A 222,037-nucleotide genomic window follows, 5' to 3' on the forward strand; every position below is an offset into this window, starting at 1 on the left:
TCCTTGATCGCCTGCAACAGAAGTTCCGGGATGCCACAAAGACCAAACCCGCCTGCCGCGATCGTCATTCCCTCGAATAGCAGCCCATCCAGCGCTTCGGCCGCCGAGCCATAGACCTTTTTCATGAATAGCTCCTCCTGCATTTCAGTTGCCACGGTATGGGGCGCTTCGGCCATCCATGTCAACGCAGTCACCGCTGCATCGCAGAGAATTAGGGGTTACTACGTATCGCAGCAGGACCGCAGCGGGGCAGAGCGGGCTATTCGCCCGCCGCTGTCTTTTTGGGCGCCGCTTTCTTGGCAGGGGCCTTTTTCGCCGCAGGTTTCTTGGCGGCGGTCTTTTTCGCGGCGGGTTTTTTCGCCGCCGTCTTGCGGCCCTTGGCCGCTTTACCGGCTTTCGCAGCAATCAATTCAACCGCCATATCCATGGTGACATCGGCGGGCTCGGTGCCCTTGGGCAGGGTCGCGTTGACCTTGTCCCACTTGATATAGGGGCCATAGCGCCCTTCCAACACATTGACCGGGCCGCCGCTGTCGGGATGCTCGCCAAGTTCGCGCAGCGCCTTGGCCGCCGTGCGCCCGCGCCCGCCCGGATTGGCCCGCTTGGCCGCCAAAAGCTCGACTGCGCGGTTCATGCCAACCTCGAACACATCCGCCGGATCCTTGAGGTTGGCATAGACCGGCTTTGCATCCTCGGGGCCCTTATGCATGATATAAGGACCGAAACGCCCGAAATTGGTGGTGATCATGCCGCCTTCGGGGTGTTCGCCCACTTCGCGTGGCAGGCTCAGAAGGGTGAGTGCCTTTTCAAGGTCCATGTCCTCGGCCTTCCAGCCCTTTGGCAGGCTGGCGCGGGGCGGCTTCTTGTTTTCCTCGGTGGCTTCGCCGCGCTGAACATAAGGGCCAAACCGACCCGAGCGCAGGCTGATCTCATCGCCGCCATCCTCGCCCAAGACCCGGTCACCGCCATCGGCACCGTCACCGCCAATCGGGCGGGTATAGCGGCACTCGGGGTAATTGCCGCAGCCGACAAAGCCGCCGGTCTTGGAGGTTTTCAAATGCAGCTGGCCGGTGCCGCACAGCGGGCATTGGCGCGGATCGCTGCCATCTTCGCGGGGCGGATAAAGCGTCGGCGCAAGGGCGTCATCCAGCACATCAAGCACCTCGGTGATCCGCAGATCCGAGGTCTCGGCAATCGCTACTGAAAAATCGCGCCAGAACCGGGAAAGAACCTCTTTGTAATCGGCCTGGCCTGCGCTGACCTCGTCAAGCTCTTCTTCGAGGTTGGCGGTGAATTCATAGCCGACATACTGGCGAAAGAAATTCAGCAGAAAGATCGTGACGATCCGGCCTTTATCCTCGGGGATCAGGCGGTTTTGTTCCTTGCGGACATATTCGCGATCCTGGATCGTGGTGATCACGCTGGCATAGGTCGAGGGGCGCCCGATGCCGAGCTCTTCCATCTTCTTGACCAGTGTCGCCTCGGTATAACGCGGCGGCGGCTGGGTGAAATGCTGAAGCGCAAGCACGGCCTCGTTGGCGGCCAGAACCGCCGCCGTGCTGCGCGCCATCGCGCCGCCCGCGCCCTCGACCACATCGTCATCCTGATCGCTGGCCTTGGCAAACTGATCGCGCAGCGAAGATTTGGCAAAGGCGGCTTTTTCACCTTCGGTGATCTGGGGCAGGCGGCGATCGTCATCGTCATCGCCCGACACATCATCGCGGCCCTCTTCATAGACCCGCAAAAAGCCGTCAAACATCATCACCTGACCGGTGGCGCGCAATTCGACCTGTTCGTCATCGCTGGCGATGTCGACCGTGGTGCGTTCAAGCCGCGCCGCCGCCATCTGACAGGCCAGCGTGCGCTTCCAGATCATGTCGTAAAGCTTGCGCTGATCGGCATCGGTGGTTTTGATCTTGCCGGCATCGCGGGTCATCTCGGTGGGGCGGATGCATTCATGCGCCTCTTGGGCGTTCTTGGCCTTGTTCTTGTACATCCGCGGGCTTTTGGGCAGGTAGTCCTCGCCGAACCGATCCTTGATCGCATCGCGCGCGGCCATCACCGCCTCGGGGGCCATGTCGATCCCGTCGGTCCGCATATATGTGATATAGCCCGCCTCATAAAGCCGCTGCGCCGCGTTCATACATTGCCGCGCACCCATGCCGAATTTGCGGCTGGCCTCTTGTTGCAGGGTCGATGTCATGAACGGCGCCGAAGGGTTGCGGGTGCCGGGCTTGGCCTCGACCGATTTCACGGTGAGGGCGCGCGACGTCACCGCCTGAACCGCAAGCTCGGCCTGGGTGGCATTGGCCAGATCGAACTTATCAAGCTTCTTGCCGGCAAGAACCGTCAGGCGCGCCTCGTATTCCTGGCCGCGCGGGGTGGTGAACAACGCCTTGAGCGACCAGTATTCGCGCGGATTAAACGCCTCGATTTCCATTTCGCGCTCGACAATGAGGCGCAGGCAGACCGATTGCACCCGGCCCGCCGATTTGGCGCCCGGCAATTTGCGCCAGAGCACCGGCGAGAGATTGAACCCCACCAGGTAATCCAGCGCGCGGCGCGCAAGATAGGCCTCGACCAGCGGCGCATCGACCTGCCGCGGGTTCTTCATGGCCTCGGTGACGGCGGTCTTGGTGATCGCGTTGAACACGACGCGGCTGACCGGCGTGTCCTTTTTTATCACCTTGCGCTTGCGCAGGGTGTCTTCCAGGTGCCAGCTGATCGCCTCGCCTTCGCGATCCGGGTCGGTCGCGAGGATCAGGGCGTTGTCGTCTTTCAGGGCGTCCGCGATGGCCTTGACGTGTTTGCGGCTGTCGGCGCCGATCTCCCATTTCATCTCAAAGCCGTTCTCGGTATCCACCGAGCCATCCTTTGGCGGCAGGTCGCGCACGTGGCCATAACTCGCCAGAACGGTGTATCCGGGGCCCAGATATTTGTTGATCGTCTTGGCCTTGGCGGGGGATTCGACAACGACAACGGGCATGGACACTCCTTTGCAACTCTGGACGAGGCTTATGGTGGCGGACCATGTGGGCTGGCAAGGGGAATTGTCAATGCGGCGTGTTTTTGGTGGTGCCTCGGCGCGCCCTAGCGCGCAAGCGACAGCAAGCCGCCCGGTTGACGGGTGATATGCCCGTCGAGCTCGAGGTCCAGAAGCACCGGCGCCACGGATCGGGCAGGGGCCGAGAGATCGCGAATGAGCTGATCCTCGGCAAGCGGCGAGGGGCCGAGACGGCGCAAAATCTGGTCATGCAGGGCGGCCGTTTCGCGAAGGGTTCGCTCTGGCGGCGCTTTTTGCGGCACCTCAAGCGGCAGGTCGGGCTGAACCGCTGCTGTCTCGACCTCGGGAAGGGCGTCGATGATATCAGCGGCATTGCGCACAAGATGGGCGCCGTCGCGGATCAGCATATTGCAGCCGCTGGCGCGCGCATCAATGGGGTGCCCCGGCACGGCCATCACCTCGCGCCCCTGATCAAGTGCATTGCGCGCCGTGATGAGCGAGCCGGATTTCGCGGCGGCCTCGACCACCACGACCGCCCGGGCCATTCCGCTTATAAGGCGGTTGCGGCTTGGGAAATGGCGTGCCTGCGGGATAAGGCCAATGGGTTGCTCCGAGACGCGCACGCCGGTTTCGGCGATCTGATGGGCAAGGCGGGTGTTTTCCGCCGGATAGATCACGTCAACCCCGCCAGCCATTACCGCGACAGTGCCGCCTTCAAGGCTTGCCAGATGCGCGGCGGTATCAACCCCGCGCGCAAGGCCAGATGTTATCACAAAGCCGCGCGCCGCGAGATCAGCCGCCAGCGATTTGGCCATCCGGGTGCCAAGCGACGAGGCATTGCGCGCGCCCACAAGCCCGATCATCGGGCGTTGCAGAATGCTGGTGTTGCCGATGCACCAAAGCAGCGGTGGAGCGTCGGATATCTGTTTGAGAAACGCGGGGTAATCCGCATCCATGCAGGAAATAAGCCGGGCTCTGGCGGCCTTGCCTGCCCGCAACTCGGCCTCGATCACGCCAAGCGGACAGATTTTATAATCCTCGACACCTGCATCGCGGGCAACGCCCGGCAGGGCCTCAAGTGCAGCGGCGGCGCTGCCATGTTCGCTCAAGAGGCGGTGAAAGGTCGCCGGACCAACCCGGCGAGAGCGCAAGAGGCGAAGCCACGACACCCGATCATCTTCCGTGGTGGGTGGGAGTGGGGGGTGAGTGGAAGGATGTGTTTCCTCGGACATCATGGCCTCGCCTTCTTGCTGTATTCAGTAGTAGGGCGCGGATGGTTAACGGGCAGTAAACCAAGGGCGGGAAATGAATACACCTTGCTGAAATTCACATAAGATATTGAAGTAAAACGATATAATAAATTCACGGAGAGCGATTTATGCAGTTTCTCGAGCCATCTCGCGCGTGGCATTACGCTGAAGGGGCCTGGAATGAGTATTTTCAGAAAGATGAAAAGGACTAGCGTGACGGGTTTTGCACCACGTCACGCTGCGTCTTTCGTCTCTTGCAATAAAGCATGCGCGACAGCGCATTCCGCCGGATCAGACCGGTTGGGCTCGCCTGCCGCTAGCTGGTGGCCGATCCGCCAACCGTCAAACCGCCGATCAAAACCGTCGGCTGGCCCACGCCGACCGGCACCCATTGGCCCTGTTTGCCGCAATTTCCCATGCCGGGATCAAGCGCCATGTCATTGCCAAGCGCGCGAATCTGGTTGAGGGCGGTCGCGCCGTCACCAATCAGGGTGGCGCCCTTGACCGGCGCGCCGATCTTGCCGTTTTTCACGCGGTAGGCCTCGGTGCAGCTAAAGACGAACTTGCCATTGGTGATGTCGACCTGCCCGCCGCCAAAGCCAACGGCATAGATGCCGTCCTTGAGCTCCGCCACAAGATCGCCGGGCTCGGCCTCGCCGCCAAGCATATAGGTGTTGGTCATCCGCGGCATCGGCGCATGGGCGTAGCTTTCGCGCCGCCCGTTCCCGGTGGGCGCAACCCCCATCAGGCGGGCGTTCTGGCGGTCATGCATGTAGCCGACCAAAATCCCGTCCTCGATCAGCACGTTCTTGCCCGACGGCGTGCCTTCATCGTCAAAGGTGATGCTGCCGCGCCGATCCGGGATTGTGCCATCATCCAGCACCGTCACGCCCGGCGCCGCAATCCGCTGGCCCATCAATCCGGCAAAGGCCGAGCTGCCCTTGCGGTTGAAATCGCCTTCAAGTCCATGGCCGATCGCCTCATGCAACAGAATTCCTGGCCAGCCGGGGCCAAGCACCACATCCATGACACCCGCAGGCGCAGGCTCTGCACGAAGATTTACAAGCGCGATGCGCAGTGCTTCGCGGGTTTTGGCCTGCCAGTCGGCGGGATCAAGCATGCCATCAAGCCCCACGCGTCCGCCGCCCCCCGCGCTGCCTTGTTCGCGTCGGCCCTGATCATCGACGATGATCGAGACGTTGACTCGCGTCATCGGGCGGGTATCGCTCACTTCGGTGCCATCCGGGCGCAGAATCGTGACCTCTTGCAGAGACGCGGCAATCGAGGCCGAGACCTGCACCACGCGGGCATCAAGGTCGCGGGCGAAGGCGTCAATCTCGCGCAGGGTCTCGAGCTTGACCGGAAAGCTGGCCCCGGCAATCGGGTCGGCATCCGTATAAAGGCGGCGGTTGGTGCGCGCAGGCGCATCGGCCAGGCTGCCGCCGCCTTCGCCAACAGCAAGGCGGGCGGTTTCAACGGCCCGCATCAGGGCGGCGTCGTTGACTTCGGAGGAATGCGCATAGCCCGTGACCTCGCCGCGCACAGCCCGCAGCCCGAAGCCTTCGGAGGCGTCATAAGAGGCCGTCTTGACACGCCCGTCGTCAAACAACAGCCCTTCGGAGCGGTGCCGTTCCAGAAAAAGCTCGCCATCATCGGCGCCTCTGGTGGCCTCTTGCAGGTGGCTCAGGGCCGTGTCGCGGTCAAGAAGGCTGTCAAATGGGCGAAAAGGGGTATCGGTCATGGCGGAATTTGTCCTATATAGCGGCGTTAAGGCGGGGACGATTAATTTGATCTAAATCAAAAAAGCGTCTGTTTGCCGCAATGGTCTTTCTTGTCGTCTGCAACATAATATGGTTTTAGACGGCACTGAGACAATGGGATTCCACCTTCGGGTGGATCGACCCGTATAAAGATATATGAACCGCTTCAACCGATCAGGGGTTAAAATGCGACTAACTTCAAGCCTTATGGCCGTTATGGCCGCCCTTTCCGCTCTTCCTGCCATGGCGCAGGACGGTCTTGAGATCGTCGGCAAGCCCGTAGATGGCGAGTTGGGATTCCAGCCCGCCGCGACCGAACTTGCCCGCGATTTGCAGTGGCTTGACGGGATGATCAACGTGATCATCATCGCCATCGTGCTTTTCGTGACCGTGCTTCTTGCCGTTGTGGCCGTGCGCTATAACCGCCGCGCAAATACAACCTCGGCGACATTCACGCACAATTCCCCGATCGAAATCGCCTGGACGATCATTCCGATTGTCATCCTGGTGTTCATCGGGGCGTTTTCGCTTCCCATTCTGTTCAAGCAACAGGAAATTCCCGATGGCGAAGTTCATATCAAGGTTACCGGCTATCAGTGGTACTGGGGCTATGAATATACCGACCATGATTTCGGCTTTGACAGCTACATGATCGGCGCACCGGCCACCGGTGGCGAAAACCGCATGAGCCCCGAGGTCGAGGCACAGCTTATTGAGGCCGGCTATAGCAAGGACGAATTCCTGCTGGCCACCGACACATCGGTCGTGGTTCCGGTCAACAAGGTTGTCGTGATGCAACTTACAGGCGCAGACGTGATCCACAGCTGGACCATCCCCGCCTTTGGCGTGAAACAGGATGCGGTTCCCGGCCGCCTGAGCCAGCTTTGGTTCAAGGCCGAGAAAGAGGGCGTCTATTTCGGCCAATGTTCAGAGCTTTGCGGTCAGTCGCATGCCTATATGCCGATCACCGTCAAGGTCGTGAGCGAGGCCGAATACGAGAAATGGCTTGAAGGCGCGATCGCAGAATATGCCGGTACGCCGCCCTCTGTTGCCGTGGCGATGGCCGACTAAGCTGACCCGGATGCGCGCAGCCTGTGCGCATCCACCCCAAAACGTGCCCCCGTAAGGACACCGGAGAGCGACATGAGCGACGCAAGTCTCAACAGCAGTACGACCGCCCCGATGGCGCAGCCCGGCGAGGCCGAGTTCGGCGATTTCTTCGCCCTGCTCAAGCCGCGGGTGATGACGCTTGTTGTTTTTACCGCGCTGGTCGGTCTGCTGGCGGCTCCGGTGGGCGTACACCCGATTGTCGGGCTGGCCGCGATCCTGTTCATTGCGGTTGGCGGCGGTGCGGCCGGTGCGCTTAACATGTGGTGGGAATCCGATATTGATTCGCTGATGAAGCGGACAAGCAAGCGCCCGATTCCCGCAGGAAAGGTCACCCGCGACGAGGCCTTTGCCTTTGGCGTGACCCTCGCGGTGATGTCGGTCGTGATGCTTTGGCTGGCCACCAATGCGGTGGCTGCGGGCCTTCTGGCATTCACGATCTTTTTCTACGTGGTGATCTACACCATCGGCCTCAAGCGCTGGACCCCGCAGAACATCGTCATTGGTGGCGCAGCAGGGGCCTTTCCTCCGATGATCGGCTGGGCGGCGGCGACCGGATCCATCAGTGTCGAATCGGTGCTGATGTTCGCCCTTATCTTCATGTGGACTCCGCCGCATTTCTGGGCGCTCGCGCTTTTCATGAAGGGCGATTATCACAAGGCCGGTGTTCCGATGCTGACCGTGACGCACGGCCGCAAGTCAACCCGCACGCATATCCTTGTTTATACCGTGCTGCTGGCTGTATTGGCGATTGGTGCTGCCTTTACCGGGATTGGCGGGCCGATTTATCTGGCGGTGGCTCTGGTGCTCAATGCCATGTTCCTGCGCGATGCCTATGCGATCTGGCGGCGCGACGAGGTCATGGCCGAGGCCGATGAATACCGGGTTGAGAAGAAAGCGTTCAAACTGTCACTTTACTATCTCTTTGCGCATTTCACCGCGATGCTGGCCGAGGCCGCATTGGCAGGCTTTGGGCTTGGAGGCTGGGTATGAGCTTTCGCGAGGAACATGAACTTCACAAGCGCCGCTTTGGCCGCAATCTTGGCCTTGGTCTTGTGTTGGCGATTTTCGTGGCACTGGTGTTTGGACTGACCATTGCAAAGGTGTCGAACAACGACTTCAAGGTTCCTGCTAAACAGGGGGCGACAAGCTGATGGCGATGGATCCGAAACTCAAAACCGTGACCCGGCTCGTGGGTGTTGTGGTGCTTATGGGTGGTCTGGCCTGGGCCTCGGTACCGTTTTACGACTGGTTCTGCCGGGTGACCGGCTTTGGCGGCACCACCGGCGTGGCCGCCGCCGCCAGCGATACCGTGCTGGAACAGACCATCAAGGTACGCTTTGACGGCAGCAAGGACCGCAACATGCCGTGGGAATTCAAACCCGTCGTGCATGAAATGGAATTGAAGATTGGCGAGACGGGCCTGGCCTTTTACGAGGCCTATAACCCGACCGACCGCGTTGTTGCAGGCTCTGCCAGCTATAACGTCACCCCCTACGAGGCGGGTGGATTTTTCACCAAGATCGACTGTTTCTGCTTCACCGAACAGGTGCTGCAACCCGGCGAGCGGGTGCAGATGCCGGTGACATTTTACGTCGACCCCGAAATCGTAACAGACAGGGACGCAAAATACGTGCATACGATCACCCTGTCCTATACGTTCTACGAAATTGACCTGCCCCAAGAGACCCAAGCGGCGCTTGAGCAGAGCAACAAAAACGATACAAAATTGAACTGAGCCTTCGACGAGGGAAAATACAAAGATGGCACACGAAAAAAATCACGATTATCACATTCTGCCCCCCTCACTCTGGCCGCTTCTCGGCTCTTTGGCGGGGTTCGTCATGCTGTTCGGCGCGGTCCTTTTCTTCCACGACCATGGTCCGTGGATGCTTTTGGCCGGGCTTGTGGGCGTGCTTTACGTCATGTTCGGCTGGTGGGCCGATGTGGTGAACGAAGGCGAAACCGGCGATCACACACCGGTCGTGCGGATCGGCCTGCGCTACGGCTTCATTATGTTCATCATGTCCGAAGTCATGTTCTTCGCCGCATGGTTCTGGAGCTTCTTCAAGCATGCCATGTACCCGATGGGCCCGCAAAGCCCGCTGGTTGATGGTGTCTGGCCGCCGGCTGGTATCGAGACTTTCGACCCCTGGCACCTGCCGCTGATCAACACGCTGATCCTGCTGTGCTCGGGCTGTGCCGCCACATGGGCGCACCACGCGCTTGTGCATGACAACAACCGCAAAGACATGAAGTGGGGGCTGATCCTTGCGATTGCCCTTGGCGCACTCTTCACGGTGTTTCAGGTTTATGAATATGGCCATGCGGCCTTTGGCTTCTCGGGCAATATCTATGGCGCCAACTTCTTCATGGCGACCGGCTTTCACGGCGCGCATGTGGTCATCGGCACGATCTTCCTGTTCGTCTGCCTGATCCGTCTTCAGCGCGGTCATTTCACCCCCGAACAGCATGTCGGCTTCGAGGCGGCTGCCTGGTACTGGCACTTTGTTGATGTGGTCTGGCTGTTCCTGTTTGCCGCGATCTATATCTGGGGCGGCTAAGCCAAACGGTCGGCGCGGAATGTGGTTGAACAATCCGCGCGGAACGGCAAGAACACCAAGGCGCGCACGAGGGTGCGCGCTTTTCCTTTGACGGAGGCCCGCGGTGCGCCGCTATATCATTCCTGTGATCTTTGGCCTGGCTGGCGCTGCGGTGCTTGTCGCCCTGGGCAGCTGGCAGCTTGACCGGCTGGCCTGGAAAGAGGCGATCCTTGCCGATATCCGCGCCCAGATTTCCGCCCCGCCTGCGACACTGCCCGACAGCCCAAGCATCGACGATCACCGCTATCTTCCGGTGCAGGTCAGCGGCACGGTCGGCGACACGGCCCTGCGCGTGCTTGTCAGCCAGAAACAGATCGGTGCCGGCTATCGGGTGATTTCGTCCTTTGATACCGGCGCGCGCCGTGTGCTTTTGGATCGCGGCTTTATCTCGGTGAATGATCCGCTCCCCGCACCGCCCGAGGGCGTGATTGAGGTCACGGGTAACCTGCATTGGCCTGACGAGCGGCTAAGCTCGACGCCCGAGAATGACGTGACGGGTAATATCTGGTTCGCGCGCGATCTTGTGCCGATGGCGGAGCTGCTCGGGACCGAGCCCTACTTGATCGTGGCCCGCAAGATGTCGGCGAACGAGCAGGGCGTGGCGCCGCTGCCGCTGGACATAAGCGGCATTCCGAACGATCACCTCAACTATGCAATTACGTGGTATTCGCTGGCCGTTATCTGGCTGATGATGACCGGGTTTTTCCTGTGGCGCATGCGACAGGCAGAGAAAGGCAAAACGACGTGAAATACATCTCGACACGGGGCAATGCGCCCACGCTCAGCTTTGAAGAGGCGATGTTGACCGGGCTCGCGCGCGATGGCGGTCTCTACCTGCCCGAATCGATCCCGCAGATGAGCATGGCCGATATCCGCGCGCTTGAGGGGCAAAGCTATGAAGAGGTCGCGTTTCGCGTGATGCGCCCGTTTCTGGGCGATGCTTTCACTGACGCCGAATTTCGCGGCATCATCTCGCGCGCCTATGCCGGGTTTGGCCACGCGGCGCGCGCGCCTCTGAAACAGCTTGATAGCGGGCATTTCCTGCTCGAACTGTTTCACGGCCCGACGCTCGCCTTCAAGGATTTCGCGATGCAGCTGATCGGCCAGCTGTTCGAATTTTCCCTGAAGCGGTCGGGCAATCGCGTGTGCATCGTCGGCGCGACCAGCGGCGATACCGGCTCTGCGGCGATCGAGGCGTTTCGTGGTCTTGATGCGGTGGACGTGTTCGTCCTTTACCCGCATGGCCGCGTCTCCGAGGTGCAGCGCCGCCAGATGACAACCCCGTCTGAGGGCAACGTGCATGCGCTCGCCATCGACGGGCATTTCGATGACGCGCAGGCGCGGGTCAAAGATATGTTCAACGATTTCGAGTTCCGCGATGCGGTCGGCCTTGCCGGCGTCAATAGCATCAACTGGGCGCGGGTTCTGGCGCAGGTGGTCTATTACTTTACCGCCGCCGTGTCGCTTGGCGCGCCGGATCGCAAGGTAAGCTTTACGGTGCCGACCGGCAATTTCGGCGATGTCTTCGCGGGCTTCATCGCGCGCCGCATGGGCCTGCCGATTGACCGGCTTGTGGTGGCGACCAACCAGAACGACATCCTGCATCGCTGCCTTTCGACCAGCGAATACAAACCCGACGGCGTGATTCCCTCGATCAGCCCGTCGATGGATATTCAGGTCAGCTCGAATTTCGAGCGCGCGCTTTATTACGCTTACGGCGAGGATGGCGGCGCAGTCGCCCAATTGATGGACGAGCTTAAGGCCGGCGGTTTTTCGGTCAGCCAGGGCGCCTTGCAGGCGCTGCGCGAGAGCTTTGAGTCCGGGCGCTGTGACGAGGATGAAACCCGCGCCACGATCTCGCGCACCTGGGCCGGAACCGGCGAATTGCTCTGCCCGCATTCCGCCGTCGGTGTGCATGTGGCCGAGACCATGCGCAAGACCGGCGTGCCGATGATCACGCTGGCCACCGCCCATCCGGCCAAATTTCCCGACGCCGTGCAAGAGGCCTCGGGCCAGCACGCGCCCCTGCCAGAGCGTATGGCCGACCTTTACGAACGTCCGGAGCGGCTTACGCGCGTCGGCAACGACCTGAGCGCCATCGAAACCCTTATCAAGGAACGGATCGCCCATTGAGTGTCCAGCTGACCACCCTTCCCAACGGATTTCGCATCGTCACCGAGCATATGCCGGGGCTGCAATCGGCGGCCATCGGTGTCTGGGTTCTGGCCGGGGCCCGCAATGAGCGGGCAGACCAGAACGGCATTGCCCATTTCCTTGAACACATGGCGTTCAAGGGCACCAAGCGGCGCAGCGCGCTTGAGATCGCCGAGGCGATCGAGGATGTAGGCGGCTATATCAACGCCTATACCAGCCGCGAAGTGACCGCCTATTACGTCCGCGTGCTGAAAGAGGACGTGCCTCTGGGGCTTGATGTGGTGGCCGATATCCTGCGCAATCCGGTGTTTGATACCCGCGAGATAGAGGTCGAGCGTGGCGTGATCCTTCAGGAAATCGGACAGGCCGCCGATACGCCCGACGACATCATCTTTGACTGGCTTCAGGAAGAGGCCTATCCCGATCATCCGCTTGGCCGCACCATTCTGGGCGCCGAAGAGCGCGTGCGCGGGTTTGCGCGCCCCGATCTTGAGGGCTTTGTCGATCAGTATTATCGTCCCGGACAGATGATCCTGTCGGCGGCGGGGGCGGTCGATCACGACGAACTTGTGCGCATGGCGAGCGATATGTTCGGTGACATGGTCCCGAGCTCTGTGATCGAGCCACCGCTTGCCAAGTTTCAGGGCGGCGAGGCGCGCCACGTCAAGGATCTGGAGCAGGCGCATTTCGCTCTGGCCTTTGAAAGCCCCAATTACGCCGATCCCGATATCTATACGACCCAGATTTACGCAAGCGCGCTTGGCGGCAGCATGTCCTCGCGCCTGTTTCAGGAAATCCGCGAAAAGCGCGGGCTGTGTTACACGATCTATGCTCAGGCCGGCGCCTATGCCGACACCGGGATGATGACGATCTATGCCGGCACCTCTGCCGATCAGCTTGGCGATCTGGCGGGCATCACGATTGACGAGATGAAGCGCGCCGCCGATGACATGAGCGCGCCCGAGGTTGAGCGTGCCCGCGCGCAGATGAAGGCGGGGCTGTTGATGGGGCTGGAAAGCCCGTCAAACCGCGCCGAACGTCTGGCGCGGATGCTTCAGATCTGGGGCCGGGTGCCGGAGCTTGACGAAGTGGTCGGGCGGATTGATGCGGTCACCTTAGATGATGTGCGCCGGATTGCCGAGGCCACGGTTGAACGCGCGCCCTCGGCGCTTGCGCTTTATGGCCCGGTGGAGAATGCGCCAACCCTTATCGGGCTGAATGAGAGGCGCGCCGCCTGATGCTGATGTTGCCACGCCGGAAGTTGCGGATCGAGACCGAGCGTCTGACCCTGCGCCAGCCGGTGATTGGCGATTTTCGCCACTGGAGCGGGCTGCGCGCCGAAAGCGCCGATTTCCTCACCCCGTGGGAGCCGCTCTGGGCCAGTGATCACCTTGCGCGCAAGGGATTTTCCAACCGGGTCTATTGGGCGCAACGCTCGATTTCCAACGGAAGCGCGATGCCGCTGTTTCTGATCCGGCGCGAGGATCAGGCACTTTTGGGGGCGATCACGCTTGATAATATCCGCCGCGGCCCGGCGCAGGCTGGCACGCTTGGCTATTGGATCGGGCAGGGCTTTTCGCGTCAGGGTTATATGCAAGAAGCGATCGCGGGCGTGGTGCATTACGCCTATGAGCGGCTCGACCTGAGCCGGATCGAGGCCGCCTGTCTGCCGGAGAACCACGCCTCGCGCGGGTTGCTGGAAAAATGCGGTTTCAAGTATGAAGGCGTCGCGCAAAGCTATCTTCAGATCAACGGCCGCTGGCGCACGCATGTGCTCTATGCGGCGTTGCGGGCGGATCGGCGCGGGCGCACCGATGTTGGCTAAGGCCTGAAACGTGCTATCCTTTACCAGATAAAGGAGGAATGCCGATGATCCGACTTGTCCTTTTTGTTCTGCTTCTGGCCAGTCATGCCAACGCGCAGGAGCGCCGCCCAAGCCATTGCATCGCCCTCGCGCAGGACGCGCCGGGAGTGAATTATATCCACAAGGCAGGGTTTCGTGATCCCTTGCCCGACCATACCGTGCGGCTGCGTTATATTGCACATGCCTCGTTTCTTATTCAGGCGGGCGATCTCGCGGCGGTGACGGATTTCACCGGCTTTATCGGCAATGTCGATTTCATCCCCGATGTGGTGACCATGAACCACGCCCATGAGACCCACTGGACGGCAAGCCCCGATCCGATCATTCCGCATGCCTTGCCGGGCTGGGGCCCTTATGGCGAGGGGATCGAGCATCATCTTGATCTTGGCGCCATGGTGGTGCGCAATGTCTCGACAGATATCCGGTCGTACACTGGCGGGGTCGAACCGAAGGGCAATTCGATCTTCGTCTTCGAGGCCGAGGGGCTTTGCATTGCCCATCTGGGGCATTTGCATCACGAGCCGACCGACGATCAATATGCCGCCCTTGGCCGCATGGACGTGGTGATGGCGCCGGTGGATGGCGGATTTACCATGGACCTTGAGAGCATGATGCGCGTGCTGCGCCGGGTGAAGGCCAGCGTTGTCATCCCGATGCACTGGTTCGGTGATGTCACCTTGGGGCGGTTTTTGGCCGGGATGGAGAATGATTTCGCGATCAGCATCCCCGGAACCAGCGAGATCGAGGTATCCCTGCGCAGCCTGCCCGAAAGGCCCACAATCGTGGTGTTGCGGCCCGCCTATCTGCGCGACGGGCCATAACCTTTGGCGACGAAGACTGTTGAGACAGGCCACCGGGAACAGGCCCATGGCTCGTGTCATCAGGTACCGGTTTCGCGGAGGTCCTTGAGCGGGATGTGACACCGAATGGCGTGGCCGCCCTCCGCCTCTTGCCATGGCGGGGTGTCGGTGTCGCAGACACTTCCGCATTTGACCGGGCAGCGGCGCTGAAACGGGCAGCCGCGCGCAGGTGGTGAGAGTTCCGTGGCGTCCTCGGTCAGCAAGTTCGGGGCGTGATCGGGATCGGGTTCAAGCACCGCATTGAGCAGCACCTTGGTATAGGGATGCGACGGCGCGGCGTAAACCGCCGCCGCCGGGCCGATCTCGCAGAGGCGCCCCTGATAGAGAACGGCCACGCGATCCGACAGGGCACGCACGACAGTCAGGTCATGGCTGACAAAGACAAACGTAGTCTGATGGCGCGCCTTGAGGTCATTGAGCAGCTCAAGCACCGCCGCCTGAACCGAGACATCAAGCGCCGAGGTGATTTCGTCGCAAAGCACGATTTCAGGGTTGGCGGCAAAGGCGCGGGCGATGGCCACGCGTTGTTTCTCGCCACCCGAGAGCTGTCCGGGGCGGCGATCAAGGTAATGCGCGCCAAGGCGCACGGTTCCGAGCAGATCGGTGGCGCGCGCGCGCAATTCGCTGCCCTTTAGGCCAAAGTAGAGGCGCAGCGGCTGGCCAAGGATATCGGCAACGGATTGGCGCGGGTTGAGGCTTTCGTCGGGGTTCTGAAACACCATCTGAATGCGGCGCAACTGATCCGGGCGGCGCTGTTCGACGCGCGGCGTGAGGGCGGTGCCGTCGCCAAGGGTGAGGGTGCCCTCGGCGGGGGGCAAGAGGCCTGCGATGGTCTTGAGGATGGTGGATTTGCCGCTGCCGGATTCTCCGACCAGGCCAAGCGTTTCACCCATGGTCAGGCGCAGGGTGATGTCATCGACCGTGGCCGGGGGGCGTGTGCGCGCAGGCAGGATGCGCGCCAGGGTGCCGGGGCGGTCATAGCGGATCGCCACCCCGTTGAGAGAGAGAGCAAGGGGGCTGTTTTCGGCGCAGCAGCTCAGCGGCGCACCGCTGCCGGTCATGTCGATCTCAGAGGTTTGCTCGGGGTAGAAACAGCGGGTCGCCTGCCCGGTAGCACTCGCCACCATCGGCGGGTGCAGGGTATGGCAATGATCCGTCGCAATCGCACAGCGCGGCGCAAAGGCACAGCCGGTCCTGTCAGCGCCGGGCGCGGGCGGGCGACCCTCCAGAGCGCGCGGCAGGGTGCGATCGCCAAGCCGCGGGATCGCGGCCAAAAGGCCGCGCGCATAGGGATGCGCCGGGGTTTTGAGCACCGCCCGCACCGGCCCCTCAAGCACGGTTTCACCGGCATAAAGCACCTGAACCCGATCACAGACCCGCGCGATGACGCCCAAATCGTGGCTCACGTAAACCATCGCCATATTGCGGGCGCGGGCCAATTCACGAAGTAAATCAAGGATATGCGCCTGTGTGGTGACATCAAGGCCGGTGGTGGGCTCGTCGAGCAACAAAGCGTCAGGCTCGCCCGCCAGGGCCATGGCGATGGCCACGCGTTGCTGTTGCCCGCCCGATAGCTCATGCGGATAGCGGCGCAGGATCGTTGCCGGATCAGGCAGGCGCACCTGGGTCAAAAGCTCGATGGCGCGGGCCGTATGTGAGCCTTCGGGCAGAGAGCAATGCAGGCGCAATGCCTCGTCAAGCTGGCGGCCGATGCGCATCGTCGGGGTCAGGGCCTGACCCGAATTTTGCGGGATCAGGCCAAGTTGCCCGCCGCGAATTTTGGCAAGCTGGGCGGGGCTGCGCGCGAACATGTCGGCGCCGCCATAGATGACCTCGCCCAAGATCTTTTGCAGGCCGTGTTTGAGGTATCCCATCGCCGCGAGCGCCAGCGTGCTTTTGCCCGATCCGCTTTCGCCGACAATGCCGATGCTTTCGCCCCGGCATACCTGAAGGTCGATGCCATGCAGCACCGGCAATAACGCGCCAGTGCGGCCGCGAAACCCGACGCTGAGGCCCCGGATATCAATCAGTGGCGGCTTGGCCATCCTAGACCACCGCCTTTCGACCCTGATCAAGCCCGAGGGTCTTGGCCAGGGCATCGGCACTTAGGTTGATCCCAATGATCAGCGAGGACAGGGCAATCATTGGCCCCAGAACACCCCATGGGGCCAGCGACATGTAAACCCGCGCATCCGAGACCATCAGCCCCCAATCGGCCATCGGCGGGGCCACACCAAAGCCAAGAAACGACAGCGCGGAAAAGCCAAGCAGCATCCACGACCAGCGCATCGCGCCCTCGACCAACAGGGTGTCGGTGACATTGGGCAAAATCTCGTGGCGTACGATGGAAAGCGGGCTATGGCCGCGCGCGCGCGCCGCCGAGATGAAATCGCGGGCAACCACCTCATGCGCGGCGGCGCGGGCGACGCGGATCACCGGAATGCCGAAAAAGAAGGCAAGCGTGGGGGTAAGCACCTCGTTGCCGCTGCCGAAAACGGTGATCAGCACCAGTAGCGGCAGGATGCCGGGCAGGGCCAGAAAGGCATCGACCAGACGCATCATCGCCTCATCGATCCAGCCGCCGCGCAGGCCAAGCAGAACCCCGAGCATGCCGCCCCAGAGCATGGCAATCGGCGTGGCGATGCCAGTGACGACAAGCGCCTCGCGCCCACCCAAAAGGACACGGGTAAAGACGTCGCGGCCAAGGTGATCGGTGCCCAAGAGATGCTCGGCGGTTGGGCCGCCAAGGATCACGGCAGAGTTCATTTCCTTGTAATCAAACGGCGCGATCCAGGGGCTAATGAGGGCCATCACCAGGTGCAGCGTCACCAGCGTAAGGCCAATCGCCCCCGAAGGCCGCGCCACCATATCGCGCAGCGTGTTAAGCGCGCGCGAGCGTCGGGGCGTGGTGGTGGCGGCGCTCATCCGCGCCTCATGTGGTGGCTGCGCAGGCGCGGGTTAAGGATAAGGCCGAGGATATCGGCGACAAGATTGACGCCGACATAGGTGGCCGCGACGATCATGGTGATCGCCTGCACCACCGGCAAATCACGATCCGAAATCGCATCAATCAACAGCCGCCCAAGCCCCGGATAGTTGAACACCACCTCAACCACCACCACGCCGCCCAAAAGCCAGGCCACGGTAAGGGCGATCACGTTGATCGCGGGCAAAAGCGCGTTGGGCAGGGCATGGCGGAAGACGATCTGCCAATAGGGCACGCCCTTGAGGGTGGCCATCTGGACGTAATCGCTGGCCATCACCTCGATCACTGAAGAGCGCACCATGCGCATGATATGGGCGATCATGATCATGGTCAGAACCACCGCCGCCAGTACGAATTCGGGGAAAAACTCCAAGGGCGGCGCGTCGGCGGGGGTTAGAACGATGGCCGGCACCCAGCCTAGCCAGATCGCGAAAATCAGGATCAGGATGGTCGCGGCGACAAATTCGGGGATGGTCATGGCAAAGATCGCGCCGGTGGAAAACAGGATATCCACCCAGGTGTCACGCCAGAGGCCGGCCATGGCGCCAAGGAAAATAGACAATGGAATTCCGACGCTTAGCGCGCCTGCGGCCAGCAACAACGAATTGCGCACGCGGTAACCGACGATCTCGCTGATGCGTTCCTGACCATTGGCCGAGACCCCGAAATCGCCCATTATCGCGCCGCCTGCCCAATCGACATAACGGGTCAGGGCGGGGGCATCCAGGCCCATATCGGCGCGGCATTTCGCAAGTGCCTCGCCATGGGCGTCGCGTTCCAGAACGGCGGTGCAGGCATCGCCGGGAAGGGCCTCGACCCCGAGAAAGATGATCACCGAGACAAGCCAGACCGTGATAAAGCCAAGCGCCAGACGGCGGAGAAGCAGTTGGATCATTTTGGCCGTGTCCGCCTTGCAAGGATCATGGTGTCCGACTCAGAGCCTAACGCATGTGCGCGCCCCGCGTCGAGAGGGGTTTGGCGCGCATGGCTCACACCTCCGCGAGACGGGCCTTGATTTGGTCGCGGAGGGTTGTGGCTTTGGTGTGATCGTAAGACATGTGCTCGGGGTCATAGACCGTCAGCGCGGCCTCGACATGCTCTAGCGCGGCACGCAGATGCGGAAGGGGATCGGCCGTGGCGTTACGATCGGCGCGGGCCAGCTCGCAGATCGTCAGATTTCCCTGTGTAATGGCCCAGTCTACCGGGTGATCTTGCCGGGTGCGCACGGTGAGGGCACCGCGACAGGCGGTCACGGCCTCGGCCAGCAGGTCTGTGCCCGCCGCGCCCTCGGTTCGGGCGGCTTGGTTTTGCAGGGCATTGCCGAGGTTGTTTTGGGTCGTCGCCCACCCGGTCAAGCATGATTGCAATGCCGTCGGTTGTGCGGGCGATGTCGAGCAGGGTTTCTTCGCTCAGTTGCGCGCGAAACGCCTTGTCGTCATAGCAAACGCGCATCAACGCGGTGAGGGCGCGGCGGATCAGGGTTTTGACCTCATCGGTGTCGCCATCAAACGGGATGGTGTTTTGAAGGAGGGTGACCAGAGCGGTGATCCGCTCTTGCGCCGTGTCTTTCTAATAGGCCGCAATCAGGCTCTGGGAATTGAGGCTCTGATGTTCCTGGCGGTCCTGCAACAGGGTTTCGACGCGGATGAGATTGACCCCGGCAAATTCCGGCGTATCGCGGAGCGCGGTGAGCGTTGCCTTGGCCGCCGCGTCCCAGGCGCATTTGGCGCAGGTTTTGCGAAGAGTGACGCCGATAGCGGCCAGCCCGGCCATGCCCGTGGCGGCAAGTGTGCCGCCCGACGGATCGCCCAGGGCGAAGGCCAATGCGCCGACACAGATGGTGCCGCTATGGGTGGCGATGTTTTCAAATGTACTTATACGCGCCACTTCCCCGGTCAACCCAGAGCAAGGTGGCCCAACCGGGGATTGAAAGCAAGCGGCTCGGGTGGGGGCGCGTGGGTTTCACCCACCCTACGCTTTACGCTGGATGCCGATTTTGTGGCCGATGCCGTCGGGGCGCGGCAGGGTGGCGTGGGTTTTGGCCATGGCGGCGACGCGGGTCACGATGTCGTCGGGCATGGGCGCGACGCGCGGGCCGGAGAGATCCACGTGCAGGGTCATGCCCTCGCCGGTGGCGGCAAGCCAGCCGTCCTGATGGTACAACTCCTGAAAGCTGTGAAAGCGCTTTTCGTCGTGACCAAGCAGGTGAAAGGTGCTGCGCACCCGGTCGCCAAGCTTGATCTCGCGCAGGTAGCGGATGTGGAATTCGGCTGAAAAGGTGCTGTGGCCGCGTGTCTTGACGTACTCCGGGCCGAAACCCATCTCGGCGAAGGCCTCGTCCGCGCAGCGGTCAAACAGCACGGTGTAATAGCCCATGTTCATGTGGCCGTTGAAATCGATCCAGCCCTCTTCGACGCTGTGAAAGGAGGACAGGAAGGGGGATGCATCGGACATGGGCGCGCTCTTTTCGTTTAAGATCGCGCCTTCTTTAAGGGATGGCGAGGGTGGTATGCAATGGTGTGCGGGTCTGTCAGCATGTTATCCCCAAGGACCGGCCAAGCCTTGTGTTTGCTCCCCTGCCATTTCGCGCAGGGCGCGGATGCGGTTGGCCGGATCGGGGTGGGTTGAAAACAGCCGGTCGCGGGCATGGGCATGCAGCGGGTTAATGATGAACATATGCGCCGTGGCGGGGTTGCGCTCGGCGCTGTCATTGTCGATCCGCGCGGCGAGCCCCGATATCCGTTCAAGCGCCGAGGCGAGCCAGAGCGGGTTGCCGCAAATCTCGGCGCCGATGCGGTCGGCCTCGTATTCGCGGCTGCGGCTGATGGCCATCTGTACAAGGCCAGCGGCCAGCGGGGCCAGCACCATCAGCGCCAGCGTGCCGATCAGGCCGAGCGAATTGTTGCGGTTGTTGCCGAAGAACATCGCGAAATTCGCCAGCATGGTAATCGCCCCGGCGAAGGTCGCGGTGATGGTCATGATGGTGGTGTCATGGTTGCGGATATGGGCCAGCTCATGCGCCATGACGGCGGCGATTTCGGCTTCGCTCAGCCGGGTCAAAAGGCCGGTGGTTGCGGCCACGGCGGCATTTTCCGGATTGCGCCCGGTGGCAAAGGCGTTGGGCTGAGCATTTTGCAGGATATAGACCTTTGGGCGCGGCATGCCCGCGCGATCGGCCATGTCATGCACCAGCCGTTCAAGCGCTTTGCCTTGTGGACCGCTTGCCGTGCGGGCGTCGTGCATCCGCAACACCGCGCGATCCGAATTCCACCAGGTGTAGGCGTTCATCGCGAGCGCAATGACAAGCGCGATCATTGCGCCGCCGGTGCCGCCCAACAGCGCGCCGATCCCAAGAAAAAGTGCGGTCATCGCCGCCATCAAGACGGCGGTACGCAGATATCCCATCATGATTTTACCCCCGGTTTTCCATGACCGCTATATGGGGGCTTTCAGCTGCGTGACAAGCGGGTAGGGTGGGGGCATGATCATCTCATCCGGGCGCGGTTTCATCTTTGTGCATATCCCCAAGACCGGTGGCACCTCTATGGCGCTGGCGCTTGAGGGGCGCGCGATGGCCGATGATATCCTGATTGGCGACACGCCCAAGGCGAAACGGCGCGCCGGGCGGTTAAAGGGGGCACAGGCGGCAGGGCGATTGTGGAAACACGCGACGCTGGCGGATATCGACGGGCTTGTGCCCCTATCCACGATCCGCGAGGCGTTTACCTTTACCCTCGTGCGCAACCCTTGGGATCGCATGGTCAGCTATTATCACTGGCTGCGCGGACAAACGTTTGACCATCCTGCGGTGCACCTTGCCCAGAGGGTTGATTTCAGCGGCTTTCTGAACGCAGCGCTGACGCAAAAGGCCTGGGTTGCCAGCCCGGCGCGGATCTATATGACCGCCTCGGATGGGGCGCAGTATTGCTCCCGCTATATCCGGCTTGAGCATCTTGACGAGGATGCCGCCCCGCTTTGGGCCCATCTTGGTTTCAGGCTTGATCTGCCGCGGGCCAACCGCTCGTCGCGCGAAATTGCCGATTACCGCAGCTATTACAGCGATTCTGACGCCGCCCTTTTGGCGCGACTCTCGGCCGAGGATATCGCCCGGTTCGGCTATGCCTTTTAGCACTTTTTCGTGAGATTGGCCGGGATTTGTTAACCAATCGTAAATGCGTCAGCATGCTGTCGCCTCAGAGGCAACGATGCCTTTTTTCTGCCTTTTTCCGGGCCAAATCGTGTCACGATAATGGAAATTTAGTAGTTTGAGGCAAAGATGGACCTGCCTGCTGCTATGGGCGCTGCTGATATTTATGTGGGACGGATGATGCTGGGTTGGATTGGCGCAAAAACCGGAAAACCGATTTGGGGGGAGGCGCCGAAGGGGACGGCGCAAGACCCTGACGGTGTGATGACCGGACTGGTGTCGGGCACACGTGTGGCCACGGCTACGGGCTGGCGCATGGTTGAGGCACTGACCGCCGGGGATCGCGTTCTGACCTTTGACAACGGGCTTCAGCCGCTGAGTGGTGTGACCCGTCAACCGCTCTGGACCGGAAGCTATGCCTGTCCGCAACAGTTCTGGCCGCTTGAACTTGCCTGTGGGGCGTTGGGCAACCGGGGTCCGCTGACAATCATGCCGCATCAGGCGGTCATGCTTGAGAGCGATATGGCCGAGACGATCTGGGGCGATCCCTTTGCCCTGCTGCCTGCGACGGCGCTGGATGGGGCTGATGGTGTGTCGCGCGTGCCGCCCGCCCCGGATGCCGAGGTGACGGTTCTGCATTTTGACGAGGAACAGGTGGTATTCGCCGAACATGGGCTGATGTTCCTCTGCCCGTCCTCGCGGGATTTGCTGGATTACGCCCTGGGGGATGATGAAGAGCCGCAGTATTCGGTGTTGCCGCTAAGCGAGGCGCGCCGTTTGACAATGGCGCTTGAAGCGGGGGCGGTTTTTACGCCCAGTGATACGTTGTTCGCCTCGGCCTGAGGCGCTGATTTTTCACGCCCGCCATTTACCACCTCTCAGGGTCAGCCTGCCGACAGCTTGTCGCGCTCTTGCGTCCGCGCCGCGCAGATGTTTGCTACATTTCTTTTTGATCAAATTGTATTTCAGCACTGGTCAATCGGCACGTCCCGTCACAATGTCAGCTTTATTGACCTGTCACGTCGGAGGGCCCCATGCCACGCAAACCCATTCGCATTGCCATCAACGGCTTTGGCCGGATTGGCCGTACTCTTTTGCGCATTCTCATGCGCGATGCGGCTGATTTCGAGCTTGTCCTGATCAATGAGATCGAGCCGCTGGCAACCTGCGCCTATCTGTTTCAATACGATAGCGTGTTTGGCCCCTGGCCGGGACAGGTGGGCACGGCGGAAAAGGCCCTGATCGTGGATGGCCGCAGCATCCCCTTTCACGGTGAATCCGATCTGCGCTCGCTTGATTTAACGGGGGTCGATCTTGTGCTGGAATGCACCGGAATGGGCGGCAAGCGCGCGATGGCCGAACGTGGCCTTGCCGCCGGGGCCGGTGCGGTTCTGGTCTCGGGGCCGTCGGCCGAGGCCGATATCACGCTGGTGATGGGCGCCAATGAGGAGGCGCTTGGGGATCACCGGATCATTTCCAACGCGTCGTGCACCACCAACGCGCTTGCGCCGCTGCTCAAGATTCTGGACCAGAGTTTTGGCGTGATCAGCGGCCAGATGACCACCGTGCATTGCTATACCGGAAGCCAGCCAACCGTGGACAAGCCGCGCGCCGCCCCCGAGCGAAGCCGTGCGGCCGCTCTCTCGATGGTGCCCACCACCACCAGCGCGCAGCATCAGACCGACCTTGTTCTGCCCGCGATGAAGGGCCGGATCGAGGCGCGCGCGATCCGCGTGCCAACCGCCAGCGTGTCCTGCATCGACCTGACCGTGCAAACCCGCGCCGAGGTGACAGAGATCATGGTAAACACCCGCCTGAAAGAGGTGGCCGAGGCGCATGGCTATCTTGGCTGGACCGAACAGCCGCTGGTGTCGTCCGACCTGCGGGGGCGCCCGGAATCGATTATCCTGAGCGGGCCGCAAACCTCGGTTTCGGTTGGCGGATTGCTTCGGGTGTTCGGCTGGTATGACAATGAATGGGGATTTTCGTGCCGGATGCTTGATATGGCCCGGCTGATCGGGCGGCGGGACTAGACCCGCCGCGCCCTCTTATCACTTGCGCAAGACCACCTTGCCAAAGCCCATACCGCGCAACTTGCTGACGCTCGCGTCAAGCTGTGCCTGGGTCTTGAACGGCCCGGCCAGCACAACGGTGAGGGCCTTGCCATCCCGGTTGAGAGTGCCGCGTCGCGCAGGAAGCCCGGCGCGCGCGATCTTTTGCGCAGCGGCCTTGCCTTGGGCGGCATCGGCGAAAATACCGGCCTGTGCATAGCGATGGCTTGCCGCATCGGCGCTTTTCTTGGGCACAGAGCGGCTCGAGACCGTGGCGCGCGGGGCCTGTGCCGCCACAGGTTTGACCCGCGCAATGCGGCGCACCGTGATCGGGTCGGGCACGACGCGGCCTTGGGTCGAGACGGTCACACCGGCGGCGCGCTGTTGTTCAAAGCTGGTATAGGGCGGCATGAGACCGGGGAAATTGTGGCTCACTTCATGGCCCGAGCGGCGATTGATCAGGCGGCGCGGCACGGTGTTGGTCCAAATGACCTCCATCTGGTCCATGCCTGCATAGGTCTGATGGGCGCGCTTGAGGTTCAGGCGATCATCCTCCCACACGGGTTTGTAACCCTCGGGAACATAGACACCCTCGACGCTGTTTTTCTGGCGCGCATAGATGCGGGCGGGGGCAACTCGGGCTGCGCGACCGGCATGGCCGGTGCTGCGCGCGGCGCTCTCGCGGGTCACGAGTCTGGGCTGGACGCCGGGCGTTTTCAGCCGATTGCCATAGGTCACATGCGGCGTTGCTTGCGGGCCGCAGCGTACCGGCGATCCCTTGTGCTGCACCATATAGGCCGCCGACAGGCTGCTCATCCCGGCACAGGCGGTGCGTGAGGGATCAGGCGGGGCGATGATCGTGCCGCGCTGCGTGGCTTTGGGCGCGGCGGCCTTGCGTACGGGTGTTGGGGATGCGGGGGCTTTACGCACAGGCGCCACGGCAACGGCCGGGGCGGTTTTGGCCGTGCGGCGCACTGTTTTAGGGGTCGCGGCGGCGGCACGTCCTACCTGTTTCGGCGGCGTGGCTTTCGCGGCGGGCGCGCTCACGGCGCGTGCCGGCTTGGCCGGGGCGGGGGCAATGGCCGCAACCTCTGCCGGTGCCGGTTTGGCGGCAGGAGCCGCCTTGGCAACGCTCGGCTGGAAGCCGCAGAGCGCCTTGCGGTCGCGGGTGATCCGCGGCACCCATGTCACATTTGCGCCAATGCCGGCACGAATGAAGACACAGCCGTTGCTATCCACATATTGCCGACCCTGATAAGAGCTGGCCGGGAATTCGGCGGGCGTTGGCGCGTCGCGCAGTGATTGCGCATTGCCTTGCACCGCCCCAAACAGGGCGGCGGCGATGGCGATAAAGGAAAGTCTCGACAGGTTCATTTTACCCTCGGATACAGTTGAGAGCAGATTGTCTTATTTTCGCCATGTAGTAAACAGTTTATAGCTTATCTTGTGCCGAACATCCGGTCGCCCGCATCCCCTAGTCCCGGAAGGATATACCCCTTTTCGTTCAGCCGCGTGTCGACAGAGGCGGTTACGATCGGCACATCGGGGTGTGCCTCTTTCATGCGGGCGACGCCTTCGGGGGCGGCAAGCAGGCACAGAAACCGGATATTGGTGGCGCCGGCATCCTTGAGCATCTGCACCGCCGCGGCAGAGGAATTGCCGGTGGCGAGCATCGGATCAACCACGATGACAAGGCGCTCTGACAGGTTTTCGGGCACTTTGAAGTAGTATTTGACGGGTTGAAGGGTCTTTTCATCACGGTAAAGCCCGACAAAGCCAACCCGCGCCGAGGGAATGAGTTCGAGCATGCCATCAAGCAACCCGTTGCCGGCCCGCAGGATCGAGATCAGCGCAAGCTTGCGCCCGGCAAGCACCGGGGCATCCATTTTCTCAAGCGGGGTCTCGATCTCTTTCGTGGTCATCGGAAGCTCGCGGGTGACCTCATAGGCCAAAAGCTGGCTGATCTCGCGCAAAAGCTGACGAAATACCGCCGTCGAGGTCTCCTTTTCCCGCATCAAAGAGAGCTTGTGTTGCACGAGGGGGTGATTAACGATGGTCAGATGCTGGGTCATGGGGGGTCCTTTGGGTCTGCGCAGCCATTGGGTTTGGTCTGTCATTCCAGAAATTGGCGCCAAGGGCAACGCCGGGTGAGCGCAGGTTTGAGTGTGGCGATGATCATTGCGCAGGACGCACTACACGTGCAAGCTGAGACTTGAAAAGTTGGCGCGGCATGATATGAGCGTGCCGGAAAGGTAGTTTAGTATTAAACTACTTGGTTTGAGGGGGGAGAATATCATGACTGACACCCAGAAGGATAACGCGCGTCAGGCAGCGCTGGATTACCACGAATTCCCCAAGCCCGGCAAGCTTGAGGTCCGCGCCACCAAGCCGATGGCTAACGGTCGCGATCTGGCAAGAGCGTATTCCCCCGGCGTCGCCGAGGCCTGTCTTGAGATCAAGGCCGACCCGGCGACCGCAAGCCGTTTTACCTCGCGCGGCAATCTTGTGGGCGTGGTCACCAATGGCACCGCCGTGCTTGGGCTTGGAAATATCGGCGCTCTGGCCTCAAAGCCGGTGATGGAAGGCAAGGCGGTCCTGTTCAAGAAGTTCGCCAATATCGACTGTTTCGATATCGAGCTGAACGAAAGCGACCCCGAAAAGCTTGCCGATATTGTCTGTGCGCTCGAACCGACCTTTGGCGCGATCAACCTTGAGGACATCAAGGCGCCCGATTGTTTTATCGTTGAACGAATTTGCCGCGAGCGGATGAATATTCCGGTGTTTCACGACGATCAGCACGGCACCGCCATCGTTGTCGGGGCCGCCGCGACCAACGCGCTTTTCGTGGCAAAGAAAAAATTTGGCGAGATCAAGGTTGTCTCAACCGGCGGCGGGGCGGCGGGCATTGCCTGTCTCAACATGCTTCTCAAGCTGGGGGTCAAGCGCGAAAACGTCTGGCTGTGCGACATTCACGGGCTGGTTTACGAGGGCCGCGAGGTCGAGATGAACCCCGAAAAGGCCGCCTTTGCCCAGAAAAGCGATCTGCGCACGCTGGACGAGGTGATTGACGGGGCGGATTTGTTCCTCGGGCTGTCGGGGCCCAATATCCTCAAGCCCGAGATGGTCAAGAAAATGTCGAGCCAACCGATTGTGTTCGCGCTGGCCAATCCCAACCCCGAGATCATGCCCGATCTTGCCCGCGAGGCGGTGCCAGATGCGATCATCGCGACCGGGCGCAGTGATTTTCCCAACCAGGTCAACAACGTGCTGTGTTTTCCGTTCATCTTTCGAGGCGCGCTTGATGCAGGCGCGACCGAGATCAACGACGCGATGCAGATCGCCTGTGTGCAGGGCATCGCCGATCTGGCCCGCGCCAGCACAAGCGCCGAGGCCGCTGCCGCCTACCAGGGCGAGCAGATGACCTTTGGCGCCGATTACCTTATCCCCAAGCCGTTTGACCCGCGTCTGTCGGGCATCGTGTCCTCTGCTGTGGCGCGCGCAGCGATGGAAAGCGGCGTTGCGACCAAGCCGATTGACGATCTCAAATCCTATAAGGAAAAGCTTGACGCGAGCGTGTTCAAATCCGCCTTGCTCATGCGTCCTGTGTTTGAGGCTGCGGCCACCGCATCGCGCAAGATCGTCTTTACCGAGGGCGAAGACGAGCGCGTCTTGCGGGCCGCACAGGCCATTCTGGAAGAGACCACCGAACACCCCATTTTGATTGGCCGCCCCTCGGTGATTGATCAGCGCTGCGAGCGTATGGGCCTTGATATCCGCCCCGGACGCGATTTTAACGTCGTCAATCCCGAGGACGATCCGCGCTATCGCGATTATTGGCTAAGCTATCACGAGATCATGAAGCGGCGTGGCGTCACCCCTGACCTTGCCAAGGCGATCATGCGCACCAATACTACGGCCATTGGCGCGGTGATGGTGCATCGCGGCGAGGCGGACAGCATGATTTGCGGCACCTTTGGTGAATACCACTGGCATCTGAATTACGTGACCCAGGTGCTTGGCAATGACGACTACACCCCACATGGCGCGCTTTCGATGATGATCCTTCAGGATGGGCCGCTGTTCATCGCGGACACCCATGTCAGGGTTTTTCCGACGCCGGAAAACCTTGCTGAGACCGCAATCGGGGCCGCGCGCCACGTGCGTCGGTTCGGGATCGAGCCGAAAATCGCCTTTTGTTCACAGTCGCAATTCGGCAATCAGGAAAGCGATTCCGGCAAGCGTCTGCGCGCCGCGCTCGAATTGCTGGACAGCGCACCGCGCGACTTTATCTACGAGGGCGAAATGAATGCCGATGCGGCCCTTGATGCGGATCTGCGCGAGCGGCTCTTGCCGGGCAACCGGATGCAGGGGGCGGCAAATGTGCTGATCTTCTCGAACTCGGATTCGGCCTCGGGCGTGCGCAACATTCTCAAGATGAAGGCCGGCGGGCTTGAGGTCGGGCCGATCCTGATGGGGATGGGCAATCGGGTGCATATCGTCAACCCGTCGATCACTGCGCGGGGTCTTTTGAACATGGCCGCCATCGCGGGCACGCCCGTCGCGCATTACGGATAGGGCGTGCTCGGGGCGCTGGAGTGTAAAAGCTGACGCGGCATTCTCAGAGGTGCCGCGTCTGCGTTACAGCCTCAAGTGCCGTCTTGCCGAGCCGCCATAACCCGCGCCGCCGCCGATAAACCACCGGCGCCATGCGGGATATCGAGTGCGGCAAACCCGGCCTCGATCACCCCAAGCGCGCCCATCACCATATGCGCATTCACATGCCCCATATGGCCGATGCGGAAAAACCCGTGCCATGCCGGATCATTCGGCTCTGCCATGCCAAGCCCGATCCCGAGGGTAAGCCCGGCCTCATGTTCGACCCATTTGCGCAAGGCCGAGCCATGCGGCGCGCCGATGCGCAAGGCGGTGACCGCGCGGCTCCGCAGGGCCGGGTCGGAGATATTAAGTTCAAGCGGGCCAGCCTCGCCCCAGACCTCGCAGGCGGCCCAGATCGCGCGGGCCAGTTGGTCATGGCGCGCCCAGATCGCCTCGATCCCTTCGGCCTTGATCATATCGAGAGAGGCGCGCAGACCGTAAAGATGATGGGTCGGGGCGGTGCCGCCGAAATACTGATAGAACATCTCGGGGTTGGCGCGCGCCGTCCAATCCCAATAGCGGGTCACATTGGGCATCGCCGCGCGCGCCGCCGCGGCCTTGTCGTTAAAGAAAACAAAGCCAAGCCCCGGCGGCACCATCAGCCCCTTTTGGCTTGCCGCGATCATCACATCGACGCCCCAATCGTCCATTTCAAAGCGGTCACAGGCCAGAGAGGCAATGCAATCGGCCATCAAAAGCGCCGGGTGCCCGGCAGCATCCATCGCGGCGCGAATGGCTGCCACATCGTTGAGAACCGAGGACGAGGTATCCACATGCGTGGTCAGAACCGCCTTGATCTTATGCCCGGTATCGGCGCGCAAGGCTGCCTCAAGCTGACCCGGATCAACCGGTGCGCGCTTGCCGAAATCAAGCATCTCAACCTCGATCCCCTGCCCATGTGCCACCTCGGCCCAGCCATGGCCAAACCGCCCGGTCGCCGGCACCAGAACCCGCTCGCCCGCCGCAACCGTGTTGGCAAGGGCGGCCTCCCATGCGCCGTGGCCATTGGCGATATAGATCGCCACATGGCCCTTGGTGCGCGCCACCGCCGCCAGATCGGGGATCAGGCCCGCCGTCATCTCGATCAACTCGCCCTCATAGATATTGGGCGCCGAGCGGTGCATCGCACGCAGCACCTCTTCGGGCATGACCGAGGGGCCGGGAATGGCAAGGTAGGGGCGGCCTTGGGACAGGCTCATGTCTGTGCTCTCCTGTGGTTGAAGCGCCGACATTACGCCGCTTTGGCGCGCCGTCAATCATTGATCCTCGGCTTGCCATGCAGCCTCCGCCCGCTTTACATGAGGGCAGCCGGGCCAAACCGGCCCTCACTCGGAGTGCCCTGCGCGCATGAGCCTTTTGAAACGGATTTCCAATTGGGAACGCGCGCTGCGGGCCTCTTATAATACCGACCTTTCGACGCCGGAAAACCGCCGTCGCGCCCACATCTATAACCTCTGGTTCGATCATGCGGTGCTGCGCAAGGTCTGGACCAATTGTTTTCAGGTCGCGCCGGGGGTGTACCGGTCGAACCAACCCACCCATGAGCGGTTTGAGCGGCTCAACGCAGAAGGCGTTCGCGCGATTTTAAACCTGCGTGGGGCAGGGCAGGGCGCGCACTATCTTGTGGAAGAGGAAAGCTGTCGCGCGCTTGGGCTGACCCTTGTCAATTGCGCGCTTCAGGCCCGCGACGCCGCCCCGCCCGAGAGTATCCTGGCGGTGATCCGCGCGTTTCGCGAGATCGAGAAACCCTTCGTGATGCATTGCAAATCCGGCGCTGACCGGGCCGGGTTTGCCGCGGCGATCTATCTTTTGGTGATCGAAGGGCGCCCCATGGCCGAGGCGCGCAAGATGCTGGGCGTGAAATACCTTCACTTCAAGTGGTCCCGCACCGGCATTCTTGACCATATCCTCGACCAATATGAGGGCCGCACTGCCCAAAGCCCGATTGGTTTTGAGGAGTGGATCGCCACAGAATACGATCACGAGGCGCTTCAGGCGGCCTATCACGCGCCCCATAAACCGCTATTTTGACGCCCGATAGCGCGCCGCAAGGCGGGCCGGGGCGGCACCCAGAAAATACCGCGCCAACAGGATCAGGTTGCGCCCGCCGCGCCGCAGCCAACCCTCGCGCCGATACTTGGCGGCACTTGTGCGCACCCTGAGCGGCAGTGGGGCAAGCCGCCCGCGCAGGGCCCGCGCCATCGCCACATCCTCCATCAGGGCGATATCGGGATAACCGCCAACCGCGTCATAAAGATCGCGCGGGATCAACAATCCCTGATCGCCGTAAGGCAGCCCAAACAGCCACGAGCGCAGATTGGCCCAGCCCGCCACGAAACGCGCCATGCCGCCACCTGCGTCAAACCCAAGCCGAAAATACCCCGCCCCGCCGCGTGCCACGTGATCGCTCACGGCCGCGGACCAGCCGACGGGCAAAACCGTGTCGGCATGCAGGAACAGGAGCCAGGCGCCGGATGCCACCTTGGCACCGCGCCGAAGCTGTCCGCCACGCGAAGGCGCGCCCTGCACGATCACGGCACCGGCCGCATCGGCAATCCGAAGCGTGCCGTCCCCCGACCCGCCGTCGCTTATGATCAACTCCCGGATCAGCCCTGCCTCAAGCCCTTCGATCAAGGCCCCAAGACAGGCCGGAAGGGCCGCATCTGCATTCAAGGTCGGGATCACCACTGATAAAGCTGCGCGCATGAATGCCCCCTGTTGTCTTTGCCTGACGGACCTATATTACACCCAGACCACCAGTGGGAGAGGGTAATGACGCGCACCATTCTGGAAATCACCGGCTCCGACGCGATGCATTTTCTGCAAGGCCTGATCAGCAATGATATCAACCGGCTGGATCAGGGGCTTGTCTATACCGCGATGCTGACACCGCAGGGCAAATACCTGGCGGATTTCTTTCTGATGGGCCGCGACGGGGCGATCTGGCTTGATGTCGACAGCAGCCTTGCCACGTTCCTGACGCAACGCCTCGGGATGTATAAACTGCGCTCGGATGTGAGCATCACCGAGACAGACCGCAAGGTCTGGCGAGGCACCGGCCCCGCCCCCGAGGGCGCCTTGAGCGACCCGCGCCACCCGGATCTGGGCTGGCGGCTTTACGGCGATGACGATGGCGATGACGGCAGCGATTTCGATGCGATCCGCGTGGCCCATTGCATCCCGGAAACCGGGATCGAGCTGACCCCCGACAGCTTTATCCTTGAGGCCGGCTTCGAGCGGCTGAACGGCGTTGATTTCCGCAAAGGCTGTTACGTTGGCCAAGAGGTCACGGCGCGGATGAAGCACAAGACAGAACTGCGCAAAGGCCTGAGCACGGTGGCGATTGCGGGCGCCGCCCCGGTCGGCACCCAGATCACCACGCCCGATGGCAAAGCGGCCGGCACGCTTTACACCCAATCGGGCGGTCGCGCGATTGCCTATCTGCGCTTTGATCGCTCCGTGCCCGGGATGACGGCAGACACGGCACGCATCGACCCGATGTGACCCGTAGGGTGGGTGAAACCCACGCTCCTTTGGGCTAGGTCCGGAACGAGCGTGGGTTTCACCCACCCTACATGAGCCCGTTACCCGCGCGCCCGAACGCAAAAAAGGCCCCACAGCGGGGGCCTTCTAATCTCTGCGCATTCCGTCGCGCGGTTAGGCGCGCTCTGCGTATTCCGTCGCGCGGTTACGCGCGCTCTGCGTATTCCATTGTCTCGGTGTTGACGATGATATCCTCATCGACACCCACGAAGGGCGGCACCATGACCTTGACGCCATTGTCCAGGATCGCGGGCTTGAAGCTGTTGGCGGCGGTCTGGCCTTTGACGACCGGCTCTGTCTCGACGATTTTACAGGTCACCTTTTGCGGCAATGACGCATGCAGGGCCTCGCTGTCGTGAAACTCGACCGTGATCGTCATGCCGTCCTGAAGGAACGGGCGGCGATCGCCAAGCAGGTCGGCCGGCAGCTCGATCTGCTCGTAGGTTTCGGTATCCATGAACACCAGCTTACCGTTTTCCTCATAAAGGAACTGCTGGTCCTTTTGTTCAAGGCGCACCCGCTCGACCTTGTCGGCGCTGCGAAAGCGTTCATTGAGCTTTGAGCCGTTGCGCAGGTTGCGCATCTCTACCTGGGCAAACGCGCCACCCTTGCCGGGTTTGACGTGGTCAACCTTGACCGCAGCCCACAGGCCGCCGTTATGCTCCAATACGTTACCGGGGCGGATTTCGTTTCCGTTGATCTTTGGCATTGCGTCCAAACCATGACAAAAGGTTGATAAGAAGTCTACCGCACCTATATCTGGCGTCATGATGGGTGGCAAGACAACGAGATATCGTTTTTGCGGAGGCGAGGTATGCGTAATTTGCATATAAGTTATGCATATACGCTCTATCCGAATCACTAAAACTCCGCCATAACGAGCGTCACGCCCAAAACACAAGAGCAATAAGAACAAGGACGAATGATGAAGGATTTCGTTGACGGCACAGCGTTCAAAAGCGAACAGGGCAATCGTGCGCGTAAACTTTTTGCGGCCGTTGTACTGGCCGCGCTGGATGATGCAATTTCCGACGACAAGAAATACGGCAACGGCCCCGAGCAGATCGCCCGCTGGGCGCGTTCGCGCGATGGCCGCGAAGTTCTGTCTTGCGCCGGTATCGACCCGAACGAACGTGTCGTGTCGGGCCTGATGGATTTTGTCGCCAAAGGTGTACGTACCTCGGTCGCGCTATCACGTGAAGAGAGCGAACGTCGCAATGCCGCGGCCCAGGCCGAAGCGGCCTGACCGCGTCAAACCTCGACTGGTTTTCAAAGGCCCTGCCATAACTGGCGGGGCTTTTGCTTGTCCGGGCCACGCCAGAAATCCACGGCACGCGCCCAATCATCGCTTTCACCGGGCGCGCCGTCTTTGTATCACTCCCGCAAGAGCAAGCGGGGAACACGGCCATGGCGCGCGCAATCATGATACAAGGGGCGGGCTCGAATGTGGGCAAGTCGATGCTGGTGGCGGGGCTGGCCCGCGCCTATCGGTTGCGCGGGCTGAACGTGGCCCCATTCAAGCCCCAGAACATGTCGAACAACGCCGCCGTGACCTGCGACGGCGGCGAAATCGGCCGCGCACAGGCGCTTCAGGCGCTTGCCGCCGGGCGCGCGCCCCATACCGACATGAATCCGGTGCTGCTCAAACCGGAATCAGAGATCGGCGCACAGGTCATCGTTCAGGGCAAACGCTTTGCCACGCTGCGCGCCCGCGATTATGCCAAGGCCAAGCCCCAGCTTCTGGCCCCGGCGCTGCAAAGTTTTCACCGCCTTTGCGCGGGGGCCGACCTTGTCCTGATCGAAGGGGCAGGGAGCCCGGCCGAGATCAATCTGCGCACAGGCGACATTGCCAACATGGGGTTCGCCGAGGCGGCCCGCGTTCCGGTGATCCTTGTCGGCGATATTGACCGTGGCGGTGTGATTGCCCAACTCGTCGGCACGCAGGCGGTCCTTCCGCCCGAGGACGCCGCGCATATAAAGGCCTTTGCGGTCAACAAGTTCCGCGGCGACGTCAGCCTGTTTGACGAGGGCGTGGCCGAGATCACCGCGCGCACCGGCTGGCCCTCGCTTGGGGTAATTCCGTGGTTTGATCAGGCCTGGCGCCTGCCGGCTGAGGATGTGATGGATATCGCCTCGACCAAGGGTGGCGCGTTCAAGGTGGTGGTGCCACGCCTTGGGCGGATTGCGAACTTCGATGACCTTGACCCGCTTTCAAGCGAACCGGGCCTGAGCGTCGAGATCATCCAGCCCGGTCAGCCCCTGCCCGGCGACGCCGATCTGGTGCTGATTCCCGGCAGCAAATCCACCATCGCCGATCTGGCGGATTTCCGGCGCAACGGCTGGGATATCGACCTTGCCGCCCATATCCGGCGCGGCGGGCATGTGTTGGGCATTTGCGGCGGATATCAGATGCTTGGCCAGCAAATCAACGATCCCGAGGGTATCGAGGGGCCCGCCTGTTCGGTGCCGGGCCTTGGCCATCTTGATGTGGTCACCACGATGCGCCCCGAAAAGCGTCTGGCGCTGAGCAGTGCCACCTATCTGGCGACCGGCGCCGATGTCGAGGGTTATGAAATCCACCTTGGCCACACCACGGGCCCCGATTGTGATCGCGCGTGGCTCGCGATAGGCGAGCGCCCTGATGGCGCGGCCTCGGAAGATGGTCGGGTGCGCGGCGCTTACCTGCATGGGCTGTTTGCCAGTGACGCGTTTCGCGCGGCCTTTCTTGGCGGTCTCGGGGCGTCGTCAGGCCTGAGCTATGGGCAAAATGTCGAAGAGACCCTCGATGCGCTTGCGGCACATCTCGAACGTCATATGGATCTGGATCTGTTGCTTTCGCTCAGCGCCGAACCGAGGGCCTAGTCCATGTCCTGACTGGCCAGGGCACGATGAATTTCTCGGCGGACAAGCTTGCGCACATTGCGGGTGATCCGCTCGCCAAGAGCGCCCTGCAATTCCTGGCGCACGATTTCTGACACCATGTCGCGCAACGCCTCTTCGTCGAGAACCGTATCATCAAGCGACAGGCCGTCATCATCGCCCCACTCTTCGACCGGCGGCACCGGCATCGCCTCTTGCGCCCAGCTCTGCGCATGGCGCGCCGAGGCCAGGTCATCGGCTTCGGCCCAATCCGGATCAATCGAGAGCTCTTCTTCTTCGGGTTCACTGGCCGTGTCCCGTGAATCTCTCCAAGAGAGAGATGTCACCCGGCTGCCGGCGTAATCGTCACTGGAGTCGCCATCCGGCTCCCATTGATCGTCACGGCTGGCGATAGCCGCCTCAAACTCGGCGGCCTGCGCTTCCAGATCGCTCGGCGCGGCATCGTGATCGCCGGGATTACTCTCGTTCGCTGTGCCGGTGTCAGGGTCAGCCCGATCATGATCAGCAGAAAGGGTTTCGCTGTCATCCTCTTGCATCGTCTCCTCGGCCACGGCCTCGGATGTGGTTTTGCTCGCCTCCAGCCAGATATCCCCCTCGGGCTCTGTGGCGGCGTGATGGGGCTCGGACGGCTCGTCGGCGTAGGCCTGTTGGTCGTTAGACTGTTCCTCTGGGGTCTCATCGTCCCTGGCTGACCAGTCTTGATCATCATTTTGCGGGCCGCCGTCGCCAGTGTCGGCCTCTGCACGCTCGACCGTGGCCGTGCCGACCTCAATCTGCGCCTCGGGATCGCGAGCCTCATCATGAGAATCAATCTGCCCCTCAGCAACCTCTTCCGGCTCTGACATGGTCTGATGCGGCGCGGCCTCTGGCGGCGCAATGCCTGATTGATCGGCGCTCTGGCCTTCGTCGACACGCAAGGATGGCGTTAAAACAAGCCTGTTTGCGGTCTCGTCCTTTGGCACATCCATAGGTTCAGCCAGTGCAAAACGGTCTTGCTTGCCATTGGACACAAGCCGCCGGATAGAGGACAGGACATCCTCGATTTCCACATTGCTCACGGGGTCGGACATTTATAAGTACCACTCTTGCCTGATCGCAGCTTACCCCTGAGGGTCTTTTCATACAACCGATTCACTCAATCGTTTAGGAAGAGTTTTAGTTTTTGCCAATCGCGCGCAGAACCCGGTCAAGCTTTTTGCCCTGCGGGCTCGTGTCGACGGGGGCTTTTTTGACCAGATCGTAATAGGCATTCGGGTCATAGGTCTGCACCCCGAGGTTCAGATCCTTCGCCGTCAATTCCCCGATGGAGGACAACACCGAATAGGCCGCAATGACCACATCGGCATTGGCCGAAATCAGGTTGGCCTTGGCGTCAAGCAGATCCTGTTCCGCGTCCAGCACATCCAGCGTCGTGCGCGCGCCAAGCTTGGCCTCTTCGCGCACCCCGTCAAAGGCGACCGTGGCGGCGCGCACCTCTTCGCGGCTGGCCGCACGGCTTGCGCGGGCGGCGCGCAGATTGGCATAGGCATTGCCCACATCCTGCGTCACCTGAAGGCCCGCAAGATGCAGCGCGCCACGTTGCGCATCGCGCTGTGCCATCGCCTGACGTCTGGCAGAGCTAAGCCGGCCGCCCTGATAGATCGGGCCGTTCAATTCGACACCTACACTTCCGGTTCGCGAAAAGTCAGAGCCTTCCAGATCTTCAGCGACGCCCAATCGCCCTGTCAGGTTCAGCTCCGGTTTCATCGCCACCGCTGCCACTTTGATGTTAAGCTCTGCTGCTGACACATCATGCTGGGCCTTCAGCAGATCGGGGTGACGACGCATCGCCACGGATTTCGCCGCCTGAACATTGTCCGAAAGGTTCGGCATCTCCGTCGGTGTCTTAAGCGAACCGGGGCTGCGCCCGATGGCAGAGCGGAATTCTTCGACCGCGCGGGCAAAATCGCCCTGCGCCCCGGCAAGCCCGCTTTGGGCATTGGCCACGGCGGCCTCGGCCTGGGCAACATCGGTGCGGGTCACTTCGCCGACCTCGAACCGATCCTGAGCCGCACGCAACTCCTGGCGCAAAAGCCGCAGGTTGTTCTCGCGCAGCGCCACGAATTCGCTGTTGCGGATCACGTTCATATAGGCGTTCACGCCAGTCAGCAGGACGAGTTGCTCAATGCTGATCAGGGTCTGGCGGGTCGCCAGAACCGTTTCCTTGGTGGATTCGATGATCAGATTGCTACGCCCGAAATCATAGAGCAAAAGGCTTGCCGTGACGCCGAGGTTCGCGCTCGTGGTGCCGGTGTTGCGGCTCAGCCCGATGTTACGGGTGCGGCCAAAGTCGCGGGTGATATCCGTGGTCCAGTCGATGATCGGGCGCAGGCCCGCAACCGCCTGAGCCACGTCTTCATCCGCCGCACGCAACAGCGCGCGGTTCTGATCAAGCAGGCCGCTGTTGAGATAGGCGCTTTTGAGGGCATCGGCGAGCGTTTCTGCCCGCGCAGCAAGCGGCGCCGACAAAAGCACCGCAAGCCCGAGAGCGGCCCCAAAGGATGTGAATGGCGTTTTCAGTTTCAACTTCCGCTCCTTAGAATGCCGGTCGGCATGGGGCCGACCAGAGGCCAACCGCGGCCCGCGCTACAGCGTAAAGGCCGCGTGGCGTTCAAATCCGGGCATGACCGGCGCCCCGGCATTAAAGGCAAAGCGCCAGTTGATCTTACCGTCGATCTTGTAGCCGATCCGCACCACACCAAGCGCGCCCTCCATAAAGAGACAAGCAATCCGCCCGCCTTCTTTCAACTGATCGGTCAGGGCCTCGGGCAGATGCTCTACCGCGCCCTGAATCGTGATTACATCATAGGGGCCGTGGTCAGACGCGCCCTGAGGCAGGGGACCTTCGTGCATGATCACGTTATCGGCGCCATTATCGGCCAGGATGCGCTGCGCTTCCTGGACCATGTCGGCATCATCCTCGACCGCGACAACTGCCTCGGCCATGCGTGCCATGATCGCCGAGGAATAGCCAAGACCGGGGCCGATATCGAGCACCAGGTCATCGCCCTCAATCTCAAGGGCGTCGAGCATTTTGGCCAATGTGCGCGGCTCAAGCATCACGCGCCCGCCGCCCAGATCGACATTCTCGCCCATATAGGCGGCTTCGCGCAGAGACCGCGGCACAAAGGCCTCGCGCGGCACGGCAAGCATGGCATCTATGATCGGAAACTTGGTCACATCCGAGGGGCGAACCTGCGTGTCCACCATCATCGTGCGCCGGGCGGCATAATCTGTCATGGGATAAACTCTCGGCTTCGGAATATTATGATTGGGTTTTGGCACAGAACCCGCGCGGCGGCAACGCCTAGCGGTGGCGAAAACCTCTCATTGCCCACTTGCACAGGTCCGGGCGATCAGATAATCGACACCAATCACAGTCGGCGGCGAGTTGGCGGAGTGGTTACGCAGCGGATTGCAAATCCGTGTACACCGGTTCGATTCCGGTACTCGCCTCCAATAAAATCAATGACTTGCGTCATCCTAATTCTCCTTCACTGCCATTTTTGAAACAACTGTTGAAACTTTCACGTTTCGCTCTTGCTTCGTTCCATTTGCTTTCTCGCCTCTTGAGCGCGCTTCGCGAGCTCCCTTTGCCGGATCGGCCCGCCGTATTTTTTCAGCATCTCAACGCCTGAGTGCCCGGTGACTGCCTTGACCATCTCGTCATCACATCCAGCCAGATAAAGCTCGATCGTCGCGTTTTTCCTGAGCCCGTGCGTTTTGTAGTAGCTCGCCTTCTCGTGCTTCATCTTCTTTTTGATGGCACGCATTTCCTCGGCAACGATACGGTAGCTCACAGACCGACCCTTCGCGTCGGTCACAACAGTGCCGTCTGTTCGCGCGATGCCTTCGAGATGGGTTTTCAGGCGGTCGGTGAGCGGGATCCACAGCGGCTTGTCGGTTTTGCCCTGCGTAAAATCGAAACCTTCATCGGAAAAGTGCTCCCACTTCATCTTCACGACATCGCCAATGCGTTGGCCTGTACCAACGCAAAGCTCGTAAACCAGCCGCGCCCGCTTTGAAGCCAGCGCTTCGAACTCGGCGCGAACATCGTCTGGCCATGGGCGTCGCATTTGGCCTGTTAGCTCTTATCGCGAGCAACAGCACTGACAAAGCAGCTCGGGGCTAACTTAGATCTTTGTGAGAGGCCCGCTTTTTCTGCGCCTGAATCGCTCTAAATTTCTGACGTACCTTCTTGGTGTAGTGCAGAACCATCGCCGGGCTTTGCCCGTTCACCGAGGCGACCAGATCATCACCGCAGCCCGCCTCTACGAGTTCGCAGGCTGCATTGTAGCGCCAGCTATGGATATCGTAGTCCAGAGCGCCAATGCGCTCCCTGACGCTCCTTACAGCCGCTGAGGCCCCGCGATATGACCAACGATTAGTTACCCGCTCATTGGTCAGGATAAAGACCGAGTGCCGACTGGCGGCGTCCAGCGCCGCTTGCAGCTCGGGTATGTTCAGCAATCAGAAACACGGCGTAGAGGGTCCGAACTTGGCACTCGAAAACTAACTTGCCTCGTCATACTGCGTCACAAGGGCGTAGGACCTCCAAAGACCGCTGCGGCTCCAGCCCACGACAACTTACGCTGCAGCGTAATTTTTCCAAATTTGCGCTTCAGCGTAAATTTCATACAGATTTGTTGTTTTGTCCTCAAGGTCGATCGACAAGTGGCGAGGCTCAAATCTAGCGAAGTCGCTTGGCAAACCAACTGGCACGCACTGTCGATGCCTTCGTGCTCAACGCATCTAAACCGAGTCGCCAGCTACCCCAGTTCAGCTCGCGCCAGATCCGCTTCCTCGTGCTCGAAGGCTGTCGTCATCTCCTTGATCTCCCTCTCCGGAGCCCCCAAGCCACGCGCAACATCACGCCAAGAACTGGTCGCCTCAGCCACCTCTACAATGATGCGATCTGCCTCGCCGCGTTCGAGTAGATAGGATTCATTTTGTGCCCGGTGCAGGGCGATACTGGCATCCGGGTTGTTGTCATCAACGTAGCTCTTGAGCACACGCGGTTGGTTCGGCACAGGGTTGATGTCGTAGGCCGGTGAGAGGTGCCAGCCGCCACGCCCACGCAGAAATCCGTGATTGCGCATGTGGTCATCGAGGTTCGTCACGAGAATGGAAAAGGCGACCCGCCGGTAGAGCTCCTCTCGGTCTTGGTCGGGCGTCACGCTTTCTGAGGTGATTATATCGGCCAGGTCCAAATAGCTGTAGCTTTCGCCATCTTTGCCGCCCAGCATCGCCATGGCTGAGATGAACGGGATCCTGCCGTCATCGTTCCGGTCAAACCGATGGGACAAGAAAACCGGCTTGTCGCCGGCCATCTCAAGCGTGTGATCCGAAACCATAATTCCTGCGCGCCTTGCCAACTCCAATGCAATGGCTTCCCAGCGTTCCACGCAATAGGTGTCCGTCTCTTTCGGAAACTTGGCAACAGAAAGACGACCGTGTTGGTCGAGGATGCTGGCCTTTGGCCGAGCACCGCCCAGGGAGCTTCCCGGTGCAAACAGCATTTGAAGATCCTCAGCAGACTCTTCCCCGCGAAGGACGCGTTGCGAGGCATTCAGCAAATCCCCGAGGCTCACGAGCGCAGGCACCCCTATGCCCTCGCGCGCTTGGAACTCACCATCAACCTTAAAGCGCAGCGCACCCAAACGGGTCTCGTCATTCACGCCAAGCAGGTAGTCGGTTTCTTGCAGCACTCTCGGACGTCGCCCCTCGGCCTCTGCCATGCGCCCCTCAAAGCGCCGCATGACCGTTCTGCCCCAGGTATCAGGGGCAGAATCCCCAAGCGGTGCAAGCATGTCCTGCCCTGCCTCAGGCACGAATTGCCCTTTGACGAGAGGCATGTCCGGCGAAAGCCCGAAGGCGTTTTCGTCGCCAAGCCAGTTGTCATGATAGGTAAAGGACACCCGCTCTCGGCCGCGCCCCGCTGTGCGGTGGAGCATGCCGACCTGTTTCAGCCCTTTCCAGTCGATCCAGACCTCAACCATTTTTCAGTCTCGCACGCTGCGGGAGGTCATCCAGGGCCATCTGCTCGCCAACCGGGTCATCGATATCCCCCCAACCTTTCAAAAGGCCGAGCGCCTGCAGTACTGCCACGTAAGTGCCGATCTTGACTGCGGGGTTCCCGCTTTCGATCTTCGCGATGGTCTGCCGCGTTGTGCCAGCGCGCTGCGCAACAATCTCAGCGGTCAATTTGCGGCGCAGTCGCGCAACACGAATGTTTTCCCCAAGTGTCACGAGCTCCATGCGCGCCGCCCTGGGCATTTTGATCGGAACAGCCATAATGATATCTCCAAGCGACACTAAGCCTCCATATGTTACGCTGAGAAAACATTAATGTCAATTTTCACCGCTTAGCACGACGACCCAACGCCCCCGCCCACGTCACACCTTATGTTATCTCAGAGAAACATTGAGTGCATTAAGGTTACCATTACGAAACACTGCCCAGTCACTCCACTGCACCTGCAGGCTCACTTCACCACACTCACACAACGCTTCTGTTCGCGCGGAACGACCGCGGTGCCTGCCTTCGAAAGTCATGCCTGCAGCCCCGCAGCTCGCACCTGCTCGGGCGTCACCAGCTTTGACGCAATCAAATCCTCGATCTGGCGGTTCGTGATGTGGCGGCACAGCGGATGGCGCTCGTGGATCTCCTCCGCAACGATCCGGTAGCTCACTGGTCGACCCTTGGCGTCGGTCACAACAGTGCCGTCCGTTCGTGCGAGCCCGTCGAGATGGGCTTTCAAGCGGTCGGTGAGCGGGATCCACAACGGCTTGTCGGTTTTTCCCTGCGTGAAATCGAAACCTTCATCGGAAAAGTGCTCCCACTTCATCTTCACGACATCGCCAATGCGTTGGCCTGTACCAATGGCGTTCAAACTCATGATGTCAGCCCAGACCAAGTGGCGCAAACTGGACGGGGCCAACCGCATGCCCGAGATAATCGATGGGATTGCATTCAAAGACGGAATCAAGCAACTTCAAAACGCCGCCTGATCACGCCGTCACCAACTTTCGGGCATAGCTCATCCGCAGTTCGCGGCAGAGCCTTCGCTTCGAAAGCACATGGTGCGCCGAAAGTACTTTCAGAAGGCTGAAAAATGGTTGGGCCTCAATGTTGATCCGACCACCATGCAGGTGCGCTTCGGCGCATATGTTCGAGCGAAGCATGTATTCAACCATGAACTTGAAGCATTGATGGCTTCAGCACCGCCTATGGTCAAAACCAGTGATGTTTTGCGGGGGGCTGCGCGACGAAAAGCCGGGAGGAACGAGAAGTGTCCTTGCGGAAGCGGTAAGAAATTTAAGCATTGCTGCGGAAAGAGTTGGCGCGTTTACGGCGCTGTATAACCGCACACCAAATACAACTGTTGCGATACGGCACCACTCTTCCTGTTGGTACAGATGTTGGTTCGCGCTGCTTGAAGGGCAAAAACGCGATAAAGAACAGAGCGTTAGTGGAAGTGAGTGGCAGCCCGTAGGGGAATCGAACCCCTCTTTCCAGGTTGAAAACCTGGCGTCCTAACCGATAGACGAACGGGCCAGCGTTGGCGTGTCGCGGTACTAGGCAAAACCGGCGCGCTGCGCAAGGGGGATTTTGTAAAAACTTCACTTGGGTCGAAGAAAAATATTGTGGCCTGGGATACCGGGCAGGCGCGCGCGGTGTTCAGGGCGCAAGCGCGGCGGGCGCGGCGTCCTCCAGGCGTAATTGCACCGACTGGCGGCCGTTCCAGGTGTTGATCTCAAGGCGTCCGGCAAGATGGAAGCGCGCGCCGCCATGGGCCATAAGGGCGGGGCCCAGAGGGCCGTCAAAGGCGCCAAAGGCAATGGCATCAAGGCTGGCCCCGAGGCCATCGCCGAAGCGCAGTTTCAGGTGGCTGTCGCCGACCTGTTTGGCAAAGCTGATCTGACAGTCGGGAAAGACATAGCGTGGCCCCGGAGCGCCGGCACCGAAGGGGCCGGCCGCTTCGATTTGCGAGATCAGATCAATCGTCGCGGCGCCGGGCATAAGCACCCCGTCAAGCCTTAGGTCAGCGGGCCCATAGGTGCCCGCCCCCTGCTTGGCAAGCAACTCCGAGAGGCGCGCCATCGCCGGTTCAAGCTTGTCGCGCGCCACGCTCAGGCCGGCGGCCATCTTGTGGCCTCCGCCCTTGATCAGCAGCCCCTCGGCGGCGAGCCGCTGAATGGCGGCGCCAAGATCAATGCCCGCGACCGAACGCCCCGAGCCTTTGCCCTCGTCCCCGTCCAGCCCGATCACGATGGCGGGGCGGTTGGCGGCCTCTTTCAGGCGGCTCGCGACGATGCCAACCACGCCGGGGTGCCAGCCTTCGCCGGCGGCCCAGACAAGAGGCGCGTCAAAGCCGCGGGTTTCGGCCTGTTCCATGGCAGCGGCGCGGACCTCTGATTCGACGGCGCGGCGTTCCGTGTTGAGCTGATCAAGGCGCTCGGCCATGGCGCGGGCCTCGGCCGGGTTGTCACAGGCCAAAAGCCGCGCGCCAAGATCGGCGCGCCCGATCCGCCCGCCTGCATTCACCCTTGGCCCAAGCAGAAACCCAAGGTGATAGGCGTTTGGCGTGGCATCCATCCGCGCCACATCGGCCAGGGCCACAAGGCCGACACGTTCGCGCCGCGCCATGATCCGAAGACCCTGCCGCACAAAGGCGCGGTTGACGCCGATCAGCGGAGCCACATCGGCGACCGTGGCGAGGGCCACCAGATCGAGAAAGCCCATTAGGTCCGGCCCGCTCTGCCCTGCTTCGCGCAATTGACGCCCGGCCTCGACCAGCATCAAGAAGACCACGCCAGCGGCACAAAGATGCGCCAGATCGCCGGTTTCATCCTGCCGGTTCGGGTTCACCACCGCCAAGGCCTCTGGCAGGGTTTCACCGCCAAGATGGTGGTCAAGAATCACCACATCGGCGCCTTTCGCGGCGGCTACGGGGGCATGGCTGAGGGTGCCACAATCAACGCAGATGATCAGGTCGTGCGCGGTGGCCAGATCGGCCATTGCGGGCTCGTTTGGCCCATAGCCTTCGTCGATGCGATCCGGGATATAGAGGGTCGGGGTCGGCTGCTCCATCTGGCGCAGCCAGTCGATGATCAGCGCGGCGGAGGTGCCGCCATCGACATCGTAATCCGCAAACACCGCAATTTTCTGACGCTTTTGCACGGCCAGAAGGAACCGCTCTGCCGCCGTTTGCATATCGCGCAGGCTGCGTGGGTCGGGCAACAGATCCCGCAGCGCAGGCGCCAGATAGGCCTCGGCCTCGTCGGAGGCCACTCCAAGCCGCGCCAGCGTCTGACAGAGTGGCCGGGGCAGGGCGGTCTCCTGTGCCATCGCTTCGGCCTGCCGGTCACGCTCGATGCCGGGGCCGCACCACTGCCGCCCTGTGATCGAGGTTTCAACGCCAAGAAAACCGGTCATATCACCTGCGCCTGTTTCTTCTTGCCGGAAATATCCCGGGGGAGTCGCCCAAGGGGCGACGGGGGCAGCGCCCCCGCTATGGGCCTGCGATCAAGCAAGCGGGCTGCGATAGTTCATCCGGCGCAGCGATCCGGTACGCGAGCGCATAAGCACGGTTTCGGTTTCCACATAGCCGGGGCGACGCTTGACTCCTGCGGTGATCGACCCGTCGGTCACGCCGGTTGCGGCAAATATCACGTCACTGGTCACCATCTCGTCACGCGCATAGATGCGGTCGAAATCGGTGATACCGGCTTTGGTGGCGCGGGCCTTTTCGTCGCTGTTGCGGAACACGAGGCGGCCCCACATCTGGCCGCCCATGCACTTGAGGGCACTGGCCGCGAGCACGCCTTCGGGGGCACCACCGGTGCCCATGTACATGTCGATGCCGGTGCGCTCGGCCTCGGCGCAATGGATCACGCCGGCCACGTCCCCGTCCGGGATAAGGAATACCGCCGCTCCGGTTTCGCGCAGTTCGGTGATCATCTCCTGATGGCGGGGGCGTTCCAGCACGCAAACGGTGATCTCGCAGGGTCGGCACTTGCGCGCCTTGGCAAGGGCCTCGACCCGCTCGCGGGGGGACATCGCAAGCGACACCACGTCGGCGGGATAGCCCGGCCCGATCGCCAGCTTTTCCATATAGGTGTCAGGCGCGTGCAACAGGGTGCCGCGCGGGGCCATGGCAATCACGGTCAGCGCGTTCGGCATCGCCTTGGCGGTCAGGGTGGTGCCCTCAAGCGGGTCAAGCGCGATATCCACGCCGGGGCCCTCGCCTGTGCCAACCTCTTCGCCGATATAAAGCATCGGGGCCTCGTCACGCTCGCCCTCGCCAATCACCACCACGCCTTTGATGGCCAGCATGTTAAGCTGCTCGCGCATGGCGTTGACGGCGGCCTGATCGGCGGCCTTTTCGTCGCCGCGCCCGATCAGATCGGCACAGGCCAGAGCGGCCGCCTCGGACACGCGGGCAAGGCCAAGAGACAACATCCGGTCATTGAAAGCAGTTTCAGAGGTCATAATAAGCTGGTCCTTGTAAAGCGAGGGTCCAAAAGGTTTAGCGTCCGGCCCCGCGCCGGGCAAGGGCGGGGCCGGGGTGGCGGTTACACGGTTTCGATACGCAGAGCGACCGGCTCGGTTTTCAGAACATCAAGCTTTTTGATGCCGGACAGCGCGGTGTCAAGCGCGCTGCGGGTGGTCTTATGCGTCACGATAAGCACCGGCGCGGTGGTCTCATTGTGGCGGTGCTGGCGCATCCGGTCGATAGAAATTCCGGCCTCACCCAAAATCGTGGCGACCTTGGCCAATGCGCCAGGCTTGTCGTCAAGGACCATGCGCAGATAATAGGCCGCCGGTGTCGCGGTACTGGCGGGAGTGGATTTTTCAAGTCCAGCGGCGGGCTGACCAAAGGTGGGAATGCGAAACCCGCGCGCGATATCCATCACATCGCCCATCACGGCACTTGCGGTGGGGCCCATGCCTGCGCCGGGGCCGCGCAGCACGATCTGTTCGACATTATCCCCCTCGAGCACCACCATGTTGGTGCCGCCTTCAAGCTGGCCAAGCGGGCTCTGGGCGGGGACAAGGCAGGGCGACATGCGCTGTTCAAGACCACGACCGGTCATCTGGGCAACCCCAAGAAGCTTGATGCGATAGCCCATATCGGCGGCGTGGCGGATATCCTCGATGGTGACCTTTTCGATGCCCTCAAGGGCCACGGAGTCAAAATCGACCTGCACCCCAAAGGCAATCGCCGAAAGCAGCGAGAGCTTGTGGCCGGCATCAATCCCGCCCACGTCAAGGGTCGGGTCGGCCTCGAGATAGCCAAGCTTGTCGGCCTCTTCAAACACCGTCTGATAGGGTAGGCCCGTCGAGAGCATGCGCGTCAGGATATAGTTGCAGGTGCCGTTCATGACCCCCATCACACGGGTGATGTCATTGCCCGCAAGGCCTTCGGTCAGGGCCTTGATCACCGGAATGCCGCCCGCGACAGCGGCCTCGAAGCGGATCACGCGCCCGGCCTCTTCGGCGGCAAGCGCAAGCGCCTGACCGTGGTGCGCGAGCATCGCCTTGTTGGCGGTGACCACGTCTTTGCCTGATGCAATCGCGGCCTCGGTCGCCGCCTTGGCGGGGCCGTCGCTTCCGCCCATCAGCTCGACAAAGACGTCGACATCATCGCGTCTGGCCAGGGCGACCGGATCGTCTTCCCAGGCGTAATCGGCGAGGGACACGCCGCGATCCTTGTCGCGGCTGCGGGCCGAAACGGCGCTGATCTCCACCGGGCGGCCGGCCCGGATGGCCAGAAGCCCGGCTTTTTGGCGGACGATCTTGGCGACACCGGTGCCGACCGTGCCCAATCCGGCGATGCCGAGGCGCAGGGGTGTGTTCATGGGGCTCTCCGATTGTCACTGAAAGGGTTTGGATGCGCGATGTAACGGGTTCCCGGGGGCCTTGCAACGCGGCTTGGATGGATTAAGCGGCGGATTTTGCTATTTGACGCCGGTTTGCATGCGTTTCTGCGTTTCCGCGTCAACGACGCTCCCCTTGAGCCGCGCTGCACGGGCCTTGAGACGCGCGGCGCGCGCGGCCAGATCGGGCGAGGTTTCCGGCGCGATGGCCTCTGCGGGAACCTGGCTGACGATCTCTTCGACCGGTACGAGGGCGGGATAGGCCGCCGCGCGGGCGCTCTCGCTGACCTCGAAGGCCGGAAAAGGGTCGCAACCCGCGATCAGACTGACGGCCATGGCGGCCAAAATGGGGGCAGGGCAAAGGCGCATCCCGGATGTGTCCTTTCGCAAAGGGCGGGTTTGGTCTCTCTTGCCATTCTTTTGGGGCACAGGGCAAGCAAGGGCTTTGATTTGAACGTGTGTTCAGATAAATCTTGCATATGGCACGTACCCAAGGCTCTCATTCCGATATCACCGGCCCCCGCGTTCGCGAGGCGGCGCTGTCGCTTTTTGCGCGCCACGGCTATGCAGCGGTGTCGATGCGCCAGATTGCCGGCGCGGTCGGTGTGCAGGCCGGGGCGCTCTACAATTATACCCCTGACAAGCAGACGCTACTCTATGAGTTGATGAAGGCGCATATGGATGAGCTGCTCGCCGCGCGCGCGGCCGAGCCGCAGCAAGGCGATCCGATGGCGGCGCTTGAGGCGTTCACCCGGTTTCACATCCGCTTTCATGCGCGGCGCCCCGAGGCGGTTTTCATTTCCTATATGGAATTGCGCAATCTCAGCCCGGAAAATTTCGCGGTGATCGAAGAGCTGCGCAAAACCTATGAAACCCAGCTTCAGGACATCCTGCAACGCGGCGTCGCCGAGGGCAGCTTTGCGGTGCGTGACGCGCGGATCACCAGCATGGCGCTGATTGCGATGCTGACCGGGGTCAACACCTGGTTTCGCGAAAAGGGGCGGTTGAGCCTGCCCGAGGTGGAAGAGATTTACTGCGACATGGTGCGCAAAGCGGTGGCAGCCTGAGCGGGCTTTCGCTCTGACCGCCACGGGGGCCAGATTATTCGACGAATAATCTGGGGGACTCGCCTAATGCGCGGGCTTGATGAAGGTGCCGTTGCGCAGGTCGGCCATGGCGGTGCGCAGCTCGTCCTTGGTGTTCATCACGATCGGCCCGTGCCAGGCGACAGGCTCGGCAATTGGCGCGCCTGAGATCAGCAAAAAGCGGATGCCTTCGGGGCCTGCCTGCACGGTAACCTCGTCGCCGGTGCCAAAGCGGATCAGGGTGCGGTTGCCCGAGAGGTCGCGAATATTCACCTCTTGCCCGGCCACCTCTTTCTCCAGCAGCACGCCCTCGGGGGCACTTGCATCGGCAAACGCACCTGCACCCGCGAAGACATAGGCAAAGCTGCGTCGGTAGGTGTCGACGGGAAAGGTCTTTTTCACCCCCGGCGGCACCGAGATATCAAGGTACTGCGGATCGGCCGCGATGCCGTCGACCGGCCCGCGCTTACCCCAGAACGCGCCGACGATGACGCGCACCGCGGTGCCGTCGTCATCAACCACCACCGGGATGTCAGCCGCGCTCACGTCCTGATAGCGCGGCGCGGTCATCTTGAGCGCAGAGGGCAGGTTCGCCCAAAGCTGAAACCCGTGCATCTGTCCCTTGGCGTTTCCTTTCGGCATTTCCTGATGCAGGATTCCCGACCCGGCGGTCATCCATTGCACATCGCCCGCTCCAAGGCGGCCCTGATTGCCAAGGCTGTCGCCATGATCCACCTCACCGGCCAGGACGTAGGTAATCGTCTCGATGCCGCGATGCGGGTGCCAGGGAAACCCCTTGGCATAATCGGCGGGGTTTTCATTGCGAAAATCGTCAAACAGCAGGAACGGGTCAAGCTCGGTCGGGTCATGAAACCCGAAGGCCCGGTGCAGATGCACGCCGGCCCCTTCCATCGTGGCCTTTGCCTTGCGGGTTTCCAATACGGGTCTGATCGACATGGCATGTCTCCTTTGCACAAGGATATAGGCGCTCTTGGTGCGGGCGTCACGGCCCGGCTCTGTTCAGCGCTCAACGCTGCTTGTGCATTTTTAAGAGGCTTCGGTGGGCTTCCTCTCGCCAAAGCCGCGTTGTCGGGGTAAAGCCTGCCCAAAGGGAGAATGCGTATGCAAGATACAGAAGTTCTGGCGGTGCTGCGGGCCTCGACCCCACGGCGGGTTCTCGGGGTTGTCGCGCTTGGCTCGCTCGGCCTGTTGGTGCTCTATCTGGCGCTGGTTCAGCCGCCTGCTATGGCCTGGCAATTGGTCATGGTGGCGCTTGGTGCGCTGATCATCTTTCTGGCCGAGCGGATGTGGCGTGCCACGGCGCGTACCCTTGAACTGACCCGTGAGGGATTGCGCAGCGATGATGGGGTGATGATCGCACGGATCGCGGATCTCGCGAGCGTCGAGCGCGGGGTTTTTGCCTTCAAGCCGTCAAACGGATTCTCGATCCGGCTCAAGGCGAAAGCCCCGGCCGCATGGCAGCCGGGGCTTTGGTGGCGTGTCGGTCGCCGGATCGGGGTTGGCGGCGTCACTGCCAGCGCCAATGCCAAGGTGATGGCCGAGATCATGGAAGACCAGATGAACCGGCAGGCCGCACCGGATTAGGGCGTGCAGACCCCAACGTAGCAGAGTTGTGCGCCAAAGCGCAGCGACATGAACATTTGGGTTTTGATCGGTGTGTCCTTGGCCACGCCAAAGGGTAGATGTGCGTCATATACTGATCTGGTTTCCACGATGATAAGATCCTGACCATTGGTCATTTTAGGGAAAGTCGCGTGCGCTTCTTTCACATCTGCCGTGGTCAATTTAAGAAGTTCGCCCTCGCCACGCACCTCTGACCAGCGCAGTTCAAATTCGTCGATGTTATCGGGATCATACTTATGATAGCGAACCACCGATGTCCTGATTTGATTGTCGCTTCCGTTCCTCGTCATTGTATCAAACAAAAGCTTGGTATTGTCGATATATGTTGCATCCACGACGTTGGTTTCACGCGACAGCATATCGGCAACTGTATAGGTGGCTTTTTCGCGCACGCTTTTGTAGCGAAACATATCGAAGAACTCATAGCTGAAGACCAGCAAGCCAAAAAGAAATGGCAACATGATCACCGTCTCCATGGTGACGGTTCCCTGTTCGGATTTGCGAAAACGTCGCAGGGCACGTTTTATGTCAAAGATATACATTTTAAACTGGCTCCTGAACAAAGGCAGTAGTGGAAATGATCGTTGCCTGTCCGTTGGTATCCGTTTGCAAAACCCGTCCGAGGAATTGCTTTGGGAAAAGCGGATCGTATTTCACGCAGGCCCGCATCAGCATTAACTCGTTCTGTGCTCCGGGGATGAAGGCACGTACCGGCTTGGTTGGTTCCGCAGCATCGGTACAGTCGGCCTCTGTGTCCAGCGCGCTGAAGGCCCGAATATCGGTCGGCCGCATTTCAAGCTGCAGAGTGTTCATGCAATCATAGATGATCACAGACTTTTCGCAGACGATTTGCTTGATCTCGTCATGCTGCGGCACGGTGCCCGTACCAAGACGGACTTCACGTACCGCAATATCCAGCCCTCGTTCTAGCATGGTATTGCGTAGCGTTATGAAGCCAAGCTCGATTGAGAACATCATCAGCGCCAGGAACACCGGAACGACAATCACAAACTCAACAGAAGCTGTCCCGTCTTCATCACGCCGAAAGCGGTGCAGAGCATTCCTGAACCCGGGTATCATTGGCTCAACCTCAGATTTCTGATGTTAGCTGCGATCGAACCAAACGCGGTTATGATACTGCCGCCCGTAGCATGATAGTAATGCGATTTAGAGGTGGCGCATTTGATGAGTTCTCGCTCAGCGGCATCATTTACTTCGAAGCCGATGGTGTAAACTATAACACCTTCAGTCTTGGTGGCACTGCAGACGCTTTGCATAAGGGTGTTTTTATGGGCGACGGTGACATTTTCTTCGGAATAATAGTCGTTCCAAGCGCTCCAGTCGCCGGTTATTTTACCGTAATAATCAGGCGACATCAGACCCCAGGCCTCTTCCCAGTCGAGTTGAATGGTTTCGATATAGCCGGGCATTGTCAGGCTCAGATTATTGAATTCTGAGGCTGTATACATTTTGGGCTCTCCGTTAGACGCTGAATCGATGCTGTAGTATTCTCCAGTAATAGGGCTGTAGAGAAAGTAGACCGAGTCTAGGGCGTCATCTCCCTCGTAAACGCATTCCCACCGTGGGTGGCCGCAAACGCTCTCGGCGTCAGCCCCCGTTTTCTTGTCATTGACATTTTTTATGTTAAACGCGTAGTCAACCTTACTCGTTGTACTGACGACCTCGTAGAGATTGGACGCCGTCCCGCGGAATTTCGGTGGATCAAGGTCGAATTTTGTGGTCGGGGTGTTAACACCGTCGCTCATGAAGATAATGACCTTATTCGTGTTGGGATCATCATAATCGACGGGCACATTCGCGAGCAACGGAGCCAAGGTTCCAGCGTTGATCATCGAACTGGTTACCTGACGGAATGTCGGATCTAGCAGGGCGGCCCCCCAGTTCATGCCATCGTTGCCCGAGCTGTCTCCAGCTGCACCAAGACCGTCGACGGCAGGATCAAGGTAACTTCCGTAAGTACCGTCGACCTTACCGTCAAGACCGTCGATCTTGGCGTAAAGTTCAGCCGCGCTGGTTGAATACGGCAGGATGCGCATCGCAGCTTCGTTGAAACATGACTGCTGGGTTAAGTCGAGAGAATCGGCCCCAAATCCGCCAGAGAGTGAGGTGTAGACCATCTGGGACGCCGGAATGCCGCTGCTCAGGGACGAGCTGCCGCTCGTGAGCGTGGCATGGGTATAATCGTTGTCCTTGAACTCGAGGCACGTCGTGTAATCGTGTCGATCGTCTACCGCGAGCGCATTGTAGATTGACTCGGGTGGCGAGACAGAGGAGCTGAACGGAACAATCGAGAGCACCACGCTGCCCGGGGTGCGACCATCGAGACTAAACTCTACAAACTCGCGAGCGCCCTTCTGGAGATTGACGAGCTTGCTACCCTTCATCGTCGCGGACAAGTCCAGAACCAGAATTCCTTCGAGCTTCGGAATATTCACTTCTGCTGTAGATGACGCCGCAACGCTGAGCGTTTTCACCCCGCTCATTTTCAACAGGTAAGTCTCGAGGGTGTTCTGTCCGCGAGCCGTGATACTAGCATTATCCAACATTGCGGTTATCTCGCCATCCTGTTCGGGCGAAAGGTAATCTATCTTACCGTGCTTGGTCACGTAGTCTTCGATTGCTGACCGGGCTTCGCTTTTGTTTTTGGCAGACGCTGCAGTCAGAACCGCACCATCAAGCGTGGCCTGCAAAGAGGAACGCTCCATCTCGTGGCGCATGGCATCAATTGCGATCCCGCCCATGATTAGGAATGTCACGGCGATGAAGAAAGCAAGTATGGTCACTGTACCATCTTCCTCGCGCATGAAACGCGTTGCCCAGGCGGGCAAATGGTTTTGTTCATTGTGCCGAGCGGCATCTGAACCGGGGCGTTTGTTGTACTTAATGAGCATTTCATCACCTCTGTCGTGATAGCATTGGCCGTCGGGCCACACATTCCACCATTGTTTTTTATCGCCGCGATCTGTGGCGGAATTAAGGCGATAAACTGGCGCAACAGTAAGAGTTAACCATTTGAAAACAACAATATGGATCAAAAGTTGTGTATTGTTTTCAGGGCGGAAACGAAAGATGTGGAGTGCCCGTTCAGGTAGATAGAATCCGCTCGATTTCCTATGTTGGCTGGACAAAATGGTCACAGGTCTTAACCATGTTGTAAGGTTCCGGGCACAATGATCTGCATTAACGCCGACGGCCAGGGGCGCATAAGGGAGAGGGTAATGACCGCTATCAAAGAGCCAAGTTTTCGCGAAAGCGTGGATCTCATGTTCAACCGCGCGGTTGCGCTGATGGATCTGCCGCCCGGGCTTGAAGAGAAAATCCGTGTCTGCAACGCCACCTATACGGTGCGTTTCGGGGTGCGGCTGCGCGGGCAAATCCATACCTTTACCGGCTATCGCAGCGTGCATTCCGAACATATGGAGCCGGTCAAGGGCGGCATCCGCTATGCCATGGGCGTCAATCAGGACGAGGTTGAGGCGCTGGCGGCGCTGATGACCTATAAATGCGCGCTGGTCGAGGCGCCGTTTGGTGGCTCGAAGGGCGGGTTGCGGATTGATCCGCGCGAGTGGGAAGAGCACGAGCTTGAGCTGATCACCCGGCGGTTTGCCTATGAGCTGATCAAGCGCGACCTGATCAACCCGGCGCAGAACGTGCCGGCCCCGGACATGGGCACCGGCGAGCGCGAGATGGCCTGGATGGCCGATCAGTACAAGCGCATGAACACCACCGATATCAATTATCGCGCCTGCGTCACCGGCAAGCCGATCAACGCGGGCGGCATTCAGGGCCGGGTCGAGGCGACCGGGCGCGGGGTGCAATACGCCTTGCAGGAGTTTTTCCGCCACCTCGAGGATGTTGCGGCGACCGGTATGAGTGGCTCGCTTGATGGCAAGCGGGTCGTGGTGCAGGGGCTTGGCAACGTGGGCTATCATGCGGCCAAGTTCTTGCAGGAGGAGGACGGTTGCGTGATCACCGGGATCATCGAACGCGACGGCGCGCTTTACAACGAGGCGGGTCTTGATGTCGAAGCGGTGCATGAGTGGATGCAGAAACACGACACCATCAAGGGCTTTCCCGATGCAACCCACAGCGCCGAAGGAGCAGCGGTTCTGGAAGCCGACTGCGATATCCTGATCCCCGCGGCGATGGAGGGGGTGATCAACATGCAGAACGCCGCCCGCATCAAGGCGCCGCTGATTATCGAGGCCGCCAATGGTCCGGTTACGGCAGGGGCGGATGAAATCCTGCGCGAAAAGGGCACGGTGATCATTCCCGACATGTACGCCAATGCCGGCGGTGTGACGGTGTCTTATTTCGAGTGGGTCAAGAACCTGAGCCATATCCGCTTTGGCCGGATGGGGCGGCGCCAGGAAGAGGCGCGCCACCAGCTTATCGTCGATGAATTGCAGCGTCTTGATCAGCATCTCGGCGATGCCTGGGTGATGTCGCCCGGCTTCAAGCAGAAATACCTGCGCGGCGCGGGAGAGCTTGAACTGGTGCGCTCGGGGCTCGATGACACCATGCGCATCGCCTATCAGTCGATGCGCGAGGTCTGGCATGGCCGCAAGGATGTGACCGACCTGCGCACGGCGGCCTACCTGGTGTCCATCGCCAAGGTTGCCGCCAGCTATCGCGCGATGGGGCTTTGACCGGGCGTCAGGCCTGAACGCGCCTCGGAGATTGTGAAAAAGATGGCAGAGCGCGTGCTCTGCCATTGCTATCCCCGGCGCGACTTGGTTCACTCGGGCCAAAGCATCATGAGGGGGATCATATGCGGTTTTCGGGCTGGCGTGTTCTGAAAGAGGGTCTGACCGGCAACAAGGGCTGGCAGGCCCATTGGCGCGACGCGACGCCGAAATCCGAGTATGACGTGGTGATCATCGGCGGCGGCGGGCATGGGCTTGCCACGGCCTATTATCTGGCCAAAAAGCATGGCATCACCAATGTCGCGGTTCTTGAAAAGGGCTATCTCGGTGGCGGCAATGTCGGGCGCAACACCACCATTGTGCGCGCCAATTATTTCCTGCCCGGAAATTCGGAATTCTACAGCCATTCCCTCAAGCTCTGGGAGGGGCTTGAGGAGGATCTGAATTACAACGTCATGCATTCGCAACGCGGCCAGATCGTGCTGTTTCATTCCGACGGACAGCGCGATGCGATGGCGCGGCGCGGCAATGCGATGATCAATCAGGGCGATGACGCCGAGTTGCTCGACCGGCGCGCGCTGCGCCGGATGGTGCCCTATCTCGATTACGACAATGCCCGGTTTCCGATCCATGGCGGCGTGCTTCAGCGCCGGGCCGGCACTGCGCGCCATGACGCCGTTGCCTGGGGCTATGCGCGCGGCGCCAGCGAGCGCGGCGTCGATCTTATCCAGAACTGTGAAGTCACCGGCATCGACATCGAGGGCGGCGTTGTCAAAGGCGTGCAGACCACGCGCGGCGCGATCCGCGCCAGAAAGGTGGCCATGGTCGCGGCCGGACGCTCAAGCCAGGTGGCGGCGATGGCGGGCATGCGGCTTCCGATCGAAAGCCATGTGTTGCAGGCCTTTGTGACCGAGGGCCTCAAGCCGGTGATTGATCACGTCATCAGCTTTGGCATGGGTCATTTCTATATCAGCCAGTCGGACAAGGGAGGGCTTGTCTTTGGCGGCGACCTTGACATGTATGCCTCTTACGCGGCGCGCGGCAGCCTGCCGCTGGTCGAGCATGTGATGGAGGCGGGCATGGCCTTGATGCCGATGATCGGCAAGGCAAGGGTGCTGCGCAGCTGGGGCGGGATCATGGATATGTCACCGGATGGGTCGCCGGTGATTGATCGCACCCATGTCGACGGGCTCTATCTCAATTGCGGCTGGTGTTATGGCGGGTTCAAGGCGGTGCCGGCCTCGGGGGATGTGACCGCGCATCTGATTGCCACAGGAACGCCGCACGCTGCCGGGGCGCGGTTTCGGCTTGACCGGTTCCGCACCGGGCGGGGTTTGATGGATGAAGAAGGCACCGGCAGTCAGCATAACCTGCATTGAGGGGGCTGTGATGAGCGCTGTAAGATTGAGTATTTATGGAAAGATGAAAGAGCGGGTGCGATGAGACTTCCCTGTCCGATTTGCGGCGAGCGTGACCGGCGCGAGTTTACCTATAGTGGGGCCGCCGTGGCGTTGGAGCGCCCCGGTGCAGAGGCGGGTTCGGAGGCGTGGGACGACTATTTGCACAATCGCGACAACCCGGCCGGGGTAACGCGCGATCTTTGGTATCACGAACAGGGCTGTGCCGCCTGGATCGTAATGACGCGCAACACGGCCACTCACGAGGTATTGGGCGCCGCGTTGGCAAGTGAGGCGCGCCGCGCCGGGAGCACGTCATGAGGATTGAGGGCAAGGGGCTTGTCGAGCGCAGGACCCCGATCGGTTTCACCTTTGACGGCGCGCGCTATCAAGGATTTGAGGGCGACACGCTGGCCTCGGCGCTTTTGGCCAACGGGGTGCGTATGGTGGGGCGGTCGTTCAAGTACCACCGCCCGCGCGGCGTGATGACGGCGGGCAGTGAAGAACCCAATGCCCTTGTCACCGTTGGGTTTGGCGCCGCGCAAGAACCCAATCTGCGCGCCACCACGGTCGAGTTGCGCGAGGGGCTCTGGGCACGCAGTCAGAACCGCTGGCCGAGCCTTGGGTTTGACCTTCTGGCGGTGAATGATCTGGCCGCGCCGTTTCTAGGGGCCGGGTTTTATTACAAGACCTTCATGTGGCCGCGCCGCTTCTGGGAGCGCGTCTATGAGCCGCTTATCCGGCGCGCGGCGGGGCTTGGGGCGCTGTCGGGCGCGCCGGACGAGGACCGCTATGAGCGTGCCTTTGCGCATTGTGACCTGTTGGTGATTGGCGCGGGGCCGACCGGGATCATGGCCGCCCTGAGTGCCGCCAAGGCGGGGGCCGATGTCATTCTGGCGGATGAAGATACGCTGCCGGGCGGGCGGCTTTTGGCCGAGACAATCGAGATTGACGGCGTGCCCGGGGCCATCTGGGCCAAGGAGATGGCGGCAGAGCTTGCCGCGATGCCCAATGTGCGGGTGATGACGCGCACCGCCATTACCGGCGCTTATGATCAGGGCACCTACGGCGCGCTTGAGACGCGGCCCCACGCGGTGGCGCGCCGCCCCGGTGCGGCCTGTGGCACGTTCTGGCGGATCGTGGCGCGGCGCAGCGTACTGGCGGCAGGCGCGCTTGAGCGTCCGATTGCATTCGCCAACAATGACCGGCCCGGCGTGATGATGGCGGGGGCGGTGCGCGCCTATGTCAACCGCTGGGGCGTGACGCCGGGCCAAAGCGTGGTGGTCTTTGGCAACAACGACAGCGCCCATCGCACCGCCGCCGATCTGGATGAGGCCGGGGTGCATGTGGCCGCATTGGTGGATTCGCGCCATTATGCGACATGCGACCTGGATGTGCCGTTTTATTCCGGCACGCAGGTTTGTGACACGCAAGGGCGGCGCGCGCTTGAATCGGTCACGCTCTGCAGCGCCAAGGGCGAAGAGCGGCTCCGCGCCGATTGCCTGGCTGTTTCGGGGGGGTGGAACCCAAGCGTGCATCTGGCCTGTCACATGAATGCGCGCCCCGTTTGGAACGCTGATTTGCTGGCATTTTTGCCGCCTCGGGATGCCCTGCCGGGAATGGTGGCCGCCGGAGCCGCCGCCGGTGATTTTTCGACCCACGCCTGTTTGCGTGGCGGCGCGCAAGCGGGTCAAGAAGCGGCGCGCGCTCTTGGGTTCAAGGTGGGCGCGCCTGCCGTTCCCATGGCCGAAGACGCGCCCTATGACATCTTTCCGCTCTGGCAGGTGCCGGGGCGCGGGCGCGCCTGGCTTGATTTTCAGAACGACGTGACGGTCAAGGATGTGGAGCAGGCGGCGGCCGAGAACTTTCGCTCGGTCGAGCATATGAAGCGCTATACGACCCAAGGCATGGCGCCCGATCAGGGCAAGAACTCCAATGTCGCGGCGCTTGCGGTGCTGGCCGATGCGACGGGGCGCGGCATCCCCGAGACCGGCACGACCACGTTCCGCCCGCCTTACGTTCCGGTGCCGATTGCGGCCATGGGCGCGGGCGGAAGCGGCAGGGGATTTGCGCCCGAGCGTCTGGCCACCTCGCACGCCGAAACACGGCAAAGGGGGGCGCCGATGATCGAGGCCGGGCTTTGGCATCGGCCAAGCTATTTCCCGCAGAGCGGTGAAACCAATTGGCGCCAATCCTGTGACCGCGAGGTCAACATGGTACGGAGGGCGGTCGGGGTCTGTGACGTGACGACCCTTGGCAAGATTGATGTGCAGGGGCCGGATGCGGGCGCGTTTCTCGATTTTGTCTATACCAACATGATGTCGACGCTGGCGGTCGGGCGGGTGCGCTATGGTCTGATGCTGCGCGAAGACGGGCATGTGATGGATGACGGTACCTGTGCGCGCCTTGGTGCGCGGCATTACGTGCTTACCACCACCACGGCGGCGGCGGGGCAGGTGATGCGGCACCTCGAATTCGTCCATCAGGCCCTGCGCCCTGATCTTGACGTGCGGTTGGCCTCGGTCACCGAGAGTTGGGCGCAGTTTGCCGTGGCCGGGCCGAAATCGCGCGAGCTTGTGAATGGGCTGCTGGATAAGCCCATTGAAGACGCGAGTTTTCCTTACATGGCTTGTGGCACGGCAAGTATTGGTGGCATCGGCGCGCGGTTGTTCCGGATTTCGTTCTCGGGCGAGCATGCCTATGAGATCGCCGTGCCGGCCCGCTATGGTGCTGCGCTGTTCAGCGAGCTGGTTGCGCGTGCCGAAGCGATGGAGGGTGGCGCTTACGGGATGGAGGCGCTGAATGTGTTGCGCATCGAGAAGGGCTTTATCACGCATGCGGAAATTCACGGGCGCACCACCGCCTTTGATATCGGCATGCAGCGGATGATCAGCCCCAAAAAGGATTGCATCGGCAAGGCGGCGGCCGCGCGCCCCGGTCTTTTGGACGAGGACCGCGAACAGCTTGTGGCGCTCAAACCCGTGGGGGCCGTCAAAGAGATATTGGCAGGGGCACATCTCTTTAACGCGGGCGATCCGGCGACAAGTGCCGATGATCAGGGTTATGTCACCTCGGCCTGTTATTCGCCGACGCTTGGCCATGTGATCGGCCTTGGGTTTCTGAAGGCCGGGCGCGCGCGGATTGGCGAGAAGGTGCGCATGCTCGATCACCTGCGCGGCTCGGATACGCTCTGCGAGGTGCTGGACCCGGTACAGTTTGACAAGGACGGAGGCCGGTTACGTGGTTGATCTGAAAACTAAAACCCCCTGCGCGGGGCTTGTGCCGGTCCGCGTCGGGCCGCTCTCGCTTGTTGAGGATGCGCCCGGGCATATGACCGCGCTTGCGCCCTACCTCGGGCAGGATGCCGCCCTGTCGGAGGCGTTGAAAGCCGCGCATGGCATGGCCGCGCCGGGCGTGGGGCGGATGAGCGGGAAGCGCGGCGCACGCGCGCTTTGGTTCGGGCAGCGGATGATTTTGCTGATGGGGCCTGCGCCCGATGCCGGTCTGGCAGAGTTTGCCGCGCTGAGCGATCAATCCGATGGCTGGGCGGTTTTGCACCTTGAGGGGCGGGGTGCGGGCGATGTGCTTGCGCACATGACGCCGTTAGACCTGAGGCCCACGCAGTTTAAGCGCGGGCACTCGGCGCGCAGTGAATGTGCGCATATGCCCGCCTCGATCACCCGGCTTGGCGATGAGGCGTTTCAGATCATGGTGTTTCGCTCGATGGCGGCAACGCTTGTGCATGAGCTGAAAACCGCCATGGGCCGGGTCGTGGCCCTGCAATAAGGCCGTAAGGGGCAAGGCGTGGGCATTTTTCCCCGCGCCACCCCCCTTACAATGCCGGGCGGTTATACTAGGTTAAGGACAACTGACGCCAATGTTCACGAGGTCTCCCATGCGCCGTTTTGCCCTGATTGCCACGCTTCTTGCCCTGCCGATGACCGCGCAGGCCGAAAACCCGATGTGCGCCACCTCTGGCGATATCGTAACGGCCGCCGTCGAGGCGCGCGGCGCGGGCATAGAATCGCCCGAGGCGATCGAGGCGATCAGCACCGGGTATACCGGCGACGAGGCGCGCTATCAAAACGCGGTTCAGCCCCTGGTCGATTGGGTCTATTCGCTCTCCGAGGAACAGCTTGGCGATGGCGTGGCCGAGGCCTATCTTGCGGCCTGCCTTGCGCAATAGCGCGGCGCGCGCCTTTTATCCCCAGCGAAATCACCTGCGCCCACTGGACAGTGGCGCGGATGCGCCCGATATATAGGGTATGAGCCTGCCACCCGGATTTCTGGAAGAATTGCAAACCCGCATCTCGCTTAGTCAGGTGGTCGGGCGCAAGGTCATGTGGGATACCCGCAAGTCCAATCAGGGCAAGGGCGACATGTGGGCGCCATGCCCGTTTCATCAGGAAAAATCCGCCTCGTTTCATGTCGATGACCGCAAGGGGTTTTACTATTGCTTTGGCTGTCACGCCAAGGGCGATGCGATTTCCTTTGTGCGCGAAAGCGAGAATGTCGATTTCATCGAGGCGGTGAAAATTCTCGCCGCCGAGGCCGGCATGCAGATGCCCGAGCGCGACCCCCAGGCCCAGGCCAAGGCCGACCGACGCACAGAATTGGTCGCGGTCATGGACCTTGCGGTCAAGTTTTTCGGCCTGCAACTGCGCACCGGCGCCGGGGCGGCGGCGCGGGATTATCTTGGCGGGCGCAAGCTTAGCGAAGAAACGCAGGCACGCTTTGAAATCGGCTTTGCGCCCGATGCCTGGCAGGGGCTTTGGGATCATCTGACGGCCAAGGGCGTCAGCGAAGAGATGATCATGGCCTGCGGTCTGGCCAAGGCCAGCCAGAAGGGCGGCAAGCCCTATGACACCTTTCGCAACCGGATCATGTTTCCGATCCGCGATGCACGCGGGCGCTGTATTGCCTTTGGCGGGCGCGCGATGGATCCGAATGACAACGCCAAATACCTCAACTCGCCGCAGACCGAGCTGTTTGACAAATCCCACTCGCTCTACAACCACGGCCCCGCCCGCGAGGCGGCCGGCAAGGGCCAGCCGCTTATCGTGGCCGAGGGGTACATGGATGTGATCGCGCTTGTCGCGGCCGGGTTCGGCGCGGCGGTGGCGCCGCTTGGCACGGCGGTGACCGAGCATCAGCTTCAGATGCTCTGGCGGGTCGCGCCGGAGCCGATCATCGCGCTGGATGGTGACAAGGCGGGGCTGAACGCGGCCTACCGGGTGGTTGATCTGGCGCTGCCGCTGCTTGAGGCTGGCAAATCGCTGCGCTTTGCGCTGATGCCCGAGGGCAAGGACCCCGATGATCTGTTGCGCGCGGAGGGGCCGGGGGCGGTGCAGGCTCTGCTGGATAAGGCCCTGCCAATGGTTCAGGTCCTGTGGCAGCGCGAAACCGACGGTCGCGATTTCGACAGCCCCGAGCGCAAGGCGGCATTCGACAAGGTGTTGCGCGAAAAGATCAAGCTGATCCGTGATCCGTCGATCCGCGGCCATTACGGGCAGGCGATCAAGGATCTGCGGTGGCAGCTGTTCAACCCGCGCCGCAGCGCGCCCAATGCGCCGCGCTTCAAGGCGGGCAAATGGCCGCCGCCGCCGACGGCGCGCGCCAGCACCAAATCCTCGCTTCTGGTGGCCTCGGGCGATCACGCCCAGACCCATATGCGCGAGGCGGTCATTCTGGCGACATTGATCTCTTGTCCTTCCGAGGTTGAGGCGTTCGAGCAAAGGCTTGAGCGGATGGAGTGCCTTGATCCGACGCATGCCCGGCTGCGCGATCTTATCCTGCGCCATGGTGTTTCCGGCCAGGAGGCCCTGAAGGCGCAGATCGAGGGCGATCTAGGCCCCGAACCCCTTGAAAAGCTGATGGCATTGCCCCACGTTGCGATAGCGGCCTCGGTGCGCAATCCCGGCGAGGCCGAGATCGCCAGCATGACCCTGTCGGAAGAGCTGACCAAGCTGGAGGCACAGCGCGGACTGAGCGCCGAAGTGTCAGAGGCCAGCGAAGACATTGACGGGCTGGCCGACGAGGCGATGACATGGCGCCTTGGACAGGCGGCAGAGGCCCGAAACCGGGCCGTGCGCAGCGAACAGGAAGACCGTGCCGAATACGATCTTGGCGAAAACGGCGCGCGGATCAAACGAGACGAGAAAGAGCAGTTCGACGAACTGCTCGGTAAAATAACTTTTTCCAAACCGGGGCGATAACCGATTTTGGTGAGGAAGGGGTAAAGAAATCAGGGTAAACGGGTGTGCGAATCACTTATTCGCGCTAATGATTCGTTTTAACCGAATCACCCGTTCCGTTCATAGATCAGGAGTCTTTCATGGCCGCCAAAGATACCGACGACCAAAAGCCCGACAATTCGGAATCCGATGTCTCGCTTGATATGAGCCAGGCCGCGGTCAAGAAAATGATCGCGGAGGCGCGGGAAAAAGGTTTTATCACCTATGACCAGCTGAACGAAGTTCTGCCCCCCGATCAGGTTTCTTCGGAACAGATCGAAGACGTGATGTCGATGCTCAGCGAAATGGGCATCAACATCATCGAGGGGGAAGAGGCGGAAGACGAAGAACGCACCACCGCCCTGGCCGAAGTGGGCAAGCGCGGCGAGATCACGCTTGGCTCTGGCAAAGAGGAAAAGCTGGATCGTACCGACGATCCGGTGCGCATGTACCTGCGCGAGATGGGCAGCGTCGAACTTCTGAGCCGTGAGGGCGAAATTGCGATCGCCAAGCGAATTGAGGCCGGGCGCAACACGATGATCGCGGGCCTCTGCGAAAGCCCGCTGACCTTTCAGGCGATCACGATCTGGCGCGACGAACTCTTGGGTGAAGACATTCTGCTGCGTGATGTGATCGACCTTGATGCGACCTTCGGCACCCACCTTGGCGATGAAGAGGGCGGCGAACCCGTCGTCGAAGCCGCCAATGTCGGCAGCGCGCCGACCGCTGCTACGCCCTCTGCCGGGGCAGAGCAGCCCGAGCTTGACGCCGATGGCAATCCGATTGCCGATGACGATGACGACGAAGAAGACGAACAGGCCAACATGAGCCTGGCCGCAATGGAGGCCGCCCTCAAGCCGCGTGTGCTTGAGACGCTGGACCGGATCGCGGATGATTACGTCAAGCTGTCTGAAATGCAGGACAGCCGGATTTCGGCCACGCTCAACGAGGATGGATCGTTCAGCAAGACGCAGGAAACCACCTACCAAACGCTGCGCTCGGAGATTGTCGAGCTGGTGAACGAGCTTCACCTGCACAACAACCGGATCGAGGCGCTGATCGATCAGCTTTACGGCATCAACCGCCGGATCATGCAGATCGACAGTGCGATGGTGAAGCTCGCCGATCAGGCCCGCATCAACCGCAGCGAATTTGTCGAGGCCTATCGCGGTCGCGAACTTGATCCCAACTGGGTCGATGACATGGCGAAAAAGCCGGGTCGCGGCTGGCAGATGTTCATGGAGCGCTCGCCCGAGAAAGTAACCGAGCTGCGCTCTGACATGGCGCAGGTCGGGCAATATGTCGGTCTTGATATCTCGGAATTCCGCCGCATCGTGAACCAGGTGCAGAAGGGCGAAAAAGAGGCGCGTCAGGCCAAGAAGGAAATGGTCGAGGCAAACCTGCGTCTGGTGATCTCGATTGCCAAGAAATACACCAATCGCGGCCTGCAATTCCTTGATCTCATTCAGGAAGGCAACATCGGCCTGATGAAGGCGGTGGATAAATTCGAATATCGCCGCGGCTATAAATTCTCGACCTATGCCACATGGTGGATCCGTCAGGCCATCACCCGCAGCATCGCCGATCAGGCGCGCACCATCCGTATTCCGGTGCATATGATCGAGACGATCAACAAGCTGGTGCGCACAGGTCGCCAGATGCTGCATGAAATCGGCCGCGAACCGACGCCCGAGGAACTGGCCGAAAAGCTTCAGATGCCACTTGAGAAAGTGCGCAAGGTGATGAAAATCGCCAAGGAGCCGATCAGCCTTGAGACCCCGATTGGCGATGAAGAAGACAGCCAGCTTGGCGATTTCATCGAAGACAAGAACGTGATCCTGCCGCTGGATTCGGCGATTCAGGATAACCTCAAGGAAACCACGACGCGGGTTTTGTCCTCGCTTACGCCGCGCGAAGAGCGGGTGCTGCGGATGCGCTTTGGCATCGGCATGAACACCGATCACACCCTCGAAGAGGTCGGCCAGCAGTTCAGCGTGACCCGCGAACGTATCCGCCAGATTGAGGCCAAGGCGTTGCGCAAACTCAAGCATCCAAGCCGGTCGCGCAAGCTCCGGTCATTCCTGGATCAATAGGGTCGGCATGTCTCTTTGGTCTAAATTGTTCGGCGGCGGTGGAAGTGGCAACAGCAACGCCAGACCCGAGCCCGAGGCGGAAACCTACAAGGGGTTTCTCATCTTTCCCGAACCGCAGCCCGGTGAGGGCGGTTACCGCGTCGGGGCGCGCATCGAAAAGGAGATCGCCGGCGAGGTGAAGGTGCATCAGCTTCTGCGCGCCGATGCGATCCTGAACATTGACGATGCTGCCGCCTTCTCGGTACGCAAGGCGAAACAAGTCATCGACGAACAGGGCGAGCGGATTTTCCGCTGATCCGCCAAGCGCGTAGGGTGGGTGAAACCCACGCTGCACCGGCCAAAGTCAAACACGCGCTGCCTTGATGGGTGGCGCGTTTTTTAATGGCTTGAGCCTGACCATAAACTGGCGCAGCTTGGGAGAATGCACACCAGCTTTCATATTCCGACCCATGGCCAGGGTCTCTACGAGTTTACCGATCAGGTGGCAGGATGGGCGCGCGGCGAGGGGCTTCTGACGCTGTTTGTCCGCCACACCTCGGCCAGTCTGCTTATTCAGGAAAACGCCGACCCTGAGGTGCAGACCGATCTGCGCAACTTCTTTCACCGGCTGGTGCCGCCGACCACTGACCCAAGCATGGGCTATCTCACCCACACCTATGAAGGCCCCGATGACATGCCCGCCCATATCAAGGCGGCGATGATGCCGGTCAGCCTGTCGATTCCGGTGATTTCCGGGCGGATGCAACTTGGAACCTGGCAGGGGATCTATTTGTTTGAGCACCGCAATGCGCCGCATGACCGGCAGGTTGTGGCGCACCTGACGGGCTGAGGCCGTCAGGCCGGAACCAGCAGGGCGTGATCCATCGGTATGTCAAACCGATGCGGGTGAATCGTTTCCATCCGCTGCATGTCATAGCCCACGCCGATCACTGCCGGACTGGGCCCGGTGGTGCGCATCGCCGCAATCGTGCGGTCGAAAAAGCCGCCGCCATAGCCCAATCTGTACAATTGTGCATCCAGCCCCACCACCGGGGCCAGTACGATGTCGGGGATCACAATGGCCGCATCGGCGGGCGGGATCGGGATGTTCCAGACGCCTTTATCGAGCTTGGTTGCCGCGTCCCACTGTCTGAAAATCAGCGGGGTGGCCTTGGCCACCACGACGGGCAGGGCGGTTCCGGCCCCTGATTTACGGCAGGCTGCGGCCCAGTGCCGTAGGTCGGGTTCGCCCCGAAAGGGCCAGTAGAGCGAAATTATGCGCCCGGATATGTCACCAAGCAGCGCATCGAGACGCTTTGCCAATTCTTTATCGGCGGCCTGACGAACAGAGACCGGAATCTTCTGCCGGGCCTCGATCAGGCGGTCCCGTTCGGATTGGCGCCATCGGTCAAGGTTATCAGGCGGGCAGGGGAGATTGGTCACGGGCAAAGCCTTGGGCAGGTGTCACTATAGCTCAAACATGAGCATGTCCGGTGTCGCTGTCCTCTTCAAGGGCGTCATCTGGTCATGGAATGCGACAGGAACAAGGGCAACCAAAGGCCTATCTAGCGGTGAAAATTCCCCTCTACCCAAAACCTTGCGGCTGTCCTATAGTGACTGTGGACAACTTGGGCAACAGACCCATGACCACAGAGGCAAGGACAGAAAAGGGGGACGGCCGATGCGCTGCCCGTTTTGCGGAAATATTGACACTCAGGTAAAAGATTCACGCCCCGCCGAGGATCATGTTTCGATCCGGCGCAGGCGGTTTTGCCCGGCCTGTGGGGGCCGTTTCACGACCTATGAGCGCGTGCAGCTGCGCGATCTTGTGGTGGTGAAAACCAATGGCCGACGCGAAGATTTCGACCGTGACAAGCTTGAACGTTCGATCCGGATCGCATTGCAGAAACGCCCGATCGAGCCCGATCGCATCGAACAGATGATCAGCGGTATCGTGCGGCGGCTAGAGAGCATGGGCGAGACCGATATCCCCTCGAAAACCGTGGGCGAGATCGTGATGGAAAGCCTGGCGCGGATTGATACCGTCGCCTATGTGCGCTTTGCCAGCGTCTATAAGAACTTTCAGGCGGCGGATGATTTTGACAAGTTTGTCAGTGAGTTGCGCCCCGAAGATGCGGTCACCAACCCCAAACCGGACGCGTGACCGGGTCTGACGCGCGCTTTATGGCCCTGGCCCTGTCGCTTGGTCGGCGGGGGCAGGGCCAGTGTTTTCCCAATCCTGCCGTGGGCTGCGTGATCGTGCGCAAGGGGCGGATCGTCGGGCGTGGCTGGACCGCGCCGGGCGGTCGCCCGCATGCCGAGCCGCGCGCGCTTGCGCAGGCCGACGAGGCGGCGCGTGGCGCGACTGCGTATGTCACGCTTGAGCCCTGTTCGCATCATGGTGAAACCGCGCCCTGCGCCGAGGCGTTGATCGCGGCTGGCATCGCGCGCGTTGTGGCGCCGTTTGACGATAATGATGCGCGGGTCTCGGGGCGCGGCTTTGCGATGTTGCGCGCGGCGGGCATTGCCGTCACCACTGGCGTGATGGCGTCCGAGGCCGGGCAGGATCTGGCCGGGTTCATCCTGCGCAACGAATTGGGTCGGCCCTGGGTGACGCTCAAGCTTGCGACCTCTTTTGACGGGCGGATTGCCACCGCCACGGGGCACAGTCAATGGATCACCGGCCCGCAAGCGCGGCGCGCGGTGCATGGCCTGCGGGCGCGTCATGATGCGGTGATGGTGGGGGCTGGTACGGCGCGCGCCGATGATCCTGGCTTAACCGTGCGCGACATGGGTCCGCGCCGCCAGCCGGTGCGCGTGGTGGTGTCGCGGCGCCTTGATCTTCCGCTGATGTCCGACCTGGCGCGCACGGCCAAAGATGTGCCGCTCTGGCTGTGTCACGGGCCAGAGGCCGACGCGGCCCTGACCGAGGCCTGGCAGGGTATCGGCGCCCGGCTTTTACCCTGTGACGTGCGGGCGGGACAGATGGATATGGCGTCGGTGCTCGGCGCACTTGGGGCTCAGGGCCTGACGCGGGTGTTTTGCGAAGGCGGCGGATCGCTTGCCGCATCGCTGTTGTCGGCCGGGCTTGTGGATGAATTGGTTGGTTTCACTGCCGGTCTTGCGATCGGCGCCGAGGGCCTGCCGGGGGTGGGGGCCATGGGGCTGGCGCGGCTGGAAGAGGCGGCGCGCTTTAGCCTGATCGAGACGCGCGATGTGGGTGGTGACGTCATGCACCGCTGGCAGCGGACCCAACCTTAGACGCCCTGCACTCTGCGACAGGTGTTGCGCGCGACCACAGAGATGTCACAGCTGTTGTGTTGAATTTCCGTGCTTTCCTTGGTGACAAGCCGGGCAAGCTCGCGTCCGGCCAGCTCGCCGATGGTGCGCGCGGGCAGGCGCACGGTGGTCAATCCCGGCTCCATCTCGCGCGAGCCTTTGAAGTCGCCGATCCCGATGATGGAAATATCGTCCGGCACCTTGAGGCCACGGCGCATCGCCGCATAAATCGCCCCGACCGCCAGAACATCATTGCCGCATAAAATGGCCGTCGGCAGCGCGGGCTGGCTCAGCATGCGGCTGACCGCCTCTTTGGTGTCCGAGATGCTGTAGGGGGTCTCGACAATCCATTCCTCCGGCGTCGCGCGCGACAGGTCGGCAAGCACCGACATCGCCCCCTTCTGTCTGTCGCGGGCGCGATCATTGTCCGTGGTCGGGGGAAAGACCATGCCGATATCGCGATGCCCGAGATCCACGAGGTGCTGCGCCGCCAATTGCCCGGCCCGCCGGTTATCGACCCCGATTGTGGGCAGGATCGAGGTGGCGCTGTAATTCCAGATTGAAATCGCGGGAATACTCTGGCGCTCGATCAGGGTGTAACTTTCGGCCGAATGATCGAGCCCGATCAGGGCCACCCCATCGACGCGATGCTCAAGGAATTTGCGCAACACGCCGTATTCACGTTCAAGGTCATAGCCGTGCGAGGCCACGAGGATGGTAAAACCATAAGGCTCGACCGCATCCGAGAAGGCCTGAATCACCTCGGCAAAGATGGCGTGATCAATCGTCGGCACCACCAATCCGATGGTGCCGCTGCGAATGCCGTGGATCGTCTGGGCGGCGCGGTTGCGGATATAGCCAAGGCGGCGCACGGCGGCGTCGATCTTTTTGCGAGTCGCCGGGTTGACCAATTCGGGGTGGTTATAGCTGCGCGAGACGGTCGAGATCGACACCTTCGCGGCCTTGGCGACGGCGACAATATCGGCATTTTTAGGTTTTGGATCAGACATTTGCCGCCCGTGATTGAGACATTTATGAAAACGTTTGCAAAACTATTTTCATCCCCTAGCCTAAGAAGTCAACATCTGTCCAAACGGGTTGGGAGGCCTTGATGGAATTCCTCTATTATTTTGGTGACGTCTTCACGCCGATCAATTTCGGGTTGCTGATGCTTGGCACCATCGGGGGGCTCATTCTTGGGGCGACGCCCGGCCTGTCGCCGACCATGGCGGTGGCGCTTTTGATCCCCTTCACCTTTCAGCTTGAGGCGGCGCAGGGGCTGATCCTGCTCGGGGCGGCCTATACCTCGACCGTCGCCGGGGGGGCGGTTTCGGCGATCCTTTTGAAAATTCCCGGCGCCCCGGCCAATATCGCCACAACCCTTGACGGGCACACGATGGCGCAAAAGGGCGAGGGCGCCAAGGCGCTTCAGCTCAGCTTTCTGGCCTCTGCGGTGGGTGGCGTGTTCGGCGTGCTGTTGCTGATCTTCCTGACGCCGGTGCTGGCGAAATGGGCCTTGGCCTTTGGGCCGAGCCACCTGTTTTGGCTGGCGATCCTTGGCGTGACGGTGATCGGCACGCTTGATAGCCGCTCGGTGGTCAAGGGATTGCTCTCGGGCTGTATCGGGCTTTGGCTCTCGACCATCGGGTTTGACGATATCATGGGCGCGCAACGTTTTATCTTTCACCCCGCTCTTGGCGGCGGCATCAACATCATCGCCGCGCTGATCGGGCTGTTCGCGATTCCGCAGGTGATCACCATGTTCGCCAAGGGCCGACGCAATGACGGGGCCGAGGTGATCGAGGTGCAAAAACACTCGATCCTTGATGCGATGAAAGAGCTGATGCGCAACAAGCGCGCCATGGGAATCGGTACGATTACCGGCTCGATCATCGGCCTCATTCCCGGTGTCGGCGGCCAGATCGCGGGCCTTGTCGCCTATGATCAGTCCAAAAAGTTCAGCCCGGATCGCGACAAGTTCGGCACCGGCCACCCCGAGGGCGTGATCGCCGCCGAGGCCGCCAATAACGCCATGGTCGGGCCCAGCCTTGTGCCGCTTCTGACCCTGTCGATCCCCGGCTCGCCGACCGCCGCCGTCTTGCTTGGCGGGCTTCTGATCCACGGGATTTTTCCGGGCACCGACCTGTTTGACAATCACCCCGATGTGGCCTGGACCTTTATCAACTCGATGCTGATCGGACAGATCCTGATGTGTATTTTCGGGCTTTACGTGGCGGGCATGGCGGCGCGGGTCGCGCAGGTGCCGCAATCGGTGATGGCGGCGGTGGTGCTTGGGCTTGCCGTCTTCGGAAGCTATTCGGTGCAATCGAGCATGGGCGATGTCTATGTCATGGCGGCGCTCGGGGTGATGATGTATTTCCTCGAACGCTTCGGCTTTTCCGCAGCACCTCTTGTGTTGGGGCTGATCCTTGGGCCGATTGCCGAGGCCAACTTTATCCAGGGCTCGATGATTGCGCGCGCCACCGATGGCCTTGGGCCGTATTTCCTGACCGGGCCGCTCAACATCTTCCTGATTGCGGTGGTTATCCTCTCAATCCTCTATTCCGCCTATATGGAGCTGCGCACGCGCCGCTATACCAGCAAAGAGGAGATCATGGCATGACCCCATCCTTGCCGCGCCTTCAGCATGTCATCGGCTCGGGCATCGTGGCCGCCGTCGGCCTCTGGGTCGCCTACGTGAGCTATACCCAGCAACCCTCCGAGGCGTTCCTGTTTCCGCGCCTGATCGCCACGGTGTTCGTGGTGCTGGCGCTCTGGACCTTTGCCAAGGCCTGTCTTGGCTGGACCAAGGTCGGCAATGGGATTTCGATAAGCCAGATGGCAAACCTGACGCCGGGCCTGATCGTGACGCTGATCTATATCTTTTGGGCGGCCAAGGGGCTTGGGTTCTACACCGCCACCCCGATCGCCTTTTTCATCCTGCTGAGCCTTTATGACCCGGCTTCGCATCGCGAGGTGAAATCATGGCTCAAACGTCTTTTCATAACGGCCTGTTTCGTGGCCGTCATGTACGGTCTCTTCGCAAAACTTCTAAAAGTGTACACACCGCGAGAGATATTCTTCTGAACCGTAACAGCGGCAGAACTCATCATCCCAGGGAGGAACCAACCAATGAAACAACTGCTAGCAGGGGCCGCAATCGCCCTTATGGGCCTGACCACCACAGCCTTCGCAGAGGGCGCCGAAAATTATCCAGAACGCCCCGTCATGATGATGGTCAGCTATGGTGCCGGCGGCGCCACCGACTTTCAGGCGCGCATCGTCACCATGACGGCGGGCAATGAGGATGCGCTTGGCATGCCGATCGCGATCCTCAACAAGCCGGGTGCCGGCGGGCGTGTCGGCTGGAACTGGCTGGCCACGCAGGCCGATGCCGATGGCTATACGCTTGGGGCCTATAACGTGCCGCACTTCATCGCCCAGTCGATCAAGGGCGGGGTCGAGTATTCCACCGACAGCTTTGAGCCGATTGCAAACTGGGGCGCCGATCCGGCGGTCTTTGTGGTCGGGGCCGACAGCGACTTCAACTCGATGCAGGACGTGGTTGCCTTTGCCAAGGAAAACCCCGGCAAGCTGACCTTCTCGGGGGCGGGCCTTTTCGTGGGCCACCACATCGCGGCGCTTCAGCTTGAAAAGGCGGCGGACGTCAAGATGGCCTATATCCCCAACAACAAGGGCGGCGCCGGTGCCATGAAGGCCGTCATCGCGGGCGAAGTCATGGGCGGGATCAACAACCTCTCGGATGCTTTCCGCGCCGAACAGGCCGGTAACGTCAAGATCCTCGGCGTGTTCGATCTTGAGCGCAACGAGTTCCTGCCCGACGTGCCGACGCTCAAGGAACAGGGCTATGACATCGACAACGCCTCGGTCAACTTTCGCGGCATCATGGTGCCCAAGGGCACACCCGAAGACGTGATCGAAAAGCTGGCCGCGACGGTGCCCGCGATGTTCGAGAACGGCAAGGTTGCCGGCAAGATGAAAGCGGGCGGATCGCCGATGAAGATCATGACCCGCGACGAGGTCAAGCAGATGTGGGCCGACCGCGCGGCGACCCTCAAAGAGCTGCTTGCAGGCCTCTGAAACCACTGCCCCCCACCCCCCGTTACGGGGTGGGGGTTTGCTCTGACCAAGGACCGAAAATCATGAATGCACCAGACGCCATTGCCCAAGTCGATGCCATCGTCGCCCGTGCCCACGCGGCCCAAAAGGCCTATGAGGCGAATGGCTCGCAGGCCCGCTATGATCGCGCTGCACAGGCCGCCGCCTGGGCCATCATGGAGCCGAGCCGCAATCGCCATCTGGCCGAGCTTTCGGTTGAAACCACCGGCCTTGGCAATGTGGCCGACAAGATCATCAAGAACCACCGCAAGACGCTTGGGTTGATGCGCGACATCGCGCAGGCCAAGACCTATGGCGTGATTGCAGAGGATGACGAGAGCGGCATCACCACCATCGCCCGCCCGATGGGGGTGATCGGCGCCGTGGTGCCTTCGACCAACCCGGCGGCGACGCCCGCCAACAATATCATCAACGCGCTCAAATGCGGCAATGCCATCGTGCTGTCGCCCTCGCCCAAGGGGGTGCCCGCCTGCGAGGTTCTGCTGGATTATATCCATGCCGAGTTCGACAAGATCGGCGAGGATCATGACCTTGTCCAGATGGTGCCGGCGCCGGGATCAAAGGACAAGACACAGCGCCTGCTTGAGATCAGCGACCTGATCGTCGTCACCGGCTCGCAAAACAACGTCAAACGCGCCTATACCTCGGGCACGCCGGCGCTTGCGGTCGGCGCCGGCAATGTCACCGTGATCGTTGACGAAACCTCTGATCTGCGCGCCGCCGCCGAGAAGATCACTGCCTCCAAGACCTTTGACAACGCGACCTCCTGCAGTTCTGAAAACGCCATCGTGGTGGTCGACGCGATTTTTGAGCCGTTCATGGCCGAGCTTGCCAAAACCGGCGGGGCGCATGTTCGCGATGAGGCGAAAATCGTGTCCAGGCTCTGGCCCGATGGCCACCTCAACCGCGCCGTGATTGCGCAGGACGCCGACAAGATGCTTGGCGCCCTCGACATGGCGGGCGAGGTGCCCGCCGACACCAAATTCCTGGCCGTCGAGACCACCGGCATCGGCCCCGAACATCCGCTTTCTGGCGAAAAGCTGTCGCGGGTGGCGGCCTTGTACCGGGCGCGCGATTTCGAGGATGCGGTGGCGATCACCGCGCGCATTCTGGCCCATCAGGGGGCAGGGCATTCTGTCGGGTTGCATTCCACCGTTGACGCGCGCGCCGTTGCGATTGGTCAGGTCATTCCCACCTGTCGGGTGATCGTCAATCAGGCGCATTGCTTTGCCACCGGCGGGGCCTTCAACAACGGCATGCCGTTTTCGCTCTCCATGGGCTGTGGAAGCTGGGGCGGCAATTCGATTGATGACAACCTGCATTGGAAACACTTCATGCAGACCACCAAGGTGATCCGCGAAATCCCGCCGCGCGAACCCAAGGTCGAGGATATCTTCGCCGCCTATTGGGACGTGGCGGGGCGATGAGACTGGACTGGGACACCCCGCCAAAAGGCACGGTGCGCGACTGGCTTGATCATCGCGCGGGCGAGGATGGTGTCGCCTTTATCTTTACCGAGGATGGCGCGACGCTGCGTTGGTCCGAGTTGCTTGCAGAGGCGGCGCATGTCGCGTCACAGTTGACGATGGCGGGCCATGCCAAAGGCGAAAGCGTTGCAATCCTGCACCCCAACGGGCGCGCAGCGGTGATCGCGCTTTACGGCGCGCTTTACGGCGGGTTCCGCGCAACGATGATCAACCTTGCCGCCGGGCGCGACGCGATTGCCTATGCGCTTGATCACAGCGGCGCGCGCACCGCCTTTGTGCACGACAGCGCCGCCGAGATGTTCGCCGCCGCACGCCCCGAAACAGTGAGCCGCTTTTCGGGCGGGGCGGAGCCGGTCACGGCGAGTGTGCTGCACGATATCACGCCGCAGGATCATGCGCTTTTGATGTATACCTCTGGCACCACGGGGCGGCCAAAGGGGGTGGTGCATACCCACGCCAGCCTGTTGGCCGGCGGCTGGACCACGACGATTGCGCATGGCTTGCGCCCCGAGGATCGCGGGCTTTGCGTTTTGCCGATCTATCATATCAACGGGTTGTGCGTCTCGGTCATGGGGGCGCTTGTGTCGGGGGGCTCGATTGCCATGTCGGCAAAGTTTTCGGCCGGGCGGTTTTGGGTCGATGCGGGGGCATCCGGGGCGACGTGGTTTTCGGTCGTGCCCACGATCATCAGCCACCTGCTGCACGCCCCGGGCAACCCCGACGCGATCACCAGACAGCGGTTGCGCTTTGGCCGCTCTGCCTCATCGGCGCTTGCGCCGGATGTGCAGACCGCGTTCGAGACCCGCTTTGACGTGCCGATCGTGGAAACCATGGGCCTGACGGAAACGGCGGCACAAATCCTGTCCAACCCGCTGCCGCCGGGGGTGCGCAAGATCGGCTCTCCGGGGGTGGCCTATGGCAACGAGGTGGCGATCCTTGGTCCCGATCTTCGGCCTTGCCCGCCCGAGGTTGAAGGCGAAATAGCCATCCGCGGGCCCAATGTCATGCTGGAATACCTCAAGAACCCCGAGGCGACCGCCGGAACCTTTGCGGGGGACTGGCTGCGCACCGGCGATCTGGGGCGGATCGATGCGGATGGCTATGTCTATGTCACCGGGCGGCTCAAGGAGTTGATCATCAAGGGCGGTGAAAACATCGCCCCGCGCGAGATTGACGAGGCGCTTTATACCCATGGCGATGTGATCGAGGCGGCGGCCTTTGCGCGGTCCTGCACAAGTTACGGAGAACGTGTCGAGGCTGCGGTGCGGTTGCGCGATGGCTCGGCTCTGTCGGGGGCCGATCTGCGGCAAATCTGCGTTGATCGTGTTGGTCCATTCAAGGCGCCCGATGTGGTGCATATCATTGATGAGCTGCCCAAGGGCCCCTCGGGCAAAATTCAGCGCCTGAAGCTGGCCGAGGTGCTTGGCACGCTGGAGCCCTCAGGCTAGCGCCCAATTCCTCAGCGCCAGAATCCGGCGTAAGAGGCAAACACCCCCTGAAGCTTGGCCAGGGCGCGATTGGCGGTGCCGGCACGCGGCAGATCGCCGGTGCTCAGGCGGTCGATGACCACCTCGACCGGGCAGGCCGCGCGGGTTTTGGGATCGAAATAGCGCGGGTAGTCAATCAAACTGGCATGCACCAGTCCCTCAAGCGTTGGCGACGCGCGCCGCCGCCGGCGGGGCGGCTCTCCGAGGTCGCGGGTCAGGCCCCAGCCCGCATAAAACGGCGCACCGGTGGTGGTGACGCGCACGCCGAGCAACAACGCCTCGAAGCCCAGAAGCGAGGTCATGGTCCAGACCTCCTGAACCTGCGCCAAAATCGCGGCCGGATCGGTGCCGCCCACGACCAGATCGGCAAGAGTGTCAAGCTGCTTGGGGGCAATGGCGCCGGGGCGCAGGCCCGCTTCGACATCGGGATGGGGTTTATAGAGGATTACCGCCTCGGGGTTCTTGTCGCGCACCAGTTTCAGCAGCGCCAGATTGGTGTTGATCGCCCCCGCGCCAAGCCGGATCGAGGCGTCATCCTCGACCTGACCAGGCACCAGAATGCGATGGCCGGGCGGAAGATCGGGCGCAGCCCCCCCGAGATTATACTTGCTCAGGCCAGCCCCCGTCAGGCGACGGATCAGACCTTCGGCGCGCAGCCGTTGATCCGGGCGCAGCGCGGCGCGCGCCGCGATCAGGCGCTCAAGGCGGCTCTCGCAGGTCGGATCGTAGTAAATTCCGAGATCGTCACAGACCAGCGACAGCGGCGGCACCAGATCGGCCCCAAGCCCGCGCGAGCGCAGAAAGCCATCCTCGACACGCACCGCGCCCTCGGGGCCGACCTCGGGCTTGGAGGCCCAGACTATCGCGGGGCGATCCGGCAGCCCCTCGGCGGAACTTGGGAATTGCACCCGGCGATACTTGCCGAAAAACCGCTGCAGCGGCGCGCGTTTCCAGAGCCGCATGCCATGCGCACTCCAGCCCTTGTGGTCCTCGCGCCAGGCGCGGCTTTGGGCTTCGAGCGTGCTGATCGCGGTGTCGAGATCACATAAGGCGTCGCGATAGGGGTCGTACCATTTGGGATAAAGCAGCATCACCCCGGCAAAAAGCTGCGCCCGCGTGAGGGTGCGCGCGCGCCGGTCAAGGCGGATCGGATGGCGATCGTCGCTCAGACCCCACCCGGCATAAAAGGGCTGGCCAAAGACCCGTGGGCGGTGGCCCGCGAAAATCGCCTCGAACCCGAGCTGCGAGGTGACGGTATAAACCGCAATCGCCCCCTCCAGCAGGGAAAACGGGCTTACCGGATCGCTGAACAGGGTGATGCGGTCGCTTTGATCGCTGGCGCTGAAATAGCCCGGGCGATGCCCGGCATCGGTTTCTGGATGGGTTTTGATCAGGATGCGCGCGCCGGGGTTATCCTCTTGGGCATAGTAGAGCATCTCGCGAAAGCTGTTGGCATCGGCCCCGCCACGGGTCACGCTGGCATCGCCGCGGGTCTGGTCGATCACCAGAACATAGCCCGGATCGGGGCAGGGATGGTTTGGGTCAAAGGCGTTGTATTTTGACAAATGGGCCTCGGCGAGGCGCGCGATGCCTGCGCGCGCGCAGTCCAACAGGGCGGTGTCATCCAGCGGATGCGTCTTGAGAATGTGTTCAAGATCAGAGGGTTGCGCGCTGTCGAATGCCGCACCGCGATGGTCGATCACAAGGCCGAGCGGCGGCTCGCCGTCGCGCCCCGGATGAACCGAGCGCAGGAAGGCATCCTCAACCCGGATCAGGCCCGCCCCGGTGCGCCGGGCCATGGCCTCGCCGCGATGCGCATAGGGGCTGTGGCCCCAGACCGCGATCAGGTCATCGGCGCCGGGCGTGCCAAGCGTCAGGTCATAGCCTGCAAGCGACAGGATGCGGGACACGCGGCGCTGGCGCAGAAATCCGGCGTTGTAATAGAAAACCCGCCGGGATGTGGTGGTCCCGGCGGGGTCAGATCTGCGGGCGGTGTCAGAGTCCACTGCCGCCAAGCGTATCGCCTGCGGTCGAGACCGAGCCGACGGCACCAAGCGTGCCGGTGAGGGCCGCGATGACCTTGGCCCATTGGGCGAAGGGGGCTTCTGTCACATAGATCGTATCATCGTCGCGGATCGCGAAATCACGCGCGACAAACATGCCGTTTGGCTTGGTCAGGTCAAGGACATAGATCATCCGCTGCGCGCCGACGAGATCGCCGCGCGCAAGCACCTGATTGGCAATGTCGGCCGGTTCGTTGCGCAGCACGAACACGCCGGTCGGATCGGCGGCGGTGGTGGTCAGGCCACCGACCTGCGCAATCGCCTCAATGGCGCTCAGGGTTTGGGTTTCAAAGGTCACGCGGGCCTGTGCGCCGGTTGCGCCAAGCGCGGTATAGGCGCGGGTATCAGCTTCGACCAGAATCCGGTCGCCACCGCGAAGCGCGATGTCAAACTGCGGGTATTTGTACAGATCCCGGAACCAGACCTTGCTGCGCTTGTCGCCCCGAATCACGGTGATCTGAGCCACTTCGGGTTCGATCGCGATACCGCCTGCCGAGGCAATCATGTTGGAGAGTGTGCGCGTCGGGCGTTCAATCGGATAGACACCCTGTCCGGTGATCGCCCCGCTCAGCGACACGGTCGAGCCGTTGCCCGCAAGACGGCGCACCTCGACCTGGGGGTCCGGGGTTTGCTCGTCAAGCTTGGTGGTGATGATGCGGCGGATGCCCTCGGGCGAGTTTCCCGCGGCGCGGATGCGGCCCGCATAGGGCACAAAAATAAAGCCCGAGCCGTCAACCTGTACCTCTTCCAGAATGGTCTGGCTTGAGGCCTCGCCGGCCAGAAGCCCGTCATCGACGTTCTCCCAGATCGTCAGGCCAAGCGTGTCGCCGGGGCTTATCGTATCAGACCCTAGCAGGCCTGCGTTCTTGAAATCATCGGTGAACCCAAGCGCTGGCTGCACCGCGGTGGCGCGGGTCACCCTGTCGTTCACGCTCACTACAAAGGCGTCGCCCTGTCGCTGAACCGAGCCTGAGTAGATCTCGCGCTTGCTGGGCCCGACACGTGGCAGGACGCCACAAGAGGCGACGATTGACACAATGGCCAAAGCTGCGACGGGCTTCGCCCATCGGAAATGTTGGGATTTCACTGCTCGGTCTCCTCGACCTGTTTTTGTTCTGCCTCAGTTTTTTTGTCAACCTACAGGAATCGTAAGTTAAAATCCAGCGTTACCGAGGTCAGAGGTCAGGGGACAATCCGCAACTGTTGCCTTGGGGCCGCGGTGCCGGATTCGAGCGCGTCATAGGGGTCTTCTGGTGCCAGCATCATATCGACCGCTTGACGCAGCAATTGGCGCCGCCCTTGCGCCGAGTAAAAACCGCCGGCAATCTGGCTGGTTTCAAGCAGATAGCGGCGATAATCGGTATAGGCGCGCCGGTCCGGGCGTTCGGCCCCGGCAAAGAAGTCGCGCAGCGGTTTGGTGCTCACAAACTCGGGTTTGGCATAGACTGCCTGTCCGAAAGTGCGCAGCGGAATGCCGCGCCAGAGCACCTGTTGCGCGGCCGTGGAATTGACGGTGACCGCGCTGCGCGCCTCATCCAGAAGTTGTGCAAGCTTGCCGCCGCGCACATAATGCACCCGCCCCTTTACCCCGTGCGCACGCACCAGACGGCGCAGCTCGGCGCGGATCGGGGCGCGGCCATCTTCAAGCGGATGCGCCTTGATCACCAGATGATGATGCGGCGGCGCCCCAAGGGCAAAGCCCTCGATCACGGTTTCCAGAAACTCGGTCATGCTTGAGAACGGCGAATGCGACTGAAAAGACGAGTCATGTTCAAGCTGTAGCAGGGCAAGGTGATAGGGAAAGCCGCCATGGCGGATGCGCCAGGTGGCGAGGCGGCGCTCGATCGCCTGAAGCGGCATCAGCAACAGACGCTTGATATAAAGGTGAAATTCCTCGCGCACGCTCAGCGCGCGATGCGGGCGGAAATTGCGATAGCGCCGGTTCGCGAGCAGGACAAAGCCGTGGTAAAGCGCGCCATAGAAGATATGCTGACGCATGTCGCCCCAGCTTGCCGGCGGCAGGGCGGTGTCCATATCCGAGGTTTCCAGCGCCGCGCGCATCTGCGGCACGCTCATTTCCATGAGCTTTGAGTTGCCATTGGTTCCGTCACGCTCGTAGGTGACCCAATAGGGCCGCATATAGCCCTCTTCATAGACATGCACCGTCAGCCCCGCGTCGCGCGCAATCGCCACGGCCTGTGCGTGAATGGGGCGGGTGTCGCCGTAAAGCACGATATCGGTGATGTTTTTGTTGGTCAAAATTTGGCGAAAGGCCTCGGGCCAGTCAAGCGCGCTGCCGGTATAGGGGATATAGGTCTTGGCGTCGCGCCAGAAGGCCTGATCGCCGGCGTTGAAACCGACACGCCAGACCTGCGCATTGGCCCGGCGCAGCATCTGCCCGAGTTTCTGAAAAAATGGCCCGTGCGGCCCCTGAAGAAACAGGAACGCGCGGTTTTGCCCGGTCAGACCTGTCATGGCCTTTGCTGTCCCTTTCCACTCGCCACGCCCCTCATAGCGCAGCATTTCGGCAAAAATAAGCCCTGCAATGCGCCCCTCGCTTGCCATGGGCGGGCGTCACCGCTAGGTCGAAGGCATAAGACTAGGGGAGACAGGTTAAATGTTTACTGGCATCGTCACGGATGTGGGCCGCATTCGGCAGGTTGAACAGCGCGGCGATCTGCGCGCGCGCATCACCACCAAGTATGACACGACCCGTGTCGATATTGGCGCCTCCATTGCCTGTGACGGGGTGTGTCTGACGGTGGTGGCGCTTGGCCCCGATTGGTTTGACGTGGATATCTCGGCCGAGACAGTCTCAAAGACCAACCTTTCGGCATGGGCCGAGGGGCGGCGCGTCAACCTTGAACGCGCCCTCAAGGTCGGGGATGAACTTGGCGGGCATATCGTGTCGGGTCATGTCGATGGTCTGGCCGAGGTGGTTGGCCTGCGCGACGAGGGCGACAGCACCCGCGTGACATTGCGCGCCCCCAAAGAGTTGGCACGCTTCATCGCCTCCAAGGGCTCGGTCGCGCTGAACGGCACGTCGCTGACGGTGAATGAGGTGTCGGGTTGCGATTTCGGCATCAACTTTATCCCCCACACCAAAGAGGTCACCACATGGGGCGATGTGGCGCCTGGGGATATGGTCAACCTCGAGATTGACACGCTGGCGCGCTATGTGGCGCGGCTGGCCGAGGTGGGATAACCGCCTAGTCGTTATCGCTAAGCCCTGCGCCGGCCCCGGCAAGGCGGCTTTGGGCCGTGTCGGGCGCATAGGTGCGATGGGCGAACTCTGTCAGGATCTGCGCGATCTCGGGCGTAATATCGCCGCGCGTCACAGGCGCGAGCGGCGTGCCGTCCCCGTCAGGGGCCGAGGTGATGCGCACACCTGCGGCGCTGTCACGGTCCAGCGCGCCGGGAATGGTCTGGTTGATGCATGTCTCAGCACCAAAGCTCACCGTGAGGCCCGGCCATTCCAGTGTCAGCGTGGTCTCGTTATCCTGCGCGGCGGCGGCCACATAAGGCAGCAACAAAAGCGGAAAGGATGTCTCGCCAAGCTCAAGCGCCTTGCCCTCTGCGATGTCTTTGGCGTGATCGCAAATCGCCGCGCCGCTGATCAACGGACAAAGCGCGCCGCCCTTGGCCGCCCATGTGCCGGTGTCGTCAAGCGGGCAGAGGGTCTCGTATTCCGCGCCGTCATTCTGGCGCAAGAGGCCCGCCAAGGCCTCGGCCCCCGGCAAGCCCGCCGCACAGAGCCAGCGGGTGGCCTTGCCGGCCTCTTCCGCCAGGCCCCAGCTTAGCCCCGCACCGCGCGCCGCCTTGCGCGACAGGCCTTCGATTTCGTTCAGTGACCAGGTCATGCGCGGCCCTCCAGATACGGGTAGGTCCAGTCATCGGCATTGCCGCCCGCCAATTCGCCGGGGAAAGGCGCGTGCTGAAACATGTTGATGCGCAGCCAGCGATCCGAGCGCGGATCGAAATGGCATGCCCCGAAGAACGACAGCTTGGCGCGCAGCATGTCGATGGGCAGAACGCTGGCGTCAATCGTGTTGTCGCGGATTTCGGCATAGGGAAGGCGCGCGGCGATCTGGGCGCGGCGCACCACGTGGCGATGCTCGGGGTGCTTGAGCAGGAAACCGGCCACCGGCCCCTTGGGGAAATCGGCCAGATCGGCAAACATGCGTGCGGCGTCGCGCCCCGGGCAAAGCGGTTGCTCATAGGGTTCGATCGGCTCGTCAAACCGCTCGCCAAGGCGCGGTTCAAGCTTTGCCTCGGAGGTGTACCAGACCCGTGCGGTTGCGTCCCGCCCGGCCCAGTCGATCTCAAGCGCCCAGCCATAGACGTCTTGGGTGATGGCGCGCAGATCGCTCACCTGCATCGCCCCGTCGATGCGCCATGTGGCACCCTCATCGGCGGCCATGCAACAGCTTAGCCCATCCACCAGATCGCCGTAGGGCTCCATCAAAAGCGAGGCCAAAAGCTCTTGCCCCTCGACGGCAAGCGCGGTTTCCCCCCAGAGCCAGAGGCGGTTCCAGGGCATGTCGCCTGTCAGGTCGGCCTCGGCCAGATGCGCAATCAGCGCCTCCATATCGGCGCGCAGGTCGTCCAGTTTCGCAATCTGGATCGGGTGCTCTGACTGCCAGCTTTGCGCATGCAGGCGCGCGCGCTTGGCAAAGTCGCAAAAGCTCTGCGCGGCTTCGGGGGTGGCCTCGGGCAGGGCGCGAATACGGGCCAAGGCCTCTTCGCGCGCCGCGATCCAGTTGTTGAGCAGCGCGGGATGGTTCAAAATGAACGGCGCCATGCCAAGCCCGGTTGAATTGCCAATGCCAAAGCGGCGGCGCAGCTTGGGCGCCAGCGGCACGGCGGTCTCGGGCGCGCGCAGGGCGGCCATATGCTCGACCAGATCCATCACAAAGGCGCGGGTCAGGAAAACCGACAGCATCTCGATCTGGAAGGGGGCCTGAAACTCATCCCGCTCAGCGGTGGTTTCGCGATCCGCAGCGCCAAACTTGCCCGAGCCATAAACGGCGGTGGTGCGCATGAGATAGCCGACATCGTCAATCCGGCCCTGATCGGGCTGTTGCCCGTGCGCAAGGCAATCGACCACATAATCCCAGAGCCGCACCGAGCGGTTGGCGCGGCTCAGCGATAGCTCGGTCTCGGTGATGCGCCCGGCCTCCTGGCGGGGCACGTTTTGGTACAGGCGCTCAAGATCGGCGCGGGTGGGGATGCCGTCAAACAGGGTAAATGTCGCGTCCCATTCCGTGGCAATCACCCGGTCCGAGCGTTTCTCGGGCGGCAGGTCATTGGCAAAGGCAATCAGCGAGTAGCTGCGATGCGGCCCGTGCGCGGTATAGACCGCGCGCCCGACGCCGCGCGCGTCGATGTCGAAAACACCGCGCTCGAATTGCCAGTTTTCGGCCTTGAGGCGGCGCAAAAGCACGCGCATGAAAGAAAGTCGGGATTGATGAAAAGACCCAAGCCGGGCCAGACGCATGACCACATTGGGGTCGCGGGGCGCGATGCGAATGCTGTCGGTCTGTTGCATTGGCCTGTCCTTTTCCGGTCTTGAATTTAAACGGGGCGGCCCCGGTAAAGGGCCGCCCTGAAATGTCAGCGCATCTCGCGGCCTTTTGCAAGGGTGATACGGATCGCATCCCAAAGCGAGGGCAAAAGCACAAGCGACACCGGCACGGCCGTGACCACGATAAAGCTTTGCAATTTGCCGACGCCGCCGGCCCCGGTATAGATCAGGATGATCGCCATGATTCCCATCGCTACGCCCCAGAACAGGCGCACGGGCAGGGCGGGCCTGTCCTCGTTCGACATGGCCACCGCGATCACATAGGTCATCGAATCGCCGGTCGTGGCCACGAAGATCGTGGTCAGGATCAGGAACAGAACCGACACGATAAAGCCCATCGGCAATTGCTGGGTGATCGCCAGAAGGGCGGCGGGCAGGTTGAAGCCCTCGAAGGCGGTCGAGACCGAGCCTTGATTGGCCAGCTCGTAGGCGATGCCGGAGCCGCCGACGATGGTGAACCAGAATGCGGTCACGACGGGGGCCACAATCGACAGCATGATCACGATAGAGCGGATCGAACGCCCCCGGCTGACGCGCGCGATGAACATCGCCATCAGCGGACCATAGCCAAGGAACCACCCCCAAAAGAACACCGTCCACCAGCCAAGCCAGCCCGGCTCGCCAAACACACCCGCCTCGCCACGATAAAGCGCCATCGGGAAGAAATCGGTCAGATAGGTGGCAAAGCCGCCGAAGAAGCTTTTGAAGATGAACATCGTCGGCCCGGCCACCAGCATGAACAGCAACAAGGCGGCGGCAAGGAGCACGTTCACCCGGCTCAGGATCTGGATACCCTTGGTCAGCCCCGACGCCGCAGAGGCGGTATAGAGCGCCACAAGCGCCAGGATCACCATCGCTTGGGTGACAAACCCGTCGGGAATGCCGAACAGCGCGTTCAGACCATAGCTGACCTGAAGTCCGAGAAAACCGATCGGCCCCACGGTGCCCGCCACCACGGCGATGATGCAGGAGGCATCGGCAATAAGGCCAATCGGCCCCTTGATCGCCGCATCGCCGAACACCGGGTACAGCAAGGTGCGCGGCGCCAGCGGAAGACCTTTTTCATAGTGGTAATGCATCAGCATGACCGTGGTCAGCGCGCCAAGGATCGCCCAGGCGAGAAAGCCCCAGTGCATGAAGCTTTGCGCAAGCGCGGGGTTTACGGCGGCGGCACTGGCGGCTTCGGCACCGAAATGCGGTGGTGACGACAGGAAATGCGCCATCGGCTCGCCTGCGGCCCAGAACACACCGCCCCCGGCCAGAAGCGTGCACATGATCATCGCGCCCCACTGGAACAGCGGAAATTCAGGCGCGGCAAGCCCGCCCATGATCGCGCGCCCACCGGGCAGAACCACAAGCACAAGCCCGATCAGGAAGGTGGCCAGCAACAAAAGCTGCCAATAGAGGCCGAAATACTTGGCCGACCAGGCAAAACCGGTGTCGACCATGCTTGACAACAGATCGAGGTCAAACAGGGCAATCACGCAGAACAGCGCGATAAAGCCGCCGGTTATGGCAAACAGAGGCTTGTTGATGTGATGCATCTGCCCTTTGGCTGCATCCGTGTGGGTGATGTCGGACATGTATTCCTCCGTAAGGGTTGTCCGTGGGGGGCGAGGATGCCCTAGTGATCCGGCGGCGCGTCTGCCGGGGTGAAGTTTTCGTCAAAGAACCGAAGCCAGTTGCCGCCCATCAGCGCGTCAACCTCGGTTGCGTCAAAGCCGGTGCGGGCAAGCCCTTCGCGGATATTGCCGAAATCGCGGTTGTCGCGGAACCACACGGGCTGGGGCGGGAAACCGGGGGCAGAGGCAGAGCCTTCGCCATAGTCGATTTCCTTGGTCCAGCGCCCGGTGCGCATCCACTCGACAATGCTGTCGGGCTGATCCTGGCAGAGGTCGCTGCCGATGCCGAAATGGGCGACGCCAAAGGTTTCCGCGGCGCGCGCGATCATCTCGCAAAAGCTGTCGACGGTGCAGTCGGATTTATCCTTGAGGTGATGGGGATAAAGCGAAAATCCCATCATGCCGCCGTTTTGCGTGACCGCGCGGATCACATCGTCGCGCTTGTTGCGCAGGGCCGGCTGCCAGCTATGAAGATTGGCATGGGTGATGGTAATCGGGCGGGTCGAGATATCGGCCGCCTCGATGGTCGAGCGGTCGGCGGAATGGCTCATATCGACCACAAGGCCGACGCGGTTCATTTCCTTGATCACCTGACGGCCCATGCGGGTGATGCCGGGGTCCTCGGCCTCGTAACACCCCGTCGCCAAAAGCGACTGGTTGTTATAGCTCAGCTGCATGAAACGCGCGCCAAGCCGGTGCAGGATCTCGACCAGACCGATATCATCCTCGATCGGGCTGGGGTTCTGAAAGCCAAAGAAGATCGCGGTGCGCCCGGTGTCCTTGGCGCGGCGCACGTCGTCGCCGGTGAACCCCTGAAAGATCAGCTCTGGAAAACGCTCGAACCAGCGGTTCCAGGCCTCAAAATTCAGCACGGTTTCGCGGAAATTCTCGTGATAGGAAATGGTGACATGCACCGCGTCCACACCGCCCGCGCGCATCTCGCGGAACACCTTTTCCGACCAGTTGGCGTATTGCAGCCCGTCGATCACCACGCTCATTTCGGCACACCTGCCGAGATATAGGCGGTCTTGACGGTGGTGTAGAATTCCGCCGCCGCGCGGCCCTGTTCGCGGGGGCCATAGGAACTGTCGCCGCGCCCGCCGAAGGGCACGTGGTAATCGGTGCCCGCCGTCGGCAGGTTGACGGTGACAACCCCGGTGCGCGCGTTGCGCCGGAAATGCGTGGCGCGCGCAAGGCTTTGCGTGACGATTCCAGAGGTCAGGCCGAAGTTGGTGTCGTTGACGACGGCGAGCGCCTCTTCATAGCCATCGACCTTGATCACCGAGGTGAGCGGCGCGAACATTTCCTCGCGGTTGATGCGCATGGCGTTGGTGGTGTTAACAAACACGCCGGGCGTCATGTAATAGCCCTCGGTGTCGCGGGTCACACGCGTGCCGCCACAGGCAAGCTCGGCACCCTCGGATTTGCCGAGATCGACATAGGCGAGGTTCTCGTTAAGCTGGGTTTCGCTGACCACCGGGCCAAGCTGTGTGCCTTCCTCAAAGGCGTGGCCGACCTTCATCGCCTCGGCCCCCGCCACAAGCTTTTCGACAAAGGCGTCGTGGATGCCCGCATGCACCACAAGGCGCGAGGAGGCGGTGCATTTTTGCCCTGTGCCGCCAAAGGCCCCGCCAAGCGCAAGGGTGACGGCCAGATCAAGATCGGCGTCTTCCATCACGGCAAGTGCGTTCTTGCTGCCCATTTCCATTTGCACCTTGGTCAGGTTCTGGATCGCGGCGGTTGCGATGCCCTTGCCCACGGGCACAGAGCCGGTGAAGGAAATCGCGTTCACTTTTGGGCTTTCGACCAGACGCTGGCCAATGCTGCCGCCCGCGCCCATCACAAGGTTGAACAGGCCCTTGGGGATATCCTGACGCGAGATGATCTCGGTCAGCGCATAGGCCGAGGCGGGGGTCATGTTGGCTGGCTTCCAGATCACCGCGTTGCCATAGCAAAGCGCCGGTGCGATCTTCCAGCTGGCGGTGGCGGTGGGAAAGTTCCAGGGGCTGATCACGGCGACGGTGCCGATGGGTTCGCGGCGCACATCCACCTCGACACCGGGGCGCACGGAATCGGCATTCTCGCCAAGCTGGCGCAGGCATTCGGCGGCGTAATAGGTAAAGAACTGACCGGCCCGAAACACCTCGCCCTTGCCCTCGGCCAAGGGCTTGCCCTCTTCGCGGCTCAGCAGGCGGCCCAGCTCTTCGGCGCGCGCCATCATCTCGTTGCCGATCGACATCAAGACGGCCTGCTTGCGCTCCATCCCGTAGGCGGCCCATTCGATCTGGGCGGCGCGGGCGGCGTCAAGCGCGTGCTCAAGCTGATCGGGATTGGCCTGCGCGTATAGCCCGATCAGGTCGCTGATATCGGACGGATTGCGGTTTTCGATCTCTGCGTCTCCGGCGACCCAGTCACCTGCGATGTAGTTGAGATATGTCTTGGCCATGGTTTGATCCCTTTCCTTGCGTCATGCATAAAAGGCCACAGATCAAACTTCAGAACAAACGTAAAATTGTTGAATTTAATTCAGCATAATTGAATTTCAGCCGCCATCGACCGAAATCTTCGCCTGCCGGATCGTGCGCGCCAGCACACGGGCGGCGGGGGTCAGCATTTTCTCGGGCTGTGTCACCATCCAGACCTCGCGCCGGGCGGTGCTGTCGGTGAGCGGCAAAAACGCGAGATCGGAGAATTCCGGCAGCACGGTCAGTTCCGGCAGAACGGTCACCCCGACGCCCGCGCGCACCAGGCTCAGGATCGAGGTGGTGTTGTGCACCATCAGCATCGAGTTGGCCAGAATCGGCGCGAAATCGGCGTCGGTGATATGCTGGCACAGGCCATTGGCGATGAAATTCTCACCCGCCAGATTGCCCCAGCCAAGGGTTTTCCATGCGCGCGTCAAAGGATCATCGGCGCGACAGACAAGGCCGAAGGCATCGGTAAAGACAAGGTGGCGGTCAAACCCCGGCATCGGCGGCAGGCTTGCCAGCCCGATATCGGCGCGCTCGGCGGTCAGCTCGCGCTGAACGCTGGCGGAATCGCTGTCGCTCATGTCGATGCGCACGCCGGGATGGGCGGTCATGTAGCTTTGCAGGATCGGCGGCATCACCGCCTGCGCGACTGAGGGCGTGACCGCAAGGCGCACATGGCCAAGCTCGGCGCGCGACAGCCCTTCGATGGCGGAAATGGTGCGGTCAAAATGCGCCAGCTCGCGGCTGGCCTCGATCTGTACCAGTTCGCCGAGGGGGGTAAGTCGCGATTTGCGCGCGGTCTCGAACAGCGGCGCGCCGATGTGATCTTCGAACTGCTTGAGCATCATCGACACCGCCGAGGGCGTGCGCCCAAGCGCGGTGGCGGCCTCGGCGAGGCTTCCGTGATCGGCGACGGTGCGAAAACAGCGCAGCATTTCGATTTTGATCGACAAATTCAGCCCTCCTGAAGATTCGCCCGCTTAAGTCGCGTGATCCTGAATAAGAGGGGCGCGCCCGTGCCGTCTATGGGGTTCGCGACCCTTGCCGCGCGGGACGCGACGGCGCGATCAGCCTTGGTGCGGGCGGTCGGGCACGCGGTCTTCGATCTTTTTGAACGCCAAGGCGATGATCCCGGCGATGATCATGTAAACCAGAGCCAGCAAAAGCAGCGGTTCATAAACAATGAAGGTGTCAGAGCGCACCCGGCTTGAGACCGAATAAATCTCGATCACCGTGATCGTCGCCACCAGAGGCGTCGCCTTGAGTTGCAGGATGGTTTCCCCGCCAAGCGTCGGCAGAACATTGCGGATGGCCTGCGGCAGCCATATCCGGCGGAACATGGTCAGGCGCGGCATGCCAAAGGCGCGCGCGGCCTCAAGCTGACCTTTGTTGACCGAGGCAAAGGCACCGCGCATCACCTCGCCCTCGTAACCTGCATAAGACAGGGTGAGCGCCAGCACCGCGTAGGGCCAGGCCTGTCGCAGATAGGGCCAGAGTTCAGAGCCGCGAATCCACGGGAATTGCGGGAAAAGCGAGCCGAGCCCGTAGTATAAAAGCCAGATTTGCAGCAAGAGCGGCGTGCCCCGGATCACCGTGCAGAATGCCTTTGCCGGGGCGGAAAGATACCATGGGCCCACGGCCTGCGCCAATCCAAGGGGCACCGCAAGGGCAAAGCCAAGCACGGTTGTGACGACCAAAATCCAGATCGTGCGCCATAGCCCTTCAAGCGCGAGCGGGGCGTATTCCGGCAGCCAGTCCCAGCGAAGCGAGAGCGCGCACCACAGGAACAGCCCGGCAAAAAGCGCCATCAGAAAGATCCGATGCGGTTGCATGAACGCGCGCCAGCCGGTCATTTCATGCCCCCCTTGAGCGAGTGTTGCCCGCGTCGCGCCCATTTCTCGATCCGCGCGAAAAGCGCGCCGGAAAACAGCGTGACGATCAGGTAAAGGGCGCCCGCGGCAAGGAAAAACGTGAAATAGGCGCGGGTGCTGCCGGCCGCCTGTCGGGTTTCAAGGGTCAGCTCGCTAAAGCCGACGATGGCCAAAAGCGCGGTATCCTTGGTGGCGATCAGCCACAGATTGGCCAGCCCAGGCGTGGCAAAGCTCATCATCGCGGGGATCGTCACCCGCCGCAGCGTCATCAGCGGCGGCATGCCAAAGGCGCGCGCGGCCTCAAGTTGACCGGGCGGGATCGCCTGAATGGCGCCGCGTAAGACCTCGGTCGAATAGGCGCCCTGCACCACGCCAAGCACCCAGATGCCGGCCACGACGCCGCTGATCTCGACCCGGCCATAGCCCATGGCGACAGAGGCCTGATTGATCAGGTCGCTGCCCACGTAATAAAGGATCAGGATCAGCACGAGTTCGGGCACCGCGCGGATCACAGTGGTGTAGATCGCCAGCAGATCGCGCAGGATCGGGCCGCCGTAAAGCTTGCCATAGGCCCCGAACAGCCCGATCACCAAGCCAAAGCCAAAGGCCCCAAGCGCAATCTGCAAAGAGTTGGCCAGCCCGCGCAACAGGTTGCCGCCCCAGCCCGGAGGCGAGAGCGACAAAAGTTGCACGGACTGGCTTAGCCCGAGGGTATCGAGCAGGCTTTCCAAACCGGCTTAGTAGATGCTGGCTTTGAAGTAGCGCGAGGTGATCGCGGCATGGGTGCCGTCGGCCAGAATGGTGGCGATGCCCTTGTTGAGCGCCGCGCGCAGATCGCTATCGCCCTTGCGCACACCGGCGCCAACACCCTGACCAAGGATCGCCGGATCATCGGCGACGGTGCCCTTGACCTCGCAACAGGCCCCGGTATCGGTCGAGACGAAATCGGCCATGGCGATGCTATCGGCCTGCGTGGCGTCAATCCGGCCCGCAACCAGATCCTGATTGGCCTCGTCCTGGGTCTGATAGATGCGGATTTCGGCGGCATCGGTGAAATATTGCTGGGCATAGGCCTGATGGATGGTCGAGGCCTGAACGCCGAGTATCTTGCCCTTGAGGCCCTCGGGCGTGGCATCGAGATCAAGCGCCTTGTCGCCGACGACCACGGTGGGCGTGTTGTAGTAAGCCTCGGAAAAGTCGATGGTTTTCATGCGCTCTTCGGTGATCGACATGGACGCCATGATCGCGTCGATCTGCCCGCCGGTCAGCGAGGGGATGATGCCATCCCAGGCCACCGGCGTCAGCACGCAATCCAGCGCGGCGGCGGCGCAAACGGCGTCGATCACTTCAACCTCCCAGCCGATCCAGGTGCCCGAGGCATCAACCGAGGCAAAGGGCGGATAGGGTTCGGCGGCAATACCGATCTTGACCTCTTCGGCCAAGGTGGCGGTGGCGGCAACCGCACCAAGGGCGGCGGCGGCAAGGATGGTTTTCAATGTCATGGTCGTTCTCCCGTGTTGGTTATGGTTCTTGGGTCGTGTCCCGCGCCCGTTTCTTTAGCCGACGGTTTGCAGGAATTGCTTTAGACGCGCCGATTTGGGCGCGCCGAAAAGTTGGTCGGGGGGGCCTTGTTCCTCGATCTGGCCCTCAAAGAGATAGACCACGTGATTGGCCACCTCGCGGGCGAATTTCATCTCGTGGGTGACAAGCAGCATGGTGCGCCCCTCGGCGGCCAGATCGCGGATCACGGTCAGAACCTCGCCGACAAGTTCCGGGTCAAGCGCGCTTGTGGGCTCGTCAAACAGCATCACGCTTGGGTCAACTGCCAAAGCCCGTGCAATCGCCGCGCGCTGTTGCTGACCCCCCGATAGAAAGGCGGGAAAGGTATCGGCCTTATCCGCCAGCCCGACCCGGTCAAGCAACACGCGTGCACGCGCGATCGCCTCGGCGCGCGGGGTCTTGAGGACATAGACCGGCACCTCGATCACGTTTTCCAAAAGGGTGCGGTGGGTCCAGAGGTTAAAGGCCTGAAACACCATGCCAAGGCGGGTGCGAATGCGCTCGATCTGGCGGCGGTCGGCAGGGCTTCCGTCGGCGCGCATGGCGATTTCCTCGCCCGCGACGACAATCTTGCCAGAGCTTGGCGTTTCCAGAAAGTTGATACAGCGCAGCATCGTCGATTTGCCCGACCCAGAGCCGCCGATGATCGCCACCACATCGCCCTTGCGCGCGCTAAGCGACACGCCCTTGAGCACTTCGAGCGCGCCAAAGGATTTATGCAGGTTCTCGACGACAATCGCCATGTCCGCCGGGGCGGGGGCCTTGGACTGTCGGGCTTGGGCGGTCACGGGGTTGCACTCTCCGATGGGCACGCTTTTCAGCTTGTAGTAAGGCCGATGAAGGTTAATTATGCAAGCGTATAATTACGCGCACCGCAGGATGGGGATGACCGTGCAAGGGGACCGCCGAAAATTCAGGCGCGAGGGGGCCGATCAGCGCAAAGAGGCGCTGGTGCGCGCCACGCTCGGGTTGATCGCCGAAGAGGGCGTGCGCGGCGCCACCGTGCGTGCCATCGCCGAGCGCGCCGAGGTCACGCAAGGCCTGATCCGGCACTATTTTTCCACCAAGGAAGATCTGGTGTTGGCGGCCTATACCCAACACATGGATGCGCTCACCGAGCAGACCTTTGCCAAGGCGGAGGGGGCCACGCCAAGGGCGCGGTTGGCGGCACTGGTCGTGGCCTCGGTCACGCCGCCGGTGGCGGATGCGGCATCGGTCGCGCTTTGGGCGGGGTTTTTGACGCAGGTGCGTCAGGATGCGCGCATGCAGGAGGTTCACGCGCGCAGCTATCACGGTTTTCGCGACCGGCTTGAGGCGCTGATTGCCGAGGTTCTGGCGCAAGACGGGCGCGCCGCCGATTCGCGCGACTGCCGCCCGCTTGCGATTGCCTGCAATGCGGTGATTGACGGGCTCTGGCTTGAGGGCGGCGCGCTTGCCGACGCGTTTGAGGAGGGAGAGCTTGCGGCGATTGCGGTGCAATCGGTTGGCGCGATCCTTGGGATGAACTTGACAGGAACAGAGGCGCAGGAATGAGATTTTCATCTATAACAGACCGGCTTGCCGGGCTTGGCGGCGCCAAGTGGGAGGTGCATTCGCGTGCCAAGGCCCTCGCGCGTGAGGGCCGCGATGTCATTCAGCTTACGATTGGCGAGCCGGATGTGCCGACGCCCGACGCCCTCAAGGACGCGGCCTATGCGGGCATGCGCGCCGGGCGAACGGGGTATTCGGACGGGCGCGGCGAGCCGGGTCTGCGCCGCGCCTTGGCCGAGCGCTATAGTGTGACGCGGGGCCGGGCGTTTCACCCCGATCAGGTGATGTGCTTTCCCGGCACGCAAACCGCGCTTTACGCCGTGCTGATGGCCGTGGCCGAGGCCGGATCAGAGGTGCTTGTGGGCGATCCGATGTACGCCACCTATGAGGGCGTCATTCGCGCAAGCGGGGCCGATATGGTGCCGGTTCCCCTGCGCCCGGAAAACGGATTTCGCATGGCGGCGACGGATGTGGAGCGCGCCATAACCCCCAGAACCCGCGCGATTTTGCTGACCACGCCGCATAACCCGACCGGCGCGATCCTGCGCCCCGAGGATATCGCGGCGATCGGGCGGCTGGCGATCAAACACGATCTCTGGATCATCTCGGACGAGGTCTATGAGGAGCTTGTCTTCGAGGGCGCGACCTTTGTTTCACCCCTGGCACAGGCCGATCTGGCGGGGCGGGTCGTGGCGGTCTCGTCGATTTCAAAATCCCACGCCGCGCCGGGGTTCAGAAGCGGCTGGTGCGTCGGCTCGCTCGACTTTACCTCCGCGCTGTTGTCGCTGTCGGAAACCATGCTGTTCGGCAATCAGCCCTTCATCGCCGATATGACAGAGGCGGCGGTGCGCGCGGGCTCTGACGTGGCGCCGGGGATGCGGGCGCGCTTTGCGGCGCGCGCCGATCTTCTGGCGCGCCGACTTGGGGCCGAAACCGGGCTTTACGTTCACCGCCCCGAGGCGGGGATGTTCGCGATGATCAACACCCAGAGCACCGGCATGAGCGGGCACGATTATGCGCTTGATCTGCTTGAGAAAACAGGCGTTGCGGTGATGCCGGGCACATCCTTTGGCGAGACATTGAACGATTGGGTGCGCGTCGCGCTCACGGTCGAGGATGCGCCGTTTGGCGAAGCGATTGACCGGATCGTGGCGCATGCGCGCGCCACCTCTGGCACCTAGAAAGGACAGGACATGACCAGCCCCAGTTTTGAATTCCGCCGCGCGATCACCCGCAAGCCGGGCGCAAGTATCATCGACGGGCTGCGCGCGGAGGATATCGGCAGGCCCGATCTTGAGCAGATGCTGCGGGATCACGCCGCCTATGTGGCCGCGCTCAGGAGCACCGGCGCCGAGGTGGTCGAGCTTCCGGCGTTAGAGGCGTTTCCCGATGCGGTGTTTGTCGAGGATACAGCACTTTGCCTTCCGCAGGGCGCGGTGTTGATGCGCCCCGGCGCGCCAAGCCGTCTGGGCGAGGTGGCAGAGATGGCCCCGGCACTGGCGGCATTTTACGGCGACACCCTGCGCGAGATTGCGGCGCCGGGTTGTATCGAGGGCGGCGATATCCTTGTCACCGGGCGCGAGGTTCTGGTCGGGCTGTCGGCGCGCACCAACCCGGAGGGCGTGGCGCAACTGGCCGAAATCGTCGGTGACGGGGGTCACACTCTGCGCCGGGTCGACACGCCCGAGGGGGTCTTGCACTTCAAGACCGATTGCGGCTTGCTGGATGGTGAGACCATCCTGGCCACCGGGCGGCTTGCGGCCTCAAGCTGCTTTGACGGCTATAAGGTGTTGCTTGTGCCCGAGGGCGAAGAGGCGGCAGCCAATTGCATCCGCTTCAACGGGGTGGTTATCATGGCGGCTGGCTTTGTGCGCACCGCCGAGATGCTGGATCGCGCCGGGTTCGAAGTGGTGCAGATCAACAATTCGGAATGCGCCAAGCTTGATGGCGGCATGTCCTGCCTGTCCTTGCGGTTTTAAGCAGCTACCTGGCGCAAATCCGATTGTAAGCGCGGCTCGCTTTTGCCAATGATTTCCCCATCGGCTTGGGGCCACAGAATACATTATATAAGGAGCGCCACAGATGAGCGTGCAATGGACACCAGAGGCAGAGCGCGGCACGCCTTATTGGTGGGCAGCACTGGACGCGCCGGAACCGGGGCAGGAGTTGCCTGATACCTGCGATCTTCTGGTGATCGGCGCGGGCTATGCCGGGCTTTCGGCGGCCCTTGCGGCGCAGGAGTGTGGCGCGCGGGTGGTCGTGGTGGATGCAGGCGAGCCCGGACAGGGCGCCTCGACGCGCAATGGCGGCATGTTTGGCGCGCATCCCCGGTTGGGCTGGTCAGAGTTGGCGCGCAAATTCGGCGCCGAAGTGGCCGATGCGCTTTTTGCCGAGGCCAAGCCTGCGCTTGACTGGGCCAAGGCCCTGATCGCGGACAACGGGATTGACTGCGACCTGCAACAGACCGGGCGGATTCAGTTGGCCTGGACGCCTCGGCACTTCGCCAATCAGCGCAGGCTGGCGCAAACCGTCGCCGGGAAATCCGAGGTCGAGGCGCGTATCGTCGAGCGCGCCGACCTGGGGCAGGAGATTGCTACCGGGCATTACTTTGGCGGTCTTCTGTTTCCCGAACATTGCGCCATTCACCCGGCCAAGTTTCATCAGGGGCTTTTGCGGGCCGTGCGTGCGCGGGGCATTCCGGTGGTGAGCCATGCGCCGGTGACCGCGCTTGAGGCGGCAGGCACAGAGCATCTTGCCCATACGCCCAAGGGCCGGATTTGCGCCGCCAAGGTGGTTCTGGCGACCAATGGCTACACGACGAAGGCCTTTCGCTGGCATATGGCGCGGGTGTTTCCACTGCCGAGTTACCTTATAGCGACCGAGGAATTGCCCGCCAACCTGATCGGTCACATCGCGCCGGGGCGCCGGATGATGGTCGAGACCCGCGCGCGCCACAGCTATTTCCGGATTTCGCCCGATGGCAAGCGCGTGCTGTTTGGCGGGCGCGCCTCGATGAAGGTGCTTGATGAGGTGAGCGCCGGCGCGCGGCTTTACGAGACCATGACCGGAATCTGGCCCGAGCTGCGCGGCACGCGCCTCACTCACAGTTGGCTTGGCTTCACCGGCTATTCGTTTTCGCACATGCCCTATGTGGGCCATGACCGGGGCGTGCATTATGCCATGGGCTTTTCCGGCTCGGGCACGGTGATGGCGCCCTGGCTTGGGGCCAAGGCCGCCTATCAGGCGATGGGGGATGTGCGCGGGCAGACCGCCTATAGCGCGACACCGCTGCGGCCAAGCTGGCTCCATCCAGCGCAAAAGCCGCATTTCCTTGCGGCGGCGGATATGTGGTATCGGCAAGTTGTCGATCGAAAAGAAAACTGGCAGGCGCGAAAGGAAAATTGAAATGAGCGTTTTTGACGAAGATCTGTTTTTGCAGGGGCTGGAACAGCGCAAGGCGACGCTGGGGGCCGAGTATGTGGAAAAGAACCTGGCGGCGGCCGATGATTTTACCCGCCCCTTTCAGGAGGCGATGACCGCCTGGTGCTGGGGCTTTGGCTGGGGTGACGAGGTGATTCCCGCCAAGACCCGGTCGATGATGAACCTCGCGATGCTGGGCGCGCTTGGAAAGATGCACGAATGGGAAATCCATTGCCGCGGCGCGATCAACAACGGCGTCACCCCCGAGGAAATCCGCGCCATCATCCATGTGGTCGGGATATACTGTGGTGTACCTCAGGCGCTTGAATGCTTTCGCGCGGCCAGGAAGGTGCTCGCCGAACAGGGCAAGTGAGTCGGGCTTGCGGCCCGTTTTCCCGGCCCCGGTATAGCTTGGGGCGGACCATCGACACCAAGAGGCGCGCAAGTGCCACAACCGATAGGGGCTTGAGGCGGAAATGCCCCAAGCCCTTGTTTTAAGGGCCTAAGCCCGACATTGGGGGGCTGTTGCGCCCGACTTTCCCCCGTGGTGGTTCAAGGGGTGTGTGATTTAAACGTCACAGCACGGGCAACAAGCGCAGCGGGGCCGGGGGTTACGTTGACAGTCGGGGGGTGTTTGCCGCATTCCATGCTTCAAGCCGCGTCCAATGACTGGTGCGGCGGATCTTAAAAACCTGCTATTGAGGAGGGTCACCCTTGAAAAAGCAACTTCTTTGCACCAGCGCGATCGCACTTGGCTGCGCCATCGCTGCACCCGCATCTGCCCAGGAATGGGACATGGATTGGGGTGGTTTCTTTAACACCCACGTCGCATACACTGACGTAGGCGGCAGCGGCGTTCTGCCCACACAGGATTTCGACGGCGTAAACGTCTTCGTAAACCGCGAAATTCACTTCACTCCCTCGGTTACGCTCGACAACGGCCTGACCTTCGGTGTGAACGTCCAGATGGAAGCTGACAACAGCAGCGCGCCGTCTTCGGACATCGACGAAACCTACATGACCATCTCCAGCGACACGATGGGTAAAATCATTCTCGGCAACGAGAACTCGGCTGGTTACCTGTCGATGGGTTCGGTTTACACACCTGGCGTTGGTTCGCTTGGTATCAACTCGGGTTCGATCTCGGGCTTCATGCCGCTGACCGGTTCTGCTTACACCTTCCGTTCGGCCGCTGGTTCGTCGCTGACCGAAGTTGGCAGCAACAACGACGTTCCGCGCATCACCTACTTCACACCGTCGTTCAACGGTCTGACCGTTGGCGTTTCGTACGCTCCGAATGGCGATTTCGCCACCGGCAACGCACGTAACAACGGCGCCGTGGATCACGATGCTGCTGGTGGACTGCGTGACATCTTCGACATCGGCGCAAGCTACAAGCAGTCGTTCAATGGTGTTGATCTCGCTCTGGCCGGTCGTTACGGCACAGGCGAGCGTCAGGCACAGCCTGCCGTTGCTGCTGTTCCCGCAGTTCCTGGTAACGCCGGTACTGCTGCTATCGCAGCTGCACCCGGTGGTGATCCCGAAACATGGGGCATCGGCGCTACAGTTGGCATGAGCGGCTTCACCGTTGGTGCAACCTATGCCGAAAACGACTCTGACGTTGCTGGCGGCGCAGGCGATCAAGAAGGTTGGAGCCTTGGCGCAACCTACGACATCCCTGGTCCGTGGACAGTTGGTCTTGACACCTACCAGGGTGAATTCAAGAACGGCGCCGGTGTCTCGAAAGACGAGTACGAAGCCTACAAACTCGGCGCATCGCGCAGCCTGGGTGCCGGCGTAAGCTGGGATGTCTATGCCATCTATGCAGAAACCACCAACGGTTCTGTCGGTGGTCTTACAGACACCAAAATCGACGCGACCATCATTGGTACCGCAATTAACCTGAGCTTCTAATCCGGTTAATCTAAAAATAGGCGGCGGGGGGTGACTTTTCCCCCCGCCGTTTTTATTTGTCTGACTGTAACGACTCCAAACTGACAACGGGCTGGGTGGACCATGAAGAAAAGTATCGTCTGGATGGCGTCCTACCCGAAATCGGGGAACACCTGGACACGTATTTTTCTGGCCAATTATATGGCAAATGCATCCAAACCGATCCCGATCAACAATGCGCATCGCATTGCGATCGGGGATGCGATTGCCAAGACCTACAGCATGGTGGCCGGACGGCCGATTGATACCCAGGACATCGACCTGACGCTGCAAATGCGGCCGCGCGTTTTGCGCGGGATCGTCTCCAATAATGCCGATATCAACCTGGTCAAAACCCATAACGCCCGGATCGTGGCGCATGGCATTCCCCTTATACCGGATGATTTGACCCGCTCGGCCATGTACATCATGCGTAATCCGCTTGATATGGTTCTGTCTTACGCGCGCCATTACGGGATTTCTCAGGCGGATGCCTGTCATGCCGTCAGCCATCCCGACAATGTCAATATGCCGACCGAGTCGATGGTCGTGCAATTCATCGGGTCATGGTCGGACCATGTCCGAAGCTGGACCGGGAAATCGGCCTATCCGGTTCTTGTCTTGCGCTATGAGGACCTGCTGGCAGACCCGCATACGCATTTTGCCAAGGTTGTTGAACATGTCGGCTTGCCGGTCGAGCCAGAGCGTCTGGACCGCGCCATCAGGTTTGCCAGTTTCAAAGAGCTGTCGGCCCAGGAAAAAACCCAGGGCTTTGTCGAGAAATCGCAGGAAAGCGACCGGTTTTTTGCAAAGGGCACAAGCGATCAGTGGAAAACCGATCTTGAGCCGCGCCTTGTCAAAAAGATGAAACGCGCGCATCGCAAGGTCATGACACAATTTGGATATCTCGAATGACAGATATGCGGCGCATTATCTGGCTGGCATCCTATCCCAAGTCCGGCAACACCTGGACACGGATTTTCCTGGCCAATTACATTGCCAACCCGTCAGAACCGCTATCTTTGGGTGAAATGACGAAATACAGCACGGGCGATGCAATCCTTCGGCATTACAATACAGTGGCTGGCCGTCTGATCGACCCGAAAAACTTTCCCCTGACGCTGTCTTTGCGCGACAAGGTCCTGCGCGGTATCATTTCAAACAAGGCTGATGCGTATCTGGTGAAAACGCATAGTAGCCGCAGAGCCGTGCAGGGGGTTGAGCTTATTCCCCCCAAATATACCCGCTCGGCGATCTATATTCTGCGCAATCCTCTTGATATGGTCTTGTCGTCGGCCCGGCACTACGCAATATCGACTGAAAAGGCTGTGGAGAGCATCTCTCAAAGCGGAAAAGTCGTTCCACCCAGCGATAAAACAGTTCCGGTCGTTCAGGGGTCGTGGTCGGAGCACGTGAAAAGCTGGACCTCGTTTGCGCCCTATCCGGTGCTTGTCCTGCGCTATGAAGACATGCTCAGCGATCCGCAGGAGAATTTCGGCAAAATTCTCACCCATCTGGGAATCCCGATCGACAAGGACAGGCTGGACCGGGCCATTCAATTTTCCAGCTTCAATCAATTGAAAGAGCAGGAAGAAAAGACCGGCTTTGTGGAAAAGGCCGAGCATGCCGAAAGCTTCTTTGCTTCGGGTAAAAGCGATCAGTGGAAAACCGAGCTGTCGCCTGAATTGGTCCAAAAAGTGTGCGATGCGCATCGCGACACGATGAAACGACATGGGTATCTGGAATGAGCAATCTGCGCCGCATCATCTGGCTGGCAAGCTATCCCAAATCGGGCAACACATGGATGCGCAGCCTGCTTGCGCATTACTTCATGCCCGCAGGGCAGGCGCCCGATATCAACAACCTGCGCCAATTCACCACCGGCGACACGCGTCAGGACTTTTTTGATGCGGCGGCGGGGGGGCAGTTTCGCGGCGAGAGCCTTGAGGATTGGGTCAGGATGCGCACAAAGGCGCTGCGACTGATTGCGGGGTCAAAGCCGGATTACCATTTTGTCAAAACCCACTGCCAGACAATTCGGATGTTTGATCATGACATCATCCCCCCGGATCTAACGGCGGCGGCGATCTATATCATGCGCAACCCGTTTGACCTTGCCCCATCCTTTGCCCGCCATCAGCGTGCCGATATCGACACCGCTATCAAGATGATGTGCTATCCAGACACAGTTATGGGCACGCCGAACGGGATTTACGACCTGTTGGGCCGTTGGGACGATCACATCAATGTCTGGAACAATGCCCCCGGCCTGCCGCATTATGTGGTGCGCTATGAGGATCTTCTGAGCCATCCGGCCAAGACCATGCGCAAGCTTCTGGAAAAGTTCCTGAGCGTCAAGGTGGAGGGGCCAAAGCTGGCCCGTGCGATCAAGGCGACAAGCTTTGAGGCGATGAAAAAGCAGGAAGAGACCCTTGGGTTTACGGAAAAACCGCAAGGCATGACCGCGTTTTTTGCCAAGGGGCAGGCGGGCGTCTGGCGCGAAGATCTGACGCCGCAGCAGGTGGGCCGTATCCGCGAGGCATTCCTGCCGACACTTGAAAAGTGGTATCCCGAGATGCTGGCGGAAACTGCCGAATTCGCGAAAGCGGGCTAATACGAAAGCGCGAAGCGAAGATTTGTTTTCTCGCCTAGAGTGATTATACTCCACGCAGAGATCAGAAACATCAGCCATCGGAGGTCTGCCATGACGCGCAAGACACTGTTCCTTCTGGGTGCAACCATTGCTCTTGCTGCCTGTACGGTGGCTCGTCCAACTGTGGTCGCTAGATTGGGGGCTGACCCGGTAGTGTCTGGCGGCACCTATAGTAGCGGCGGAGGCGTGAGCGTCGCCGTAGATGTGCGCGAAAATAACGGAAAAACAATGCTTTGCGGCGTCTGGGCGCAAAGCCGCGCGCAATCTGTCCTGACCAATGACGTTGAGCCAAGGCTGCTTGGCTCTGGCTCTGTCTCCTTTGGTGATGACGTCTTGGTGCGTGGCCTTTTGTTCATGCCCGAGGTCGCCCCGGCACCCGAGTATGCAGGCCAGCAGGCGGGATGTGTGGTCACCGAGCGCACCTGGCAGGCAGGCGACGACACCCGCCGACCGCAAATCCATATTCCCGGACAGGTCGTGCATGTTGAAGGCGACGATATCGGAACCTTCGCGGTGACCTTCCGTCAAACCGGCCCGGGGGCTGGCGACAGCTAGGCGGTCTCGGTCTCTGGTCGGCGCTGACCGCTTCGGCGTATCTTGATCACCTGAGCAAGGATCGACAGCGCGATCTCATCCGGCGTTACCGCGTCAATCGCAAGGCCCGCTGGCGCGTTGATCCGCGCCAGTTCTGCCTCATCCGCACCCGCCTCGCGCAGGGTTTCTGCCAAAGTGGTGAATTTCCGGTGGCTTGCGACAAATCCGATGTAATCCGCGCCGCACCCTAGCGCGGTCTTCAACCCATCAAGATCACCCTTGCCTTGGGTCGCGACCACAACCATGCGCCGCGCGCCCGCTGGCAGCGGGCCAAGCGCTATGGCGCTGTCATGGAGGATGATGTCAAAGCTGAACGATCCGGCCAGTGCCGCCAGCGAACGCGCCACCGGCGAGGCGCCGATGATCACCAATTCGGGCTGCGGCAGGACCGGTTCGATAAACAGATCCATCGAGCCTTTGCTGGGGCATCCATTGCGTGCAAACTCTATCCCCTGATGCTCCTCGGGCGCGCCAGGCTCGTCCTCGGGGCGCAGGGATATCAGGCGCGGGGTGCCATCACCAATTGCCGCGACGGCCGCGCGTGTCATCGCCCCGCGCACGCATCCGCCGCCGACCCAGCCCTCTGCAATCGTGCCATCCGCAAGGATAAGTGCCCGCGCACCGGGCTTGGCCGCCGTCGCGCCGACCGTGCGCACCACCGTGGCAATCGCATAGGGGCGGCGCGCCTCGCGCAGGCGGGCGACAGCCGTTGCAATGGCGTTCTCAAGCAATTCCGGGGCCATTACAACCGCTCCAGTTCGGGCTCAAGCGCGGCCAGATCGGCTAGCGTCGTGGCGGGCGCAAATAGATCGAGATAGGGCAGGGCGGCAGCCATGCCACCGGCAACCGGCGCATAATCTTTCCAGCCTTTCAAAGGGTTGAGCCAGATGATCTTGCAGCCCCGCTTGCGCAGACGAGCCAGGGCCTTTGCCAGTCTCTCGGGTGGATCAGTGTCATAGCCATCCGACAGAATGATCACCACGCTGCGCCCGTTGACGAAACGGCGCGCCGGGCCTCTGGCGAATTCATCAAGCGCCGCGCCGATCTTTGAGCCGCCGCCAAAGCCCTCGGCCAAGAGGCTCAGCCGGTTCAGCGCCCGCATCGGATCGGTGTCACGCAAAGCCTCAGTGATGCGCACAAGGCGGGTGTGAAACAGATAGGCGTCGGTGCTTTCATCCGCCCGCATCAGGCCGGACAGAAAGGCGAGGAACACCCGCGCATAGATCGTCATCGAGCCGGACACATCGCAAAGCGCCACGATCCTAATTGGGCGGTCAGGGCGGGCCTTGCGCGGCAGGGCAAGCGGCTCGCCGCCGGTCGACAGGCTCTGACGGATAAGGCGGCGAAAATGGATCTGATCACCCTTGCGCGCCGCGCGACGGCGGCGCGAACGATGATCGCGAAACGCAGCCGCAAGGCGGCGCGCGGTGGCCTCGGCGGCGGCGATATCCTGTGGGCTGACCAGTTGGCGCATGTCCTTGCGCATCAGGTTTTCAACCTGGCTCGCGATGAGCTTGCCGGTGCCGTCGCCATCGGCGCTTGCGTGATCGGCGCCATCGTCGGGGCTATGGAGTGCACCGCGCGCACCTGCGTTTTCGCCCTGTGGGTCGCGGGTGTTGGTGGAATGCCTCTCGGTTCTGTTCTCCCTTGGCACGGCTTTTTCGCGCACCCGCCCATCGGTGCACCAATAGCTGTCAAACAGCAGGTCAAAGCGCGCGGCCTCATCGGCATTGGCGGCGCAGACCGCTTTGAGTGCAAGGTGGGCCTCGTCGGGGTCGCAGGCGGTGACATGGGTCAATGCGGCAAGCGCGGTCTGGGTCTCGCCCACCCCAAGGCGCAGGCCACTGTCGCGCAGATGTGCCATAAACCCGGCCATGCGCGCGGCGGGGCCGGTGTCGCGCGCGGCAAAGCGGGTGATCCGGCTCATGCGGCACGCCCGGCAAGACGCGCGGCCACCTCGGGCGGGATCGCCTCGCGGTCGCTTTGGGTCTTGAGCAGCGTGCCAAGTGCGGCCTGCAGGAGCACGGGGTCATGACTCAGGTCATTCACACCAAGCCCGGCAAGCGCGGCGGCAAAATCAAGCATCTCGGCAATGCCGGGGTTCTTCTCAAGGTCTTCGCGGCGCAGGGCCTGGACAAAGCCGACGATCTGCGCGGCCAGTGTGGCCTCGGTCTCGGGGGCCCTGATTTGCAGAATTGCAAGCTCTACCGCAGGTTCAGGATAATCGCCATGCGCATAAATGCAGCGCCTGCGCAGGGCATCCGATAAATCGCGCGTGCCGTTGGCCGTCAGGATGACGATCGGCCTCGTGGTGGCCCTGATGGTGCCAAGTTCGGGAATGGTAATCTGAAACTCTGACAGTATTTCAAGAAGATAGGCCTCAAATTCCTCATCTGCACGGTCGATCTCGTCGATCAGAAGCACCGGCGCGACGGGCTGTCGGATGGCCTGCAAAAGCGGGCGCTCCAGCAGGTAATCGTCGGAAAATATCCGCGCCTCGACGTCTTTGCCGGTCTCGCCCGCCTCAGAGGCGGCGCGAATGGCCAAAAGCTGGCGCGGATAGTTCCACTCATAGATCGCCTGCGCCGCATCTAGCCCTTCATAGCATTGCAGACGGATCAGCATCGTATCGCGCAGGGCGGCCAGCACCCGCGCGACTTCGGTCTTGCCAACCCCGGCGGCCCCCTCAAGCAAAAGCGGGCGGCCAAGCGAGAGGGCAATATGCACGGCCATGGCAAGATCATCGGCAGCAATATAGCCATGATCCGCCATTCCTTTCTGTAGCGCCCGCCATTCCTGCATGTTTATTTCACCGTTCCAAAAATACTCCGGGGGAGTCCAAGAAAATTCGGAGAATTTTCTTGGATGGGGGCAGCGCCCCCGTGACCGCTAACCGTGCAGACCAAGATCATTGGCCGCTTTCCAGATCCGCCAGTGATCATGCGGCATATGCAGCTGGCGCAACCCTAACGGGCGCAACGCGTCATGCACCGCATTGGAAAACGCCGGAACGCCGCCGACATTCGGGCTTTCGCCCACACCCTTGGCGCCAATCGGGTGATGCGGGCTTGGGGTTTCGGTGTGATCGGTGGTGTAATGCGGCGTTTCCCAGGCCGTTGGCCAAAAGAAATCCATCAGCGTGGCGGTCTTGCAATTGCCCATATCATCATAGGCAATCTCCTGCGCCATGGCGATGGCATAGGCCTCGGTCAGCCCGCCATGCACCTGCCCCTCGATCACCATCGGGTTGATCCGGGTGCCGCAATCGTCAAGCGCATAGACCTGACGGATATGCACCTCGCCGGTATCCACATCCACATCCATCACGCAGATATAGGCCCCGAACGGATAGGTCATGTTCGGCGGGTCATAATAGCTGACCGCTTCAAGCCCCGGCTCGACGCCCGGAATGGCCTGATTATAGGCGGCATAGGCGATCTCGGCCATGGTCTTGAACCGCTCGGGCGCTCCCTTGACGACAAAGCGGTCGACGTCAAATTCGACATCATTGTCATGCACTTCCAAGAGGTAGGCCGCGATCATCTGCGCCTTGGCACGGATCTTGCGCCCGGCAAGGGCTGTGGCCGCCCCCGCCACCGGGGTGGAGCGGCTGCCATAGGTGCCAAGCCCGTAGGGCGCGGTATCGGTGTCGCCCTCTTCGATGGTGATGCTATCGGCGGGGATGCCGATTTCGCTGGCCAGGATCTGGGCAAAGGTGGTGGCATGGCCCTGGCCCTGGCTGATCGTGCCAAGGCGGGCGATGGCGCTCCCGGTGGGGTGAATGCGGATTTCGCAGCTATCAAACATCCCCATGCCAAGGATATCACAGTTCTTGACCGGCCCCGCGCCGACGATCTCGGTGAAAAAGCTAAGCCCGATGCCCATCAATTTGCGGGTCTCGCCGCGCTTGAAGGCCTCAAGCCGGGTCGCCTGTTCGGCCCGCAGCCCGTCGTAATCCACCGCCGCAAGTGCCTTGTCCCAGGCGGTGTGATAATCGCCGCTGTCGTATTCCCAGCCAAGCGCCGACTGATAGGGGAACTGATCCTCGCGGATAAAGTTGATGCGGCGCAGTTCGGCGGCGTCCATGCCAAGCTCGATTGCCAGGAGTTCGATCATGCGTTCGATGAAATAGGCGGCCTCGGTCACGCGGAACGAACAGCGATAGGCCACCCCGCCGGGCGCCTTGTTGGTATAGACCCCGTCAACGCCCACATAGGCCACCGGAATGTCATAGGACCCGGTGCAGATATGGAAAAAGCCCGCCGGAAACTTGGTCGGGTCGGCGCAGGCATCGAACGCACCGTGATCGGCGGTGACCTTGGCCTCAAGGGCGGTGATCTTGCCGTCCTTGGTCGCCGAAATCCGCCCTTTCATCCAATAGTCGCGGGCAAATGCGGTCGCCATCAGGTTTTCCATCCGGTCCTCGACCCATTTCACCGGCTTGCCGGTGACGATAGAGGCCACGATGGAACAGACATAGCCCGGATAGACCCCGACCTTATTGCCAAAACCGCCGCCGATATCGGGGCTGACGACGCGGATGTTGTGCTCTTCGATGCCCGACAAAAGCGAGGCGACGGTGCGCACCACATGCGGCGCCTGAAAGGTGCCATAGAGCGTCAGCTTGCCGTTCACCTTGTCCATCGAGGCCACACAGCCGCAGGTTTCAAGCGGGCAGGGATGAGTGCGGTGGTAATAGATCATCTCTTCGGCCACCACATCGGCGCTGTCGATCACCTGTTCGGTGGCGGACTTGTCGCCTTCTTCCCAGAGGAAAATGTGGTTCGGGTGGCGGCGTTCGCCATGCGCACCGCTGGTCTCGCCTGCGATATCCTCGCGCAATACCACATCGCTTTGCAGGGCTTTGAACGGGTCGACGATCACCTCAAGCTCTTCGTATTCGACCTCGACGAGTTCGACCGCGTCGGCGGCGACATAGCGGTCGCGCGCAACCACATAGGCCACCTCTTGGCCTTGAAACAGCACCTTGCCATCGGCCAGCACCATCTGCTTGTCGCCCGCCAGCGTCGGCATCCAGTGCAGGCCGAGCGGCTCCAGATCCTTGGCCGTCAGCACCGCGACAACCCCGTCAAGCGCAAGCGCGGCACTGGCATCAATCGACACCACCCGCGCATGGGCATAGGGCGAGCGCACGAAATCGCCGTGCAGCATGCCGGGCAGCTTGATGTCATCGACATAGTTGCCCTTGCCTTGGGTAAAGCGGGCGTCCTCGACCCGCTTGCGCGAACATCCCAGGCCCTTGAGCTTGGCAACGCGGTCTTCGCGATCCGGTGTCAGGTCGTTCATTGCGCGGCCTCCTTGGCGGTGTTGATGTCACTGGCTGCGGCAAGCACGGATTTTACGATGTTCTGATAGCCGGTACAGCGACACAGGTTCCCGGCCATGCCAAAGCGCACGTCTTCTTCGGTGGGGTTGGGGTTTTCCTCAAGCAGCTTGGCGGCGCGGGTGATCATGCCGGGGGTGCAAAAGCCGCATTGAAGCCCGTGATGCTCCTTGAAGGCCTCTTGCAGGGCATGACGGCTATCGGGGCTGCCAAGGCCCTCGATGGTGGTGATCTCGGCGCCATCGGCCTGCGCCGCGAACATGGTGCAGGATTTGACCGATTTGCCGTTCAGCGTGACGGTACAGGCGCCGCAATGCGAGGTTTCACAGCCGACATGCGGCCCGGTGATGTTGAGCCGCTCGCGCAGCACGTAAATCAGCAACTCGCGCGGCTCTGCCAGAATATCATGGGCCTCGCCGTTCACGGTCAGGGTGATCTGCATTTTCTTGCTCATGGTGATGTTCCCTCTCAGGCCCGGCCCCAGGCGCGGGTGATCGCGCGGGCGATGATGATGGCGGCGACGTGACGCTTGAAGGCGACAGGGCCGCGATTGTCCTCGGTGGGGTCAATGTCGGCGAGGGCGGCATCGACGGCCGCGCTCACGGCCTCGGCGCCGACATCGGTGCCGACAAGTGCCGCGCCTGCGGCGGCGGACCAGACCGGCACATCGCTGAGGTTGGTCATGGCGATCGAGGCAGCGGCGCAGGTGTCGCCCTCGCGGGTCAGCATGACGGCGGCGGCGGCGGTGGCATAGTCGCCAATCTTGCGCTTTTGCTTTTCGTAGGCAAACCCGCCCTTGGGGGCCTCAAAGCTTATGGCGGTCAGGATCTCGTCATCGCTCCGGGCCGTCATATAGGCCGAGTCGTAGAACGCGCGCGCCAGGACGCTGCGCGTGCCCTCGGGGCCCTCAAGGTGAAATGTGGCATCAAGGCATTGCATCAGGCCGGGCATGTCATTGCCCGGATCGCCATTGGCGACATTGCCACCGATGGTGCCCATGTAGCGCACCTGCGGATCGGCGATCTGAAGCGCGGCCTCGCCGAGGATCGGCGCGAGGCTCATCAGCGCGTCACTGTCGATCACCTCGTGTTGGGTGACCATCGCGCCAAGGGTGACGCGGGTGCCGTCAATGGTGATGCCGCGCAGGGCCTTGATCGCCTGAAGGTCGATCAGATGCGGGACTTCGGCCATGCGCAGCTTCATCATCGGAATAAGGCTGTGCCCGCCTGCAATGACGCGCGCGTCGTCGCCATGTTCGCGCAAGAGCGCAAGCGCAGAGGGTAGATCACCGGGGCGGTGATACTCGAAGGCTGCTGGTATCATGTGGCGTCTCCTCCCAAAGACAGGGCCGGTACGGCGACCGTTGGGAAGAGCCTAGGCAGTGGTGGGCGATTGTCTGCCGATCTGTCCTCAGCGCCGCCTTGCGGTGCACGAATTGCGATATGCATGCACGAGTTGCGAAACCCGTTTACGACGCCTTAAGGTTGAGCGCCCGCGCGCGCCAAGTGTAGGGTGGGTGAAACCCACGCTGTTGCGGGATGGCGCGACCGGGCGGGCGTGGGTTTCACCCACCCTACGGAATGCCGCCGCGTTCTATGCCCTAAAGCCCGAGCGCCTCGCGCAGAGCGGGCAGGCGAGAGCGGCTGACCGGTGTGGTCACGGTTTGCTCGCCAAGGATGAAATGACAGATGCCGTTGTCCTTGCGCCGCTCGAAATGCACGATATGGGCCGGGTTGATCAGATAGCTGCGATGCGATTTCACAAATGGCCCGGCGGCGAGGCGGCGTTCGGCCTCGGTGATCGACCAGACGCAGAAATACCGCTCTGATCCGGCATAAAGCAGGGTGTAATGCCCCTCGGCGCGCACAAAAGCCACATCGCTTGCGTCAATGAAATGCGTCTGGCCGTTCTGCTCGTATGGAATGCGCAGCACGGGCGGGGGCATGGGCGTAACGGCAGGGGCCTTTTCCTGTGACGCGGGGGCCGGGGCGGCATCGGCGCTCGCGGCAGGCGTCAGAAAGGTCACGCCCGACAATAGAAACGCGCCGCAGAGCACGAAGCTGCTGAGAACCACGCCGATGGCGAGGGTTTCATTGCCGATAAGCGGTCCGATCTCGCGCAGGCTGGCCTCGGCGACAAAGCGCGTCCCCGAGATGGCGGCGAAATGCACGGCAAAGACCGAGGCCCCGAAACAGACCGTGCCAAGCAGGATATTGCGGGGGCGCCGCTGGCCATAGGCCACCCAAAACGCCCCGATGTTCAGGCCGCAGGAGGCCAGCACCGCCACTGCCACACCCGGAAGCGTATAGACCGCGCGGCACAGTTGCAGGCCGGACATGCCAATGTAATGCATCGTCACCACGCCAAGCCCGACAATCGCCCCCGCCAGCGTCAGGATCAGCGGCGTGCGAGGATAGAAATGCAACAGCAAAAGCGCCAGCCCGACCATCAGGATCGCCACCAGAGCCGAGCCGAGCGTGATCATCGCATCATAGTATATCGGGATCGGAAGTTGCAGCCCGAGCATCGCCACGAAATGCATTGACCAGATGCCGCCACCAAGCGCCACGGCGGCCAGTGTCACCGAGAGTTTGCGCATCGCCACCGTCTGACCGGCGATGCCCCTGGTCAGCGAAAACCCGGTAAACCCCGCCATCATCGAGATGCTGAGTGAGGCCGCAACCAGCCAGAGGTTATGGGTGTAGTCCAGAAATTCCATTCAACGCCATTAGGTTATTTGAATTGCGCCGCCGCGCTTGTTGGGGTTGCGTTGACGTCAAGAGCAAAGCCTAGTGAGCAAAGGCCAGGCTGACAAGGTTCTTGGGCGCGCGCGGCTAGTCGCCGCTTTCAAGCCGGTTCAGGCCGGTGACAAGAGCGTCGCCCATGCCTGCCGCGTCCATATGCTGGCGCAGACGCTGGTTGTATCCGCCGGGCGTGTTGAGCGCCTCAAGCAGGTCGCCGCAGGGGCTGCTGACAAGGTTGGTGCCGACGAGCATGCGCAAGAAGGCCTCGCCCTGAGTGGGATCAGAGACCCGCGCCGCCAGCCAATCGGCGGCTTGCCCGACCATCCGGGTGGCGGGCGACAAGACCGCCTGCGCACAAAGATAGGCGTCAAGCTCGGCGGCGTCGCGCAGGGCGAAAACCTGATTTTCAGGCGCAAACAGCGAGGCGACAAACCCGGTATCCCCCATCGTAAGAATGGGCGAGCCGCCCTGTGCAATCCCCGGAAACGGCAGCATGATTGCCGCGCCGTGGGCCGGGGCCACAAGCGGCGCAAGGGCGTCAAGCGGCAGGCCCGCCATGAAGGAAATCACCTGTTGATCGGCGCGAAATGTCAGCCTCGACAGGATGTCGGGCGCGGTCTCGGCCATCAGGCCGATGAAAATCGTGTCGCTTTGGTCAATCACGCCCTGATTGTCGGCGATGCTGACGCTTTCGAACTCGGCGGCAAGGCGGGCGGCATGGGCTGCGCCGCGATTGGAGACGGTGATCTTATGCCCGGCCCCGGCAATGCCGCGCACGGTGGCCGATGCAATTGTGCCGGTGCCGATAAATCCAAGCCGCATGTCTAGAGATCCTTCATCAGGCGCAGCGCGTCATAGATCGCTGCGTGGGTGTTGCGTGCACTGACCGCATCGCCAATGCGAAACAGTTGAAACCGGCCCTCGGGGTTGGTCCTGATCGCCTGAGGGTGGCCATTTATCAGGGCGCTTTGATCGACCTCGCCAAGGTTGCTGGAAAGCGGTTTGAGGTCAAAGTAAAGCTCGTCCAGCGGCAGGGTGCCATGGTTGACCACGATCTGATCGACCTCGCGGGTATAGCTGTGATCGGAGTAATCCGTGCCGATGGTCGCCAAGAGGCGATTGCCCGCGCGGGCCACCGACAAAAGGCGGCGCACGACGGTCATGGTCACGTCCTTGTCCTGAAGGCTGCGCATGTAGGGCACAAGGTTCATGCCCATGACCTCGGGGGCAAAGCTTCGGTCGGGGGTCATGATCTCAAGGCGGGCACCGGCATCGGCCAGTACCTCTGCGGCCTGCATCGCGACGTGATCACCGGCGTCGTCAAACAGCAAGACCTCGCGTCCCGGTTTGGCATCGCCCGACAGGATATCCCAGGCGGTGACGGTCAGGTCATTGCCACCCTGCAAGATATCCTGTTGCGGCATTCCGCCGGTGGCGATGATCACGAGGTCAGGGGAAAGGGCTGTGATATCAGGGGCTTCTGCGTAGGTGTTAAATCGAAACATGACGTCGCGCGCGACGCATTGCGCCATCCGCCAGTCGATGATGCCGATCATCTCGGAGCGGCGCTTGGTCTGCACCGTGAGGCGGATTTGTCCGCCCGGCTGATCTGCGGCCTCGATGACAGTGACCTGATGACCCCGCTCTGCGGCAACGCGCGCCGCCTCGAGCCCGCCGGGCCCGGCCCCGACCACGACGACGCGGCGCGGCGTTGCGGCGGGGGCGATGACATGCGGCATGCTTTGCTCGCGTCCGGTGGCGGCGTTGTGGATACAGAGCGCCTCGCCGCCCTGATAGATCCGGTCAAGGCAATAGGTGGCGCCGACGCAGGGGCGGATATCGTCTTCGCGCCCCGCCATGATCTTGGCCACGATGTGCGGGTCGGTCATATGGGCACGGGTCATGCCGACCATATCCAACTGGCCGCTGGCCACCGCATGGCGCGCCGTGGCCACATCGGGAATGCGCGCGGCGTGGAATGTCGGAAGGCCAACCTCGGCGCGAATGCGCCCCGCGAAATCAAGATGCGGGGCCGAGACCATGCCCTGCACCGGGATCACATCGGTCAGGCTTGCGTCGGTATCGACCCGGCCCCGGATCACGTTGAGAAAATCGACCATGCCGCTGTCGCGCAGGCGCTTGCCGATCTCGACGCCGTCGCTGCTCGTGATGCCATTGGTGGCCAGATCATCGGCCGTATAACGCAGGCCTACGATGAAATCGGGGCCGACCCGCTCTCGAATGGCGCGCAGCACATCAAGGCTGAAGGTCATCCGCGCGGCCAGATCACCGTTGTAAGCCCCCTCAAGCGTGTTCTGGCGCGGCGACCAGAAGGCATCCATCAAATGGCCATAGGCCTCAAGCTCAATCCCGTCGAGTCCGGCGGCCTGCATCCGCTCGGCGGCATCGGCGTAATCGGTGATGATGCGGGCAATATCCCAATCCTCCATCACCTTGGGAAAGGCGCGATGCGCCGGTTCGCGCAGGGCAGAGGGCGCCAGCGACGGCAACCAGTCGCCCTTGTTCCAGTTGGTGCGCCAGCCAAGGTGGGTGAGCTGGATCATCACCGCACAGCCATGATCGTGGCACTCATCGACGAGCTTTTTCATCCAGGGCACCACTTCGTCACGATAGGCGAGGATATTGTTGAAAGCCGGCGGGCTGTCGCGGCTGACCACCGCCGACCCGGCGGTCATGGTAAGGGCCACACCGCCGCGCGCGCGCTCGACGTGATAGGCGCGATAGCGATCCTTCGGCAGGCCATCTTCGGGATAGGCGGGTTCATGGCTTGTGGTCATGATCCGGTTTTTCAACGTCAGATGCTTGAGCGCATAGGGCTGGAGCAGCGGGTCTTTTGACATGAAACGGACCTTTCCTTTTGTGTAATCCAAGCCATATGCCGGGCCAAGAATGTGCCCGCGCGCAGGGCCAGCCAACAAGAAGAGCGTGCGAAAGTAAAACGAAATCCGCAGCTGAGGTTTGACAACGGGCACCCAAGATTGACGCTGGCATCTGGACCTTTGCGCAAAGCTGTGGGATGCAAGGAAAGCTGTCCGGTTTGGCCAGAGCCGAGCCCTTGGGGGGACAGGATAAAAGCAGGGCAGGGGAAACCGGCCCATGATCAAGGGAGATGACGATATGAATTTGAAAACACTTGCCATGGCCGGCGCGCTTGGCATCGCGGCCTGTGCCGCGCAGGCAGAGGTCAAGGTTGGCATGATCACCACGCTTTCGGGCGGCGGTGCGGGCCTTGGGATTGACGTGCGCGACGGCTTCATGCTGGCGATCGAACAATCGGGGCGCTCGGATATCGAGGTGATCATCGAGGATGATCAGCGCAAGCCCGATATCGCCGTGCAACTGGCCGACAAGATGATCCAATCCGACAAGGTTGACGTGATGACCGGTATCATATGGTCCAACCTGGCGATGGCCGTCGTGCCCGGTGCCGTGGCGCAGGGCAAGTTTTACCTGTCACCCAACGCCGGGCCGTCGGCGCTTGCGGGCAAGGGCTGTAACAAGAACTACTTCAACGTCGCCTGGCAGAACGACAACCTGCACGAGGCGGCGGGGGCTTATGCCACCGATGAGACCTTCCTGAACGCCTTTATCATGGCGCCGAATTATCCGGCGGGGCAGGACGCGCTGACCGGGTTCAAGCGCTACTTTGATGGCAACATTGCCGGCGAAGTCTATACCCAGCTCGGGCAGACCGATTACGCCGCCGAGATCGCCCAGATCCGCGACAGCGTTGCCGATCACGTGTTCTTCTTTCTGCCCGGCGGCATGGGGATTTCCTTTCTCAAGCAATATGCCGATTCCGGTGTGGATAAGCCGCTTATCGGTCCCGCCTTCAGCTTTGATCAGGGGATATTGCAGGCGGTTGGCGATGCCGCTCTGGGCGTGAAAAACACAAGCCAGTGGAACAAGGATATCGACAATCCGGCCAACGCGGCCTTCGTGGCAAGCTTTCAGGAAAAGTACGGCCGTCTGCCCTCGCTTTACGCAAGTCAGGGGTTTGACACCGCCAACCTCTTGATCAGCGCGGTCGAGACCGCCGATGTCAACGATCCCGATGCGTTCCGCGCCGCGCTGGAAGCCGCGAATTTTGACAGCACGCGCGGGGATTTTGCCTTTGGCAACAACCACCACCCGATCCAGAACATCTATGTGCGCGAAGTGATCAAGGAAGGCGACGTCTATACCAACAAGATCGTCGGCACCGCCCTGACCAATCACGCTGACGCCTATGCGCCAGAGTGCAAGATGTAAGACCACTGGCCGGGCCTTTCATCGGGCCCGGCCGTTGAGCGCGCGCGCATGTCCCTGATCCTTTTCATTGAACAGATGCTGAACGGGGTTCAGTTCGGTGTCATGCTGTTTTTGATGGCGGCCGGGCTGACGCTAATCTTTGGCGTCATGGGGCTTATCAATCTTGCGCATGGCTCGCTTTACATGATCGGGGCCTTTGCCGCCGCATGGGTCGCTGGCATGAGCGGATCGTTTGTTCTGGCGCTGATCGCCAGCCTTGCGGCGGCGGCGGCGGCGGGGGCCCTGATCGAGCTGATGGTGATCCGCCGACTTTATGACCGCGACCATCTGGATCAGGTTCTGGCGACCTTTGCCCTTATCCTGATCTTTTCCGAGGGCACACGCTGGCTTTTCGGGTCGTTCCCGCTGTTTTTGGAAATTCCGCCTTATCTGTCGGGGCCGGTGACCCTTCCGGGGGGGATCGAATATCCGCTGTACCGGCTGGCGATCATCGGGGTCGGCTTGCTCGTGGCGGCGGGGTTGTTCGCGCTGATTGCGCGCACCCGCATCGGCATTCAGATCCGCGCCGGAGAGGCTGACCGCGAGATGATCGCGGCGCTTGGCGTCAATATCTCGGCGCTCTACACCATCGTCTTCGCGCTTGGTGCGGCGCTTGCCGGGCTGGCGGGCGCCCTTATCGGGGCCATTCAATCGGTGCAGGTCGGAATGGGCGAGCCGGTGCTGATCCTGGCCTTTGTGGTGATCGTGATCGGCGGCATCGGCTCGATCAAGGGCGCGCTTGTGGGGGCGATCCTTGTCGGGCTGACCGATACGCTTGGGCGGGTGTTGCTTCCGGCGGTTTTCGCGCAATTCATGGCACCGCAGGCCGCCAGTTCGGTCGGCTCTTCGCTGGCGTCGATGTCGATCTACATACTCATGGCCGGGGTGCTTGTGATGCGCCCCAGCGGCCTGTTTGGAAAGGCCTGAGATGCGCCGCGAACCCCTTTTGAACGCTGCGGTCTTTCTCGGCCTTTTGGCGGTCGTGCTCTGGGCGCGCGCGACGGACGAGCCGTTTACCATCACGCTGGCGACGCGTGTGGCCATTCTGGCGCTGGCCGGTGTCGGCCTTAACCTTGCGCTCGGGCTTGGCGGGCTGGTCAGCCTTGGGCATGCGGTGTTTTTTGGCATCGGCGGCTATGCCATGGGCATTCTCGCCAGTCACGCCCAGAGTTACAGCCCGTTGATCGAGTGGCCGGTGCTGATCGAGGGCACGAAATCCATGCCGGTGATCTGGCTGGTGGCGATGGCGGCCAGCGGTCTTGCGGCGCTTGGTATCGGCGCGCTGAGCCTGCGCACCTCGGGCGTTTATTTCATCATGATCACCCTCGCCTTTGGCCAGATGTTTTACTATTTCGCCATAAGCTGGCCCGCCTATGGCGGCGAGGACGGGCTTTCGATCTATGTGCGCAACGGGTTTCCGGGGCTCAACACGCTCGACCCGATCCAGTTTTTCGCAATCTGCTACGTGATCCTCGGGCTGGCGCTCTGGCTGTTTTCGCGCCTGTCGCGCTCGGCCTTCGGGCTGGCGCTTGGGGCGGCGCGCCAGAACGGCGAGCGGGTGATGGCGGTGGGCATCGCGCCCTATCGGTTGCGGCTTGTGGCCTTTGCCCTTTCGGGGGTGATCACCGGGCTTGCCGGCGCACTTTTCGCCGATCTCAACCGCTTTGTCAGCCCGACCATGTTCAGCTGGCAGACCAGCGGCGAGATCATGGTGTTCGTCATCCTTGGCGGGGTGGCGCGGCTGTTTGGACCAGTTGTCGGTGCGGCGGTGTTTATCCTTTTGGAACATGTCCTTGGGGGCTTAAGTGAATTCTGGCACATCTATCTTGGCGCGGTGCTTTTGGTGGTGGTGCTGTTTGCGCGTGGCGGCATTATCGGGCTTATCGCGGGACGCGAGGTGCGCCATGACTAGCCCGCTTCTGGACATTCGCGGCATCAGCAAATCCTTTGGCGCGATACGGGCCTCCGAGGATGTGTCGCTGACATTGATGAGGGGGGAGATTCACGCGCTGATCGGCCCGAACGGTGCAGGAAAATCGACCCTTATCAAGCAGATAGCTGGCAATCTTAAACCCGACAGCGGCAGTATCTGGTTCGATGGGCGCGATGTGACCTCGCTTGATACGGTGGCGCGGGCGCAGGCCGGGCTTGGCCGCACCTTTCAGATTTCGTCACTGGCGATGGAGATGAGCGTGCTGCAAAACGCGGTGCTTGGGGCGCTTGGCAAACGCGGCCGCGTGATGCGGTTTTGGCGCGACGTGATGCGCGACGCGGCCCTGTTGCAGGTGGCCCATGCAGCCCTTTCCGAGGTTGGCCTTGCCGCGGCCGTAGGCACGCGCGTGGCGGATCTCTCGCATGGGCAGCGCCGCCAGCTTGAGGTCGCGGTCGCCCTCACGCAATCGCCCAAGGCGTTTTTGATGGACGAGCCGATGGCCGGGCTCGGCGGCGAGGGCACGGCCCGCCTGACGCCGTTTCTGGATGGCCTGCGCCACCGCGCCCCGATCCTTCTGGTCGAGCATGACATGGACGCGGTCTTTGCCCTTGCCGACCGGATCAGCGTGCTGGTCTATGGTCGCATCATCGCCACCGGCAAGCCCGATGCGATCCGCCAGAACGCCGAGGTCCGCGAGGCCTATCTTGGCGATGAGGCCTTGACATGAGCCTGTTGCAACTGTCCAACGTCACCGCCTTTTACGGCCCCGCGCAGGCGCTTTTTGACGTCAGCCTTGACCTCGAAGAAGGCGAGGTTCTGGCGCTGATGGGGCGCAACGGCATGGGCAAGACGACGACGATCAAGGTGATCTTTCGCCTGCTCAGGCACCAAAGCGGATCGGTTATGTTTGACGGGCGCGATCTTGGGCCGCTGCCAAGCCACCGCGCGGCGCGTGCGGGGCTTGGGCTTGTGCCCGAGGGGCGGCGCTGTTTTGCCAACCTGACGGTGCGCGAAAACCTGATCGCGGCGGCGCGCCCGGGGCTGTGGGATCTGGCGGGTATACAGCGGTTTTTCCCGCGCCTGGGCGAGCGGGCCGAGCAAAACGCCGCCTCGCTGTCGGGTGGCGAGCAACAGATGCTGGCGATCGGGCGTGCCTTGATGACCAACCCGCGCGTTCTTGTGCTGGACGAGGCGACAGAGGGGCTTGCCCCCGTGGTGCGCCAGGAAATCTGGGCCGCGATTGCGCGGCTCAAATCCGAGACCGGGCTGTCACTGATCGTGGTGGATAAATCCCTGCGCGAACTGGCGGGCGTGGCGGATCGCGCGGTGATCCTTGAAAAGGGGCGCTCGGTCTGGAGCGGGGCCTTTGACGGGCTGACCCCCGAGGTCAGGGACCGGTATCTGGGGATTTAGGGCGGTGCCCTTTAGCCGATTTTGAACCGCGTTGCATGTTCGGGCAGCGCGACGCCTTCAAGGTTTCGCGGATCAGCAAGAGGCGCGCCGATTTCGGTGCGCAGCGGAATGACCCCGGCCCAGATCGGCAGGGCATAATCGTCGTCCTCGTCATTCGGGCCGCCGGTGCGGATCTTGGCGCTGCCCTCGGTGATCTCCATCCCCAACACCATGGTCGCCTTGATGTCCTGCGCGTGATCGGGGCGCAGGGTGTCATAGCGGCCGGGATAGAGCCCTTCCATGAACTGGCGCAGTTTTTTGCGCTTTTCATCCGGGTCCTCGACCATATGCGCGGTGCCAAACAGCATCACCGAGCGGCTGTTGACCGAATGATGCATGCCTGTCCGGGACTGCGGAACGCGGGCCTCGCTGGTGCCACAGCCCGCCCTGGCAGAGTTCATGCAAAGTGGTGATTTTGCCACCCACCTGCGCCGGATGCGCCGTACCTATGCCAAGCGGCAGGCAAGCCTTGTTCGCGCGCTTGAGGGGGCGGCCGGTTACCTTGATGTCCGGAATGACCCCTCGGGCATGCATCTGTGTTGCGATCTGCGGGGCGGTATCGGTGTTTCGGACGCAGAGATATCGGCACGCGCAACAGAGCAGGGGCTTTGCGTGCGGGCGCTGTCGTCGCATGCGGTTTTGCCCGATCCGCCAGAGGCGCTCTTGCTGGGCTATGCGGCCTTTGACGAGGCGACATTGGGCCGGGCTGCCACGACGCTTGTCGCCGTGCTGCGCGATCTTGCGAAACCGCTCTAGCCGCGCTGATCGGCAAGCAGATGCGTCTTTATCCGCTGAAAGCCATATCCGATATGAACCCGCTGAACATAGCCGACGGCCGCCATATCGCCCGCTTCAAGCGCGTTGCAAAGGTCAGATAGCTCGTCCAGCAGCGATTTGGCGACCTCGGCGCCGACAATGGTACTGACGCGGTGCCAGGTGCTTGCGGCCTGATAATAGGTCTGAAGCCAGAACGAGCGCAGCACGACATTGCCGATCAGATCGGCGATCAGCTTGTTCAGGCGATCGTTGAGTTTGACGTAGGTGCGCGGGTCGACATTCATGCCCCAGGCCTGAACCTCTTGCAGCAGGGCCTGCGCCAGGGCGATGTGATCTTCGCCGACCTGTTTGGGCGAGAGGGTTCCGATCAGCATCGCCAGTTCAAGGCGCATTTCATAGACCTGCCTGATTTCGGCGTCAGAGAGGGCAACAACCACCGTGCCGACGCCGTTGCGGGTTTCGACAAGCCCAAGGTGGCTTATGCGGCTGATGGCATCGCGCACCGGCGTGCGGCTTACGCCGAATTCTCGGGCAATCACGGCCTCCTTGAGCTGATCGCCTGGCTGATAATCCAGAAAGCAGATCCGCTCCAGAATGAGCCGCTGAATGCTTTCCACGATGGTTTCGCCGTCGGGGCCCGGTGCCAGGTGTTTGTCGATCAAAGACAAGGCTTCATCCTCAGTTTGGCAGGGCCGATATCCCCATCTGGATACTGTATTCGCCCGGTTTGTTCAATCAACACTCAAAAGTCGGGCCAAGGCGCGAGTCTGCGCGCGACATCCGAAAATCGCGGTTTGAGAGCGGCAAAAAACCAGGCGCGCGGCCAGCTCGCGGTGCATTTTGCCCCTGACACACAAAAAATGATCAATCTTATACTTTAGGGTGTATAATTTATGCGCGATATATCTTTGCGAGAGTGTAGGCTAAGCGCGATTAAGTCAGTTGGTTTAGAAAGGGGGTGGACGTGCTGTATTCTGCACCTGCACGTGTCACGGTTCACAAGCACCTCGACGAGGCGACGACGCTTCGCATTCTCAATGCCTTTGCGGTTGATCTGATCGCCATTCCCAGCGTTGAAGATCTGTTCTGGTATGTGGCGCAGAATGTCGTCGGGCAACTGCGCTTTGTTGATTGCGTGATCTATCAGGCAAATCAGGACCAGACCGAGCTTACCCAGGTGGCCGCCCTTGGTGATAAGAACCCTTATGGGCGCAACATCCTGAACCCGCTTAGAATCCCGTTTGGCCAGGGCATCACCGGACAGGTGGCGCAAAGCCGGAACGCGATCATCGTCGATGACCTTCTGAAAGATCAGAACTATATTCCCGATACGCAACCGGCCCGCTCGGAGATTTGCGTGCCGCTGGTGTCGCGGGGCCGCGTGGTCGGCGTCATCGACAGCGAACACCCGGACCCCGGCGCATTTGGCGAGGCCGAACTGGAAGTTCTGACCACGGTTGCGGCGATGGCCAGTGCCAAGATAGAGCTTTTGGCGGAAGCTGAACGATCAAAACAACGCTATCAGGATCTGGTGAAATCCCATGCTCAGCTGAGCGAAGAGATAACCAATCGCAAGGCGCTGGAGGCCAAGTTGTTCGAGGCGCGAAAGCTTGAGGCGATTGGTCGTTTGACCGGATGGTTCGCGCATGATTTCAACAATCTGCTTACCGTGATTTCGGGCAACCTCGAACTTCTGGACGCCGACATCACCCAGCCTTTGTCACGCGCAGGCCTGAACGATGCCCGAACGGCTGCGGGGCGGGGGGCGAAACTGATCCGGGATATGCTGGCGTTTTCCCAACGCACCCGACTGAACCCGCAGATGTGTGACCCCAACCGGCTCGTCACGGCCACTTGCGACCACAAGAATGGCCTCTTGACCCGGCCGGTCGATCTTAGACTGACAGATGACCCATGGATGATTCATGTAGATCCGAAAGTGGCTGAAGACGCTTTGGTCAATCTTATCGTGAATGCGCAGGATGCGATGCCTGAGGGCGGCAGGCTGGAGATTGCGACAGAAAATATCCTGCATACCTTTTCCTGCAATCAGACCCTCGCAATAGATCTGACCCCCGGACGATATCTGCGCCTGAGTGTCAGAGACGATGGCGAGGGGATACCCGAAGAGCGGCTGCAAAAGATTTTTGACCCGTTTTATACAACCAAGCCCGTTGGTGCGGGCACAGGCCTGGGCCTGTCGATGGTCTTTGGCTTTATGCAGCAATCGGGGGGCACAGTCGAAGTTCAGTCCAAAGTTGCAAACGGGTCCACATTCCGGCTGTATTTTCCGGCTGTCACAAGCAATGGCAACGGTTTGTTAACCAAAACTCCTTAACCAAAAGTTACGTCAAACTTATGGGGGGGTGATGGCGATTTTACCAAAGACTCGGAATGACGGCGTGGGAAAACTTCCGCTTATTGATGTGAAGGGTCTCAGGTCAGGTGATTCTCTCGAACTCAGAAAAGTGGCAGAGGCCATAGGGCAGGCGGCCCGTGATATCGGATTTTTCAGGATCGGGGGCCACGGTATTGACCCGGCACTTATTGAAGCAACATACCAGTCGGCCAAGCAGTTTTTTGCGCTGCCGGAGACCACCAAGCAACGATATTATATTGGTAAAAGCACAAATCACCGCGGTTATGTGCCGTTTACCGAAAAGGGCGATTATCCCGATGAGGTCAACCGCAGCTATGAGGCCTTCGACCTTGGGCTTGATCTGCCAGATGATGATCCCGATTATCTTGCGGGCAACCGCGTGCTGGGCCCGAATGTATGGCCCGATCTGGCAGGGTTCAAAGAAACGGTGGCGCGGTATTATGGCGAAGTTTCGGCGCTTGGGCGACTGGTCTGTTCGGCGCTTGAGTTGCATCTCGGGCTACCACCCGGCGCGATGACCGATCACATGAGCAAGCCGGTTTCGCAACTCCGGTTGCTGCATTATGTCCGCCAAGAACAGACGGCCGATCACCGGTCGGTGAATATGGGCGCGCATACCGATTATGAATGCCTGACCCTGCTGCACACGCGCAACGAAGGATTGCAGGTCATGACACAAGATGACCGCTGGATCGACGTGCCCGTGGATCCGTCGGTCCTGGTGGTCAATATCGGCGATATGCTTGAGGCCTGGAGTAACGGCTTGCTGCGCTCGACCCCGCATCGGGTGCTGAACCACAGCCCGGAGCGATTTTCGCTGCCATACTTTGTGGCCACCAATCACGATACGCTCATAAAGCCCTTCGCCCAACTGGTAAGCGCAAAGCGAAAAACCAAATATGAGCCGTTCCTGGCTGGGGCACATCTTGAACGTATGCTGGTGCGCGATTTTCCGTATTTGCGACATGCCAGGCTGAATGGCGCGACCGATTATCCCATTGGCGCAGACCCGTCCACTCAAAACCCATTTGAAAACCGATTGAACCGGAGCACAGCTTAAACGATGCCACACCTTGACGCGATCCTTGCCGTTGCCTTAGCCGGGCTTGCCCTAAGCGCAACCCCCGGACCCTCGATGCTCTATGTCCTGTCGCGTAGCGTCGGGCAGAGCCGTGCCGCCGGCCTTGCTTCGGCGCTTGGCCTTGGGCTGGGAGGAATGGTGCTTGCGGTCGCCACGGCCCTGGGGCTGGCGGCTGTGTTTGCCAGGTTTGACTGGCTCGTTCTTGGCCTGCGCTATGTCGGCTCGGCCTATCTGGTCTGGTTGGGCCTGAGGATGATCCGCGATGCGCGCAGCAGTGCCCGTTTTTCGCTTGAGGCCCGGGAGGTCAGCGAGAGTTCGTTTTCCTCAATCATCTGGCAGGGCGTTCTGGTTGAGCTGCTCAATCCCAAGACGGTTTTGTTCTTTGCTCTGTTTTTGCCGCCATTTGTCGATGCGGGGGCCGGGCCACTGGCGCAAAGCAGCGTACAGCTGCAATTGCTTACTCTGGGGGTTCTGGTGCCTCTCACGGCGATCCCGTCAGATATACTGGTGGCCTATATGGGCGGCACGATGACCCAGGTCATCAACCGCCAGCAGGTCGCGCGTGAGTGTCTTGCCTGGGCTGGGGGGCTGCTTCTGATTGCGATTGCCCTGAACCTGCATTTCGAATTTATCTGAGGCTGGTTCTGCCGCGCGAGGCAGGACAATTTTGCCTGCCTTGAAGGAGCGTTTCAAAGATCCGCTAAAACGGCGCCGGTGATTTGCATGCCTTGACTTTGGTCAACGCTTTTTGGCGGTTGCTGCCCTACCCATCAGGGCATGTTTAGATCGCCGCATATACGCTTTATCGCCCTTGTGATCCTTTTGAGCACACCGCTTGTGGTGCGCGCCGCCGAGCCCGCCTTGCTGGCGCGGTTCCTGTCCGAGGTCACCGCCGATCAGCTTGTGCCGCAGGCGGACGGCTTTGGCGCGCTACGCGATGACGTTCCGGTGGCGCCGGTGCTCAAGGGCGGCGAGATCGTCGCCTGGGCGTTCCTGACATCCGATTTTGCGGGCACGACCGGGTATTCCGGCAAGCCCATTCATGTGATTGCCGCGATTGACCCGGATGCGGTGATGACCGGCGCGGTTCTGGTCAAGCATTCCGAACCGATCGTGTTGATCGGCATTCCCGAATCCAAGATGCGCCGCGTGATCGAGGGCTACGCCGGGCTTGATCTCAAGGCCGAGGCGGACGCGTCGGGCACGGCGCATGACCTTGATATCATATCGGGGGCGACGGTCACGGTCATGGTGATCGACGACAGCCTTGTGCGCGGCGGGCTTAAGGTGGCGCGCGCGCTTGGGCTGGGCGGGCTGGCGCCGGTGGTGCAGACAGGTCCGGCGCGCAGCCTGCGCGAGGAGGACGGCGCGCGGCGCGACTGGCAGGCCCTGACCGGCGACGGCTCGGTGCGCGGGCTGATGCTGGATGTGGGGCAGATCAACCGCGCCTTTGGCGACACCGGCGACGCCCGCGCCGCCGCCCGACCCGAACCCGGCGCCGATGAGGATACCTTTATCGACATGCGCGCCGCCCTTGTCAGCGTGCCTACCATCGGCCAGAGCCTGTTGGGCGAGGCCGAATACGGCAACCTTCAGAACTGGCTTGGCGAGGGCGAGCACGCCATTCTGGTTGCCGGTCGGGGGCGCTATTCCTTCAAGGGCTCGGGCTATGTCCGGGGCGGGATTTTCGACCGGATACAGCTAATTCAAGGCGACCGCTCGGTCCGGTTCTTTGATCGCGACCACCGTCGCCTTGGCGAAATCAGCGCGAGCGGCGCGCCGAGTTTCAACGAGCTTGACCTGTTCCGCATCCCCGCCGACAGTGGCTTTGATCCGGCAGAGCCGTGGCGGCTTCAGCTTCTGGTGCAGCGCGCGGTTGGCGCGGTCGAGAAAACCTTTCTGACCTATGATCTGGGCTATCGGCTTCCTGAAAGCTACCTTGTGCCGCTGGCCCTCGCGCCAGTGGTCGACGCCTCCGAGGAAGAGGCCGCCGCCAAAACCGCCCTCTGGCAGCGGATATGGCGTGACAAGACGGTCGAGATCGCCGTGCTGGGTGCGATGCTTGTCGTGCTGACCCTTGCGTTTTTCTTTCAACTTCAGATCACCCGCCACGCGCGCGCCTATTACTGGTTCCGGATCGGGTTTTTGAGCATGTCGCTGGTTTTCACGGGCTGGTATGCCAACGCCCAGCTTAGCGTCGTGAACCTTATGGCACTGGCCGGATCGCTGCGCAGCGGCTTTACCTGGGATGCCTTTTTGATGGACCCGCTGGTGTTCATCCAGTGGTTCGCCGTCGCCGCCGCGCTGCTTTTCTGGGGCCGGGGGGCCTATTGCGGCTGGCTGTGCCCGTTTGGCGCGCTGCAAGAGCTGACCAACCGTGTGGCGCGGTTTTTCAAGCTGCCGCAATGGGAGCTGCCCTGGGGGCTGCACGAGCGGCTCTGGCCGCTGAAATACATGATCTTTCTGGGCCTCTTCGGGGTCTCGCTGGCCTCGATTCCGATGGCGGAAAAACTGGCCGAGGTCGAGCCGTTCAAAACCGCGATCATCCTCAAATTCGTGCGCGACTGGCCGTTTGTCGTCTTTGCCGTGCTCCTGCTGGTGATCGGGCTGTTCGTGGAGCGGTTCTATTGCCGCTACCTCTGTCCGCTCGGCGCGGCGCTGGCGATCCCGGCCAGGATGCGGATGTTTGACTGGCTCCGGCGCTATCGCGATTGCGGCAGCCCCTGCCAGACCTGCGCCAATGAGTGCCCGGTGCAGGCGATCCATCCGACAGGCGAGATCAACCCCAACGAATGTGTGAACTGCCTGCATTGCCAGGTTTTGTACCAGTCCGACGACAAATGCCCGGTGATTATCCGGCAACTGAAACGGCGCGCGCGTGATCATGCGAGCGCCGAGGTTAATAAAGGCGCGCTGAGCCGCGCCCTTGGTTCGCAAGAGGAAACAAAGGAGACCTCAAATGTCTGACTTCAAGGATACCCTCAAACTTACGCGCCGCGGTATGCTGGGCGCCACGGCCACCGGCGCGCTTGCGGCCACGACCGGCGCAGGTGTCGGCCTTTTTGCCGGGGCGGGTCCGGCACAGGCGGCGGGCAAATACGCCCTCGCGCCCGGTGAGCTGGATGAATACTACGGCTTCTGGTCCTCGGGCCAGGCGGGCGAGCTTCGCATTATGGGCTTTCCGTCGATGCGAGAGTTGATGCGTGTGCCGGTGTTCAACCGCTGCTCGGCCACCGGCTGGGGCCAGACCAACGAGTCGCTCAAGGTTCTGACCGAGGGCCTTATGCCCGAAACCAAAGAGTATCTCGCCGCCCGGAACATGAAAACCTATGACAACGGCGATCTGCATCACCCGCATATGTCCTTCACCGACGGCACCTATGACGGGCGCTATCTGTTCATGAACGACAAGGCCAACACCCGCGTGGCGCGGGTGCGCTGCGACGTGATGAAATGCGACAAGATCATCGAAATCCCCAATGCCGGCGATATTCACGGGCTGCGGACGCAGAAATACCCGCGCACCGGCTATGTCTTTGCCAATGGCGAACACGAGATACCGCTGGTCAACGATGGCTCTATTCTCGACAATCCCGAAGAATACGTGAACATCTTTACCGCCATCGACGGCGACACGATGGAGATCGCCTGGCAGGTGATCGTCTCGGGCAACCTTGATAACGTCGATGCGGATTATCAGGGCAAGTATGCGTTCTCGACCAGCTATAACTCGGAAATGGGCGTGACCCTTGCCGAGATGACCGAAAGCGAGACCGATCACTGTGTGATCTTCAACATCAAGGAAATCGAAGCCGGCGTGGCCGCAGGCGATTACCAGGAGCTGAACGGCGTCAAGGTGCTTGACGGGCGCAAGGGCAAGAACAAGAAATACACCCGCTATGTGCCCATCCCCAACAGCCCGCATGGCGTGAACACCGCGCCGGATCAAAAGCACGTGGTGATCAACGGCAAGCTGTCGCCGACCTGTTCGGTGATTGACGTGACCAAGGTCGATGCGCTGTTTGATCAGGACGCCGATCCGCGCTCTTGCATCGTGGCCGAACCTGAACTTGGCCTCGGGCCATTGCACACCGCCTTTGACGGCAAGGGCAATTGTTACACCACGCTCTTTCTCGACAGCCAGGTGGTCAAGTGGAGCATGGACAAGGCCATCCGCGCCTATGCGGGCGAGGCGGTCGATCCGATCCTTCACAAGACCGATGTGATGTATCAGCCGGGGCACAACCATACCTCGATGGGCGAAACCAAAGAGGCCGATGGAAAATGGCTGATCTCGATGAACAAGTTCTCCAAGGACCGGTTCCTGAACGTCGGGCCGCTCAAGCCCGAGAACGAACAGCTTCTGGATATCACCCAGGATGACATGCCGGTGGTGCATGACGGTCCTACCTTTGCCGAGCCGCATGACTGTATCATCGTACATCGTTCCAAGGTGACCCCGGCCAGTGTCTGGAGCCGCGATGACCCGATGTGGGAAGACGCCCGCAAACAGGCCGCCGCCGATGGGGTCGTGCTAGAGGACGGCGCCGATGAGCCGATCCGGGACGGCAACAAGGTGCGGGTCTACATGTGGTCGCAGGCGCCGATGTTCAGCCTTGAAAAGTTCACGGTCAAACAGGGGGATGAGGTGACGATCTATGTCACCAACCTTGATGATGTGGATGACGTGACCCACGGGCTTACCCTGTCAAACCACGGTGTCGCGATGGAAGTCGGGCCGCAGGCCACCGCCTCGGTTACCTTTACCGCCGATCGTCCGGGTGTTCACTGGTACTATTGCCAGTGGTTCTGTCATGCGCTGCACATGGAAATGCGCGGTCGCATGCTGGTCGAGCCGCGGGAGGCCTGAGCCGATGCGGTGCTTCGCCCCCCTTCTGGCGCTTTGCCTTTCGCTGCCCGGCCTTGCCGTGGCAGAGGAGCGCGCTGTGCCGGCCGGGGGCGGGGCGCTGGCGCTGGCCATAAAAACCGCCGGGGCGGGGGATACCCTCCGCCTTGGCCCCGGTCGCCATCAGGGCGGGCTGGACATCACGCGCCCCGTGACGATTGACTGCGCGGCGGGCGCAGAGATTGACGCGGGCGGGCAGGGCAGTGTTCTGACGCTTCGCGCGCCGGAGGTGACCATTTCCGGCTGTACCCTCACCGGATCAGGCAGCGATCACGAGGCGCTTGATAGCGGCATTCGCCTTCTCAAGGGGGCGGACGGCGCGCGCATTATCGGCAACCACCTGAGCGGCAACCTCTACGGCGTCGACATTCATGGCGCCCGCAACGCAAAGGTCAAAGGCAACACCATCGAAGGCCGACAGGATCACCGCATGAATGCGCGCGGCAATGCTGTTTATCTCTGGGATGCGCGGGGGGCGGAGGTTGTGGGCAACGATATCCGCTGGGGCCGTGACGGAATCTTTGTGAATACCTCGCATTCCAACGCCTTTGTCGGCAATCGCTTTCGCGACCTGCGCTTTGCGGTGCACTTTATGTACGCCAATAAATCCGAGGTCAGGGGCAATCTGTCGATCGGCAATCACCTTGGCTATGCGGTGATGTTTTCCAAGGGCCTCAGGCTCTTGAACAATGTCTCTCTGGGGGATGCCGAGCACGGCATCATGCTGAATTACACCAATAGCTCGGAGGTGCGCGGCAACCTTGTCAGAAATGGCGGCGACCGCTGTCTGTTCATCTACAACGCCCATAAGAACCGGGTCACCGGCAACCGGTTCGAGCGCTGCGGCATCGGCGTGCATTTCACCGCCGGCTCCGAGCGCAACGCGATCAGCGGCAACGGCTTTGTCGGCAATCGCACGCAGGTAAAATATGTCGGTTCCAAATGGCTTGACTGGAGCGATGGCGGCATCGGTAACTACTGGTCCGATTTCGCCGCCTATGACCTCAATGGCGACGGGCTTGCCGACACGCCCTATCGCCCCAACGACAGCATGGATCATATCCTGTGGACCCAGCCGTCGGCGCGGCTGCTTTTAGGCGCACCCGCGGTGCAGCTGGTGAAATGGGCGCAATCGGCCTTTCCGGCGCTCTTGCCCGGCGGGGTGATCGACAAGGCCCCGCTGATGCAGCCGGTCGATATTGCGATACCAGATTGGGAGGTCCGGCATGACGGATGACACGCGGGCCCTCACGGTCTCGGCCCTGACGAAGAGCTACGGAAAGGCCGAGGTTCTCGGCGGCATCGACCTTAACCTTGCCGCCGGGGAGCGGGTTGCGCTTTTGGGGCATAACGGCGCCGGAAAATCCACCCTGATCAAGCTTGTGCTTGGGTTGATCCGGCCCAGTTGCGGCCAGATCCGTGTTGCCGGTCACACCCCCGGCAGCATGGCCGCGCGCAGCGCCACCGCCTATCTGCCCGAACAGGTGGCCTTTCACAAATCCCTGACCGGGCGCGAACAGCTTACGACCTTTGCGCGGCTGGCGGGCGAGCACCCCAAGACCGTTGCCCCCCTGCTTGAGCGTGTCGGTCTGGCCGAAGCCGCTGACCGGCGCATCGGCACATGGTCCAAGGGCATGCGGCAACGCCTTGGGCTGGCGCAGGCCCTGCTGGGGCGTCGCCGCGTGGCCCTGCTGGACGAGCCGACCAGCGGGCTTGACCCGATATCGCGCCACGATCTTTACGCGGTGATCGCGGAGATGGCCGCAGGCGGCACCGCCGTTTTGATCGCCAGCCACGCCCTGACCGAACTAGAGGCGCGCACCGACCGGATCGCGATCATGCGCAAAGGGCGGCTGGTGGCCGATGATACCCTGCCGGGCCTCAGCCAGAAGGCAGGCCTTCCGACCCGTATCCGCCTGACGGCGCGTGACGGGGCGGCGGAAGCGGTGCAGGCGCAATTGGGCGGCACGCGGGTCAATGGCTGTGCGGTCGAGCTCAGTTGTACCGCCGATCAGAAGATGGCCCAGCTTGCGCGCATCTCGGGGCTTGGCGATGCGGTGCGGGATGTCGAGATGGCCCCGCCCAGCCTTGAGGATATCTACCGTCACTATTGTGGGGAGGCCCGCCAATGATTACCCGTATCCTTGCCATCGCCATGGCCGAGTTCCGTATCCAGCTGCGCAATCGCTGGCTAGTGTCGGCGACGTCTCTGATGACGCTATTTGCGCTGGCGCTGACCTTTGCGGGATCGGCGCCGACGGGCAGCCTTGGGGTCGACCTGCTGACCGTTTCGGTGGCCTCGATGACGACGCTGGCGGTCTATCTCGCGCCGTTTCTGGCCTTGATGATCGGTTTTGACGCCATCGCAGGCGAGGCCGAGCGCGGCACGCTGGGGCTGGTGCTGACCTATCCGCTGCGCCGGGGCGAGATGCTCCTGGGGAAATTCGCGGCCCATCTTTTGGTGCTGAGCATTGCGATTGCGCTGGGCCTTGCCTCTGCGGGGGTTGCGGCGGCGCTTGCAGGCGGTGCCGGTGCTGATAGCGTGCTGGCGCTCGTTCGCCTTATTGCGACGGCGATCCTTCTGGGGGCGTGTTTTCTGGCACTTGGCTATGCCGCCTCTGCGCTCTCGAACAGTGTTGCCGGGGCGGCGGGGCTTGCCGTTGGAATGTGGCTGGTGCTGGTGGTGCTTTACGATCTGGGGCTTTTGGGGGCGCTGGTGTTTGACGATGGCGGGGCGTTCACGCGCCATGTCTTTCCCTGGCTTCTGGCCGCCAACCCGGCGGATGCGTTTCGCCTCTGGAACGTGGCTGGTTCACAGCAGGTGGCGCTGGTTTCGGGCATGGCGGGGGCCGGGGCGGCCTTGCCAGTCTGGGCGGCACCGCTGTCGCTGTTTCTCTGGCCGTTGCTGGCCCTCGGGCTGGCCCGCGCCGCCTTTGCGAGGGTCGAGCCATGAAACGTCTTCTGCTTGCAACCCTCCTGCTTGCCGCCTGTAAAGAGGAGACGGCGCAAGCGCCCGATCCGATCGCCATGACCGCCGACGCCCTGAGCCACTTTTGCCTGATGCAGGTCGACAGCCACCCCGGCCCCAAGGCGCAGATTCACCTCAAGGGCCTGCCCGAGCCGATCTTTTTCGCGCAGATGCGCGACGCGCTTGCCTATGTGAAGGGGCCGGAACGTGACGCAGATATCCTTGCCTTCTATGTCAGCGACATGGGCGCGGCGGAAAGTTGGCAGAGCCCCGGCATTGACAATTGGGTCGCCGCGCAAACGGTCAGCTTCGTGGTCGGCGCCGATGTCAGCGGTGGCATGGGCGCGCCAGAAATCGTGCCGTTTGCCGACCCCGCCGCAGCCGAGGATTTTGCCGCCCGCAAAGGTGGCAGGGTGATGAGCCTGTCCGAGATCCCGGCGGAGCTTGTGCTTGCCCCGGTCGATGTCATTTTCAATGAGGAGGCCCCGACATGACCCCGACCCGCCGCCGTTTCCTGAGCATTTGCGCAGCCGCCCTGGCCCTGCCGGGCGCGGCTATGGCGTTGACGCAAACCGCGCGCTGGAGCGGGGTTGCGCTTGGCGCGCCAGCCTCGGTGACGCTTGTCGGCATAAGCGCGATTGACGCCCGCCCGGTCTTTGCCCGGCTTGAGGCCGAGCTTGCGCGGCTTGAACGTATCTTTAGCTTATACCGCCCCGACAGCGCAGTTGTGCGCCTCAATCACACCGGTCACCTTGCCGCGCCGCCGCCCGAATTGCTGGGCGTTCTGACGTTGGCGGACAGGATACACGGCGCGACCGAAGGGGTCTTTGACCCCACGGTTCAGCCGCTCTGGAATGCCTTGGCCAATGGCGGCGATGTCGCCGCGGCGCGCCACTCTGTCGGCTGGAAGGGGCTGCGCTTTGATGCGCAGGAGGTCCGTTTCACCCGCCCCGGCATGGCGCTGACGCTCAACGGTATTGCACAGGGCGAGATCACCGACCGCATCGCGGCGCTGCTCGGCGGGCAGGGATTTGGCGATATTCTTGTGGATATCGGTGAAATCGTCGGGCGCGGTCATCGCCCCGACGCCACCCCCTGGCAGGCCGGGATTGCCACGCCAGAGGGCGACATCCTGGAGCGCGTCACCCTGAGCGACCGCGCCCTCGCCACATCGGCGCCCAAAGGCACGCGCCTTACGCCGGATCAGGGTCATATCCTTGGCCCACAGGGGCAGGCGCCCTGCCACAGCCTCGTGAGCCTGTCGGCGCCAAGCGCGGCTTTGGCGGATGGGCTTTCGACCGCGCTTTGCCTGCTTGACGGGCCGTCGGCGCAAGCGGCTGTGGCGCGCTTTGCGGGCGCGAAAATCGAAATCATTGCCTGACATTCATCCCCAACCAAAGAGGAGAACGACCCATGAAAACCACCCTTATGACAGCCGCCGCACTGGTACTGGCGCTTGGTGCGCCGGCCTTTGCCGAAGGCGACGCCGAGGCGGGCGAGAAGGTGTTCAAGAAATGCAAGGCCTGCCATCAGGTGGGCGAGGACGCCAAGAACCGCGTCGGCCCGGTTCTGAATGGCATCGTCGGGCAACCGGCGGGGGCCTTGGAGGATTTCAAATACTCATCGGTCCTGCAGGAGCGCGCCGCCGAGGGGCTTGTCTGGACCAAAGAAGAGCTGAGCGCCTTTCTGGCCAGCCCGAAGAAATATATGAAGGGCACCAAGATGTCTTTTGCCGGGCTGCGCAAGGACGATGATATCGAAGACGTCATCGCCTATCTGGCGACCTTCGAATAACGCCGCGGTCTGCCGTCACCGGTCGCCCCGCATCACGCCGGGGCGGCCGGTTTCATTTGCGCTCCTCGGCCTCGTCCATCAGGCCGCGCACCCATTTCGTCACCCACCAGTTGACCGGCAGGGCCAGCGGAACACAGGCAAGAAGCGCGCTCACCGGCGAGAGTGCTGGCAGGCCAATCGCCTGCCACATCAAGCCCAGCATGAACAGGTTGATCGCCACCGCCAATGCGGTGAACGGGTAGAGCAGCAGGTAGAGCCTTGTCTGGTTTTGGCCGGTGTCGGTCATGCCGTCACACGCGCGCGCATCAAGGCCCGCGCCACCAGAGCCGCCACAGCGGGCGCACAGCCGATCGGCGCAAGCGCGACACCTTTGTAATCCGCCCCGTCCAGAGCTTCGGGGATATCATCCATCACATGGCCGCCCCTGGCGGCAAAGAATGGCAAACAGATTGCCTTGGGGCCAAGATCAAGCGCCACATCGGCCAGATAGGGCGCCTCCTCGACAAAGCCGACGCGGATCCCGGCAAAGGCAATCAGTTGCGAAAGGGCGCTTGCAAAGGCCTGCGTGTCGCGCGCCGAATTGCGGCTGCGGCCCGAGCCATGCGCGGCGATGAAAAGCCGGGTCTCGCCGGGCTGCCAGCCCTCGCGGGCGAGGGTGGCGCGCAGCACATCTGCCGCCATCCCCGGCAGGCCGGGATCAAGCCCCAGAGGCGGCAAAATATCCGCCTGCCTGTCGCGCAGGCGCTTGCGAAGCTCGTCGCCGGTGAACCAGCCGGCGGTCATGAACAGCGGATAGACCAGAGGACGCGGCCCCGCCGCCGTTAATGCGGCCTCAAGCGCGCCGGGCTTGGCCAAGGTCGCGCCTGTAACCTGCCAGCCGGGCAGGGCGCGCGCCACCTCGGCGGCAAGGGCCGCGAGCGTGGCCTCGGCCGGGTCCGGATCAGAGGGCTGTCCGTGGCTGACGATGATTGCGCTGCTGCTCAATGGCTTGTTCCTTCCGAGAATGTGATCTTGTTGAAAACATTGTATTTTCCAGAGGGCTTACGCATTGCCAGCCGGGTCACCTCTTCCAGCGTTCTGGCATCATAGACGATGACCGCGCCGTCGTCTTCCCAGACCGACACAAGGGCATGGCTGCCGTCGCGGGTAAATTCGACATGCGCCACCGTGGCCCCCGGAACAGGGCGCAGGGTTTTGACAATCTCAAGGCTTTGCTTGTCGATCACATGCATCACGTCCTTGTTCGGGCCAAAGAACACGTCTGCCCAGAAGTAGGGCGAATTTTCGTGACTTCTCAGGAAAAACCCCGGCCCGTCGGTCTTGATGGTCTGGATCAGCTTCCAGGTTTCGGTGTCGATCACCGACAGCATGGCCTCTTTCAGATGCGGCGTGGCCATCACCCGGCGGCCGTCACGCAGCCAGGATATGCCGGACCCCAGATGCGGCATGCCGGGCAGCGGCAATTCGGCAATCTCGCGGCCCACATTCAGGTTCACCACCACGCCGCGCCCGGTGTTGCGCGCCGCGCCCATCAGGTGGCGGTAATCATCGGTGAAAAAGAAATCGTCCAGCGGCTCGGTGATCTCAATCCGGCGGCGGGCAAACAGCCCCTCGGACGACGCGATCGCCTCGATCATGCCTTTCTCGCGGCTGTGCACAAATCCCTCATAGACCGGGTCGGCATCGGGATTGGTCGCCACCTCCCAGATTTCGGGGGTGTCTTTCAGGGCCAGAATAAAGCTCTGACGTTGCGGGGCCTGATAAACCGCTGAAACCCGGCTTTTCGTGCCATCCTTGCCCACGACCGGCATCACCCGCTCAACGCTCAGGTCTTCGGTCGACAGCAGGCTCAGCGTCATCGGCAGGTAATTGGCCACTGCCAGATGTTTGCCATCGGCGCTGATCGCGATGTTGCGGCTGTTTAGCCCGGCGCGCACGCGGCCCACCTGATGCAGCGACCAGATGTCGTATTTCTGCACCCAGCCATCGCGTGACATGATGAAAACATAGCGCCCGTCGGGGCTGAATTTTGGCCCGCCATGCACGGCAAAGGGGGTCTCGAAGCGGTCGAGCACGGCAAAGGTGTCGCCATCCAGAACGCTGACATGGTGATCGCCGGTTTCCACCACCAGCGTGATATTCAGCGGATCGGCGTCAAACACCGGCGCATCTGCGACGCTGTAATCGGGATCGAACCAGCGGGTTTGCGCAATCTCCTCGGTGCCCCAGCCGGGCACATGCGCCAGCGGTGTATGCAGCCAGGTCGCCAGCTCGGTGATGTCCTGCGCGCCCAGCACCGCGGCAAAGGCGGGCATCTGGGTCGCCACCCGGCCATGGGTGATCACCTTTTCAAGGTTCGGCCCGCGCATCCGGCCCAATGTCTCGGGGATCAACGCAGGCCCGGTGCCGCCCAGCCGGTCGGCCCCGTGGCAGGCGGCGCACTCGGTTGTGTAAATCTGCGCCGGATCGGCCTTGGCTGACACGGCCCCCCAAAAAATTGTGCCCAGCAAAAGCGCGCTAGTTAAAGCGATGGATCGGGTCATGTTTCTTGCCTCTGAACGGGGTTACGGTCAGTCGTTCGCCCGCACCTGTCACGCCGATTTCGCGATCACTCAGGTAACAGGCCGGATCTTCGGCCCAGGGGTCGCCGGTCAGTTGCAGCGCGCGAATGCGGGTATTGCCGCCGCAGACGGACTTGAACGCACAGGCCCCGCAGCGCCCCTTGAGCGGGCGGGGCCGCAACCGCAGCTGCGCCAGCATCGGGTCGTCCCCCGTCCAGAGCGTCGAGAACGGCGTGACCTTGACGTTGCCGACCGTATAATCCGACCAATAGGTATCCGGGTGCACCCGCCCCAGCGTGTCGATATTGGCCACGCCCAGCCCAGAGGAATTGCCGCCCCAGGCCTCAAGGTGATCGCGCAGATTCGCGACGCGCGCCTCGTCGAAATGCCGCTCGGCCCACCGCAGCATATAGACTGCGTCGGCGTCGTTGTTGCCGGTCACGATATCCAGCGGCGCATTCTCGGCCACGCCCACCCAGGCGCGGTCAATCAGCTCGTCCAGGGCCCGGCGGGTATGGGCATGCACCGCATCCTCGCCCCGGTTCTTGTCGCCGCGCCCGGCATAGACAAGATGGCTGAGGTAGAATTTATCCACGCCCTCGTCGTCGCAAAGCTGCAACAGATCAGGCAGTTGCGCGGCATTGTCGCGGGTCAGGGTAAAGCGCAGGCCCACCTTGATGCCGCGCTTCTTGCATTCGCGTACCCCGCGCACCGCCTGATCAAAGGCGCCATCGACACCGCGGAACCAGTCGTTTGTCTTGCCGATTCCGTCGATGGAGATGCCGACATACTGAAACCCGATTTCGGCCACCCGGTCGGCGGCCTCGCCGTGGATCTGGGTGCCGTTTGTGCTGAGCGCCAGAAACCGGATCTTTTTGCGCGCGGCCTCGGCCACCTCGAAGAAATCGAACCGTCCCATCGGCTCGCCGCCCGACAGGATCAGCGCCGGAATGTTGAAATCCCCCAGATCGTCCAGCACGCCCATCGCCTGTTCGTGGCTCAGCTCGCCGGGAAAATCGACATCCGCCGAAACCGTATAGCAATGGCGGCATTTCAGGTTGCAGCGCCGCGTCAGGTTCCAGATCACCACCGGCTTCACCGCCCCCGCGCCGCGCCGCGCGCGCACCGGTGTCGGATTTACCAATTGTTGCATATATTCCGAGAGGCGAAACATCAGCGGCCCTCCTTTGACCGGAGCCGCAGCCCGGTCTTTTTCAAAATCCGTGTCGAATAGAGAATGTCATTGCCGCGACAGGCCCCGCCCAATAGCGCGGCAACCTCTTGTCGTTTGGCCTCGACCTCGTCGCGGTTGCTGCCGTGGATCATCGCAAACAGGTTGTAGGGCCAGTCGGGCAGGGCGCGGGGCCGCTCGTAACAGTGGCTCACGTAGTCGAGCGCGCCGACCTGCGCGCCAAGGTCCGCGACGCGGGCATCCTCAATGTCCCAGACCGACATGCCATTGGCCAGCATGCCAAGCGCATAGTGGTTGGGGGCCACGGCCACCCGGCGAATGATGCCGCTGTCCTGCATCGCGCGCAGGCGGTTGCAGAGTTCGTTTTCGTCTAGCCCCAGTTCCTGCGCCACGGCCGCGTAGGGCTGTGGCACAAGCGGCAGGCCAGCCTGCGTGGCGGCGATGATCCGGCGGTCTGTGGAATCGATATTCATGCGGCCACCCTGAACCTGATGAAGAATTCCCGGAGCTTCGGGAAACAGAGCACGCGCAGCCCTGTTTCCTGCTCCAGCGATTTGGCCACCGCCTCGATCTCTGGCGCGGATTCGGTTGCGAGAACGAACCACATGTTGAGATGGTGACTGCGTTCATAATTATGCGCCACCTCGGGGCGGGCATTGACTTTGGTCAGGACCGTTTCGAAATCCGTCTTTGGCACGGCCATGGCACAGAGGCAAAACGCCCCGCCCATCGCCTCGGCATCAAAGAACGGGCCGAAGCGGGTGATGATGCGGTCGGCTTTCATCCGCTCCAGCCGCGCCAGAAGATCGGCCTCTTCCAGCCCCAGATCCCGCGCGACGGTCAGAAACGGATCGGTCGCAATCGGAAAGCCCTCTTGCAAATGGTTGAGGATCAGGCGGTCGGTGGCATCAAGGGGGGCGTTATCTGTCATGCGATTGTCCTTTCCTGCGCCACAAGGGCGCCTGTCTGTTTGAAACAATGGCTTGAAAACAGCGCCAGATGCGGCGCGCCCTGCAACTCGGGCAAGGCGGCGGCCTCTGTCAGCCGTGCAAGCGCGTCCTTGCGGCTTTGGGCGTGGATCATGGAATAGAGCCGGTAGGGCCAGACGCCCTCAACCGGCGTGCGCTCGTAACACAGCGTCACACCGGGGTGTGCGGCAAGCACCGGGCCGGCGCGGGTGATGGCCTCGTGCGGCAGATCCCAGACCACCATCGCATTGGAGCGCCAGCCAAGCGCGCGGTGGCGCACGATGACCCCGAGGCGCGCGATGATCCGCGCCGCGCTCAGCACCCTGATCCGTGCCATCACCTCGGTCGCGTCGCGCCCCAGCGTGGTTGCGAGCGTCGCGTAGGGGCGCGCATCAAGCGGCAGACCGCGCATCAGCGCCTGCACGATGGCGCGATCGCCGGGCTGCAACACGTCCGTCTCCGGCGCTTGGCTTTGAGGCGCGCGCGGATCTTCGCCGCGCAGGCTAAAGCCGAGGTCAAGGTTGAAGGGGCGCACCAGCCGCAGGTCGAGCACGCGCAGCCCGCTGCGCTCTGCGATCCGGGCGAGGGCCGCATCCACATGGTCCCGGTCGGGGCCGGTGGCGACAAACCACAGGTTCCAGTCGTGTTCGCGCAGGTAGGAGTGGTTCACCCCCGGCTCTGCGCCGATGATCGCCGCGACCTCTTCGATCCGGCCCTCGGGCGCGGCCACCGCAGCGAGGGTGCTGGCCGATATGGTATTGGGCGCACAGGTGGCGCCCAGCCGGGTGACCTGACCGGCCTCGACGCGGGCACGCAACCGCGCGATCACATTTGTCTCGCTGGTGCCAAGATGCTCTGCCAGCACGCCAAAGGGCCGCTCGGTGATTGGAAAATCCCGCTGCCAGTCGTTCAGAAGCGCGCGATCAATCGGGTCATTTACCCCTTGCATCTCTCAAAGCCCCATGCGGTGGGCGCGGGCGGTGAAAAAGATGCCCGAGGGGCTTTCAGCCGCGATTTCGCCCAGTTTTTCAAAGGTTTCCGTGTCATAGACCATCACCTTTCCGGCGTCGCGCACCGACAGCCAGACCTCGTGACCGCGCGGCGTAAACTCCATGTGCAAGACGCCGGGGCCGGGGGTGAACTGGTGGATGACCTCTTTGGTCACGCTGTCGATCACCTGTACTGTGTCATTCAGCGGATGGGCGAAGTTGACCCAGACGTAACGCCCGTCGGGGCGGGAAATCGCGAAAACCGGCTGTCCGTGAGTGGTGGTTCTGCCGGTTTCCTGCAGGCTGCGGGCATCGACCCAGAGCACCTCGTGCTGGCCCATGGCGGGCAGCACGAAATCCTGTCCGGCCAGGGCCCAGCCTTCAAGGTGTGGCATCTTGTAGACCGGCAGCCCCTCGCGCCCTTTGGCATAGCTGGGCAGGATTACCTGCGGCTCTGGATGCTCCTGCCAGAGGTCTAGCGCGCTCAGGTGATCCTCGCCGAAGAGCCCGGCGATATAGGTGCGCCCGTCGCCGGTGACCAGAGCGTCATAGGGGTTGGTGCCCATGCCCTTGATCCTGGTAATCTGCGGGGTTTCGCCCGAGAGATCGGCAATCCATGTCTCGCCCGTGTCCCAGAGGGAAAAGACGAACCGGGTGCCCGGAATGTCGACAAGGCCGATGGTCTTGCTGCCGGTCGGGATGTCGGCCACCATTTCGAGCGTGTCGGCATCAAAGACGCGTACGCCGCCCGGCTCGTAATTCGAGACCGCCACGAAACGCCCGTCATCCGAGATCGCGCCGCCAATGGAATTGCCGGCCTGCATCACGCGGGCGGTGATGGTTTGCGCCAGAATATCCACCTTGCTCAGCCCGCCGTCGCGGCCAAAGACATAGGCGAATTGTTCATCCGGGGAGTAGACCAGCGAGGCATGGCTCAGGTCGCCAAGCCCGGTGATGCGCCCGATGCTGGCGCGGTCGGACTGATCCACCACCAGAAGCGAGCCGCTGGCGCGTTCCACCACCAGCCCCAGATCGCCGGTCGGTTGCGCCGAGGCGGGAAGTGCTGGCGCACAGAGCGCAAGAGCCGCCAGTGTCAGCGCAAGCAAGCGGGCGCGGAGGCCTCCGGCGGGAGTATTTCTGGAAAGATGAAAACCAGAATGGCACCTGCTTTCATTGGCGTTGGGGGACAGATTGGCAGGGGTCATTCGGGGTCACCTTCAAGCAGATAATCGGCAATCCAGGCGGCCTCGTCCTTGCTGAGCAGGGGGCGCCAGGCTGGCATCGGCGTGCCGGGGAGGCCGTCAAGGATCACGTCTGTGAGGTCGTCGCGCCGATAATGCGCAAGCGATGCGGGGCGGATATCGGGGCCAAGGCCCCCCTTGAGCGTCATCCCGTGGCACGAGCCGCAATCCTGACGGACCAGCCGTCGGAGCGCCTCCGGGTCCGGGTCGGCCAGGGCCGGGGTGGCGGCGAGCGCCAGTATGAGGGTCAGTCTATTCACCCACCATCACCTCGGGCAGATCCACCGGCAGGGGGTCGGCGGCGTGGCAAAGCGAAACAACATGGCCGATCACAAACAGCACCGGCGCGCGCAGCGGGTCTTGCGCCACGTCAAGGCCGATCCGGTCCAGTCGCGACAAAAGCCGTGTTTCGCGCGGGGTGGTGACATTCGATACCGCCAGCACAGGCAGGGCGCCGGGCAGCCCTTCGCGCATCAGGTTGAGGGCGATCTCGGCAATATTGGCGACGCCCATATAGACCACCAGAGTGGTGGCCTCATCGGCCAGGCTTTTCCAGTCGAGATCAAGCCGCGCGTCGGCGGCGCGGTGGCCGGTGACATAGCGCACCCCGGTGGCCAGCCCGCGGTGGGTGAGCGGCACGCCGGTGGCGGCGGCCATGCCTTGAGCTGCGGTGATGCCGGGGGCATAGTCCACCGCGATCCCGCGTTCCATCAGATAGGCGGCCTCTTCGGAGCCGCGCCCGAAAATCATCGGATCGCCCCCCTTGAGGCGGGCAACGGTCAGGCCCTCGCAGGCCAGTTCGTAGAGAATTTCGTTAATGCGATCCTGCGGCACGGCGTGGCATTTGGGGGCCTTGCCCACCGGCACCATTCTGGCGGTCATCGGCGACAGGGCCAGGATTTCGGGGCTGACCAGCCGGTCATAGACCACCGCATCGGCGCCCTTGAGCATCGTCAGCGCGCGCAGTGTCATCAGGTCAACGGCACCGGGGCCGGCCCCGATCAGATGAACTTTGCCTGTCGCGGTCATGGTGCTGGCTCCTTGGCTGGCGGTCAAATATCATGGGGAAGGGTCGGGGGCCCGGCATGGGCCCCCGGTGTGCGCGTCAGTAAACGTCGGCGCGGGTGTTATAGACGTTGAACTTGCCCGTTGGCGTGATCAGGCGCGGGTCCTTGATCACATGCTTGAGCTCAAGCGTCTTGTCGTCGATCACCACGATGGCCGATTCCAAATCCTTGGCATTCCAGACCGAGAACCAGATCTCATTTCCGGCCTTGTTGAATTCGCCTTGCACAACGCGGGGCTGGCCTTCGGCAATCCCGGCCCATTCGACGATGGGCAGCACGGTGAACTCCGGCTCTTCCTCGGCCAGATCCGCCAGCTTGAAGACCGCAACCGAGCCTGAAACTTCGGCATCGGGGTTGAGCGGCGCATCGACATAAAGGTGCTCAGAGGTGGGGTGGGTTTTGACAAACAGCGACCCGCCCCCCAGACCGTAGAGCTGTTGCACCATCTTCCACGCCTGATCAGAGTGACCCTCGGGGTCTGTCCCGATGAGGGCGATGGTATCGTCGCCCAGATGCGAGGTTGCCCAGACCGGCCCATAGGTCGGGTGGATCAAATTGGCGCCACGCCCCGGATGGGGTGTCTGGCCTTCGGTTTCGATTACCGAGACAAGCGAGCTTTCCTTGGTGTCGATCACCACGACCTTGCCGCGCGCATTGGCGGCCGTCAGGAAATAGCGCTGTGTACTGTCCAGACCGCCATCATGCAGGAAACGTTCCGCGTTGATCTCGGTGACCTTGAGGGCTTCGATGTCGGAATAATCCACCATCAGGATCTTGCCGGTTTCCTTGACGTTGACCAGAAACTCGGGCTTGTAGTGCGACCCCAGGATCGCGGCAACGCGCGGCTCGGGGTGATAGTTTTGTTCGTCATAGGTCATGCCGCGGGTCGATTTGATCCGCAGGGGTTCAAGTGTATCGCCATCCATGATCACGAATTGCGGCGGCCAATAGGCCCCGGCGATGGCGTATTTATCCTCATAGCCCTCGAATTTGGAGGTCTCGACCGAACGCGCTTCGGCGCCGACCTTGATCTCGGCCACGGTATCGGGGTTTTCCATCCAGAGGTCGATCATGTTGACCTTGGCGTCGCGGCCGATCACGAACAGATAGCGCCCCGAGGCGGAAATCCGGCTGATGTGCACGGCATAGCCGGTCTTGAGGACCGACTTGATCTCATAGCTGGCCCCGTCAATCAGGGCGATCTCGCCCGAGTCGCGCAGGGTGACCGAGAACAAATTGTCGATGTCCCAGTCGTTCATCTTCTCGGTCGGGCGATCTTCGGGCGCCACGTGTACTTTCCAGCTGGCCTTCATTTCCGGCATGCCGAATTCTGGTGGTGCAGGCGCGTCAAGCAGGATGTAGCGCGCCATCATGTCGACTTCTTCTTCGGTCAGATCACCCGAGGTGCCCCAGTTGGGCATGCCCGCAGGCGAGCCGTAGGTGATGAAATCCTTGATGTATTCAAATCCGTTTTCGCGGGTCACGTCAGGCGTCAGAGCCTTGCCCGTCGCCCCCTTGCGCAGCACGCCGTGACAGCCGGCGCAGCGCTCGAAATAGATCGTGTTGGCCTTTTGGTATTCACTGGGGGTCATCACCGGGTCGCCGGGCTTGCGACCCGGAATTTCAACCTGGATCTGGCCGAGCGTCGTCATGCTGGGCTGATAGGCCGCCGAAGCGTCATCCCCGTGGTCAGCGGGCTTTTCCTGCGCGATCGCGCCGGCGGCCGCCAGCCCGAGGGCAATGGCGGCGCTCGACAAGAGCGTGACACGCCATGTGGCATTCTTGGGTTTCATTTGGGTTTCTCCAATTCCGCTGGTGAGGCCTTTCAAGAGTGGGGTGATGACGCGCGCACTTCCTTGACTTTAGTCAACGCTTTGACGGCGCGGCGGCGCGACAGTCGGCCCATGATCCGCATTGCCCTTTTCATCGCCTGTCATCTCTGGCTCGTTCTGGCGCCCCTGGCATCCGTGGCGCAGACGCAGGGCGACCTGCGCGCGCGGGCCGATGGCGCGGTACCTGCGGCGGTCCCGACGCGCGCCATCGCTGCCGGGCTTTTCGGTCTGGCAGAGGCGCCTTTGTTGCAACATCAGGGCGAGCCGGTGCCGGGCTGGGTGGTGTCGAATGCCTCAGGCACCTTGGGATATATCGCCTCTACATGGGCGGTGACGGGGTCGGTCGGATATTCCGGGCGGCCTTTGGATGTGCTTGTGGCGATCGACACCAAGGGCCGTATCGCGGGGGCCAAATTGATGCGCCACGCCGAGCCGATCCTGACGCTTGGCCTGTCGGATCGTGATATTGCCCGATTCGTCGACGGTTTCACCAGGGTCGATTTCTCCGATCCCGAGGGCCCCGGAACCGGCCCCGACATGCCCGATATCATTTCCCGCGCGACCGTCTCGACGGGTGTTATCCGCGACTCGATCCTGCGCACCGCGCGCACGCTGGCGATTGCGCGTGGCGTTCTGCCCGGTGGCGGTATCGACAGGGTCAGCTTTGAGCCGCAGGGTTGGGCGGCACTTGTGGCGCAGGGCGCAATCACGCGGCGCACCGTTACGCTGACCGAGGCCAGCCGCGCGATGAGCGGCGCCAAAGTGCCGGTGCCATTGGGCGAGGCGCCGTTCATTGATCTTTACATGGCGCTGCTCGATCCGCCGGGCATCGGGCGCAACATTCTGGGGCAACAGCAATTCACCCGCACGGTGGGCGCGCTTGGACCGGGGGAAACGGCGCTTTTTGTGGCCTCCTCGGGGCTGACCTCGCATCGCGGCACGGCCTGGCGGCGCAGCGGCGTGTTTGACCGTCTGGCGGTGGTGCAGGGGGACGCCCGCATCGCTCTGGTCAAATCGGGCTATACCCGGATCGACGATCTGGCCGCGCCGGATGCGCCGCCTTTCAAGGAGCGCAGCATCTTCCACCTTCCGGGCGAGGGGTTTGATCCGCTTTTGCCCTTCACGCTTGAATTCACCGCGTCGCGGCCCTCAGAGGCGGGCGAGGTCAGTTTTACCACGGAGCTTGGCTATGCCCTTCCGTCGGCCTATACCATCGCTCCCCCGCTGGAGCCTGCGCCGCTCTGGCAATCGCGCTGGATTGAAAAGCGGTTCCAGGTCGCCAGCGTGATGGCGATGATGGCGTTTCTGACGCTGATCCTCTTGTTGCAGGAATGGCTGGTGCGCCGCCCGGGCCTTTGGCTTGGGCTTCGGCTAAGCTTTCTTGGTACCACGCTGATCGGGCTGGGATGGGGGCTGAATGCGCAGCTCTCTGTGGTACAGGTGGTGGCCTTCGTGCAATCGCTGCTGAGCGGTTTTCACTGGGAGGTCTTCCTGATCGAGCCGGTGATTTTCACCCTCTGGGGCGGTGTGGCGCTTGGCCTGCTGTTTTGGGGGCGCGGCGTGTTTTGTGGCTGGCTCTGTCCGTTCGGGGCCTTGCAGGAGCTCAGCAATCTCGCGGCGCGCCGCTTGCGCGTACCGCAAATCTCGGTGCCCCACGCGATCCACGAGCGGCTCTGGATCATCAAGTACACGCTGTTTCTGGCGATCCTCGCGCTCAGCTTTTATTCGATGGACCTTGCCCTGCGTCTGGCCGAAGCCGAGCCGTTCAAGACCGCCATTTCCATGCGGATGATGCGGGCCTGGCCGTTCGTGGCCTTTGTGCTGGCGCTGCTTGTGGCGGGGCTTTTCATCGAGCGGTTTTATTGCCGCTATCTCTGTCCGCTGGGGGCGGCACTTGCGCTTCCGGCCAAGCTCAAGGTGTTTGACTGGCTGCACCGGCGCCCGCAATGCGGTCGCGAATGCCGGTTGTGCGAAACCAAATGCACCGTTGGCGCGATTGATCCGCTTGGCCGGATCAACGCAAACGAATGCGTGCTCTGCCTGCGCTGTCAGGTGGTGATGAACGATGCCGCAACCTGTCCGGTTCTCAAGCGCCGGGCGCGCAAATAGGGGGTAAAAGCATGATTGCCGCTCTTAAACGTGTTCTCTGCGAACCTCACCGCGTTTTCTTTCTGGCCGCCGGGCTTTACGCCGTATTCGCCCTGACCGTGTGGGAGGTCTGGCTTGGCCTTGATTTCGCCTCGGGCAGCGCGCCCGCCATGCCCTTCGCCGCCGCGCCCTATCTGTGGCACGCGCATGAGATGATCTTTGGCTATGCCAGTGCCGCGCTTGGCGGATTTTTCCTCACTGCGGTGCCAAATTGGACCGGCAGCAGGGATACCGCGAAATTCTTTGTCGCCGCCGCCGCTCTGGTTTGGCTGGCGGGGCGGGTGGCGATCTGGGTTTCGGGCAGCCTGCCGCCCGTTGCTGTGGCGGTAATCGACCTTGCCTTCCTGCCGCTTCTGGGGGGCAAGGTCGCGCTGATGCTCTTGCGCCGCCCAAAGCCGCAGAACGTTGCCTTTCTGGCCTTTCTTGCGCTGGTATGGTCCGGCAACCTTATGGTGCATCTGGAATGGATCGGCCTTGCGGATGACACGCTCTATTCCGGGCTGCGCGTCGGGCTGTTGTCGCTTTGCCTGATGATCGCCGTGCTGGGCGGGCGGGTTACGCCGGGATTCACCCGCAATGCGATGAAGCGGGCAGGCGTGGCCGAGGCCGCCCTGCCGAGATCGCGCAAGCCCGTTGATCTTGCGGCGAGTGTGATGATTGCCCTTGTGCCGCTCGCGCTGCTCTTGCGTCTGCCCGACGCGCTGACCGGCGCACTGGCCATTCTGGGGGGTGTTTTGCATCTGTTGCGCATCGCGTTCTGGCGTCCGTTCTGGACGCTTGGTCAACCGATCCTCTGGGCGCTGCATCTTGGCATGGCGATGCTGGGGCTTGGACTTGTCCTTTGGGGCAGCAGCCTTTTGGGGGTCGGCAGCGAGGTGGCGGGCCTGCATGTTCTGGGCATCGGCGCGGTGGGGGGCATGACCGTCGCGGTGATGAGCCGCGCCATTCTTGGTCATACGGGCCGCGCCCTTGTTGCCCCGCGCGCGGTTGCATTGGCCTATGGGCTGATCGCCGCCGCCGCCGGGCTTCGCTGGGTCGCCTCGACGCTTTCGGGTGACCTCTATCTGCCAATCCTGCTTGCCACCGGCGCGCTTTGGATCGCCGGGTTCAGCCTGTTCATACTCGCGCTCTGGCCCGCCTTCACCGGCCCCGGACTGGCGCGCGATGCCTAGCCGGAGCCTTTGCGCTGTCAACCACAGGTCCATTGATACCTGTGCCGTCAGTCGGCTGAATAGGCCCCGATTTTCGATGTCGTCAATCTGTTGTTCACCAAGGCTTCGGCAAAGGTGACACCGGCGGCAACACCGTCAATGACAGGCAGGCCGAATTCTTCGCTCAGCTGCGCCATCAGGTCGGCCATTCCCGCACATCCCAGGACGATCGCCTCGGCGTTGTCCTGATGAATGGCTTCACGGATTTCAGACCGAATTTTGAACAGGGTTGCCGGATCGCCCTCTTCGAGCTTGAGCACAGGAATATCCGTCGCCCGAACGCCCGCGCATTTCTGCGCCAGACCATAGCGCATCAGGTTATTTTCAATCCCCGGAACAGAGCGCGACAGCGTTGTGATAACGCTGAACTTGTTCGCGACCATGCTGGCCGCGTGATAGGCCGCCTCTCCTATTCCGAGAACGGGAACCGAAACCAATGTGCGCACGGCGTCAAGGCCGGTATCATCGAAACAGGCAATGACGATCGCATCGGCATCCGGGTGTCGCCCGACCTCTTCAAGCAGGCCCGGCACGCATTTGGCAACATCCAGAAACCCCTGAATGCTGGCAGGACCGTTTTGCGAATTGGTCGCGATGATTTCGGTATCCGGACGCGCGACGGCGCGCGCGGCCGCCGCGATCTTGGTCGTCATGGAAACGGTTGTGTTGGGATTAACGACAAGAATTTTCATCACTGCTCAGACCTCCCCGCCAAGATATGCCGCTTTGATACGATCATCGTGCAAAAGGTCTTTGGACTTGCCTTCGATCACCACATTGCCGGTCGCCATCGCATAGGCGCGGTGCGAAATGCTGAGCGCCATGCGCGAGTTTTGCTCGACCAGCAGCACCGAGACACCTTCGTCGCGGTTGATGGCCACGATCGAGCGCGCGATATCCTGCACCAGCTTGGGCGCAATCCCGAGACTGGGTTCATCGAGCAACAAAAGCTTGGGCTTGGCCATCAATGCGCGCCCGATCACCATCATTTGCTGTTCACCACCCGACAGGGTGCCGGCCGCCTGACCATAGCGTTCTTTCAGGCGCGGAAAGCGGGTCAGGATGCTGTCGAGCGTGTCTTGAATGTCGGCCTTGTTGCTCCGGGTGAACGCCCCCATCATCAGGTTGTCCCTGACCGACATGAACGGGAACACGCGGCGGCCTTCGGGCACCATCGCGATGCCGCGTTTGACGATATCCGAGGGGTCGGTGCCATCGACGCGCGCACCCTCAAAACTCACCGAGCCCTTGACCGGCTTGGCGAGCCCGGTAATGGCACGCAGGATCGAGGATTTGCCCGCGCCATTGGCCCCGATCAGCGCAACGGTTTCGCCCTGATTGACGCTGAGCGACACGCCTTTCAGCGCATAGACATGATCGTAGTAAAGCTCGATATCTTTGAAATCCAACATGGCTGTCATGGTCTACATCCCGATCTCATCGTCGGCGCTTCCAAGGTAGGCCTCGATGACTTTTTCGTTGTTCTGGATTTCAGAGGGCGTGCCCTGCGCGATCTTCTCGCCAAAGTTCAGCACGACAATGCGGTCAGAAATGTTCATGACCGCAGGCATGTCGTGCTCGACCAGCATCACCGTCACCCCGCGTTCATCGCGCACCGAGCGCACCAGATCGACCATGCGCATGGTTTCATCATGGTTCATCCCGGCAAAGGGTTCATCCAGCAAAAGCACCTTGGGGTCGGTCGCCAGACCAATGGCGATCCCAAGCGCGCGCAGGTTGCCCTGTGGCAGGTTGCTGGCCAATTCATTGCTGATCCCGGACATGCCCAGAAACTCCAGCAATTCATCCGCGTACCGGCCAAAGGCGGCGACGTCTTCTTTCGCGGTCTTTGAGCCCCAGAAGTACCCCGCAAGCGAGGCTTTGGCGCGCAGATGCTGCGCCACCACTACGCTTTCGCGCACCGTCATGCTTTTGAAGATCGTGGTTTCCTGAAACGTCCTGACAATGCCCTTGCGCGCCACGATATGCGGCTTGAGGTTGGATATGCGTTCGCCGCGATACAAAATTTCGCCGGATGTCGTGGGCGTGAAGGATGAGATCATTTTGAACAGAGTCGATTTGCCAGCCCCGTTCGGCCCGATCACCGACAGGATTTCATTCTCGGCCACGTCAAAGCTGATGTCGTTGTTTGCGGTCAGGCCACCGTATTTCTTGGTGACGTTCCTGACCTGAAGCAAGGCGCTCATTTGTCACCTCCCTTGCCAAACCGCAGGCTTAGCAAGCCGTTGGGCAAAAACCGGATCACGGCGATCAGGATGATCGAGTAGACAAGCATCTGGTATTTGCCGAGTTCGAAAAGAAGATCCCAGCCAAAGTAGAGCACCAGCGTGCCAAGCATCGGACCAAAGACATAGCCAAGCCCGCCCAGAAAACAGTTCAGCATGAAGTTGACGGAATCCGCGACCTGAAAGCTTGAAGGGTAAACCGATTGCGCAATCGAGCCGAACATCGCCCCGCCAATCCCGCCGAAAAAGCTTGAGATGGCGAAGATCACGATGCGGATATGGGCGATATTGACCCCGATCGAGCTTGCCAGTTCCTCGTTCTGCTGCATCGAGCGGCAGAGATGCCCGAGGCGCGAATTCACCAGGCGGTAGAGCGCCGCATAGGTGACAATCATCAGGATGCAGGCCGTGTAATAGAACGCCAGCTTGGTGTTCTCCATTGCCCCAAAATCAGGAATGAGAGGAATACCGAAGAGCGAGACGCCTGACGGCAGGGGAATGGAAGAAATCCCCTTGGCCCCATTAGTGATCGGCAGGGCAAGCGCCGTCAGCGTGACCACCTGCGTCAGAACCAGCGTGATCATCGCGAAGTAAACCCCGCGCAGGCGCAGGATCGGCAGGCCGATCAGCACCGCCACAAGCGCCGCGAACACGCCCGCAGCAGGCAGCGATAGCCAGAACGACCACCCCGCCTTGACCACCAGAATGGCCGAGACATAGGCCCCGATGAGGGCAAAGGCACCCTGGCCGATGTTGATCCGGCCGATGTAGAACGTCAGCCAGACCCCGGCACTTGCGATCGCCAAAAGCGCCACCGAGGTCAGCGTAAAGTAAAAGTCCCAGCGGCCCGTCACGCCGATAATCAACGGCACGCCGACGAAGATCGCAAACAGGAAGATCGCGACGCCGATCAGTTGCTTTGCGGAAAAACCAAACATCAGATCAACCCCACGGCTTGCCCATCAGACCCTGAGGCCGGATGGCGAGGAAAATCATCAGCGAGATGAAGATCAGCAGATAGGTGATATCGCCATACTGCGACAGCACGGCAAGGCCGATGGCCTCCATGAACCCAAGGATGATGCCGCCCCAGATCGCGCCGGAAATCACGCCGGCACCACCGATCATCACCATCATGAAGGCCTTGATGGATGTCGGCCCGCCCATGCCAAGGTTGACTCCGGTAATCGTGACCAGAAGGCCGCCGACAAGCCCCGCAAGCATCGCGCCAAGGGCAAAGCCGATCATCGAATAGCGATCCACATTCACGCCCATCAACTGGGCGGCAGTCCGGTCTTGCGCAAGCGCGCGCAGGGCGCGGCCCGTCTTGGTATATTGCATCAACCCGATGAAGGCGACGATCGACAGGATCGCCAGGGCGCAGATCAAAATGCGGTCATAGGGCATGATCAGGCGGAAATCATAGTTGAACACGCCATCGACGATCTTGGGCACGCCGCGCTGCTTTTCGCCAAACACAAGCAGGATCAGCGCATCGAGGAAGAACGCGATCCCCGCCGCCAGCAGCATCGTGCTTTCTTCGCGGGCCGATCCCTTGATCACCGGCGCAAACAGGAACTTTTCGATCAAGGCCCCAAGGATCGCGAGGGTGACGCAGGACATCACAAGCGCCAGAACGAACGGAACGCCCCACTGGCCATAGAATGTATAGGTAACGAAACCGCCGATCACATACATCTGCCCATGGGCAAAGTTGAGAACGTTCATGAGGGCAAAAATCAGGGTCAGGCCAAGAGCGATCATCGCATATTGGGACCCCAGATAGACGCCATTGGCCAATATCTGTTCCATGGGGGCTTTCTTTCTTGGAAAACCCCGGACCTTACGAGGTCCGGGGAGGGTCTGCTCAGGAGAGGCCTAAAGCAGACAGGGAGGTCAGTCGACTTCGGCGACGAACAGCGTCTCGAACGCGCCGTCGCGGTAGACGTTCACCACCAGCGGAACCGCCACCTGACGCTTTTGGCCAAAGGATGACATGCCCACATACCGCAGCTTCGCATCGCCGTTCATATAGGGGTTCGGGGCCTCGAAGGTGTCCATGGTTTTCTGGAAAGCGGCCACATCTGTAAGTGCCGCCGGATTGGCCTTGAGCGTTTCAAGGATGTATTCCAGGGCATAGACCTTGGTGTTGGACTCGTCGTTGTATTCGCCGAACATCTTTGTGTAACGCTCGACGAATTCGTTCATCATCGGCGAGGCAAGTTCTGGTGTGGACGCACCGCCAACCGAGATGAACCCGTTCGCCAGATCGCCCGCACCTTCGGCCAGAACACCCGCATCCTGTGCGGTTTCCGTCGAAATCATACCCTGAAAACCCAGTTCACGGGCCGAGCGGATCAGCTGCGGCGCATTCGCGGGCGACACACCGGACAGAACCAACAAATCAGGCTGCGTGCGCATGATCGGGGTCAGAACCGGGGTAAAGTCGGTGGTGTCGACCTGATAGGTCACATTGGCCGAAACAACCTCAAGGCCCAAAGCCTTGGCGGCTGCAACACCGCCATCACGCTGGCTGAGCGGATCGGATTCGTTGGCCGCAATGAAAGCGACGGTTTTGACGCCCTCGTTCTCCATCAGGTATTTGTAGATTGCCGGGCCAGACTGATAATTGGCCACCATGCCCAAAACCGCGTTCGAGGCGGGCGCCTGATAAAGCGACTTGGGGAAGGCGTAAGGGAAATACATGATCCCGTTTGATTCCGCGACAGGGCGCACAGCCGCCGCGCCATCATCGACGTTCGGGCCCACGACATAGTGGATGCCTTCCTGCGCCATCTTCTCCATGCCGGCAATCGCGCGCTTGGGGTCTTTCTGGTCGTCGAATGACACGATTTCGATGTCATAGGTCGTGCCGCCGATGGTGTAGCCGCCAGTCTCGTTGATCCAGGCCGCGCGGGTCTCCATCGAGCGCTGGTTCGAGATGCCCCAGGCCGCTGCCGGCCCGGAGGTCACGCCGACAAAGCCGATCTTGAGTACCGGATTTTCCGCCACGGCGGTTGTCGCCTGCAGGGCGGTCAGGGCCACAGCCGTCACGACTGCTTTCATAAGTGTTCTGCGTTGCATTTTTCACTCCCGTTGAATTCGCTATCGACGCCCTGGGCGTCATTCTTGACCGACAGTAAGATGAACGCACCCTTCATGCCGCACCTCGATTTCACGATTGTTAACAATTTTTGTCAACACATTTTGAAAGACGGTCGACAAAATCTGGCCCTTGGCCCTACACTGATTTGAGATTAAGCAGTTCAGCGCGTGTGGTGCTGCAATAACAGTCAATCCTGAAAGGTCGCAGTGTGAGTATCAAATCGCAGCCAAGCCCTGAAAATGGCGTCGATATTCCGGCTGAGCCTGGTGAAAATTTCATCGTGGAGCGTATCTACAAGGCGGTTATGGAGCAAAGGCTTGCCCCAAACACCAAACTGAGCGAGGCGCGCCTCTGTGAAACCTTTGGCGTTGGTCGCATGCGGGTGCGGCGCGCGCTTTTGCTGCTTTCCAGCCAGGGAATCATCGAACTCCATTCGAATCGCGGCGCCTATGTTGCCTGCCCCGACAAATCCGAAGCGCATGATGTTTTTGCCGCCCGCATGCTGATTGAACCGCCCTTGGTGCGACAACTGGCACAGGGGGCTGCCGATTTGAACCTGGGCCTTCTGACGGATCACATCGCACTCGAAGACGCCGCCCGCAAAGAGAACGAGCGCACCGAGATAATCCGCCTGTCGGGGGAATTCCATAGCAAGCTTGCACAGGTGACCGGGAACAAGTTTATCTCAAGAATGATGCGGGAACTCGTGACCCGCACCTCGCTGATTGTGGGCCTCTTTGGCACGTCAGAGCATGCGAGTTGCCCCGACGACGAACACGGCAGAATCCTTAAGGCGATTCAGGCGCGTGATCCGGATCAGGCCGAAGAGCTTTTGGTGTCTCACCTCAACCATATTCAAAATGGCCTTGATATGGACACACGGCAGCAACCTCAGGATGACCTGACTGCTATTCTGGGGGCTGGCTGAAAGAGGCAATCTGACAGGGGCGGATCCAAGCGGGCCAGGACTAACGGCCGTCGCGTCTTGGGTCAGAATTCAGGTGGTGGATGAATGTTTCAGAAACAGTCTCCGCGTGCGCCAGGCTCCGGCTGATGGTCGGATGCTGTGAGTGGAAAAGCCTGCAGCATTTGGTCATTTTGAATGCCAGAGCCGAAGCCAGCTGCGGGGTGTTGCCTGACTGTGGCGTGGCGCGGCGAGGTTCGGTGTGCTGAGAGGGCCTTGGCGATGGTCTGTTCATTTTGTGCCGACGTGATGATCCGCCCGAGCGCGGGCCGCGCTAGAGGCGTTGCACCCTGATTGCCCTCGTGCAAGGGCATCGTTTTGGGGCCTGCGGCCAGAGCCTTTTCATCCAGACCCGACCCTGCCGTTGACTTTGGTCAAGGAACATTGGGCAGGTCGCCCGCAGAGTGATCCCATTCGCATTAACGCGCAAAGGAGATCGCAATGCGCGATGTCATGACCAAGAGCATGGCCCGGAATATCTTTTATGGCGGGTCGCTGTTCTTCATCATCATCTTTCTGGGGCTGTCGCTCCATTCGCACCGCTATATCGTCACGACCTCGACAAACGCCGAGACGCTGACCGAAAGCGTCGCGCATGGCAAACGGCTCTGGGAAAAACACGCCTGCATCAACTGTCATACGATCATGGGCGAGGGGGCGTATTTTGCGCCTGAACTGGCCAATGTGACAACCCGCTGGGGTGTGGCCGATGACCCGGAGGGCGCATTTGAGATGCTGGACGGCTGGATGAAGGCGCAACCAAGCGGTGTCGAAGGGCGCCGACAGATGCCACGCTTTGATCTGAACCCCGAGGAAACCCGTGCGCTTGCCGATTTCCTGCGGTGGGTCGATTCCATCGACGCACAGGGCTGGCCCCCGAACGACGCGGGCTGAGAAAGGACCATTCCAATGAAATACCAATCCCAAAAAATCGCGCTGGCCTACTTTGGCGTCGCTCTGGCGCTCTTTCTGGTTCAGATCCTCGGCGGGCTGCTGGCAGGGCTGATCTATGTCATGCCCAACACCCTGTCAGAGCTGTTGCCGTTCAACATCGTGCGCATGCTGCACACCAACTCTCTGATCGTCTGGCTGCTTCTGGGCTTTTTCGGGGCCGCCTATTTCCTGATCCCCGAAGAGGCCGAGCGCGAAATCCATTCGCCCAAGATCGCCTATCTGCAACTGATCATCCTTGTCGTGGGCACTCTGGGCGTGGTGCTGACCTATGTGTTCAACCTGTTTGAGGGCAACTGGCTTTTGGGCAAGGAGGGACGCGAGTTTCTTGAGCAACCCAAATGGGTCAAGGCCGGGATCGTGGTTGCCGCCTTGCTGTTTCTCTACAACGTCACCATGACAGTGCTTCAGGGCCGCAAGACCGCGATTTCCAATATCCTGTTGCTGGGGCTCTGGGGGCTGGCGCTTTTGTTCCTGTTCGCCTTTTACAACCCGGAGAACCTGGCGCTCGACAAGCAGTACTGGTGGTATGTCGTTCACCTCTGGGTCGAGGGCGTGTGGGAGCTTATCATGGCGTCCATCCTGGCCTACCTGATGCTCAAGCTGACCGGTGTTGATCGTGAAGTGGTTGAGAAATGGCTTTATGTCATTGTCGCCGCCGCTTTGTTCTCTGGCATCCTTGGCACTGGCCACCACTATTACTGGATCGGCTCGCCGGGCTATTGGCAGTGGATCGGCTCGATCTTTTCCAGCCTCGAAATTGTGCCGTTCTTCGCGATGATGGCCTTTGCCTTTGTCATGGTCTGGAAAGGGCGTCGCGACCATCCCAACAAGGCCGCGCTTCTGTGGTCACTGGGCTGTGCCACGCTGGCATTCTTCGGGGCCGGGGTCTGGGGCTTTTTGCACACGCTGCACGGGGTCAACTATTACACCCACGGCACACAGATCACCGCCGCGCATGGGCACCTGGCGTTTTATGGCGCCTATGTCTGCCTGAACCTGGCGATCTTTACTTATGCCATGCCGATCCTGCGCAATCGCGATCCCTATAACCAGGTGCTCAACATGGCGTCGTTCTGGCTGATGTCAGGGGGCATGGTGTTCATGACCTTCACGCTGACCTTCGCGGGCACGGTTCAGACTCACATGCAACGCGTGGTCGGCGATTACTTTATGGATGTCCAGGACACCATCGCCATCTTCTACTGGATGCGGCTTGGCTCTGGCGTTGTGGTCTTCCTTGGTTTGCTGCTGTTCCTTTACGCGCTGCTCGTGCCGCGCAAAGAGGTGATCTCGACTGATGCCACGGTCGCGGCGGAGTGAAGCCGATGGATGGAGCCATGACCCAAAACCGGACCGGGGCGGCAGACGCCCCGTTCTACCTCGCCCAGGGCGATGAATGCGCCCTGTTTCAGGCTGCCTTCGACAATACCTTGCCGGTCCTTCTCAAAGGGCCGACCGGATGTGGCAAAACCCGGTTTGTATCGCATATGGCCGCGCAGCTTGGGCGGCCGCTTTACACGGTTGCCTGTCATGATGACCTCTCGGCGGCGGACCTGATCGGGCGCTATCTGCTCAAGGGGGGGGAAACCGTCTGGGTCGACGGCCCCCTGACCCGCGCGGTGCGCGAGGGGGCGATCTGTTATCTCGACGAGGTGGTCGAGGCCCGCAAGGACGTCACCGTGGTGTTGCATCCGCTGACCGATGACCGGCGCATTCTTCCCATCGATCGCACAGGCGAAGAGCTTGAAGCCGCCCCCGGTTTCATGCTCGTGGCCTCGTATAATCCGGGCTACCAGAATATCCTCAAAACCCTCAAACCCTCGACCCGGCAGCGCTTTGTCGCGATGGAGTTCGACTTTCCCGTGCCCGATCTTGAAATCAAGGTCGTCGCCCAGGAAAGCGGCCTCTCGCCGGATCGTGTTGCCCCCCTGGTGCGCCTCGCCGGCAAGCTGCGCGCGCTGAAAGGGCAGGACCTTGAAGAGGGGGTTTCAACCCGTCTTGTAATCTATGCCGCAACCCTCATCGCCCAGGGCATGCCGATTGATCGCGCCATCGAGGCGACGATGATCGCGCCGCTCACCGATGATGCGGATGTAAAACGCGGGCTCCTCGATCTGGTAACGGCTGTCTTTGGGTGAGGCATGGCCATGACCCGGATCGAACTTGAGCCATGGGAGCCCGAAGAAACCATCGGGAAACTGTGGCACGCTTTTGCCAGTCGCCTCGATGCGCCCCTTGTGCATCACGGAGCCGCGGTTGACCTCTCAGAGGTCAGCGGGCGGCTGGCAGTCTTTTTTCGTGGGCTTGGTGGTGCGCCATCGGTCGAAATCCGCGCCGTCTCGGGCGAGGTAAGTCAACACCGTCTGAAATTCCTGCGCCGTCTCGGGACCGAGGCGGAAATACTCCCCCGCGCCAGCTTTGACGGCGAGGTGCTGCGCCTGCCGGAGAGCCTTGCGATCTTTCCGGATCGCGCGGCCAACGGGGCGCTTTATCTCTGGCTCACTGCCGCCGTGGCACATGCCCCGATGCATAGCCCCGAAACCGACCCTCTGCGCGCTGATCTGCTGGCGATCCGGGCCGCCCTTGCGATGACCCGTACCGCACTGGAGGCCGCACCGGGCCTGCGTGCTTTGCACTCCGGGCTTGCCTCGGCCACGCTGCACAGCCGACAATCTCAAAGCCTGCCGCGCAGTGAGCAGGCGATAGAGGCGCTGGTGCGCCACCTTCTGGGGGATCGCACATACCTGTCATCGCTCGCGCTGACCTTCAACAACGCGCTCAGTACGGGTAATCTTTCCCGGATCACCGCGCCGCGCGGCTATCGCTCGTTTCAGCCGGTGCCGCTCTGGCCCGACCTGCGCGAGCTGATCCTCTCGGCCAGCAGCGAGGTCGAGAGCCGCGACACCGAAGGCCCCCCCGAAGAGGGCTCGGAGCGCACCCACCGCGCGCGCCGCCGCAACGCTGATCAGGCCGAGCGCCGCGATAGCCTTATCCTGCATAAATTCGAGGCCATTCTCAGTTGGGCCGAGTTCCTGAATCTCAACCGCCGGGTTGACGACGACGACCCCGACAGCGCCAAAAAGGCCGCCGATGACCAGGATGAAATCGGGCTTGGTCAAATCTCCAAGGCCCCGGCCACCCGGCTAAAGCTTCACCTTGACCTTGCCCCGGAAGATGTTGATCGTGAACGCCTTTCCGGCAAGGTCATGTATCCCGAATGGGACGTGCGCACCGGTGCCTATCTGCCGGATCATGTGCGGGTTCTGCATAGCACCGCCCCGCCGGGCGATGGCGTGCCCGCCTTTCGCGACGACCCGCGCGCCATGCGCCGCATTACCCATGTCAAACGCCAGTTCGAGGCGCTGCGCCCGGGGCGCGTGTCGATCCCGGCGCAACTTGACGGTGACGAGCTTGACATGGAGGCCGCGGTGCGTGCGCAGGTCGATATTCTGGCAAATGGTGCGGGCAGTGAACGTATCTGGCACCAGACCCGGCCACAGGCACGTGATCTGGCGGTGTCGATCCTGCTGGATGTGTCGCGCTCGACCGAAAGTGCCGTGGGCGATCGCGCGGTGATTGATATCGAGCGCGAGGCCCTCGCGGCCCTGGCTTGGGGGCTTGACGCCTGCGGCGATGATTTTGCCATCCATGCCTTTTCCTCGCTCAAGCGCGACCGGGTTTATATCCAGACCTGCAAGGATTTTTCTGAACCGATGACCGGTCTGATTGAAGGCCGGATCGGCGCGCTTCGGCCCGGATTCTATACCCGGTTGGGTGCGGCCATCCGGCATTGTTCGGCCGAGCTTGCCCGGCAATCCAAGAAACGTCGCCTGCTGTTGGTTATCACCGATGGCAAGCCCAACGATCTTGACCACTATGAGGGCCGCCACGGGATCGAAGATACCGCCATGGCAGTGCGCGAGGCGCGCCGTGCCGGGCAGTCGGTCTTTGGCATCACCGTCGACAAACAGGCCAAGAGCTGGTTCGCGCGGATGTTCGGGCGGGGCGGGTTTCACGTGATCCCCAACCCTGAACGCCTGACCGAGGCCTTGCCGCTGATCTATCGCGAGTTGGTTGGGGGATGAGCGACGCGAGCGTGTTTGACGAACTGCCCGGCGACCTGATGATCTGGGTTCTGATCGTCAGCGAACTTCTGGTCTTTGGTGCCGGGCTGGCGGCGTTTCTGGCGGTGCGGGCCGGTGATCCCGCAGGGTTCGGCGCCGCGCAGGATGCGCTTTACCGGACCGGGGCGGGGGTCAACACGGTGGTGCTTGTAACCAGTGGCGCGCTCGCCGCGTGGGCCCTGCGCCTGCGCGAGGACGCGCGGCGCGGCGCGGCACGTCTCGCTCTTGTGGCGGCGGCGCTTCTTGGTGTCGTCTTTTTGCTGATCAAGGGCTTTGAATTCGCAGGCAAAGCGGCGCAGGGCATCGGCTGGGACACGCATCCGTTTTTCACCTTCTATTACCTGCTGACCGGCTTTCACGCCGCGCATGTGGTGGCCGGGGCGCTGGTTTTGCTGCTGGTCGCATGGAAAGACACGCCTCGCAATATCGAGGCCGGGGCGGCCTTCTGGCACATGGTCGATCTGGTCTGGGTGATCCTTTTTCCAGTGATCTACCTGCTTCGGTGATGCCATGATCCGAAACCCGCTTTTGCGTGCATGGACCGCGCTCATCGGTCTCAGCCTTGGCTCGACGCTGATCTCGCTTTGGCAATGGCCGCCGGGGTTTGCGGCAGGGGCGGGGATGCTTGTCCTGAGTTTTGCCTGGCTTAAGGCGCGCGTTATTCTGTCGTCTTATCTGAGACTTGACGCGGCCCCGTTCTGGCGGCGCGGCTTCGCGATATCGCTCGGGGTGTTCTGTCTGCTCTTGCTGGGGCTTTACCTGTTGCCGGGCCTGCTTTAGCGCCGCGTCAGATCGCGAATTTTTGCGCCAGATCCTCGGGCAGGTCGAATTCCTTCAACAGCCGTGCGCGCCCCTCTGCTGACATCTTTTTCGCGGTCCGGGTGACGATGGTATCAAGTTTTTCCGGGGCTTGCGTGGGGGCGAAGGGCGCGAAATACCATTTCAGAAAGGTGAAACAGATCACATCCTCGAGTGCCTGAACCTCCGGGTCGCGTTTGATCCCTTGTTTTCGGATCATTTTCTGTGCGTGTTCAATGTCCTGGCTGCCATACCCCGCGTCAGCCATGATCTCACCCACGCGGGTGGCGTGATGTTTCGCCAACTCGGTACGCCAATTCAGGTAGCCTTCGCGCCCTTCGGGAAAGTCTTTTCTTTTCAGTACCCAACGTTCGATATGCTGACCCCGCGCCGCGATTTTCAAAGGCTCGGAGGCGTCGGGGAAAAGCCGGTCAAGCTCGGCGCTCATGCGCTGACCGTAAAGCTGTGCCGCGGGTTGGCCCTGGCTTGTGTCGGGGTCATGCGCATTGGCGGCGTCAATCGCGGCAAGGGTGAGTTCGAGCTTTTTCACAGGGATTTACTCCATGAATCGGCAGGATCTTTCGCGGCATAATCCTGCAACAACTTGATGTCTTCGATCGTGGCATGATGGCGCGAGACCCCCACACCGACAGCCTTGAGCTTGTAAAAGGCGCGCGACAGGCTTTCGGGTTTCATGCCCAAACGCCCGGCAATCAGCGCCTTGTCATAGGGCAAAGTCACCTCGCAGGACCCGGTCTCGCAATTGCTAAGACGGATCAGGAAATCGGCAACCCGCTGCGCCCCGGTCTGGGCCTTGATCTGTTCCACCTGGGCCACGAGATCATGAAGGTGCGCAAACGTAGAGGCAATGACCGCGAGACTTAGTTCTGGCTCGTGTTCGAGGATCGAGATGAAGCTTCGCGCCGAAATAAGAGCCAGCGTGCAATCGCTCACCGCTTCTGCGGAAACCGGGTAGGGTTGCTGACGAAAGGCGACCGCCTCGCCAAAGCTGTGGCCTCGGGTAAAGACATTCACCACGGCCTCGTTTCCGTTGGGGGACACGCGGTAAAGCTTGACCCAGCCATCCAGCACCACATGAATGACCTGCGCCCGGTCGCCCTGGAGAAAGACAGTCTCGCCCCGTGTGACATCCCGAAAGCTGGCATCGGCCAACAGTCTGTCAGCCACTGCAACGGGCAGGCTGCGCAGCAAAACCGAATCTCGGGCGATGTCGTGAAGTTCTGTTTTGTGCATCGGATTACCTTATGACGAGTCATTGTTATCATCTGTACACGGGAATACGCGAAAATACACCATGCAGCACTACGCGGGAATGCACCGTTGAGGCCAGTCGGGTCTGACAAATATCCAGAGATGCCGATTTGGGGTGCTCCACCGACCCGGACACTTAGCCCCTTTGCAAGGATGCCGCTTGGGGGGATGCGACACAGACGGTTTGCCATCGTGGCTCAATGGTTTTAAGGGTGTCACCGCGACCTGCACAGGTCGACCTGCTCTTGTTAAGGCATTTCCCATGCGTATAGGCGTGATCCTCAATCATTTCGAGCCGCACCAGGTGCCCCATGCAGCGCCCTATGGCTTTGCCCTGTCGCGGGTGCGACCGGATTGGACGGTGGATATTTTGTGCTCTACCCGCGGCGAAATGGAGTTTGCGCAGGAAATTGCCGGGCGGTTTGATGCACAGACCGCCAACATACAGGCGTTGAAAGTGCCTCTGGTGTTTCGGATTGCGGATCCGCTGCTGCGCCAGTTCACCTTTGCGCGCAAGGTGGCGGTGTTGCAGGCCAACGTCGACCGCCTGTCACAGTATGACGCGCTGATCATGCCTGAAATGACCTCTCTTGCGCTGCGCCGCTCGGCGAAGATGGCCGGGGTCAAAATGATCTTTACCGGCCACGGCGCGGGCGATCTCTATAGCAATCCCTTCGGCAATTTCGACAAGAGGGTGGAGACTTTTGATCTGGTTCTGTTGCAGGGCCGCCGCCTGGCCTGCGCCATGTGGGCCGAAGGGCGGCTAAAGGACACCAGCCATGCGATAATCGGCTATCCCAAGTATGAGGCCGTGCCGCAAACGCCCCTGCGCCTGTTTGATGATGACAAGCCGGTGGTCGTTTATAACCCGACGCAAAACCCGCGCGGCTCGTCCTGGCATCGCTGGGGTGAAGCGGTGCTGGACAGGCTGGCGGCGCGCGAGGATCTGAACGTGATCTTTGCCCCCCATGCCCTGTTGTTCAAGCGCAGCTGGACACGCGGCGCGCGCCTGCCCGGGCGGTTTCGCAATCACCCCCGGATCAAGGTTGATCTGGGCAGCCGCGCCTCCTCTGATATGACCTATCTGCGGGCCTCTGATCTTTATCTGGGGGATCAGTCCAGCCAGATCTATGAGTTCATCAACCGGCCAAGGCCCTGCGTCTTTCTCAACCCCGATGAGAATAATTGGCAGGGCAACCCGTCGTTCCGCTCTTGGACGTTCGGCCCGGTGGTTGAGGATGTCGCCGATCTCGACAGCGCGATTGATGCGGCGCTGACCGAGTTTGAGCGCTGGCGCCCGGCGCAACAGGCCGCATTGGACGACGATGCAATCGGACCGGGCGCGCCCTTTGCCGATGCGCCCGCCTCGGAGCGCGGCGCGCGGGCGATTGCCGAATATATGGAACAGGGCAGCCTTTCGAAAGACTGGGCATGAGCCAGCCACATGATATCGGCATGCGACCGCCCGAGGATGCGGTGGTTGTGATGGTGGCGTCTGACGGCGCGCCGTCTGCGGCGGCGCAGGCGGTGGTTGACGCCCTGTGCGAGAGCCCCAAACGCCTGTCGGTCGTGCTGGTTTCTCCGCCGACCGATGCAGGGGCACTGGCCCAACGGTTCCCCCGCGCCTATGTGCACAAGGCAAACCCGGGCCTGACGCTGGCGCAGGTGCGGGCACGCGCGATGCTGTGCCCGGACGAGGCGCCAGACGGGCGCAGGCCTGCGCTGGTGACGCGGGCAATACGGCGCGGCATTCCGGTGTTTGGGCTCGCTGACGCGGGAGGGCAGAGCACGAGCACCGAAAGCCGCCTCACGGCCCTGTCGCAATCGGCCGGTGATGCGCTGCCAGAGCAGGGGGGGGCAATAATGATTGCGGATCACCTGATTTCGGCAATGGGATTTGAGCGCGGCGATGGCCCGCTGCTTGGGGCTGTCTCTCGCGGCGTGCAAAAGCTGATGCGTGGCCGCGCGCGCGCGCTCCTCGCCCCGTTTGTCCGCCGGGTCGCAAGCCGCGATGCGCTCTGCGCCCGACTGAACCAGCCAGAGGTGATCATGTGCCTGGGCAATGGCCCGACCTCGGCCGATCCACGGCTTGCGGGCATGGCCCATGACGCGCTCTTTCGGGTCAACCATCAGTGGATGCAAGACGGTTACATGACGCGCGCTGATGTGCTTTTTGCCGGGGTCAAACGATCCATGCGCGCGGCAGGGCCAACGCTGATCGGGGTGGCATCGCGGCGCAAGGAAGAGGCCTTGCTGGGCGCGCGTCTGCTCAGCCCCTGGCGCGGGCGATTGTCCTATTTCGTGGTCGAAGAGATTGCCGGTCTGGGCACCTCTTTGCAGGGCCACCCGCGCCCGACCACCGGCGCCGTGATGCTGGCCGCTGCCATTGCGCTTGCCCCGCGTCGCCTGATCGTGGCGGGCATGGATATGTTCGCCGACAAGGCCGGCGCCTATCCCGGGCGCACGACGGCGGTGAACGCCTATACCGCCGCCCATGACCGCCAAACCGACGAGACTTTCATTCGCGCCCATCTGGCGCGTTTTGAGGGCGAAATCATGACTCTCAGCCCCGCCTTTGCAGAGCTGGCGCATAGTGTCGCAGACGGCCAGTTTACGCTTGCAGAGCCACCGCAGGCTTGACTCTGTAGGCATCCTCAAAGATGTGGTGACCGACCCCGCATCCGACGAGGTAACGAAAGGTCGTTTAAGATGAAAAACCCATACAAAACCCATTGGTATCACCGTCAGATGGCCTATTGGCTGGATAAGGATCCGGGTCGCGATTCCGGTGACATGCAGGAGATGGAGGTGATCCGCCTCGATCCCCAGCCCGGCACCAAGGCGTCGAGCAAACCACCCGTGCGGATTTTTCTGGGCACCGAGCCCGGCCAGTATCGCGCCACGCGGATTTTCGTCTGGTCGGTAATGCAGGTCCGTGACCCGGCGCGTGCGTATGAAATTCATCTGATGTCGAATGTGGCGGGCATTCCGCGGGTTGGCTGGAAAACCGGCTTTACCAATTACCGCTATGCGATCCCTCATTGGGCGGGCAACGCCGGGCGCGCGATCTATAACGACGTTGACCAGATTTACCTGCAAGACCCGGCCGGGCTGTTTGATATGGACATGAAGGGCAAGGGTGTTCTGGCGATTTCGGTCAAGGAAAACTCGGTCATGCTGATCGATTGCGAAAAGATGGGTAAGCTCTGGACGCTTGCCGATGTAGCCGCGGGCAAGAAGCACGACCATTTCAAAGGCGCGATGGCGGATGCAGACCTGTTTGGCGAAATGCCCGGCACCTGGAATTCGCGCGATGGCGAACACCCGGTCGAGCAGACCAACTGCCTGCATTATACCACCCTGCATTCGCAGCCCTGGAAACCCTTTCCCGGCTATCTGCGTTATCGCGAAGGCCCGCTCTACAGCCTCTGGCACGACCTTGAGAAATCCGCCGACGAAGCCGGGTATCTGATGTTCACCAAAGAGCAACCGAGCGCCGAATTCGGCCGCCTGATCGCCCAGTACCAGCAGATGCACGATACGCCGGAAACATTCGCGGGTTATCAGATCAAGAAGCATTTCACGACCGTGGCCAACCTGGTCCGCGCGACCGGCGCGACCGAAATCCTTGATTATGGGTCGGGCAAGGCGATCAACTATGACACCATTCCGGGCGAGCCCGAGGACAGCCCCTATCGCCAGTCGGATGCATTGCCCGGCCTGCGCATCCGCTGCTATGATCCCGGCCACGCGCCCTTTTCCGATATTGGCGAGGGCCGCTATGGCGGCGTGATCTCGACCGATGTGGTTGAACACCTGTCGTCGGCTGACGTGCCTTGGGTCATCGACGAGATGTTTTCACGCGCGAGCGGCTTTGTGATGATCGTTGCGGCCTGCTATCCGGCAGTCAAAACCCTGCCTGACGGGCGCAATGCGCATACAACCCAGCAACCGCCCTATTGGTGGCATGTGCAGATGGCGCTTGCCTCGCGCCGCTACCCGGGCGTGCGCTGGACAATGATTGCCGAGGAAAAGGGCAAACTTGGGCGCAAGCAGAACGTTTTCACCGAAGCCTCGCCGTCACCACTGACGTGATATGATCCGGTCGGACCGCACGTGAGCCACAAGGACATTCACCGCCGCTTTTTGCACAATGCCAGCATGATTGTTGGCAGCAGGGCGGTGTTTGGCCTGCTCAACCTTGGCACCAACGTGATCATCCTGCGCGCCTTTGGCGCCGCTGATCTTGGCATGGTGATGCTGCTGATCGCCTATGTCCGGGTCTTCGCCGAAGTGGCGAAATTCGAATCCTGGCAGGCGGTGTTGCGCTTTGGGGTGATTGCGCAGGAACGCGGTGAAGATGATCGGCTGCGCCGACTGCTCGGTCTGGCCCTCGGGATTGATTTCATCACCATGCTGGTGGCCATTGCCGCCGCGATCCTGCTGATCCCGCAGGCTGCGGTCTGGTTTGGCTGGAATGCGCAGGTCACCGAGATGGCGCCGTGGTTCATGATTCTGATCGTGTTCGTGACCAATGCCACCTCGAACGGGGTGCTGCGGCTATTTGATCGCATCAAGATACTGGCGCTGCAACACGGGTTGAATGCGGTGATCCGTCTTGTGCTGGTGCTGAGTGCGGTGATGTTGGGAGGCACGGTCGTTCACCTTGCAATGGCGTGGTTTGCAGCCTTCGTGATCAGCGGCGCGATGACCATGGCGGTCTGTGCCTATGAACTGATCAAGCGCGATCTGCGGCCGAAGTTTTCGCTGAACTTTCGCCGTACCGGCGCGCTTTTCCCCGGCATCTGGCATTTCCTGATGATGTCGAACCTGATTGGCACCGGGCCACTGGCGATCAACCACCTGACCACGCTGTTTGTCGGGGCGCAACTGGGCCCGGCACAGGCGGCGGTGCTGCAACTGGCGCGCCAGCTTTCCACAGGCGTTTCAGGGCCGACGCGGCTGCTAGGGCCGCTGCTCTTGCCGGATTTCTCGCGCCTTTCTGGCCGGGGCGACTGGACCGGACTGCGCGATCTGGTGGTCCAGCAGCTCAAGGTCGCCGCGATTGTCGTGGTGGTCGGAGGCGCCATCCTGTTCGCCGTGCTGCCCATCCTGATAGAGCAGGTCTTTGGTGCGCCATTGCTGGATCACATCTGGCTGTTCCGGCTGCTGATCATGGCCGCCCTGATCAACATTCTGGGCTTTGCCCTGCATCATGCGTTGTTTTCGGCCAACAAGGGCGGCACCGCCCTGTTGATTCAGATCGCCGCAATGGCGGTCTACGGCGTGATCATGCTCACCGGGATCTGGGTGATCGGGCTGAATGCCGTGGGCCTTGGGATGATCGGCTTTGCCATCACCTCGCGCGGGCTGAGCGTGTTGATTGGTCGTCGCCTGCTGAAAAAGCGGATCAATCGCGCCAAAAAGGGTGACGATCTGCCGTAAGTGGCGATCTGGCCCCGGCGGCCAATTCTTGCTAGGACATCCAACAGCACTTAGATCGGAAAGGTAACTCGGGAAATGGGTAAGGACCTCAAGGCATTCATGGCCCGTTATGTCTCGGGTTGGCGGTCGTCACGCCACATCGAGGCGCGCCTTCGCTTTCCCGGCATGAATTTTCACGAAGCGCTGACCCGCGTGACCTATAAGCGTATCTTCGGGGTCTGGCCCGACCTTGAAAACCCGCGCACCATCAGCGAAAAAATGTGCTGGCTGAAGGTCAACGACAAACGGCCGCAAAACGCGGTCATCACGGATAAATACAGGTTGCGCGGCTATGCCGAGCAGAATGGGCTTGGGCACCTGATGAACGAGTTGCACGGGGTCTGGGACCGGGCCGATGACGTGGATTTTGGCGCGCTTCCGGATGCCTATGCGCTCAAGGTGACCAATGGCAGCGCCTGGAACGTGATCAAGGCCCCCGGTCAGGCGATCGACGAGGAGGCCACGCGCAAGCGGCTCGACCTCTGGATGAAAACCGACATGTCCGATCACAAGGGCGAGTGGTATTACGCCGCCTCTCCGGCGCGGATTATCGCCGAGCATTATCTGGACAACGGTGGCGGTGACATCCCCGACTATAAGCTGTTTGTGTTCAACGGCGAGACCCGCTTTATTCAATATTGCGAGACCCGCTATAGCGGTTTGCGCAGCATCTTCATGAGCCCCCAGTGGGAGCCGATGCCCTTTACCTACGCCGTATTCGCGCCCTACGGCCCGCCCCCGCCGAGACCCGAGGCGCTGGACGAGATGATTGAAGCGGCAAAGACGCTGTCGCAGGGGTTTGCGCTGGTGCGGGCGGATTTCTACATCAACAAAGGTCGGCTGTTGCTGGGCGAGCTTTCCCTCAATCCGGTGGGTGGCTATACCGTTTTTAAACCCGACGAGTGGAACGAAAAAATCGGCGATTGGCTGGAGCTGCCGGACAAGGCGACGCTTACCGCCTCTTCCTAGCGGAAGGCTCCGGCGCGATACAGGCGCCAGGCCAGTTTTGGCGCGTGCAGGACCGGGTGGCGGCGTTCGGCCTCGCTGACGTCAAGTTTTACACCTGAGTGGCTGGCGACCTTTTCCAGAATGTAGTCCAGCCCCGCATCGAACGTTGTTGCGGCCTTGAGGACGCGCAGCGCGCCAAGTGGCTTGCCGATTATCCGGCGCAGCCCCCATTTGGCGGCGCAGGCCGCGCGGCGCAGCGCCCCGACATCCGGCAGATCCGGCGCGCCGTCCTTGCCCTGCGGCAAAAGGATCGCCGACAGGCGCGCATAACGTTCGGGAAAGCGCGCAACGATCTGGGCCGCGCGCGGGCCGGGGTTTTCGGGGCGCAGCTCGGTGCGATAGCTTTCGCAAAGACCGCGCACCCAGATGTCGCCGGGCTGTTGCGGTCCGCGCAAAAGCGGGGTGACCTGAGCCGCAAAATGCCGACAGGCATGCGCCAGCGTGTCAATCAGCCGGGCGCGCAACTCGGGGTTATCGGTGACAATGGTTGCGGGCTGTGTGAAGCGCGCCCAGAGCATCGATTCCAGCGACCGGCCGCTTGCCCGTCGCAGGAACGCGGCCTCGGAAACCACCGCGTATTTGCTGCGCAGCCGGTTCCCGTCGGCGTCGGTGATCGCCATGAAATGCACGCTTGGCGGCAACAGCCAGGCCGCAAGACTGGCCAGCCCCCGGCCATGAACCGCAGGGTAGCTGTCAACGATCACATAGAAATCCAGCATTTTTTCGGCGGCCTCGCCCTCGCGCAGCGCCGAGCCGTAAAAGATCAGCGCCCGCACCGCCCCGCCGTGCCGGGCACGGATGGCCTCGGCCATGGCCTGTGCAGGTGCCGACAGCGGGGCCTGATCACCCTCGATCACCTCACGCAATTGCGCGATCACCTCCGTCCCGCTCATCGCAGGAACACCAGCGGTTCGGTTGTTGTGATATGCAGCTTGCCGTCCTCGGCGCAGGCCACCGGCTCGCCATCGATCACAATCGGGTCGTCGTGGATAAGGTCAAAGCGGTCGCTGCGATAGCTGGTCATGCCATGAGCGGCCAGGCGCGGGCCAGAGAGGTGCAGCAAAATCTTGGCAATCGCCCGGCGAAAACCCTTGATCGGCCAGGCGGCATGGGTCAGCGCAATTGATCCCGGCCCAGTGCCCCAAAAGGGTTTCAACCCAAGGCTGAGCCGGGGCAGGGAGGTCACCAGCGCAAGGGTATGCGGGCCGTCAATCTCTACACCCGCCCCGCGCACCGTCAGATGCGAAGCACGCAGGACCGGTCCGCCATCAGTGTCGCGATATTTGCCCGGTGCCATCACGAACCGGACAATAGCGAGGATGATCGTGCGCAAGCCGCGCTGCACGTCGTCGTGAAACTCGCGCTGGGCAAAAAGCATCGCGCGCGCCAGCGATCCGGTGGACAGGACAAACCCGATTGCAGGGCAGGGCAGGGCGGCACTTTCGATGCGCAGCGCCCGGTGTGTTTCGCGCTCCGGCGGATCGACCTCATTGGCAAGGGCGGCGATGCGGCGGGTGATCTCGCCCGCGGTCTTGCCGCGAAAGCCAAAGCTGCGCGCCGCCAGATTGGTGCTGCCGCCTGGCAGGATGGCAAATTCGGGCGGCGAGGCAAAACCGGCCCCTGGCGCCAGACAGGCCGAGAGCACCGCCAACAGTGTGCCATCGCCGCCCTCGATAAATATCTTCTCGACGCCGTCGCGGGCCATTTGCCGCACAAAGCCATTCAGATCAGCGAAATCATCCAGCCGCAAAAAGCTGGCATGGGGCAGTTCAAGCGCTGCCGCCTCAAGCATGGCACCGCGCTTTTCAACGGCGTGGCTGCCGTGGTTGACGATAAGGCCGATGCGATGTGTCATGCCGATGCCGTTCTATGATAAGAAAGCCAAAGACCTATCAGCATCAGCGTACCCACGGGCACCACCACTGCGATGATCGCACTCAGGCTACCATTCTCTGACAGGGTCTTGAACACCCCATCCGTCACCATGAACACAAATCCCGCCGCGATACCGATCGCGAGCGAAAACTCGCCACCGTCGCGGCGCCCCAGATGCTGCATGATCGGCACTGTCATCATCAAGAACCCGATGGCGATAAACGGCAGCGACAGCCGATTGAGAAACCACACAAAATAGGCATCCGACGGCAGGCTACCCGAACCGGTCATATGCGACAGCCGATAAAGGTCGCTCAGGGCAAGATTGCGTGGTTCGGACAGCAAGAGTCGCAGGGTATGCGGCGTCTGCTCGCTGTGCCATATCGCGGGGGGGGCGACCTCGTTGCCGTCATAGCGGATCTGTTGCACGTTACTCAGCGCCCAGCCCGCGGGGATCGCCGTGGCGGACCCGGCCCTGGAAATCGCGGTGACCTTGCCATTGTCGCCGCGCTCGAACAATGTCACATTGCTCAGGCTGCGGTCATTGTTGAGCGCGCCAACCTCGATCAGCAGGCGTCCATCGGCCAGCCATAGCGCCTTCGGGGCCTGGCGGTTGTCATGCACCGCCTCGGGCCCGAGCCAATCTTCGAGCGCCCGAGTGGTCAGAGGGTTGATCTGATCAATCAGCACCGCCGAGGCGATTGTGGCAATCAGGACCGCCGGGATCAGGGCGCGCACCTGACCAAAGACCGAGATGCCCGCGCCGACAATCGCCACCAGCTCGTTGCGGCGGATCAGGCTGACATAAGTCAGCAGAAGCGCCATCAGCAGCGCAAAAATCATGATCCGGTCAAACAGGATCGGCATCCGCAGCGCCATATAGCGAAACTGATCCGACAGGTCGGCATTCTCGGGCAGCAGATCGGCATTGCTCAGGGCGTCAAGCACACCAAGCAGGGCCACCAGCCCAAAGACGGTGAGCAAAAACCGTTGCAGAAACATCACGGCTAGATATCGGTTAAGATGGCTCATTCAGGGGCTATGCCGTTGTTTCCGGGGGCGCCGACGGGGCGGCGGCTTTGGGTTTTACCCGCCATAAAGCGGGAAAGGCGGATCGTCCACTGGCGGTACGCCAGAAGGTGTAAATTGCCAGCACGGCAACCAGGGCCACAACCGGCCATGTGCCCGCCCAGGGCGGAACGACCCCACGCTGGGCTAGCGACAGGCCGAATTCCAGCAGTTTCTGCACCACCACCAGCAGCAGTATCCCGACCGCCAGCCCGCCAGACCGCGCAACCCGGCCCAGTTGCAGCCCGAGCACCACACTGATCAGAGGGAGGGCGATCAAAAGCGCCGCGCGGCTGAGCCGGTCATGCATGTCTGCCTGGGCGGCGGTTGGATCGATGGTTTTGTCGTCGGTCAGATAGGATTTGCTCATCAGCTCTTTGAGGGTCAGCTCGCGTTGATCATCGCCGCGGTCGCGGTAGCCCTCGATCGGCGTCGGCATCTTCCAGGTCACTTTGGCGGTATTAAGCCGGTTGCCCTGCGATGTGGTGATCTCTGCTGGCAGATCGCCGATCATCGCATCCTGCAAATTGATCGTCCATGTGCCATCGTCGCTTTCAGTCAGAACGCCGGTGTGGCCGGTGATAAACTTGTAATCACCGCCCTTGCTGGAGTCGATAATGAACGTTTCGCCCAGTTTTCGACCGGCAAAATTGACCTTCGAGGTCCAGACCACCTTATCGTCGAACTGAACGAATTTGCGTTCCTTGAAGGCGGTCACGATGGAGCTTTGCTTTAGCTCATGCACAATCTGGCGGTAGTTGTAGCGCGACACCGGCTGTAAAAACCCCGAGATCAAAATCGAGACCAGCGCCAGCACCACCGCCAGCCCCAGATAGGGCCGCAAGATGCGGCGCAGCGACACGCCAGTGGACATCAGCGCGACAATCTCGCCCGAGCGGCTTAGCCGTTCAATGCTGATGATGGTGGCGATCAACAGCGCCCCCGGCAGCGCCATGCCAAGATAATGTGGCAACAAATTGCCGATCATACGCGCTGCCGACTGCAACGCGTCATCCGAGCCGGCAATCAGATCGGTGATCCGGATCAACCGTTCCAGCATCAAAATCGCCAGTGCCACAGCAATTAAAGCGAGCAGGAGGCCAATGTTATTACGCAAAAGGTAACGGTCGAGCTTGAAAAACATGTCTGGCGTTCTCTCCGGGCCGGCAGGGGGGTGTTACATCCGGTGCAACCACTTGTGATGACCCCAATCCTTGTAGTCTGTTACTAGAAAACCTTTATAACCGCCAGCGGCTGACTGTAACCAGGTCGTGACCCTAAGGAGAGTGCCAATGTTTATCAAACGCAGCCTTTACACCCTGGCCCTGTCTGGCGCCCTTGCGCTTTCGGTCTCTGGCGTGTCCGCGCAGGCCAAGGCGCTGGATATTCGCCCGCATGAGGCGGCAGCGGTCTGTGGCGCGCGATCACCGCAGGTCAAGGTGATCGTCGAAAACGTCACGTCTCAGGGCATTCTGACGGTCGAACTCTACCGCCCGAGCAAGCGTGATTTCCTTAAAAAGGCGTCGCGGGTGCATCGCATCCGTGTGCCCGCCCAAAATGGCCCGCAGACCGTGTGCTTTGACGTCAAAAAGGCCGGTGCCTATGCCGTCGCCGCCTATCAGGATCTGGATGCCGACAGGGATCTTGATCAGAAGTGGAACATGATGCCGGCCGAACCTTTTGCGCTATCGAGCAAGAAGAAGCTGGCGTTTGCGATGCCGGTGTTTGATGATGCGGCCTTTCAGGTGCCCAGTGAAGGTGCCGCCATTAGGATTACACTGCAACGATGACCCAAAGCGCGTCCCCCTTGTCCGCAGCCCCCGATATAACGGTCAGCGAAGTGACCTCGCGTGCGGACAGGGCGGCCTTCGTTGACTTGCCCTACCGCGCCTATCGCGATGTTGCGCATTGGCGCGCGCCGCTGCGGTTTGAGCGCAAGGCGCAGCTTGAGCCGAAGCATAATCCGGGGCTGGCCAGAATTGACCATACGCTGATGCTGGCGCGCCGCGATGGTCAGGTGGTCGGGCGCATCGCCGCCATCGTTAACAGGGGTCATCTGGAGCTTTACAGCGATGCCACCGGGCATTTCGGCTTTCTCGACACGCTCAGCGCCGACGCCGAGGTTGCGGCTGCCCTGATGGCGGCCGCAGAAGATTGGCTGCGCGCGCGCGCAATGACCCGCATTGCCGGGCCGTTCAGCTTTTCGATCAACGAAGAATCCGGCCTGCTTGTCGAGGGCTTTGATACGCCGCCGATGATGATGATGCCGCATGGCCGACCCGATTATGCCCCCACGCTTGAGAGGCTGGGATTTGCCAAGGCAATGGACCTTTACGCATTTTTGCATGAATTCGGCGAAGAGTATCACATCCCGCCCACGGTCAAGCGCTGGAAAGACGCCTTTGACCGCGACCCGGCGCTTAGCATCCGACCGCTCAACATGAAGAACTTCAAGGCCGACATCCGGATGGTCATGGAAATATTCAACGACGCCTGGTCGCAAAATTGGGGGTTTGTCCCGTTCAGCGCCGATCAGATCACCGTGATGGCGCAGGAACTGAAACCGTTGCTGCGCTCTGATTCCCTCTGGATCGCGATGATTGACGGCGAACCGGCAGGGTTTACCTTTCTGTTCCCCGATCTCAACGAAATCGTCGATGGCCTTGACGGAAAAATCCTGCCGTTTGGCTGGGCGCAACTGCTGTATCGGCTGAAAATACGCGGTCCCAAACGGGCCCGGCTGCCGCTGGCGGGATTGCGGCGCAAGTTTCACAAGACCCGCCGGGGCATGGTGGCCATGGCGGGCAGTTTCGAGGCCGCCTTTGCCGCGCAGCATGCACTCGGCGTGCGCGAGGTCGAGGCATCCTGGATTCTTGAGAGCAACAGCGATCTGCTCAATCTGGTCGATCTTTACGAGATGAAGCGCTATAAAACCTATCGTGTTTACGAGAAGGCCCTATGACCGCCAGCCCCGACCAATCCCGCCCCGTTCAGGTCCTGGTGCTCGCAGGCGCGCGCGCCGCCGGTGATCCGCTCTGTGACGCCGAAGGTGTCGCCAGCAAGGCGGTGATCGACATTGTCGGCCAGCCGATGCTGTCGCGGGTCTTGCGCGCCCTTGGCGCCAGTCGCGCCGATGCCCCCGCCTGGGTTCTCGGGCTTGAGGGCGCAGCACTTGAGGCGGCCGCCGATGGCATCCCCTGTCAGCCGCTGGCGTCCCAGGGGCGAGGCCCGGCCTCAAGCCTTATCCGCGCTCTGGAGGGGCCGATTTCGACGCCGCTTCTGGTGACAACCTGCGATCATGCGCTGCTGACGCCCGCGATGGTGGATAGCTTTCTGGCGAAATCCATCGCCAGCGATGCCGACATGACCGTGGGTTTTGCCGAACGCAGCGTCATCGAGGCCGAGTATCCGGAAACCAAGCGCACCTATCTGCGCCTTGGCGGGGCGGAGCTGTCGGGCTGCAACCTGTTCTATCTCGCCAGCCCTGCGGCGCTCAAGGTGATCCGCTTTTGGCAAAGCGCCGAACAGGACCGCAAGAAACCCTGGCGCATCGCCTGGCGTTTTGGCCCGCTCACGGCCCTGCGCATCCTGTTGATGCGCTCGGGGCATGAGGCGGCGTTTGCGCTGTTGTCACGCCAGCTTGGCGTGCGCGTCGCGCCGGTTCTGTTGCCCTTTGCCGAGGCCGCGATTGATGTCGACAAGCCCGGCGACCTGGTGCTTGTGCGCGAGATTTTGACCGCACGCGACGCCTGAGGCTTTACGCAGGCCAGCCCGCTTGCAGCGCCGCGCGCACCCGCGCCGCCGCATCCGGCGCCTCGGGGGCATGGCCAAGGTCCGGCACCGCAGGCCAGCCCGGATCGGCAAAGGTGATGCCGTCAAAGGCAACCTCTTTGTCATAGCGCGGCAGAACGTGAAAATGTACATGCGGATCGACCATCATCAACATCAGGTAATTGATCTTTTGATTGCCAAAGCGCGCCACCGCGGCCTCAATGTCGTGGGTGATCTGCGCCAGTTCGCCGTGCGCGCCGCCCGGCAGATCGCCAAAGGCCTGCGCCGGTCCATGCGCCAGCAGGATCATCGCACCAAGCGTCGCCTGCTGTGGTCGCGCCTGCACGCTCCACCAGCGATAATCCCGGATCAGCGTGTCCTTGCCGCCGAAACGGGAAAAAGTGGCGTTTCGTTCTGGCATTTCGGCGCTTTCCATGGTTATTCCCCTTGTCATTCGTGGCTGGTTTCGGGCGGCACCAAGACCTGCCCGCAAAACGATGATAAATGGAATGACCGGATGACAAAAGACACAAGCCTGCGCCTGATCGGCGAAATGCCTGCACGGCTCTGGGGGCTTGAGCTGCATGAATGGCAGCGCCGCGCCTGGCAAAAGGCCGGTGCGGCCTCGGCCGATGACCCGGCGGCGCGGCTTTTGGTTGGCGTCGAATGGGTTCTGTCGCCGGCCTTGCAGCGCGCGTTTTTGGCCACACCGGGCGCGGCCCTTGTTGTGCCCGACCGCAACGGCGGCGCGCCACGTCTGGCCGCGTTGCACCTGTCCGAAGGCGCGACGCCTGCGGATTTCGAAGCGTTGATCGGACAGGGCGACCCCGATTTGGACGCCCTGCGCGCGGCGGGTTTTACCACCGGCGATGCCGACGATTTCGCCGGGGCCTATGACGAGGTGCTGCGCAAACGCGAGGCGCCTTATGCGCTCTCGATGCGCAGTGAGACCCCGCGCAGCATCGAAAAGCGCCTGTTCAAAGGGTCCTACAAGGGTGTCACCGATCTGGTGACCAAATACGCCTGGCCCTGGCCTGCCTTTCACGCCACCCGCGCCGCCGCAAACCTGCATATTTCGCCCAACACCGTGACCACGGTCAGCCTTGTGATGGTCTTTGCCGCGCTTTGGTTCTTTTGGGAGGGGCACTGGGCGCTTGGCATCATTTCGGCCTGGATCATGACCTTTCTGGATACGGTCGATGGCAAGCTGGCGCGCACCACCATGAGCTATTCCAAATGGGGTGACCTTTATGATCACCTGATCGACCTTATCCATCCGCCATTCTGGTATTGGGCAATATGGGTCGGGCTGCAACAGGCCGCCGACGGCCCGAGCGCGTTCATGCTGGATGCTTCGCTGGCGGTGCTGGTGATCGGCTATGTGCTCAACCGGGTGCAGGAGGGGGCCTTTATCGGTCTTTTTGGCTTTCACATCCATGTCTGGGAGCGGATCGATTCCATCGCCCGCGAAATCACCGCGCGACGCAATCCCAACATGCTGATCTTCATGCTGTTTGTCATGCTCGGCGCGCCGGGCTGGGGCTTTGTCGCCATGGGCGTCTGGACGCTGTTTTGGCTGATCTTTCATCAGGTCCGGCTGTTTCAGGCCTGGCGGCAACCCGCCAAGCCGACCTCCTGGATGGCGGGCTGATCCGGGATGGCGGGTACGGCACTCTTTGATCTCGATCGCACGATCACGCGCGCACCGACCTGGACGTGGTTTCTGATCCATGTGAACGGTCGGCGGCCCCGGTTTGCCGGTCAATTCGCCCTGATCGCCCTGCGCATGATCGCCTATAAACTGCGCCTTGTGCCGCGCACGTCGATCAAGGCTGCCGGGCTGCGCAGCCTGTCCGGGCATAGCCGTGCCGAGTTGCAGGCCAAGGCCGATACATTTGTCGCAGGCGTGCTTGCCAGCGGTCTGCGCCCCGGCGCCGAGGCCGCTATCAAGGCGCACAAGGCGCGTGGCGACCGGCTGGTTCTGGTCACGGCTGCTGTCGATGTGGTGGCCGAGCCGCTGGCGCGCGCGCTCGGGTTTGACGATGTGATCTGCACGCGCCTTATCTGGCCTGCGGGTGGTCGCGGGCCGGTGCTGGACGGCGAAAATTGCTATGGTGCGGAAAAACTGCGCCGCATCGCCGATCTTCAGGCCGAGCGCCCCTTCAGCCAGCCGACCTATGCCTATAGCGATCACGTCTCGGACCTTGAATTTTTGCGCGAGGCGGATCACGGTATCGCGGTAAACCCATCCAAGCGCCTGCGGCGCGCCGCATCGGAACATGGTCTTGAAATCGTCGATTTCGAAGCCTCTATTTCTTATTCTTACAGACTGGAGCCATCCCAATGAAAGCCATCATCCTAAGCGCCGGTCGCGGGTCTCGTCTTCTGCCTCTGACGGAAACACGCCCCAAGTGCCTTCTGGCCATTGGCGATACCACCATCCTTGGCCGTCAGTTGGACACGCTTGAGGCCGGCGGGGTGACCGAGGTTGTGGTGGTTACCGGCTTTATGGCGGCTCTGGTCGAGGAAGAGGTCGCCAAACGCAGCGGTCCGATGACGGTCAGCACCTTCTATAACCCATTCTACCAGATCGCCGATAACCTCGCGAGCTGCTGGATGGTGCGCGACTTTATGGATAGTGACTTTCTGCTGATCAATGGCGACACCCTGTTTGAGGCGCAGTTGCTGAAAGGCGTTCTCTCAAGCCCGCATGTCCTGCCGGTTCAGGTGACGATTGACCGCAAGGATGCCTATGATTCCGACGACATGAAGGTGCAGCTTGACGGCACCCGCCTGGCCGCCATTGGCAAGGCGCTGCCTGCCGAAAAGGCCGATGCCGAATCCATCGGCATGCTGCGCTTTACCGGCGAGGGGCCGGCCATCTACCGCGCCAAGCTTGAACAGATGATGCGCACGCCCGAAGGCGTGTCCAACTGGTTTCTCAAGGCGATTGACGCGATTGCCAATACCACCGGTCAGGTCGGTACGTTTTCGATCGAAGGCAAGCGCTGGAACGAGGTTGACACCGTTGAGGATTATGAGGGCATCGACGCGCATTTCCGACAGTCCTGATCCTGGCGGATCTCAAGGGTGAGGCGCCACAGCCCCGGGATGAAGGTCGCGAGGTTGTGGTTTCCAACGCCGAGGTCATGCTGATATACCTCACCAAAAGCAGAGGATCTGAGTATGGCATCTACACTGGCCCGGGCGCGCGGCGCTGCATGTCTTTTGGGCGTGGCCCTTGTCGGCCTGATCTTTTCCGCCCCTGCTGTGCAGGCGCAAGATCAGGCGATCACGGTCGATCCGGCCGCCGAAGAGGCCACCGCGCCGCGCGGCACCAACCTGTCGTTTGGCGGGATCAAGGTGTCGGCGGATTTGCCGTTGCAGGTGATATCCGACGAATTGGAAATGGATCAGAATGTCAACACCGCCGTCTTTGTGGGCAATGTCAATGTCGAGCAGGGCGATCTGACACTCAAGTCAGCGCGGGTGCTGGTCGAATACGGCATGATTGAGGGCGCATCCAGGCCCAATCAGATCATACGCCTGACCGCCAGCGGTGGCGTCACGATGACAAGCCCGAGCGAGACCGCCGAAGCCGCCCAGGCGGTCTATACGATCGCCACGCGCGAAATCTTGATGACCGGTGACGTGCTTGTCACGCAGGGGCTGAACACGGTGTCGGGTGAGCGCATGGTGGTCTATCTTGATGAGGGAACGGCCGTGATGCAGGGCAGGGTCCGCACCTTCATCAACAATAATGCCCCCGAAAATCCAAAGCCGACCGTAGCTGCTCCCGGACCGGCCAAGGAGGCCGGTCAATGACGCCAAAAGAATTCGGCGGCACACAGGGATCGGACGGTTTGCGGGTGATCAGCCTGCGCAAGAGTTTCAAGCGTCGGATGGTGATCCGCGATCTCAGCCTTGAGTTGCACCGCGGCGAGGTCGTGGCGCTGCTCGGTCCGAACGGCTGTGGCAAGTCAACCTGCTTTTACATGATCGCCGGTCTGCTTGCGCCCGACGGCGGACAGGTGAAAATCGATGGAACAGACCTGATCGGGCTGCCGATGGATCAACGGGCACGGCTTGGGCTGGTCTATCTGCCTCAGGATGTGTCGATCTTTCGCGGGCTCAATGTCGAGGACAATATCCTGACCATCCTCGAAATCATTCAGCCCGATGCAAAGGCGCGGCGCGAAAAGCTTGAGGAATTGCTGTCGGATCTGTCCATCGCCCATCTGCGCCATGCGCCCGCCCTGTCATTGTCGGGCGGCGAGCGGCGCCGGGTCGAGATTGCCCGTTGTCTGGCCGCCGATCCGAAGTACCTGTTGCTGGACGAACCCTTTGCCGGGGTCGATCCGATTGCCGTCGGTGAAATACGCGCCATCGTTGCAGATCTGAAGCAACGCGGCATCGGCGTGCTGATCACCGATCACAATGTGCGCGAAACCCTCGAAATCGTTGATCGCGCCTATATCCTGCATGATGGCGGCGTTCTGATGAGTGGCACCCCGGATGAGGTCGTGCGCGACGAAAATGTGCGCCGGGTTTATCTTGGCGAGGATTTTAAGATTTTCTGACACTCACCGCAGCGTCACGCGGCCTGCCGCAGCGCAGCACATTGAAGTTTTTCACACCACGCTGTATTGTCGGCCCGGCCTAAAGGATTTACCAAAAATAAAAGCAACCTGCCGCATACTCCAGCGGCGCTATGGTTCAGTTCAGAGGAAATACGCCGATGACCAGCGTCAACGACCCGCAACCCGTCAAGCCCAAGACGCTAAACCGGCCGGTCCGTAAATTCGTCAAGCGCCGGGGCAAAAAGCTGATGCGGTGGGCGGCCAAGTTTCAAAGCAAGCAAAGTATCGTTCCCGACACGCCATTTATCGACAATAGCCATTTCCCCTTTCTGTCCGAGTTCGAGGACAAATGGGAGGTGATGCGCGACGAGGTTCTTGAGATCCTCAAGAATCGCGAAGATATTCCGGGCTTTGAAGAGGTCTCGCCGGATCAGTACCGTATCGCGCAGGCCCGCCAGTGGAAAACCTTTGTCCTTTATGGATTTGGTCAGCAATTGCCCAAGAATTGCAGCAAGGCCCCGGTCACGACCGAGGTTCTCAGCCGGGTGCCGTATGTGCAGACTGCGTGGTTTTCGATTCTGGCGCCGGGGTATCATATCCCCGCCCATACCGGTGTGACCAAGGGGATCGTGCGCGCCCATCTGGGCCTGATCATCCCCAAGGACCGCGAAAAATGCCGCATTCGGGTGCAGGATCAGATCATGGCATGGGAGACCGGCAAGGTCTTTGCCTTTGATGATACCTTTGAGCATGAGGTCTGGAATGACACCGACGAAGAGCGGGTGATTTTGTTGTTTGATTTCGATCGGCCAATGCGGTGGCGTGGTCGGATGCTTAACAATCTGATGCTCTGGCTGATGAAATTTACGGCGTTCTATCAGGAGCCCAAGAAGAACCTCGCCGATTTCGAGGATCGCTTCGAGGCCGCCGCGCGCCGGGCGGATGCCAATCTTGAAAAACTGAGCGACTAGCCGGTCAGCCATTTTCACCCAAGACAGGCGGGGCAGGGGGGCGGCGTTGCTGCACGCGCAGCCCTGACGAGGGCGTGTTTCTGCACCTGCACACTGCGATGAGCGAATTTTCGCCGGTGGAGTCACGGATCGTGTGTGCGCGCGCCGTGATGAAAGGCAGCAGAGCCCCGTCATATTGGTGTGATCCTGTCGTGCTCCGGGGGTGTCACCCGGGCCAGGCTGGGGCAATGGAAGTCTTGTCAAGCTAATGATTTGAAAGGTTAAATTTAGTTTACCCGTCGTATGCAGCGCCCTTTGTCGGGCCGGATTGAAAGCCACAGTCAAGTTTGCCCGCGACCTCTTTGATCCAGGGCTTTCTATTTGGAAAAACAGGGTTTTATGGCAAAACTGTAATACCAATGTGATGTGCCGTGCGCGCCTAATCATGGCATTGCATCATACCAAGATCGTCGACGGCGAATCTTTTTCCAATCGTCGTGTGATGGCGTCCCATTGAGCAGAAGCAGAGGTGACTGATGTTGAACCCAAGCGTAACCGAAAGCGGTGTGCCGCGTCGTAACGGAAATTTCTCGTCTCTTACCGATGCCCTTGATTATGCAGCGACCGGCAATACCGGGCTGAATTTCTATGCGGCGGATGCCTCGCTCATCGCGGCGGTGCCATACTCGGAATTGCGCGTTCAGGCCTTGTCGCTTGCCGGCAGGCTTGCGGCGGTTTTCCCGCGCTTGTCGCGCATCGGTCTCATTGCCGAGACATCACAGGATTTCATGGTGGCCTTCATGGCCTGCCAATATGCCGGTCTTGTGCCCGCGCCGCTTTCCCTGCCGGCCGCCTTTGGCGGGCGTGACGCCTATCAGGGGCAGGTCGCGCGCACCGCAAAGACCGCTGATCTGGCCGTGGTCATGGCGCCTGATGATCTGTTGGAATTGCTGACAGGCGCGCTTGCGCCGCTTGACATCCCGGTTGTCGCACTGTCCGGCAGTGATCTTCCCGAAGAGACCGTTGCCCCGGTTGCGCATGGCGCAGGCGACCCGGCCTATATCCAGTTTTCCTCGGGCAGCACCAGCGCGCCCAAAGGCATCTATGCCACTCAGGCCAGTGTGTCGGCAAATTGCCACGCGATCATCAATGAAGCGCTGCACATGGATGAGACCGACCGTTGTGTGTCCTGGCTGCCGCTCTATCATGACATGGGCCTTGTCGGCTTTTTCATGGTGCCGCTCTATTCCCAGACTTCTGTCGATTATATTTCGCCCACGTCTTTCGCGCGCCGCCCGACAACATGGCTGAAACTGATCAGCGAAAACCGTGGCACGATCGTTTACAGCCCCAGCTTTGGCTATGATCTGTGCGCACGCCGTTATCGCGGTGAGCCGCTCGATCTGAGCTCGCTGCGCGTTGCCGGTATTGGCGGCGACATGGTGCGCGATGATGCGATGATGGCCTTCAGCAATGCCTTCGAGGCCAGCGGGTTCAGGCAAACCGCGCTGGTGCCAAGCTATGGCCTTGCCGAAACCACCCTTGGTGTGGCCTTTGCCCCGCTTGGCGTTGGCCTGCGCCGTGATCGGGTTGATACCGGGCGCATGCAGACGTCGGGCCGTGCCGTGCCCGCGTCGGACCTGTCAAAACCCGGTCAGGTGCGTACCTTTATTGCCTGCGGCAAGCCGATGGCCTCGCTTGATCTTCGCATCGTCGATGAGACCGGCGAAAACCTCGAGGATCGCAAGATCGGCCAGATCATCCTGAGGGGCCCCAGTGTCGCAGCCGGGTATTTCCGTGCTGAAGAAGACGCGCTGACCCCGCTGACGGACGCGGATGGCTGGTTGGAAACCGGCGATCTCGGCTATTGGCTTGATGGCGAAGTGGTGATCACCGGGCGCTCCAAGGACCTGATCCTTTGGAATGGCCGCAACATCTGGCCGCAGGATATCGAATGGGTTGCCCAGCAGACCGGCGGCAAGAACATCTCGGGCGCAGGCGCGTTTGAAATCAACGAAACCGATGGCGGCACCCGTATCGTTCTTCTGGCGGAATGCTGGTCGCGCGACGAAGAGGTGCGCGAGCAGCTTTTGCATGACATCATGGCGGCCACACGCAAGACCACCGGCGCGCCGGTCTCGGTTGAACTGGTTGGTGTCCGCTCGTTGCCGATGACCAGCTCGGGCAAGCTTAGCCGGGCCGGTGCCCGCGCGCGGTATCTTGCCGGCGGCTATAACTCTGCCCCGGTAGAAGAGCCGGTCGCCGTTACCGCTCCGGTTCGCGGTGCCTGATCAAACCGGCGCGGCGGGCCAGTTATCACAGACCAAAATTGCGCTGACGGGAGCGACGGGCTTTGTCGGGCGCACTCTTCTGGATCAGCTTGCAGCAGCGCAGGTGCCGGTTACGGCGCTTGCGCGCGCGCGTTCGGGTCGTGACCTGACGGATGGCGCCAACCTGCGTTGGGTCACCGGCGAGATGCATCAGCCCGACACGCTGGCAGAGTTCGTTGCAGGGGCCGATGTGGTGATCCATTGCGCCGGGGCCACCAAGGCGCTTGATGCCGAGGCATTCCACCGGGTCAACGCCACCGCCACACAGACCCTTGTGCGCGCCGCAGCGCAGGCCGGTGTCGGCCATTTCATCCTGATGTCGTCTTTGGCGGCCTCGCGCCCCGGGGTCTCGGATTACGCAGCCTCCAAGGCCGCCGGCGAACAGCTTGCGCTTGGCGAGGCTGGCGATATGGCCGTTACCACGGTGCGTGCGCCCGCGGTCATCGGCCCCGGAGATCAGGCAACGGCGCCGCTTTTCTCGCTTATCGCCCGAGGCTGGATGCCCGTTTTAGGCGGAAAAGCGCGCGCCGCCCGATTTTCCGTGATCGACGTCCAGGACCTTGCGACCCTGCTGATCGATCTCGCCGGGCCTGCGTCGACGGGGCTGAAGGGCAAGACATTCGCCCCCTACGGCCACCACAGTCTTGGCTGGTCGGATATGGCTGCCAGCGGCGCGCGGGTAACTGGCCGTAAAATACGCGAAATTCCCCTGCCCATGCCGATTGCGACGCTGGTCGGGCAGGGCGCTGATCTTGCGGCACGCATGACCGGGACGGCGCAGGTTTTTTCCTCTGGCAAGGTGCGTGAAATGCGCGCCGGCGACTGGATCGGGGATACGCCACTTGTAACAGTAACACCGCTCGATGTTACAATGCGGCGTTGCCTTAATCCGTTTCTGAGGCTAGGGAATGCGACAAACCAAGTCGTAGCAGACAACGACCGGAGGCAAGAATGAACCAGATGACCGAAACCATGTTCGACCAGATTTGTGGCATCCTGCGGGCCCATACCAAGGTCGAGACCAAGATCGAGCCCGAAACCCTGATCGGGGCTGATCTTGCCATCGATTCCGTTGAGATGTTTGATCTCGTGATGGAGATCGAAGAGCAATATGATATCAGCTTTCCGCTGGAAGAAGCTTCTGATATTGATACCGTCCAATCCCTGGTCACAGCGATCGAGCGCATTACAAATGTTTGATACCGAAGCCAACAAAAACACCGTATTCGCAAAGTTCGAAAAACTGTCCGAGCGTGTCGATAAGCTGCGCGCCGCAGGGCGCACGCCTTTTGGCATGCGGTTCGACGAAATGCTGTCGCAGACCCGTGCGCGGGTTGGCAATGCCGAAATCCTGCTGGCCGGCACCAACAACTATCTCGGTCTGACCTATGACGCTGATGTCATGGAGGCCGCCAAACAGGCGATTGACACCCATGGCACCGCCACCACCGGCAGCCGTCTTGCCAATGGCACCTACAGCCTGCACCTTGATCTTGAGACTGACCTGAAAGAGTATTTCGGTGCGGCCTCGGCCATGGTCTGCACCACCGGCTATCAGGCAAATCTGGCCGCCCTCAGCACACTTGCCGGGCGCGGCGATCACCTTTTGATCGACGCCGACAGCCATGCCTGCATCTATGACGCTTGCCGCCTGAGCGATGCTGAAACCATCCGCTTTCGCCACAACAGCCCCGAGGACCTCAATAAGCGCCTGTCGCGCCTGCCCGCCGAGGGCGCGCGCCTTGTGGTGATCGAAGGGCTTTATTCGATGCTGGGCGATGTCGCCCCGGTGGCCGAATTCGTCGAGGTCGCCCATTCCAACGGCGCGATGATCTTTGTTGATGAGGCCCATTCGATTGGATGTTACGGCGAAAACGGTCGTGGCGTATCTCAGGCACAGGGCGTGCTCGACAAGGTCGATTTCATTTCCGGCACATTCTCGAAAAGCTTTGCCTCGATTGGCGGCTTTTGTGTGTCACGCCACGAGGCGCTTGAACTGATCCGTCTGGTCAGCCGCCCCTATCTGTTTACTGCCTCAGGCTCGCCCGCCAACATGGCCGCCGCGCGGGCCTCTCTCAAGGTAATCGCGAGCGATACCACCCTTCGCAAACAGCTCTGGGACCGGGTGCACCAGCTTTATAGCGGGCTGACTGACGCGGGCTTTACCATCTCTTCGCCTCCGGGCCCGATCATGGCCATTTCGCGCCCCGACGAACATGTCGCCGTGGCCGAATGGAACCAGCTGATGGATCAGGGTGTCTATGTCAATCTGGCGGTCCCCCCGGCCACGCCTCAGGCCAAGTCCCTGCTGCGTCTCAGCGTTTCGGCGGCGCATACCGAGGCCGATATCGACCAGCTCATCGCGGCGTTCCGCGGCCTGGCCAAAGGCGACTGAAACGACATGCCGGGCCTGAACTCAACCTCAGGACAGGCCCGGCCCGAGCGGCCCTCGCGATGGGGGACAGGCTCTGTTCAAAAGGGAGAGGGGCGCTTTTGATGCGTCCGCCCGGAGATATCTTTTGGCCTGCCCTTATCCGGCGTCGCTCTGGGATACGCCGACGGCGCGCGGCGCGGGGACAGACAGATGACCGATGAAACCATCCTTGCCAATGCGCGCCTTATCCTGAACGACGAGGTGGTTCACGGTACGATCCGCATCAAGGATGGGCTGATCCGCGATATCGACAGTGGCACAGTCGCGCCAAGGGGGGCGCGGGACATGCAGGGCGACTTTTTGGCGCCGGGTCTGGTCGAGCTGCACACTGACAACCTTGAGCGACACCTCGCGCCACGCCCTACGGTCGACTGGCCGCACCGTGCGGCCATCCTGGCCCATGACCGTGAATTGGCGGGCACCGGGATTACAACCGTGTTTGATGCGATCCGGGTGGGGTCTATTCTGTCGGGCACCAGCAAACGCTATGGCAAATATGCCCGGCAGATGGCGGATGAAATCCTTGAAATGCGAGAGGGCGGTCACCTCAGGATCAGCCACCATATTCACCTGCGCGCCGAGATCTGTTCTGAAACACTGCTTGATGAATTTGGCGAATTCACCGCCGAGGACCGGATCGGTATTGTCTCGATGATGGATCACACGCCGGGCCAGCGGCAATTTTCAGACCTGTCAAAGTTTGAAACCTACGTCCGGGGCAAATATAGTTTTGGCGATCAGGAATTCCGCGATTACGTCGACTTTCTCTATGCGCTTCAGTCGCAAGTGGGCGACAGCCATGCCGCCGCGACGGTCGATGCCGCCAAACGATTGGGTGCGACCCTGGCAAGCCACGACGATACAACCGCAGATCAGGTCGCGGCCAGCCATGCCTGTGGTGTCACCATGGCCGAGTTTCCAACCACCATTGCCGCCGCCGAGACCTGTCATGCGCTTGGCATTGCCACGATCATGGGCGCCCCCAACCTCATTCGCGGAGGGTCACATTCAGGCAATGTCGCGGCGGAGGAGTTGGCGCGACTCGACCGGTTGGACATTCTGTCGTCGGATTATGTTCCGGCCAGCCTGTTGATGTCTGCGGTGCAGCTTGGCGCGATCTGGGGTGATCTGCCACGCGGGATGGCAACCGTTACGGCGCGCCCGGCCGAGGCTGTTGGCCTGACCGACCGCGGGTCGCTGCGCGCCGGGCAACGGGCAGATCTCATCCGGTTTGCAGTTCTGGATGGCACACCTGTCCTGCAAGAGACATGGAGCGTCGGACAACGGGTCTTCTGACCCCTTGCCGGTCCAGGCTGTTTCAAATATCCATGAAATATGGAATCACTGCTCACAGATCGTCTTTCAACCCTGAGCCATCCGCAACGGATGGCCGTATTTCGTCTGCTCATGCGGCGGTGTCCGGATGATCTGCCAGCGGGTGAAATCGCCGAGGCGTTGACGCTCAAGGCCAGCACGGCATCAGTCTATCTCTCGGCCCTGACCCAGGCGGGGCTCATCACGCAGCGCCGGGATGGGACGCGGCTTTTATACGGCGTCAACCTGACGGCGGCGCGCGAGGTTGTTGGCGATCTTTTCCTTGATTGCTGTCGCGGTCGGGCCGATCTTTGCCCGCCTCAGTTTTCTGGCCTTTTGCGCAGCATCGCGCCTGCGGCTGGTACACCCTTCAACGTGCTTTTCATCTGCACCGGCAACTCTGCCCGCTCGATCATGGCCGAAACCATTCTGCGCGACAGGGCGGGCGAGACCTTCACCGCCCATTCGGCAGGGACCGCGCATCGCTCAGAGGTGCACCCGCTGGCGATCGAAACCCTCACGACGCAGGAGCATGATGTCGGGCCGCTGCGCGCCAAGACCATTGCCGAGTTTCAAGCGGCGGATGCGCCGAAAATGGATTTCGTCCTGACCGTCTGTGACCGCGCTGCCAATGAGGACTGTCCAACATGGTCGGGCGCGCCGATCTCGGGGCATTGGGGCATTCCCGACCCGGCAAGCGCGACCGGCACAGCGGCGCAGGTGCGACAGGCATTCCAGCAGGCCTATGACGCGCTTCACGCGCGTATCACCGCCTTCACCGCCTTGCCCCTCGACGATCTTGATCGCGGATCGCTTCAGCAACACGTCGACAGGATCGGCCAACTCAACGCCCAAAAGGATCACTAGACCATGACCACTTACGCCCTTAACGGCCTTGGCCGCGTCGGCAAACTCGCGCTGCGCCCGCTTTTGGAGCGCGGTGCGAAGATCGCCTTTCTCAATGATGCGGCTGGCGACCCGGAGATGCACGCGCATCTGCTGGAATTTGATTCCGTTCACGGGCGGTGGCCCGCAAGGTTTGGCGCTGAGACGGACGCGATCACCATTGACGGGCTGCGCCTTCCGGTGACCCGCACCCGTCGGCTTGAGGAACTGCCGCTTGGCGGTGTGGATGTGATGATCGACTGCACCGGCGCCTTCAAGACCGAGGCCGACCTTGCTCCCTATTTTGCGGCGGGCGTGAAAAAGGTTGTGGTCTCTGCTCCGGTCAAAGACGGGCCGACCGCAAATATCGTCTATGGTGTGAACGAGCACATTTATGATGCGCACACCCACAGCATCGTGACGGCGGCCAGTTGCACCACCAACTGTCTTGCGCCGGTGGTCAAGGTTCTGCTCGAAGGAATCGGGATCAAGCACGGCTCGATCACAACGATCCACGATGTGACCAACACCCAGACGATTGTCGACCGTCCGGCCAAGGACATGCGGCGCGCGCGCTCGGCCCTGACCAACCTGATCCCGACGACAACCGGCTCTGCCACGGCGATCACGCTTATCTATCCCGAACTGACGGGCAAGCTGAACGGTCATGCGGTGAGGGTGCCGCTTTTGAATGCCTCGATCACCGATTGCGTGTTCGAGATGGCCCGCGAAACCACCGTGGAAGAGGTCAACGGCCTGTTCCAGACGGCGGCGAGCGGCCCGTTGAAGGGCATCCTCGGCTATGAAACGCGGCCTCTGGTCTCGTCGGATTATACCAATGACACCCGCAGCGGGATCGTGGATGCGCTTTCAACCATGGTGGTGAACGGCACGCAGGTTAAACTCTATGTCTGGTATGACAACGAATATGGCTATGCCCATCGCCTGGTGGATGTGGCCCTGATGGTTGGCGCCCGGCTGTGACACGCGCGCCCGGCTTTGCGGCCTATATTGCCGTGACGGCCGCCTATTGGGCCTTCATGCTGACCGACGGAGCCTTGCGGATGCTGGTGCTCTTGCACTTTCACACGCTCGGGTTTTCGCCGGTGCAGCTTGCCTATCTGTTCGTGCTCTACGAGATCGCGGGCGTGGTGACCAACCTCTCGGCGGGGTGGATCGCGGCGCGCTTTGGGCTCACCAGCACGCTTTACGCCGGGCTCGGGCTTCAGGTCATCGCGCTTCTGGCGCTTGCCCGGCTTGATCCGGCATGGGGCATTACCGTCTCTGTGGTCTTCGTGATGCTGGTGCAGGGGCTGTCGGGTGTGGCCAAGGATTTGGCCAAGATGAGCGCCAAGAGCGCGGTCAAACTCCTTGCGCCGCGCGACGGCGCCGGGCTTTTTCGCTGGGTCGCGATTCTGACCGGATCAAAGAATGCCGTCAAAGGCGGTGGCTTTCTCCTGGGCGCGGCGTTGCTCGCCGTCTTTGGGTTCGTGCCCTCGGTTCTGGCGATGGCGGCGCTCTTGTCGGTGATCCTTGGGGCGGTGGTGATGCGCATGCCCTCGGGGCTTCCGGTCGGGCGCAAGGATGCCAAGTTTTCCGAGGTCCTCTCAAAGAACCGCAACATCAACTGGCTGAGTGCGGCGCGCCTGTTTCTGTTTGGCGCGCGGGATGTGTGGTTCGTGGTCGCCATCCCGGTCTATTTCTACGCGGTGCTCTCGGACGGAAGCGAGGCGGGCAACCGCGCGGCGTTTTTCATGATCGGGACATTCATGGCGCTCTGGACGATCCTTTACGGTGTGGTTCAGGGATGGGCACCGCGCATCCTGCGGGCCGCATCACGAACGCAGGCCGAGATACTGACGCTGGCAAACCGATGGGTCGGCGCGCTGATCTTTGTGCCGGCAGTGCTTGGCGTTGCGCTCTGGCTTATGCGCGAACCGTCCGGTTTTCTGACCACAATAATTGTCCTGGGCCTGCTGATCTTTGGCGGTATATTCGCCGTGACCTCTGCGCTGCATTCGTTTTTGATCCTCAGCTTTACAGAGACACACCGCGTCACGATGGACGTCGGATTCTATTATATGTCCAATGCGGCAGGGCGCCTTCTTGGCACTGTGCTGTCGGGCTTCAGCTATCAACTGGGGGGGCTGGCGTTATGCCTTGGCACGGCCGCGGCTATGATCGGGCTGAGCTGGATAGGGACGGCACAATTGAGAAATCAGGCATGAGGATGCAAGCCCTGTCCACATGCCTAGTCCCAGAATTCCGCCCGCAGCTTGCGTTTATAAAGCTTTCCAGTGGCCGAACGCGGCAGTTCCTGGCGAAACTCGATGCTGCGGGGGCATTTGATGGCCGAGAGGTTTGCGCGGCAATGGGCCAGCAATTCCTCGCGCAGGGCATCCGTCGCCTGGTGCCCCGGCATAAGCTGAACGACCGCATGAACGGCCTCGCCAAAATCCTCATCGGGAATGCCGATAACCGCGGCATCAAGCACCGACGGATGGCCAAGCAGGGTATCTTCGGTCTCTTGCGGATAGATATTGACCCCGCCTGAAATGATCACGAAGGACTTGCGGTCGGTCAGATAAAGGTATCCGTCGCCGTCCAGCCGCCCGATATCCCCCAGGGTTGTCCAGCCTTCGGCATTTGTGCAGGCTGCCGTTTTTTCGGGGTCCTTGTGATAGGTGAACTGCTGGCCGTTCTCGAAGTAAACCTCACCCTCCGAGCCCGGTGCAAGCTCGCGACCCGTCGCGTCGCAGATATGGATCACACCCAGTTTCGCCGCGCCGACCGAGCCGGGGTGGGCGCGCCACTCGGCGCTGTTGATCGCGGTGAACCCGTTGTTTTCGGTGCCCGCGTAATATTCGTGAACGATATCCCCCCACCAGTCGAGGATCTGGCGTTTCACATCGACCGGGCAGGGGGCCGCTGCGTGCACAGCCATTTGCATCGACGAGAGGTCATAGCTATCGCGCACCTCCTGCGGCAGCTTGAGAAGGCGCACGAACATCGTGGGCACCCATTGGCTATGGGTGACGCGGTGTTGCTCGATCAACTTCAGCGATGTCTCGGCCTCAAAGCGGTCCATGATCACCGCCGTTCCGCCCATCTTGAGTGTCACCATCGTGTGCCTGAGAGGGGCGGCATGATAAAGCGGCGCGGGGCAGAGATAGCGGGTTTCGGGGCCATAGCCAAAGAGAGTGGTCAGCAGATCGACAAGCATCGTCCGCCGCCCCGGCAAAGCCGGTTCCAGCGGCCATTTGATGCCTTTCGGGCGCCCGGTAGTGCCCGAGGAATAGAGCATATCAAGGCCCTGTGCCTCGTCCGGGATCGGGGTCTCGTCCTGCCGGGCCACGTCATCGGACCAGCTTGAAAATGCACCCGGAGCCTCGCCAACGCCAAAGACCTTGCAGGTGAGGGGCGAGGCCTTGGCCGATCTCTCAAGCATCGGCACGAAACGGTCGCTGGCGATCAAAATGCGGGCGTCACAATCGGCCAGAATATAGCGGATTTCGCTTTCGTTGAGATGGGTGCTTATGGTCGTGTAATAGAGGCCCGCCCGGTCTGCGGCAAAGCAGACCTCAAGCATCTCGCGCCGGTTTTCCATCAGGATCGCGATATGATCGCCCGGCTTTATCCCCTCTGCCCGCAAAAGCCAAGCGCCCTGATTGGCCCGCCTTTCCAAGGTGCCAAAGCTTACGCTTTCGCCGGTTGCGGCCATGATGAAGGCCGTTTTTTCGGGCGGGTGCGCGCGCGGGTGATAGGGGGTGGCGGTGGGCGGCATCGGCATCAGAACGCGATAAGGGTCTTGCCGAAATGACCACCGTCGCGCAGGTGGCTCATGGCGTCCTTGAGGGCCTCAAAGGCAAATGTTTCCCCCAGAACCGGGCGCACCTGATGCTGCGCCATGGCGCGCAACATTGCCTCGAACCCGTCGCGATGGCCGACGGTCACCCCTTGCAGGCGGACTTGCCTGGCAACAATCAAACCAAGCGAGGCCTCGATGTTCAACCCTGACAAAACGCCGATCATCGACAGCGTGCCGCCCGGACGCACAGCGCGCAGCGACAGCGGCAGGGTCTTGGCGCCGCCCAGCTCGATGATGTTGTCATAGCCGCCGCGATCGGCGGTGATGGGGCGGCTTGCGCGCGCCCAGTCTTCCTCGCTGCGGTAATTGATCGTGGCGTCGGCGCCCATCTCGCGCACGCGGGCCAGCTTGTCGTCGCTTGACGAAATCACCGTCACATGCGCGCCCTGAAGCTTGGCAAAGGCGAGGGCAAAAAGAGCAACGCCGCCGGTGCCCTGCACCAGAACCTTGTCGCCGGCACGGGTCTGGCCGTGGGTGACAACCGCGCTCCAGGCGGTGAGCGCTGCGCAGGGCAGGGTGGCGGCCTCGGCATCGCTCAGATAGTCGGGCACTTTCACGACGCCTTCGGCAGAGAGACACATGACATCCGCCATGACCCCGTCCAAAGGCCCGCCAAGCGCCGAGGCAAACCGCTCGGGGGTCGGCTCTCCGCTGGTCCAGTTTTGAAAATAGGTCGGGCAGACCCGGTCACCAACCGCGACGCGGGTCACACCGTCGCCGATCTCGATAATTTCGCCGACACCGTCCGAGACGGCGATCAACGGCAGCTCGCCCGTGGCCCGGCCATAGCCGCGCTCGGGCACGATCAGATCACGAGAGTTCAATGCGGCCATGCGCATCGCGACCAGCACCTGACCGGGGCCGCAGGTGGGCCTGGGGCGCTCGGACAGTTTGAGGTTGTCAAACCCCCAATCGCCTTCAATCTGAAATACGCGCATGGGTCAGGTCCTTTGCTTTGCGGTCAATTTTTCCACCCGGTCCTTGAGGATATTGGTGGCGCCATCGGTGAAACCGGCGATCTGTGCGGCGGCGAGATGGCGGGTAAAGGGATGCTCGGGGCGCAGCCCTTCGGCGCCCATCAGTTGCAACAATTCCGGCAGGTGGGTCTGTGCAGAGGTCACGGCGGCGATCTTGGCCTCGGCGGCGGCAAGCTGGGCATCCTCGCCGTTTGTCACCAGAGCGACGGCCTTGGCGGTCACGGCCCTGGAGGCGTCAAGGGCGGCCACAGCATCGGCCAGATGCGACTGCCAGCTTGGGATCGCATTGAGCGGCTTGCCAAAGCTGTGGCGGATCGCGCCATGGCTCTGCACGGTCTCAATCGCCGCCGACATCATGGCGTTGCACATGGCCGCGACATAGGTGCGCGCGGCGTTGATCTCGGTCAGGATCGCCTTGAAGGCCGTGCCGGGGGCGATCAACCGCGCCTGCGTCGGCAGGGCGACATCGTTGAAGCGAAAGCCGCCAGTGCCCATGCTGGTTTGTGCAAACCCGGCATCTATCGCATAGCGGGTGACGCCGGGGGCCGTCAGATCGACCAGAAACGCCCCGATGCCGGAGGCGTCACCGGGGCTGGCGCATTGCGCATAGACAATCGACAGCCCGGCATGCCGCCCGTTGATGATCCAGGTTTTTTCACCATTCAGACGCCAGCCGTCGCGGTGCTGGCGTGCCGTGGTGGTGACGGCGGCAAAGTCGCTTCCGGTGCCGGGTTCGGTCAGCGCCGTGCAGGCCGAGGTCTGGCCCGAGAGCAGGGAAGGGAGGTATTGGTCACGCAGGTCGGGGGGCGCAATCTGGCACAGGCGCAGGGCGATGTTGTGGGTGTTGACCAGCGACATGGCAAAGCCGAAATCGGCCCCCGCAAGGATCGCGCAGGCCTGAGTCCGGGTCGCGAAATCAAGGCCCGCGCCGCCCTGAGCCACCGGCACTTCCATGCCGAACAACCCAAGTGCGGCGGCCTCGGCGACAATCGCCGCGTCGGGGCTTTGGCCCATCGACCAGCCCGCTGCGGCCGGGGCCACGCGATCTGTCGCAAAACCGGCGACCTGATCAAGGAAGGCCTGCATCACTTGCCCCGCTTGCCAAGTCTGGCCAGCAGATCGCCGGTCACGCCGACGATCCCGCGCGGCATGAAGATCGTCGCAAGCACGAGGATCAGCCCGTAAAGGATCAGTCGAAAACTATCGGCAAAGCGCAGGTATTCCGGCAAAAGCACCACGAAGAACGCGCCGATCACCGGGCCCGCAATGGTGCCCGAGCCGCCGATGATCACCGCAAGAATGGCATCGAGCGATTGGGCGACCCCAAATATCTCGGGATTGATGAAGCTTTGATAGTGGGCATAAATAGCACCGGCCAGACCACCGAACATCGCCGAGGTGACAAAGGCGAAAAGCTTGTACTTCCAGGCGGCGATGCCGATGGCACCGACCAGATCTTCGTTCTGGCGGATCGCGACAAGCGTCTGCCCGATCCGCGAGCGCACGATCAGCGCGGCAAGCCCGGTCATCAGGGTGGCAATGACCAGCACCAGATAATAATAGGTCTCGCGGTCACGAAAGTTGAACAGCCCGTCCTTGCTTCCGGGTTTGGGGATGCCGGTGATGCCGGCCTCGCCCTGGGTTAGCTGGTGAAAGTTCATCAGCACGATGAAGATCACCATGTTGAACGCCAGGGTGACGATCGCGAAATAATGCCCCTTGACCCGCAGGCTTGGATAACCGGTCAACAGGGCGAAAAACGCCGTGATCACCGGGGCAAGCGCGATGCTGAGCCAGACCGGCATGTCAAAATGCAGCCCCATCAGGGCGGTGGAATAGGCCCCGATCCCCATGAAACCGGCCTGCACGATAGAGACATATCCGGTATAACCCTGGATCAGGTTCTGACCCTGCGCCGCGATCACCCAGACCAGGGCGAGGACACTCAGGTGAAGATAGTATTTCACGGTGATAAGCTGTGGCAGCAGGATGAACCCAAGCAGGGCAAGAGCATAGAAAAGAGTGGTGCGGTTGCGGGTCATCATGCTTTCCCCATCAGGCCTTGAGGCCGGAACAACAGGACACCGATCATCACCACAAAGGCGATCACGTCCTTATAGGCCGACGAGATGAACCCCGCCGCCAGGGCCTCGGTGATGCCAAGCACAAGCCCGCCCACGACTGCGCCGGGGATAGAGCCGAGACCGCCAAGGATCAGCACGGCAAAGCCTTTGACAACCAGCCCCTCACCGATGCCCGGCGCGATGGCAAAGAGCGAGCCGACCATCACGCCCGCGCAGACACCAAGGGCGGTCGAGATCGAAAACACCACAAGCGGGATCGTGTTGACGTTCACCCCCATCAGGATCGCCGCATCGCGGTTTTCGGCCACGGCACGGATCGCCTGACCGGTCTTGGTCTTTTCGACAAACAGGGTCATGGCGACGATAAGCATCGCTGCGGCGAGGATGACGTAAAGACGCAACTCGGGGATCGTCACGCCGCCGATGTTGAAGACCCGGTCAAGATCTGTCGGGATGACCACCTGTTCGTGACCAAAGAATTCAAGGTTGAGCCCTTCGACCATCATCGTAAGACCCAAGGCCACGATGAAGGCGTTGATGTGGTTGGCATCGCGCACCGGCCGATAGGCCAAAAGCTCGATCAGCACGCCAAGCATCAGACCCACCACAAGCGAGACCATAATGGCGGCAATCAGCGGCAGCCCCCAGGCGGTGACGAAGAAAAACGTCAGGTACCCGCCAAACATCGACACCGACCCGTGGGCGAAATGGGCAATCCCGAGGATGCCGAATACGGTCGTCAGGCCGAGGGCGATCAGCACATAGACACCGCCAATGGCCACGCCGTTGATGATCTGCTGGATGATCTCAATCATGATGGGTCCTGCGAAAAAGGGGAGAAAGGACAGGGGCGCAAGCACATCGCCTGCGCCCCCTGCCCGAGGTCAGTCGATTGTGCTGAGGAAGGCCGAATAGGCCGCCGCATCCGAGGGCAGGTCCTGAACAAAGACCCAATTGCCGCTCTGCCACTGGAACGCGCCGTTCGAGGTATAGGCCTGACCGTTGGGATCAAACATTTTGCCATCCACGGGCAGGTATTGCATCACGACCTCATCCGGCACCGCAAGTTCGCGCAGCGCGCTTGCCACGGCGGCGGTGTCATCCACCGTGCCAGCCGCCTCGATCGCGTCTTTCAGCGCATAGGTCTGGTCGTAGGCATAGGGCGAGCTGGGCGAGGGCGCGATGCCGTAGTCCGCCGAGTAATTGGCGTGATAGGCGATGCCGTTCTCCGAGGCCGACAACAGCGTCAGTTCGGTGGGGCGCAGATCCCAGACGCCTTCCATCTGCTCAGAGGTGGCGACGCGCAGGAATTGCTCTTCGCTGCCCGAGGTGAAGCCGTAGCGCGGCACGTCGATGCCAAGCTCTACCGCCTGACGATAGATGAATGCGGCGGGCTCCACATAGCCGACCACAAGGATCGCATCCGGCTCTTGTGCGCGGATTTTGGTCAGCTGCGGAGACATATCGCGGTCTTTCAGGCCGAAAGATTCGCGCGTGACGATTTCACCGCCGGCCTTGTTCAGTTCCTTCTCGAAGGCATCGACGTAGCTTGCGTAAAAGCCCACGTCGAGCGCGCCCAGAACGGCAACCCTCTTGTGGCCCTTTTCGGCGACGAAGGTGCCCGCTGCGGCGCCGGTGTAATCGGCCGGCGGACGGGTGCGGGTCAGGTTGGGAATTTCGCGGGTGGTGATCGAGCGCTCGGCAGCGTTGCCCACAAGCATGACCGCATCCTCATTCTCGATGAACGAGGCCACGGCGCCGGTCGCCCCCGAGCAGCAGAACCCGAGGATGTATTTCACACCGTCGCGGTCAATCAGCTTGCGCACGGCGTTTGACGCCTCGGTCGGGTTGGCCTTGTCGTCATAGGCGATCACGTTGAGCATATAATTGTCATCGCCAACCTTGATGCCGCCGCCCGCGTTGATCTCTTTCGCGGCCATCTTGACGGCGTTCGCCTGTGGCAGGCCATAGACGGCGGCGCCCCCGGTGAGGGCGTCACTGACGCCGATATCCAGTGTTTTTTCTGCGGCAAAGGCGGCGGTCCCCGCCAGTGTAAAGGCCGCGGTCCCCGCCAGTGCGAATGCAGCGGTAAGTGCTGTCAGTTTCATTTTCATCTCCTCCCTGAGATTTCCGTTGTAATTCAGTGACCCAAATATGCCTTTGCGACACTTGGATGGGATTGCAGTTCTTCTCCGGTCCCGCTCAGAACGATTTCACCGGCCTCGAAAAGATAGGCGCGATCCGCCAGCCGCAGGGCCATTGCCGAGTTCTGCTCGACCAGCAGGATGGTTTTGCCCATTTCCTTGATCCGCTTGATGGTTTCGCCCACTTCGGCGACGATCTTGGGGGCAAGGCCAAGCGAGGGCTCATCGAAAATGCACAGCTTGGGCCGCGCCATGAGCGCGCGCGCGATGGCCAGCATTTCCTGCTCGCCCCCTGACAGGGTGCCGGCCGCCTGTGACGCGCGATCGCGCAGGATGGGAAACATATCCATCATCTCTTCGATATCGCTGGCCTGTTCGGCGTCCCGGCGGGTATAGGCGCCCATCTTGAGGTTTTGCAGCGTCGTCATCTGCGGAAAGACCTGACGACCCTCGGGGCACATGGTGATGCCCGCCTTGACGATGGAATGGCCGCTTTGGTTGGTGATGTCGCGCCCCTCAAGCATGATCGTGCCCATTGCCGCAGGCACCAGCCCGCAGATTGCCTTGAGCGTCGAGGATTTGCCCGCGCCATTGGCCCCGATCAGGGCCACGCATTCGCCTTGCCTGACCTCAAGGCTGATGCCGTGAATGATCTCGATTGATCCATAGCTGACGTGCAGGTCGGTGATGTTCAGCATCTATGCGGCCTCGCCCAGATAGGCGTCGATCACGGCGCGGTCGTTGCGAATGTCCTGCGGGGTGCCTTCGGCGATCTTCGAGCCGAAGTTGAGCACGCAAATGCGGTCGCTGACCTCCATGATCAAGGCCATGTGATGTTCGATCACCAAAACCGAGACCCCCATGTCGCGGATGGATTTGATCAGGTCTGTGAGGGTCTTGCGCTCGTGCGACACAAGCCCGGCGGCAGGCTCATCCAGCAAGATCACCTTTGGGTCGGCGGCAAGCGCCGTTGCGATCATCAGGAAGCGTTGTTGTGCCGAGCTGATGGTGCCGACACGGGCCCCGGCGATCTGGGCAAGCCCGGTGATATCGAGGATATGCGCCACCCGCCTGGCCAGGACCTCGTCCTCGCCCCGGTGCCGCCCGATGCCGAAGACCGACGAGATCGGGTGCGAGGTTCGGGTGACATTGCCGCCAAGCATGATCTGGTCACGCACAGTGAATTCGGGAAAGGTGCTGGCGGTCTGAAATGTGCGGGTCATGCCGCATGCAACGCGCTCATACTCCGGCAGGGTTTCGATCCGCTGCCCCCCAAGCGTGATCGCGCCCGAGGTCACCGGCAAGACGCCGGCCAGGCAGTTCACGGTGGTGGATTTGCCAGAGCCGTTCGGCCCGATCAGCCCGAGGATCTCGGCGTCGCGCACCTCGAAGGACAGATCGCTGATGGCGTGCACGCCGCCAAACGATTTGCAAAGCTGCTCCACTTTCAGAACTGGCGTCGTCATGAAACCTCCCTCCGCATATCCGGGTGCGGTCAGGGGATGCTAACGGGCCGGGCGAGTCGCGGAAAATTCAAAGATTTGGCCATTGAATCTAATTTTTCGATGGTTAAGCTGTGGCGATAGCGTCGCAAGCAGAGGTTTGGCATGGCCACATGGATCAGGAATATCAAATCTATTCAGGTATTTAATGCCGTTTCCGAAATCAGGAACGTAACGCGGGCGGCGCAGTTTCTGAACACCAGCCAAAGCTCGGTCAGCTATCACATCAAAAAATTGGAAACCGATCTGGGCTATTCCCTGTTTCGGCGCACCAAGCAGGGTCTTGAACTGACGCAGGAAGGCACCGTGCTTGCGGGCCATGTGGAACAGGGGTTGAGCACGATCCAGACCGGGCTTGAACGGGTGGCCAATCAGGCGGGGTCGGTCCGGGTCGCCTTGTTGCCGATGTTCTCCAGCCGCTGGCTGTCGTCGCGCCTTGGGCGGCTGATGGAAGAGCATCCCGATATCCAACTCTCTATTCACAATCACAACAACAGTTTTGCGCATATGCCCAACCCGGCCAGTTTTGCCGATCTCGGCATTCAATGGGGCAGGGGGAACTGGGCGGCCTTCGAGGTGCAACGCCTCTGGCCCGAAGACCTCGCGGTGGTGTGCAGCCCGGAGTATCTTGAAAAGAACCCGATCCGGGAACCGGCGGATTTGCGTCACTGTACCCTGCTGCATGTGGATGACCGGCGGATGTGGCAGGAGTGGCTGAGCATGAACAAAGTGCCCGCACCCGTCCCGCAATCCCAGATGATGCTTGAGGATCGCCACTTTCAGCTAAGCTCCACCATCAACGGGCTAGGGGTGTCGCTTTTTGCCTCCTGGCTGGTGCGCGAAGAGCTGGAAAGTGGCGTTTTGGTAAACCCCTTCGGGCGCAATTTTGGGACCTCTTTTGCCTACCATCTGATCCTTCCCAAGGGAAATGCAGCCTCGCGGCCTGTCCGCCAATTTCGCGACTGGATGCTTCAAGTGCGCGGAGATGAGGAAAAACCGCAGTCGGAAAATTCCTAGATCGCACACCCCGTGGCAGGCCCGGTGCCGATATGATGGGACGGATCAACGGTGTGGGCTTGGATCGGGCAGGGGCAATGCGGACAGAGGTGTTCCTGGCCCGAACAGGGTATGCCGCCCCTGTCCAGGCCAAAAAAACCGACAACATCTCTGCCCCAGGGCAGACGCCACAGCTGAGTGGCATTCAAAGGTCAGGGTCGCGGTTTAATCATAGGCCGCGTCCACAATGATCTCGACCTTGAGTTCGGGGCGCGCAAGCTTGGCCTCACCGCAGGCTCTTGCGGGGGCATGGCCTTCTGGCACCCAGGCATTCCAGACTTCATTAAGCCCGGCAAAGTCGCTCATGTCGGCAAGCCAGATCGTTGCGCGCAACATCTTTTCACGCGAGGACCCGGCCTTTATGAGCAGGGCATCAAGACGCCTGAGGCATTCCTCGGTCTGTGCCTGGATGGTCTCGCCTTCGCCGACTTGCCCGGTGATATAGGCCACGCCCTGGTATTTCACAATTTTCGAGGATCGGGCCCCGGTTTCAATACGTTCGATCATGTCACGTCCCTTTCTCTGGCAATGTCACAGCCTCTTCTATGCCGCCGGTGGGGGGATACATCAATGCCCGTCCCGGGCCGCGTCAAATCGGCTGTGGTCTGGTCAGGGTCAGTCTGCATTTGCTGCGCCGGGCAGGGCCTGACCGCGTTCTGCCATCGCCCAATCGCGAAACACCTGTGCCTGTTGCCCAACCTTCTGGCGCGCAGAGGTGATGGACAGCAAATAATAGTCAAAGCCGTCGGTTGTCATCCGGTCCGATACCTGAACCAGACGGCCTGAGGTCAAATCGCTCTCTACCATGGCCGATGGGCAGAGCGCGACGCCTTGACCAGACAGCGCGGCCGCCCGCAGCAGATTGAAGTCCTCAAAGGTCGCCCCGCCAAAGCCAGCGGCATCAGTGGTATCGCGCCTTTGCATCCAGTTCTTCCACCCCGAAGCATCGCCATCATGCAGCAATCCCAGGCGCAGGATGTCTTCGTCTGTTTCAGGTGGGCCGCCACGACTCTCAAGCAAGGCCGGGCTGCAGACTGGCACGCTTTGTCCGGCAAGGAAAAACTCGCTTTTGACAGTCGTGAGTGTCGGCTTGCCCTGTGAAAAGACAAAGGCCAGATGGACATCCTGAAAATTGATCTTCTGACCATGCAAGGCGTAAAGGATACGGGTCTCGATGTCGGGGTGGGCGGCTCTGAACCGGCTCAGCCGCGGGATAAGCCAGCACATGGCAACCGACGGAATGGCCGCAATAACAAGGGTCTGTCCGCTGTTGTGGGTGCGGGTCCGCTGACAGGCGGCCTCGATCTCGGTGAAAGACAGGGACAGACTGTGCGCCAGCTCCAGGGCGTGCGGCAAAAGCCGAGTCCGGTTGCCCTCGCGCTCGAAAAGCGGCTGACCAAGCCAGTCCTCGACATTGCGGATCTGATGGCTGACGGCGGATTGGGTCACGCAAAGCGCCTCGGCCGCCGCCCGGAACGACCCGAGCCGGGCCACCGCTTCGAAGGTCCGAAGCGCGTTCAGCGGAGGGGTGCCCATACCTGGCCTCATGGCATTAGAAAAATTCATGCTATAGTGAAATATGGTCCTTTGACAAGACCCGTACAGAGGGTGATTTTGCGCGCAAGGGAGCCAATTGTGGCTTCAGATTTTTTCAGGAGGATTCGATGGAACGCGAACGGTTGCAAAACTATGTGGGCAATGGCGAAAAAGCGGCCCCAACCTTTTCGCAAGCGGAGATGGATCGCCGCCTGGGCGCAATTCGTGGCCATATGGCAGAGGCCAAAATTGATGCGGCCCTGTTCAGCAGCTATCATTGCATCAACTATTATTCTGACTTTCTGTATTGCTATTTCGGCCGCCGTTACGGGCTTTTGGTGGATCACGAGATTTCAACCTCGATCAGCGCGGGCATTGATGGCGGTCAGCCGTGGCGCCGCACGTCGGGCGGCAAGAACGTGACCTACACCGATTGGCAGAAGGACAACTATTTTCATGCTATCCGCACGCTGACCGGCGGCGTCAAGCGGCTGGGGATCGAATTTGACCACATCAGCATCGACACGCTGAACCTGTTGAAATCGGAATTCCCGAATATGGAATTTGTCGATATTGCCGCGGCCTCGATGCGGTTGCGCATGATCAAATCGGCCGAGGAAATCGCCCATATCACCAAGATGACCCGGATTGCCGATATCGGTGGCGCGGCCTGCGTCGAGGCGATCGGTGTGGGGGTTCCCGAGCATGAGGTGGCGCTGCATTCAACGGCCACGATGGTGCGCGAGATTGCCAGGGTCTGGCCGGATGGCGAGTTGCTGGACACCTGGACATGGTTCCAGTCGGGCATCAACACCGATGGGGCGCATAACCCGGTGACCAGCCGCAAGATTGAAAAGGGCGATATCCTGTCTCTCAACTGTTTCCCGATGGTTGCCGGCTATTACGTCGCGCTTGAGCGGACGCTGTTCTCGGAAGAGGCCAGCGACGAGCATATCCGCCTGTGGAACATCAACTGTGCGGTGCATGATCGCGGCAAAGAGTTGCTGGTTCCCGGCGCCAGGTGCAGCGACATCGCAAAAGAACTTAACGAGATGTATGCCGCAGAGAACCTTCTGCAATATCGCAGTTTTGGCTATGGTCACTCCTTCGGGGTGCTGTGCCACTACTATGGCCGCGAGGCCGGGCTGGAGCTGCGCGAAGATTGCGACACGGTGCTGGAGCCGGGCATGGTCGTTTCAATGGAACCGATGATCACCGTCCCGAACCACCTTCCGGGGGCGGGCGGGTATCGCGAGCATGACATACTTGTCATCACCGACGACAATAACACGGGCAACACCAATATCACCGGGTTTGCCTATGGTCCCGAGCATCTGATCGTCAAATCCTGACGCCCGCAAGCAGATCAGCCTGACAGGCGAAGATCGCGGGCAATCCAGCCGTGTGAAGACACACCACGGATTGCCCGCGCGCGATTGCTCAGTGGTTGAGGATTTTCGAGAGGAACTCTTGCGCCCGTTCGCTGCGCGGCGAGCCAAAGAAATCCTGCGAGGTGGCATCTTCGACGATCTCGCCGTGGTCCATGAACACCACCCGGTCGGCGACCTTGCGCGCAAAGCCCATTTCATGGGTCACGACCATCATCGTCATGCCGTCTTTTGCCAGCCCGACCATCACATCAAGCACCTCGTTGATCATCTCGGGATCAAGCGCCGAAGTCGGCTCGTCAAACAGCATCGCCATCGGCTCCATCGCGAGGCCACGGGCAATCGCCACCCGCTGTTGCTGGCCCCCGGAAAGTTGCGAGGGGTATTTATGGGCCTGTTCGGCAAGCCCGACCCGATCCAGCAGGGCAAGCGCCTTGGTCTCGGCCTCGGCGGGGCTGCGGCCCAGAACCTTGGTCTGACCAAGCTTGATGTTGTCGGTCACATTCATGTGCGGAAACAGCTCGAAGTTCTGGAACACCATCCCGATTTTCGAGCGCATCCTGTCAAGGTTGGTCGATTTTGCGGTGATGCTTGTGCCCGCCACGGTGATCTCGCCGCTGTTGATCGGCTCCAGCCCGTTCACCGTCTTGATCAGCGTGCTCTTGCCGGACCCGGACGGCCCGCAGACCACGATCACCTCGCCCTTGGCGACGCTCAGGCTACAGTCCTTGAGAACCTGAAAGTTCTTTCCGTACCACTTGTTGACGGATTTCATCTCAATCATGTTGCGAGCCTTTTTTGCAGGAAGCGGACGCCCATGGAGGCGGTGAAACAGAAGGCGAAGTAGACCACCGCGACGAACAGGAACATCTCGACCAGTTTCTGATCGCGGTTGGCGACGATTTCGGCGCTGACAAGAAAGTCGCGCAGGCCGACGACGTAGACAAGCGAGGTGTCCTGAAACAGGATGATCGCCTGCGTCAGCAGGATCGGCGTCATCGCGCGAAACGCCTGCGGCAGCACGATATAGCGCATGCTTTGCCCATAGGTCAGGCCAATGGCGCGCGCCGCGGCCATCTGACCGGGGCGCACCGAATTGATGCCGGCGCGGATGATTTCAGAGTAATAGGCGGCCTCGAACATGATGAAGGCCACCAGCACGGAGGAAAACGCCCCGACCGGGCGCCCGAGGATCAGCGGCACCAGAAAGAACAGCCAGAAGATCACGAGGATAAGCGGAAGCGAGCGGAAAAAGTTGACATAGGCGGCCGCGATCTGGGCCAGAACCGGCACTTTGGCGATGCGCAGCAAGGCCAGGAAGGTGCCCAGAACGATGCCGCCGACAATCGCAAGCCCGGTCAGCAGGAAGGTCATTTTCATGCCTTCCCACAAGAGCGATGAATTGGCGGGAATGACAGAGAAGTCGAGATCGAACATCACGCGGCCCCTTTCGAGAATGTACCCGGCAGGGCGGTGCGCCGATCCACCTGACGCATCACCGCCATCACGGTGAAGGTCACCAGCGAATAGACGATGGTGGCGGCGGTAAAGGCCTCGAAGCCCTGAAAGGTGTATTCCTCGATCTGGCGGGTCATCGCGGTCAGTTCGACCACACCGATGGTCAGCGCCAGAGAGGATTGCTTGAAGATCGTCAGGAATTCGCTGGTCAGCGGCGGGATGATGATGCGGTAGGCATTGGGCAGCAGGATATAGCGATAGACCTGCACTTCGCTCATGCCGATGGCGCGCCCGGCCTGACGCTGGCCGGGGCCGACGGCCTCGATGCCGGAACGGACCTGTTCGCAGACCCGCGAGGCGGTATAAAGCCCGATGGCCACAACGGCGGTGGTCAGCGCCGGAAACGGCATGTCGCGCTTGACCCAACGCGACCAGTCATCCGGCAACAGTTCGGGGAAGACGAAATACCACAGGAAAAGCTGCACCAGCAGCGGGATATTGCGGAAAATCTCGACATAGGTGGTGGCAAAGGCGCGCAGGACCGGGCTGCTTGCGGTGCGAAACACCCCGAGGGCCGAGCCAAGCGAAAAGGCGATGATCCAGGCCAGAAGAGAGATCGCAAGCGTCCAGCCAAGCCCCTGGATGATCCAGCCAAGATAGGGGTCGCGGAACAGAATGCCCCAGTCCCAATTATAATTCATGCGATCCCCCGGTCTTTATTGTGGATGGGGCGGCCTGTGATCCGCCCCATCTTGTTGCGTGTTGACGCGCGCTTATTCGGGCAGGGCCTGAATTTCAAAGGCGGTGCGCAGGGTATCGGAGAGCGGCATGTTGATCTTGGTCGGGCCCGGTTCGAACCATTTGGCATAGATTTCTGCCATCTCGCCCGAGCGCATAAGCCCGGCCATGGTCACGCGACCCAGACGTTCAAAGGTTGAATCGTTGCGCTGAACCATAAGCGCATAGGGATCAAACGAAAGATAGCGGCCGGTGACATGATAGGCCGACGGATCGGACGCCTTCGAGATCAGACCATAAAGCAGCACGTCATCCGAGCCATAGGCATCAATCCGGTCGGTTTCGAGCGCCAGCCAGCCCTGGCTGTGGTCCTTGACCGGGACGATCTTGATATCAAGACCTTTGGACTCGATCGCGGCCTTGATCGCCTTTTCGTTGGTCGTGCCTGCGGCCAGACCGATGATCTTGCCTTCCATGTCTTCCAGTTCGGTGATGCCCGAGCTGACTTTGGAGGCAATCTTGGTGCCGGTGATGAAGGTGGTGGGCAGATATTCGACCTGCAACTGGCGGGTCAAATTGTTGGTGGTCGATCCGCATTCCATGTCAATCGTTCCATTGGCGATCAGCGGGATGCGGGTCTGGCCGGTGACCGGAACATAGCGCACCTCAAGCTTGTCACCGCCAAGTTGCTCTTCGATCGCCTCGACGATCTTGAGGCAGAGGTCGATGGAATAGCCGACCGCCTCGTTGTTCTCGCCGATATAGGAAAACGGGATCGAGGTTTCGCGGTGGCCGATGCTGACCACGCCGCGTTCCTGAATGCGCTGAAGGGTCGGGCTGTCGCCGGCATCCGCAAAGGCCGGTGCGGCAAAGCCGACGGCGGTGACCGCCGCAGCGGCAAGCATCTTTAGTCGAAGGTTCATGGTTGGTATCTCCCTTTTTTGATTTTTCACCATTAAGACCGAAGGCGCCGGATTAAGCAAATACTGTCAGCGCGGCGCGAGAATTTCGGCCCGTAGCCCGGTTGGATTCGTGTGCCTGTGCCCGAAATTAATGCAAGACTCTCACTTTAAAAGCGCTAATATCGCAATCTAATATGCGAATACTGCATGCAAACGAGATGTCATGGATAAAAACGCGATTCTCGACCTTCTTGCCCTGATCCGCACCGGAAGCATCTCGCTTGCGGCGCAGACCCGAAACGCGTCGCAGTCGGGGTATTCGCGGCGGCTTCAGGCGCTCGAGCATCTTCTGGGCGCCGAGCTTGTGGATCGCACGCGCCGACCTTCGGGGCCAACGGCGTTTCTCAAGTCGCAGAAGCTTGAGCTTGAGACCGGGCTTGTGGCGATGAACCGCCTTGCCGATGCCTTTGCGGTACAGCCGTTCGAGCCGCTCAGACTTGCCGCGCTGCATTCCATTTCCGCCAATATCCTGCCGCGCGCGCTTGCGGCGCTGGATGATGTGATGGCGATGCATGACATTCGTTTGCGCTCGGCCAATCTTGAATCCTGTTTCCAGATGTTGATGACGGAAGAGGTTGTTGCCGCCCTGTTTTATGAAACCGAAGCGCGACGCCTCGACCCTCCGCGTGATCTGGTGCAGCGCACCACCGTCGGGCGCGACGGTTTTATCCCTGTCTGCGCGCCCGGATATATTGCGGCTCTCAAGGAGAAGATTGCCCGCGACGATCCGCTGCCGCTGATCACCTATCCGTCAGAGGTCTTCATGGGCGATCTGACGCGATCGGCGCTTTTGCCGGCGCTTCCGTTCCGGGTGTCGATGAAACTGGTGTCCGGTCTGACCCAGACGATCCAGCAAAGCATCAGGTGCGGTCTTGGCGTTGGCTGGCTTCCGATGACCGCGACCACCGACGATCTGCGCGCCGGGAATTTGGTGCAGATCACCGATCTTGGGTTTCCCAGGGCCGAGCTTGACCTGACGATCCTGCGCCTGCGCACCAAAAGCCTGGCCGAATTCAAGCCGACCATCGACGCGATCTGTCTGGAGATTTCGGAGATCCTGCGGCTTTGCAATTCGGCGTCCTGATGGTCGCTCTGTGAAAGCCAGCGGCGCGGCTCATCCGCCTGAGAACAGGCCCACCGCAGGAAGGATGGCGAGAGGGGGCGGATCGGGTGCTGTCTGGTTGCGAGGATCAGAAATCAATGCACGCCCCGAATGTCAGAATGATCAGATTGCTCAGCTCCGGGTCAAAACCTCGCCGTAGTATTTCAGGCTTGTCTTGCTGCCAAAGCGGCCCGAATTGCCCTGAATGTCGGTTTGGCGAAATGCGGTATCGATGCCCGCGCCATTGTCGCCAGAGCCAAATGCGATGCCAGCGGTGAGGCGCGGGTTTAACCGGGCCTGTTTGAAGGTTTTGGTAAGCCCCGGATCAAAGCCATAGCGGCGCACGGCGCGGTTCTTTTCGGGGCCGCTCACATGGGCAAATTCGGCCCGGTAATCAATGTCGTTGTCGGTGCTGCCGATCACCGACCCGCCCAGCCGTTCGGTGGCCAGGTTGAATTCAAGATAAGAGCGAAAGGTTTTGCCGCGTTTATAGAGCAGGCCAAGATCCGCCTGAAGCTCGACTTCGTCCTCACCCTCATCCTCATCGTCGGCGCGGTTCAGGTTTTCCGATCACTGCGCCGAAAGCTCGGCCGAGGCGCCATAGGATAGCTTATCGGTAATGTCGCCGGGCACAGCCTCTGTGGGGGCAAGCGCGCGGGTGAAAGCCTGCCTTTCAAAGAGATTTCATTCATCGGTCCAAGGTCTGGCGATGAGAGATATTGTGCGGCCCGAGGCCGAGCGATCTGAAAAAATTCACGTTGATAAGACAATGGGCCGAAACCTGACCAGACCTTTGTCCGATGCTCTGCGTCCAGTTTCCAATTATTCAATCAGCAATCGCCGGGCAGACGGTCGGTAGAGCAACAAAACAAAACGCCTTGGAAAGGTCCGCAAATGTTTGATTTCAACGATCCGATTTTGGAAACCGCCGCCAGGTTTGTGATCAACACGCTGGCGATGATCATTCTGGTCTTTGGCATGTACTATCGCCGTTACCGCGACAAGGAACTTGCCGCTGCGGCCTCGATGTTCAACGTGTTCGCCTTTTCGGTGCTGACCATCCTTTCGACCGTGCAATTCAGCCTTGCCGCCGGATTTGGCCTGTTTGCCATTCTCGCCCTGTTCAGCCTGCGCTCAGAGCAGATCGGCAAGATCGAGATTTCGTATTTCTTTGGCAGCATTGCCATTGCGGTGATCTGTTCGGTCACCGGCACAAGTCTGGTGTTTGTCATGCTGATCAGCCTGTTCGTTCTGCTCAGTGCATGGGTCATTGACCACCCCAAGATGCTTCAGTCATCGCATTCGGCGCGCATCACTCTGGATAGCATCGAGGCGCATATCCTGTCGGACCCCGAAACCCTGACCCGGGAGTTGTCCAAACGCCTCGGGGTCAATGTTCTTAACTTTCAGATAACCGAGTTGAACTATGTCAACGATCTGGCCCGGCTCAATATTTTCTACAACGTCGAAAGGGAGAAGAAATAATGTCTGATATCTCCGATCTGACCTGGTTTTCATCCGAATTTGAGGCCTGTGATCTGGCCTCGCTCAATGACGGCGCGGCGATGCTGACCCGGATTGACAACAAGTACATCGTGCAGGCCGTTGACCTTGGGGCTCTGGTCGCCTCGCTCGCAGAAGGCTTTGATGTGCTTGAAATCGGTGACCGGCGCGCCTTTAACTATGCCACCCGGTATTTCGATGATGACGCGCGCAACGCCTATTACGAGCATCACCAGGGCAAGCGCAAAGGCTTTAAGGTGCGCTCACGCCGGTATCTGGACGCCGGGCTTTGCTATGTCGAACTCAAGATGAAAGAAAAGCGCGGCACCACGATCAAGCACCGGCTGGAATATGACTATGACGGGTTTGAGGCGCTTAATGCAGAGGCGCTGCAATTTGTCAAAAACGGCTATCGGACCCATTATGGCAAAAACTTTACCTATAAGGTGCGCCCGGTTCTGGATATCCGGTATCAACGCCTGACACTGGTTTCAAAGGACCGGGGCGAGCGTCTGACCATTGATACTGATCTGACGTTCTCGAACGGCACAAGCCAGCTTTATGCGCCGCGCGGGATTTTCATCATCGAAACCAAATCCCGAAACGGGCGCGGTCATGCCGATCGTTGCCTGCGCGCGCAGCACCACTATCCGATCAAGCGTTGTTCCAAATACTGTATCGGAATGGCAGCACTCTCTGAGGTGACGCGGTTCAACCACTTCATGCCAACCATACGTAAGCTGAAAATCTGGGACGCGCCGGTGATGGCGGTCACGTCCGAACAGATGGTGGCTTGAAGGGGCGGGCTATCGCTCAGACTTTCGTCTATTCAACCTCTGGGGCTAAGGTGTATCCTGAGATCGAAAATTGAAAGTGCGAATGCCTGTGTTTGATCTGCTTTGGTCCCGACTGTCTCTACCGAGAAAGTTCTTGCTCGCGGGGGGCGTCGTCATGCTTGTGGCGATGCTTTTCGTTGGCAATTGGGTGTCCAAGCGGATCGAGGATGCGGTGGTGCAGAATTGGGCCTCGACCGTCGCACTTTATATGGACAGCTTTATTTCACCGGTCAGCCAGGAATTGGTTGAGGAAGAGGAACTGTCTGAAATTGCCCAACGCGCGTTGTCCGAAATCTTCGGCGGTACCGCCGTCGGGGCCCGCGTTGTCTCGGTCAAAATCTGGAAAAAGGGCGGCCTCGTTGCTTATGCGTCGGATGAAGGCCTGATTGGCCAGGTTTTTGAACCGTCTGAAGAGCTGATCAGGGCCTGGTCGGGCGAGATATCGGCGGCTTTTGGTGATCTCGACGATGCAGAAAGTCGGCGTGAGGCCGCGCTCGGGTTTCCGTTGCTTGAGGTTTACAGCCCGATCACCGAACCATGGACCGGCAACATCATCGGGGTCGCTGAGTTTTATGAGCGCGCCGATGGCCTGAAGCAGGCCTTGCGACATGCCCTATTGTCCAGTTGGCTGGTGGTCGGCCTGTCGTTCTTTGTTAGCGGAGCTTTGCTTTACGGCATCGTTCGGGCCGGTGGCAGCACCATCGAGCATCAAAAAGAACTGCTGGTGGCCCAGCTTGACCAAAGTCAGAAAATGGCCGCCCAGAACGCAAACCTGAAACAGCGCGTGGTCGAAGCCTCGGGCCGCGCCACGGCGCAGGCCGACCGCGCCCTACGCCAATTGGGATCAGAATTGCATGACGGTGCGGCGCAATATGTGGCTCTGGCGGCCTTGCGGCTGGATTCGGTTTTGCCCAAATCCAGGCGCGGCACCAAGGACGCCGAAGATATCAGGCACGCCCTGAACACAGCCCTGAACGAGATGCGATCCTTGTCACGCGGGCTCGCGGTGCCGGACCTCGACAATCTCGATATCCATTCGATCATTGCCCGCGCAATCGACGACCACAACCGGCACAACGATCAGAATGTCGCCCTGCCGGTCGGGACCGGCCCGCTGCCAAACCTTGGATACACCTCAAAACTCTGCGTTTTCCGGTTTGTGCAGGAATGTCTGGCAAACACCCAGAAACACGCCGCAAACGCGATCGTCGAAGTCAGCAGTCACGTCACAGCCGATCACCTGATCGTCGCCGTGGCGGATAACGGCCCCGGCTTTGACCCTGAAACCGCACTGGTTTTGCGCGAGGATGGCGGTCAGGGGCTAATGGGGTTGATAGACCGCGCCGAAAGTATCGGTGGGGCGATTGATATTCGCAGCACTCTTAATCTGGGCGCGACGCTCATCCTCTCGCTGCCACTGCAAAAAGGATAAGGACATGGTTATCACGGTTGTACTGGCGGACGATCATCCGATCTTTCGCGACGGGCTTGTCCGAAGCCTTGAGGAAACCGGCGAATTCAAGGTTTTGGCGGCCGGTGAAAGCGCGCCGGAGGCGGTGGAGCTTGTCAAACAGCATGCCCCCGATCTGGTGGTGCTTGATGTGTCCATGCCCGGAAGTGGCCTTACGGCGGTGCAACAGATTTCCGCGATGCACAACCCGCCCAAGATTTCGATGCTGACGGTGTCTGAAAATGACTCGGATGTGTCATCCGCCTTGCAGGCCGGTGCCCTGGGCTATGTCCTGAAGGGGGTTTCGGCCGACGACCTGCGCGCTGCGCTTCGCAGCATTGCCATGGGAAATGCGCATATCTCTCCCACTTTGGCGGGGCGGGTATTGACCCTTTTGACGCAAAAGACATCCAAGGCCCCCGCCGATCCGATTGACGATCTGACTAAACGCGAAGAGGATATCCTGCGCCTTGTCGCCAAAGGCCAGAGCAACAAGGAAGTGGCTGATGCGCTTAAGTTGCAAGAGAAAACCGTCAAGCATTACATGACCTCGATCATGGAAAAGCTGCACGCCCGCAACCGGGTCGAAGCAGCCCTTATCGCGACCGATAAATGGGGCCGCGACTAACCTGAACCGCGCCATGATCCGGTTTTCCGGAGGGCTGAGCGAGTGTTGCTGGGGTTTGATCTACCTGTCCTGGCGGCGATTTAACCTGTCAATATCCTCGGGTTTCGCCGGACGTTCGATCACTTTTCTGTCGCGTGAATCGCGGATAATGAACTGGCCGGAAAAGATACCCTCCACCCAGCCATTTTTGTGAAGGATGCTAAGACCTTCCTCCGCCAAGTCTTTTAAGCTGTGCTGCGAGCGCCCGCCCCCGGAATACCCCGAACCGGTGTCGCGACCGCCACGACCGCCGCCGCTCTTTCCATTGTGGCCACCGCCGCCGTCACCACTGCCGCTATTCTCGCTGCCAGAGCCGCTGTTTCCACCGTCACTGTCACCGCCGCCGTCACCATCACCGCCGTCACCATCACCATCACCGCCACCGTCGCCACCACCGTCACCGCCTCCGCCATCGCCGCCTTTGGCATAGGCCAGCGAGGGCGCAAACAGCCCTCCGCTGTCGCGCTCACCAAGCACCACAAGCAAGGCCACACAAAATGTGAGCCTCGCCAGAAAGCTGATCGTTCTTTGCGTCACCTGACCCGATTCCACGTCGTCGCCCTATCGATTTGAAAGGCAAGGGAATATCAATTCCCTCTTTGTATCATATGGCTCGTCTTCGCCAAAATATGCAGACGAAAGTCTGAGAAATCGGAATCGCCGGGCAGTTTCCTAGCGGGGTTTGATTCGGGCAGCTCCTTCTCTTCGGTATGATTTCTGGTCCCCGCGTCCCAAATCGGGGTGAGCCTGCTCCCTCTTGATCTCTCAGCCCGACGGTTGTTTCGTTCAATGGCCTCCAGACAAGGCAGGCGCAGGGACGCCGCCTGCTTGATGCTGATCAAAGACCGGAGGCCGTCTTGCTATTATGATTATGCGAGCAATCTTAAAGGAGACGCGGAATGAGTGTGAAACCCGTTGCCGATGCGGCGCTGTCTGAAGTCGAAACACCCGATCAACTTGATCAGGTGACCACGTTGCGCCAGTCCTTTGAGAATGGCGAATACCCGTACGATACCAAGATGGGGCGATCCGAATACGAGGCGATGAAAGCCAAGCTTCAGGCGGAACTGCTCAAGGTTCAGATCTGGGCGCAGGAAACCGGGCAGAAGTTTGTCCTGCTGTTCGAGGGGCGCGATGCGGCGGGCAAGGGCGGCACCATCAAGCGCTTTACCGAGCACCTCAATCCGCGCGCGGCGCGGGTGGTGGCCCTGAACAAACCCACCGATACCGAACGTGGCCAGTGGTTTTTCCAGCGTTATATCGAACATCTGCCGACCTCGGGCGAGATCGTGCTTTATGACCGCTCGTGGTACAATCGCGCGGGTGTTGAGCGCGTCATGGGGTTTTGCGAGCCGCATGAATACCTCGAATTCATGCGCCAGACCCCCGAACTTGAACGCATGTTGGTGCGCTCTGGCATCCGGCTTTACAAATATTGGTTCTCGGTCACCCAAGACGAGCAGAAGCGCCGCTTTGACAGCCGTGCCACCGATCCGCTCAAGCAGTGGAAGCTAAGCCCGATTGACAAGCAAAGCCTTGGCAAATGGCAGGATTATACCGACGCAAAAGAAGCAATGTTCTTTTACACCGACACCGCCGATGCGCCCTGGACTGTGGTCAAATCCAACGACAAGAAACGCGCGCGGCTGAACTGCATGCTGCATTTCCTCAACTCGCTGGATTATCCGGGCAAAGACCTTGAGATCGCCCATGCCCCCGATCCGCAGATCATCTCGACCGCGCAGCACGTGTTGCACGGGGCCGATCAGATTCTTGGTAAGACCTCGCATCCGGCGGCGGATCGCAAGGCGCGCTGATCTTCGCCGATGCCCTCTGCCTGCGCGCGTCACCGGCTTGCGGCGCGCAGGCGGCGCGGCTAATGCTAACGCCATGAAAACACTTATGCCTTATGCCCTTGCGGCCTCGCTTTGCCTGCCTGTGACGCAACCGGGGGCGCATCCGCATATCTTTGTCGATGTGGCGCTGCGCTTTACGGCGGACGGCGAGGGCCGTCTGGCAGAGGTCGAGGTCACCTGGAGCTATGACGATTTCTTTTCCCTGCTGATCCTGAGCGATATGGGCCTTGATCCGGATGGCGATAGCGTTCTGAGCGCGGCAGAGCTTGCAACGCTCAAGGGCTTTGATCTTGTGGAATGGCCCGAGGGGTTTGAGGGCGATCTTTTCATGTATCAGGGCGAGACCAAGATCGCGCTGGATCATCCGGTTCCAACCGGCGCCACGCTGCGCGATGGCCGGATCATTGCCACCCACACCCGAAGCTTTGGCCCACTCTCGGGCGAGCCCCTGCGCGTCGAGGCGTATGATCCGACCTATTACGTCGCCTATAGCCTTGCCGGGCCGATCACCCTGCCGGGGGGCTGTGCGCATAAGATCACCAAGCCCGATCTGGACGAAAGCCAGGAGAAATTCCGCCAGATGCTGTCAGGCATGACGGCCGAGGAGGAATTCGCCGGTGTGGATGTGGGCAACCTTTATTCCGACAGCCTGACCGTGACATGCACCGCCCCGTCCTGAGCCTTGCGGCGCTTGCGCTTTTGGGGCTGGTGATCTGGCTCTGGGGGCTTGGCGGAGCAGGCGAGATCAGCGCCTGGGCGCGCGCCGGACAGGTCGAGACCCAAAACGCCATGGCGCGGCTGTTGCGCAGCCTGCGCGCGGGCGAGCCGGGGGCGCTCGCGGGGCTATTGGGGCTGTGTTTCGCCTATGGCTTTTTTCATGCGGCGGGGCCGGGGCATGGCAAGATCCTGATTGGCGGCTACGGCGTCGCCGCACGTGTCAGCGCGCTGCGCCTTGGGGTGCTGGCGCTTGTCTCTAGCCTTGCCCAAGCGGGGGCGGCGGTGGGTCTGGTTTATGCCGGCGTGCTGGTCTTCGATTTGACCCGACAGCGTATGACCGGATTGGCCGAGGATATCATGGCCCCTGCGAGCTTTGGCGCGATCGGGCTTATCGGGCTCTGGCTGGCGATCCGGGGACTGCGCCGCTGGTGGCGCGCACGCGCGCAGAGCGCCCCCCAGACGAGTGGCAATCACGGGCACGATCACACTGCCTGCCAAAGTTGCGGGCATAAACACGGGCCAAGCCTTGCCGAGGCGGAGGCCGTCAGCGGCTGGCGTGACGCCGCCGCCTTGATTGGCGCGGTGGCCATCCGCCCTTGTACCGGGGCGCTGTTCCTGCTGGTGCTCACCTGGCGCATGGGGCTTGATATGGCGGGCATCCTTGGGGCCTTTGCCATGGGGCTTGGCACGGCGAGCGTGACGCTGGTCGTGGCCTTCGCCTCTGTGACCCTGCGCGAGGGCGCACTTGCGCGGCTGGCCACACAGGGCGGCATGGCGCGCGCACTTCCGCTTTTGGAGATCGCGGCGGGCGTGCTTATTGCGGCAGTCTCGATGCATCTGATGCTTGGCACGCTGTGACGAGACTTGCGCAAAAGGCGCGCCACGTCTAACGCCATGCCCATGCAACACCGCCTTACATATCGCCAGCACGCGCGCGCGACGCTATTGCTTGGCCTGCCCCTGATCGGCAGCCATGTGGCGCAGTTTGCCATCAACCTGAGCGACGCTGTCATGCTTGGCTGGTACTCGGTCGAGGCCCTGGCCGCCGAAGTGCTGGGCGGAACGCTGTTTTTCGTGCTCTTCATCATGGGCTCGGGCTTTGCCTGGGCGGTGATGCCGATGGTCGCCTCGGCTGAGGCCTCGGGCGAGGAGACACAGGTGCGCCGGGTCACGCGCATGGGGCTCTGGGCCTCGCTGTTTTATGGCATGCTGGCCTTGCCGGTGATGATCTGGTCCGAGGCGGTCTTTGCCCTTTTGGGGCAGGACCCGGACGTGGCGGAACTGGCCGGACAGTATCTTGAGATTGCCGGTTGGGGGATCGTGCCGGCGCTTTTGGTGATGGTGCTCAAATCCTATCTGGCGGCGCTGGAACGCACTGGCGTGGTGCTCTGGGTCACGCTGGCGGCGGTGGTGGTGAACGTGGGAATCAATTACCTGCTGATCTTCGGCAACCTCGGCTTTCCCGAACTGGGCGTGCGCGGTGCAGCGATCGCCTCTCTTCTGGTCAACACCGCCGCTCTGCTGGCGCTCGCCCTGTATGTCGCCGCAAGCGCGCCCGAGCACGCCATGTTCCAACGCTTCTGGCGTCCCGATTGGGAGGCGCTTGGCGCGGTGTTTCGCCTTGGCTGGCCGATTGGCCTTACCAGTCTGGCCGAGGTCGGGCTTTTCGCGGCGGCCTCGGTGATGATGGGCTGGCTCGGGACGCTGTCGCTGGCGGCGCATGGCATCGCGCTTCAGGTGACCTCGGTGGTGTTCATGGTGCATATCGGCCTGTCCAACGTGGCCACGGTGCGCGCGGGGCAAGCCTATGGGCGCGGTGACGGCGTGGCGTTGCGCGACAGCGCAAAGGTGGTGCTTGGCATGGCCGGGGCGGTGGCGGTGACGACGATGGTGATGTTCCTGGTGGTGCCTGACCTTTTGATCGGGGTGTTTCTTGACCCCGATGACCCCGACCGCGCGGCGGTGATGGCGGCCGGGCGACAGCTTTTGGCGGCGGCGGCACTGTTTCAGCTGGTCGATGCGGCGCAGGTTTCGGCGCTTGGCTTGTTGCGCGGGGTGCAGGACACGCGCGTGCCGATGGTGATTGCCGCGCTCAGCTATTGGGCGGTCGGCGTGCCGGTCAGCTATGTGCTGGGGTTCGTCTTTGGCTTTGGTGGCCCCGGTATCTGGCTGGGCCTCGCGGCGGGGCTGGCGCTGGCGGGGGTGTTCATGCTGGTGCGCTTCTGGGGCTGGTCGGCGCGCGGGGTGGGTGCGCGGAGCAGTTGAGTATTTGAGCCAAGAAGAAGTCGTGATCAGCCGTCTTTGAGCAGGCGATCGGCCTTTTTGCGCACCAGCACCGTGCGCAGATCATGCATCGCCAGCAGAAGGGAATCGGTGACCTCTTCGAGCTGATCCTCGGTGGCGCGCGATTGTGCCCAATGGGTGGTGGTGTTGAGATAATCCACCGCCCGCAGGATATCGTCGATATCGCGGTGTTCGATCAGCTTGAGGCGCTCGGCCATCCACTCGCTGATGGCGGCGACGTCTTCGTCCGTGAGGGCACGGTCGCCATGCGGTTTGATTTCCGATTTGCGGATGTTGATGACGGCGATCTGTTCCATGTCGATACGGCGCTGCCGGTTCTCGGTATCAACCCGGAACACGAAAGCGCCGTTTTCACGGACCCTGAAATAATAGTCTGGCAGATCGCCCGCCATGGATACCCCTTACCGTAGTTCTGCGCAGAAGATCTGAATGCGCGTGCAGGCCTCTTTGAGCGCCTCGTCAGAGGTAGCGTAGCTGACGCGAAAGTTCGGCGAAAGCCCAAAGGCGGCGCCAAAGACCACGGCGACGCCGGTTTCTTCCAGAAGGGCGGTGGCAAAGGCCTCGTCATTGTCGATCAGCGTGCCGGCCTTGCTGGTCTTGCCGATCAGCCCGGCGATGGAGGGGTAGACATAAAAGGCGCCATTCGGGGTGGGGCATTCGATGCCGTCGATCTCGCTCAGCATGCTGACCACAAGATCGCGGCGGCGTTTGAACATGGCGTTGTTGGCGGCGATGAAATCATGGCTGCCGTTCAGCGCCTCGACCGCCGCCCATTGGCTGATGGTGCAGGGGTTCGAGGTGCTTTGCGACTGGATCTTGCGCATCGCACCGATCAGGTCTTGCGGGCCCGCCGCATAGCCGATCCGCCAGCCGGTCATCGCATAGGCCTTGGAAACGCCATTGCAGGTGAGCGTGCGGTCATAAAGCGCCGGTTCGACCTGGGCCGGGGTGCAGAATTCAAACCCGTCATAAGAGAGGTGCTCATACATATCATCGGTCATCACCCAGACATGGGGATGGCGCATCAGAACGTCGGTCAGCGCCTTGAGTTCATCCCAGGTATAGCCGGCCCCGGTGGGGTTGCTGGGAGAGTTGAAGATGAACCACTTGGTTTTCGGCGTGATCGCCTCCTCAAGCGTCTCGGGGCTGAGCTTGAAGCCGCTTTCGATGCCTGCAGGCGCAATCACCGGCTCGCCGCCCGCAAGCAGCACCATATCGGGATAGCTGACCCAATAGGGGGCGGGGATCACCACCTCGTCGCCGGGGTTCAGCGTCGCCATCAGCGCGTTATAGAGAATCTGTTTGCCCCCCGTTCCGACGCTGACCTGCGCGGGCACATAATCGAGCCCGTTATCGCGCTTGAACTTGGCACAGATCGCCGCCTTAAGCTCGGGGATGCCATCGACGGCGGTGTATTTGGTCTTGCCCGCCTCGATCGCGCGGATGCCGGCCGCCTTGATGTGGTCGGGGGTGTCAAAATCCGGCTCGCCGGCGCCAAGGCCGATCACATCGCGCCCGGCGGCCTTCAATTCCTGCGCCTTGGTGGTCACGGCAATCGTCGGCGAAGGTTTGACGCGAGAAAGTGTCGCGGAAAGGATGGACATGGCGTTCTCCGGTTTGAATTCACTCGTAAGATGTCATAGGTTGCACCAAAAGGTTGATCAAGCACGATCACTGGAAAGGAACATCATGACGACTGAGACGAACGACGGCTGGTTCGACCCTGACGCAACGACATTTGGCGACCGTGTTGCGGGCGCGCGCGAGCGTGCGGGCATGACCCAGGCCGAGATGGCCAAGCGCCTTGGTGTCAAGCTCAAGACCCTCAAGGGCTGGGAAGACGACCTGTCAGAGCCGCGCGCCAACAAGCTTTCGATGATGGCGGGGCTGTTGAATGTCTCGCTGCTGTGGCTGCTGTCGGGCGAGGGCGAAGGCCCCGATGGGCCCTCTGCCGGCGATCTTTCGCCCGATATCAACGAAATGCTGACCGAGATTCGCGATATTCGCGCCCAGCTTAGTCTTTCGACCGATCGCCTCGGGCGTCTTGAGAAAAACCTGCGCTCGAAACTGCGGGAAGAAGCGGGTGAGTGAACTCCCCGAGCATCGCCTCAAGCGGCTTCGCATGCGATCCATGCGGCGTGGCATCAAGGAAATGGACATTATCCTGACCCGCTATGCCGAGGTTCGGCTTGCGGCGATGGATGGTGGCCAACTTGATGAATTTGAAGCACTTTTAGACGAGAACGACCAGGATTTGTATCAGTGGGTCACCGGGCAGATGCCCCCGCCCGCGCCCTTTGCCGGGCTGGTCGGGGATATCGCCGAGATCGCCTGTTGTGGAAAGTAGATCGCATTTTAGCAGCTATTGTCGTGGTTTAACCGATTGTTGGGCATTTTAGGTCAGTTTCCAATCCGAGCAGTATCGCACGGAGATGGATATGAGTTTTCACAGCCCCCTGAACGCCCCAACCGACCACAAGGCCTTTATCGCCGATTACCTCGACGCGCTGTCATTGGTCGAGCGCCTGCATCGCTTGTTGCTTGATGTGATCAAGGACGAGTTCGAACGTGTTGGCGTTCTTGAGATCAACGCGGTTCAGGCGCTGTTGTTGTTCAATATCGGCGACAATGAGGTGACCGCCGGCGAGCTTAAGACGCGCGGATATTACCAGGGCAGCAATGTCAGCTATAACCTCAAGAAGCTGGTCGAGATGGGCTATATGCATCATCAGCGCTGCGAGGTGGATCGCCGCTCAGTTCGGGTACGCCTGACGGAAAAGGGCCGCAATATCCGCGATGTGGTCTCTGGACTGTTTGAACGCCACGCCGAAGGGCTTGAGGGGCGCGGGGTGCTTGGTCCTGACGGGCTTGATCAGATTGCCACTTCGCTGCGGCGGGTCGAGAGATACTGGACCGATCAGATCCGCTATATTTACTGAGGCAGGGCAGACGGGGCAGGGGCCAATGCGCCCAGAACGATATCGTTGATCTCGCGGTAAAGCTTGCGCGTCATGGCGGATTGGAAATCTTCAAAGCCCTGCGCGACCTCGGCAAAGGCGCGGGGGCCGCGCACCACGTGACGCTGGTAGTAGCTTAGAACTTCTGGATCATGGCCGACAATTACAAGCCCGTTGACCGTGATGCCATCCAGCGGAAAATGGCGATAGGCAAGATCGGGGCCAAAGCCTTGGTTGTTGATGCCGTCGCCGGAGATGTCGATCACCCGGCGGTTACATTTCGGCGCGCGTGCCATCACCTGTGCGCCGTATCCCAGCCCCGCACCAAGCGCGGTGGGATAGTCGCTGGTGCTGCGGGTCATGGCGGTCAGAATGCCAACCGCATCGGTGATATCGGCGTGACTGCGCAGCACGGTCCAGTCGAGATGCACTTTTTGCTGATAGTTGCCGCTCCATTCATAGACGCTGAGCGCGACATCGCCGGGGGCGCCCTGCAGGATTGCATGGCGCACGTCGGGCGCATCAAGCGCGGCGGCAAGCCCGACCCGTTGCAGATCATATTCGCCGGTATCCACCGACGAGGACACATCCAGCGCCAGAACCAGCGCCAGACGGCAGGTGGCGAGTGCCGGTCCCGCCGCCATCAGCGCCAGAAAAAGGGCCGCGAGCCTTACCAATGGCCGATATTTTCCATGCTGGCCCAGGGCTCTGCCGGGGCAAGCGCCGCGCCCTCTTGCAGCAATTCCACCGAGATATTGTCGGGGCTGCGCACAAAGGCCATGCGCCCGTCGCGCGGCGGGCGGTTGATCACCACGCCATTGTCGCGCAAATGCTGGCACATCTCGTAGATATTGCCGACCGAATAGGCCAGATGGCCAAAGGTGCGGCTGTCATCGGGCAGCGCGTCGTCGCCATCCCAGTTATATGTCAACTCAATCGGGCATTCCTCTTGGCCCTCGGGGGCCATGAACAGGAGGGTAAATCGCCCGCCCTCATTGTCCCAGCGGCGGGTCTCTTTCAGGCCAAGCAGGCTATAGAACGCGACCGAGGCCTCAAGGTCTTTGACCCGAACCATCGTGTGCAGATATCTCACGCGCATCATCTTCCTCCGATCATTTCCGTTTGGATCGAAGGATAGTGGTGCTTGCGCGCATGTCGAGGGCAAACCGCCAATCGCCGCTCCTGTAGGCCTCAAAACTCCGAGCGGATACCCAAAGTGACCGAGGTTTCCGCCACGTCGAACCGGCTGATATTCGAGCTGCTTTTTTCCGATGTGACCGAAACCGTCGGCACAAAGCCCATATACCCGATGTCCTTGAACGTGGCAGTGACGCCGCCAAAGACCGACTCGTCCTTGCGCCCGCCGGGGACGTTGATGAATCCGACACGGTACTGGCTGAAGTCGAGCGTGCTGGCCCCGAGGGAAAGCTCCATCATGGCTGGCCCGATGGCGCGACCCATCTGATAGCTCGCAATTCCGGTCCATTGGTGCGAGGCGCGGTTGACCCCGGCGCTGTCGGTATCGCGGTACTGAACGCGCAGACCAAGCCGTCCGCCATCTGAAAACCCCAGGCCGATGGCCGCAAACCCGCCCAGGAGGGTGGCGTCGGCGCCGCGGTTTGCCTCATCCTGCTGTTCTTCGGCATTGGCACCAAAACTGAGCATGACCCGGTCGGCCAACCGCTGATGACGTTCGACACCAAGCCTGGCAAAATCATAGAGAGGGTCCCCGCCATACCAGACACGGCCACCATCCAGATCGAATTTCCACGTCACCGCCTCGCTTGACCCGCGCTGGTATTGGCTTAGGCCGAATTCGACGGTGGTAGAAGACAGATCGCTGCCGCTCAGGCCCGCCACCGGATCGGATATGTCAATGCGACGGGCATTTAACCGTGCCTTGAGCCGCGTTTCGCGCCCCGTACTAGCCGCCACCCGATAAGAGCTGCGGAATTGCGCCGTGGTGATCACCCCCGAAAGCGCCTGCGCACTCGGGCTGAGGGTTCCGACCACCGGCACACCGTCGATCACGTTCAGCGGGCTGCTGGAGCCGTTGTTCACATTATCCGAGGGGGTGACCGAAAGGCGGAAATCAAACCTTAGCGGATTACGCGCCCGCACCCGCTGAAAAGCACTGATTGTTTCGGCGCGCGCAACGTCATTTGGCGCATGATCCACCGCACGCCGCAGCCAGAACTGCGATCCGGTGAGGCGCTGATCGGCAAAGGAGACCTGCGCCGCGAGATTGGCTGCCTGATAGCGCTGACCGTCGTTTTCGGCATGCCAATAGGCTTTGGCCGCCTTTTTCTCTGCGGCGCCGTATGCCTTTACCTGGGCAAGGGCCAGCGCCTGGAAGTAATGCGCACGCGGGTTTTTGGAGTCGGCCACAAGGAGACCTTTGCTCAGGTCATAGGCCAGTTTGGGCCGGTTCTCGACCAAAGCCTGACCCGCGAGGGCATCGGCCTCTGCGAGGCCGATTTGCACGGTCTCGGCAGAGGCGACCACGCCCGAGAAAAGTGCAAGGCAGGCCCCAAGGAGAATGCGGGCGTTACGGTGTACCAATTGTCGGATTGACGCTTGCGCAGATTGGCGAAGAAACAGCCTGACCGCATTGATCAAGAACGAAAATCCCTGTTTCCAGTTCATTTTCAAAGCCGAGCGGGTCACCTACCCCATCGAAATCGGTGAGGTTGATGGCTCCCGCGACACCGTCGGCGCCGGGCCCACCAAATACTCCGCCATATGAGCCGTTCGGTGTCGGGACGTCAGCCGCCGATCTGGGATCTCTGAGATCGTACTCGACTGTTCCATTGAACGTTCCGTTGGCGGCAATCTCGCTGGCCACCAGCACCAGGGACGGCAATTCTTGTCCGCTCTCGGCTATGGATCGCCCGAAAATGTTGCCCTCTACGCTGTTGTCGGCAAAGTCCGCATTGAGAAAGACCTGGCCGGTCACCGTTCGCGAAATTTGTGAAACCAGCAATTCGTCCGGAGTCCCTGCCGGGACCGGCAAAAGATCGGAGCCAGTCGTGGAGCCACGGTTGGTCACGCCGACATAGGACCCCGCATAGCTTACCAGGCCGGTTGTTGAGGTGACATCAGGCGGAGTATAATCTCCATCTCTTTCGAAGAAAGTACCTGCAAAAAAGCGGTTGCGTGGGCCAGAGCTTCCGACAACGCCAGCGCGAACAGAGCCACTATTATTAGATTGTGCCGCAAAAGCGGTGAAATGGCGATCAAGCGGGTCGTCTTGTGCAGTGAACGCCAGATATCCGGGTTGATCCAGACCCGGACGTCGCCTGTATGTCGCCGTTACAGGCACTTCATCCAGATTCAATCCGTCGATGGATAATGTTTGTGTCCCGGGATCGAAAGATATGGACTGAACGTTTCCAGCAAGCACCGCGCTCACGGTCACCGGGGTGGTCGTGGTTACTGGCGCGTCGGGATCGGTTACTGTACCCGTACCCGTGCCCGTATCCGTACCTGATTGCCCCTCAAACGGATTTGATCCGCTGCCACAGCCGCCCAAGAGGGCAGCAGCCGCAAGGCTTGCCACGAGATGTTTCATGATGAGACTGCCCTCAATGTGATCGTTTGTTGTTCTTTTTCATGAAACTCGGAGGTTTCGGCGCCAAAGTCAATCTTTGATGCGATCCATGGTTGCGGAAAATATACGACTGTGGCCGTCACACATATACCCGATATTGGCTTCCCACAGGGGGCATCCGCAAGATATAGTGGTCTCCGACTCATTCTAGTGATGGAAGGCCACAGCATGCCCCTTAGCAAAGACCAGCAGGCAGAAATTGATGCCCAACGCGCCACGTCTCAGTCCACCCTGCGCGCCACCGCGCCGGGGATGGAAAAGCACCTTTATACCGCCCATCCGGTGCTTGATCATGGCTTCGTGCGGGTGATTGATTACATGGGCGACGACAATGCCATCACCCAGGCGGCGCGTGTCTCTTACGGCAAGGGCACCAAATCGGTGCAGAATGACGAGGGCCTCATTCGCTATCTCATGAGGCACTGGCACTCGACCCCCTTCGAGATGTGCGAGATCAAGCTGCACGTCAAACTGCCGGTTTTTGTCGCGCGCCAGTGGATCCGCCATCGCACCGCCAATGTGAACGAGTATTCCGCCCGCTATTCGATCCTCGATCGCGAGTTCTATATTCCGGCGCCCGATGCGTTGAACGCGCAATCGGTGATCAACAATCAGGGCCGGGGCGAGGCGTTGTCGGGGGAAGAGGCGCAGCGCGTGCTGAAGTACCTGACCGATGACGCGATGCGCTGCTATGACCACTACGAAGAGATGATTTCGGACGAGGGCCAACAGGGCCTTGCCCGCGAATTGGCCCGCATGAACCTTCCGGCGAATATCTATACGCAATGGTACTGGAAGGTCGATCTGCACAACCTGTTGCACTTCCTGCGCCTGCGCGCCGACGCCCACGCCCAATACGAAATCCGCGTCTACGCCGACGCCATCTGCAAGATCACCGCCGACTGGGTGCCCTATGCCTATAAGGCCTTCGAGGATTACCGCATGGGTGGCGCTAATTTGTCCGCCACCGCCCTTGATTGTGTCCGCCGGATGTTGAAGGGTGAGGCCGTGACGCAGGAAACCTCCGGCATGAGCAAGGGGGAATGGCGGGAGTTTGAGGGGGTGATTGGGTGAGTGAACTTGTTGAACATATCAGAGGACGGCTAAATACCGACGCACTCGAAATAAAAGATATTATAACTGACATCGACCGCGGTGAAATTAAGGTTCCAAAATTTCAACGTCCATTCGTGTGGCAGCCTCAGCAAGCGCTTGAACTTATCGATAGTATCGCACGAGGATATCCAGTCGGAAGTCTTTTGCTATGGCGTACGTCAGAGAAACTCAAAGCAGAGCGGAATATTGGTCAGTTTAAACTGCCTGAAACTGACGAAATGACGCCAACCAAATATGTTCTTGACGGACAACAACGGCTTACAGTCATGTATGCATCGCTGGGAGCAGCTCTAAATGGATCAGGCTTCAATCCATTTTATGACCTAAGGCGACAAACGTTTTTGGTCGGCACCACGAAAACATCAGCAAAACACCTGTTTCCATTGCGGCTAACTTACAAAACTACCGAATTACTAAACTTCAGAACCGAAATTCAGAGTGAATCTGATAAGGAACCTCTACAGGCAAGGTTAGATGCACTCATTTCAGCTTTGACTGGCTACCGAGTTCCAGTTGTGGAGTTGCGCGATTTAACGGTCGAAGAAGTTTGCCCAATATTCGAGCGAATCAATAGCTCCGGGACAAAATTGAGTACCTTTGATCTGATTGCGGCAGCAACTTGGACAACGGAGTTCGACCTTGCAGATCAAGCAGAAGAAATTTCTGAAGCTATTGCTCCGAAAGGATTTTCTGGGATTACCAACGAAACAATTCTAAAGTGCATCGCGGCAACTCTATTAGGTAGCATCAAGAAGGATGACATTCTTGGGATGCGAAAAATTGAGAAGTCTAGAATTGAAGAAGCGACGGAGAGTGTAAAGGTAGCGCTTCGGCGTGCGGTAGATTACCTTTCTAGGGAGTTTGGTATTCAAGCAATGGCATTTCTGCCCTACGAGGCACATCTTATTTGCTTAACAAGTCTTTTTAAAGATCGAGAAGCGTTGTCCAGTGATGAGAACCGGCGGGTGCGCCAGTGGTTCTGGCGAACAAGCTTTGCACAATATTTTAGAGGGGCTTCAGAAACTTTTGTTTCGAACGAGATAAGGGAGTTTCGGGCTTGGGCTTTGGATGGTGAGATTCTTATAGAGAGATTTGGGGTGATCCCGAACGCTCCAGTTATCAAGGCGACGGATTTTCATTTCCGAGCCGCGATTTCTAAGGCCTATGTCATAGCATTGGCCAAGTTAAATCCACGCAACATTACGAATGGTCAGCATATTGACCTTAGTGCTGCTCTTTCTTCTTACAACAACAAGCAATTCCATCATATATTTCCTCAAGCTCATCTGAAAAGACTGGAATACAGGGATAAGATAAATTCCTTCGCAAACATCTGTATGTTAGCGGCAGGGGAGAACAATGCACTTTCGGATGAAGATCCCAACTCATATCTTCCCAGATCCATCCGACGGCATGGTGACAGTGCTGACGCAATTCTGGCATGCAACATGATGCCCCCAAGCGATAGTGTCGATTATTCGTCAATGGAGTACGCCGATTTCTTGGACGTTCGATCAAGAATTCTTGCTGAGTATTTTGCTCGCTTGTGTGTTGACAAGCCATCATAGCGGCGTGGTGCTTTTAAACGTACATCGCGTGGATTGCACCCACCCTACACATATCCCGTCCGGCGCCGCCTCTTGCCCCCCGGGGCTCCGCCCGTTCGCGGCTGAAATCGTCCCACGGACGATTTCCGGGACGCCGCTCACCCTAAAACCCATCCAATCCCCGGCCCCCTGCGTACCCCGTCTAAACCCCCAAACAGGCCGGACCCATGCAAACCCTGATCCTTTACCTTGTCACCGCGCTCGTCTTTCTTGGGCTTGATGCCATCATGCTCAAGACCGTGATGCGCCCGCTGTTTGAGGGGCATATCGGCGATATGCTCGCGACCGAGCTGCGCCTTGTGCCCGCCGCGCTGTTCTATCTGGCCTATGTGGCGGGGGTGTTGTGGTTCGTGTCGTTTCCCGCCCTGCGCGAGGGCGCGCCGCTGACCGCGCTTTTGGCCGGGGCGGCCCTGGGCGCGATGGCCTATGGCACCTATGAGTTCACCAATTACGCCACCCTGCGCGACTGGCACTGGCAGATGGTGCTGGTCGATGTCACATGGGGCGCGGTTCTGACCGGGGTGTCGGCCTGTGCCGGGGTGATCGCGGCGCGCGCCCTCGGCTAGAATTCTGGGCTAGCTTTCGAGCCAGAGGGTGACGGGGCCGTCATTGATCAGGCTGACCTTCATGTCGGCGCCAAACCTGCCGGTTTGGGTGGCGATGCCATTGGCGGCGATTTGGCTCGCGAAATACTCATAGAGGTGGCGGCCATCGTCCGGCGCGGCGGCGGCGGAAAAGCCGGGGCGGTTGCCGCGGCTGGTATCGGCGGCCAGCGTGAACTGGCTGATCACCAGAGCAGAGCCGCCGGTATCGAGGATCGAGCGGTTCATTTTCCCCGCCTCATCCGTGAAGATGCGCAATTTGGCGATCTTGCCGGCAAGCCGGTCTGCATCGGCCTCGCTGTCGCCCTGCATGGCGCAGATCAGGATCAAAAGGCCGGGGCCGCATTGACCGATGACGCAATTATCAACGGCGACGCTGGCCTCTGAGACCCGTTGCAATAGCGCGCGCATGGATCGGCTCCTCTCTTGCGATTGACCCGCGTCAATGCGGCGATGACGACTATAGGCTAGAAGTCGGGCTGAATTCAACACACAGGAGGACTTTGAAATGGTTGAGAAAACTCAGGCATCAGGGTTGTGGCCGCAATTTTACGAACCACTGCGTAATTTCGGCACGCGGATGGCGAATTGGCTGGCACCGGCCTCGGATGCATCGTCGGACGATGACGCCTATCGGATCAGCATGGAACTGCCCGGTGTCGCGGAGGAGGATATCGATCTGTCTGTGCATGATGGTTTCGTGACCGTCAAAGGCGAGAAAAGCGAGCAGCGCGAGGATTCCGGTGACACCTGGTATTTCAGCGAGCGTCAATACGGCGCTTTCAGCCGCTCGTTCCGTCTGCCTGCTGATGCCGATGGGGACAAGGTCGAGGCGCACCTCAAGGATGGTGTGCTGAATGTGACCGTGCCCCGGCGCAGCGGTGACAGCGCGCAGGGCCGCAAGGTCGAGATCAAGCGCGGGTAATGCCGCTTAGCCGCGCGGATCGTAGATGTCGTCCAGCGCCGCGCGGCTGGTACGAAAGGCGTTGGCCGGATGATTGGTGTCGGGCCAGCCAAAGGAGATCGCGCAGAGGATCAACCGGCTTTCGGGCAGGTCGAAATGGGCGCGGATCATCGGTGCATAAGCCGCGACCGAGGCCTGTGCGATGCTGCCAAGGCCAAGCGCCGTCGCGGCCAGGGTAAAGGCGGTGATAAAGCCGCCGGTATCCATCGCGCCGTAGGTGCCAAGCGCGGCTTCGGAGTGGATGATCGCCACGTGGGGCGCGCCGAAAAAGTGATAGTTTTGCAGGGATTGCTCGGTCCGGGCGGCGCGATCACTGCGCGCGATGCCCACAGCCTCGTAGAGTTGCAACCCGCATTCAAGACGGCGCGCGCCATGGGCACCGGGATAGCTTTCGGGCCAGGGCAGGTCGGGCGCGGGGTTGTCATGCTCTACCGCCGCAAGCAGGGCGTCGCGAAAGCGCACGGTCTCGGCGCCATGGGTGACGGTGGCCTTCCAGGGCTGTGCGTTACACCACGACGGCGCGCGCCCTGCGGCCATGACGAGGTGTTGAATGGTCGCCTCGGGCACCGGATCGGGGTGAAAGCCACGGCAGGAATAGCGCGCATCAAGCGTCTGGCGCAGGCGGGTGAACTCATCGGTCATTGCGGGGTCTCCTGTGCGCCGGGCCATGTGTCGGACAGGCGATAGCCAAGCGGCCAGGGATCATCGGGATCAAGCATCAGGTTGTGCGTTCCGGTGATCCATGCCTGTCCCGAGATTTCGGGCAGGATCGCGGCGGCGTCGCCAATGGTTTGCGTCTCGACGATCAGCCCGTCAAAGCGGGAGCCGATCAGCGAGGTCGCGCTATAGCGATCACCGACGTCCATCGCCCCGCGCGCATGCAGCAGGGCCATGCGCGCCGACACGGCTGTGCCGGTGGGCGAGCGGTCGATCTTGCCGGGGCGGATCGCCACCGCGTGGCGTGCCACAAGACCGGTCTCTGTGTGTTCGGGCGCGGTGGCAAAGAGGCAGAACGAGATATGGCGCCAATCGGGATTTGTCGGGTGGTGAAAAGCAAGCTGCTCGGTCGCGGCGGCGCTTACGCGGGTGCCAAGTTCGGCCAGATGACGCGCCGCGCCGGGGATAAGGTCAAGCCCGAGGGCCGGGGCATCGACCACCACAAAGCTGTCGCCGCCAAAGGCGGTATCCACCGTGATCGCGCCAAGGCCCGGCACGTCAAGCGTCGCGTCAAGGCGCGCGGCGAAGGAGGGCAGGTTTTGCAGGTGAATGCGGCTGACCCTGCCACCCGAGCATTCGGCACGCACCGCCACAAGGCCGCCGGGTGCCTCAAGCACAAGGTGCGTTTCCGGCTCTGACATCGCAAGGATGCCGGTTTCCAGAAGAACGGTCGCCA

At 61.2% G+C, this 222,037-nt stretch carries 223 protein-coding genes, 2 tRNA genes and 1 pseudogene (1 of these 226 cut by a window edge); 118 read left to right on the forward strand and 108 right to left on the reverse strand.

Annotated features, from left to right (window positions below):
* From BUB78_RS03815 to tldD, 4 genes are all read right to left on the reverse strand, one after another.
* A partial coding sequence (locus BUB78_RS03815; RefSeq protein WP_281248837.1) for a CoA-transferase occupies positions 1-125 on the reverse strand: 125 nt, incomplete at its 3' end.
* Positions 126-259: 134 nt separating this feature from the next.
* Positions 260-2,986, reverse strand: coding sequence for a type I DNA topoisomerase (gene topA, locus BUB78_RS03820; protein ID WP_073195239.1), 2,727 nt, complete (start codon positions 2,984-2,986; stop codon positions 260-262).
* Between the two features lie 104 nt (positions 2,987-3,090).
* On the reverse strand, positions 3,091-4,236 hold the full coding sequence (gene dprA, locus BUB78_RS03825; protein WP_073195719.1) for a DNA-processing protein DprA: 1,146 nt from the start codon (positions 4,234-4,236) through the stop codon (positions 3,091-3,093).
* A gap of 334 nt (positions 4,237-4,570) precedes the next feature.
* Positions 4,571-5,995, reverse strand: coding sequence for a metalloprotease TldD (gene tldD / locus BUB78_RS03830; RefSeq protein ID WP_073195241.1), 1,425 nt, complete (start codon positions 5,993-5,995; stop codon positions 4,571-4,573).
* 205 nt (positions 5,996-6,200) lie between these two features.
* On the opposite strand from tldD, the gene coxB reads away from it, so the two are divergent.
* The 10 genes from coxB to BUB78_RS03875 all read left to right on the forward strand — a co-directional run bounded on the left by coxB (position 6,201) and on the right by BUB78_RS03875 (position 14,563).
* Positions 6,201-7,085, forward strand: coding sequence for a cytochrome c oxidase subunit II (gene coxB, locus BUB78_RS03835; protein ID WP_073195243.1), 885 nt, complete (start codon positions 6,201-6,203; stop codon positions 7,083-7,085).
* Between the two features lie 72 nt (positions 7,086-7,157).
* Positions 7,158-8,114 carry a heme o synthase gene (gene cyoE, locus BUB78_RS03840; protein WP_073195244.1) on the forward strand — a complete coding sequence of 319 codons (957 nt, stop codon included), beginning with the start codon at positions 7,158-7,160 and terminating at the stop codon, positions 8,112-8,114.
* Entirely contained in the window at positions 8,111-8,275 is a 165-nt protein-coding gene (locus BUB78_RS20620) for a hypothetical protein (RefSeq protein ID WP_170865018.1), read from the forward strand. Before cyoE ends, BUB78_RS20620 begins: the two co-directional genes overlap by 4 nt.
* The gene (locus BUB78_RS03845; protein ID WP_073195246.1) at positions 8,275-8,859 is read left to right on the forward strand and encodes a cytochrome c oxidase assembly protein; all 585 of its coding nucleotides are present in this window, start codon (positions 8,275-8,277) and stop codon (positions 8,857-8,859) included. Before BUB78_RS20620 ends, BUB78_RS03845 begins: the two co-directional genes overlap by 1 nt.
* A gap of 25 nt (positions 8,860-8,884) precedes the next feature.
* Positions 8,885-9,685: a cytochrome c oxidase subunit 3 gene (locus BUB78_RS03850; RefSeq protein WP_073195247.1), complete on the forward strand. Its 801-nt coding sequence runs from the start codon at positions 8,885-8,887 to the stop codon at positions 9,683-9,685.
* Positions 9,686-9,788: 103 nt separating this feature from the next.
* On the forward strand, positions 9,789-10,472 hold the full coding sequence (locus BUB78_RS03855) for an SURF1 family protein (protein WP_073195248.1): 684 nt from the start codon (positions 9,789-9,791) through the stop codon (positions 10,470-10,472).
* Complete coding sequence (thrC, locus tag BUB78_RS03860) at positions 10,469-11,857, forward strand: threonine synthase (RefSeq protein WP_073195250.1); 1,389 nt, start codon at positions 10,469-10,471, stop codon at positions 11,855-11,857. The genes BUB78_RS03855 and thrC overlap by 4 nt, the downstream gene beginning before the upstream one ends.
* Positions 11,854-13,116, forward strand: coding sequence for a M16 family metallopeptidase (locus BUB78_RS03865; RefSeq protein ID WP_073195251.1), 1,263 nt, complete (start codon positions 11,854-11,856; stop codon positions 13,114-13,116). Before thrC ends, BUB78_RS03865 begins: the two co-directional genes overlap by 4 nt.
* Entirely contained in the window at positions 13,116-13,703 is a 588-nt protein-coding gene (locus tag BUB78_RS03870) for a GNAT family N-acetyltransferase (protein WP_073195253.1), read from the forward strand. The genes BUB78_RS03865 and BUB78_RS03870 overlap by 1 nt, the downstream gene beginning before the upstream one ends.
* Before the next feature lie 44 nt (positions 13,704-13,747).
* Positions 13,748-14,563, forward strand: coding sequence for an MBL fold metallo-hydrolase (locus BUB78_RS03875; protein WP_073195721.1), 816 nt, complete (start codon positions 13,748-13,750; stop codon positions 14,561-14,563).
* Positions 14,564-14,622: 59 nt separating this feature from the next.
* Here the strand turns inward: BUB78_RS03875 and BUB78_RS03880 are convergent, their stop codons facing one another.
* The 7 genes from BUB78_RS03880 to htpX form a co-directional block, all read right to left on the reverse strand.
* Positions 14,623-16,647, reverse strand: a complete 2,025-nt coding sequence (locus BUB78_RS03880; RefSeq protein WP_073195254.1) for an ABC transporter ATP-binding protein — start codon at positions 16,645-16,647, stop codon at positions 14,623-14,625.
* 1 nt (position 16,648) lies between these two features.
* Positions 16,649-17,527: an ABC transporter permease gene (locus tag BUB78_RS03885; RefSeq protein WP_073195256.1), complete on the reverse strand. Its 879-nt coding sequence runs from the start codon at positions 17,525-17,527 to the stop codon at positions 16,649-16,651.
* Positions 17,524-18,483, reverse strand: coding sequence for an ABC transporter permease (locus BUB78_RS03890; protein ID WP_073195258.1), 960 nt, complete (start codon positions 18,481-18,483; stop codon positions 17,524-17,526). The genes BUB78_RS03885 and BUB78_RS03890 overlap by 4 nt, the downstream gene beginning before the upstream one ends.
* 94 nt (positions 18,484-18,577) lie before the next feature.
* Positions 18,578-18,943 (reverse strand): hypothetical protein, encoded by a 366-nt coding sequence (locus BUB78_RS03895; protein ID WP_073195259.1) that lies wholly within the window; start codon positions 18,941-18,943, stop codon positions 18,578-18,580.
* A gap of 214 nt (positions 18,944-19,157) precedes the next feature.
* On the reverse strand, positions 19,158-19,475 hold the full coding sequence (locus BUB78_RS03900; protein ID WP_139279245.1) for a hypothetical protein: 318 nt from the start codon (positions 19,473-19,475) through the stop codon (positions 19,158-19,160).
* Positions 19,476-19,559: 84 nt separating this feature from the next.
* Entirely contained in the window at positions 19,560-20,042 is a 483-nt protein-coding gene (locus BUB78_RS03905) for a thioesterase family protein (RefSeq protein WP_073195262.1), read from the reverse strand.
* An 84-nt stretch (positions 20,043-20,126) separates the two neighbouring features.
* A complete protein-coding gene (gene htpX, locus BUB78_RS03910) occupies positions 20,127-20,993 on the reverse strand; it encodes a zinc metalloprotease HtpX (protein ID WP_073195264.1) in 867 nt (288 codons plus the stop codon).
* Positions 20,994-21,069: 76 nt separating this feature from the next.
* Between htpX and BUB78_RS03915 the strand changes: the two genes are divergently transcribed.
* The 3 genes from BUB78_RS03915 (at position 21,070) to BUB78_RS03925 (ending at position 23,768) form a co-directional block, all read left to right on the forward strand.
* Positions 21,070-21,717 carry a sulfotransferase family 2 domain-containing protein gene (locus tag BUB78_RS03915; protein WP_073195265.1) on the forward strand — a complete coding sequence of 216 codons (648 nt, stop codon included), beginning with the start codon at positions 21,070-21,072 and terminating at the stop codon, positions 21,715-21,717.
* 165 nt (positions 21,718-21,882) lie between these two features.
* Positions 21,883-22,578, forward strand: a complete 696-nt coding sequence (locus BUB78_RS03920; RefSeq protein WP_073195267.1) for a Hint domain-containing protein — start codon at positions 21,883-21,885, stop codon at positions 22,576-22,578.
* 191 nt (positions 22,579-22,769) lie between these two features.
* Positions 22,770-23,768, forward strand: a complete 999-nt coding sequence (locus BUB78_RS03925; RefSeq protein WP_073195268.1) for a type I glyceraldehyde-3-phosphate dehydrogenase — start codon at positions 22,770-22,772, stop codon at positions 23,766-23,768.
* 18 nt (positions 23,769-23,786) lie between these two features.
* Here BUB78_RS03925 and BUB78_RS03930 read toward each other — a convergent pair whose 3' ends face one another.
* A complete protein-coding gene (locus BUB78_RS03930) occupies positions 23,787-25,160 on the reverse strand; it encodes an SPOR domain-containing protein (protein ID WP_073195270.1) in 1,374 nt (457 codons plus the stop codon).
* A 65-nt stretch (positions 25,161-25,225) separates the two neighbouring features.
* Positions 25,226-25,858, reverse strand: a complete 633-nt coding sequence (upp, locus tag BUB78_RS03935; RefSeq protein ID WP_073195271.1) for a uracil phosphoribosyltransferase — start codon at positions 25,856-25,858, stop codon at positions 25,226-25,228.
* Positions 25,859-26,081: 223 nt separating this feature from the next.
* Here upp and BUB78_RS03940 point away from each other — a divergent pair, with 223 nt between their 5' ends.
* Positions 26,082-28,361 (forward strand): NADP-dependent malic enzyme, encoded by a 2,280-nt coding sequence (locus BUB78_RS03940; protein ID WP_073195273.1) that lies wholly within the window; start codon positions 26,082-26,084, stop codon positions 28,359-28,361.
* Between the two features lie 71 nt (positions 28,362-28,432).
* Here BUB78_RS03940 and BUB78_RS03945 read toward each other — a convergent pair whose 3' ends face one another.
* Complete coding sequence (locus BUB78_RS03945; RefSeq protein ID WP_073195723.1) at positions 28,433-29,641, reverse strand: pyridoxal-phosphate-dependent aminotransferase family protein; 1,209 nt, start codon at positions 29,639-29,641, stop codon at positions 28,433-28,435.
* Between the two features lie 148 nt (positions 29,642-29,789).
* On the opposite strand from BUB78_RS03945, the gene BUB78_RS03950 reads away from it, so the two are divergent.
* Complete coding sequence (locus BUB78_RS03950; protein WP_073195274.1) at positions 29,790-30,473, forward strand: phosphatase domain-containing putative toxin; 684 nt, start codon at positions 29,790-29,792, stop codon at positions 30,471-30,473.
* Here BUB78_RS03950 and BUB78_RS03955 read toward each other — a convergent pair.
* The gene (locus BUB78_RS03955; RefSeq protein WP_073195276.1) at positions 30,465-31,148 is read right to left on the reverse strand and encodes a TIGR04283 family arsenosugar biosynthesis glycosyltransferase; all 684 of its coding nucleotides are present in this window, start codon (positions 31,146-31,148) and stop codon (positions 30,465-30,467) included. The two genes, BUB78_RS03950 and BUB78_RS03955, sit on opposite strands and share 9 nt — an antisense overlap.
* 66 nt (positions 31,149-31,214) lie before the next feature.
* Between BUB78_RS03955 and ygfZ the strand changes: the two genes are divergently transcribed.
* Complete coding sequence (gene ygfZ / locus BUB78_RS03960; protein ID WP_073195277.1) at positions 31,215-31,946, forward strand: CAF17-like 4Fe-4S cluster assembly/insertion protein YgfZ; 732 nt, start codon at positions 31,215-31,217, stop codon at positions 31,944-31,946.
* 184 nt (positions 31,947-32,130) lie between these two features.
* On the opposite strand, the gene efp is transcribed toward ygfZ, so the two are convergent.
* Positions 32,131-32,694, reverse strand: a complete 564-nt coding sequence (efp, locus tag BUB78_RS03965) for an elongation factor P (protein WP_073195279.1) — start codon at positions 32,692-32,694, stop codon at positions 32,131-32,133.
* A 216-nt stretch (positions 32,695-32,910) separates the two neighbouring features.
* Between efp and BUB78_RS03970 the strand changes: the two genes are divergently transcribed.
* Together BUB78_RS03970 and BUB78_RS03975 are read left to right on the forward strand one after the other, a co-directional pair.
* The gene (locus BUB78_RS03970; RefSeq protein WP_073195726.1) at positions 32,911-33,231 is read left to right on the forward strand and encodes a DUF6280 family protein; all 321 of its coding nucleotides are present in this window, start codon (positions 32,911-32,913) and stop codon (positions 33,229-33,231) included.
* Between the two features lie 161 nt (positions 33,232-33,392).
* The gene (locus BUB78_RS03975; protein ID WP_073195727.1) at positions 33,393-34,847 is read left to right on the forward strand and encodes a cobyric acid synthase; all 1,455 of its coding nucleotides are present in this window, start codon (positions 33,393-33,395) and stop codon (positions 34,845-34,847) included.
* Here BUB78_RS03975 and BUB78_RS03980 read toward each other — a convergent pair.
* The 3 genes from BUB78_RS03980 to BUB78_RS03990 all read right to left on the reverse strand — a co-directional run bounded on the left by BUB78_RS03980 (position 34,844) and on the right by BUB78_RS03990 (position 38,144).
* Positions 34,844-35,935, reverse strand: a complete 1,092-nt coding sequence (locus BUB78_RS03980; protein WP_139279246.1) for a hypothetical protein — start codon at positions 35,933-35,935, stop codon at positions 34,844-34,846. The two genes, BUB78_RS03975 and BUB78_RS03980, sit on opposite strands and share 4 nt — an antisense overlap.
* Before the next feature lie 85 nt (positions 35,936-36,020).
* Positions 36,021-37,424, reverse strand: coding sequence for a TolC family outer membrane protein (locus BUB78_RS03985; protein WP_170865026.1), 1,404 nt, complete (start codon positions 37,422-37,424; stop codon positions 36,021-36,023).
* A gap of 66 nt (positions 37,425-37,490) precedes the next feature.
* Positions 37,491-38,144, reverse strand: a complete 654-nt coding sequence (locus tag BUB78_RS03990) for a protein-L-isoaspartate O-methyltransferase family protein (RefSeq protein ID WP_073195283.1) — start codon at positions 38,142-38,144, stop codon at positions 37,491-37,493.
* 145 nt (positions 38,145-38,289) lie between these two features.
* Between BUB78_RS03990 and BUB78_RS03995 the strand changes: the two genes are divergently transcribed.
* Positions 38,290-38,363: transfer RNA gene (locus tag BUB78_RS03995), tRNA-Cys, on the forward strand.
* A 68-nt stretch (positions 38,364-38,431) separates the two neighbouring features.
* Here BUB78_RS03995 and BUB78_RS04000 read toward each other — a convergent pair.
* The 5 genes from BUB78_RS04000 to BUB78_RS20840 form a co-directional block, all read right to left on the reverse strand.
* Positions 38,432-38,980, reverse strand: coding sequence for a tyrosine-type recombinase/integrase (locus BUB78_RS04000; RefSeq protein ID WP_245813348.1), 549 nt, complete (start codon positions 38,978-38,980; stop codon positions 38,432-38,434).
* A 52-nt stretch (positions 38,981-39,032) separates the two neighbouring features.
* Positions 39,033-39,374 (reverse strand): site-specific integrase, encoded by a 342-nt coding sequence (locus BUB78_RS21080; protein WP_245813349.1) that lies wholly within the window; start codon positions 39,372-39,374, stop codon positions 39,033-39,035.
* Between the two features lie 299 nt (positions 39,375-39,673).
* Entirely contained in the window at positions 39,674-40,903 is a 1,230-nt protein-coding gene (locus BUB78_RS04010; protein ID WP_073195285.1) for a type II toxin-antitoxin system HipA family toxin, read from the reverse strand.
* Complete coding sequence (locus BUB78_RS04015; protein WP_073195287.1) at positions 40,896-41,198, reverse strand: helix-turn-helix domain-containing protein; 303 nt, start codon at positions 41,196-41,198, stop codon at positions 40,896-40,898. The genes BUB78_RS04010 and BUB78_RS04015 overlap by 8 nt, the downstream gene beginning before the upstream one ends.
* 257 nt (positions 41,199-41,455) lie before the next feature.
* Entirely contained in the window at positions 41,456-41,803 is a 348-nt protein-coding gene (locus BUB78_RS20840) for a site-specific integrase (protein ID WP_181444374.1), read from the reverse strand.
* Between BUB78_RS20840 and BUB78_RS20235 the strand changes: the two are divergent.
* A pseudogene (locus tag BUB78_RS20235) lies at positions 41,787-41,915 on the forward strand (IS256 family transposase); the annotation flags it as partial. The gene BUB78_RS20840 and the pseudogene BUB78_RS20235 sit on opposite strands and share 17 nt — an antisense overlap.
* Positions 41,916-42,134: 219 nt before the next feature.
* The gene (locus BUB78_RS21085) at positions 42,135-42,269 is read left to right on the forward strand and encodes an SEC-C metal-binding domain-containing protein (RefSeq protein WP_245813361.1); all 135 of its coding nucleotides are present in this window, start codon (positions 42,135-42,137) and stop codon (positions 42,267-42,269) included.
* A 118-nt stretch (positions 42,270-42,387) separates the two neighbouring features.
* Here the strand turns inward: BUB78_RS21085 and BUB78_RS04035 are convergent.
* The 5 genes from BUB78_RS04035 to BUB78_RS04055 all read right to left on the reverse strand — a co-directional run bounded on the left by BUB78_RS04035 (position 42,388) and on the right by BUB78_RS04055 (position 47,123).
* Positions 42,388-42,462 (reverse strand) — tRNA-Glu (locus BUB78_RS04035).
* A 123-nt stretch (positions 42,463-42,585) separates the two neighbouring features.
* Positions 42,586-44,343 carry a single-stranded-DNA-specific exonuclease RecJ gene (gene recJ, locus BUB78_RS04040; RefSeq protein ID WP_073195291.1) on the reverse strand — a complete coding sequence of 586 codons (1,758 nt, stop codon included), beginning with the start codon at positions 44,341-44,343 and terminating at the stop codon, positions 42,586-42,588.
* 90 nt (positions 44,344-44,433) lie between these two features.
* Positions 44,434-45,399, reverse strand: a complete 966-nt coding sequence (gene glpX / locus BUB78_RS04045; RefSeq protein ID WP_073195293.1) for a class II fructose-bisphosphatase — start codon at positions 45,397-45,399, stop codon at positions 44,434-44,436.
* 83 nt (positions 45,400-45,482) lie between these two features.
* On the reverse strand, positions 45,483-46,769 hold the full coding sequence (locus tag BUB78_RS04050) for a homoserine dehydrogenase (RefSeq protein ID WP_073195295.1): 1,287 nt from the start codon (positions 46,767-46,769) through the stop codon (positions 45,483-45,485).
* A 99-nt stretch (positions 46,770-46,868) separates the two neighbouring features.
* Positions 46,869-47,123 carry a hypothetical protein gene (locus tag BUB78_RS04055; protein WP_220083981.1) on the reverse strand — a complete coding sequence of 85 codons (255 nt, stop codon included), beginning with the start codon at positions 47,121-47,123 and terminating at the stop codon, positions 46,869-46,871.
* Between the two features lie 143 nt (positions 47,124-47,266).
* Between BUB78_RS04055 and BUB78_RS04060 the strand changes: the two genes are divergently transcribed.
* On the forward strand, positions 47,267-47,854 hold the full coding sequence (locus BUB78_RS04060) for a TetR/AcrR family transcriptional regulator (protein ID WP_073195299.1): 588 nt from the start codon (positions 47,267-47,269) through the stop codon (positions 47,852-47,854).
* A gap of 63 nt (positions 47,855-47,917) precedes the next feature.
* On the opposite strand, the gene BUB78_RS04065 is transcribed toward BUB78_RS04060, so the two are convergent.
* On the reverse strand, positions 47,918-48,829 hold the full coding sequence (locus tag BUB78_RS04065; protein WP_073195301.1) for a pirin family protein: 912 nt from the start codon (positions 48,827-48,829) through the stop codon (positions 47,918-47,920).
* Between the two features lie 165 nt (positions 48,830-48,994).
* On the opposite strand from BUB78_RS04065, the gene BUB78_RS04070 reads away from it, so the two are divergent.
* Positions 48,995-49,477: a hypothetical protein gene (locus tag BUB78_RS04070; RefSeq protein WP_139279247.1), complete on the forward strand. Its 483-nt coding sequence runs from the start codon at positions 48,995-48,997 to the stop codon at positions 49,475-49,477.
* Here BUB78_RS04070 and BUB78_RS04075 read toward each other — a convergent pair.
* From BUB78_RS04075 to BUB78_RS04085, 3 genes are read right to left on the reverse strand one after another with little or no spacing between them, the layout of a single operon-like run.
* The gene (locus tag BUB78_RS04075) at positions 49,474-50,058 is read right to left on the reverse strand and encodes a TadE/TadG family type IV pilus assembly protein (protein WP_073195304.1); all 585 of its coding nucleotides are present in this window, start codon (positions 50,056-50,058) and stop codon (positions 49,474-49,476) included. The two genes, BUB78_RS04070 and BUB78_RS04075, sit on opposite strands and share 4 nt — an antisense overlap.
* Position 50,059: 1 nt before the next feature.
* Entirely contained in the window at positions 50,060-50,596 is a 537-nt protein-coding gene (locus BUB78_RS04080; RefSeq protein WP_073195306.1) for a TadE/TadG family type IV pilus assembly protein, read from the reverse strand.
* Positions 50,593-52,674, reverse strand: a complete 2,082-nt coding sequence (locus BUB78_RS04085; protein WP_245813350.1) for a Tad domain-containing protein — start codon at positions 52,672-52,674, stop codon at positions 50,593-50,595. The genes BUB78_RS04080 and BUB78_RS04085 overlap by 4 nt, the downstream gene beginning before the upstream one ends.
* Before the next feature lie 81 nt (positions 52,675-52,755).
* Here BUB78_RS04085 and BUB78_RS04090 point away from each other — a divergent pair, with 81 nt between their 5' ends.
* The 10 genes from BUB78_RS04090 (at position 52,756) to BUB78_RS04135 (ending at position 64,735) form a co-directional block, all read left to right on the forward strand.
* Positions 52,756-54,186 carry a Glu/Leu/Phe/Val family dehydrogenase gene (locus BUB78_RS04090; protein ID WP_073195316.1) on the forward strand — a complete coding sequence of 477 codons (1,431 nt, stop codon included), beginning with the start codon at positions 52,756-52,758 and terminating at the stop codon, positions 54,184-54,186.
* A gap of 122 nt (positions 54,187-54,308) precedes the next feature.
* Positions 54,309-55,562 (forward strand): sarcosine oxidase subunit beta family protein, encoded by a 1,254-nt coding sequence (locus BUB78_RS04095; protein ID WP_073195318.1) that lies wholly within the window; start codon positions 54,309-54,311, stop codon positions 55,560-55,562.
* A gap of 60 nt (positions 55,563-55,622) precedes the next feature.
* On the forward strand, positions 55,623-55,901 hold the full coding sequence (locus BUB78_RS04100) for a sarcosine oxidase subunit delta (RefSeq protein ID WP_073195320.1): 279 nt from the start codon (positions 55,623-55,625) through the stop codon (positions 55,899-55,901).
* Positions 55,898-58,828: a sarcosine oxidase subunit alpha family protein gene (locus BUB78_RS04105; RefSeq protein ID WP_073195322.1), complete on the forward strand. Its 2,931-nt coding sequence runs from the start codon at positions 55,898-55,900 to the stop codon at positions 58,826-58,828. Before BUB78_RS04100 ends, BUB78_RS04105 begins: the two co-directional genes overlap by 4 nt.
* A complete protein-coding gene (locus tag BUB78_RS04110) occupies positions 58,821-59,366 on the forward strand; it encodes a sarcosine oxidase subunit gamma (RefSeq protein WP_073195324.1) in 546 nt (181 codons plus the stop codon). The genes BUB78_RS04105 and BUB78_RS04110 overlap by 8 nt, the downstream gene beginning before the upstream one ends.
* Positions 59,367-59,475: 109 nt before the next feature.
* Complete coding sequence (locus BUB78_RS04115; RefSeq protein WP_073195326.1) at positions 59,476-59,766, forward strand: DNA primase; 291 nt, start codon at positions 59,476-59,478, stop codon at positions 59,764-59,766.
* Between the two features lie 79 nt (positions 59,767-59,845).
* Positions 59,846-61,795 carry a DNA primase gene (gene dnaG, locus BUB78_RS04120; protein ID WP_073195328.1) on the forward strand — a complete coding sequence of 650 codons (1,950 nt, stop codon included), beginning with the start codon at positions 59,846-59,848 and terminating at the stop codon, positions 61,793-61,795.
* Between the two features lie 119 nt (positions 61,796-61,914).
* The gene (rpoD, locus tag BUB78_RS04125; RefSeq protein ID WP_073195330.1) at positions 61,915-63,906 is read left to right on the forward strand and encodes an RNA polymerase sigma factor RpoD; all 1,992 of its coding nucleotides are present in this window, start codon (positions 61,915-61,917) and stop codon (positions 63,904-63,906) included.
* A gap of 7 nt (positions 63,907-63,913) precedes the next feature.
* A complete protein-coding gene (locus tag BUB78_RS04130) occupies positions 63,914-64,201 on the forward strand; it encodes an HlyU family transcriptional regulator (protein WP_073195332.1) in 288 nt (95 codons plus the stop codon).
* A 126-nt stretch (positions 64,202-64,327) separates the two neighbouring features.
* Positions 64,328-64,735, forward strand: coding sequence for a secondary thiamine-phosphate synthase enzyme YjbQ (locus BUB78_RS04135; protein ID WP_073195334.1), 408 nt, complete (start codon positions 64,328-64,330; stop codon positions 64,733-64,735).
* Positions 64,736-64,740: 5 nt separating this feature from the next.
* On the opposite strand, the gene BUB78_RS04140 is transcribed toward BUB78_RS04135, so the two are convergent.
* Entirely contained in the window at positions 64,741-65,328 is a 588-nt protein-coding gene (locus BUB78_RS04140; protein WP_220083982.1) for a 5-formyltetrahydrofolate cyclo-ligase, read from the reverse strand.
* 238 nt (positions 65,329-65,566) lie between these two features.
* Between BUB78_RS04140 and nrdR the strand changes: the two genes are divergently transcribed.
* Entirely contained in the window at positions 65,567-66,049 is a 483-nt protein-coding gene (gene nrdR / locus BUB78_RS04145; RefSeq protein ID WP_073195339.1) for a transcriptional regulator NrdR, read from the forward strand.
* Between the two features lie 20 nt (positions 66,050-66,069).
* Complete coding sequence (ribD, locus tag BUB78_RS04150) at positions 66,070-67,146, forward strand: bifunctional diaminohydroxyphosphoribosylaminopyrimidine deaminase/5-amino-6-(5-phosphoribosylamino)uracil reductase RibD (protein WP_073195731.1); 1,077 nt, start codon at positions 66,070-66,072, stop codon at positions 67,144-67,146.
* Here ribD and BUB78_RS04155 read toward each other — a convergent pair.
* The gene (locus BUB78_RS04155) at positions 67,143-68,174 is read right to left on the reverse strand and encodes a LacI family DNA-binding transcriptional regulator (protein WP_073195341.1); all 1,032 of its coding nucleotides are present in this window, start codon (positions 68,172-68,174) and stop codon (positions 67,143-67,145) included. The two genes, ribD and BUB78_RS04155, sit on opposite strands and share 4 nt — an antisense overlap.
* A 101-nt stretch (positions 68,175-68,275) precedes the next feature.
* Here BUB78_RS04155 and BUB78_RS04160 point away from each other — a divergent pair, with 101 nt between their 5' ends.
* The 5 genes from BUB78_RS04160 (at position 68,276) to BUB78_RS04180 (ending at position 74,239) form a co-directional block, all read left to right on the forward strand.
* Positions 68,276-69,787 carry a tripartite tricarboxylate transporter permease gene (locus BUB78_RS04160; RefSeq protein WP_073195343.1) on the forward strand — a complete coding sequence of 504 codons (1,512 nt, stop codon included), beginning with the start codon at positions 68,276-68,278 and terminating at the stop codon, positions 69,785-69,787.
* Complete coding sequence (locus BUB78_RS04165) at positions 69,784-70,251, forward strand: tripartite tricarboxylate transporter TctB family protein (RefSeq protein ID WP_073195345.1); 468 nt, start codon at positions 69,784-69,786, stop codon at positions 70,249-70,251. The genes BUB78_RS04160 and BUB78_RS04165 overlap by 4 nt, the downstream gene beginning before the upstream one ends.
* A 45-nt stretch (positions 70,252-70,296) precedes the next feature.
* On the forward strand, positions 70,297-71,265 hold the full coding sequence (locus BUB78_RS04170; protein WP_073195347.1) for a Bug family tripartite tricarboxylate transporter substrate binding protein: 969 nt from the start codon (positions 70,297-70,299) through the stop codon (positions 71,263-71,265).
* Positions 71,266-71,327: 62 nt separating this feature from the next.
* Positions 71,328-72,731, forward strand: coding sequence for an acylating sulfoacetaldehyde dehydrogenase (gene sauS, locus BUB78_RS04175; RefSeq protein ID WP_073195348.1), 1,404 nt, complete (start codon positions 71,328-71,330; stop codon positions 72,729-72,731).
* On the forward strand, positions 72,728-74,239 hold the full coding sequence (locus BUB78_RS04180; RefSeq protein WP_073195351.1) for an AMP-binding protein: 1,512 nt from the start codon (positions 72,728-72,730) through the stop codon (positions 74,237-74,239). The genes sauS and BUB78_RS04180 overlap by 4 nt, the downstream gene beginning before the upstream one ends.
* 11 nt (positions 74,240-74,250) lie before the next feature.
* On the opposite strand, the gene BUB78_RS04185 is transcribed toward BUB78_RS04180, so the two are convergent.
* The 3 genes from BUB78_RS04185 to BUB78_RS04195 all read right to left on the reverse strand — a co-directional run bounded on the left by BUB78_RS04185 (position 74,251) and on the right by BUB78_RS04195 (position 78,816).
* Positions 74,251-76,284, reverse strand: a complete 2,034-nt coding sequence (locus BUB78_RS04185; protein ID WP_073195352.1) for a capsular polysaccharide biosynthesis protein — start codon at positions 76,282-76,284, stop codon at positions 74,251-74,253.
* Complete coding sequence (locus BUB78_RS04190) at positions 76,274-77,428, reverse strand: polysaccharide biosynthesis/export family protein (protein WP_245813351.1); 1,155 nt, start codon at positions 77,426-77,428, stop codon at positions 76,274-76,276. Before BUB78_RS04190 ends, BUB78_RS04185 begins: the two co-directional genes overlap by 11 nt.
* A 95-nt stretch (positions 77,429-77,523) precedes the next feature.
* Positions 77,524-78,816: a capsule biosynthesis protein gene (locus BUB78_RS04195; protein ID WP_073195735.1), complete on the reverse strand. Its 1,293-nt coding sequence runs from the start codon at positions 78,814-78,816 to the stop codon at positions 77,524-77,526.
* A 142-nt stretch (positions 78,817-78,958) separates the two neighbouring features.
* Between BUB78_RS04195 and BUB78_RS04200 the strand changes: the two genes are divergently transcribed.
* Positions 78,959-79,546 (forward strand): riboflavin synthase, encoded by a 588-nt coding sequence (locus BUB78_RS04200; RefSeq protein ID WP_073195355.1) that lies wholly within the window; start codon positions 78,959-78,961, stop codon positions 79,544-79,546.
* A gap of 4 nt (positions 79,547-79,550) precedes the next feature.
* Here BUB78_RS04200 and BUB78_RS04205 read toward each other — a convergent pair whose 3' ends face one another.
* The 10 genes from BUB78_RS04205 to BUB78_RS04250 all read right to left on the reverse strand — a co-directional run bounded on the left by BUB78_RS04205 (position 79,551) and on the right by BUB78_RS04250 (position 90,192).
* Positions 79,551-80,201 (reverse strand): DUF3726 domain-containing protein, encoded by a 651-nt coding sequence (locus tag BUB78_RS04205; RefSeq protein WP_073195357.1) that lies wholly within the window; start codon positions 80,199-80,201, stop codon positions 79,551-79,553.
* A complete protein-coding gene (locus BUB78_RS04210; protein WP_073195359.1) occupies positions 80,198-81,889 on the reverse strand; it encodes a hypothetical protein in 1,692 nt (563 codons plus the stop codon). Before BUB78_RS04210 ends, BUB78_RS04205 begins: the two co-directional genes overlap by 4 nt.
* 65 nt (positions 81,890-81,954) lie before the next feature.
* A complete protein-coding gene (locus BUB78_RS04215) occupies positions 81,955-83,508 on the reverse strand; it encodes a BCCT family transporter (RefSeq protein ID WP_073195361.1) in 1,554 nt (517 codons plus the stop codon).
* 41 nt (positions 83,509-83,549) lie between these two features.
* Positions 83,550-84,545 carry a membrane dipeptidase gene (locus BUB78_RS04220; RefSeq protein WP_073195363.1) on the reverse strand — a complete coding sequence of 332 codons (996 nt, stop codon included), beginning with the start codon at positions 84,543-84,545 and terminating at the stop codon, positions 83,550-83,552.
* On the reverse strand, positions 84,542-85,993 hold the full coding sequence (locus BUB78_RS04225) for an aldehyde dehydrogenase family protein (protein WP_073195366.1): 1,452 nt from the start codon (positions 85,991-85,993) through the stop codon (positions 84,542-84,544). Before BUB78_RS04225 ends, BUB78_RS04220 begins: the two co-directional genes overlap by 4 nt.
* Positions 85,994-86,089: 96 nt before the next feature.
* On the reverse strand, positions 86,090-86,971 hold the full coding sequence (locus BUB78_RS04230) for a LysR family transcriptional regulator (RefSeq protein ID WP_073195367.1): 882 nt from the start codon (positions 86,969-86,971) through the stop codon (positions 86,090-86,092).
* Between the two features lie 114 nt (positions 86,972-87,085).
* The gene (locus tag BUB78_RS04235; RefSeq protein ID WP_073195369.1) at positions 87,086-87,871 is read right to left on the reverse strand and encodes an ABC transporter permease; all 786 of its coding nucleotides are present in this window, start codon (positions 87,869-87,871) and stop codon (positions 87,086-87,088) included.
* Positions 87,868-88,620 carry an ABC transporter permease gene (locus BUB78_RS04240; RefSeq protein WP_073195371.1) on the reverse strand — a complete coding sequence of 251 codons (753 nt, stop codon included), beginning with the start codon at positions 88,618-88,620 and terminating at the stop codon, positions 87,868-87,870. Before BUB78_RS04240 ends, BUB78_RS04235 begins: the two co-directional genes overlap by 4 nt.
* A 6-nt stretch (positions 88,621-88,626) precedes the next feature.
* Positions 88,627-89,391: a transporter substrate-binding domain-containing protein gene (locus BUB78_RS04245; RefSeq protein WP_073195373.1), complete on the reverse strand. Its 765-nt coding sequence runs from the start codon at positions 89,389-89,391 to the stop codon at positions 88,627-88,629.
* A 54-nt stretch (positions 89,392-89,445) separates the two neighbouring features.
* Positions 89,446-90,192 (reverse strand): ABC transporter ATP-binding protein, encoded by a 747-nt coding sequence (locus BUB78_RS04250; RefSeq protein WP_073195374.1) that lies wholly within the window; start codon positions 90,190-90,192, stop codon positions 89,446-89,448.
* Positions 90,193-90,328: 136 nt separating this feature from the next.
* Between BUB78_RS04250 and BUB78_RS04255 the strand changes: the two genes are divergently transcribed.
* The 10 genes from BUB78_RS04255 (at position 90,329) to BUB78_RS04300 (ending at position 99,539) form a co-directional block, all read left to right on the forward strand.
* On the forward strand, positions 90,329-90,982 hold the full coding sequence (locus tag BUB78_RS04255) for a TetR/AcrR family transcriptional regulator (protein WP_073195375.1): 654 nt from the start codon (positions 90,329-90,331) through the stop codon (positions 90,980-90,982).
* Positions 90,979-92,160 (forward strand): pyridoxal phosphate-dependent aminotransferase, encoded by a 1,182-nt coding sequence (locus BUB78_RS04260; RefSeq protein ID WP_073195376.1) that lies wholly within the window; start codon positions 90,979-90,981, stop codon positions 92,158-92,160. The genes BUB78_RS04255 and BUB78_RS04260 overlap by 4 nt, the downstream gene beginning before the upstream one ends.
* Positions 92,161-92,172: 12 nt before the next feature.
* Positions 92,173-92,958, forward strand: a complete 786-nt coding sequence (locus BUB78_RS04265) for a dimethylarginine dimethylaminohydrolase family protein (RefSeq protein ID WP_073195377.1) — start codon at positions 92,173-92,175, stop codon at positions 92,956-92,958.
* A gap of 103 nt (positions 92,959-93,061) precedes the next feature.
* Complete coding sequence (locus tag BUB78_RS04270) at positions 93,062-94,384, forward strand: NAD(P)/FAD-dependent oxidoreductase (RefSeq protein WP_073195378.1); 1,323 nt, start codon at positions 93,062-93,064, stop codon at positions 94,382-94,384.
* Position 94,385: 1 nt separating this feature from the next.
* Positions 94,386-94,772, forward strand: a complete 387-nt coding sequence (locus BUB78_RS04275; protein WP_073195379.1) for a carboxymuconolactone decarboxylase family protein — start codon at positions 94,386-94,388, stop codon at positions 94,770-94,772.
* Positions 94,773-95,113: 341 nt separating this feature from the next.
* Positions 95,114-96,313 carry a porin gene (locus BUB78_RS04280; protein ID WP_073195381.1) on the forward strand — a complete coding sequence of 400 codons (1,200 nt, stop codon included), beginning with the start codon at positions 95,114-95,116 and terminating at the stop codon, positions 96,311-96,313.
* Positions 96,314-96,415: 102 nt separating this feature from the next.
* Positions 96,416-97,246 (forward strand): sulfotransferase domain-containing protein, encoded by an 831-nt coding sequence (locus BUB78_RS04285; RefSeq protein ID WP_073195382.1) that lies wholly within the window; start codon positions 96,416-96,418, stop codon positions 97,244-97,246.
* The gene (locus tag BUB78_RS04290; RefSeq protein WP_245813352.1) at positions 97,243-98,079 is read left to right on the forward strand and encodes a sulfotransferase domain-containing protein; all 837 of its coding nucleotides are present in this window, start codon (positions 97,243-97,245) and stop codon (positions 98,077-98,079) included. The genes BUB78_RS04285 and BUB78_RS04290 overlap by 4 nt, the downstream gene beginning before the upstream one ends.
* Complete coding sequence (locus BUB78_RS04295; protein ID WP_073195384.1) at positions 98,076-98,945, forward strand: sulfotransferase domain-containing protein; 870 nt, start codon at positions 98,076-98,078, stop codon at positions 98,943-98,945. Before BUB78_RS04290 ends, BUB78_RS04295 begins: the two co-directional genes overlap by 4 nt.
* 90 nt (positions 98,946-99,035) lie before the next feature.
* Entirely contained in the window at positions 99,036-99,539 is a 504-nt protein-coding gene (locus BUB78_RS04300; RefSeq protein WP_073195386.1) for a hypothetical protein, read from the forward strand.
* On the opposite strand, the gene BUB78_RS04305 is transcribed toward BUB78_RS04300, so the two are convergent.
* From BUB78_RS04305 to BUB78_RS04345, 9 genes are all read right to left on the reverse strand, one after another.
* Entirely contained in the window at positions 99,536-100,321 is a 786-nt protein-coding gene (locus tag BUB78_RS04305) for an XdhC family protein (RefSeq protein WP_073195387.1), read from the reverse strand. The genes BUB78_RS04300 and BUB78_RS04305 overlap by 4 nt on opposite strands.
* The gene (locus BUB78_RS04310; RefSeq protein ID WP_073195390.1) at positions 100,321-101,505 is read right to left on the reverse strand and encodes a vWA domain-containing protein; all 1,185 of its coding nucleotides are present in this window, start codon (positions 101,503-101,505) and stop codon (positions 100,321-100,323) included. Before BUB78_RS04310 ends, BUB78_RS04305 begins: the two co-directional genes overlap by 1 nt.
* Positions 101,502-102,380 carry an AAA family ATPase gene (locus tag BUB78_RS04315; protein WP_073195392.1) on the reverse strand — a complete coding sequence of 293 codons (879 nt, stop codon included), beginning with the start codon at positions 102,378-102,380 and terminating at the stop codon, positions 101,502-101,504. Before BUB78_RS04315 ends, BUB78_RS04310 begins: the two co-directional genes overlap by 4 nt.
* A gap of 87 nt (positions 102,381-102,467) precedes the next feature.
* Complete coding sequence (locus BUB78_RS04320) at positions 102,468-104,885, reverse strand: aerobic carbon-monoxide dehydrogenase large subunit (protein ID WP_073195394.1); 2,418 nt, start codon at positions 104,883-104,885, stop codon at positions 102,468-102,470.
* The gene (locus BUB78_RS04325; RefSeq protein ID WP_073195396.1) at positions 104,882-105,376 is read right to left on the reverse strand and encodes a (2Fe-2S)-binding protein; all 495 of its coding nucleotides are present in this window, start codon (positions 105,374-105,376) and stop codon (positions 104,882-104,884) included. Before BUB78_RS04325 ends, BUB78_RS04320 begins: the two co-directional genes overlap by 4 nt.
* 14 nt (positions 105,377-105,390) lie before the next feature.
* Positions 105,391-106,245: an FAD binding domain-containing protein gene (locus BUB78_RS04330; RefSeq protein WP_073195398.1), complete on the reverse strand. Its 855-nt coding sequence runs from the start codon at positions 106,243-106,245 to the stop codon at positions 105,391-105,393.
* A 277-nt stretch (positions 106,246-106,522) separates the two neighbouring features.
* A complete protein-coding gene (locus BUB78_RS04335; protein ID WP_073195400.1) occupies positions 106,523-107,641 on the reverse strand; it encodes an MHYT domain-containing protein in 1,119 nt (372 codons plus the stop codon).
* 115 nt (positions 107,642-107,756) lie between these two features.
* Positions 107,757-108,488, reverse strand: coding sequence for an NAD(P)-binding domain-containing protein (locus tag BUB78_RS04340; RefSeq protein WP_073195402.1), 732 nt, complete (start codon positions 108,486-108,488; stop codon positions 107,757-107,759).
* Positions 108,489-108,490: 2 nt separating this feature from the next.
* Positions 108,491-110,527, reverse strand: a complete 2,037-nt coding sequence (locus tag BUB78_RS04345) for an oxidoreductase (RefSeq protein WP_073195740.1) — start codon at positions 110,525-110,527, stop codon at positions 108,491-108,493.
* A gap of 277 nt (positions 110,528-110,804) precedes the next feature.
* Between BUB78_RS04345 and BUB78_RS04350 the strand changes: the two genes are divergently transcribed.
* The 5 genes from BUB78_RS04350 to BUB78_RS04370 are packed head-to-tail and all read left to right on the forward strand — an operon-like array spanning position 110,805 to position 115,323.
* A complete protein-coding gene (locus BUB78_RS04350; RefSeq protein ID WP_073195742.1) occupies positions 110,805-111,938 on the forward strand; it encodes an ABC transporter substrate-binding protein in 1,134 nt (377 codons plus the stop codon).
* 48 nt (positions 111,939-111,986) lie between these two features.
* Positions 111,987-112,904 carry a branched-chain amino acid ABC transporter permease gene (locus BUB78_RS04355; RefSeq protein WP_073195405.1) on the forward strand — a complete coding sequence of 306 codons (918 nt, stop codon included), beginning with the start codon at positions 111,987-111,989 and terminating at the stop codon, positions 112,902-112,904.
* Between the two features lies 1 nt (position 112,905).
* Positions 112,906-113,889: a branched-chain amino acid ABC transporter permease gene (locus BUB78_RS04360; protein ID WP_073195407.1), complete on the forward strand. Its 984-nt coding sequence runs from the start codon at positions 112,906-112,908 to the stop codon at positions 113,887-113,889.
* A complete protein-coding gene (locus tag BUB78_RS04365) occupies positions 113,882-114,637 on the forward strand; it encodes an ABC transporter ATP-binding protein (RefSeq protein ID WP_073195409.1) in 756 nt (251 codons plus the stop codon). Before BUB78_RS04360 ends, BUB78_RS04365 begins: the two co-directional genes overlap by 8 nt.
* Positions 114,634-115,323, forward strand: a complete 690-nt coding sequence (locus BUB78_RS04370) for an ABC transporter ATP-binding protein (RefSeq protein WP_073195411.1) — start codon at positions 114,634-114,636, stop codon at positions 115,321-115,323. The genes BUB78_RS04365 and BUB78_RS04370 overlap by 4 nt, the downstream gene beginning before the upstream one ends.
* Positions 115,324-115,334: 11 nt before the next feature.
* On the opposite strand, the gene BUB78_RS04375 is transcribed toward BUB78_RS04370, so the two are convergent.
* A complete protein-coding gene (locus BUB78_RS04375; RefSeq protein ID WP_245813353.1) occupies positions 115,335-115,700 on the reverse strand; it encodes a pyridoxamine 5'-phosphate oxidase family protein in 366 nt (121 codons plus the stop codon).
* On the opposite strand from BUB78_RS04375, the gene BUB78_RS04380 reads away from it, so the two are divergent.
* Positions 115,699-116,118 carry an aminotransferase-like domain-containing protein gene (locus BUB78_RS04380; RefSeq protein ID WP_220083986.1) on the forward strand — a complete coding sequence of 140 codons (420 nt, stop codon included), beginning with the start codon at positions 115,699-115,701 and terminating at the stop codon, positions 116,116-116,118. The two genes, BUB78_RS04375 and BUB78_RS04380, sit on opposite strands and share 2 nt — an antisense overlap.
* On the opposite strand, the gene BUB78_RS04385 is transcribed toward BUB78_RS04380, so the two are convergent.
* Positions 116,115-116,801, reverse strand: a complete 687-nt coding sequence (locus tag BUB78_RS04385; protein WP_245813354.1) for a GntR family transcriptional regulator — start codon at positions 116,799-116,801, stop codon at positions 116,115-116,117. The two genes, BUB78_RS04380 and BUB78_RS04385, sit on opposite strands and share 4 nt — an antisense overlap.
* 302 nt (positions 116,802-117,103) lie before the next feature.
* Here BUB78_RS04385 and BUB78_RS04390 point away from each other — a divergent pair, with 302 nt between their 5' ends.
* The 11 genes from BUB78_RS04390 to BUB78_RS04440 all read left to right on the forward strand — a co-directional run bounded on the left by BUB78_RS04390 (position 117,104) and on the right by BUB78_RS04440 (position 129,268).
* On the forward strand, positions 117,104-118,477 hold the full coding sequence (locus BUB78_RS04390; RefSeq protein WP_170865019.1) for a sensor histidine kinase: 1,374 nt from the start codon (positions 117,104-117,106) through the stop codon (positions 118,475-118,477).
* 31 nt (positions 118,478-118,508) lie between these two features.
* A complete protein-coding gene (locus BUB78_RS04395) occupies positions 118,509-119,579 on the forward strand; it encodes an isopenicillin N synthase family dioxygenase (RefSeq protein ID WP_084732754.1) in 1,071 nt (356 codons plus the stop codon).
* Between the two features lie 3 nt (positions 119,580-119,582).
* Positions 119,583-120,236 carry a LysE family translocator gene (locus tag BUB78_RS04400; protein ID WP_073195423.1) on the forward strand — a complete coding sequence of 218 codons (654 nt, stop codon included), beginning with the start codon at positions 119,583-119,585 and terminating at the stop codon, positions 120,234-120,236.
* A gap of 141 nt (positions 120,237-120,377) precedes the next feature.
* A complete protein-coding gene (locus BUB78_RS04405) occupies positions 120,378-122,567 on the forward strand; it encodes a NosR/NirI family protein (protein ID WP_073195425.1) in 2,190 nt (729 codons plus the stop codon).
* Positions 122,560-124,470 (forward strand): TAT-dependent nitrous-oxide reductase, encoded by a 1,911-nt coding sequence (gene nosZ / locus BUB78_RS04410; protein WP_073195427.1) that lies wholly within the window; start codon positions 122,560-122,562, stop codon positions 124,468-124,470. Before BUB78_RS04405 ends, nosZ begins: the two co-directional genes overlap by 8 nt.
* Before the next feature lie 4 nt (positions 124,471-124,474).
* The gene (locus tag BUB78_RS04415) at positions 124,475-125,743 is read left to right on the forward strand and encodes a nitrous oxide reductase family maturation protein NosD (protein ID WP_073195431.1); all 1,269 of its coding nucleotides are present in this window, start codon (positions 124,475-124,477) and stop codon (positions 125,741-125,743) included.
* Entirely contained in the window at positions 125,733-126,638 is a 906-nt protein-coding gene (locus tag BUB78_RS04420) for an ABC transporter ATP-binding protein (protein WP_073195433.1), read from the forward strand. The genes BUB78_RS04415 and BUB78_RS04420 overlap by 11 nt, the downstream gene beginning before the upstream one ends.
* Positions 126,638-127,459 carry an ABC transporter permease gene (locus tag BUB78_RS04425; RefSeq protein ID WP_073195744.1) on the forward strand — a complete coding sequence of 274 codons (822 nt, stop codon included), beginning with the start codon at positions 126,638-126,640 and terminating at the stop codon, positions 127,457-127,459. Before BUB78_RS04420 ends, BUB78_RS04425 begins: the two co-directional genes overlap by 1 nt.
* Positions 127,456-127,968, forward strand: a complete 513-nt coding sequence (locus BUB78_RS04430; protein WP_073195436.1) for a nitrous oxide reductase accessory protein NosL — start codon at positions 127,456-127,458, stop codon at positions 127,966-127,968. The genes BUB78_RS04425 and BUB78_RS04430 overlap by 4 nt, the downstream gene beginning before the upstream one ends.
* Entirely contained in the window at positions 127,965-128,855 is an 891-nt protein-coding gene (locus BUB78_RS04435) for an FAD:protein FMN transferase (protein WP_073195438.1), read from the forward strand. The genes BUB78_RS04430 and BUB78_RS04435 overlap by 4 nt, the downstream gene beginning before the upstream one ends.
* 32 nt (positions 128,856-128,887) lie before the next feature.
* Positions 128,888-129,268 (forward strand): c-type cytochrome, encoded by a 381-nt coding sequence (locus tag BUB78_RS04440; RefSeq protein WP_073195440.1) that lies wholly within the window; start codon positions 128,888-128,890, stop codon positions 129,266-129,268.
* Positions 129,269-129,320: 52 nt separating this feature from the next.
* Here the strand turns inward: BUB78_RS04440 and BUB78_RS04445 are convergent, their stop codons facing one another.
* The 11 genes from BUB78_RS04445 to BUB78_RS04495 form a co-directional block, all read right to left on the reverse strand.
* Positions 129,321-129,554 (reverse strand): hypothetical protein, encoded by a 234-nt coding sequence (locus BUB78_RS04445; protein WP_073195441.1) that lies wholly within the window; start codon positions 129,552-129,554, stop codon positions 129,321-129,323.
* Positions 129,551-130,252 carry a CbiX/SirB N-terminal domain-containing protein gene (locus BUB78_RS04450; RefSeq protein ID WP_073195443.1) on the reverse strand — a complete coding sequence of 234 codons (702 nt, stop codon included), beginning with the start codon at positions 130,250-130,252 and terminating at the stop codon, positions 129,551-129,553. Before BUB78_RS04450 ends, BUB78_RS04445 begins: the two co-directional genes overlap by 4 nt.
* Positions 130,249-131,811 carry a nitrite reductase gene (locus BUB78_RS04455; protein ID WP_073195445.1) on the reverse strand — a complete coding sequence of 521 codons (1,563 nt, stop codon included), beginning with the start codon at positions 131,809-131,811 and terminating at the stop codon, positions 130,249-130,251. Before BUB78_RS04455 ends, BUB78_RS04450 begins: the two co-directional genes overlap by 4 nt.
* Positions 131,786-133,003, reverse strand: coding sequence for a heme d1 biosynthesis radical SAM protein NirJ (gene nirJ, locus BUB78_RS04460; RefSeq protein WP_073195447.1), 1,218 nt, complete (start codon positions 133,001-133,003; stop codon positions 131,786-131,788). Before nirJ ends, BUB78_RS04455 begins: the two co-directional genes overlap by 26 nt.
* Positions 133,003-133,494: a siroheme decarboxylase subunit beta gene (gene ahbB / locus BUB78_RS04465; protein WP_073195449.1), complete on the reverse strand. Its 492-nt coding sequence runs from the start codon at positions 133,492-133,494 to the stop codon at positions 133,003-133,005. The genes nirJ and ahbB (BUB78_RS04465) overlap by 1 nt, the downstream gene beginning before the upstream one ends.
* Positions 133,491-133,952, reverse strand: coding sequence for an Lrp/AsnC family transcriptional regulator (locus tag BUB78_RS04470; protein WP_073195452.1), 462 nt, complete (start codon positions 133,950-133,952; stop codon positions 133,491-133,493). The genes ahbB (BUB78_RS04465) and BUB78_RS04470 overlap by 4 nt, the downstream gene beginning before the upstream one ends.
* Positions 133,949-134,938: a siroheme decarboxylase subunit beta gene (gene ahbB, locus BUB78_RS04475; protein WP_073195454.1), complete on the reverse strand. Its 990-nt coding sequence runs from the start codon at positions 134,936-134,938 to the stop codon at positions 133,949-133,951. The genes BUB78_RS04470 and ahbB (BUB78_RS04475) overlap by 4 nt, the downstream gene beginning before the upstream one ends.
* Positions 134,939-134,941: 3 nt before the next feature.
* The gene (locus BUB78_RS04480; protein ID WP_245813363.1) at positions 134,942-136,075 is read right to left on the reverse strand and encodes a cytochrome D1 domain-containing protein; all 1,134 of its coding nucleotides are present in this window, start codon (positions 136,073-136,075) and stop codon (positions 134,942-134,944) included.
* Between the two features lie 104 nt (positions 136,076-136,179).
* A complete protein-coding gene (locus BUB78_RS04485) occupies positions 136,180-136,479 on the reverse strand; it encodes a c-type cytochrome (protein WP_073195459.1) in 300 nt (99 codons plus the stop codon).
* Entirely contained in the window at positions 136,472-137,248 is a 777-nt protein-coding gene (gene cobA, locus BUB78_RS04490; protein ID WP_073195461.1) for a uroporphyrinogen-III C-methyltransferase, read from the reverse strand. The genes BUB78_RS04485 and cobA overlap by 8 nt, the downstream gene beginning before the upstream one ends.
* Positions 137,249-137,324: 76 nt before the next feature.
* Complete coding sequence (locus BUB78_RS04495; protein ID WP_073195463.1) at positions 137,325-139,079, reverse strand: nitrite reductase; 1,755 nt, start codon at positions 139,077-139,079, stop codon at positions 137,325-137,327.
* Between the two features lie 111 nt (positions 139,080-139,190).
* On the opposite strand from BUB78_RS04495, the gene BUB78_RS04500 reads away from it, so the two are divergent.
* Entirely contained in the window at positions 139,191-141,227 is a 2,037-nt protein-coding gene (locus tag BUB78_RS04500) for a NosR/NirI family protein (protein WP_084732757.1), read from the forward strand.
* 11 nt (positions 141,228-141,238) lie between these two features.
* A complete protein-coding gene (locus tag BUB78_RS04505; RefSeq protein ID WP_073195465.1) occupies positions 141,239-142,438 on the forward strand; it encodes an NnrS family protein in 1,200 nt (399 codons plus the stop codon).
* A 47-nt stretch (positions 142,439-142,485) separates the two neighbouring features.
* Here BUB78_RS04505 and BUB78_RS04510 read toward each other — a convergent pair whose 3' ends face one another.
* From BUB78_RS04510 to BUB78_RS04535, 6 genes are all read right to left on the reverse strand, one after another.
* Positions 142,486-143,169, reverse strand: a complete 684-nt coding sequence (locus tag BUB78_RS04510; RefSeq protein WP_073195467.1) for an aspartate/glutamate racemase family protein — start codon at positions 143,167-143,169, stop codon at positions 142,486-142,488.
* 6 nt (positions 143,170-143,175) lie between these two features.
* Positions 143,176-143,898 (reverse strand): ABC transporter ATP-binding protein, encoded by a 723-nt coding sequence (locus BUB78_RS04515; RefSeq protein WP_073195469.1) that lies wholly within the window; start codon positions 143,896-143,898, stop codon positions 143,176-143,178.
* A gap of 3 nt (positions 143,899-143,901) precedes the next feature.
* On the reverse strand, positions 143,902-144,684 hold the full coding sequence (locus BUB78_RS04520) for an ABC transporter ATP-binding protein (protein WP_073195470.1): 783 nt from the start codon (positions 144,682-144,684) through the stop codon (positions 143,902-143,904).
* Positions 144,681-145,661: a branched-chain amino acid ABC transporter permease gene (locus BUB78_RS04525; protein WP_073195474.1), complete on the reverse strand. Its 981-nt coding sequence runs from the start codon at positions 145,659-145,661 to the stop codon at positions 144,681-144,683. Before BUB78_RS04525 ends, BUB78_RS04520 begins: the two co-directional genes overlap by 4 nt.
* A 4-nt stretch (positions 145,662-145,665) precedes the next feature.
* Positions 145,666-146,535: a branched-chain amino acid ABC transporter permease gene (locus BUB78_RS04530; protein ID WP_073195475.1), complete on the reverse strand. Its 870-nt coding sequence runs from the start codon at positions 146,533-146,535 to the stop codon at positions 145,666-145,668.
* An 84-nt stretch (positions 146,536-146,619) separates the two neighbouring features.
* A complete protein-coding gene (locus BUB78_RS04535; protein ID WP_073195477.1) occupies positions 146,620-147,807 on the reverse strand; it encodes an ABC transporter substrate-binding protein in 1,188 nt (395 codons plus the stop codon).
* A 230-nt stretch (positions 147,808-148,037) separates the two neighbouring features.
* Between BUB78_RS04535 and BUB78_RS04540 the strand changes: the two genes are divergently transcribed.
* The 7 genes from BUB78_RS04540 to BUB78_RS04570 all read left to right on the forward strand — a co-directional run bounded on the left by BUB78_RS04540 (position 148,038) and on the right by BUB78_RS04570 (position 154,651).
* The gene (locus BUB78_RS04540) at positions 148,038-148,757 is read left to right on the forward strand and encodes a GntR family transcriptional regulator (RefSeq protein ID WP_073195480.1); all 720 of its coding nucleotides are present in this window, start codon (positions 148,038-148,040) and stop codon (positions 148,755-148,757) included.
* 477 nt (positions 148,758-149,234) lie between these two features.
* Positions 149,235-149,687: a c-type cytochrome gene (locus BUB78_RS04545; RefSeq protein WP_073195482.1), complete on the forward strand. Its 453-nt coding sequence runs from the start codon at positions 149,235-149,237 to the stop codon at positions 149,685-149,687.
* Between the two features lie 15 nt (positions 149,688-149,702).
* Complete coding sequence (locus BUB78_RS04550; protein ID WP_073195484.1) at positions 149,703-151,067, forward strand: cbb3-type cytochrome c oxidase subunit I; 1,365 nt, start codon at positions 149,703-149,705, stop codon at positions 151,065-151,067.
* A gap of 17 nt (positions 151,068-151,084) precedes the next feature.
* Positions 151,085-151,885: a CbbQ/NirQ/NorQ/GpvN family protein gene (locus BUB78_RS04555; RefSeq protein WP_425442130.1), complete on the forward strand. Its 801-nt coding sequence runs from the start codon at positions 151,085-151,087 to the stop codon at positions 151,883-151,885.
* Between the two features lie 9 nt (positions 151,886-151,894).
* A complete protein-coding gene (locus BUB78_RS04560; RefSeq protein ID WP_073195748.1) occupies positions 151,895-153,832 on the forward strand; it encodes a nitric oxide reductase activation protein NorD in 1,938 nt (645 codons plus the stop codon).
* Positions 153,829-154,377 carry a cytochrome c oxidase subunit 3 gene (locus BUB78_RS04565; protein ID WP_073195488.1) on the forward strand — a complete coding sequence of 183 codons (549 nt, stop codon included), beginning with the start codon at positions 153,829-153,831 and terminating at the stop codon, positions 154,375-154,377. Before BUB78_RS04560 ends, BUB78_RS04565 begins: the two co-directional genes overlap by 4 nt.
* Before the next feature lie 4 nt (positions 154,378-154,381).
* Positions 154,382-154,651, forward strand: coding sequence for a hypothetical protein (locus BUB78_RS04570; protein WP_073195489.1), 270 nt, complete (start codon positions 154,382-154,384; stop codon positions 154,649-154,651).
* Positions 154,652-154,658: 7 nt separating this feature from the next.
* On the opposite strand, the gene BUB78_RS04575 is transcribed toward BUB78_RS04570, so the two are convergent.
* Entirely contained in the window at positions 154,659-155,219 is a 561-nt protein-coding gene (locus BUB78_RS04575) for a DUF4202 domain-containing protein (protein ID WP_073195491.1), read from the reverse strand.
* Positions 155,216-155,923, reverse strand: a complete 708-nt coding sequence (locus tag BUB78_RS04580) for a Crp/Fnr family transcriptional regulator (protein ID WP_073195493.1) — start codon at positions 155,921-155,923, stop codon at positions 155,216-155,218. Before BUB78_RS04580 ends, BUB78_RS04575 begins: the two co-directional genes overlap by 4 nt.
* 280 nt (positions 155,924-156,203) lie before the next feature.
* Between BUB78_RS04580 and BUB78_RS04585 the strand changes: the two genes are divergently transcribed.
* The 5 genes from BUB78_RS04585 to BUB78_RS04605 all read left to right on the forward strand — a co-directional run bounded on the left by BUB78_RS04585 (position 156,204) and on the right by BUB78_RS04605 (position 162,394).
* The gene (locus BUB78_RS04585; RefSeq protein ID WP_073195495.1) at positions 156,204-157,376 is read left to right on the forward strand and encodes a CDP-glycerol glycerophosphotransferase family protein; all 1,173 of its coding nucleotides are present in this window, start codon (positions 156,204-156,206) and stop codon (positions 157,374-157,376) included.
* The gene (locus BUB78_RS04590; RefSeq protein WP_073195497.1) at positions 157,373-158,581 is read left to right on the forward strand and encodes a hypothetical protein; all 1,209 of its coding nucleotides are present in this window, start codon (positions 157,373-157,375) and stop codon (positions 158,579-158,581) included. Before BUB78_RS04585 ends, BUB78_RS04590 begins: the two co-directional genes overlap by 4 nt.
* Positions 158,582-158,650: 69 nt before the next feature.
* Positions 158,651-160,036, forward strand: a complete 1,386-nt coding sequence (locus tag BUB78_RS04595) for a hypothetical protein (RefSeq protein WP_139279249.1) — start codon at positions 158,651-158,653, stop codon at positions 160,034-160,036.
* Positions 160,037-160,057: 21 nt separating this feature from the next.
* A complete protein-coding gene (locus tag BUB78_RS04600) occupies positions 160,058-161,386 on the forward strand; it encodes a lipopolysaccharide biosynthesis protein (protein ID WP_073195501.1) in 1,329 nt (442 codons plus the stop codon).
* 99 nt (positions 161,387-161,485) lie between these two features.
* Positions 161,486-162,394 (forward strand): ATP-grasp fold amidoligase family protein, encoded by a 909-nt coding sequence (locus BUB78_RS04605; RefSeq protein ID WP_170865020.1) that lies wholly within the window; start codon positions 161,486-161,488, stop codon positions 162,392-162,394.
* Here BUB78_RS04605 and BUB78_RS04610 read toward each other — a convergent pair.
* The 4 genes from BUB78_RS04610 to BUB78_RS04625 are packed head-to-tail and all read right to left on the reverse strand — an operon-like array spanning position 162,391 to position 166,520.
* A complete protein-coding gene (locus BUB78_RS04610; protein ID WP_073195505.1) occupies positions 162,391-163,326 on the reverse strand; it encodes a hypothetical protein in 936 nt (311 codons plus the stop codon). The two genes, BUB78_RS04605 and BUB78_RS04610, sit on opposite strands and share 4 nt — an antisense overlap.
* A complete protein-coding gene (locus tag BUB78_RS04615; RefSeq protein ID WP_073195507.1) occupies positions 163,323-164,288 on the reverse strand; it encodes a diacylglycerol kinase family protein in 966 nt (321 codons plus the stop codon). Before BUB78_RS04615 ends, BUB78_RS04610 begins: the two co-directional genes overlap by 4 nt.
* Complete coding sequence (locus BUB78_RS04620) at positions 164,285-165,340, reverse strand: LptF/LptG family permease (protein ID WP_084732759.1); 1,056 nt, start codon at positions 165,338-165,340, stop codon at positions 164,285-164,287. Before BUB78_RS04620 ends, BUB78_RS04615 begins: the two co-directional genes overlap by 4 nt.
* 7 nt (positions 165,341-165,347) lie before the next feature.
* Complete coding sequence (locus tag BUB78_RS04625; RefSeq protein ID WP_073195511.1) at positions 165,348-166,520, reverse strand: LptF/LptG family permease; 1,173 nt, start codon at positions 166,518-166,520, stop codon at positions 165,348-165,350.
* 148 nt (positions 166,521-166,668) lie between these two features.
* Between BUB78_RS04625 and BUB78_RS04630 the strand changes: the two genes are divergently transcribed.
* The 3 genes from BUB78_RS04630 to BUB78_RS04640 are packed head-to-tail and all read left to right on the forward strand — an operon-like array spanning position 166,669 to position 169,129.
* A complete protein-coding gene (locus BUB78_RS04630; protein ID WP_073195513.1) occupies positions 166,669-167,166 on the forward strand; it encodes a DUF2141 domain-containing protein in 498 nt (165 codons plus the stop codon).
* Positions 167,163-168,338, forward strand: coding sequence for a hypothetical protein (locus BUB78_RS04635; RefSeq protein ID WP_084732760.1), 1,176 nt, complete (start codon positions 167,163-167,165; stop codon positions 168,336-168,338). Before BUB78_RS04630 ends, BUB78_RS04635 begins: the two co-directional genes overlap by 4 nt.
* Positions 168,335-169,129: a nucleotidyltransferase family protein gene (locus BUB78_RS04640; protein ID WP_073195515.1), complete on the forward strand. Its 795-nt coding sequence runs from the start codon at positions 168,335-168,337 to the stop codon at positions 169,127-169,129. Before BUB78_RS04635 ends, BUB78_RS04640 begins: the two co-directional genes overlap by 4 nt.
* Before the next feature lie 4 nt (positions 169,130-169,133).
* Here BUB78_RS04640 and BUB78_RS04645 read toward each other — a convergent pair whose 3' ends face one another.
* A complete protein-coding gene (locus BUB78_RS04645) occupies positions 169,134-169,583 on the reverse strand; it encodes an HIT family protein (RefSeq protein WP_170865021.1) in 450 nt (149 codons plus the stop codon).
* Positions 169,584-169,664: 81 nt separating this feature from the next.
* Between BUB78_RS04645 and BUB78_RS04650 the strand changes: the two genes are divergently transcribed.
* The 14 genes from BUB78_RS04650 (at position 169,665) to arsJ (ending at position 183,868) form a co-directional block, all read left to right on the forward strand.
* The gene (locus tag BUB78_RS04650; protein ID WP_073195518.1) at positions 169,665-170,798 is read left to right on the forward strand and encodes a CDP-alcohol phosphatidyltransferase family protein; all 1,134 of its coding nucleotides are present in this window, start codon (positions 169,665-169,667) and stop codon (positions 170,796-170,798) included.
* A gap of 6 nt (positions 170,799-170,804) precedes the next feature.
* Positions 170,805-171,494, forward strand: a complete 690-nt coding sequence (locus BUB78_RS04655) for an HAD family hydrolase (protein ID WP_073195520.1) — start codon at positions 170,805-170,807, stop codon at positions 171,492-171,494.
* Positions 171,491-172,219: a phosphocholine cytidylyltransferase family protein gene (locus BUB78_RS04660; protein ID WP_073195523.1), complete on the forward strand. Its 729-nt coding sequence runs from the start codon at positions 171,491-171,493 to the stop codon at positions 172,217-172,219. Before BUB78_RS04655 ends, BUB78_RS04660 begins: the two co-directional genes overlap by 4 nt.
* A 114-nt stretch (positions 172,220-172,333) precedes the next feature.
* Entirely contained in the window at positions 172,334-172,972 is a 639-nt protein-coding gene (locus BUB78_RS04665) for an LptA/OstA family protein (RefSeq protein WP_084732761.1), read from the forward strand.
* Entirely contained in the window at positions 172,969-173,727 is a 759-nt protein-coding gene (gene lptB, locus BUB78_RS04670) for an LPS export ABC transporter ATP-binding protein (protein WP_073195525.1), read from the forward strand. Before BUB78_RS04665 ends, lptB begins: the two co-directional genes overlap by 4 nt.
* A gap of 158 nt (positions 173,728-173,885) precedes the next feature.
* The gene (locus BUB78_RS04675; protein WP_073195528.1) at positions 173,886-174,698 is read left to right on the forward strand and encodes an aspartyl/asparaginyl beta-hydroxylase domain-containing protein; all 813 of its coding nucleotides are present in this window, start codon (positions 173,886-173,888) and stop codon (positions 174,696-174,698) included.
* Positions 174,699-175,213: 515 nt separating this feature from the next.
* On the forward strand, positions 175,214-176,968 hold the full coding sequence (locus BUB78_RS04680; RefSeq protein ID WP_073195531.1) for a fatty acyl-AMP ligase: 1,755 nt from the start codon (positions 175,214-175,216) through the stop codon (positions 176,966-176,968).
* Entirely contained in the window at positions 176,961-177,962 is a 1,002-nt protein-coding gene (locus BUB78_RS04685) for an NAD-dependent epimerase/dehydratase family protein (protein WP_073195533.1), read from the forward strand. The genes BUB78_RS04680 and BUB78_RS04685 overlap by 8 nt, the downstream gene beginning before the upstream one ends.
* Positions 177,959-178,207, forward strand: a complete 249-nt coding sequence (locus BUB78_RS04690; RefSeq protein ID WP_073195535.1) for an acyl carrier protein — start codon at positions 177,959-177,961, stop codon at positions 178,205-178,207. The genes BUB78_RS04685 and BUB78_RS04690 overlap by 4 nt, the downstream gene beginning before the upstream one ends.
* A complete protein-coding gene (gene spt / locus BUB78_RS04695) occupies positions 178,200-179,402 on the forward strand; it encodes a serine palmitoyltransferase (RefSeq protein WP_073195537.1) in 1,203 nt (400 codons plus the stop codon). The genes BUB78_RS04690 and spt overlap by 8 nt, the downstream gene beginning before the upstream one ends.
* 189 nt (positions 179,403-179,591) lie before the next feature.
* The gene (locus tag BUB78_RS04700) at positions 179,592-180,737 is read left to right on the forward strand and encodes an alpha-D-ribose 1-methylphosphonate 5-triphosphate diphosphatase (protein WP_073195539.1); all 1,146 of its coding nucleotides are present in this window, start codon (positions 179,592-179,594) and stop codon (positions 180,735-180,737) included.
* Positions 180,738-180,776: 39 nt separating this feature from the next.
* Positions 180,777-181,622: an arsenate reductase/protein-tyrosine-phosphatase family protein gene (locus BUB78_RS04705; protein ID WP_073195541.1), complete on the forward strand. Its 846-nt coding sequence runs from the start codon at positions 180,777-180,779 to the stop codon at positions 181,620-181,622.
* A 3-nt stretch (positions 181,623-181,625) separates the two neighbouring features.
* Complete coding sequence (locus tag BUB78_RS04710; protein ID WP_073195543.1) at positions 181,626-182,624, forward strand: ArsJ-associated glyceraldehyde-3-phosphate dehydrogenase; 999 nt, start codon at positions 181,626-181,628, stop codon at positions 182,622-182,624.
* Entirely contained in the window at positions 182,621-183,868 is a 1,248-nt protein-coding gene (gene arsJ, locus BUB78_RS04715; RefSeq protein WP_073195545.1) for an organoarsenical effux MFS transporter ArsJ, read from the forward strand. Before BUB78_RS04710 ends, arsJ begins: the two co-directional genes overlap by 4 nt.
* A gap of 23 nt (positions 183,869-183,891) precedes the next feature.
* Here the strand turns inward: arsJ and BUB78_RS04720 are convergent, their stop codons facing one another.
* The 8 genes from BUB78_RS04720 to BUB78_RS04755 all read right to left on the reverse strand — a co-directional run bounded on the left by BUB78_RS04720 (position 183,892) and on the right by BUB78_RS04755 (position 192,179).
* Positions 183,892-185,424, reverse strand: a complete 1,533-nt coding sequence (locus tag BUB78_RS04720) for an acyl-CoA synthetase (RefSeq protein ID WP_073195757.1) — start codon at positions 185,422-185,424, stop codon at positions 183,892-183,894.
* Between the two features lie 5 nt (positions 185,425-185,429).
* A complete protein-coding gene (locus BUB78_RS04725) occupies positions 185,430-186,446 on the reverse strand; it encodes a zinc-dependent alcohol dehydrogenase family protein (RefSeq protein ID WP_073195547.1) in 1,017 nt (338 codons plus the stop codon).
* Positions 186,447-186,449: 3 nt separating this feature from the next.
* Complete coding sequence (locus BUB78_RS04730) at positions 186,450-187,571, reverse strand: acyl-CoA dehydrogenase family protein (RefSeq protein WP_245813355.1); 1,122 nt, start codon at positions 187,569-187,571, stop codon at positions 186,450-186,452.
* A complete protein-coding gene (locus BUB78_RS04735) occupies positions 187,571-188,527 on the reverse strand; it encodes a branched-chain amino acid ABC transporter permease (protein ID WP_073195759.1) in 957 nt (318 codons plus the stop codon). The genes BUB78_RS04730 and BUB78_RS04735 overlap by 1 nt, the downstream gene beginning before the upstream one ends.
* Positions 188,527-189,384, reverse strand: a complete 858-nt coding sequence (locus tag BUB78_RS04740; RefSeq protein ID WP_073195550.1) for a branched-chain amino acid ABC transporter permease — start codon at positions 189,382-189,384, stop codon at positions 188,527-188,529. Before BUB78_RS04740 ends, BUB78_RS04735 begins: the two co-directional genes overlap by 1 nt.
* 69 nt (positions 189,385-189,453) lie before the next feature.
* Positions 189,454-190,677 carry an ABC transporter substrate-binding protein gene (locus BUB78_RS04745; protein ID WP_073195761.1) on the reverse strand — a complete coding sequence of 408 codons (1,224 nt, stop codon included), beginning with the start codon at positions 190,675-190,677 and terminating at the stop codon, positions 189,454-189,456.
* A gap of 32 nt (positions 190,678-190,709) precedes the next feature.
* Positions 190,710-191,411 (reverse strand): ABC transporter ATP-binding protein, encoded by a 702-nt coding sequence (locus BUB78_RS04750; protein ID WP_073195552.1) that lies wholly within the window; start codon positions 191,409-191,411, stop codon positions 190,710-190,712.
* Entirely contained in the window at positions 191,412-192,179 is a 768-nt protein-coding gene (locus BUB78_RS04755) for an ABC transporter ATP-binding protein (protein ID WP_073195554.1), read from the reverse strand. It lies immediately after the preceding gene.
* A gap of 141 nt (positions 192,180-192,320) precedes the next feature.
* Between BUB78_RS04755 and BUB78_RS04760 the strand changes: the two genes are divergently transcribed.
* Complete coding sequence (locus tag BUB78_RS04760; protein ID WP_073195555.1) at positions 192,321-193,232, forward strand: LysR substrate-binding domain-containing protein; 912 nt, start codon at positions 192,321-192,323, stop codon at positions 193,230-193,232.
* A gap of 204 nt (positions 193,233-193,436) precedes the next feature.
* On the opposite strand, the gene BUB78_RS04765 is transcribed toward BUB78_RS04760, so the two are convergent.
* Together BUB78_RS04765 and BUB78_RS04770 are read right to left on the reverse strand one after the other, a co-directional pair.
* Positions 193,437-193,778 (reverse strand): RidA family protein, encoded by a 342-nt coding sequence (locus BUB78_RS04765; protein ID WP_073195557.1) that lies wholly within the window; start codon positions 193,776-193,778, stop codon positions 193,437-193,439.
* A gap of 108 nt (positions 193,779-193,886) precedes the next feature.
* Positions 193,887-194,819: a LysR family transcriptional regulator gene (locus BUB78_RS04770; protein WP_245813356.1), complete on the reverse strand. Its 933-nt coding sequence runs from the start codon at positions 194,817-194,819 to the stop codon at positions 193,887-193,889.
* Between the two features lie 116 nt (positions 194,820-194,935).
* Between BUB78_RS04770 and BUB78_RS04775 the strand changes: the two genes are divergently transcribed.
* The gene (locus tag BUB78_RS04775; RefSeq protein ID WP_073195561.1) at positions 194,936-196,159 is read left to right on the forward strand and encodes an aminopeptidase P family protein; all 1,224 of its coding nucleotides are present in this window, start codon (positions 194,936-194,938) and stop codon (positions 196,157-196,159) included.
* A gap of 88 nt (positions 196,160-196,247) precedes the next feature.
* On the opposite strand, the gene BUB78_RS04780 is transcribed toward BUB78_RS04775, so the two are convergent.
* The 4 genes from BUB78_RS04780 to BUB78_RS04795 all read right to left on the reverse strand — a co-directional run bounded on the left by BUB78_RS04780 (position 196,248) and on the right by BUB78_RS04795 (position 199,314).
* Positions 196,248-196,979 carry an amino acid ABC transporter ATP-binding protein gene (locus tag BUB78_RS04780; protein WP_073195563.1) on the reverse strand — a complete coding sequence of 244 codons (732 nt, stop codon included), beginning with the start codon at positions 196,977-196,979 and terminating at the stop codon, positions 196,248-196,250.
* Positions 196,976-197,632, reverse strand: coding sequence for an amino acid ABC transporter permease (locus BUB78_RS04785; RefSeq protein WP_073195565.1), 657 nt, complete (start codon positions 197,630-197,632; stop codon positions 196,976-196,978). Before BUB78_RS04785 ends, BUB78_RS04780 begins: the two co-directional genes overlap by 4 nt.
* A complete protein-coding gene (locus BUB78_RS04790; protein ID WP_073195568.1) occupies positions 197,632-198,354 on the reverse strand; it encodes an amino acid ABC transporter permease in 723 nt (240 codons plus the stop codon). Before BUB78_RS04790 ends, BUB78_RS04785 begins: the two co-directional genes overlap by 1 nt.
* Positions 198,355-198,426: 72 nt before the next feature.
* Positions 198,427-199,314, reverse strand: coding sequence for an amino acid ABC transporter substrate-binding protein (locus BUB78_RS04795; RefSeq protein ID WP_073195763.1), 888 nt, complete (start codon positions 199,312-199,314; stop codon positions 198,427-198,429).
* A gap of 202 nt (positions 199,315-199,516) precedes the next feature.
* Here BUB78_RS04795 and BUB78_RS04800 point away from each other — a divergent pair, with 202 nt between their 5' ends.
* Positions 199,517-200,437, forward strand: a complete 921-nt coding sequence (locus tag BUB78_RS04800) for a LysR family transcriptional regulator (protein WP_073195570.1) — start codon at positions 199,517-199,519, stop codon at positions 200,435-200,437.
* Between the two features lie 150 nt (positions 200,438-200,587).
* On the opposite strand, the gene BUB78_RS20240 is transcribed toward BUB78_RS04800, so the two are convergent.
* On the reverse strand, positions 200,588-200,878 hold the full coding sequence (locus BUB78_RS20240; protein ID WP_073195572.1) for an alginate export family protein: 291 nt from the start codon (positions 200,876-200,878) through the stop codon (positions 200,588-200,590).
* Between BUB78_RS20240 and BUB78_RS20625 the strand changes: the two genes are divergently transcribed.
* The 5 genes from BUB78_RS20625 (at position 200,828) to BUB78_RS04825 (ending at position 204,872) form a co-directional block, all read left to right on the forward strand.
* Positions 200,828-201,064, forward strand: coding sequence for a hypothetical protein (locus BUB78_RS20625; protein ID WP_084732765.1), 237 nt, complete (start codon positions 200,828-200,830; stop codon positions 201,062-201,064). The genes BUB78_RS20240 and BUB78_RS20625 overlap by 51 nt on opposite strands.
* Positions 201,065-201,349: 285 nt before the next feature.
* Positions 201,350-201,940: a DUF4956 domain-containing protein gene (locus tag BUB78_RS04810; RefSeq protein WP_220083984.1), complete on the forward strand. Its 591-nt coding sequence runs from the start codon at positions 201,350-201,352 to the stop codon at positions 201,938-201,940.
* A complete protein-coding gene (locus BUB78_RS04815; RefSeq protein ID WP_073195574.1) occupies positions 201,940-202,755 on the forward strand; it encodes a polyphosphate polymerase domain-containing protein in 816 nt (271 codons plus the stop codon). The genes BUB78_RS04810 and BUB78_RS04815 overlap by 1 nt, the downstream gene beginning before the upstream one ends.
* A 154-nt stretch (positions 202,756-202,909) precedes the next feature.
* On the forward strand, positions 202,910-204,226 hold the full coding sequence (locus tag BUB78_RS04820) for a sensor histidine kinase (protein WP_170865022.1): 1,317 nt from the start codon (positions 202,910-202,912) through the stop codon (positions 204,224-204,226).
* A gap of 4 nt (positions 204,227-204,230) precedes the next feature.
* Positions 204,231-204,872 carry a response regulator gene (locus tag BUB78_RS04825; RefSeq protein ID WP_073195578.1) on the forward strand — a complete coding sequence of 214 codons (642 nt, stop codon included), beginning with the start codon at positions 204,231-204,233 and terminating at the stop codon, positions 204,870-204,872.
* Between the two features lie 60 nt (positions 204,873-204,932).
* Here BUB78_RS04825 and BUB78_RS04830 read toward each other — a convergent pair whose 3' ends face one another.
* Positions 204,933-205,448, reverse strand: a complete 516-nt coding sequence (locus tag BUB78_RS04830; RefSeq protein WP_220083985.1) for a hypothetical protein — start codon at positions 205,446-205,448, stop codon at positions 204,933-204,935.
* Positions 205,449-205,810: 362 nt separating this feature from the next.
* Here BUB78_RS04830 and ppk2 point away from each other — a divergent pair, with 362 nt between their 5' ends.
* The 4 genes from ppk2 (at position 205,811) to BUB78_RS04850 (ending at position 209,749) form a co-directional block, all read left to right on the forward strand.
* Complete coding sequence (ppk2, locus tag BUB78_RS04835; RefSeq protein ID WP_084732767.1) at positions 205,811-206,728, forward strand: polyphosphate kinase 2; 918 nt, start codon at positions 205,811-205,813, stop codon at positions 206,726-206,728.
* 73 nt (positions 206,729-206,801) lie between these two features.
* Positions 206,802-207,446: a DUF1007 family protein gene (locus BUB78_RS04840; protein ID WP_073195580.1), complete on the forward strand. Its 645-nt coding sequence runs from the start codon at positions 206,802-206,804 to the stop codon at positions 207,444-207,446.
* A complete protein-coding gene (locus BUB78_RS04845) occupies positions 207,428-208,342 on the forward strand; it encodes a nickel/cobalt transporter (RefSeq protein ID WP_073195582.1) in 915 nt (304 codons plus the stop codon). Before BUB78_RS04840 ends, BUB78_RS04845 begins: the two co-directional genes overlap by 19 nt.
* A gap of 42 nt (positions 208,343-208,384) precedes the next feature.
* Positions 208,385-209,749 carry an MATE family efflux transporter gene (locus tag BUB78_RS04850; protein ID WP_073195584.1) on the forward strand — a complete coding sequence of 455 codons (1,365 nt, stop codon included), beginning with the start codon at positions 208,385-208,387 and terminating at the stop codon, positions 209,747-209,749.
* Between the two features lie 26 nt (positions 209,750-209,775).
* Here BUB78_RS04850 and BUB78_RS04855 read toward each other — a convergent pair whose 3' ends face one another.
* Together BUB78_RS04855 and BUB78_RS04860 are read right to left on the reverse strand one after the other, a co-directional pair.
* A complete protein-coding gene (locus BUB78_RS04855; protein WP_073195586.1) occupies positions 209,776-210,180 on the reverse strand; it encodes a hypothetical protein in 405 nt (134 codons plus the stop codon).
* 9 nt (positions 210,181-210,189) lie between these two features.
* Positions 210,190-211,392 (reverse strand): pyridoxal phosphate-dependent aminotransferase, encoded by a 1,203-nt coding sequence (locus BUB78_RS04860; protein WP_073195588.1) that lies wholly within the window; start codon positions 211,390-211,392, stop codon positions 210,190-210,192.
* Positions 211,393-211,477: 85 nt separating this feature from the next.
* Between BUB78_RS04860 and BUB78_RS04865 the strand changes: the two genes are divergently transcribed.
* From BUB78_RS04865 to BUB78_RS04875, 3 genes are all read left to right on the forward strand, one after another.
* Entirely contained in the window at positions 211,478-211,879 is a 402-nt protein-coding gene (locus BUB78_RS04865) for a helix-turn-helix domain-containing protein (RefSeq protein WP_073195590.1), read from the forward strand.
* The gene (locus BUB78_RS04870) at positions 211,872-212,135 is read left to right on the forward strand and encodes an FAD assembly factor SdhE (protein ID WP_073195592.1); all 264 of its coding nucleotides are present in this window, start codon (positions 211,872-211,874) and stop codon (positions 212,133-212,135) included. Before BUB78_RS04865 ends, BUB78_RS04870 begins: the two co-directional genes overlap by 8 nt.
* 91 nt (positions 212,136-212,226) lie before the next feature.
* Positions 212,227-212,727 (forward strand): MarR family winged helix-turn-helix transcriptional regulator, encoded by a 501-nt coding sequence (locus tag BUB78_RS04875; RefSeq protein WP_073195771.1) that lies wholly within the window; start codon positions 212,227-212,229, stop codon positions 212,725-212,727.
* On the opposite strand, the gene BUB78_RS04880 is transcribed toward BUB78_RS04875, so the two are convergent.
* From BUB78_RS04880 to BUB78_RS20245, 4 genes are all read right to left on the reverse strand, one after another.
* Positions 212,721-213,422, reverse strand: coding sequence for a DUF1194 domain-containing protein (locus BUB78_RS04880; protein ID WP_245813357.1), 702 nt, complete (start codon positions 213,420-213,422; stop codon positions 212,721-212,723). The two genes, BUB78_RS04875 and BUB78_RS04880, sit on opposite strands and share 7 nt — an antisense overlap.
* Positions 213,416-213,844, reverse strand: a complete 429-nt coding sequence (locus BUB78_RS04885) for a VOC family protein (protein ID WP_073195773.1) — start codon at positions 213,842-213,844, stop codon at positions 213,416-213,418. Before BUB78_RS04885 ends, BUB78_RS04880 begins: the two co-directional genes overlap by 7 nt.
* Positions 213,845-213,936: 92 nt before the next feature.
* A complete protein-coding gene (locus tag BUB78_RS04890; RefSeq protein WP_139279251.1) occupies positions 213,937-215,307 on the reverse strand; it encodes a hypothetical protein in 1,371 nt (456 codons plus the stop codon).
* Complete coding sequence (locus BUB78_RS20245) at positions 215,294-216,316, reverse strand: hypothetical protein (RefSeq protein WP_073195596.1); 1,023 nt, start codon at positions 216,314-216,316, stop codon at positions 215,294-215,296. Before BUB78_RS20245 ends, BUB78_RS04890 begins: the two co-directional genes overlap by 14 nt.
* A 207-nt stretch (positions 216,317-216,523) precedes the next feature.
* On the opposite strand from BUB78_RS20245, the gene thyX reads away from it, so the two are divergent.
* The 3 genes from thyX to BUB78_RS04910 all read left to right on the forward strand — a co-directional run bounded on the left by thyX (position 216,524) and on the right by BUB78_RS04910 (position 219,644).
* Entirely contained in the window at positions 216,524-217,429 is a 906-nt protein-coding gene (thyX, locus tag BUB78_RS04900; protein WP_073195778.1) for an FAD-dependent thymidylate synthase, read from the forward strand.
* Entirely contained in the window at positions 217,426-219,039 is a 1,614-nt protein-coding gene (locus BUB78_RS04905; RefSeq protein WP_073195598.1) for a DUF262 domain-containing protein, read from the forward strand. The genes thyX and BUB78_RS04905 overlap by 4 nt, the downstream gene beginning before the upstream one ends.
* Before the next feature lie 206 nt (positions 219,040-219,245).
* Positions 219,246-219,644, forward strand: coding sequence for a DUF2177 family protein (locus BUB78_RS04910; RefSeq protein ID WP_073195600.1), 399 nt, complete (start codon positions 219,246-219,248; stop codon positions 219,642-219,644).
* 9 nt (positions 219,645-219,653) lie between these two features.
* Here the strand turns inward: BUB78_RS04910 and dtd are convergent, their stop codons facing one another.
* Complete coding sequence (gene dtd / locus BUB78_RS04915) at positions 219,654-220,091, reverse strand: D-aminoacyl-tRNA deacylase (RefSeq protein ID WP_073195602.1); 438 nt, start codon at positions 220,089-220,091, stop codon at positions 219,654-219,656.
* Positions 220,092-220,188: 97 nt separating this feature from the next.
* Between dtd and BUB78_RS04920 the strand changes: the two genes are divergently transcribed.
* Positions 220,189-220,605 (forward strand): Hsp20/alpha crystallin family protein, encoded by a 417-nt coding sequence (locus tag BUB78_RS04920; protein WP_073195604.1) that lies wholly within the window; start codon positions 220,189-220,191, stop codon positions 220,603-220,605.
* Positions 220,606-220,611: 6 nt separating this feature from the next.
* Here BUB78_RS04920 and BUB78_RS04925 read toward each other — a convergent pair whose 3' ends face one another.
* Entirely contained in the window at positions 220,612-221,286 is a 675-nt protein-coding gene (locus tag BUB78_RS04925; protein ID WP_073195606.1) for a nitroreductase, read from the reverse strand.
* Positions 221,283-222,037, reverse strand: partial view of a trans-3-hydroxy-L-proline dehydratase gene (locus BUB78_RS04930; RefSeq protein WP_073195607.1) — the 3' portion only. Its footprint extends 289 nt past the window's final position; 755 of the gene's 1,044 nt are visible here — the last part of the coding sequence; its start codon lies beyond the right edge, outside the window; it ends in the stop codon at positions 221,283-221,285. Before BUB78_RS04930 ends, BUB78_RS04925 begins: the two co-directional genes overlap by 4 nt.

The sequence above is a fragment of the Roseovarius marisflavi genome (assembly GCF_900142625.1).
Classification (GTDB): Bacteria; Pseudomonadota; Alphaproteobacteria; order Rhodobacterales; family Rhodobacteraceae; genus Roseovarius; species Roseovarius marisflavi.

What these genes read in the sequence shown, in the direction of transcription:
- BUB78_RS04335 (WP_073195400.1), bottom strand. Translation starts at nt 107,641, where the DNA reads ATGGAATTTCTGGACTACACCCATAACCTCTGGCTGGTTGCGGCCTCA.
- BUB78_RS03970 (WP_073195726.1), top strand. Translation starts at nt 32,911, where the DNA reads ATGAAGGATTTCGTTGACGGCACAGCGTTCAAAAGCGAACAGGGCAAT.
- dprA (WP_073195719.1), bottom strand. Translation starts at nt 4,236, where the DNA reads ATGTCCGAGGAAACACATCCTTCCACTCACCCCCCACTCCCACCCACC.
- BUB78_RS04315 (WP_073195392.1), bottom strand. Translation starts at nt 102,380, where the DNA reads ATGCAGGAATGGCGGGCGCTACAGAAAGGAATGGCGGATCATGGCTAT.
- ahbB (WP_073195454.1), bottom strand. Translation starts at nt 134,938, where the DNA reads ATGCAAGGGGTAAATGACCCGATTGATCGCGCGCTTCTGAACGACTGG.
- BUB78_RS04785 (WP_073195565.1), bottom strand. Translation starts at nt 197,632, where the DNA reads ATGTTCGATCTCGACTTCTCTGTCATTCCCGCCAATTCATCGCTCTTG.
- thyX (WP_073195778.1), top strand. Translation starts at nt 216,524, where the DNA reads ATGCCCCTTAGCAAAGACCAGCAGGCAGAAATTGATGCCCAACGCGCC.
- BUB78_RS04495 (WP_073195463.1), bottom strand. Translation starts at nt 139,079, where the DNA reads ATGAAACCCAAGAATGCCACATGGCGTGTCACGCTCTTGTCGAGCGCC.
- nosZ (WP_073195427.1), top strand. Translation starts at nt 122,560, where the DNA reads ATGTCTGACTTCAAGGATACCCTCAAACTTACGCGCCGCGGTATGCTG.
- BUB78_RS04620 (WP_084732759.1), bottom strand. Translation starts at nt 165,340, where the DNA reads ATGAGCCATCTTAACCGATATCTAGCCGTGATGTTTCTGCAACGGTTT.
- BUB78_RS04550 (WP_073195484.1), top strand. Translation starts at nt 149,703, where the DNA reads ATGAAATACCAATCCCAAAAAATCGCGCTGGCCTACTTTGGCGTCGCT.
- BUB78_RS04205 (WP_073195357.1), bottom strand. Translation starts at nt 80,201, where the DNA reads ATGACCTGGTCACTGAACGAAATCGAAGGCCTGTCGCGCAAGGCGGCG.
- BUB78_RS04730 (WP_245813355.1), bottom strand. Translation starts at nt 187,571, where the DNA reads ATGCAGGCCTTCCTTGATCAGGTCGCCGGTTTTGCGACAGATCGCGTG.
- BUB78_RS04865 (WP_073195590.1), top strand. Translation starts at nt 211,478, where the DNA reads ATGACGACTGAGACGAACGACGGCTGGTTCGACCCTGACGCAACGACA.
- recJ (WP_073195291.1), bottom strand. Translation starts at nt 44,343, where the DNA reads ATGACCGGTTTTCTTGGCGTTGAAACCTCGATCACAGGGCGGCAGTGG.
- BUB78_RS04750 (WP_073195552.1), bottom strand. Translation starts at nt 191,411, where the DNA reads ATGCTGAACATCACCGACCTGCACGTCAGCTATGGATCAATCGAGATC.
- BUB78_RS04630 (WP_073195513.1), top strand. Translation starts at nt 166,669, where the DNA reads ATGTTTATCAAACGCAGCCTTTACACCCTGGCCCTGTCTGGCGCCCTT.
- sauS (WP_073195348.1), top strand. Translation starts at nt 71,328, where the DNA reads ATGAATGCACCAGACGCCATTGCCCAAGTCGATGCCATCGTCGCCCGT.
- BUB78_RS04375 (WP_245813353.1), bottom strand. Translation starts at nt 115,700, where the DNA reads ATGCATCATTCGGTCAACAGCCGCTCGGTGATGCTGTTTGGCACCGCG.
- BUB78_RS03925 (WP_073195268.1), top strand. Translation starts at nt 22,770, where the DNA reads ATGCCACGCAAACCCATTCGCATTGCCATCAACGGCTTTGGCCGGATT.
- BUB78_RS04885 (WP_073195773.1), bottom strand. Translation starts at nt 213,844, where the DNA reads ATGCGCGTGAGATATCTGCACACGATGGTTCGGGTCAAAGACCTTGAG.
- BUB78_RS04810 (WP_220083984.1), top strand. Translation starts at nt 201,350, where the DNA reads ATGTTTGATTTCAACGATCCGATTTTGGAAACCGCCGCCAGGTTTGTG.
- cyoE (WP_073195244.1), top strand. Translation starts at nt 7,158, where the DNA reads ATGAGCGACGCAAGTCTCAACAGCAGTACGACCGCCCCGATGGCGCAG.
- BUB78_RS04400 (WP_073195423.1), top strand. Translation starts at nt 119,583, where the DNA reads ATGCCACACCTTGACGCGATCCTTGCCGTTGCCTTAGCCGGGCTTGCC.
- coxB (WP_073195243.1), top strand. Translation starts at nt 6,201, where the DNA reads ATGCGACTAACTTCAAGCCTTATGGCCGTTATGGCCGCCCTTTCCGCT.
- BUB78_RS04290 (WP_245813352.1), top strand. Translation starts at nt 97,243, where the DNA reads ATGACAGATATGCGGCGCATTATCTGGCTGGCATCCTATCCCAAGTCC.
- BUB78_RS04610 (WP_073195505.1), bottom strand. Translation starts at nt 163,326, where the DNA reads ATGAGCGGGACGGAGGTGATCGCGCAATTGCGTGAGGTGATCGAGGGT.
- cobA (WP_073195461.1), bottom strand. Translation starts at nt 137,248, where the DNA reads ATGACCGCGACAGGCAAAGTTCATCTGATCGGGGCCGGCCCCGGTGCC.
- BUB78_RS04925 (WP_073195606.1), bottom strand. Translation starts at nt 221,286, where the DNA reads ATGACCGATGAGTTCACCCGCCTGCGCCAGACGCTTGATGCGCGCTAT.
- BUB78_RS04705 (WP_073195541.1), top strand. Translation starts at nt 180,777, where the DNA reads ATGGAATCACTGCTCACAGATCGTCTTTCAACCCTGAGCCATCCGCAA.
- BUB78_RS04615 (WP_073195507.1), bottom strand. Translation starts at nt 164,288, where the DNA reads ATGACACATCGCATCGGCCTTATCGTCAACCACGGCAGCCACGCCGTT.
- BUB78_RS04725 (WP_073195547.1), bottom strand. Translation starts at nt 186,446, where the DNA reads ATGCGCGTATTTCAGATTGAAGGCGATTGGGGGTTTGACAACCTCAAA.
- BUB78_RS04645 (WP_170865021.1), bottom strand. Translation starts at nt 169,583, where the DNA reads ATGGAAAGCGCCGAAATGCCAGAACGAAACGCCACTTTTTCCCGTTTC.
- BUB78_RS03870 (WP_073195253.1), top strand. Translation starts at nt 13,116, where the DNA reads ATGCTGATGTTGCCACGCCGGAAGTTGCGGATCGAGACCGAGCGTCTG.
- BUB78_RS04395 (WP_084732754.1), top strand. Translation starts at nt 118,509, where the DNA reads ATGGCGATTTTACCAAAGACTCGGAATGACGGCGTGGGAAAACTTCCG.
- BUB78_RS04570 (WP_073195489.1), top strand. Translation starts at nt 154,382, where the DNA reads ATGATCCGAAACCCGCTTTTGCGTGCATGGACCGCGCTCATCGGTCTC.
- BUB78_RS04800 (WP_073195570.1), top strand. Translation starts at nt 199,517, where the DNA reads ATGGATAAAAACGCGATTCTCGACCTTCTTGCCCTGATCCGCACCGGA.
- BUB78_RS04105 (WP_073195322.1), top strand. Translation starts at nt 55,898, where the DNA reads ATGAGGATTGAGGGCAAGGGGCTTGTCGAGCGCAGGACCCCGATCGGT.
- BUB78_RS04360 (WP_073195407.1), top strand. Translation starts at nt 112,906, where the DNA reads ATGCGCCGCGAACCCCTTTTGAACGCTGCGGTCTTTCTCGGCCTTTTG.
- BUB78_RS04355 (WP_073195405.1), top strand. Translation starts at nt 111,987, where the DNA reads ATGTCCCTGATCCTTTTCATTGAACAGATGCTGAACGGGGTTCAGTTC.
- BUB78_RS04665 (WP_084732761.1), top strand. Translation starts at nt 172,334, where the DNA reads ATGGCATCTACACTGGCCCGGGCGCGCGGCGCTGCATGTCTTTTGGGC.
- BUB78_RS04130 (WP_073195332.1), top strand. Translation starts at nt 63,914, where the DNA reads ATGTCTCTTTGGTCTAAATTGTTCGGCGGCGGTGGAAGTGGCAACAGC.
- BUB78_RS04420 (WP_073195433.1), top strand. Translation starts at nt 125,733, where the DNA reads ATGACGGATGACACGCGGGCCCTCACGGTCTCGGCCCTGACGAAGAGC.
- BUB78_RS04795 (WP_073195763.1), bottom strand. Translation starts at nt 199,314, where the DNA reads ATGAACCTTCGACTAAAGATGCTTGCCGCTGCGGCGGTCACCGCCGTC.
- BUB78_RS04580 (WP_073195493.1), bottom strand. Translation starts at nt 155,923, where the DNA reads ATGCACAAAACAGAACTTCACGACATCGCCCGAGATTCGGTTTTGCTG.
- BUB78_RS04655 (WP_073195520.1), top strand. Translation starts at nt 170,805, where the DNA reads ATGGCGGGTACGGCACTCTTTGATCTCGATCGCACGATCACGCGCGCA.
- BUB78_RS04755 (WP_073195554.1), bottom strand. Translation starts at nt 192,179, where the DNA reads ATGACGACGCCAGTTCTGAAAGTGGAGCAGCTTTGCAAATCGTTTGGC.
- BUB78_RS04545 (WP_073195482.1), top strand. Translation starts at nt 149,235, where the DNA reads ATGCGCGATGTCATGACCAAGAGCATGGCCCGGAATATCTTTTATGGC.
- BUB78_RS04405 (WP_073195425.1), top strand. Translation starts at nt 120,378, where the DNA reads ATGTTTAGATCGCCGCATATACGCTTTATCGCCCTTGTGATCCTTTTG.
- BUB78_RS04055 (WP_220083981.1), bottom strand. Translation starts at nt 47,123, where the DNA reads ATGGCCGTCAGTCTGATCGCGGGTTGCGACCCTTTTCCGGCCTTCGAG.
- BUB78_RS03885 (WP_073195256.1), bottom strand. Translation starts at nt 17,527, where the DNA reads ATGAGCGCCGCCACCACCACGCCCCGACGCTCGCGCGCGCTTAACACG.
- BUB78_RS04155 (WP_073195341.1), bottom strand. Translation starts at nt 68,174, where the DNA reads ATGTCTGATCCAAAACCTAAAAATGCCGATATTGTCGCCGTCGCCAAG.
- BUB78_RS04370 (WP_073195411.1), top strand. Translation starts at nt 114,634, where the DNA reads ATGAGCCTGTTGCAACTGTCCAACGTCACCGCCTTTTACGGCCCCGCG.
- BUB78_RS04520 (WP_073195470.1), bottom strand. Translation starts at nt 144,684, where the DNA reads ATGAGCGCCTTGCTTCAGGTCAGGAACGTCACCAAGAAATACGGTGGC.
- BUB78_RS04075 (WP_073195304.1), bottom strand. Translation starts at nt 50,058, where the DNA reads ATGTATATCTTTGACATAAAACGTGCCCTGCGACGTTTTCGCAAATCC.
- BUB78_RS03940 (WP_073195273.1), top strand. Translation starts at nt 26,082, where the DNA reads ATGACTGACACCCAGAAGGATAACGCGCGTCAGGCAGCGCTGGATTAC.
- BUB78_RS04435 (WP_073195438.1), top strand. Translation starts at nt 127,965, where the DNA reads ATGACCCCGACCCGCCGCCGTTTCCTGAGCATTTGCGCAGCCGCCCTG.
- BUB78_RS03920 (WP_073195267.1), top strand. Translation starts at nt 21,883, where the DNA reads ATGGGCGCTGCTGATATTTATGTGGGACGGATGATGCTGGGTTGGATT.
- BUB78_RS03875 (WP_073195721.1), top strand. Translation starts at nt 13,748, where the DNA reads ATGATCCGACTTGTCCTTTTTGTTCTGCTTCTGGCCAGTCATGCCAAC.
- BUB78_RS04345 (WP_073195740.1), bottom strand. Translation starts at nt 110,527, where the DNA reads ATGTCAAAAGACCCGCTGCTCCAGCCCTATGCGCTCAAGCATCTGACG.
- dtd (WP_073195602.1), bottom strand. Translation starts at nt 220,091, where the DNA reads ATGCGCGCGCTATTGCAACGGGTCTCAGAGGCCAGCGTCGCCGTTGAT.
- BUB78_RS03955 (WP_073195276.1), bottom strand. Translation starts at nt 31,148, where the DNA reads ATGCGCGCAGCTTTATCAGTGGTGATCCCGACCTTGAATGCAGATGCG.
- BUB78_RS04855 (WP_073195586.1), bottom strand. Translation starts at nt 210,180, where the DNA reads ATGGCGGGCGATCTGCCAGACTATTATTTCAGGGTCCGTGAAAACGGC.
- BUB78_RS04295 (WP_073195384.1), top strand. Translation starts at nt 98,076, where the DNA reads ATGAGCAATCTGCGCCGCATCATCTGGCTGGCAAGCTATCCCAAATCG.
- BUB78_RS03975 (WP_073195727.1), top strand. Translation starts at nt 33,393, where the DNA reads ATGGCGCGCGCAATCATGATACAAGGGGCGGGCTCGAATGTGGGCAAG.
- BUB78_RS04095 (WP_073195318.1), top strand. Translation starts at nt 54,309, where the DNA reads ATGCGGTTTTCGGGCTGGCGTGTTCTGAAAGAGGGTCTGACCGGCAAC.
- BUB78_RS04065 (WP_073195301.1), bottom strand. Translation starts at nt 48,829, where the DNA reads ATGTCGATCAGACCCGTATTGGAAACCCGCAAGGCAAAGGCCACGATG.
- BUB78_RS04845 (WP_073195582.1), top strand. Translation starts at nt 207,428, where the DNA reads ATGCACCGCCCCGTCCTGAGCCTTGCGGCGCTTGCGCTTTTGGGGCTG.
- BUB78_RS04090 (WP_073195316.1), top strand. Translation starts at nt 52,756, where the DNA reads ATGACCGCTATCAAAGAGCCAAGTTTTCGCGAAAGCGTGGATCTCATG.
- BUB78_RS04160 (WP_073195343.1), top strand. Translation starts at nt 68,276, where the DNA reads ATGGAATTCCTCTATTATTTTGGTGACGTCTTCACGCCGATCAATTTC.
- tldD (WP_073195241.1), bottom strand. Translation starts at nt 5,995, where the DNA reads ATGACCGATACCCCTTTTCGCCCATTTGACAGCCTTCTTGACCGCGAC.
- BUB78_RS04265 (WP_073195377.1), top strand. Translation starts at nt 92,173, where the DNA reads ATGACCAGCCCCAGTTTTGAATTCCGCCGCGCGATCACCCGCAAGCCG.
- BUB78_RS04070 (WP_139279247.1), top strand. Translation starts at nt 48,995, where the DNA reads ATGCAAGATACAGAAGTTCTGGCGGTGCTGCGGGCCTCGACCCCACGG.
- BUB78_RS04000 (WP_245813348.1), bottom strand. Translation starts at nt 38,980, where the DNA reads ATGCGACGCCCATGGCCAGACGATGTTCGCGCCGAGTTCGAAGCGCTG.
- upp (WP_073195271.1), bottom strand. Translation starts at nt 25,858, where the DNA reads ATGACCCAGCATCTGACCATCGTTAATCACCCCCTCGTGCAACACAAG.
- BUB78_RS04135 (WP_073195334.1), top strand. Translation starts at nt 64,328, where the DNA reads ATGCACACCAGCTTTCATATTCCGACCCATGGCCAGGGTCTCTACGAG.
- BUB78_RS04650 (WP_073195518.1), top strand. Translation starts at nt 169,665, where the DNA reads ATGACAAAAGACACAAGCCTGCGCCTGATCGGCGAAATGCCTGCACGG.
- BUB78_RS04060 (WP_073195299.1), top strand. Translation starts at nt 47,267, where the DNA reads ATGGCACGTACCCAAGGCTCTCATTCCGATATCACCGGCCCCCGCGTT.
- BUB78_RS04595 (WP_139279249.1), top strand. Translation starts at nt 158,651, where the DNA reads ATGAAAAACCCATACAAAACCCATTGGTATCACCGTCAGATGGCCTAT.
- BUB78_RS04710 (WP_073195543.1), top strand. Translation starts at nt 181,626, where the DNA reads ATGACCACTTACGCCCTTAACGGCCTTGGCCGCGTCGGCAAACTCGCG.
- BUB78_RS04790 (WP_073195568.1), bottom strand. Translation starts at nt 198,354, where the DNA reads ATGAATTATAATTGGGACTGGGGCATTCTGTTCCGCGACCCCTATCTT.
- BUB78_RS04640 (WP_073195515.1), top strand. Translation starts at nt 168,335, where the DNA reads ATGACCGCCAGCCCCGACCAATCCCGCCCCGTTCAGGTCCTGGTGCTC.
- BUB78_RS04445 (WP_073195441.1), bottom strand. Translation starts at nt 129,554, where the DNA reads ATGACCGACACCGGCCAAAACCAGACAAGGCTCTACCTGCTGCTCTAC.
- BUB78_RS04430 (WP_073195436.1), top strand. Translation starts at nt 127,456, where the DNA reads ATGAAACGTCTTCTGCTTGCAACCCTCCTGCTTGCCGCCTGTAAAGAG.
- BUB78_RS04310 (WP_073195390.1), bottom strand. Translation starts at nt 101,505, where the DNA reads ATGAGCCGGATCACCCGCTTTGCCGCGCGCGACACCGGCCCCGCCGCG.
- BUB78_RS04720 (WP_073195757.1), bottom strand. Translation starts at nt 185,424, where the DNA reads ATGCCGCCCACCGCCACCCCCTATCACCCGCGCGCGCACCCGCCCGAA.
- BUB78_RS03980 (WP_139279246.1), bottom strand. Translation starts at nt 35,935, where the DNA reads ATGTCCGACCCCGTGAGCAATGTGGAAATCGAGGATGTCCTGTCCTCT.
- BUB78_RS20245 (WP_073195596.1), bottom strand. Translation starts at nt 216,316, where the DNA reads ATGAAACATCTCGTGGCAAGCCTTGCGGCTGCTGCCCTCTTGGGCGGC.
- BUB78_RS04220 (WP_073195363.1), bottom strand. Translation starts at nt 84,545, where the DNA reads ATGAGCGTGGTGATCGACGGGCTGCAATACGCCAACTGGTCGGAAAAG.
- BUB78_RS04100 (WP_073195320.1), top strand. Translation starts at nt 55,623, where the DNA reads ATGAGACTTCCCTGTCCGATTTGCGGCGAGCGTGACCGGCGCGAGTTT.
- BUB78_RS04050 (WP_073195295.1), bottom strand. Translation starts at nt 46,769, where the DNA reads ATGAACACACCCCTGCGCCTCGGCATCGCCGGATTGGGCACGGTCGGC.
- BUB78_RS04380 (WP_220083986.1), top strand. Translation starts at nt 115,699, where the DNA reads ATGCCTGTCCGGGACTGCGGAACGCGGGCCTCGCTGGTGCCACAGCCC.
- BUB78_RS04250 (WP_073195374.1), bottom strand. Translation starts at nt 90,192, where the DNA reads ATGGCGATTGTCGTCGAGAACCTGCATAAATCCTTTGGCGCGCTCGAA.
- BUB78_RS03915 (WP_073195265.1), top strand. Translation starts at nt 21,070, where the DNA reads ATGATCATCTCATCCGGGCGCGGTTTCATCTTTGTGCATATCCCCAAG.
- BUB78_RS04215 (WP_073195361.1), bottom strand. Translation starts at nt 83,508, where the DNA reads ATGTCCGACATCACCCACACGGATGCAGCCAAAGGGCAGATGCATCAC.
- BUB78_RS04340 (WP_073195402.1), bottom strand. Translation starts at nt 108,488, where the DNA reads ATGCGGCTTGGATTTATCGGCACCGGCACAATTGCATCGGCCACCGTG.
- BUB78_RS04565 (WP_073195488.1), top strand. Translation starts at nt 153,829, where the DNA reads ATGAGCGACGCGAGCGTGTTTGACGAACTGCCCGGCGACCTGATGATC.
- BUB78_RS04275 (WP_073195379.1), top strand. Translation starts at nt 94,386, where the DNA reads ATGAGCGTTTTTGACGAAGATCTGTTTTTGCAGGGGCTGGAACAGCGC.
- BUB78_RS04875 (WP_073195771.1), top strand. Translation starts at nt 212,227, where the DNA reads ATGAGTTTTCACAGCCCCCTGAACGCCCCAACCGACCACAAGGCCTTT.
- BUB78_RS04010 (WP_073195285.1), bottom strand. Translation starts at nt 40,903, where the DNA reads ATGGTTGAGGTCTGGATCGACTGGAAAGGGCTGAAACAGGTCGGCATG.
- BUB78_RS04365 (WP_073195409.1), top strand. Translation starts at nt 113,882, where the DNA reads ATGACTAGCCCGCTTCTGGACATTCGCGGCATCAGCAAATCCTTTGGC.
- BUB78_RS04180 (WP_073195351.1), top strand. Translation starts at nt 72,728, where the DNA reads ATGAGACTGGACTGGGACACCCCGCCAAAAGGCACGGTGCGCGACTGG.
- lptB (WP_073195525.1), top strand. Translation starts at nt 172,969, where the DNA reads ATGACGCCAAAAGAATTCGGCGGCACACAGGGATCGGACGGTTTGCGG.
- BUB78_RS21085 (WP_245813361.1), top strand. Translation starts at nt 42,135, where the DNA reads ATGGTCAAAACCAGTGATGTTTTGCGGGGGGCTGCGCGACGAAAAGCC.
- BUB78_RS04910 (WP_073195600.1), top strand. Translation starts at nt 219,246, where the DNA reads ATGCAAACCCTGATCCTTTACCTTGTCACCGCGCTCGTCTTTCTTGGG.
- BUB78_RS04235 (WP_073195369.1), bottom strand. Translation starts at nt 87,871, where the DNA reads ATGACCGGCTGGCGCGCGTTCATGCAACCGCATCGGATCTTTCTGATG.
- BUB78_RS04760 (WP_073195555.1), top strand. Translation starts at nt 192,321, where the DNA reads ATGGCCACATGGATCAGGAATATCAAATCTATTCAGGTATTTAATGCC.
- BUB78_RS04285 (WP_073195382.1), top strand. Translation starts at nt 96,416, where the DNA reads ATGAAGAAAAGTATCGTCTGGATGGCGTCCTACCCGAAATCGGGGAAC.
- BUB78_RS04515 (WP_073195469.1), bottom strand. Translation starts at nt 143,898, where the DNA reads ATGACAGCCATGTTGGATTTCAAAGATATCGAGCTTTACTACGATCAT.
- BUB78_RS04245 (WP_073195373.1), bottom strand. Translation starts at nt 89,391, where the DNA reads ATGACATTGAAAACCATCCTTGCCGCCGCCGCCCTTGGTGCGGTTGCC.
- BUB78_RS20620 (WP_170865018.1), top strand. Translation starts at nt 8,111, where the DNA reads ATGAGCTTTCGCGAGGAACATGAACTTCACAAGCGCCGCTTTGGCCGC.
- BUB78_RS04530 (WP_073195475.1), bottom strand. Translation starts at nt 146,535, where the DNA reads ATGGAACAGATATTGGCCAATGGCGTCTATCTGGGGTCCCAATATGCG.
- BUB78_RS04605 (WP_170865020.1), top strand. Translation starts at nt 161,486, where the DNA reads ATGGCCCGTTATGTCTCGGGTTGGCGGTCGTCACGCCACATCGAGGCG.
- BUB78_RS04735 (WP_073195759.1), bottom strand. Translation starts at nt 188,527, where the DNA reads ATGACCCGCAACCGCACCACTCTTTTCTATGCTCTTGCCCTGCTTGGG.
- BUB78_RS04350 (WP_073195742.1), top strand. Translation starts at nt 110,805, where the DNA reads ATGAATTTGAAAACACTTGCCATGGCCGGCGCGCTTGGCATCGCGGCC.
- BUB78_RS03905 (WP_073195262.1), bottom strand. Translation starts at nt 20,042, where the DNA reads ATGTCCGATGCATCCCCCTTCCTGTCCTCCTTTCACAGCGTCGAAGAG.
- BUB78_RS20625 (WP_084732765.1), top strand. Translation starts at nt 200,828, where the DNA reads ATGGGCAAATTCGGCCCGGTAATCAATGTCGTTGTCGGTGCTGCCGAT.
- BUB78_RS04080 (WP_073195306.1), bottom strand. Translation starts at nt 50,596, where the DNA reads ATGATACCCGGGTTCAGGAATGCTCTGCACCGCTTTCGGCGTGATGAA.
- BUB78_RS04170 (WP_073195347.1), top strand. Translation starts at nt 70,297, where the DNA reads ATGAAACAACTGCTAGCAGGGGCCGCAATCGCCCTTATGGGCCTGACC.
- efp (WP_073195279.1), bottom strand. Translation starts at nt 32,694, where the DNA reads ATGCCAAAGATCAACGGAAACGAAATCCGCCCCGGTAACGTATTGGAG.
- BUB78_RS04680 (WP_073195531.1), top strand. Translation starts at nt 175,214, where the DNA reads ATGTTGAACCCAAGCGTAACCGAAAGCGGTGTGCCGCGTCGTAACGGA.
- topA (WP_073195239.1), bottom strand. Translation starts at nt 2,986, where the DNA reads ATGCCCGTTGTCGTTGTCGAATCCCCCGCCAAGGCCAAGACGATCAAC.
- BUB78_RS04585 (WP_073195495.1), top strand. Translation starts at nt 156,204, where the DNA reads ATGCGTATAGGCGTGATCCTCAATCATTTCGAGCCGCACCAGGTGCCC.
- BUB78_RS04780 (WP_073195563.1), bottom strand. Translation starts at nt 196,979, where the DNA reads ATGATTGAGATGAAATCCGTCAACAAGTGGTACGGAAAGAACTTTCAG.
- BUB78_RS04745 (WP_073195761.1), bottom strand. Translation starts at nt 190,677, where the DNA reads ATGAAACTGACAGCACTTACCGCTGCATTCGCACTGGCGGGGACCGCG.
- BUB78_RS03990 (WP_073195283.1), bottom strand. Translation starts at nt 38,144, where the DNA reads ATGACAGATTATGCCGCCCGGCGCACGATGATGGTGGACACGCAGGTT.
- BUB78_RS04200 (WP_073195355.1), top strand. Translation starts at nt 78,959, where the DNA reads ATGTTTACTGGCATCGTCACGGATGTGGGCCGCATTCGGCAGGTTGAA.
- nirJ (WP_073195447.1), bottom strand. Translation starts at nt 133,003, where the DNA reads ATGTTTCGCCTCTCGGAATATATGCAACAATTGGTAAATCCGACACCG.
- BUB78_RS03890 (WP_073195258.1), bottom strand. Translation starts at nt 18,483, where the DNA reads ATGATCCAACTGCTTCTCCGCCGTCTGGCGCTTGGCTTTATCACGGTC.
- BUB78_RS20840 (WP_181444374.1), bottom strand. Translation starts at nt 41,803, where the DNA reads ATGAGTTTGAACGCCATTGGTACAGGCCAACGCATTGGCGATGTCGTG.
- BUB78_RS04770 (WP_245813356.1), bottom strand. Translation starts at nt 194,819, where the DNA reads ATGAGGCCAGGTATGGGCACCCCTCCGCTGAACGCGCTTCGGACCTTC.
- BUB78_RS04590 (WP_073195497.1), top strand. Translation starts at nt 157,373, where the DNA reads ATGAGCCAGCCACATGATATCGGCATGCGACCGCCCGAGGATGCGGTG.
- BUB78_RS03845 (WP_073195246.1), top strand. Translation starts at nt 8,275, where the DNA reads ATGGCGATGGATCCGAAACTCAAAACCGTGACCCGGCTCGTGGGTGTT.
- BUB78_RS04195 (WP_073195735.1), bottom strand. Translation starts at nt 78,816, where the DNA reads ATGACAGGTCTGACCGGGCAAAACCGCGCGTTCCTGTTTCTTCAGGGG.
- BUB78_RS04415 (WP_073195431.1), top strand. Translation starts at nt 124,475, where the DNA reads ATGCGGTGCTTCGCCCCCCTTCTGGCGCTTTGCCTTTCGCTGCCCGGC.
- BUB78_RS04455 (WP_073195445.1), bottom strand. Translation starts at nt 131,811, where the DNA reads ATGACCCGATCCATCGCTTTAACTAGCGCGCTTTTGCTGGGCACAATT.
- BUB78_RS03950 (WP_073195274.1), top strand. Translation starts at nt 29,790, where the DNA reads ATGAGCCTTTTGAAACGGATTTCCAATTGGGAACGCGCGCTGCGGGCC.
- BUB78_RS04525 (WP_073195474.1), bottom strand. Translation starts at nt 145,661, where the DNA reads ATGTTTGGTTTTTCCGCAAAGCAACTGATCGGCGTCGCGATCTTCCTG.
- BUB78_RS04260 (WP_073195376.1), top strand. Translation starts at nt 90,979, where the DNA reads ATGAGATTTTCATCTATAACAGACCGGCTTGCCGGGCTTGGCGGCGCC.
- BUB78_RS04255 (WP_073195375.1), top strand. Translation starts at nt 90,329, where the DNA reads ATGGGGATGACCGTGCAAGGGGACCGCCGAAAATTCAGGCGCGAGGGG.
- BUB78_RS04300 (WP_073195386.1), top strand. Translation starts at nt 99,036, where the DNA reads ATGACGCGCAAGACACTGTTCCTTCTGGGTGCAACCATTGCTCTTGCT.
- BUB78_RS04320 (WP_073195394.1), bottom strand. Translation starts at nt 104,885, where the DNA reads ATGAACGACCTGACACCGGATCGCGAAGACCGCGTTGCCAAGCTCAAG.
- BUB78_RS04635 (WP_084732760.1), top strand. Translation starts at nt 167,163, where the DNA reads ATGACCCAAAGCGCGTCCCCCTTGTCCGCAGCCCCCGATATAACGGTC.
- BUB78_RS03945 (WP_073195723.1), bottom strand. Translation starts at nt 29,641, where the DNA reads ATGAGCCTGTCCCAAGGCCGCCCCTACCTTGCCATTCCCGGCCCCTCG.
- BUB78_RS04505 (WP_073195465.1), top strand. Translation starts at nt 141,239, where the DNA reads ATGATTGCCGCTCTTAAACGTGTTCTCTGCGAACCTCACCGCGTTTTC.
- rpoD (WP_073195330.1), top strand. Translation starts at nt 61,915, where the DNA reads ATGGCCGCCAAAGATACCGACGACCAAAAGCCCGACAATTCGGAATCC.
- ahbB (WP_073195449.1), bottom strand. Translation starts at nt 133,494, where the DNA reads ATGAATATCGATTCCACAGACCGCCGGATCATCGCCGCCACGCAGGCT.
- BUB78_RS04825 (WP_073195578.1), top strand. Translation starts at nt 204,231, where the DNA reads ATGGTTATCACGGTTGTACTGGCGGACGATCATCCGATCTTTCGCGAC.
- BUB78_RS03930 (WP_073195270.1), bottom strand. Translation starts at nt 25,160, where the DNA reads ATGAACCTGTCGAGACTTTCCTTTATCGCCATCGCCGCCGCCCTGTTT.
- BUB78_RS04440 (WP_073195440.1), top strand. Translation starts at nt 128,888, where the DNA reads ATGAAAACCACCCTTATGACAGCCGCCGCACTGGTACTGGCGCTTGGT.
- BUB78_RS04560 (WP_073195748.1), top strand. Translation starts at nt 151,895, where the DNA reads ATGACCCGGATCGAACTTGAGCCATGGGAGCCCGAAGAAACCATCGGG.
- ygfZ (WP_073195277.1), top strand. Translation starts at nt 31,215, where the DNA reads ATGACGCGCACCATTCTGGAAATCACCGGCTCCGACGCGATGCATTTT.
- BUB78_RS04820 (WP_170865022.1), top strand. Translation starts at nt 202,910, where the DNA reads ATGCTTGTGGCGATGCTTTTCGTTGGCAATTGGGTGTCCAAGCGGATC.
- htpX (WP_073195264.1), bottom strand. Translation starts at nt 20,993, where the DNA reads ATGGGATATCTGCGTACCGCCGTCTTGATGGCGGCGATGACCGCACTT.
- BUB78_RS04555 (WP_425442130.1), top strand. Translation starts at nt 151,085, where the DNA reads ATGACCCAAAACCGGACCGGGGCGGCAGACGCCCCGTTCTACCTCGCC.
- BUB78_RS04165 (WP_073195345.1), top strand. Translation starts at nt 69,784, where the DNA reads ATGACCCCATCCTTGCCGCGCCTTCAGCATGTCATCGGCTCGGGCATC.
- BUB78_RS04330 (WP_073195398.1), bottom strand. Translation starts at nt 106,245, where the DNA reads ATGATACCAGCAGCCTTCGAGTATCACCGCCCCGGTGATCTACCCTCT.
- BUB78_RS04535 (WP_073195477.1), bottom strand. Translation starts at nt 147,807, where the DNA reads ATGCAACGCAGAACACTTATGAAAGCAGTCGTGACGGCTGTGGCCCTG.
- BUB78_RS04860 (WP_073195588.1), bottom strand. Translation starts at nt 211,392, where the DNA reads ATGTCCATCCTTTCCGCGACACTTTCTCGCGTCAAACCTTCGCCGACG.
- BUB78_RS04840 (WP_073195580.1), top strand. Translation starts at nt 206,802, where the DNA reads ATGAAAACACTTATGCCTTATGCCCTTGCGGCCTCGCTTTGCCTGCCT.
- BUB78_RS04305 (WP_073195387.1), bottom strand. Translation starts at nt 100,321, where the DNA reads ATGGCCCCGGAATTGCTTGAGAACGCCATTGCAACGGCTGTCGCCCGC.
- BUB78_RS04115 (WP_073195326.1), top strand. Translation starts at nt 59,476, where the DNA reads ATGCGCCGTTTTGCCCTGATTGCCACGCTTCTTGCCCTGCCGATGACC.
- BUB78_RS04625 (WP_073195511.1), bottom strand. Translation starts at nt 166,520, where the DNA reads ATGTTTTTCAAGCTCGACCGTTACCTTTTGCGTAATAACATTGGCCTC.
- BUB78_RS04660 (WP_073195523.1), top strand. Translation starts at nt 171,491, where the DNA reads ATGAAAGCCATCATCCTAAGCGCCGGTCGCGGGTCTCGTCTTCTGCCT.
- BUB78_RS04765 (WP_073195557.1), bottom strand. Translation starts at nt 193,778, where the DNA reads ATGATCGAACGTATTGAAACCGGGGCCCGATCCTCGAAAATTGTGAAA.
- BUB78_RS04270 (WP_073195378.1), top strand. Translation starts at nt 93,062, where the DNA reads ATGAGCGTGCAATGGACACCAGAGGCAGAGCGCGGCACGCCTTATTGG.
- spt (WP_073195537.1), top strand. Translation starts at nt 178,200, where the DNA reads ATGTTTGATACCGAAGCCAACAAAAACACCGTATTCGCAAAGTTCGAA.
- BUB78_RS04700 (WP_073195539.1), top strand. Translation starts at nt 179,592, where the DNA reads ATGACCGATGAAACCATCCTTGCCAATGCGCGCCTTATCCTGAACGAC.
- BUB78_RS04740 (WP_073195550.1), bottom strand. Translation starts at nt 189,384, where the DNA reads ATGATTGAGATCATCCAGCAGATCATCAACGGCGTGGCCATTGGCGGT.
- BUB78_RS04850 (WP_073195584.1), top strand. Translation starts at nt 208,385, where the DNA reads ATGCAACACCGCCTTACATATCGCCAGCACGCGCGCGCGACGCTATTG.
- nrdR (WP_073195339.1), top strand. Translation starts at nt 65,567, where the DNA reads ATGCGCTGCCCGTTTTGCGGAAATATTGACACTCAGGTAAAAGATTCA.
- BUB78_RS04815 (WP_073195574.1), top strand. Translation starts at nt 201,940, where the DNA reads ATGTCTGATATCTCCGATCTGACCTGGTTTTCATCCGAATTTGAGGCC.
- dnaG (WP_073195328.1), top strand. Translation starts at nt 59,846, where the DNA reads ATGAGCCTGCCACCCGGATTTCTGGAAGAATTGCAAACCCGCATCTCG.
- ribD (WP_073195731.1), top strand. Translation starts at nt 66,070, where the DNA reads ATGGCCCTGGCCCTGTCGCTTGGTCGGCGGGGGCAGGGCCAGTGTTTT.
- BUB78_RS04225 (WP_073195366.1), bottom strand. Translation starts at nt 85,993, where the DNA reads ATGGCCAAGACATATCTCAACTACATCGCAGGTGACTGGGTCGCCGGA.
- BUB78_RS03880 (WP_073195254.1), bottom strand. Translation starts at nt 16,647, where the DNA reads ATGGCCAAGCCGCCACTGATTGATATCCGGGGCCTCAGCGTCGGGTTT.
- BUB78_RS04775 (WP_073195561.1), top strand. Translation starts at nt 194,936, where the DNA reads ATGGAACGCGAACGGTTGCAAAACTATGTGGGCAATGGCGAAAAAGCG.
- BUB78_RS04015 (WP_073195287.1), bottom strand. Translation starts at nt 41,198, where the DNA reads ATGGCTGTTCCGATCAAAATGCCCAGGGCGGCGCGCATGGAGCTCGTG.
- BUB78_RS04500 (WP_084732757.1), top strand. Translation starts at nt 139,191, where the DNA reads ATGATCCGCATTGCCCTTTTCATCGCCTGTCATCTCTGGCTCGTTCTG.
- BUB78_RS04675 (WP_073195528.1), top strand. Translation starts at nt 173,886, where the DNA reads ATGACCAGCGTCAACGACCCGCAACCCGTCAAGCCCAAGACGCTAAAC.
- BUB78_RS04325 (WP_073195396.1), bottom strand. Translation starts at nt 105,376, where the DNA reads ATGAGCAAGAAAATGCAGATCACCCTGACCGTGAACGGCGAGGCCCAT.
- BUB78_RS04210 (WP_073195359.1), bottom strand. Translation starts at nt 81,889, where the DNA reads ATGCAACAGACCGACAGCATTCGCATCGCGCCCCGCGACCCCAATGTG.
- BUB78_RS04510 (WP_073195467.1), bottom strand. Translation starts at nt 143,169, where the DNA reads ATGAAAATTCTTGTCGTTAATCCCAACACAACCGTTTCCATGACGACC.
- BUB78_RS03850 (WP_073195247.1), top strand. Translation starts at nt 8,885, where the DNA reads ATGGCACACGAAAAAAATCACGATTATCACATTCTGCCCCCCTCACTC.
- ppk2 (WP_084732767.1), top strand. Translation starts at nt 205,811, where the DNA reads ATGAGTGTGAAACCCGTTGCCGATGCGGCGCTGTCTGAAGTCGAAACA.
- BUB78_RS04690 (WP_073195535.1), top strand. Translation starts at nt 177,959, where the DNA reads ATGAACCAGATGACCGAAACCATGTTCGACCAGATTTGTGGCATCCTG.
- BUB78_RS04920 (WP_073195604.1), top strand. Translation starts at nt 220,189, where the DNA reads ATGGTTGAGAAAACTCAGGCATCAGGGTTGTGGCCGCAATTTTACGAA.
- BUB78_RS04470 (WP_073195452.1), bottom strand. Translation starts at nt 133,952, where the DNA reads ATGACAGATAACGCCCCCCTTGATGCCACCGACCGCCTGATCCTCAAC.
- glpX (WP_073195293.1), bottom strand. Translation starts at nt 45,399, where the DNA reads ATGACCTCTGAAACTGCTTTCAATGACCGGATGTTGTCTCTTGGCCTT.